The sequence below is a fragment of the Mangrovibacterium lignilyticum genome, assembly GCF_010882175.1.
In the GTDB taxonomy this organism is placed as follows: Bacteria; Bacteroidota; Bacteroidia; order Bacteroidales; family Prolixibacteraceae; genus Mangrovibacterium; species Mangrovibacterium lignilyticum.
Window position 1 is genome coordinate 115,343 of the sequence record NZ_WKLH01000001.1, and the last position, 230,686, is coordinate 346,028.

Annotated in this window: 146 protein-coding genes, 2 tRNA genes and 1 other RNA gene (1 of these 149 only partly in view); 66 read left to right on the plus strand and 83 right to left on the minus strand. The window is 43.4% G+C overall.

Going from position 1 to position 230,686, the window contains the following annotated elements; genetic code table 11:
* On the plus strand, positions 1 to 763 hold the 3' portion of the coding sequence (locus GJV22_RS00475) for an aminotransferase class I/II-fold pyridoxal phosphate-dependent enzyme (protein ID WP_238480249.1). It extends 518 nt beyond the left edge of the window; 763 of the gene's 1,281 nt are visible here — the last part of the coding sequence; its start codon lies off the left edge, out of view; its stop codon occupies positions 761 to 763.
* Positions 764 to 869: 106 nt separating this feature from the next.
* Here GJV22_RS00475 and trxB read toward each other — a convergent pair whose 3' ends face one another.
* Entirely contained in the window at positions 870 to 1,868 is a 999-nt protein-coding gene (gene trxB, locus GJV22_RS00480) for a thioredoxin-disulfide reductase (RefSeq protein ID WP_163707181.1), read from the minus strand.
* Positions 1,869 to 2,049: 181 nt separating this feature from the next.
* Between trxB and GJV22_RS00485 the strand changes: the two genes are divergently transcribed.
* Positions 2,050 to 2,123, plus strand: a tRNA-Pro gene (locus GJV22_RS00485).
* A gap of 298 nt (positions 2,124 to 2,421) precedes the next feature.
* Positions 2,422 to 2,958 carry a hypothetical protein gene (locus tag GJV22_RS00490; protein ID WP_163707184.1) on the plus strand — a complete coding sequence of 179 codons (537 nt, stop codon included), beginning with the start codon at positions 2,422 to 2,424 and terminating at the stop codon, positions 2,956 to 2,958.
* 293 nt (positions 2,959 to 3,251) lie between these two features.
* On the opposite strand, the gene GJV22_RS00495 is transcribed toward GJV22_RS00490, so the two are convergent.
* The 10 genes from GJV22_RS00495 to GJV22_RS00530 all read right to left on the minus strand — a co-directional run bounded on the left by GJV22_RS00495 (position 3,252) and on the right by GJV22_RS00530 (position 21,739).
* Positions 3,252 to 5,726, minus strand: coding sequence for a glycoside hydrolase family 95 protein (locus GJV22_RS00495; RefSeq protein WP_238480250.1), 2,475 nt, complete (start codon positions 5,724 to 5,726; stop codon positions 3,252 to 3,254).
* 215 nt (positions 5,727 to 5,941) lie between these two features.
* The gene (locus GJV22_RS00500; RefSeq protein WP_163707186.1) at positions 5,942 to 7,360 is read right to left on the minus strand and encodes a DUF1593 domain-containing protein; all 1,419 of its coding nucleotides are present in this window, start codon (positions 7,358 to 7,360) and stop codon (positions 5,942 to 5,944) included.
* Positions 7,361 to 7,506: 146 nt separating this feature from the next.
* Positions 7,507 to 8,481 (minus strand): glycoside hydrolase family 43 protein, encoded by a 975-nt coding sequence (locus GJV22_RS00505; RefSeq protein ID WP_163707189.1) that lies wholly within the window; start codon positions 8,479 to 8,481, stop codon positions 7,507 to 7,509.
* 87 nt (positions 8,482 to 8,568) lie between these two features.
* Positions 8,569 to 8,700, minus strand: a complete 132-nt coding sequence (locus GJV22_RS22280; protein WP_262888199.1) for a hypothetical protein — start codon at positions 8,698 to 8,700, stop codon at positions 8,569 to 8,571.
* 214 nt (positions 8,701 to 8,914) lie between these two features.
* Positions 8,915 to 11,410: a sugar-binding domain-containing protein gene (locus tag GJV22_RS00510; RefSeq protein ID WP_163707192.1), complete on the minus strand. Its 2,496-nt coding sequence runs from the start codon at positions 11,408 to 11,410 to the stop codon at positions 8,915 to 8,917.
* Between the two features lie 60 nt (positions 11,411 to 11,470).
* The gene (locus GJV22_RS00515) at positions 11,471 to 12,466 is read right to left on the minus strand and encodes a glycoside hydrolase family 43 protein (RefSeq protein WP_163707194.1); all 996 of its coding nucleotides are present in this window, start codon (positions 12,464 to 12,466) and stop codon (positions 11,471 to 11,473) included.
* 355 nt (positions 12,467 to 12,821) lie between these two features.
* A complete protein-coding gene (locus GJV22_RS22285) occupies positions 12,822 to 12,953 on the minus strand; it encodes a hypothetical protein (RefSeq protein ID WP_262888200.1) in 132 nt (43 codons plus the stop codon).
* Between the two features lie 311 nt (positions 12,954 to 13,264).
* Positions 13,265 to 15,880: a LamG-like jellyroll fold domain-containing protein gene (locus GJV22_RS00520; RefSeq protein WP_163707199.1), complete on the minus strand. Its 2,616-nt coding sequence runs from the start codon at positions 15,878 to 15,880 to the stop codon at positions 13,265 to 13,267.
* A gap of 457 nt (positions 15,881 to 16,337) precedes the next feature.
* Positions 16,338 to 19,139 (minus strand): LamG-like jellyroll fold domain-containing protein, encoded by a 2,802-nt coding sequence (locus GJV22_RS00525; protein WP_163707202.1) that lies wholly within the window; start codon positions 19,137 to 19,139, stop codon positions 16,338 to 16,340.
* 170 nt (positions 19,140 to 19,309) lie between these two features.
* Positions 19,310 to 21,739: a sugar-binding domain-containing protein gene (locus GJV22_RS00530; protein WP_163707205.1), complete on the minus strand. Its 2,430-nt coding sequence runs from the start codon at positions 21,737 to 21,739 to the stop codon at positions 19,310 to 19,312.
* A gap of 197 nt (positions 21,740 to 21,936) precedes the next feature.
* Here GJV22_RS00530 and GJV22_RS00535 point away from each other — a divergent pair, with 197 nt between their 5' ends.
* The gene (locus GJV22_RS00535; protein WP_163707208.1) at positions 21,937 to 26,040 is read left to right on the plus strand and encodes a two-component regulator propeller domain-containing protein; all 4,104 of its coding nucleotides are present in this window, start codon (positions 21,937 to 21,939) and stop codon (positions 26,038 to 26,040) included.
* 394 nt (positions 26,041 to 26,434) lie between these two features.
* A complete protein-coding gene (locus GJV22_RS00540; protein ID WP_163707210.1) occupies positions 26,435 to 29,377 on the plus strand; it encodes a LamG-like jellyroll fold domain-containing protein in 2,943 nt (980 codons plus the stop codon).
* 296 nt (positions 29,378 to 29,673) lie between these two features.
* Here the strand turns inward: GJV22_RS00540 and GJV22_RS00545 are convergent, their stop codons facing one another.
* The 5 genes from GJV22_RS00545 to GJV22_RS00565 form a co-directional block, all read right to left on the minus strand.
* Positions 29,674 to 31,149: a glycoside hydrolase family 30 protein gene (locus GJV22_RS00545; protein ID WP_163707213.1), complete on the minus strand. Its 1,476-nt coding sequence runs from the start codon at positions 31,147 to 31,149 to the stop codon at positions 29,674 to 29,676.
* 333 nt (positions 31,150 to 31,482) lie between these two features.
* Positions 31,483 to 32,547, minus strand: coding sequence for a PKD domain-containing protein (locus tag GJV22_RS00550; RefSeq protein ID WP_163707216.1), 1,065 nt, complete (start codon positions 32,545 to 32,547; stop codon positions 31,483 to 31,485).
* Between the two features lie 188 nt (positions 32,548 to 32,735).
* Complete coding sequence (locus GJV22_RS00555) at positions 32,736 to 34,256, minus strand: PKD domain-containing protein (protein ID WP_163707219.1); 1,521 nt, start codon at positions 34,254 to 34,256, stop codon at positions 32,736 to 32,738.
* Between the two features lie 38 nt (positions 34,257 to 34,294).
* Complete coding sequence (locus GJV22_RS00560; protein WP_163707222.1) at positions 34,295 to 36,289, minus strand: RagB/SusD family nutrient uptake outer membrane protein; 1,995 nt, start codon at positions 36,287 to 36,289, stop codon at positions 34,295 to 34,297.
* Positions 36,290 to 36,301: 12 nt separating this feature from the next.
* Positions 36,302 to 39,547 carry a SusC/RagA family TonB-linked outer membrane protein gene (locus GJV22_RS00565; protein ID WP_205461702.1) on the minus strand — a complete coding sequence of 1,082 codons (3,246 nt, stop codon included), beginning with the start codon at positions 39,545 to 39,547 and terminating at the stop codon, positions 36,302 to 36,304.
* A 974-nt stretch (positions 39,548 to 40,521) separates the two neighbouring features.
* Between GJV22_RS00565 and GJV22_RS00570 the strand changes: the two genes are divergently transcribed.
* On the plus strand, positions 40,522 to 41,211 hold the full coding sequence (locus GJV22_RS00570; RefSeq protein WP_163707225.1) for a hypothetical protein: 690 nt from the start codon (positions 40,522 to 40,524) through the stop codon (positions 41,209 to 41,211).
* Between the two features lie 369 nt (positions 41,212 to 41,580).
* Here the strand turns inward: GJV22_RS00570 and GJV22_RS00575 are convergent, their stop codons facing one another.
* From GJV22_RS00575 to GJV22_RS00615, 9 genes are all read right to left on the minus strand, one after another.
* Positions 41,581 to 42,120 (minus strand): hypothetical protein, encoded by a 540-nt coding sequence (locus GJV22_RS00575; RefSeq protein ID WP_163707228.1) that lies wholly within the window; start codon positions 42,118 to 42,120, stop codon positions 41,581 to 41,583.
* A 53-nt stretch (positions 42,121 to 42,173) separates the two neighbouring features.
* Complete coding sequence (locus GJV22_RS00580; protein WP_163707230.1) at positions 42,174 to 45,779, minus strand: glycoside hydrolase family 2 TIM barrel-domain containing protein; 3,606 nt, start codon at positions 45,777 to 45,779, stop codon at positions 42,174 to 42,176.
* A 247-nt stretch (positions 45,780 to 46,026) separates the two neighbouring features.
* Positions 46,027 to 48,765: an RICIN domain-containing protein gene (locus GJV22_RS00585; protein ID WP_163707235.1), complete on the minus strand. Its 2,739-nt coding sequence runs from the start codon at positions 48,763 to 48,765 to the stop codon at positions 46,027 to 46,029.
* 397 nt (positions 48,766 to 49,162) lie between these two features.
* Positions 49,163 to 50,215 (minus strand): PKD domain-containing protein, encoded by a 1,053-nt coding sequence (locus GJV22_RS22290; RefSeq protein ID WP_163707237.1) that lies wholly within the window; start codon positions 50,213 to 50,215, stop codon positions 49,163 to 49,165.
* 359 nt (positions 50,216 to 50,574) lie between these two features.
* Positions 50,575 to 52,677: a beta-galactosidase gene (locus GJV22_RS00595; protein WP_163707240.1), complete on the minus strand. Its 2,103-nt coding sequence runs from the start codon at positions 52,675 to 52,677 to the stop codon at positions 50,575 to 50,577.
* Between the two features lie 146 nt (positions 52,678 to 52,823).
* On the minus strand, positions 52,824 to 54,611 hold the full coding sequence (locus GJV22_RS00600; protein WP_163707242.1) for a RagB/SusD family nutrient uptake outer membrane protein: 1,788 nt from the start codon (positions 54,609 to 54,611) through the stop codon (positions 52,824 to 52,826).
* Positions 54,612 to 54,622: 11 nt separating this feature from the next.
* Positions 54,623 to 57,940 carry a TonB-dependent receptor gene (locus tag GJV22_RS00605; protein WP_205461703.1) on the minus strand — a complete coding sequence of 1,106 codons (3,318 nt, stop codon included), beginning with the start codon at positions 57,938 to 57,940 and terminating at the stop codon, positions 54,623 to 54,625.
* A 146-nt stretch (positions 57,941 to 58,086) separates the two neighbouring features.
* On the minus strand, positions 58,087 to 59,127 hold the full coding sequence (locus GJV22_RS00610) for a FecR family protein (protein WP_163707249.1): 1,041 nt from the start codon (positions 59,125 to 59,127) through the stop codon (positions 58,087 to 58,089).
* An 82-nt stretch (positions 59,128 to 59,209) separates the two neighbouring features.
* Positions 59,210 to 59,806 carry an RNA polymerase sigma factor gene (locus GJV22_RS00615; RefSeq protein WP_163707253.1) on the minus strand — a complete coding sequence of 199 codons (597 nt, stop codon included), beginning with the start codon at positions 59,804 to 59,806 and terminating at the stop codon, positions 59,210 to 59,212.
* Positions 59,807 to 60,217: 411 nt separating this feature from the next.
* Here GJV22_RS00615 and GJV22_RS00620 point away from each other — a divergent pair, with 411 nt between their 5' ends.
* From GJV22_RS00620 to GJV22_RS00630, 3 genes are all read left to right on the plus strand, one after another.
* Positions 60,218 to 60,493: a hypothetical protein gene (locus GJV22_RS00620; RefSeq protein WP_163707257.1), complete on the plus strand. Its 276-nt coding sequence runs from the start codon at positions 60,218 to 60,220 to the stop codon at positions 60,491 to 60,493.
* A 149-nt stretch (positions 60,494 to 60,642) separates the two neighbouring features.
* Positions 60,643 to 60,972: a hypothetical protein gene (locus GJV22_RS00625; protein WP_163707260.1), complete on the plus strand. Its 330-nt coding sequence runs from the start codon at positions 60,643 to 60,645 to the stop codon at positions 60,970 to 60,972.
* A 36-nt stretch (positions 60,973 to 61,008) separates the two neighbouring features.
* On the plus strand, positions 61,009 to 61,386 hold the full coding sequence (locus GJV22_RS00630) for a hypothetical protein (RefSeq protein WP_163707262.1): 378 nt from the start codon (positions 61,009 to 61,011) through the stop codon (positions 61,384 to 61,386).
* Between the two features lie 132 nt (positions 61,387 to 61,518).
* Here GJV22_RS00630 and GJV22_RS00635 read toward each other — a convergent pair whose 3' ends face one another.
* The 8 genes from GJV22_RS00635 to GJV22_RS00670 all read right to left on the minus strand — a co-directional run bounded on the left by GJV22_RS00635 (position 61,519) and on the right by GJV22_RS00670 (position 76,848).
* On the minus strand, positions 61,519 to 63,831 hold the full coding sequence (locus GJV22_RS00635; RefSeq protein ID WP_163707265.1) for a glycoside hydrolase family 3 protein: 2,313 nt from the start codon (positions 63,829 to 63,831) through the stop codon (positions 61,519 to 61,521).
* 104 nt (positions 63,832 to 63,935) lie between these two features.
* Positions 63,936 to 66,380, minus strand: coding sequence for a glycoside hydrolase family 3 C-terminal domain-containing protein (locus GJV22_RS00640; RefSeq protein ID WP_238480251.1), 2,445 nt, complete (start codon positions 66,378 to 66,380; stop codon positions 63,936 to 63,938).
* 273 nt (positions 66,381 to 66,653) lie between these two features.
* Positions 66,654 to 67,850 carry an esterase gene (locus GJV22_RS00645; protein ID WP_205461704.1) on the minus strand — a complete coding sequence of 399 codons (1,197 nt, stop codon included), beginning with the start codon at positions 67,848 to 67,850 and terminating at the stop codon, positions 66,654 to 66,656.
* Positions 67,851 to 68,427: 577 nt separating this feature from the next.
* Positions 68,428 to 69,642, minus strand: a complete 1,215-nt coding sequence (gene uxuA / locus GJV22_RS00650) for a mannonate dehydratase (RefSeq protein ID WP_163707270.1) — start codon at positions 69,640 to 69,642, stop codon at positions 68,428 to 68,430.
* A 262-nt stretch (positions 69,643 to 69,904) separates the two neighbouring features.
* On the minus strand, positions 69,905 to 73,012 hold the full coding sequence (locus tag GJV22_RS00655; protein WP_163707273.1) for a glycoside hydrolase family 2 TIM barrel-domain containing protein: 3,108 nt from the start codon (positions 73,010 to 73,012) through the stop codon (positions 69,905 to 69,907).
* A 146-nt stretch (positions 73,013 to 73,158) separates the two neighbouring features.
* Positions 73,159 to 75,096, minus strand: a complete 1,938-nt coding sequence (locus tag GJV22_RS22095) for a glycoside hydrolase family 97 protein (protein WP_205461705.1) — start codon at positions 75,094 to 75,096, stop codon at positions 73,159 to 73,161.
* Positions 75,097 to 75,435: 339 nt separating this feature from the next.
* A tRNA-Pro gene (locus tag GJV22_RS00665) sits at positions 75,436 to 75,508 on the minus strand.
* A gap of 137 nt (positions 75,509 to 75,645) precedes the next feature.
* Positions 75,646 to 76,848 (minus strand): NAD(P)-dependent oxidoreductase, encoded by a 1,203-nt coding sequence (locus GJV22_RS00670; RefSeq protein WP_163707276.1) that lies wholly within the window; start codon positions 76,846 to 76,848, stop codon positions 75,646 to 75,648.
* A gap of 167 nt (positions 76,849 to 77,015) precedes the next feature.
* On the opposite strand from GJV22_RS00670, the gene ssrA reads away from it, so the two are divergent.
* Positions 77,016 to 77,413, plus strand: a transfer-messenger RNA (tmRNA) gene (gene ssrA, locus GJV22_RS00675).
* A 709-nt stretch (positions 77,414 to 78,122) separates the two neighbouring features.
* On the opposite strand, the gene bioD is transcribed toward ssrA, so the two are convergent.
* The 8 genes from bioD to GJV22_RS00710 form a co-directional block, all read right to left on the minus strand.
* Positions 78,123 to 78,803, minus strand: a complete 681-nt coding sequence (gene bioD, locus GJV22_RS00680; protein ID WP_163707277.1) for a dethiobiotin synthase — start codon at positions 78,801 to 78,803, stop codon at positions 78,123 to 78,125.
* Positions 78,796 to 79,563, minus strand: a complete 768-nt coding sequence (gene bioC / locus GJV22_RS00685) for a malonyl-ACP O-methyltransferase BioC (protein ID WP_163707279.1) — start codon at positions 79,561 to 79,563, stop codon at positions 78,796 to 78,798. The genes bioD and bioC overlap by 8 nt, the downstream gene beginning before the upstream one ends.
* Entirely contained in the window at positions 79,560 to 80,225 is a 666-nt protein-coding gene (locus GJV22_RS00690) for a pimeloyl-ACP methyl esterase BioG family protein (protein ID WP_163707281.1), read from the minus strand. The genes bioC and GJV22_RS00690 overlap by 4 nt, the downstream gene beginning before the upstream one ends.
* Positions 80,206 to 81,330 (minus strand): aminotransferase class I/II-fold pyridoxal phosphate-dependent enzyme, encoded by a 1,125-nt coding sequence (locus GJV22_RS00695; RefSeq protein WP_163707283.1) that lies wholly within the window; start codon positions 81,328 to 81,330, stop codon positions 80,206 to 80,208. Before GJV22_RS00695 ends, GJV22_RS00690 begins: the two co-directional genes overlap by 20 nt.
* A 2-nt stretch (positions 81,331 to 81,332) precedes the next feature.
* A complete protein-coding gene (bioA, locus tag GJV22_RS22100; protein WP_205461706.1) occupies positions 81,333 to 82,619 on the minus strand; it encodes an adenosylmethionine--8-amino-7-oxononanoate transaminase in 1,287 nt (428 codons plus the stop codon).
* A 7-nt stretch (positions 82,620 to 82,626) separates the two neighbouring features.
* Positions 82,627 to 83,595 (minus strand): biotin synthase BioB, encoded by a 969-nt coding sequence (bioB, locus tag GJV22_RS22105; RefSeq protein WP_205461707.1) that lies wholly within the window; start codon positions 83,593 to 83,595, stop codon positions 82,627 to 82,629.
* Between the two features lie 2 nt (positions 83,596 to 83,597).
* Positions 83,598 to 83,993, minus strand: a complete 396-nt coding sequence (locus GJV22_RS00705; protein WP_163707285.1) for a hypothetical protein — start codon at positions 83,991 to 83,993, stop codon at positions 83,598 to 83,600.
* Positions 83,994 to 84,151: 158 nt separating this feature from the next.
* Positions 84,152 to 84,307, minus strand: coding sequence for a helix-turn-helix domain-containing protein (locus GJV22_RS00710; protein ID WP_163707287.1), 156 nt, complete (start codon positions 84,305 to 84,307; stop codon positions 84,152 to 84,154).
* A gap of 341 nt (positions 84,308 to 84,648) precedes the next feature.
* On the opposite strand from GJV22_RS00710, the gene GJV22_RS00715 reads away from it, so the two are divergent.
* Positions 84,649 to 85,011, plus strand: coding sequence for a PEGA domain-containing protein (locus GJV22_RS00715; protein WP_163707290.1), 363 nt, complete (start codon positions 84,649 to 84,651; stop codon positions 85,009 to 85,011).
* A gap of 86 nt (positions 85,012 to 85,097) precedes the next feature.
* On the opposite strand, the gene GJV22_RS00720 is transcribed toward GJV22_RS00715, so the two are convergent.
* The gene (locus GJV22_RS00720; RefSeq protein ID WP_163707294.1) at positions 85,098 to 85,664 is read right to left on the minus strand and encodes a hypothetical protein; all 567 of its coding nucleotides are present in this window, start codon (positions 85,662 to 85,664) and stop codon (positions 85,098 to 85,100) included.
* Positions 85,665 to 86,550: 886 nt separating this feature from the next.
* Here GJV22_RS00720 and GJV22_RS00725 point away from each other — a divergent pair.
* Positions 86,551 to 88,734 (plus strand): biotin/lipoyl-containing protein, encoded by a 2,184-nt coding sequence (locus tag GJV22_RS00725; RefSeq protein ID WP_205461708.1) that lies wholly within the window; start codon positions 86,551 to 86,553, stop codon positions 88,732 to 88,734.
* Between the two features lie 117 nt (positions 88,735 to 88,851).
* Here the strand turns inward: GJV22_RS00725 and GJV22_RS00730 are convergent, their stop codons facing one another.
* The 8 genes from GJV22_RS00730 to GJV22_RS00765 all read right to left on the minus strand — a co-directional run bounded on the left by GJV22_RS00730 (position 88,852) and on the right by GJV22_RS00765 (position 105,143).
* Positions 88,852 to 89,493 (minus strand): copper homeostasis protein CutC, encoded by a 642-nt coding sequence (locus GJV22_RS00730; RefSeq protein ID WP_163707297.1) that lies wholly within the window; start codon positions 89,491 to 89,493, stop codon positions 88,852 to 88,854.
* Positions 89,494 to 89,695: 202 nt separating this feature from the next.
* Positions 89,696 to 91,327 carry a RagB/SusD family nutrient uptake outer membrane protein gene (locus GJV22_RS00735; protein ID WP_163707301.1) on the minus strand — a complete coding sequence of 544 codons (1,632 nt, stop codon included), beginning with the start codon at positions 91,325 to 91,327 and terminating at the stop codon, positions 89,696 to 89,698.
* Positions 91,328 to 91,376: 49 nt separating this feature from the next.
* The gene (locus tag GJV22_RS00740; RefSeq protein ID WP_163707304.1) at positions 91,377 to 94,484 is read right to left on the minus strand and encodes a SusC/RagA family TonB-linked outer membrane protein; all 3,108 of its coding nucleotides are present in this window, start codon (positions 94,482 to 94,484) and stop codon (positions 91,377 to 91,379) included.
* A 17-nt stretch (positions 94,485 to 94,501) separates the two neighbouring features.
* Entirely contained in the window at positions 94,502 to 96,220 is a 1,719-nt protein-coding gene (locus GJV22_RS00745; RefSeq protein ID WP_163707307.1) for a hypothetical protein, read from the minus strand.
* Between the two features lie 10 nt (positions 96,221 to 96,230).
* Positions 96,231 to 97,916, minus strand: a complete 1,686-nt coding sequence (locus tag GJV22_RS00750; RefSeq protein WP_163707309.1) for a fasciclin domain-containing protein — start codon at positions 97,914 to 97,916, stop codon at positions 96,231 to 96,233.
* A 15-nt stretch (positions 97,917 to 97,931) separates the two neighbouring features.
* Complete coding sequence (locus tag GJV22_RS00755) at positions 97,932 to 99,485, minus strand: RagB/SusD family nutrient uptake outer membrane protein (RefSeq protein ID WP_163707312.1); 1,554 nt, start codon at positions 99,483 to 99,485, stop codon at positions 97,932 to 97,934.
* A gap of 16 nt (positions 99,486 to 99,501) precedes the next feature.
* Positions 99,502 to 102,771: a SusC/RagA family TonB-linked outer membrane protein gene (locus GJV22_RS00760; protein WP_163707315.1), complete on the minus strand. Its 3,270-nt coding sequence runs from the start codon at positions 102,769 to 102,771 to the stop codon at positions 99,502 to 99,504.
* A 113-nt stretch (positions 102,772 to 102,884) separates the two neighbouring features.
* Positions 102,885 to 105,143 carry a fasciclin domain-containing protein gene (locus tag GJV22_RS00765; RefSeq protein WP_163707318.1) on the minus strand — a complete coding sequence of 753 codons (2,259 nt, stop codon included), beginning with the start codon at positions 105,141 to 105,143 and terminating at the stop codon, positions 102,885 to 102,887.
* Between the two features lie 983 nt (positions 105,144 to 106,126).
* Here GJV22_RS00765 and GJV22_RS00770 point away from each other — a divergent pair.
* Positions 106,127 to 106,786, plus strand: coding sequence for a YkgJ family cysteine cluster protein (locus GJV22_RS00770; RefSeq protein ID WP_163707321.1), 660 nt, complete (start codon positions 106,127 to 106,129; stop codon positions 106,784 to 106,786).
* Here GJV22_RS00770 and GJV22_RS00775 read toward each other — a convergent pair.
* Positions 106,783 to 107,202, minus strand: coding sequence for a hypothetical protein (locus GJV22_RS00775; RefSeq protein WP_163707324.1), 420 nt, complete (start codon positions 107,200 to 107,202; stop codon positions 106,783 to 106,785). The two genes, GJV22_RS00770 and GJV22_RS00775, sit on opposite strands and share 4 nt — an antisense overlap.
* Positions 107,203 to 107,348: 146 nt before the next feature.
* Here GJV22_RS00775 and GJV22_RS00780 point away from each other — a divergent pair, with 146 nt between their 5' ends.
* The 11 genes from GJV22_RS00780 to GJV22_RS00830 all read left to right on the plus strand — a co-directional run bounded on the left by GJV22_RS00780 (position 107,349) and on the right by GJV22_RS00830 (position 127,286).
* On the plus strand, positions 107,349 to 107,957 hold the full coding sequence (locus GJV22_RS00780; protein ID WP_163707328.1) for an RNA polymerase sigma factor: 609 nt from the start codon (positions 107,349 to 107,351) through the stop codon (positions 107,955 to 107,957).
* Between the two features lie 59 nt (positions 107,958 to 108,016).
* Positions 108,017 to 109,201 (plus strand): FecR family protein, encoded by a 1,185-nt coding sequence (locus GJV22_RS00785; protein ID WP_163707331.1) that lies wholly within the window; start codon positions 108,017 to 108,019, stop codon positions 109,199 to 109,201.
* 142 nt (positions 109,202 to 109,343) lie between these two features.
* A complete protein-coding gene (locus GJV22_RS00790) occupies positions 109,344 to 112,934 on the plus strand; it encodes a TonB-dependent receptor (protein WP_205461709.1) in 3,591 nt (1,196 codons plus the stop codon).
* A gap of 23 nt (positions 112,935 to 112,957) precedes the next feature.
* The gene (locus tag GJV22_RS00795) at positions 112,958 to 115,111 is read left to right on the plus strand and encodes a RagB/SusD family nutrient uptake outer membrane protein (RefSeq protein WP_163707334.1); all 2,154 of its coding nucleotides are present in this window, start codon (positions 112,958 to 112,960) and stop codon (positions 115,109 to 115,111) included.
* Positions 115,112 to 115,235: 124 nt separating this feature from the next.
* Positions 115,236 to 115,877 (plus strand): LamG domain-containing protein, encoded by a 642-nt coding sequence (locus GJV22_RS00800; protein WP_163707337.1) that lies wholly within the window; start codon positions 115,236 to 115,238, stop codon positions 115,875 to 115,877.
* 41 nt (positions 115,878 to 115,918) lie between these two features.
* Positions 115,919 to 117,499 carry a pectate lyase gene (locus GJV22_RS00805; protein WP_163707340.1) on the plus strand — a complete coding sequence of 527 codons (1,581 nt, stop codon included), beginning with the start codon at positions 115,919 to 115,921 and terminating at the stop codon, positions 117,497 to 117,499.
* 6 nt (positions 117,500 to 117,505) lie between these two features.
* Positions 117,506 to 120,058 carry a PemB family protein gene (locus GJV22_RS00810; protein WP_163707343.1) on the plus strand — a complete coding sequence of 851 codons (2,553 nt, stop codon included), beginning with the start codon at positions 117,506 to 117,508 and terminating at the stop codon, positions 120,056 to 120,058.
* Positions 120,045 to 121,601 carry a family 43 glycosylhydrolase gene (locus tag GJV22_RS00815; protein ID WP_205461710.1) on the plus strand — a complete coding sequence of 519 codons (1,557 nt, stop codon included), beginning with the start codon at positions 120,045 to 120,047 and terminating at the stop codon, positions 121,599 to 121,601. Before GJV22_RS00810 ends, GJV22_RS00815 begins: the two co-directional genes overlap by 14 nt.
* A gap of 379 nt (positions 121,602 to 121,980) precedes the next feature.
* A complete protein-coding gene (locus GJV22_RS00820) occupies positions 121,981 to 124,395 on the plus strand; it encodes a TonB-dependent receptor (protein WP_163707346.1) in 2,415 nt (804 codons plus the stop codon).
* A gap of 32 nt (positions 124,396 to 124,427) precedes the next feature.
* Positions 124,428 to 125,210, plus strand: a complete 783-nt coding sequence (locus GJV22_RS00825) for a PhzF family phenazine biosynthesis protein (protein ID WP_163707350.1) — start codon at positions 124,428 to 124,430, stop codon at positions 125,208 to 125,210.
* 54 nt (positions 125,211 to 125,264) lie between these two features.
* The gene (locus tag GJV22_RS00830) at positions 125,265 to 127,286 is read left to right on the plus strand and encodes a thioredoxin domain-containing protein (protein WP_163707353.1); all 2,022 of its coding nucleotides are present in this window, start codon (positions 125,265 to 125,267) and stop codon (positions 127,284 to 127,286) included.
* On the opposite strand, the gene GJV22_RS00835 is transcribed toward GJV22_RS00830, so the two are convergent.
* The 4 genes from GJV22_RS00835 to htpG all read right to left on the minus strand — a co-directional run bounded on the left by GJV22_RS00835 (position 127,283) and on the right by htpG (position 131,601).
* A complete protein-coding gene (locus GJV22_RS00835; protein ID WP_163707356.1) occupies positions 127,283 to 127,945 on the minus strand; it encodes an MOSC domain-containing protein in 663 nt (220 codons plus the stop codon). The genes GJV22_RS00830 and GJV22_RS00835 overlap by 4 nt on opposite strands.
* A gap of 11 nt (positions 127,946 to 127,956) precedes the next feature.
* Positions 127,957 to 128,157, minus strand: a complete 201-nt coding sequence (locus GJV22_RS00840; protein WP_163707359.1) for a YwbE family protein — start codon at positions 128,155 to 128,157, stop codon at positions 127,957 to 127,959.
* A gap of 81 nt (positions 128,158 to 128,238) precedes the next feature.
* Positions 128,239 to 129,135 (minus strand): hypothetical protein, encoded by an 897-nt coding sequence (locus tag GJV22_RS00845; RefSeq protein WP_163707362.1) that lies wholly within the window; start codon positions 129,133 to 129,135, stop codon positions 128,239 to 128,241.
* A gap of 408 nt (positions 129,136 to 129,543) precedes the next feature.
* The gene (htpG, locus tag GJV22_RS00850) at positions 129,544 to 131,601 is read right to left on the minus strand and encodes a molecular chaperone HtpG (RefSeq protein ID WP_163707365.1); all 2,058 of its coding nucleotides are present in this window, start codon (positions 131,599 to 131,601) and stop codon (positions 129,544 to 129,546) included.
* A 199-nt stretch (positions 131,602 to 131,800) separates the two neighbouring features.
* On the opposite strand from htpG, the gene GJV22_RS00855 reads away from it, so the two are divergent.
* On the plus strand, positions 131,801 to 133,276 hold the full coding sequence (locus tag GJV22_RS00855) for an aminotransferase class V-fold PLP-dependent enzyme (RefSeq protein ID WP_163707368.1): 1,476 nt from the start codon (positions 131,801 to 131,803) through the stop codon (positions 133,274 to 133,276).
* A gap of 181 nt (positions 133,277 to 133,457) precedes the next feature.
* Here GJV22_RS00855 and GJV22_RS00860 read toward each other — a convergent pair whose 3' ends face one another.
* The 10 genes from GJV22_RS00860 to GJV22_RS00905 all read right to left on the minus strand — a co-directional run bounded on the left by GJV22_RS00860 (position 133,458) and on the right by GJV22_RS00905 (position 150,847).
* Complete coding sequence (locus GJV22_RS00860; protein ID WP_163707371.1) at positions 133,458 to 135,557, minus strand: RagB/SusD family nutrient uptake outer membrane protein; 2,100 nt, start codon at positions 135,555 to 135,557, stop codon at positions 133,458 to 133,460.
* A gap of 36 nt (positions 135,558 to 135,593) precedes the next feature.
* Positions 135,594 to 138,911 (minus strand): TonB-dependent receptor, encoded by a 3,318-nt coding sequence (locus GJV22_RS00865; protein WP_163707374.1) that lies wholly within the window; start codon positions 138,909 to 138,911, stop codon positions 135,594 to 135,596.
* A gap of 307 nt (positions 138,912 to 139,218) precedes the next feature.
* The gene (locus GJV22_RS00870) at positions 139,219 to 140,259 is read right to left on the minus strand and encodes a FecR family protein (protein ID WP_163707377.1); all 1,041 of its coding nucleotides are present in this window, start codon (positions 140,257 to 140,259) and stop codon (positions 139,219 to 139,221) included.
* 241 nt (positions 140,260 to 140,500) lie between these two features.
* Positions 140,501 to 141,082, minus strand: coding sequence for an RNA polymerase sigma factor (locus tag GJV22_RS00875; RefSeq protein WP_163707380.1), 582 nt, complete (start codon positions 141,080 to 141,082; stop codon positions 140,501 to 140,503).
* A 244-nt stretch (positions 141,083 to 141,326) separates the two neighbouring features.
* The gene (locus GJV22_RS00880; RefSeq protein WP_163707383.1) at positions 141,327 to 143,195 is read right to left on the minus strand and encodes an alpha-amylase family protein; all 1,869 of its coding nucleotides are present in this window, start codon (positions 143,193 to 143,195) and stop codon (positions 141,327 to 141,329) included.
* Positions 143,196 to 143,280: 85 nt separating this feature from the next.
* Entirely contained in the window at positions 143,281 to 145,125 is a 1,845-nt protein-coding gene (locus GJV22_RS00885) for a glycoside hydrolase family 13 protein (RefSeq protein ID WP_163707385.1), read from the minus strand.
* 36 nt (positions 145,126 to 145,161) lie between these two features.
* Entirely contained in the window at positions 145,162 to 147,480 is a 2,319-nt protein-coding gene (locus tag GJV22_RS00890; RefSeq protein WP_163707389.1) for a family 65 glycosyl hydrolase domain-containing protein, read from the minus strand.
* Positions 147,481 to 147,504: 24 nt separating this feature from the next.
* Positions 147,505 to 148,158 carry a beta-phosphoglucomutase gene (pgmB, locus tag GJV22_RS00895; protein WP_163707391.1) on the minus strand — a complete coding sequence of 218 codons (654 nt, stop codon included), beginning with the start codon at positions 148,156 to 148,158 and terminating at the stop codon, positions 147,505 to 147,507.
* 2 nt (positions 148,159 to 148,160) lie between these two features.
* Entirely contained in the window at positions 148,161 to 149,519 is a 1,359-nt protein-coding gene (locus GJV22_RS00900; protein ID WP_163707394.1) for an MFS transporter, read from the minus strand.
* Positions 149,520 to 149,833: 314 nt separating this feature from the next.
* Positions 149,834 to 150,847, minus strand: coding sequence for a LacI family DNA-binding transcriptional regulator (locus GJV22_RS00905; RefSeq protein WP_163707397.1), 1,014 nt, complete (start codon positions 150,845 to 150,847; stop codon positions 149,834 to 149,836).
* 451 nt (positions 150,848 to 151,298) lie between these two features.
* Here GJV22_RS00905 and GJV22_RS00910 point away from each other — a divergent pair, with 451 nt between their 5' ends.
* From GJV22_RS00910 to GJV22_RS00930, 5 genes are all read left to right on the plus strand, one after another.
* Entirely contained in the window at positions 151,299 to 154,265 is a 2,967-nt protein-coding gene (locus GJV22_RS00910; protein WP_163707399.1) for a SusC/RagA family TonB-linked outer membrane protein, read from the plus strand.
* Positions 154,266 to 154,283: 18 nt separating this feature from the next.
* A complete protein-coding gene (locus tag GJV22_RS00915; protein ID WP_163707402.1) occupies positions 154,284 to 155,855 on the plus strand; it encodes a RagB/SusD family nutrient uptake outer membrane protein in 1,572 nt (523 codons plus the stop codon).
* A 17-nt stretch (positions 155,856 to 155,872) separates the two neighbouring features.
* Positions 155,873 to 156,976 (plus strand): SusE domain-containing protein, encoded by a 1,104-nt coding sequence (locus GJV22_RS00920; protein ID WP_163707405.1) that lies wholly within the window; start codon positions 155,873 to 155,875, stop codon positions 156,974 to 156,976.
* Positions 156,977 to 157,039: 63 nt separating this feature from the next.
* On the plus strand, positions 157,040 to 159,766 hold the full coding sequence (locus GJV22_RS00925; RefSeq protein ID WP_205461712.1) for an alpha-amylase family glycosyl hydrolase: 2,727 nt from the start codon (positions 157,040 to 157,042) through the stop codon (positions 159,764 to 159,766).
* 22 nt (positions 159,767 to 159,788) lie between these two features.
* Positions 159,789 to 161,924 carry a glycoside hydrolase family 97 protein gene (locus tag GJV22_RS00930; RefSeq protein WP_163707411.1) on the plus strand — a complete coding sequence of 712 codons (2,136 nt, stop codon included), beginning with the start codon at positions 159,789 to 159,791 and terminating at the stop codon, positions 161,922 to 161,924.
* A gap of 406 nt (positions 161,925 to 162,330) precedes the next feature.
* Here GJV22_RS00930 and GJV22_RS00935 read toward each other — a convergent pair whose 3' ends face one another.
* On the minus strand, positions 162,331 to 163,068 hold the full coding sequence (locus tag GJV22_RS00935) for a flavin reductase (protein WP_163707413.1): 738 nt from the start codon (positions 163,066 to 163,068) through the stop codon (positions 162,331 to 162,333).
* Between the two features lie 261 nt (positions 163,069 to 163,329).
* Between GJV22_RS00935 and GJV22_RS00940 the strand changes: the two genes are divergently transcribed.
* The 4 genes from GJV22_RS00940 (at position 163,330) to GJV22_RS00955 (ending at position 168,983) form a co-directional block, all read left to right on the plus strand.
* A complete protein-coding gene (locus GJV22_RS00940) occupies positions 163,330 to 165,012 on the plus strand; it encodes a dipeptidase (RefSeq protein ID WP_163707416.1) in 1,683 nt (560 codons plus the stop codon).
* A 160-nt stretch (positions 165,013 to 165,172) separates the two neighbouring features.
* A complete protein-coding gene (gene rplS / locus GJV22_RS00945) occupies positions 165,173 to 165,526 on the plus strand; it encodes a 50S ribosomal protein L19 (RefSeq protein ID WP_163707419.1) in 354 nt (117 codons plus the stop codon).
* Positions 165,527 to 165,675: 149 nt separating this feature from the next.
* Positions 165,676 to 166,599 (plus strand): YitT family protein, encoded by a 924-nt coding sequence (locus GJV22_RS00950; protein WP_163707422.1) that lies wholly within the window; start codon positions 165,676 to 165,678, stop codon positions 166,597 to 166,599.
* An 83-nt stretch (positions 166,600 to 166,682) separates the two neighbouring features.
* Positions 166,683 to 168,983, plus strand: a complete 2,301-nt coding sequence (locus tag GJV22_RS00955; RefSeq protein WP_163707425.1) for a patatin-like phospholipase family protein — start codon at positions 166,683 to 166,685, stop codon at positions 168,981 to 168,983.
* Positions 168,984 to 169,000: 17 nt separating this feature from the next.
* Here GJV22_RS00955 and GJV22_RS00960 read toward each other — a convergent pair whose 3' ends face one another.
* Positions 169,001 to 170,452, minus strand: a complete 1,452-nt coding sequence (locus GJV22_RS00960) for a glycoside hydrolase family 16 protein (RefSeq protein ID WP_163707427.1) — start codon at positions 170,450 to 170,452, stop codon at positions 169,001 to 169,003.
* A 126-nt stretch (positions 170,453 to 170,578) separates the two neighbouring features.
* Here GJV22_RS00960 and GJV22_RS00965 point away from each other — a divergent pair, with 126 nt between their 5' ends.
* From GJV22_RS00965 to GJV22_RS00985, 5 genes are all read left to right on the plus strand, one after another.
* Positions 170,579 to 171,685 (plus strand): gamma-glutamyl-gamma-aminobutyrate hydrolase family protein, encoded by a 1,107-nt coding sequence (locus GJV22_RS00965; RefSeq protein WP_163707429.1) that lies wholly within the window; start codon positions 170,579 to 170,581, stop codon positions 171,683 to 171,685.
* A gap of 140 nt (positions 171,686 to 171,825) precedes the next feature.
* Complete coding sequence (locus tag GJV22_RS00970) at positions 171,826 to 173,400, plus strand: peptide chain release factor 3 (protein ID WP_163707431.1); 1,575 nt, start codon at positions 171,826 to 171,828, stop codon at positions 173,398 to 173,400.
* Between the two features lie 142 nt (positions 173,401 to 173,542).
* On the plus strand, positions 173,543 to 174,112 hold the full coding sequence (locus GJV22_RS00975; protein ID WP_163707433.1) for a DUF2179 domain-containing protein: 570 nt from the start codon (positions 173,543 to 173,545) through the stop codon (positions 174,110 to 174,112).
* Between the two features lie 269 nt (positions 174,113 to 174,381).
* Positions 174,382 to 175,551 (plus strand): phosphoglycerate dehydrogenase, encoded by a 1,170-nt coding sequence (locus tag GJV22_RS00980; RefSeq protein WP_163707434.1) that lies wholly within the window; start codon positions 174,382 to 174,384, stop codon positions 175,549 to 175,551.
* 158 nt (positions 175,552 to 175,709) lie between these two features.
* Positions 175,710 to 177,737 (plus strand): transketolase family protein, encoded by a 2,028-nt coding sequence (locus GJV22_RS00985; RefSeq protein WP_238480252.1) that lies wholly within the window; start codon positions 175,710 to 175,712, stop codon positions 177,735 to 177,737.
* Positions 177,738 to 177,802: 65 nt separating this feature from the next.
* Here the strand turns inward: GJV22_RS00985 and GJV22_RS00990 are convergent, their stop codons facing one another.
* Positions 177,803 to 178,561 (minus strand): SGNH/GDSL hydrolase family protein, encoded by a 759-nt coding sequence (locus GJV22_RS00990; protein ID WP_163707436.1) that lies wholly within the window; start codon positions 178,559 to 178,561, stop codon positions 177,803 to 177,805.
* Positions 178,562 to 178,655: 94 nt separating this feature from the next.
* Positions 178,656 to 179,216, minus strand: a complete 561-nt coding sequence (locus GJV22_RS00995; RefSeq protein WP_163707439.1) for an AAA family ATPase — start codon at positions 179,214 to 179,216, stop codon at positions 178,656 to 178,658.
* A gap of 326 nt (positions 179,217 to 179,542) precedes the next feature.
* On the opposite strand from GJV22_RS00995, the gene GJV22_RS01000 reads away from it, so the two are divergent.
* Both GJV22_RS01000 and GJV22_RS01005 read left to right on the plus strand, forming a co-directional pair.
* Positions 179,543 to 181,060 carry a tagaturonate reductase gene (locus tag GJV22_RS01000; RefSeq protein ID WP_163707441.1) on the plus strand — a complete coding sequence of 506 codons (1,518 nt, stop codon included), beginning with the start codon at positions 179,543 to 179,545 and terminating at the stop codon, positions 181,058 to 181,060.
* 29 nt (positions 181,061 to 181,089) lie between these two features.
* Positions 181,090 to 182,577, plus strand: coding sequence for a UxaA family hydrolase (locus GJV22_RS01005; protein ID WP_163707443.1), 1,488 nt, complete (start codon positions 181,090 to 181,092; stop codon positions 182,575 to 182,577).
* A gap of 110 nt (positions 182,578 to 182,687) precedes the next feature.
* Here the strand turns inward: GJV22_RS01005 and GJV22_RS01010 are convergent, their stop codons facing one another.
* The gene (locus GJV22_RS01010) at positions 182,688 to 183,875 is read right to left on the minus strand and encodes an FprA family A-type flavoprotein (RefSeq protein WP_163707446.1); all 1,188 of its coding nucleotides are present in this window, start codon (positions 183,873 to 183,875) and stop codon (positions 182,688 to 182,690) included.
* Positions 183,876 to 184,036: 161 nt separating this feature from the next.
* Between GJV22_RS01010 and mltG the strand changes: the two genes are divergently transcribed.
* The 3 genes from mltG (at position 184,037) to GJV22_RS01025 (ending at position 186,347) form a co-directional block, all read left to right on the plus strand.
* On the plus strand, positions 184,037 to 185,098 hold the full coding sequence (gene mltG / locus GJV22_RS01015; RefSeq protein ID WP_238480253.1) for an endolytic transglycosylase MltG: 1,062 nt from the start codon (positions 184,037 to 184,039) through the stop codon (positions 185,096 to 185,098).
* 92 nt (positions 185,099 to 185,190) lie between these two features.
* Positions 185,191 to 185,715 (plus strand): hypothetical protein, encoded by a 525-nt coding sequence (locus GJV22_RS01020; RefSeq protein ID WP_163707449.1) that lies wholly within the window; start codon positions 185,191 to 185,193, stop codon positions 185,713 to 185,715.
* Positions 185,716 to 185,816: 101 nt separating this feature from the next.
* The gene (locus GJV22_RS01025) at positions 185,817 to 186,347 is read left to right on the plus strand and encodes a hypothetical protein (protein ID WP_163707452.1); all 531 of its coding nucleotides are present in this window, start codon (positions 185,817 to 185,819) and stop codon (positions 186,345 to 186,347) included.
* On the opposite strand, the gene murB is transcribed toward GJV22_RS01025, so the two are convergent.
* Entirely contained in the window at positions 186,344 to 187,366 is a 1,023-nt protein-coding gene (gene murB / locus GJV22_RS01030) for a UDP-N-acetylmuramate dehydrogenase (RefSeq protein ID WP_163707455.1), read from the minus strand. The genes GJV22_RS01025 and murB overlap by 4 nt on opposite strands.
* A 162-nt stretch (positions 187,367 to 187,528) precedes the next feature.
* Here murB and GJV22_RS01035 point away from each other — a divergent pair, with 162 nt between their 5' ends.
* Both GJV22_RS01035 and GJV22_RS01040 read left to right on the plus strand, forming a co-directional pair.
* The gene (locus GJV22_RS01035) at positions 187,529 to 188,638 is read left to right on the plus strand and encodes a glycosyltransferase (protein ID WP_163707459.1); all 1,110 of its coding nucleotides are present in this window, start codon (positions 187,529 to 187,531) and stop codon (positions 188,636 to 188,638) included.
* A 305-nt stretch (positions 188,639 to 188,943) separates the two neighbouring features.
* Positions 188,944 to 189,132 carry a hypothetical protein gene (locus tag GJV22_RS01040; protein WP_163707462.1) on the plus strand — a complete coding sequence of 63 codons (189 nt, stop codon included), beginning with the start codon at positions 188,944 to 188,946 and terminating at the stop codon, positions 189,130 to 189,132.
* A gap of 58 nt (positions 189,133 to 189,190) precedes the next feature.
* On the opposite strand, the gene GJV22_RS01045 is transcribed toward GJV22_RS01040, so the two are convergent.
* Positions 189,191 to 189,913 carry a cell division ATP-binding protein FtsE gene (locus tag GJV22_RS01045; RefSeq protein WP_163707465.1) on the minus strand — a complete coding sequence of 241 codons (723 nt, stop codon included), beginning with the start codon at positions 189,911 to 189,913 and terminating at the stop codon, positions 189,191 to 189,193.
* A 157-nt stretch (positions 189,914 to 190,070) separates the two neighbouring features.
* Here GJV22_RS01045 and GJV22_RS01050 point away from each other — a divergent pair, with 157 nt between their 5' ends.
* The 4 genes from GJV22_RS01050 to GJV22_RS01065 all read left to right on the plus strand — a co-directional run bounded on the left by GJV22_RS01050 (position 190,071) and on the right by GJV22_RS01065 (position 197,934).
* A complete protein-coding gene (locus tag GJV22_RS01050; protein WP_163707468.1) occupies positions 190,071 to 193,148 on the plus strand; it encodes a tetratricopeptide repeat protein in 3,078 nt (1,025 codons plus the stop codon).
* A 26-nt stretch (positions 193,149 to 193,174) separates the two neighbouring features.
* Positions 193,175 to 194,956 (plus strand): hypothetical protein, encoded by a 1,782-nt coding sequence (locus GJV22_RS01055; protein ID WP_163707471.1) that lies wholly within the window; start codon positions 193,175 to 193,177, stop codon positions 194,954 to 194,956.
* A 343-nt stretch (positions 194,957 to 195,299) separates the two neighbouring features.
* A complete protein-coding gene (gyrB, locus tag GJV22_RS01060) occupies positions 195,300 to 197,270 on the plus strand; it encodes a DNA topoisomerase (ATP-hydrolyzing) subunit B (RefSeq protein ID WP_163707474.1) in 1,971 nt (656 codons plus the stop codon).
* 70 nt (positions 197,271 to 197,340) lie between these two features.
* Positions 197,341 to 197,934 (plus strand): LOG family protein, encoded by a 594-nt coding sequence (locus GJV22_RS01065; protein ID WP_163707477.1) that lies wholly within the window; start codon positions 197,341 to 197,343, stop codon positions 197,932 to 197,934.
* Between the two features lie 17 nt (positions 197,935 to 197,951).
* On the opposite strand, the gene GJV22_RS01070 is transcribed toward GJV22_RS01065, so the two are convergent.
* The gene (locus tag GJV22_RS01070; RefSeq protein ID WP_163707480.1) at positions 197,952 to 198,986 is read right to left on the minus strand and encodes a putative glycoside hydrolase; all 1,035 of its coding nucleotides are present in this window, start codon (positions 198,984 to 198,986) and stop codon (positions 197,952 to 197,954) included.
* 167 nt (positions 198,987 to 199,153) lie between these two features.
* A complete protein-coding gene (locus GJV22_RS01075; RefSeq protein WP_163707482.1) occupies positions 199,154 to 200,431 on the minus strand; it encodes a M64 family metallopeptidase in 1,278 nt (425 codons plus the stop codon).
* A gap of 72 nt (positions 200,432 to 200,503) precedes the next feature.
* Here GJV22_RS01075 and GJV22_RS01080 point away from each other — a divergent pair, with 72 nt between their 5' ends.
* Together GJV22_RS01080 and GJV22_RS01085 are read left to right on the plus strand one after the other, a co-directional pair.
* Positions 200,504 to 201,775: a mechanosensitive ion channel family protein gene (locus GJV22_RS01080; RefSeq protein ID WP_238480254.1), complete on the plus strand. Its 1,272-nt coding sequence runs from the start codon at positions 200,504 to 200,506 to the stop codon at positions 201,773 to 201,775.
* A 231-nt stretch (positions 201,776 to 202,006) separates the two neighbouring features.
* Complete coding sequence (locus tag GJV22_RS01085) at positions 202,007 to 202,486, plus strand: Lrp/AsnC family transcriptional regulator (protein ID WP_163707484.1); 480 nt, start codon at positions 202,007 to 202,009, stop codon at positions 202,484 to 202,486.
* Positions 202,487 to 202,611: 125 nt separating this feature from the next.
* On the opposite strand, the gene GJV22_RS01090 is transcribed toward GJV22_RS01085, so the two are convergent.
* Positions 202,612 to 203,952, minus strand: a complete 1,341-nt coding sequence (locus GJV22_RS01090; RefSeq protein ID WP_163707488.1) for an ammonium transporter — start codon at positions 203,950 to 203,952, stop codon at positions 202,612 to 202,614.
* A gap of 341 nt (positions 203,953 to 204,293) precedes the next feature.
* On the opposite strand from GJV22_RS01090, the gene GJV22_RS01095 reads away from it, so the two are divergent.
* On the plus strand, positions 204,294 to 204,761 hold the full coding sequence (locus tag GJV22_RS01095) for an Lrp/AsnC family transcriptional regulator (RefSeq protein ID WP_163707491.1): 468 nt from the start codon (positions 204,294 to 204,296) through the stop codon (positions 204,759 to 204,761).
* Here the strand turns inward: GJV22_RS01095 and rlmB are convergent.
* Both rlmB and GJV22_RS01105 read right to left on the minus strand, forming a co-directional pair.
* Positions 204,751 to 205,512: a 23S rRNA (guanosine(2251)-2'-O)-methyltransferase RlmB gene (rlmB, locus tag GJV22_RS01100; protein ID WP_163707494.1), complete on the minus strand. Its 762-nt coding sequence runs from the start codon at positions 205,510 to 205,512 to the stop codon at positions 204,751 to 204,753. The two genes, GJV22_RS01095 and rlmB, sit on opposite strands and share 11 nt — an antisense overlap.
* Before the next feature lie 49 nt (positions 205,513 to 205,561).
* Positions 205,562 to 207,628, minus strand: a complete 2,067-nt coding sequence (locus GJV22_RS01105) for an ABC-F family ATP-binding cassette domain-containing protein (RefSeq protein ID WP_262888201.1) — start codon at positions 207,626 to 207,628, stop codon at positions 205,562 to 205,564.
* An 11-nt stretch (positions 207,629 to 207,639) separates the two neighbouring features.
* Here GJV22_RS01105 and GJV22_RS01110 point away from each other — a divergent pair, with 11 nt between their 5' ends.
* Positions 207,640 to 208,338, plus strand: coding sequence for a type 1 glutamine amidotransferase (locus GJV22_RS01110; protein ID WP_163707496.1), 699 nt, complete (start codon positions 207,640 to 207,642; stop codon positions 208,336 to 208,338).
* A gap of 298 nt (positions 208,339 to 208,636) precedes the next feature.
* Here the strand turns inward: GJV22_RS01110 and GJV22_RS01115 are convergent, their stop codons facing one another.
* Complete coding sequence (locus GJV22_RS01115) at positions 208,637 to 210,787, minus strand: DUF748 domain-containing protein (protein WP_163707498.1); 2,151 nt, start codon at positions 210,785 to 210,787, stop codon at positions 208,637 to 208,639.
* Positions 210,788 to 210,966: 179 nt separating this feature from the next.
* On the opposite strand from GJV22_RS01115, the gene rlmD reads away from it, so the two are divergent.
* The 5 genes from rlmD (at position 210,967) to GJV22_RS01140 (ending at position 218,379) form a co-directional block, all read left to right on the plus strand.
* Entirely contained in the window at positions 210,967 to 212,382 is a 1,416-nt protein-coding gene (gene rlmD / locus GJV22_RS01120) for a 23S rRNA (uracil(1939)-C(5))-methyltransferase RlmD (protein WP_163707501.1), read from the plus strand.
* Between the two features lie 54 nt (positions 212,383 to 212,436).
* Positions 212,437 to 213,204 (plus strand): peroxide stress protein YaaA, encoded by a 768-nt coding sequence (yaaA, locus tag GJV22_RS01125; RefSeq protein ID WP_163707502.1) that lies wholly within the window; start codon positions 212,437 to 212,439, stop codon positions 213,202 to 213,204.
* 113 nt (positions 213,205 to 213,317) lie between these two features.
* Positions 213,318 to 213,935, plus strand: a complete 618-nt coding sequence (gene folE / locus GJV22_RS01130; protein WP_163707504.1) for a GTP cyclohydrolase I FolE — start codon at positions 213,318 to 213,320, stop codon at positions 213,933 to 213,935.
* A 359-nt stretch (positions 213,936 to 214,294) separates the two neighbouring features.
* Positions 214,295 to 215,116: a hypothetical protein gene (locus GJV22_RS01135; RefSeq protein ID WP_163707506.1), complete on the plus strand. Its 822-nt coding sequence runs from the start codon at positions 214,295 to 214,297 to the stop codon at positions 215,114 to 215,116.
* An 83-nt stretch (positions 215,117 to 215,199) separates the two neighbouring features.
* Positions 215,200 to 218,379, plus strand: coding sequence for an ATP-binding cassette domain-containing protein (locus tag GJV22_RS01140; RefSeq protein ID WP_163707508.1), 3,180 nt, complete (start codon positions 215,200 to 215,202; stop codon positions 218,377 to 218,379).
* Positions 218,380 to 218,382: 3 nt separating this feature from the next.
* Here the strand turns inward: GJV22_RS01140 and GJV22_RS01145 are convergent, their stop codons facing one another.
* The 3 genes from GJV22_RS01145 to GJV22_RS01155 all read right to left on the minus strand — a co-directional run bounded on the left by GJV22_RS01145 (position 218,383) and on the right by GJV22_RS01155 (position 222,197).
* Positions 218,383 to 219,504: an MBL fold metallo-hydrolase gene (locus GJV22_RS01145; protein WP_163707510.1), complete on the minus strand. Its 1,122-nt coding sequence runs from the start codon at positions 219,502 to 219,504 to the stop codon at positions 218,383 to 218,385.
* A gap of 87 nt (positions 219,505 to 219,591) precedes the next feature.
* Positions 219,592 to 221,001 carry a PQQ-dependent sugar dehydrogenase gene (locus GJV22_RS01150; protein ID WP_163707512.1) on the minus strand — a complete coding sequence of 470 codons (1,410 nt, stop codon included), beginning with the start codon at positions 220,999 to 221,001 and terminating at the stop codon, positions 219,592 to 219,594.
* 65 nt (positions 221,002 to 221,066) lie between these two features.
* Positions 221,067 to 222,197 carry a lactonase family protein gene (locus tag GJV22_RS01155; protein WP_163707514.1) on the minus strand — a complete coding sequence of 377 codons (1,131 nt, stop codon included), beginning with the start codon at positions 222,195 to 222,197 and terminating at the stop codon, positions 221,067 to 221,069.
* A gap of 116 nt (positions 222,198 to 222,313) precedes the next feature.
* Between GJV22_RS01155 and GJV22_RS01160 the strand changes: the two genes are divergently transcribed.
* The 3 genes from GJV22_RS01160 to GJV22_RS01170 all read left to right on the plus strand — a co-directional run bounded on the left by GJV22_RS01160 (position 222,314) and on the right by GJV22_RS01170 (position 224,137).
* Complete coding sequence (locus GJV22_RS01160; RefSeq protein WP_163707516.1) at positions 222,314 to 223,144, plus strand: NHL repeat-containing protein; 831 nt, start codon at positions 222,314 to 222,316, stop codon at positions 223,142 to 223,144.
* A 28-nt stretch (positions 223,145 to 223,172) separates the two neighbouring features.
* On the plus strand, positions 223,173 to 223,409 hold the full coding sequence (locus GJV22_RS01165; RefSeq protein WP_163707517.1) for a CDGSH iron-sulfur domain-containing protein: 237 nt from the start codon (positions 223,173 to 223,175) through the stop codon (positions 223,407 to 223,409).
* A gap of 143 nt (positions 223,410 to 223,552) precedes the next feature.
* A complete protein-coding gene (locus tag GJV22_RS01170; RefSeq protein ID WP_163707519.1) occupies positions 223,553 to 224,137 on the plus strand; it encodes a hypothetical protein in 585 nt (194 codons plus the stop codon).
* 36 nt (positions 224,138 to 224,173) lie between these two features.
* Here GJV22_RS01170 and GJV22_RS01175 read toward each other — a convergent pair whose 3' ends face one another.
* A complete protein-coding gene (locus GJV22_RS01175) occupies positions 224,174 to 224,974 on the minus strand; it encodes a hypothetical protein (RefSeq protein ID WP_163707521.1) in 801 nt (266 codons plus the stop codon).
* Between the two features lie 346 nt (positions 224,975 to 225,320).
* On the opposite strand from GJV22_RS01175, the gene GJV22_RS01180 reads away from it, so the two are divergent.
* The 4 genes from GJV22_RS01180 to rpiA all read left to right on the plus strand — a co-directional run bounded on the left by GJV22_RS01180 (position 225,321) and on the right by rpiA (position 229,218).
* Positions 225,321 to 226,592 (plus strand): glutamyl-tRNA reductase, encoded by a 1,272-nt coding sequence (locus GJV22_RS01180; protein WP_163707523.1) that lies wholly within the window; start codon positions 225,321 to 225,323, stop codon positions 226,590 to 226,592.
* Positions 226,564 to 227,664 carry a ferrochelatase gene (gene hemH, locus GJV22_RS01185; protein WP_163707527.1) on the plus strand — a complete coding sequence of 367 codons (1,101 nt, stop codon included), beginning with the start codon at positions 226,564 to 226,566 and terminating at the stop codon, positions 227,662 to 227,664. Before GJV22_RS01180 ends, hemH begins: the two co-directional genes overlap by 29 nt.
* 191 nt (positions 227,665 to 227,855) lie before the next feature.
* On the plus strand, positions 227,856 to 228,524 hold the full coding sequence (locus GJV22_RS01190) for a 3-keto-disaccharide hydrolase (RefSeq protein WP_163707531.1): 669 nt from the start codon (positions 227,856 to 227,858) through the stop codon (positions 228,522 to 228,524).
* Positions 228,525 to 228,552: 28 nt separating this feature from the next.
* The gene (gene rpiA, locus GJV22_RS01195) at positions 228,553 to 229,218 is read left to right on the plus strand and encodes a ribose-5-phosphate isomerase RpiA (protein WP_163707534.1); all 666 of its coding nucleotides are present in this window, start codon (positions 228,553 to 228,555) and stop codon (positions 229,216 to 229,218) included.
* Between the two features lie 82 nt (positions 229,219 to 229,300).
* Here rpiA and GJV22_RS01200 read toward each other — a convergent pair whose 3' ends face one another.
* A complete protein-coding gene (locus tag GJV22_RS01200; RefSeq protein WP_205461713.1) occupies positions 229,301 to 230,434 on the minus strand; it encodes an aldose epimerase family protein in 1,134 nt (377 codons plus the stop codon).
* Positions 230,435 to 230,686 lie beyond the last annotated feature (252 nt).

A 230,686-nucleotide genomic window follows, 5' to 3' on the forward strand; every position in this document is an offset into this window, starting at 1 on the left:
GAAAAAGCAATTGGAACGTGCAACCAAATTAGCCGAAAAACAAGGCGGTGGTATTTTAGTTATTACTGAAGGTGTTTTTGGTATGTCTGGTGACTTGGGGAAACTCGACGAGATTGCTGCCCTGAAAAAAGATTTCAACTTCCGCTTACTGGTTGATGATGCTCACGGTTTTGGAACCATGGGTGCTACCGGTGCCGGTTCTCCTGAACATTTCGGTGTGATGGACCAGGTTGATATCCTGTTCTGTACTTTTGCCAAATCAATGGCATCAATCGGTGCATTTGTAGCTGCCGAGCGTGAAGTGGTCAACTACCTTCGCTACAACATGCGTTCACAAACATTTGCGAAATCGTTGCCAATGCCACTAGTTATCGGTGCAATGAAACGTTTGGAATTGTTGAAAAACAGTCCTGAATTACGCGAAAAACTTTGGACAATTGTAAACGCACTGCAAGGTGGATTGAAAGCTGCCGGTTTCGACCTTGGCCGTACCAATACACCTGTAACTCCGGTTTACATGAAGGGTGGCGTTGTTGAAGCAACCAATGTTGTTGTTGACCTGCGCGAGAAATATGAAATTTTCTGTTCGGTGGTTGTTTATCCGGTAATCCCGAAAGGTGAAATCATCTTGCGTTTAATCCCAACATCAGAACATTCATTGGAAGATGTTGAGTACACCATCAAAGCCTTCAAAGAAGTGCGTGATAAACTGGCTAACGGCGATTATGCCGGTGAAGAAATTCAAGCCATGGGCGTTCTTTAATTAGAAGATATTTTATCTCAAAATAAAAAAAATCCCTTCGTCAATCGACGAAGGGATTTTTTGTTGGCTGAAGTCTCAGCCTACCCGCTTGGATGTCCAGACGGGCTTATGAATTTTTCTCAGATAAATAACGTTCAGCATCCATGGCTGCCATACAACCAGAACCGGCCGCAGTAACCGCCTGCCGATAATGTGAGTCCTGTACATCACCGCAGGCAAATACACCAGCCACATTTGTTTTCGATGTTCCCGGAACCGTTTTGATATAGCCAACTTCATCGGTATCCAAATATTCAGCAACAAAATCTGAATTTGGTTTGTGTCCGATAGCCAGGAAGAAACCGTCAATTTTAAGAGTTACTTCTTCCTCATTAGCTTCACCTTTGTTTTTCCACAAAACAGCCCCTTCAACAACACCATCTCCCAGTAGTCCTTTGGTCTGATGTTTCCAAAGAATTTCAACATTCGGAGTCTTCATAACACGTTCAGCCATCACTTTCGAAGCACGCAACTCATCGCGACGGACAATCAAGTAAACTTTTTTCGCTAATCCTGCCAGGTACATAGCCTCTTCAGCAGCAGTATCGCCACCACCAACGACAGCAACGTCTTTTCCGCGATAGAAGAATCCATCGCAAGTAGCACAGGCAGAAACACCACCTCCGGCATATTTTTGTTCATCAGGTATACCCAGGTATTTGGCAGTAGCCCCGGTAGCTAAAATCACTGTTTCAGCCTCAAGCAGTTTTTTCCCATCAATCCAAACTTTATGAACATCACCTGAAAAATCAACTTTAGTGGCATAACCAAAGCGCACATCAGTTCCAAAACGAACCGCTTGCTTTTTCAAGTCCTCCATCATTTCAGGCCCTGTAATTCCTTCCGGATATCCGGGAAAGTTTTCCACCTCAGTAGTTGTGGTCAACTGACCTCCAGGCTGAAGTCCTTCGTACATTACCGGGCTAAGATTGGCACGGGCAGCATATATAGCGGCTGTATAACCTGCTGGGCCAGAACCAATAATTAAGCATTTTACTTTTTCGGCTTCACCTCCAGGGGTGTTATTTGATTTTTCGTTTTCGTTAAGATCTAATGACTTGAACATGATATATACCTTATTTAAGATTTTAGTCACAAAAATACATTTCAGTACGCTAATATCATCATTTATAACTTCAATAATATTTAATATCCGATAGATTCAGACTATACGAATAAGAACTAATCTATTTTAAAAAATTATTTTGAAGTCATGTTCGGAATGTTTATTTTCGCAGCACCAAAATCGGGATGTAGCGCAGCCTGGTAGCGCACTCGTCTGGGGGGCGAGGGGTCGCAAGTTCAAATCTTGTCATCCCGACAATTGAAATACAAGGAGTTAGATCACATCTAGCTCCTTTTTCATTTTCATCAGGTGCAACATAGGTGCAACAATCAATAGGGGCAGATATTAAAAATTCACTCTTCAGACCCTATACTTTTCAAATACTTCTCCGTTTTTAAGAGCCAATATTTAAAATTGTTGAGCATTTAGATTCCAAGAAAGGCAAACTAAACAAATTTACTCTTTCATTTTCATATATCTTCGGCAAAGGGTCTTCTGGGTATTCTCTCTATCTTCGAGATTGACTAATTTTATTGGAACTAAATATTCCATTGTGAAAAACGATCTGTTTTGGGAGATTCCTTCGTCTCTAGATATGAGCGAGATTTTGAGTAAACATCCGCCTGAGTTCAAGTATCATATTGACAAATTCTACTATATTCTTGACTATCTCTCAAGAGGCATGGATTTGGAGGATTTGGACAACAACGAGGGCTTCATTAACCTAAACGCTCAAAAGCTTCAGGAAGCGGTACACGACTATCGAAAATACCTAGATTACCTCCTCAAGAGGGGAATAATCAGCACAGATATGGAGTATGTTGTTGGGAAAAAATCGAAAGGTTACTTTTTACAAAGCTACGCCCGGATTCACAAGGTCGATATTCAAAAGATACCGATTACCTCTTGGCCAATGATCAAGCGAAAACGTAAAGTGGATATGCAACAAAATTCTGTACGGCGAATTAAGAGTTATGCCGCTATTCTTTGCTTATTGCTTAGTTGTTCAAAGTCCTTCATCAAATATATTCAAGCTATACTGAAAGATGAATTGGTGGACAAGAAGAAAAGCTACGATATTTTCAACTGAAATATTCTAAGGAGACAAATTTGCTCTCCACAGGAACCTTCTAATTTCAATTAATTCAATTGCGAGGAAGATATTAGCCATGTAATTAACGGCCCAAGCTTCTCTTTATTCCACCGTAATGATCACTCGCTGGCAGCGTGTTAATGTAGGTTCTCCGAAATCTGCAACTTCGCAAACCATTTTGAATAAGTTCTTATTTGATCCTATTTTGAATGCAGAGAAGAGTAATGATCCTCAGATCATTACTCTTCTTGCGAGCACTACTGCTAAGTTTTAAATAAAACGGCAAATTACTATTTCGCGGTAAAATGATAGGTCACTCCAGCTTCGGTAGCAAAATCAAACAGCTGTGTTGGTATCAATTGTACGGCTTTCAGCTCGGCTTTTTCGCTAACCAAAGGCTTTTTGATGGCTGCCGTTTTGAAAAGCGGGTTGCTGTTTGCTGTTCCTTCTTCAACTTTGGTCAGGTCAACATCGCCGGTTAACTCGCTAGCCAAACGTAAACGGCAATTTCCTCCAATTGAAGAATATATCGTCAAATCCTTCACCTGCCCTTTTTCCCAACTCAGATCGATTGTGAAACCTCCGCGGGCACGCAGGCCTTTAACCTGACCAGATTGCCATTTTAACGGTATTGCCGGTAATAGAAAGATGTCTCCATCGTGACTTTGCACGAGCATTTCGGAAATACCTGCCGTACAACCAAAGTTACCATCAATTTGGAAGGGCGGGTGTGCATCGAATAAGTTCGGGTAAGTACCACCTTTTTCACCTTGCTTTTCGAGTGGCGATGGCGTCAACTGATCTGCAATCAGCTTATAAGCGCGTTCACCATTCAGCAAACGTGCCCAGAAGTTCACTTTCCATCCCATTGACCATCCTGTTGATTTATCGCCACGATACTCGAGGGTATTTTGAGCCGCCTGAAATAACTCTGGTGATCCAAATGGTGATACCTGGTTACTCGGATACAAGCCATACAAATGAGAAACATGACGGTGCTTGTCATCCACCCGATCCCAATCTTCCAGCCATTCCTGTAATTGTGTATGCTGACCAATTTGCATCGGAGCTAAACGGGCCTTCATCGCCTGCACCGTATCGGCAAATGCCTGATCGGTATCTAATACAGAAGATGCCTCAACTAAATTTGAAAACACATCGAAAACCAACTGGTTATCCATTGTTGTTCCGGCTGTCATTGAGGTTCCTCCGGGATGACGATTCTCAGGTGACATTGATGGGCTTACAACCATCCAGTGGTGTTTTGGCTCTTCCTGTAACACATCGACATAGTAAACAGCGATTCCTTTCAATACCGGGTAAACAACAGCCAGAAATTTTTTATCGCCAGTAAACAGATAATGCTGCCAAATATGTTGACTCAACCAAGCACCTCCCATTGGCCACATGCCGTAAAAAGCACCGTCAATCATCCCGGTAATCCGCCAAATATCCGTATTATGATGCATCATCCAGCCACGAGCGCCGTACATTTCGCGAGCCGATTGCTGCCCTGTTTCAGAAAGATCCCTCACCATTGCAAACAAAGGTTCGTGCATCTCCGACAGGTTTGTCACTTCTGCCGGCCAGTAGTTCATCTCCGTATTAATATTCACCGTGTATTTGCTATCCCACGATGGATTCAGCTGATGATTCCATATACCTTGTAAGTTGGCAGGTTGTGTTCCCGGACGTGATGATGAAATGAGTAAATAACGACCAAATTGAAAATACAACGACACTAACTGCGGATCGTTTGCTGTAGCAAAATCGGCAATGCGCTGATCGGTTGTATTTTTCACAGAGTCGGTTACCCCCAAATCCAGCCCAACGCGGTTAAAATAAGTTTGATAGTCGGCGATATGATCAGCTTTTAGCACTTCGAAGCTTTTCGTTCCTGCTTTAGCCAAATAAGCTTTCGCAATCGTTTCTGCATCGACCCCCAAATCCTCGTAATTCCTGAAGTTGGTGCCAATGGAGATTAACACAGTCGCTGCATCTGCTCCTTCAACTTGCAGAATAGTATCATTTTTCACTAAGCTTCCACCTTCCAATACCGGGTAAAAGCGAGCATTATATTCAATCTTCCCTTCTTTATTGTCAACAGCTTCTCCTTTTCCGTCCATCACTAACTGGTCTCCGTCAACATAAACATGATTGACAGTGTGCGGACTTGAAGCTTTCATCTTAAAGGTGATTTTTCCCTTTTCGCTGGCCGTCAGTCGAACGGCAATCACCTGATCGACTGCAGTTGAAAGAAATTCCCTTTTGTAGTTCACACCATCAGCAGCATAGGTGACTGAGCTAACTGCATTCTTCAGATCCAAATCGCGATAATAATTTGCTACCGAACCCTGATCTGGAAACTCGAAATACAGGTCGCCCACTGTTTGGTAAGGCATCCCATAATTGTTATCGGCAGGAGCATGGCGAGGAACACGGCTCATCACCAGCTGTTCTGCTTCTTTGTATTTACCATCGAAAATGAGCTTACGAACCTCTGGCAAAATTTCCTTGAATCCTTTGGGCAAATTATTACCCGGCTCACCGGCCCAAACAGTTTCTTCGTTAACCTGGAGGTGCTCCTCTTGCGGGGAACCGAAAACCATAGCCCCTAAACGACCATTTCCAATGGGCAAAGCTTCTTCCCAATATTCAGCCGGTTTATCATACCATAGTTTTAACAGATTTTCATTTGAGGCAGGCGTTGTACTGCACGCAAACAACATAAAAGCGATGGGCAGTATCCATAAATTCTTCATCATAAGTAGTAGGTTGATTTGTTGAAATTCGATTGTCAAAAATAAACTTGCAGATCCTTTTTAATAGAGGTCATTTTGATTTATCAGGGGGGATATTCTCTCAAAAGACAAGTATTCCATACTTTAGCCATAGCCAAATATTTTGTGAACGAGAAAAAAACATCTCCTACAATTAAAAAAGCGGTACAGGTCGAATAGCTTTTGAAATTCGTATTTCACTATCTCACCGTAATGATCACCCGCTGGTAACGCGTTAACGAAGGTTCACCGGAATCGCTCACCTCACAAACCATATGAAATGTTTCCCCGTCTTTTGCGTCTTCCTGGATCCGAATGGTCGTTTTTGCCGTTTCCGACGTTGCAATCGTATCTCCATCATAAGTTCCGGCTTCAACATAGTGCCACCACTTAAATGAGAGTTGATCGCCATCCGGATCAGTCGTAGCCGAAGCATCCAGTTTAACCTTCGATCCTGGCTTGGCAATAATATTTAAAGGTGTGTTTTTCAAACGTACCACCGGATGATGATTTGCGGAAGCGTAATCTTTCACGCACCAAGCTGCACGCGCTGCAAAATCATTCTGAACAGCTGGCAACCAACGCCAGATCGGCTTGAAGTAGTGTGTCCGGATCGGACGCTTAACTGTCGTAGTATCATGTTCCATCTTTTTCGACCAGCTATTACTGAAGCCCCAACGGCCATCCGGGTGTTTATAGGTCGAATCCGGTAGCGGGTCCATCCATACATTGTTACGAACGTTAACATAGCGACCTCCCCACCCACCGTTGCCGGGCGATTCCATGCTCCGCAAACCGGTTGGAACATTATACAGAAATGACGGCGTATCACCTTCGGCATTGAACGCACCTTGGTTGTTTTCATACGCACTGCAAAGCGGGCCATGCCCCTGCAGAATATTTTTGGTCATCCAGTCGGCTTCAAAATAAGTCTTCACCTGCTCAGGCAACACTTTCGGCCAGATATAGGCCATGCAATCAAACTGGTCGGAAATAATGGTTGGAATATTGAACTGCTCCCAGTTAGGGCGGATGTACTCCTGGTAGCTTTCGTCCTGTTCCCAAATCAGGAAAAGGCGCATCTTACCGGCTACCTCGGCCATTCTTTCGGGTTCGTCTTCCTGGATTATTTTTAGCGCCCGGGCAATCGTGTTACAGCCTCCCCACGCCTGTATCCACACTGGCCCTGCATCGCTTTTATCCAGCAAAACGCGGGCAATCAACTCTGCACCTTCGGTACGAATCGAATCCACTCCTACTCCGTTAATGTTGCCAACTTTCCATTTACTCAACAAATATTCAGGAGCGGGATAAGCAGGATCGTGCAATAACAAATTCTGGTATACCTGCGCATAAAGTGCAATATAATCCTTTACCCAATCCACTGGATGAAAGGCATTCCAGCCCTCACCTCCAACCCAATGGAACTGGGAACTACTATTGATGATGCCCTCGACGTCGAACTCGTTTGATGTCAGCAGAAAACGAACCATAGACGCCCGATCGTCCGCTTCACCATCAGTCGTGACAATGACACGGGGTCTGGTACTTTGACTAAAAGTCTTTATGCTCCCAGCAAACAGCAGGACTAAAAGGAGCAAAATCATTTTTCTATTCATCCGCTATTGCTTTATTATTCATCCGTTTTTATTTGCACCCATTTCTAATATCTAAATATAACAAATAGAAAAACAGCGTTTCTGATTTCGGAAAAGCATCCGTCAGAAAACACTGTTTTCAGGTTGAAAAATGCTACGGCAATTTCTTACTGTGGGACCACTCCTTCGGTTGTCATTTGTACTCTTTTCAGGGTTCCATCAGGATTATAATATAATCGATCAATACACACCGAACGTAAATAACTTCCTCCCGCAGTCGGAATAGAACCATTGTGATAGACAAAGTACCAATTGCCTTTGTACTCCACAATCGACTGGTGATTGGTGTTACTGTTACCAGCCACCTCGTTCAATATTCCTTTGTACTCCCATGGTCCCTCAATGCTTTTACTCATCGCATAGCAAATCTTTTCGGGGAACCAGGCAGCATAAGAGAGATAATACCAGTCGCCATGTTTATGAATCCACGGAGCTTCTGTAAAATCTGGCAAATTGAAGGTCTTTATCTCACTATCCAGCTCAATCATATTATCCTTGAGTTTGGCGTAATAACAACAAGTATTCCCCCAAATCAGGTAGGCCTGTCCGTCATCATCAATCCACACGGTCGGATCAATATCGTCCCATGAAATACTGGTACAATCCTTCGTCATATCATTGGTAACCAAAGCAGAACTGCGGGCATCAACAAAAGGTCCTGTTGGGCTATCTGAGACTGCAACACCAATCGCTTTTCCACCGGTTTGATGTTCGGTGGAAACATACCAGTAGAACTTGCCATTCCGTTCGATCACCTGAGCGGCCCACGAACTGTGATCCTTTGCCCACTTGAAGTCACCTGTTTTCATGGGAACCGGGTATTCTTTCCAAGTCTTAAAATCCTGGGTTGAGAAAACCAACCAATTGGGCATATTATACCATTTACCATCACCGGTATCCTGGCCGGCATACACATAAAATACATCGTTGTGCACAAAAGCTGCCGGATCGGCTGTATACTTATGTGTAATTACCGGGTTTCCGGTCGCTTCGAACTGGTATACCGAGTCAAATTGCGCATGCGCAGAGCAAGACCACATCACAATTGCGATCAACATACAGAGTTGATATACTTTTCTCATTTCTTTTGTTTTTTTTAAAGAATTTAAAATCTCTCGGCATTGGGTTTTAACCAATAGGGAGAGATTTTCACTCTAATTTAACCGATGCTAGGCTAATTCATACTGTATTTCCCGATAACGACCTACATTGTCGTAAAAAACTAAATTTTCAAAAGCAAGCCGACTCATTTCAGACTTTTCACCTGTTTCCTGATCCATTACAATTACTCTTTCTTCCATCTTCTTATCCTTTCCTTATTTATCCGTTAAAATTTCATCCCAAAAGATTCTTGTTAGACCTTTGTCAATAAATATCATAGAGGAAGTATGTGTTTCCATTTTATTTAATCAGCCACATACACCTAATCTATTTCACCTTTTATCAGCGAATTACATTGACCAACCAAATAACAAGATCACTTTCAGAACCTTGCCATTTGCCTCTTATTTACTTTTATTTGACTTCAAATTTCGTTTCCACCGGTTCTAACCAGGCGGCTGAAAATTTCACGTTGACTTCACCCGATTTTTCTCCGGCACGAATATAGGCAATTAAGCGCCCGTGAAATACCCGTTGTTTGTTGTCGGTATAGTCACCCATATCTTCGTTATTACTGGCCTCTAAACCTAGCAATTTGGCATTACCCAGAATCTGGCAGGTAATATCTTCGTCCGACAACATCACCGGCACACCATTCTCGTCAACAACCTGGATCGCAATCTGCGCAACACCATTTTTAGCAACCGACGTTTCTTCCTCAATCAATTTGATGGCATACGGACGACCTGAAGATTCAATTGTATTGCTGCTCACTTGTTTGCCGTCGGCATCCATTCCAACAACTTCGAGCTTACCATCCCGGTAAGGAATGTCCCAGTAGATGATCCCTGTCTGGTCGTCGTAAGGCTTTTTCTCGCCTACCACTTTGCCATTCAGCAGCAATTCAGCCTGTGCTGCATTCGTATAGCAAACCACACGAATCAATTCCCCTTCCTGATAGTTCCAGACTGGCCAGGCATCCATCGAAGGTACTTTCTCTTCGTAATCTCCACTGGCATTTTCAGCATCCAGTTGCGACCAAACATCTTTCATCTGGCTTTTGCTACCGTGGCCGGGTGTTGAGTAGGTTCCCAGGTAAGCCATTGGCTTGTCCGACCACAGAGACTGACGGTAGTAACCTCGCGGTTTAATGAAGCCGCCAAAATCGAGTAGACCGGAATAAAAACCGCGCGAAGGCCAACTACCGGATTCCCCCAAGTAGTCAATACCTGTCCACAAAAACTGTCCGAAAACAAAATCACGCGATGTCACGGCTTTCCATGCGGCAAAGTCATGACGGTTCTCGCTGCCGAAAAGAACCCGGGTAGGATATTCGGCGTGGTCGTGATCGTACAAACTTTCGGTATAGTTATAACCGGTAACGTCCAATGCAAAAGGATAACCGGTTTGGTTTGACATGGCCACACCGGCTAAACCTGCTGTAGTTGGGCGCGATTGGTCGTATTGTTTCACCACCTTAACCAAGCGCTCTGCAATCTCACCAAGCTGTTTGGCATCGGGCGCTTCTTTTTTGTACCCACCGAAAATAGGTTGCGTAAAGCCGGTTTCTGCTCCGCCAGCCAATACCGGGTGTGAATACGGATCGTTCGGGTAATCTACTTCGTTACCAATACTCCAGGCAAAAATAGAAAGATGGTTGCGATCACGCTTCACCTGGTCTGCCAAGTCCCGTTCTCCCCATTCGTCAAAAAAGTCGAACGTTCCCTGGAAACCCGGTGTCCCAACATTCCAGCCTTGTAACCACTTGCGTTTTGGGTATTCCCACTCATCAAACGCTTCATCTAAAACAAGCAAACCAAGCTCGTCGCACAAATCATATAAATCCGAAGCTTGCGGATTATGACTCGTACGAATGGCGTTCACGCCAACTTCTTTCAATGTCAATAGTCTTCTCTTCCACACTTCGCGAGGTACGGCCGATCCCAACACGCCTCCATCGTGATGCAAACAAACACCTTTCACTTTTATCGACTCACCATTGAGTGCAAAACCTTTATTCGGATCGAATGTGAAATGGCGAAAACCAGTTGTTGTTGTCGCTTCGTCAATTAAATCGCCTCCACGGTAAACGGAAGTTTTCAGTGAATATAAATTCGGAGTCTCAAGCGACCAAAGTTCCGGATTAGTCACTTTAAGTGCGGTTTGTATTTTAGCCGCCTGGCTGGCGTCAACCGACAATTTATCGGATGATTTTGCAACCAGCTTGTTGGCGCGGTCAAACAATTCATTCGTCACGGTTAAAGCAGACGACTCTGATGAACCATTATCAACGTTCACTTCAACCTGGAGCTGGTACCCCTTCTTAAGTTGCTCCGGGTAAGCATAAACTCCCCATTGCGCGATATGAACTGGATTGGCATAAACGACCCAAACGTCCCGGTAAATGCCCGATCCGGTATACCAGCGTGAATCAGCCGATTGGCTGTGATCAACCCGAACTGCAATCAAATTCTCCTCACCAAACTTGATGAAGGGCGTTGCATCGTACATAAACGAGATATAACCGTTGGGACGCTTGCCCAACGAATGGCCATTCACAAACACTTCGCTACGATTGTAAACGCCTCCGAAATAGAGGTAAATTTTTTCTCCCTGCTTATCGGCAGGAACATCAAGCTGCTTGCGATACCAACCAATTCCTCCCGGCAAGTAGCCGGTGGCACTAGCCAATGTTGGACTCAGCTGTCCTTTCACACTCCAGTCGTGCGGCAGATCGACGGTCTTCCAACGGCTGTCATCCAAGCCGGTTTGTGCTCCGTCTTCGATATTCTTCAGCACAAATTTCCAGTTCTTGATAATCAGATTCTCCTGTCCAAATCCAGCTTGAGCAAATAACGAGTTCACACAAAACACGGAGAACAGAAGCAGTAGTAAAATCCTATATTTCATAGCTTTATAAACGTTATTTATTTCGATTCATTCAAATATTAAAACATATAATTCCCGCTATCATCTGAGATCATTAGGCGCTCCCCATTTATCCATAACGCGTTGAAGCTCCTCTTGTGTTATTTGAATAACAGATCCGTGACGCGGGTGAAAATTCATATCTACCGCATGATCCACAACCTTGAACTGGTCGAGATCAACACTCTCACAAAACTCGTAACTACCTTTCATGTAAACGTCATACATCATGATATAAGTGTCACTTTCAATCAACTTGAAAATTGACGAGCCCTCAACTGCTTCCGATGTCTGCTGTTTATAGCCAGGTTGCTCAATCCACCGGCCGGAGCCAAGCGAATCGGTTAATGCTTCACAAATGCCGTTTCCATGACCTTCAGTTTTGTAAAATAGATGAAAAATACCGTTCTTAAAAATGATGTCTCCATCAATGGTTGAAATGCCACTCCGGGGACGAAACAAAACCTCAGGCTCGCCTTCCAAATCGGTGAAATCGTCGTTTGCATAGGCGTAGTAGATAATATCCGGACCGGTACCATGCTGCATCGACCAGTAAACCATATATTTTCCGACAACCGGATCGTAAATGGTTTGAGGAGCCCAAACGCGTTTCAAATCTTCCTGCCCTTCATATTTTTCCTGGATATTGATCACTGAAGAAGTCCAGTTGACCAAGTCGTTAGATTTTAACAAAACCATCGCCCGGTTTGAATCCCAACCTTTATTGGAAGTCATATCGGTAAGTACCATGTAAAATGAATTGTCATCGGCTCCTCTTAGAATATGCGGATCGCGCACTCCTCCGGTTGAGCTTATTTCTTTGGAATCCAGTACAGGTTCATTCTCATTTAACGCCCAGTATTTAAAGCCGTCCATACTTACGGCAAAGCGAACTGCCTCTTCACTTTGCTCATTACCCGTGAAGTAAGCAAACAGGTACGCTCCTTTATTTGTTGATTTAGTTGCGCAAGAGAAAAGAGGTAGAACGACAGTTCCAATTAGCAAGTATTTTTTCAGGTTCGATCTAATTCGCATCATTTTTCAATTTATTGGTTGTTATTGTAATTGGCTATCTCCGACTTCGAACAAAGCAGATTATCTGCCTGTAATCCATTGGTCCATTGGTCACCAAAAATATTCCGAATACAAGAATTACCCGGTAACAGCTTCGTCAAATACAGGTAACAAAATCGTCAAACCTTCTCTGGATGCAACGAGAAACGCTCCATCGCTGAAAATTCCGTTCAGAAGTCCTTCCTCAGTCCCTTACACACACTCCGATAACAAGAAAGCTCACTTCCCGAATAGAGAAAGTAAGCTTTCGGTAAAATGCATTTTGAAACAAACTGCTTGTTATTTTACAGGCCCATCATTAATAAAAACGAATCTTCTTTTATTCGTTTTCAGATTCCAAATTACGAATGATCCAATCCAGAGCCATATCTTTACGATGCAAGCGAATGGTTTTGACCAGATCTAAAAATTGGCGCAGTTTTGCTTTTGCTTTTAGTAAATATCTTCTCATTAAAAAATGGTTTAAAATAACGATCGGGAAATTCATATAGTCTTCCTTCCTCTAATCAATAATTTATCAGCCTTTAGTTTTTAAAGCACGAACTGATTATGGCTCTTAATAAATGCTGCTTTTTTATTGCTCCTCTGCTTGTGTTTAATTAAGGCCCGCAAGATAAATTTGATACATCGAGCTCAGTATTTCCAGCTGATTTGATATCGTCAGGTCAGCATATAACTCAGCAGAAAGAGATTAAAAAGAGTGATCAACCCAAATCCAGACTAAGAATCTGGAATAACAACCCAACAAAAACTGACTATGAATTAATGCTTTACGATTATTTTCTTAGTGATTACGCCTTCACTAGTGCTCAACCTTAACAAATAAATTCCGGTAGCTAAACCGGATACGTCCAGGTCGGTATTACCGCTCGATTTGATGTCGATATTTGTCACCACTGCTCCGTTCATATTGAGCAGTTGCAGGTCGGAGTAGTCTCTCTTACTAAATTCTGAATAGGTGACATGCAGTATATTATCAACAGGATTAGGCCAAACTGATAAGTCGGTGTCATCCATAATCCGATCATACACATCGGTTGTCAAATCATCGTAAAGTCCTTGCACCTCGGTGGCTGACAATTGATAATTATAAATTCGGAAATCGTCAACTGCGCCTTCAAAAAATTTCTTTGTCGATTGATTAACGCCTATGTAGTTTATCATCGGGTTGAAATCAGAAGGGCGGATGGTTATATCTGTCGACTCAGCCACCTTTAAACTATTAAGATAGATCGCAGCACCATCGTTTCCGAGGGTTACCACCAGATGAACCCAGGCATTTGCGGACAGGGCAGATGCATTCAGTTTTTGTTCAACTCCATCATTCTTGATCGCCAACTGCATTTGGCCTGAAATTGACGGCGAGAAGTACATATAATCGTCGGCACCATCGCTGAAACTAAATAAATACTGGCCAATAGAAAAACCGGCCCATTTCACCCAGGCAACAACTGATATTTCCTGTTGATTAGCAACTTCTTCCGATAACTGGACAAAATCGTTCGAACCATTTAGCGACAGGGCGTCAGTCCCTTGTCGGCCTGGAACAAAAGTACCACCCTGAGCACCGGCATGGTTTAGGTTAGCTGTGTTATCCTTGGTATCTCCGTCGAATTTAAGGTATTCAACCAAATCATTTTCTCCCGTGGCACTTGCTGATACTTCTGCTGACTTGCCGGAACGGTTAAGTGAATGATCCACCGCTCTGACGGTATAAAAGTAAGGAACGCCTTCCTGCGTTGTATTGTCAACAAAAGCAGTGGTATTCACTGACCGGGCAATGGTATTGTAGGCACCACCTGCCGCCTCAGAACGTAAGATATCGTACCCTGCGACATCGGTTTCCGGACTGGCAGACCACTCCAGCTTTACCGAGCAAGCGTTTCCTGTAGCTGCTAAATTTTCAGGCACACTGGGTGCATCAAACTCAACCTCTGCATCAATGGGCAGCAAGCGCCACTGCTGACTGTTGTCCCCTGTTTTCTCCCATTGCACAATATTTCCAGACTCGTCCGCTTGTACACAGTAGGTACTTTCTCTGCTCCGGATATAGAACCAGCCATCCTCACTATATTCCAGATACCATTGTTGATTACCAGCCCCTCCATCATCCCACAGGCTGATTTTCCCACCGTTATCCAATGAGTAATTATACAAATCGAGTCTTCGGGTTGTGCTGGAACCGGGCCTGATGTGGTAATAACTGACATCATTCCCATATTTGGAAACTAAAGGGTTAATCGTCAACTGCTGAGTATTCAAATCGGAAGGATCTGCCAAATAAACATTCGCTTCATTGTAGTCGCCAGCCACTTCCATCACCTTCCCGCTCTGACGGTTAACCAATTTATATGTACCATTAATTGCCGGCTGGATATCTTCTCCCCAGCTAACATTGAACACTCGTTCTGCAAAATACTGGTCTGCTGTCATATAACCGCTTCCTCCCGGCAATTCCTTTACAAAATCATAGCGAGGCCCAACACCTTCAAAATAAACCGGTCTGTCCTTGGAGATAAAGCGATAAGTGGTCGTAGTCGCCTGGCGCTCTGATCCACCCAAAAAAGCTTGCACCTTACCATCCGTTTGCCTGTAAACTGCAGCCGCAGTCCATTTCGGGCGATGTTCGGCATAGCCCAGTCTTACACCATTACAGGCTTTCACGAATTCACCGCGGGCCAGGTTCGCATATCCCCAGTAGATACCCGCCTGCAATCCATATTCCGCTCCAACAATGGCTTCCATGATATCGTGTACTTCGTCATTCGTTGCATAATGACCGTTTGCCTTTACCGTTTGATAAAATGAAGCATAAGAATCAAAAGTACCAGCCAATTGATGGGTATTCCCCTCATTCACCCCTACCGGGAGACAATAGTTGTACCAATCGTAAGCAAAATCCGGATTTAAGGTGTTTCCACCACAAAAGCGAACGCCTTCAAAATAACCACTGTTCTGACAAGCTTCAAATAAATGATAATCATCGTCCATGGTTGCCGGGGCATAACCAGGGTCCGGTTCATTAAATCCGGTAATGGATACAACTGTATGACCGAAGCTTTCAACGTAGTCCTTGGCGAGTTTCATGAGCAGGGCATAGCGCGACCAATCCTGTCGATACCACAAATCATTATCATCTGCCCCTCCGGGGTTCAACATAATCTGCATCGGAGCACCATCCGAGCCCGTCTCTGCCTGATCGATGCGGTCCTTGATCCAGTCTTTTTGCCATTGATTAAGCTCATTCCCATTTAGCAGGGTATCTCCGGGGAACGCGGGTATCCTTGTTATTTGCACATTTTCTACGCCCAAATAGCGCTTGCCCATTTCCCAAATACCGTAGTTTGTCCAACCTCCGGCATCCATTCCCCAAATCATCGGTTTGTAATCGCCAGTCCCAAAATAATCAAAAGTAACTGTTCTGTCAGCAACAGGTTGAGCAACTATGTTGTCACTCGTACTTACAGGTTAGGCAAAAGCACCGGTTATAGTACCCAAAAATAGAAATAGATTAAGTAAACTTCTTTTCATCGTTCAGTTCGGTTTAGTTTAACTGATTAAGTTTGATAAATGGGCAATAAACAATCGCGAATTGTAATCCGATTTGTTACTCCCATTTATCTAAAATATTTCGAATGTTACAATTATCTGGTAACAGCTTCGTCAAATACAAGTAACAAACCAGTCAATTGCGCGAAATCCACTACTTTGAGTTCTCAGGTTATCGATTTAGACAAGAAAGAGACAAAACGCCAGAAGATAAAAAACGAGGGTGGCAGGTGATCTTATCGATTGACAGCTGACCAATACCACCCAAACAAAAACTGACTATGGATTAGTGCTTTATAATTACTTTTTTCGTGATCGATCCTTCGCTTGTCGTTAACTGCAGCATATAAACCCCCGAAGATAAATTTGAAACATCGAGGTCGGCATTACTGCTCGGTTTGATATTCATATTCGTTACCACACTACCGTTCATATTGAAAAGCTGGAGCGTAGCAGAATCGCGTTTACTGAATTCGGAATAGGTAACATGCAAGATACTATTGGCTGGATTCGGCCAAACCGACAAATCGCTTTCTTCCATGATTTGGTCAAACACGTCAGTGGTTAAATCACCGTAAAGTGCAGTCACCTCTGTTGCAGAAAATTGATAGTTATACACCCTGAAATCATCAATCACTCCGTCAAAAAACTTCTTTGTTGACTGATTAACACCGATATAATTAATCATCGGATTGATATCAGAAGGCCTGATAGTTATACCTGTCGACTCAGCAACCTTATCACCATTCAGATAAATCACAGCACCTTCGTCTCCGAGAGTTACCACCAAATGAACCCAGGTATTGGCAGATAACGCAGATGTATTCAGTTTCTGCTCAACGCCGTCCTTCTTGATGGCAAACTCCAATTGTCCGGAAAGGGACGGTGACAGATAGATATACTCACCGGCACCATTACTGAAACTAACTAAATGCTGACCAACTGAAAAACCGGCCCACTTCACCCAAGTAGCAATCGTAATTTCGGAATGACTGGCGATATCCTCAGGTAGCTGCACAAAATCACTGGAGCCATTTAACGATAACGCTCCGGAACCTTGTTTACCTTGAACAAATGTCCCTCCGTTCAATGCACCGTGATTCAGGTTAACCGTCTTATCCAGTGTGTTGTCATCATCAAATGTAAAATATTCGACCAAATCATTTTCCCCGGTAGCACTTGCAGAAACTTCTCCGGAGTAGGCTGAGTGATTCAAAGCTTGATCCACTGCTTTAATCTTATAGAAATAAGTGACACCTTCCAGCGTTGAATTGTCAACAAAAGCTGTCGCGGTTACATTTCTCGCAATTGTATTGTATTCTCCTCCGGCAGACTCAGCACGTAAAATGTCGTAACCGGCGACATCAGTTTCAGAACTGGCCGTCCACTCCAGTTTAACCGACGCTGCATATGGAGTAGCAACCAAACTTTCCGGAGCGCTCGGAGCGTCAAATTCAACTGCGGCATCAATGGGCAGGAAACGCCATTGTTGACTTTCGCTACCATTCTTTTTCCATTGCACGATATTGCCATCTACATCAACGTCAATACATTTTGTGCTCCATCGACTACCGATATAAAACCAGCCGTCTTCATTATAATCCAGGTACCATTGTTGATTGGCACCACCTGTGCTTTGATATTGGTTTAATTCACCGCCATCTTCTAAAGACCAATTCCAAACGTCGGGCGATTTACTTGTATTTACTGAGATGATCGAGTAATAGCTAAAGTCTCCCCCGATTCTGGAATTTACTGGAGTTACCTTCCATTGTTGGCTAGTGGAAGCTGAGGACGTAGCCAGTTGAATATTGGCCCCATTTGCACTACCAGCCACCTCGACCACCTGTCCGCTTTTCCGGTTGACTAACAGATACGTTCCATTGACCAATGGTTGCACGTCCTCCCCGGAGGTAATATTAATTACGCGTTCAGCATTGGTCTGACCTTGTCCATATCCCGTACCTCCGGGCATTGTTAATGCAAATACCCGCTGTGGTCCATAACCGTCGAAATACGCCACCCTGTCCTTTGAGACAAAACTAAAAGTCGTAGTCGCAGCCTGTCTTTCAGACGTACCGCCAAAAGCTTGCACCTTCCCTTCAGAAGTACGATAAACTGCCGCGGCAGTCCAGTTATTTCGATGCTCTGCATAACCAATCCGCTGTCCGTCAAAAGCCTTAACCATTTGGCCACTGGCATAGTCGATATCGGCCCACCAGATTCCGGTTTGCATGCCATATTCGTAACCGACGAGTGCTTCAACGATGTTATGTAATTCATCAAGCGTAGCATGGTTTCCATCTGCGGCAACCGTTTGAAGGAAGTTGGCATATCCATCGAAACTACCCGCTAACTGGTGGGTATTTCCTTCGTCTAATCGATCCTTTAAATAGTTGTACCACGGCAATGCCTCGTCACAATTCAATGTGTTGCCGCCGGAAATGCGTATATCGTTAAATCGTGTATTATTCCTCAATTCGCCGCATATATCATAAAAGGCAGCTTTACCATCGCCCCCCGCTGAATATTGATTCCACCCGTAATCAGGCTCATTAAACGGTGCTACTGAAACGACCGTGCGGCCTGCATCCTGAACATATTTTGTCGTTTGATCGATCAACTGTGCCCATCGGGCAGGATAATCCCGGTACCAGGCGTCAACACCATCGAAGCCAGACCCTGCCGGCGCATCATGATCACAATTTAACGCCACTGTTGTTCCCGTATTGGTATAATTATTAACGATGTCAATACGATATTGAAGTTCTTTTATTTGTTCTGTGGTAAGAGCGGTATCACCGATTAACGCCTCTAAAGGTGTAAACGACAACCTCGCCACATCTACCTGATCAATTCCCATAAACAGGACGGCACGACGAAAATTTGTTTCATCATCCCAAGCAAGATCAGGCCCAAATTCTACCGTTTTGGAAATGCCCGGGTCTGTCAGATCAAATGCCACATTTCGATCCGCAACCGGCTGCACAACGAGGTTGTCACTGGTGCTGGCAGTTTGCGCATTGATTCGGGGGATGCCAAATCCCAAAATCAACAATGTCACTGATAAAAGTATAGATCTTTTCATAGGTTATGGTTCAGCGTGTCTTCAACATTATAAGTAACTACAACTAGCAATACACATTCTTTAATTTATGAGCTAAGCTTATGAATGATTAAAGCACCGAAAGGGAGTATGAGAGCTCATCTCCCCTTCATAGCTTAGTCTTCATTCATTCCTCAGCAGCATATATTTTTCTATCGTCCGACAGCATTAATAATCAGTTCAGCATCCGGCAATTCGAGCGAGCTTACCTTTAATTTAAGTTCTCCCGGCTGTTGCGAGCTTTTAACAACAACCAATGCACGTCCCTTCCACGCCTTAGGTGTATGGCTGAAGTATGGAATAGTATCTTTTAGATTGGCATTACCGGCTGCGGCAATAACTCCTTCTCCTTCAATACTGATCGCTAAACTATTTTCCGCATTGGGAAGTATATTTCCTTCAGCATCGGTAACTTCAATGGTAACAAACGATAAGTCCTGGCCATCAGCCTGTATCGCAGTTCGGTCCGCAATTAATTTAATTTGAGCCGCTTTGCCTGCAGTTTTCAGGCTGGTTGATTCCACCTCTTTGTTGTCCTCAACGCCCACGGCTGTAATCTTTCCGGGAGTGTATGGCAGCGTAAAAGTGGCTTTAAATTCTTGTTCCAAGCCGGTCGCTTGTTCTGAGACAAGTTTGTCATTCAGGTACAATCGAACTTTAGAATATTTCGAATACACCTCAATTTCAATGTCTTTCCCTTTGTAGCCCGGCCAGTTCCAGCTTTCCCAGGTTGGCCAAACAGCCCACATGGTTGTTTTGATCTCTCCTTCGGCAGGGTTTGGTTCCCGAACAGCCATATAGAGTTTTTCGGAATCATTCCAAAGCAAATCTCTGTAATGGGAAATTGGTTTTCTCCATCCGGTCAAATCAATATCGCCGCAATAGGCACCGTGCCAGGGATAAAAATCTCTTTCCCAGTGCTGCCCTTCGGGATCTCCCGGGTAGTAATAACGACCAATACTTGACTCTCCAAGGTAGTCCATTGCCGTCCAAACAAAATCGCCGATGATGTAATCGTGGTTTTGGACCATATCCCAGTTATAAAATGCATCTTTCGGGTAAGATTCAGATTGAAAAACGATACGGGAGGGTACCCGCCTGTGATCAGCTTCGGCTTCATGCATCATGTAGTTGTACCCGCAAACATCATGTTCCGCCATCAATGGGTCAAATATCTCCCAACCTTCGTTCCACGAGGTCATGGCCGAGGTCACCGGGCGTGTAGGATCAAGCTTCCGAATATAGCTGTTTAGCATTCGTGCGGTCTCAACAGCTTCCGGTTTTGTTCGCTCGATGATTTCGTTACCGCTGCTCCACATTACGATAGACGGATGGTTCCGGTCGCGCAGCACCATTGATTCGAGATCACGCTGCCACCATTCTTCGAGAATACTGGCATAGTCATGAGGTGTTTTCGCTACTCTCCAACCATCAAACGATTCGTCGATCACTAAAAGCCCCAATCGGTCACAGGCATCCAGAAATGCTTCGGAGGGTGGGTTGTGCGAAGTTCTGACAGCATTAAACCCAGCAGCTTTCAACAGTTCCACTTTCCGCTCTTCGGCCCTGTCGTATGCCGCTGCCCCTAAAATTCCATTATCGTGGTGGAGGCAACCGCCATTTAGTTTGATCTGTTCTCCGTTTAATTCAAATCCATTTTCTACACTATATTGAATTGATCGAATACCAAATGAATTATTCACCACATCAATCGGTTCGTCACCCTGTTTGACAGTGGATTTGGCAGTATACAACAGCGGACTGCCCGGTGTCCACAAGGATGGATAGTTGACCGTAATATTTTGAGTTATTTCCTTTTGGCTATTGGCTTCTAATTCAACGCTGAGTTCGTCATTTCCAACAGCAGCCCCATTATCATTTACAAGCTCAGTAGCCAGTTGGATGATTTGTTGTTTTCCGGTTTCGTTTTTGACAAGCGTTTTTACCTGCACAGTTGCGCTTTCATCGCTAACTTCAGGTGTGGTAATTGCAACACCCCAATGATCGATATGAACAAGCGAATGTGCCATCAGCCATACGTGCCGATAGATCCCCGAACCACTGTACCAACGGCAATTCTTTTGTTGTGAATTATCGACCCGAACTGCAATCACATTTTCATGGCCAAATTTGATGTAGGGACTTAGATCATAATAAAATGATGTATATCCATAGGGATGCATGCCTACTGACTGTCCGTTGACAAATACTTCGGCACTCATATAGACACCTTCGAAGTAAATGGCTATTTTTTGGTCTTTCCAATCCTTTGGAACACTGAACGACTTTCGGTACCAGCCGATGCCTGCCGGGAAATAGCCACCATCGTTACCTGTCGGATTATGCAAGGATATTTGCCCCTCAATGCTCCAGTCGTGCGGCAGGTCGAGTTGCCTCCAGCTGCTATCGTTATAATTCTCATTTCCGGCATCCGGATAATCTCCTAATGCAAATTTCCAGTCAAAATCGAATTTCTCTTTTCTTGCGACCTGCTCTTCTTTTTGATCGTTACCGGAAAAACACCCGGTCGCCAGCAGCGAGAGAAGCAGAGCAAAAGTCGAAAGCTTGAAAAGTCGTTTCATAATGTTTTCAATTAGCTCAATTGGGTTACTATTCATTTTTTCTAGTCGGTTGAAAGACCGAACAAAATTTATCATTACAAACTTATTTTAAGCAGAGATAAGCACCAACTACAAATCAATCACAAGGGGTATACAAATTCGTCAAACCTGATATTTTAGCCAGATATTACTATTTTTGCGAAGAGAACCTATTTGCTATGAAATCTTTTTTGCTTTGTATTTTCCTATCGCTTAGCCTGAGTTTACAAGCCCAGTTTCGTCAAATCAAAAAAATTGGTATTGAGGATGGTTTGTCCAATAGCTTTATCACGGGAATTACCCAGGATAAGGAAGGATTTTTATGGTTTGCAACCGAATCAGGCCTAAACCGGTTTGATGGCGAAAGTTTCATGGTTTATAAAAAGGGGAACTCAGATTCATCAAATTCAGTCAGTGCTAACGAACAGAATGCCGTTTATGCCGATCAATATGAAAATAAAATTTGGTTGGCAACGCAACGGGAAGGTCTAAATTCGTTCGATTGTGAGACCGGTGAATTCAAACATTACAGAAACGATCCTTCAGATTCAACCAGCCTTCCGACCAACGATGTCACAAACATCACCAATTCCCGGGACGGTAACTTGTGGATCACTACCTACCGAAATGGCTTTGCTTATTTAGACAAGAAAACAGAGCAATTCACCCGCTATAATCAAAGCACGCTTCCCGGTTTAGCAAGCAATACCATTTGGACAATCGCCGAAGAGCTTAATGGAACAATTTGTATCGGGCACGAAAACAACGGATTTAGTATTTTCGATCGGACAACCCGTAAAATAAAAAATTTTCAAAACATACCGGGAGACCCAACCAGTTTACCCGGCAATAAAGTCAACGATATTTTTATCGACCGGGATTCTAATATCTGGTTAGGGACCGACGGAGGATTAGCTTTATTCAACAAAAAAACCGAAAAATTCACCGTCTTTAGACATAAAGCAGGAGACGATAATTCATTGCTTTCAAACTTCATATTCAGCATCACCCAGACCAAAGACGGCCAGCTTTGGTTTGGAACTGAAAACGGAGGCATAAGCATTTTAAACACAACTAAATTTGTTTCAATAACCTCGGAGGAAACACAATTCATCAACATCACTCCGGGCTACAATATCAATTCCCTGTCAAACAAAACAGTACGACGTATTTTTGAGGATCGCTTTGAGAATATCTGGATCGGCACTTACGGCGGAGGGATCAACGTGATTAGTCATCAAGCCCCCTTTTTTAGTAATTGGACTTATTCCCCAAACCCGGAAGTTACCAACAGATTGTCCAATGCCGTAGCGTGCGGTATTTGCAGCGATGAAAAGGGCCGCATTTGGGTGGGAACTGACGGTGGCGGAATTGATATATTCGAAAACGGTGAAAAGATCAGATCGATAAACAAATCTAATTCGGGACTCACAGACAATGCTGTTCTGGCAGCCTTCCGTGATTCAAGAAATAATCTCTGGTTCGGAACCTGGGCCGGAGGTGTATCCATCCGAAAAAGCAATTCGACAAAAGTAGAAGCCTTTCCGATTGAAAACATTGGCGATGTCAGATGTTTCTCGGAAGACTCTCAAGGGCGAATCTTGATTGGTGGTTCAAACCGTCTTTTCCGATACGATCCGAACACGAAAGAAATAGCAGCCTTTACTCAAGAAAACTCGGGATTAAATGATGATTTCGTCCGAAGTATTTGTAACACTGCAAACGGACAGGTATGGGTCGGTTATTTTGGTGCAGGTATCTCAGTTTATAACGAACGGTTAGAATTGATTCGCAATTTTAACACAAGCACCGGCTTGCCTTCCAACATGATCGATGCGCTCTACTGTGATCAGGCCGGAAATGTTTGGGCAGGCTCCGGAGAGGGACTAATACACTTCAATAATGAAGATCCTACAAATTTTACGGTTTACAGCGACAATAGTCAACTAGCGGACTCCCATATTCGGGCCATTACCGAAGACTTTTCGGGTAAGCTTTGGTGCAGCACAACAAGTGGCATTTTATGCTACGACCAACAAACAAAGCAATTTTACAATTACCTCCATAAGCATTACGATGAAATTCCGATAGGTGCTTTTATGGCTGGTTCTGTCCTAAACTTTAACAACGACTGGATCATGTTTGGATCCCAAAACGGCCTCTGCTTTTTCGATCCGAAGCGACTTCCTTCTCAGTTGACCTTGCCTTCGGTCGTTTTAACCGACTTTAAAGTATACAACAAAAGGCTGGAACTATCTGATCAGGAGAGTTCGATCCAGGTTACACCGAATATCGAATTATCACATGAGCAGAATACCTTTAAAATCTCATTCAATGTGCTCGACTATGTCCTCACCGATCTTGTAGAGTACAGCTATCAATTGGATGGACTCGAAGAACGTTGGTACAATGCAGATGATAGCCATTCTGTAACATTCAGAAATATTCCTTACGGAAGTTATCGGTTCAAAATAAAATCACGCATCAGAAACCAGGAAGGTTCCGATTTAATATCGTCCTGGAATATATACATCCATCCTCCTTTTTGGCTAAGTTGGTGGGCGAAAACAATATATGCACACATAATTATCATTATTATTTGGCTCATCCTGCGTTTTTATAAAAACCGACTCGAACTAGAAAATTCGCTGATTCTTGAAAAAAATAATCACCTTAAGGATCAGGAGCTCCATACCGAAAGACTGCGATTCTTCACCAACATCGCTCACGAATTAAGAACGCCGTTAACGCTGATTTTAGGTCCGTTGGAAGATCTGATTACCGACACAAATCTTGACAGCCGACAAACGGGAAAACTAACGGCAATCCAGAAAAGTACGAAACGCTTGTTGAACCTGATCAACCAATTGATGGAGTTTCGCAAAACTGAAACCCAGAACAAACAATTAACCGTTTCGCAAGGTATGCTCGATCAATTTGTACTCGAAATTGGACAGAAATACCAAGACTTTAACAACAATAAACAATTGACAATCGATGTCGATATTGCTAAGGGTGATTACAACATGTACTTCGACCCAGAAGTGGTTACCATCATTATGGACAATCTTATTTCGAACGCGAGGAAATTTACGGAATCTGGCTTGATCAATATCGCCCTGCGAAACTTTAAGGAAAATGGAAACGAGTTCACTGAAATCACGGTAGAAGATTCCGGCATTGGAATTCAACCAGAAGCCTTACCGAGAATTTTTGACCGCTACTACCAGGAAAAAAAGAGTGCCCAACGTTCCGGTACGGGCATTGGTCTGGCACTGGTAAAAAACCTGGTTGCCTTACACGAAGCAGAAATCAAAGTTGAAAGTGAACCTGGACGCGGTACGACTTTCCACCTGATTCTATCCAAAGAAAATGAATATCCGGATGCGCTTCATGAAATCATTGGCAAACGTCGCGAAATTGCAGAAGAACAACTGGTAATCGAAGGGATTGCTGCAGACGAAAAGCCGCCAGAAATGCCACAACAAGCAAACGAGCCAGCACAAAAATCGAATCAAATCATCCTGGTTGTTGAGGACAACAAAGATATCAACCGTTACATCGTCGAATCATTAACTGACTATTACAAAGTCATTACAGCCTTTAATGGTGTAAGCGGCTTGGAAAAAGCTCGAGAGCACACTCCCGATTTGATCGTTTCGGATGTGATGATGCCCGAGATGGATGGTTTCGAATTAATGGGCAAACTAAAAGCTGATATCCGAACTAGCCACATTCCGGTTATTCTGTTAACAGCTAAAGATTCGATTGATGATAAAACAACCGGGTACGAACTAGGCGCCGAATCATACATTACCAAACCATTTACGGCCAAATTGTTGCGAAGCCGGATCACAAACCTGCTGGAAATACGGAAAAAGATAGCCGAGCAGTTTAAGGAATCGGTTGATAAAAAATCCTTTATGGACGAGTCACTCAACAACGTAGACAGGGAATTTATAGAGACAATTGCTAAGTTAATTGAAGACAATCTGGATTCGGCCGATTTGGACGTAAACTTTTTGGCTGCACGAATGGCTATGAGCCATTCTTCGCTGTACCGTAAAGTAAAAGCACTTACCGAGCAAACGGTCAACGAGTACATCCGGACGATCCGAATACGAAAAGCGGAAGAATTATTATTAACCGGTCGATATTCAATCTCGGAAGTTTCGTACATGATTGGCATGAGTAGCAGTAACTATTTCAGAAAATGTTTTAAAGAAGAGTTTGGCGAGACGCCTAGTGAATACCTGAAGAAAATAGCCTCTGAAAATACATAATCGGGCCTGTGTTAATTAGGTTTAGAGGATGCTTACACTGGCAAATAAAATTGTCGAATTGCCGCTCATTATGCAAGCTTAAACCGAAATTCAAGAAGGGATCAGGTTCTCTTATTCCTATTTTTCAAACAAATTCATACTATCCGTTAGAAGCAACTGAGACTGCAAGTTCATTTAGCCCGCGGGGGGATTCTTTAATAACCTCTGACGATTCGTTGATGTAAGAATGACGAATTTGTGACATTGTGTTATTTATATCAAACTAACTTTATTGGATAAAAATAAGCCCAACGAAAGGCTTTTTGAATAATTGTAAAATAGACCTGAGACATCCGTTCAGGAGCTGCAATTGTCTAATTCAATTCCAAATAAACCTTGTACCACTCCTAGCCCCATGAAAAAAATTTACTTCTACCTGCTCATTGCACTTACCTTGCTTCCTACTCTTACAAGCTCGGCTCAATCTGATCCCGGAACTGCAAACCTGACTCATCAATGGACATTCGATAATGGATTTGCAACAGACCTAATCGGGAACAGAAATGGTACATTAATTGGAGGTGCTACAATCACCAACAAATCTTTAAATACATCAGAAGGAGGTTATTTATCTTTTCCCGCTGCAGACTTAGGCATTAATAATTATTCTTCATTGACGACCGAGCTTTGGTTTAAATCGGCTGCAGACATGAACCCGGGAAATACCATGCTAAGTTATTTCGGTGATGCTGATTTAGACGGATCACTTGGTGCGAATTACATCTATACAAGTCCTTCCAATGGGGGAAACTGCCGCGTAGCTATTTCAACCGGGAACACAACTGATCCCTGGACTACTGAAACGGTCGTAAATAGCACCGGAGGAGCCATCGACGACGGACAATTGCATCACTTGGTGAGTGTTACTAAAGCAACAACTGTTACACTGTACGTTGATGGTGTTAATGTTGGATCTACCCCGTTAGTTGAAGCAAATACGCTTTCCGGGATAAGTACGGCAAAAGCGTTTCTATGTAAAAGCGGATATACAAATGATCCGACATGGAAAGGAATCGTCCACAAATACAGCATTTATAACAAAGTGCTTTCTGCTGATGAGGTTCTTTTTTTATACCAGCAGGGAGCAGAATCATCAACTTCTATTGATGTTTCCAAATCGTCCTTGTCCTTCGATGAAATTAACACGACGGATGAATTTACCGTTACCGGTTCGAACCTTACTGATGATATAACGCTGGAAGCACCCGCCGGAATTACTCTTTCTGCTGCAACGCTTGCTGCCGACGTATCCAATGCAGCCATTACGGTTAGTTATAATGGATCCACCGAAATAAACGGAGAGATTATTCTGACTAGTGGAAGCACAATAATGAATATCCCCATAAAGGCTGCGCCGAACACAGCTTGTTTTTCGCCACTCTATTCCAATTTACAAAACTTGATTCCCGACCCTTTTATGAACTCGATCACTGATTTCTGGGGAAACGTAAAGCTGGCATCAGGGGCAGATGTTTACTGCGGGAGTCGTTGTGTTAAAATTACCGGTAAAGCTTCCTGTTGGCCGGATGGTGGGTCAGTTGGAACGAAGAATATCACATGGTTACCCAACACAAGCTATCGTTTCCATGCAAAGATCAAAACGATGGATGGTACATTTAACATGGGAGTGCAAAATGCCAATGTAGGTGGTATTAATGATGACTATAACATTACCGTGCCGAACACGTTGGGTAATTGGGAAGATTTTGATGCTACCTTTACAACGGGTCCTTCGCCTTCACCGGGAGTTGCCTTCTTTAATAATTGCGGGCTAGCATCGGGGCTTATTGGCTATATCGATAACTGGGAACTGTACGCTTTACCCGGCATTTCAACCTCTGTTTCTGAGATATCAGTCGATGAATTCATCAATTCAACATCCTTCAAAATTACGGGTGTGGGCTTAACAGAATCTATCCTGATTACAACTCCGCCGGGAATTACCGTTGATCAGGATGTCCAGCCTGCTGATGCATCTGAAATAACCGTAAATATTAGTTACGATGGGACTTCTGCGATTAACGGTGATATTGTCTTGACCAGCGGTTCGTTTACAAAAATAATTTCAGTTACTGCTTCTAAAAATGAAGACTGTTTTATCCCACTCTATCAGGACGCAGTTAACCTGATATCCGATCCATATTTAAGCGATTTGGCTAGTTTCAGCGGATCGGGAACAAGAAGTATTAATACAGATCCCCGATATGCTTATTGTGGCGTAAGTAGTGGCAAGGTTAGCGGATCAGGATCGATCGAAAAAGACCTGACCGGCGTAATGAAGCCCAATACGACCTACCGGATAAAAGCAATGGTCTATAAGAAAAATCCGGGCAACGTAACTTACACATTGGCTATCGACTCAACGTCAAATCCTACAGCTTATGACATGATTAAAACTGCAATGGACAGTGCTTGCTGGTATTTCAACCAATATACCCCTTTTGATGCCCATATAAATGTCTATTACAATGCAGGTATTTCCACCGCTCAGGCTGACTATTACGGCAGCATTGGTTTTGGCCCTAATCAGCGATACATGTGGGTAGGAACGGCTATTCACGAAATGGATCATTATTTCGGTTCGGGAACAAGCGATGAGTGGCATAATTTGATGGTTAACGGAGCCTGGACAGGAGCAGAGGCCAATAAATTGGCGCAGTCGCTTTCCGGAAGTAATATCTACGGAGATTCCCAACATTTCTGGCCCTATGGCATCAATCAAAAAGAAGAAATTACGAATTTGGGAGACCTGGCTACCCAGGAGAAAGGATTGATCGATGCTGTAAAAATCGCTAAAGCGATGCTTGTTGACGACTCTGATTTAGTACCAAACATGTACTCGGTAGGTATCGGTGTTTATGGATGGGATGTCGATTCATCAGCTATTTATCATGAAGCAACAAGCACTGAAGAATGGCAGGATATTGATTTTATATTTACAACCGGCGAAAACCTGGAAAATATGCAAGGCGTTTACTTTAATTCAGGAAGCGGCTATATCGATAACTGGGAGATGTATGAGGTATCCGTACCAACAGCAATCTCGCAGGAATCAATCGACGCCGCATCCAAAATTTACCTGGCCAACGATAAGATCATCTCGGAAATCTATTTGCAGAACAAATCAGACATTGACATTTCCGTCTATGATCTAAATGGCAAACTACTTATCAGGGAAAAGTCCAGTGGGGGTGCCGGAGAGAACAGGCAAGCCATAAAAGCCCCCTTAAAACGCGGATTATATATTGTCAAAATAGTGACGAGTTACCAAACCATTTCTGAAAAGATCGTAAAATGAAGTTTCAAAACGATTAATTCAGCAACCGGGTATTAGTTGTCATTTGGCATAAATCATCACTAATTCGCTCTAAAAGCAGACTATTTTACCCAATCGTACAGCTTGTACTATCCTATCGTTTCACGACTTTCAAACCGACACATAATACACGCAAAAAAATACCCCGAAAATGGAAATCCACTCCCGGGGTAAAAATCAAATCTAACTAAACTAATTTGTGTTATAGGTAATGTGCTATTTCTTCAAAGAAATAGTACTGGAGTTTTATTCGCAAACTGTCATCTTAGCTGCAGTCATTAATTCAATTGAAAGGTATTCAAGGAATGAGGCTTTAGCGTAACGTTCAGAAAACGTTCTCCCAATTTTACAGTCACTTCCTTACTATCGTTGTTAAAGTTGCCTGCAAACACCAGGTACTGTCCCTGTGGATTCTTTACAATCATCACGGGGAACTTATCTTCGTTTCCACCTTTAAAAGCCATGATTTTACTTCCCGGTGTCAGAAAGCGAGTGTAATGTTTCACAGCAAAATACTCAGGTGTATAAGTAGCTGTTTTTGCTTTGGAGTCCACGCGGATTAAGGCATTTTGCTTCCAGCCCCAACCACTGACACCGTCATCGTATAAAATCGCATTCCAGAATGTGTATTCTTCGCAACCATTCCCGAGGTAATGGTTGATGAGATTGAAGGTATGCTCAGCAGCTCCCCAATCAAATGAGCCCCAGCCACATTCGCTTTCAGTCTGGACATATTTGTAGTTCGGATACTTTTCGCGAAGACGGGGCAGAATCTGTCCTCCCTCCCATTGAAATCCCACGCCTTTAAAAGTTTCAGGCATACGCGGGTCAGAAAGAACTTCGTCGATCACCTCGTAATGGTTTGTATTGATTGTCCCAAAATACAGATCAACATCCGGGTGTTGTTCCTTTAAAGTCGGTGCCAAATATTCGGCATTAAAGCGAATAATTCCTTCCGGTGTCCAGGCACAACCGGGATACGGTGTGTAACTCCAGGGTTCGTTTTGGAACATCACCATCTTGATTGGAATGCCTTCTTCCTGGTAAGCCGAAATGAACTTAGAGAAATAATTTGCATACGTTTTCAGATACCGAGAATCCTGAATAAAATAGTCATTAACGGCTAATTTCCTCGGAAACAGGTTCTCGTAAGTCTTTTCGCTATTTTCAAAAAGCAGATAATCCAGTTTCGGATCCAGCTTATTGAACTCAGCGTTGCTTACCACCGAATAGTAGTGATTGATTTTCATCCAAGATGGTGGCGACCAGGGCGAAATCCAGAAAGTTAGATCCGGGTTCTTTTCCTGAGCTGCTTTAATGAAAGGAATCAAGGTTGTTTTATCGCGATCAATGTTAAAATACTTCAACTGAAAATCACCGTTTACTTCGTCACAACTATACCAATCGCGGGCATAATCATTGGCATTCATCGAAAAACGACCAATCGAAAAACGGAGATCGCCATCGGGTGAAAACAACTGCCCCAGGATGGTTTCCTGCTGTTTACGGGAAAGCATGTTCAAGGCGTCCCATCCCCGCTCGTTAAAACAGGTTCCCCAGGCCTTGAAGGTTAAAAGATCTTCGTCGCCGTTCACCTCCAAATCCGGAGTCGCTGAAGTGCTCTTCTGCAATTTGCCTTCCGATTGGTTCCACTCATCACGCTGTGTACTGCTTGTCCAAACAAAGGACTGGGCATTCGCCCAAAGTGTTAAACCAGTTAAAACAACAACAAGAAAGTACTTTGTTTTTTTCATATTCGTTTAAATAATTTTTTCGGCCATCAAACTTATGCTACCGAAACAATTAAATATCATAGGTTCTTGCACAACAAATGTAGCAAGCCAATCTATCTTTTCGGAGAACAAAGTCGTCAGCTACCTATCACAAATTCGTCAAATCGCACAATACCACTTGAATCACCCATCGGCGCAAATGAATAATACATTTGTGCCATTTTGGGAGCTAAACCAAGGTTAAAAAACCAGCTTCAAACAGTTCAAATTTTATTTTACGCTAACGACAGGTTAAAAAAAAAAGCGCAAACCTTGCAGCCTGCGCCTTAATTATATGATCGAGAAAAGGTGAATTTACTTCACAAATAATTTCACATTGTCAACGGCTAACCATCCCCAGTTAGTTACATTGCTTGACTCGTTGTGTAACTCAACTCCAAGTCTTGCTCCAACAGATTCAGCTGTTGCCGTAGTAGTCAACTCGATCGTGTTAGCCTGGCTCGCAACCACGTCGAAAGTTTGGGTTTCCAGCACTTGTCTAACCCCATCGCCTGTATTATAGTAAATGGTTACGATAAATTTTGGAGAGTCCCAAATATCGGCCATATCAGCTGTCAGTTTAATTTGTTCTCCTTCAACAATCACGTGATCAGTAAGATTCCATACTGGTCCATCAACATTGCGGATAACTCCAACATAAGAGCCACCTTCAGTAATGTCAGCTCTGTTCTCTACTCCCGAATCTTCTGAGGGAACATCGCTATTCCAGCCCGGTATATCATCCCAGTTTTTCAATCTTCCTGTTCCCGGAAGTTCGAAATCTCCATTTTCAACGGTTACAGGTACAAACACAGCTACCGCTGCTGCCACATTTTGAGAAACCGATGCTGGTGTAGATCCGTCAACGCCGGTTGTTGTCAGTGTCACGGTATATTCTCCAGCATCAGCATAGGTGTGAACTGGATTTTCATCTGTCGATGTTTCGCCATCCCCAAAGTCCCAAGCGAAAGAGACAGCCCTTTCAGAGGTGTTTGTGAATGTTATTGTGCGATTATCGACTTCAGAGGTAAAAGAGGCTGTTGGATTGATTTGGGCTACTGAAATTGTTTTCGTAACCATCGAAGAGTCAGCTCCAACTGCCCCTATCGCTTTCAAAGTAACACTATAATCACCTACTGCGGCGTAGGTGTGCGTTGGGTTAACAGCAGTAGAGCTTTCACCATCACCAAAATCCCAGGCTAACGAAACCGCATATTGGGTAGCACTGGTAAAAGTTACATCCAGGTCATTCATTTCTGCCGAGAAATCGGAGGTCGGATTCATGGCTGTTTCATCATCGTCATCATTACAAGCGACAAAAGAAGAGAGTAGCAGCACAAACGCTAACATTCTCCATTTATAGTTTTTGAAATTATTCATGTTAAAGTTTTTGAAAAGTTTAAACTAATCTGGCTAATCGTGTTATTAGGTAATCATCTCTTAAAAACTGCAGTTGAAAGCGGCGCTCCTCGGAGCACCTACTTTCTGCTACAACTAATGATGATCTAACTATTTGCATTTTAGGAACCAGCCGGACAAAAGATTCTCCGACTGATTCTAAAGTTTCATTAATCTATCTTAGCAAAAGACAATTTATTCAAGGTAAAGTCATAAGCTTGCTGCGCACCACTCTTAATCACAATATAGAATGTTGCCGGAGCGTCAAAGGTGTAGATTCCGTCTGCAGGGAATGCGCCAGCAGTGTTCATACCTCCATTATCAACACTTGAAAAATCATAGGTGCCTGTCGTCTTCGGGCTACCATTCCAGGTACTGTACTGAACCTGCAGACCTCCGTTTTGAGTCATTGATCCACCATTCGACGAGTAATCAACCCCTTGCTGTGGTGCATCTGTACTGAAGAAAAGCTCACACCAGGTATTGTCGTTAATCTCGTCAATCGTCAAATTTCCGCTAAGCTTATAGGTGCCTGCCTCTACAGTCACTTCCTGATAAATAGCCGTTCCTGGCCAATCATTTGCTCCACCGGAAAAACTGATTGTACTGGCTGTAATATCTACAGTGATTCCTTGCACGTTCACCACCTCAGCCCAGTTGGTCATATCAATCACTCCTGGATCAAACGGATTCATTTCGCCATAGAATTCCAACTCTGCGACGTTACAGTACCCACCAGGAGCTGAATAAAAGTAAACATACCTGTAACTGCCGGTAGCCGTTACTGCTGCTTCGGACAGCGCTCCAGCCGGTACTTCTTCACTTATGGTATAAAGTACTTCATAATTCGTCAGATAGTCCAGATCGTTTGATCCGCGAATTTCAGCGCCAACCACGCGATCTAAAAAGCCATCTCTCGGAGCATATTTAACCAATTTAATTTGTGCTTTATTACCTTCGCCGAAGTCATAACCAACGTATCCGCCATCTCCGTCCCGAGCATCTACAATCGTTGACAAATCTCCGTCAAATGCAGATTCGATGAGACCGTTTACGCCATCCCAGGACCCTTCGTGACCAATGATTGTCCCCTCTAATTTGTCGAGAACTTCACCAACTGCCACTGTTTTCGTGACCATCGCAGGAGTTGTCCCTTCAAAACCGGTTATGGCTAATGTAACTGTATAGCTACCCATGTCTGCATAACTGTGAGTGGGCGTTTTATCTGTTGACGTTTTTCCATCACCGAAATCCCACACCAATGATTTTGCATAGCTTGTGCTTGCCGTAAATTTAATTTGTTGCGGGTCATCAGTACTTGCCGAATAAGAAAAATCACCTGTCGGATCAAATACTTCAATTGTAATGGTTGTATCTACCACTGTTGGCGTAGAACCAACTTCACCAAAAGCAGTCAATGTTAAGGCATAAGCACCGACCTCGTCATAAATATGCGTAGGGTGTGCCAGCGTCGAAGTCCCGCCATCGCCAAAATCCCAGCGTAATGAATCGCGGTCAGTAATTGTGCTCACAAATGCTACTTCATAAGGATTTTCGCTGCTTACCTCATAGGTAAATGCAGCCTTAGGGTTAACCGGTGCAAAGGTCTCTTCATCCTTACACCCGAAAAAGAGGGAAAGTAACAGTGTTATTGCTAACAGTCCCGTATTATATCTTTTAAATTGCTTCATTTTATTTGATTTAGTTTATTCAACAACAAACTGCCTTTTTATAAATCCGTTGGAGCCGTATTGGCTTCAATAGACCATCCCGGGTTCTGATAAATCGGGGAGGTTGAAGTATCACCGCCCTCAGAAGTAATCAAAAAGTGCTGCGTAGCGATCGGACTCAGGTAGTGTGCCATGGTCCAACGATAACCGCCGTAAACCAATTCTTTACCGGTTTTCTCATAAGGTCTCAAATAATCACTAACCGAGGGGTCGGAAACATTCGAAGTCGCTGTACCATAAGTCAATTTCGACTCATCGTACCATTCGAGCATCGGTCCCCAAAGCTTGAAGCCTTCAATATGATAAGGTTCATCAATCATCTGATCCAAAGCTCTCCAGCGTTTCAAGTCCATCCAGCGAAGGCCTTCCGCCATTAATTCGCAACGACGCTCGCGGCGAATGTTGTACAAAGTCTCGTCGACCAGTTGACCTGCAGAATAAGCCCCCCAGTCTCCTTTAGCCTCTTCTTGCATATCGGTGTTTGCAATCGTATTTTGAAAATCTGCATCTACTCCTGCCCTAATTCTGACGGCTGTCCAGTAAGCAGTAGCCTTGCTATCCAGCGAACCGTTTTTCTCATAGCAGGCTTCCATGTAGTTCAAATAAGCTTCAGTTGCTCTGAAAACAATAGCTCCCGAGTAACCGCCACCGTTTGCACATAGAGCTGCATCGTAGTTCAACCCTTTGCGGATCACATAGCCTGTACTGTACCCCTGTTCCGGGTTGGTATTGGTGATCGCGGGTATTGGTTCAATTGGCGTAGCATGTGTTCCTTCGACCGACTCGTACAACACATTTACCTGATCGGGCTGTTTCAGGAACAACCATAGCCTGCCGTCGCGATCTGTTCTAACATCCTCAATATAGTCATCTCCCTGGTATCCGGAACCGGTAGCATAAATCGGTAAACCATTTGCCATTACGAAGCTTTCAATCATTCCGCGAGTCAAACCAACACCGTCATTTCCACGTTGCGCATATACAGGTACGTTGTGGGTAATTTCCAAACCTTTGTCATATTGTCTCCACAATAAAACTTCGTCGTATCCGGACATATCAACCGCACTAAACATATCGAAATAAGGGTTATTTGCATCTGAAACGGTTTGTTGTAACACACCATTGTTACTCACCAATGGGTAGCTATCAGCAACTGCCGCCGCAGCTTCCATTGATTCATCTAACAACCACTCAATCTCACCGTCAATACTTCCAGCCTGGTATTGGTATCCTTGGTTGTATTCTTTTGTAGCACCAGGCCAGTTTGTTCCATTCGGCACAAAAGCAGTACCCTTGAAATATTTCAACCAGGTAGCTTCGTAAAGCGTAACCCGAGATTTCAGCAATTGAGCACAGGCTTTATTTAGCCGGTTTTGTGCACCATCAGGAGAAGTACTCATCATCAAGGTAATTGCCGAATCCAGATCCGAAACGATAAAGCGAACCACTTCAGACCGGGGTGCCCGTTTACTGGCTTCTGTCAGTTCTACCTGATCATCCTTCAAAACTTTTTTCACGATTGGGCAATCGCCGATCGTTTGAACTTTTTGGAAATATTCCCAAGCTCTGAAGAAATACATCTCGCCGATGTAGTGATCAATTTTATCTGTGCTTCCTGTTATTTCACCAGCTTCCCAGCGTGGCAATACAGTCTGCAGAAAATAGTTACATTGATTGATGTTCCAGAAATTCCAGTCACCGCCGGATTGTCCAACTTTCCATTGGCCCGGTACATATTTGTTGTCATATCCCAGGCTTGCCTGGTTATCGGTATTGGCGTCGATACCAAATGTACCAAATGACCACTGTCCGTGTGTTGGCAAAGTTCCGTAGCGTTCAATCGAATAGGCTGCCAATTGGGACTCATCCTGGAGGTATTGTTCGGGAGTAATACTTGAAAGAGGTTCTCTGTCCAGGAAATTGTCTTCACAGGAAGTGAAAAACACCAGTCCTCCCAAGATTAATACTAGTAATAGATTATATTGTTTTTTCATCGCTATTCAGTTTTAAAAATTAACGCTTAAACCCAAAGAAAGAGTTCTGTTTAAAGGGTAGTTGGTTCCTGTCCATCTATCCGGATTGAAGATTGTCTCCGGGTCGAAGATTTTAGTCATCTTAGTACCCGTCCAAACATTTTCGCCGGATACATAAACCCGCAGTTTTTCGATTCCCATTCTACTTGTCACCGACTTAGGAATGGTATAACCAATCTGTAAGTTTTTCAAGCGGATGTATGAGGCATCCTGCAGGTAACCGGTTTGTGCCTGATGGTTTTTACCATTGAACAGAGGACGAGGATAGTAAGCGTCGATATTTTGTCCCAGCGGGTGGTTCGGATCCGCACGGTAATAATCTTCGTGCTGAGTTAAACCGGATGACCACCAAATGCCCCAGTCCCAGGCACCCCAGAAATAGTAGCTATTGATGTAGTAATCACTCTTCAAAACTCCCTGGAAGAAAGCACGGATATCGAAACCTTTCCAGTCGGCAGCTAAATCTACAGAGAATGGGAAACGAGCCGTACTATTTCCGATCACTCTCATGTCTCCATGATCGTTAACGGTGTTCGCTCCGTTGTCAATTTTTCCGTCACCGTTCAAATCACGGTACATAATATCTCCCTGCTCCCATTGGCTACCCAAAGCATCCTGACCACCGTTAGGCAACGATGCTAGGTGAGCTTCCATTTCACCGGCATATCTGGCAATATCAATAGTTTCATACCCCCAAATCTCACCGAGTTTGCGCCCTTGAACATAGGTATCCAATCTTCCTGTCGGATTCGGATATTTTGTGATTTCGGTTTGCGCATCAGAGAGCAATACATGAACACTATAGCCAAGCCCATTGCTTAACCGATCTTTCCAAGTTACATCGAATTCAAAACCATAGGTTTTCAAGTCAGTATTGTTAACTGCCGGTACGTTGTTACCCAAAATAACAGGCAACTCTGGTGCGGGCCCAACCATATCGTTCGTATAGCGGGTATAATAATCAAACGACACTGATAACTTGTTGCGGATAAAAGACATATCTAAACCGACATCCCAGCTCTTTACGCGTTCCCAAGTCAGTGATTGACTTACTAGTCCGGGAGCTGAAGCAGTATTCGGTTGCACGCCATTGACCAACCAACTGCCGCTTGAGGTACCAACAGGCATCGTTACATAGGTCGGGTACCAGTTCTGCGTATTTTGATTCCCCAATTCACCATAAGATCCACGCAATTTCATGGTTCCGATGATGGGTTCTATTGATTCCCAGAATGGCTCACGAGCAATATTCCAACCACCGGAAACAGAAGGGAACCAGTTCCAGCGCTTGTCTGAACGGAATCGCGATGTTCCGTCGTAACGCATATTCACTTCGAGCAAATAACGTTCTTTATAATTGTAATTCAAACGGCCAAAGAAACCTTGTGTTGACCAGTGGTTATAGTCTCCTGCAACCACAGGGGGAGTTACTTCGCCGCTTGCGTCGGTTCCGGAAGTTGTGTTGATAGTTGGAATCGATGGAACCATAATACCATCCCGCTCTGCTGACAAGAAACGTCTTTTTAACAGCTCTTGCTGAAAACCAAGAAGCGCTTTGAAATTATGCCCGTCACCAACTTCTTTGGTGTATTCGGTATATATATTGGTATTCAAATAGTTTTCGCGGAATCCTTCTTCATGAACCAACGAACCACTATCGTACAGAACCGGGTTACCATCCACATCATGGTTATAAGTTTGCTGCGAATCCCAGTGACGGAAATCGTTCTCAGTACGGTAATTGATCTCGCCGGTGATCAACCAGTCTTTAATTGGTTCCAACACCAACTGACCTTGCTGGTACAACCAGTCTTTTTGGCTGGTATCGCGTCCACGATCCGACAATGCCAATGCAGGCGACGGAGAAGAAAGCAAATATCCGTTCGGATCATAAACAGGCAGCATCGGCCACCCTTGGCGCGCCAAGTCCTGGAATAAGCTATTACCTAAAGAAGCTGGTCTTCCATAATCTTCGCGAACAAAGCGGTTGCTGATACTGGCAGTAGCCCAATCAGCCAATTGTGCTTTTAACTTAAGGGTCGTCGTATAACGCTTAAACTTATCGTTATTAAACTCCATTAGACCACTTTGATTCAAATAGTTACCTGAAGCATAGTACTGAATGGCTTTATTTCCGCCACTTATACTCATGTTATGTTCTTGCGAGAATGAATAATCCCGGTAAATCACATCGTACCAGTCATTATTTGCATGTCCCCATCCATAACCATCTCCCCAATATTGCGGGTTATCCGGATTTTGAAGGGTTTCATCCTTCGTCACCCCATTTTGGTAATCCAGAATACGCTGCATTCTGTCATCGTCAAAAAAGACTCCACCTCCACTATTAATATTCGCGTCGTTGAAGTAAGTCGCAAACGTATAGGAATCCATCATATCCGGAACGTTGATTGGAGAGCTCCAACGGAAGTTATTGTTGTAATTCACAACCATTTTGCCCTCAGCACCTTTTTTTGTCGTAACCAAAATTACCCCAAAAGGTGCACGAGAACCGTAAATCGAAGAAGCTGCAGCATCTTTCAATACCGAAATACTTTCGATATCCTGCGGGTTAAGGGCATTGATATCACCCTCCATACCGTCAATCAATACAAGTGGCGATCCAGTCGATCCCTGACCAATTGTTGCAGTACCACGAATATTGATATTCGGACGATCTTCAAGGCTACCACCAGTCTGGCTAATATTCAAACCCGAGACCAAACCCTGCAACATCTGAGAAGCATTTTGTACCGGACGTGCTTCCAGCTTTTCGCTGTCGACAACGCCGACGGCACCGGTCAAGTTAACTTTCTTCTGGGTACCGAAACCAACGACAACAACTTCGTCGACTCCAATTGTGCTCTCCTTCATCGTTACATCGATACTCGATTGCTCGCCTACCAACACTTCTTGTTGTTCCATACCAACAAAGGAGAATTGCAAAGTTCCGCCGCTGGGAACATTGGTAATTGTGTAGTTACCATCCGTGTCGGTGATTGTTCCTTGGGTTGTGCCTTTAACAATGACCGTAACACCAGGCATTGCTTCACCAGAAGAGTCTTTAACAGTACCTTTGATCGTTTTTTGCTGATCAGATTGCGTATTATCGGAGCTTTCAGTTGCCGACACAATCTGAATATGTTTTTGCTCCGGGGTAGAGTTTGTAGCCCAAGATTGAAAGCCACAAACGAATAACAGAAACGTACTAAGTTTCAAAATTCTAAGAAATTTTAGGAATCGGGATCTGTCAATCCCTTCCATTCGATCTTTTTTCATAAATCTAAGCGATTAAGTGGTTAAATTTTCTTGTTTTGATTGTTTTTCAAATGAGAAGTTGTTAGAGGACTTCTCACCTTTAATAGTTCAGATCACTCCTTTTACCTTTTATCCATCTCGACTATTTTTATTTAAGTTTTTAAGAAATTTCATCACAACAAATCTATCTTCACTACTGAAAATATTTGATCACAAATTCGTCAGTTAGTGGTCACAAATTCGTCAAATGCCCGATTAACGGGGGTTTGATCAGACAGGTGAAACCGCGACGTCGCGTAACACGTGGACTTGGGAGTATTGATATTGAAAGAAAGATTCTGGAGTAGAAACCACTTTTGATGGAATTTTACGCTCATGTGCTTGGATTACTATTCCCATATTGAGGAAAGAAAAGAAAATTAAGCCTTCGCTGCCCTCCGTTTTATTTGGTCTGAAGAAAACAGGCAACGCTTTTGTTTTTCCATACAATTCAAAGATTCATCAGTTTCGAATAGAGCACGCAAGCTCGGAATTATACCCAAATTTCTTTTTTTTAATCATAATAGTAAAAAGGTTAGAGCGTAAGGCATCACCATTCTTACCGTTTTACTTACGCTAATGTGCAGCATGAAATTGAGAAGCTATCCGACATGTTCGCCGAACAAAGGCTCGCCTTAAAAGCTTCCTGTGGCTTATGGTTCAGCAATCCACAAGCGACGTCAAGGGTTCGCATCCGGTCGAACCGTTTTATCGATAATCGTTCTAAACTAGACTTTCTTTAAATAGCCTGCAGGAGAATACTATTATGTTCCGTAACTTATTGCTCAGTTTTGCAAAAGTAGCCCGTCGGCTGGTCATCAACCACCCGATTTGAAGCCCGAAGCGGAAGAGGAGGCCGACGGAGCTTTTGCAAGATATCACAAATTCGATTTGCAATGAGTTTTGTAGACGATTTTCTCCTCTGGAAAGAGCGCATCGAGAGCGTTCCCGGGGATCAGTTAAAGCTGCCCAACCAACCGGTTGATGATTTTGCAGCAAGTGTAGAAACCCTGGCCATTAATGCCAATGAAGATCGCGACACCCTGTCGGCCGCCGGTCTGGATGTGACAATCATTGACGATCTGGTGCCTTTATCGGGTGCTTTGCGTCACTGCCAGGCCATCTGGATGAGTGAATACCGGGCCCGCCAGGATGCTCAAAAAGAATGGCAGGCTCAGTCGCCCGCGGCCTATGCGATGCGCGACGAGCTGTTACACCATTTTGCGTTCGCTTACCGGAAAGATGACAACATGCACAAAAAAGTGATGCGTATTCGCGAGGGAGAAACCAATGCTGATATGGTTCAGGACCTGATTGAACTGGCCGTATTGGGCGAAAAGTACCCAGAACCGCTGGTCGCGATTAATTTTGATCTGACTAGTCTGGAGCAAGCCCGGACCACTTCTTTCACCATGTCCGAATTACTGGCTGCGGCCAATGGTGCCGCTGGCGAAAGTAGCGCCAACAAACTGTTGCGTGACCAGGCATTCACCCTGTTGTCCGAGAAGGAAAGCACTGTCCGTGAATTTGGCAGGTATGTTTTCTGGAAAAATGAAGACAAACTAGCCGATTATTACAGAGCTTAAAAAATCTGAAACCCTTGATTCTATTAGCCCCGAGGCAGGTTACCCCCTCCATCGGGGCTTTTTGTGTTCCATTGGTCCGGGGAGGTGTCCATCGCCCGGATTTTTGAATCCACAGGAAAGGGAAAGCCTTCCATTGGCCAGATTTTTGAATCCATCGGCTAGGGAAAGCCTCCCATTGGCCAGATTTCGCATTTCATTGGCTGAGGGAAGCGTCCCATTGGCTAGATTTCGCGTTTCACCGGCATAGTGAAACGTCCCCGAAGCAATTTGAGCTGTCCTCAGAGAAATGCTTATTAAACGGTGTCAGATGTTTGACTCTCCCAAAGCGAATTGCAAAAGAAAATATAAGGGAATGAATCCTTCGGTCAGCTATGACTCAGACAATCTGATTTCAAAAACGCACCTTGTACTCCCCCGAATTACCGATTCAACGCATTTCGCTTCGACCGTTTGCCCCAAAATCGTTTCATAGGTTTGCGTCTGCCAGCCAACCGAACATTGACAAATGGATTCCGACACATTTTTACTGTCGAACATGGGGCAAAAACATTCCCGTTCCGCTGTTTCAACCCGAATGACTCCTCGCTCTTTATCAAAAGTGGCCGTCTCTCCCAAACTGTTTTTTAAATGTTCAAAGAATCCTTGAAGATTGTCTTTGTATTGTTCGACCTGGCTCCTTTTTGAACATTCCCGTCCGAGATCTTCCAGAATTTCGTTCTTCGTTTCCTCATCCAACGTTTCATCAAGAATGTCGATCAGCTTTGAAAACCGATGCTGCACAAATCCCTCTTTCCAGGATGTGGTATTACTTTCTTTTGTCAACAGTTCATTTCCGTGAAAAAGTGAGGGAAGAACACAGGAGCACATGCCAAGGCCACATGCTTTTTGAAAAAAACTTTTTCGATCCATTTTAGTCATTTAGGTTTTCAATTCAGTTGTAGGTCTTTTTGAAAATTATTAGTTCAATGATGTATGAAAACTTTTTCCGTTTGAGTATTTTCGACATTACTCAATTTTAAAATATATGTTCCCGAGGGTAGATTACGAACATTCAACTCCACCGGGGAAGTAGTACTAACGACCTCCGACATCATTAATCGGCCATCCAAATTGCAAATACTAAGTAAGCCAGAATTACCTTCGGAAACTCCGGAATAAACGACATGAAGTATATCTCGAACCGGATTTGGATAAATACTCAGTTCGGTTTGTTTTGGGGCGGCAATTGGATCAGCCAGCGCGGTTGGGAAACTGTTGGCCCGGGCTGCGATTGTTTGATCGTCCATAATACCTTTGTAAATATTAAACTCGTCAATCGCACCGATCCAGCTTGCATCGCTGGCATAGCCGCTTTTGCACAAGTAGGCCAAGGAATTGTCTAAAAACTGGAGGGAATTATTGCTCGCCAGATCCACGCTTCCGACAAGCACACCGTTGATGTACCAAGTGATACGCTCGCTATTTATTGTACTTACAAGGTGGTAAGGTTGGCCATTATCCAGAGGATTGCTATTGACTCTAGTTTCGGCGCTCCAAGGAGTGGTTAAATTGCCACAGGATATAGCAGCACTGCTGGACCCGCCATTTATCAGGGTCGTATAAAAATAATTTGTACCATACGCTCCCGTTGTTCCGCCGAAAAAACTCAGCATCGTATAATCCGGATTGTTGGAACCGGCCGTCACATAAGCTTCAAGGGTTATTGATGCATACGTGTTGATTGCTATTTTTTCGCCCGGCAATTCAATGTAATCTCCTTGTGCCGACGCGATGTAGTCCCCACCAACCACAGAGCCGCCTACGATCGTACCGTCAGCTGAGCCAACCGTATCTCTGGCTGTTCCGTCGCTAAACGGATAAGAGTGCATCAATGTAAAACCGTCAACATCAACAATAAAATGGACGATATAGTCCGACGTGCTCAGTCCGTCTTGCGAGGTCACGGTCAACGTGACACTCTTCGTTTCCAGTACGTTTACGGAACCATTTCCTGCCACAGTTGCCCCTGAATAAGTGGGAACACCTGTCACTTCAACCGAAGTGGTTCCTGCAGGCAGGTAAACCGAATACTCTTTTTTATTTGGATCAAAAACCGGCTTAACTTCAGACAGCGACAGATTAATCGCCTTCAGAGTAGCATCGGCTGCTGCGCCTGAGCCTACCCGAAGCGTGATAGCTCCTCCGTTTTTGTCACTCTTAATCACAACCAAAGCCCGACCTTTCCAGGCTTTTCTGCTTGTAGCCACATAGGGATCTGTATCCTTCAGATTGGCATTATCAACGCCAACAATTTCTCCTCCCCCTTCAACTTTAAATACCAGCTTATCTTCAGCATTGGGCTGTACGTTTCCTTCGTCATCGGTGAGCTCAACGGTTACATACACCAAATCCTGACCATCAGCCTGGATGCTCGAACGGTCGGCTGTTAGTTTAACTTTCGAGGCTGGACCTGCTGTTTTCAGTGTTGTTGTTTCAACCTCTGCGCCTCCGTCAATGCCAACAGCTTTCAGTGTTCCGGGCTGGTATGGAACCGTGAATGTCGCTTTAAAAGCCTCATTTTGCGTTGTATTTTTCTCACCCAACAGGACATCATTCAGATACAAGCGTACCTTGGGGTATTTGGAGTAGATCTCAACATCAATATTTTGCCCCTCAAACCCATCCCAGGTCCAGCTCTCCCAGGTTGGCCAAACCGCCCACGAGGTCAGATTAATCTCGCCGTCGCCCGGATTTGGCTCCCGAACAGCCATATAAAGTTTTCGTGTGTCGTTGTATAACATTTCTCGGTAATACGAGATTGGTTTTCGGTGGCCGATTAAGTCAATATCGCCGCAATAGGCACCATGCCACGGGTAGAAATTTGCTTCCCAATGTTCGCCCGGGAGCTCACCCGGATAATAGTAGCGTCCAATGCCGGACTCGCCCAAATAATCCATGGCAGTCCATACAAAATCGCCCAGAATGTAACTGTGCTGTTGAACCAAATTCCAATTCGAAAAGGCATCTCTTGGATAGGATTCTGACTGAAAGATGATCCGGGAAGGCACTCGCGCATGGTCGTTTTCCGCTTCGTGTAGTTGATAATTGTAACCACAAACATCATGCTCTGCCATCAGCGGGTCGAATATTTGCCATCCTTCTCCCCACGTGGTCATTGCCGAAGTCACCGGGCGGGTTGTATCAATCTCTTTAACGGCATCAGCCAACATTTTCGCAGTTGTCACAGCCTCAGCCGAGGTCCGTTCAATGATTTCATTCCCGATGCTCCACATGATAATGGAAGGATGGTTTTGGTCCCGACGTACCATATCCTGCACATCTTGAACAGCCCACTCGTCAAAATAAAGGGCATAATCGTAAGGAGTTTTACTAACACGCCAGCCATCAAATGCTTCATCAACAACCAGTAGTCCCAGGCGATCGCAGGCATCCAGAAATGCCTCGGATGGAGGATTATGCGATGTGCGAACGGCGTTAAAGCCAGCCGACTTGAGCAATTCAACTCTTCGCTCCTCTGCCCTGTTATAGGCCGCCGCTCCCAAACATCCGTTGTCGTGATGCATACAGCCGCCGCTGATTAACAACGATTTCCCATTGAGCTGAAAACCATTCTCCGCGCTAAATTCAATCGTACGTACGCCGAAGGGATGGTTCGACTCATCAATGACATCGTTGTTCCTGATCACTTTGATTGTCGCATTATAACGTGTAGGAGATTCGGGAGACCACAATGAAGGATTAGAAACAACAATCTCTTGATCAACGATTTGCTCCGAATTCGGAGCCAGTTGCACGTCAATATCATTGCTGCTATCACTCGTAATCTGCGTCGATAGGGTAACATTTTGAACCACATCTGTTGTGTTTTTCACCAAGGTCTTCACCCGAACGATCGCTTGACTTGAGCTCACTGAAGGTGTTGTAATACCAACTCCCCAATGTGGAACATGAACAGAAGCGGTTCCCAAAAGCCAAACATTTCGGTAAATACCGGAACCACTGTACCACCTGCTGTTTTTTTGTTGCGAATTATCGACACGAACAGAAATCGAATTTTCACCATTCACGTCCAGATAAGGAGTCAAGTCATAACTGAACGAAGAGTAGCCATAAGGACGTTTGCCCAGGTAAATACCATTGATATACACTTCAGCATTCATGTAAACACCTTCGAAATAAATCGAGACCTGTTTTTCCTGCCATCCGTCGGGAACTTGGAAATGCTTTTGATACCAACCAATTCCGGCTGGAAAATAACCGCCATCGTTGCCCATCGGGTTTGCCGGGTCCAATTCTCCTTCGATACTCCAGTCGTGCGGCAAATCAAGATCCCGCCAACCAGCATCATCAATGGGAGTTGAGTCTGTAATTTGAAAATCACCCAATTGAAACCGCCAATCGAAATTGAAGAGTTTCTTGCGATCAGTATCACCATTTTCGGGAACTACCGTATTGACCGTTATTTCTGTTTCCGGAAAATCGATGACCTCCCCGGTTTGTGTGCTTTGCGCAATCGAAAAGTCCACAAAAAACACCATAAAAGATATCAATATTGTTATTTTCCTCATTTTTTAAAAGTTCAATGGTCTTTGTTCTCTTGCACCTCTATTTTAGTGGTTACTGTCTGTTTCCGGGCTATTATTGGCTGTTCAGCCTGCAAATCGTTGTACCGCAATTCTCAACGCTAAGCTGATTTGTGACAAATTCAGATCATTCGTTTTACCATCCGCAATCGGAAAAATAATCCTGCGAAGATTAACTCCGCAGGATTAGGTTAGCGTGTTGTAAGACGGTTAACTTATCACGAACCAGGTTTTAGTTTTTAATTATTTTTTCAACGCGAACTAAGCTTGCGCCATGTTTTATTTTCAACATATAAACCCCCGACAAATACGAACTTAAATCTACTTGAGTAAGCGGATCAGAAAGTAGCCTATTTAGAAGTATTCTACCTGATAAATCCACCAGACTGATATTAAAACCACCGGAATCACCTTCGATTTTAATCGTCAAGTAATCAGCTACAGGATTCGGAAAAATACTGACTTCACCGGTCACTTTTGTATTGCCAATTGTAGCACTTTTCAAAGCCGGGTTGGTGCAAGTCGTTTGATTTTGTGCAGGATCATAAGGAAGGCTGCTATAGACCACGTCATCCACACAGAAATCCACAGTAGGTTTCTTGACGTAGGCTGATGTTTGGAAATATACGGTTCCGTCGGTTCCGGTTACACCTGCTACACTCTCACTGAAAGAACCGCTGAATGTACCAGACACTGTTGCTCCGGCAATCGGGTTAAGTTGATCATCAACAATAGTAACCACAGCTGTGCCGTAATTACTCCCTTTGGGACCAGTTGCTGTTCCGGTAACGATCGATTCAACGGATATGGTCGTTGGATCTTGAGCTGCGATAACGGTAACATTGTATGTTACACTGCTCTCTGCGCCACAATCATTGGTATAAGTGGCAGTTGGTGAACAAGAAGTGGTTGACGTTACAGTTTGCTCACGTAAAGTACCTGAAGTACCGCATCCGTTCCAGATCCAGGAACCACCATCTACAGGTTGCGGACCAAATGTAATGACATCCCCGGCATTGACCGTGAAATCAGTTCCGATTGTCCATGTACCATAGTTTATCTGGTAATATGGGGTAATTGTAGAAGGATCACAAACACCGGTAGCACCGGTTTCTAATGGCCCAACTACGCTGGTTTGGCCTGAACTGTTCAAAGAGGCATCAACCGCCTTTATTTTGTAATAGTACTGAACACCTGCTTGTACATCTAAATCTTCATATGAAGTTGTTGTAACATTTCTTGCAATCGTATTGTATTCGCCTCCCGCAGCTTCAGCACGGAAAATAGTGTAGCCCGCCACATCTGATGCTGAACTTGCAGTCCAGTTTAAACTGATTGAAGATGAATTTCCTGTACCGACAAGATTGGCTGGAGTATCAGGCGCGTCAAATTCGATCGGTGCACCTACCGGTATTAAGCGCCATTGTTGGCTGTTAATAGCGTCTTTTGCATTCTGGATAAGATTGCCGTTTGAATCTACATCTAAACATTTAGAACTCTCTCTACTACGAATGTAAAAATATCCATCAGCGTTATAATCTAAATACCATTGATTGTTACCACCATTCCCCATAGTCCATAAATCAATATTGGCACCATCATCTAAGCTATATCCATATAAATCCAATGAATAACGCGAACTAACCACCGGGCTAATTCTGAAATAACTAAAATCACCGCCAATTCTTGAATCAACTGGAGTTACAGTCCATTGCTGAGTCGTTGTACCGGAATAACTACCAGCAATCACGTTTTCGCCATCCTTTCGACCAGTACCGTCCACCTGCATTGCTAAGCCGTTGCTGCGGTTAATCAGAATATAGTTTCCATCAATTACAGGTTGTACATCTTCACCCCAAGTAATATTAATAACCCGCTCAGCATTGGTCTGGCCATTCATATAACTTCCGACGGCACCACCAGGTATTTCCATGGTGTATTCGTAAGAAGGGCCATGTCCATCGAAAAATACCGCTTTATTTTCTGAAACAAATTTATAGCTAGTGGTCACAGCTTGTCTTTCTGAACTTCCAATAAAAGCCTGTGTTTTACCCTCTGGAGAACGGTACACGGCTGCTGCAGTCCAGTTATCGCGATGTTCAGAATACGCCAGACGTTCACCATCCATCGCTCTTACAAGCTCTCCACTGGCATAGTCAATATCTGCCCACCAAATACCGGTTTGCATACCATATTCAGCACCAACCATAGCTTCCACAATATTATGTAGTTCGTCTCCTGTTGCATGATGCCCATTAGCCCTAACACTTTGGTAAAAACTGGCAAAATCGGCGAAAGTACCACCTAGTTGATGCGTGTTTCCTTCATTGACACCCGCTGGCGTTAAAAAATCGTACCATCCCTGTGCCTCACTACAGCTCAACGTGTTACCACCTGAAAGTCTGACTCCACTAAAATAGGGATTGGCCGCTAACCTTTCAGTGACATAATACATATCCATATAATTGGTGTACTGGTTCCATCCATAATCCGGTTCGTTAAATGCTCCCACTGTAACCACATTATGTCCGTCAGCTTCAAATGCCTGAGCAGTAACCTGAATAAGCTGTTCCCAACGTTCAGGGTGATCATGATACCATGTATCTACCGATGGGTGGTCGCAATTCAGTGTTAATTTAATATCTGGTCCAACATAAGTATCGATCAACCAAATACGATAATTAAGGTCATTAATTTGTTCTGTTGTCAGATCCGTTCCATTAACCAGTGGATAAGTTGGTTGGAAAGAAGCCCTTACAATATCAATTTTATCAAGCCCCATAAATAATACGTTTCTACGAAATGCCTGTTCATTGGCCCAGGCAAGATCGGCTCCAAATTCTACTGGCTTAGATATTCCTGTGCCTTCTACATTGAAGGTCACCGTTCGGTCTGCAGTTGTTTGTGCATGGGCATTGGATATACCGGACCCAAGCAAAAGGATAAATCCTAAGAAAATAGATTTTCTCATAGTTTAGTCTTGATTGATTAGTTAGTTATTTACTTGTTAGGTAGTTTGATCTGTGTATTTCCAGAAGACCAAGGTATTTACATTACCGATACTATTCCGGCACAAGTTCGTCAAACACCGGTTACAAAATCGTCAAACAGGCTTTTCACATCCCGACATAGACAACTAAATATCAATAACTTAAACATTGATCGAAAGTTTTGTCACTAATTTTCTCAACTACTGCCTGTTCCATTTCAGAATCAGTCGTTGGTTGCGAACATGATTTGATAAAGTGAACGACAAAAAAATGGATCACACAGGTGATTTTCTTGCAGCAAATTTCCCGTTATAAAACAAAAAAAATACACAGGCCAATTCAGCCTGCATATTTTTATATTGGGAAGAAAAATAAATTCTATTTCACGAACAATTGAACATCATCAAATCCTGTCCAACCATCAGTTCCGTCACCGGAAATATTCGAGATTTCAATTCCAAGTTTCGTACCAACAGAAGCCTCTGTCGCTGTGGCAATCAATTCTACAGCCAAAGTTTCTCCGGCTACGATATCAAATGTTTGAGTTTCCAAAACGTTTCGGACTCCATCACCATTGTTATAATACAGCGTTACAACAAGTTGAGGTCCATTCCAGATATCCCATGCACTCAAGTTAATTTTGAATTCCTCGCCTGTAGCAATTACGCGGTCAGTCAGATTATATACGGAAGGATCAGTGTTCTTAATAAAAGCTGTCCAGCTTTCACCACCACCTTCTACTCCTGAATCAGAAGCTTGTGTGTCGCTATTCCAACCCGGTACATCTGTCCAGTTTTGATGTTTAGCATCTCCTGGTAGTTGGAAATCTGCGTTCTCAACAACTATGGGCTCAAAAACTTTTACGACTTCCTGTAAAGATGCTGTTTTTGTAACGACTGCTGCCGTACTTCCTTCTGCACCTGTTGCAGTTAAGGTCACCGTATAGTCGCCATATGCTGCATAAGTATGAATTGGATTTTCTTCTGTTGAAGTTTCACCATCACCGAAATCCCAAACCAGAGACACTGCTGCCGTAAGCGTACTGGTAAACGATACGTCCATGCCAGTCACCTCATAGGTAAATTTTGCTGTTGGGTTTTGCACTACAGTAACGGTTTTAGTCACCACTGCAGGGGTAGATCCGTCTTCACCAAATATAGTCAGCGTTACTGTGTATGTTCCACCAGCGGTGTAAGTATGTTCCGAGCTCATAGCAATTGACGCCCCACCATCTCCAAAGTCCCAGGCCAAGGTTATGCCGTCTGTTGCCGTAGCCTCAAAGGACACACTCATCGGATTCTCCGAACTTACCACATAGGTAAAATCTCCCGTCGGATCAATCGGGTCATCATCGCTACAAGCAACAACGAATAAAGATAGCAGCAGCATATATGCTGCAAGTCTCAAATTATAGCTTCTAAATTTTTTCATCTTATTTAATTTTAAGGTTAAAACTTAAGGTCTATTGATTATAAATTTTGATTCTATCCAACATTGGCCGTTGCTCCTCAACTTTCGATAAAAAGCAGACAATAGTGGAGCTCCGAGGAGCAACCACTTATTGCTCAAACCAATGATCTACTAATAATATTTTGATAGTTAACGAAGACGGATTTCAATCCTATAAATCGTCGCATAATTGAGTAACAATCTATTCTATAGCCGTTTGACTCACCGCATGCAGAATATTCCATCTGCAAATCAGAACGTAGCTCTCCCGGAGATACTTGATTTCCGTTATTCAGGAAAACGTATGCTCCAACTTGTTAAGTCATTCTATTTACTGTTTGCTATTTTCGATCTTCAACAATTACTACCCCCCATGGATCCAATTGTAAAGTTTGTTCTTTACTCACATTTTCACCTGAGAGTAATTCTTTACCACCCGAATAGGGATACACCAACTCTTTAGATTCTGATGAATAATTGTAAAAATAGTGAATGGTATTACCTTCATCGTTCGTTCCCGATTTGGTAATTAGCGGCCATTGTATATCCTGATCCGGTGTTTTTAGCTTAAGCCCTTCGATCTCCTTCATGATGATCTTCTTTTGAATAGCATCTGAAACCATACAACCTTCATATAACAAACTACCTTTTCCGTAATTATTGACGGTTATGGCCGGATATTTCCCGAAATATTGATGGTCGTAATATGCCAACGGCTTGGCGGTTTCCAAAATCAAGTACTCAGCCCAAGTATTCACGTTGTTATCCTCGTCCCCAACCATGAACGGATCATCTTTGAGAGCCAACGTATTGAAGTTGGTAAACTCCTGGTAGTAAAAACCACAGGCTTCGCGCAACGGTCCCGGAGCTATCATAGGACGCACCATAGAGTTTTCGTCGCTGAAACCACTCTTGAACTGCATGATTACATGACCACCATTTTTAACATAGTCGTCGATTTTTTTCAGCAATTCGTCGCTGGCAACATATAACGCAGGAATGATAACCAAATCATATTTCTCAAAGCCAGGATCTGCAGCCAAAATAAAATCGACGCCGATATTATTTTCATACAACACTTTGTGAAACTGATTGACCAAAGTACTTCTGTAAAAGTTATTATGGTCCGGCCCCCAAGGACTTCCTCCTTGATTGAACGGCATAAAATTCAATGCCGAATTTGAATCGTGACTAAAAAGAATAGCGACCTTATTTTCCTTTTTCAGGTTAACCAGCTTTTTACCGATCTGCTGCAACTCGTGAGCAGTTTTCGACATTTCACCATAAGCGCGGTTAGGCTGCAAATCGTGTGAAAGAATACCTTTCCAGTAAATTTCCTGGCCATAGTGAATAGAGTGCCAGTGCCAGTATTCAACCATGTTGGCACCCGAGCCCAAATGAGCATAAACATTTTGACGCAACTGCCCCAGATATGGTGGTTGTTGAATGCGGGAATTCCATCCGATTGTTTGGGCATTGGTTTCTGTAATCAGGTAGTTTTGGTGTTTGATTGACCGAAAATAGTCGCCACCGAAAGCGATCTCCTGACCTGTCAGCTTGTCCTGTTGCTCATGGTAAATATTCACACCCATCACATCCATCAACTCAGAACTGGCGACCTGGTCAACTTCCTCAACTGCCGTCATAAAACATTGGGTGATGAATTGGTCGTCACGCTTGTATTCGCGAACAATTGACGATTGCCATTTCAGGAAATCGGCCACCGCAATGCGCTTGAAGCGATCCCATTCCAACTTGTAGCCGGTATTGGTTATGCCATCTCTGGGAGCCAATTCTTCCCATCCATCAATGGTCATTCCCCAATAGTTTAAACCCCAGACTTTGTTGAGATTTTCCGTTGTTTTGAATTTCCGTTTCAGGTAATTCACAAAATCTACCTGGAAATCATAATTATTTACATTCCGATCTGTTGTTTCATTATCAACCTGAAAACCGATAATTCCCGGGTGCTGCGCGTAATGCTCCATCAGCTTTCGAATGATACGCTCGCAATAAAATAAGTACGTTGGATTGGTGAGATCCATGTTTTGCCGGCTTCCATAGTATGCCTTTCCGCCTCTTTCGTATTCCAGCAAAAGCTCGGGATGTTTGTGCCACAGCCATGCCGGTATTGAGTATGTTGGCGTGCCAAAGATGACTTTTATTCCCGCTTCGTGCATCTTATCAACGATGCGATCCATCCAGCTAAACTCAAACTCGCCATCGCGAGGTTCAAACAAACTCCAGGTCGATTCACCTAAACGGACAACCGAAATACCAGCCTCTTTCATCATTTTTACGTCCTCATCCAGTCGATCCGCAGGCATATACTCCTGGTAATAAGCAACACCGTATAAAACATTATCGAATTTTGCCGGCTGCGCTTTAAGTATGCTTGTTGATAAAATCACTGTCATAAAAAAAAGGACTGTCTTTAGTTTCATAAAATTCAGTTTAATGAGTTTTCTGTATTCTCAGACATATCATTTGTCACATTCGCAAGATAGAAGCAAGCTCCCCAATATTCCCTTGTCGAGGTACCAAATCAGGGGAAGCTTGTTCTTCTTTCTAACTATTAACCACTTTCTCTCTAGTATCCAGGGTTCTGGATCAGTTGGTCATTTCTATTGAGCTCATCGTATAAAATTGGAAGGAAATAGGATTTATTGTCATTCCACCCACGTTCTTGAACATCATCCAATACAGCATATGTTGGTGTGTCACTACCATAGTTGTAGGTTATTTTAACTCCCTGTGCAGAAGTGATTACCTCAGGAGCAATCATCCATCTTCTGATGTCAAAATAACGGTGCTGTTCGTAACACAATTCGATACGTCGTTCATTTCTGTAGCGATCCATCAAATCATCACCTGCTTCACTAGCGGGTACATCAGGCATACCAGCACGTTCACGAATCATATTGATGTATGTTTTGGCTTCATCATCCTGCCCCAATTCAAGACATGCTTCAGCATAGTTTAAAATTACTTCAGCATATCTCATCTGACGCCAAGGATACTTTTGCATATTAGTTGGCGTGTGATCAATAGCTGGATCAATGAATTTCCGCAAATAGTAACCAGTAAATGTTCCATTCCAGTCTTGTACCGGTCCTTGGCGAGTGTCTAAACCGGGAACAGTTGACCCATCTGCCTGGATGTATGAACCTGTTTGAACTTTCCCTTCCGGATCATTCGAGCTGGTAGATTCCGGGCGTTGTTTCCAATACGCACCATCGTACAATACATTGGCATAAAATCTGGGGTCACGGTTTTCGTAAGGTGTCGCCGCTTCTGTCGAGTTATTCCAGTCAAATCTGGTACCATCGGCCATTTCGTAGTCATCAACAAGTTGCCCGATCGGGGTATTCCCGCCCCAGTTTTCCCAACCATTTGGTCCGTTGAACAAACCAACGTTTGGATTATCCCATGCACCGGCATTGTTGGCGTGATCGAAGAAACTTAGGAAGATATCTTCTTCGTTTCCATTATTCAGGAAGATATTGATATAGTTCTGAGTCGCCTGTTCTGCTGATCCTGGATTCGTTCCACCATACAGACTATACACTCCTAAGTCGATTACAGCCTTGGCCGCATCTTTGGCAGCTTGCCAACGAGCAGCGCGGTCGCCGCCAACATAGCTAATCAGTTCAGGGTTTGAATAACCACTAGTCCATGAAGCACCTGTATTAAACAAATCACTTGCAGCGTAAAGCAACACTTTTGATTTTAAAGTTAAAGCAGCTCCCTTTGTAGCTCTGGCTTTGTCACCTGAAGCCGGCAACAATTCAGCCGCAGCATCACAATCGGCAACAATGAAATTGATGGTTTCCTCAAAAGTATTTCTAGGAACTAAAAATTCATCTGTTGGAGAATAGGCTTCACTAATTACAGGAACACCGCCATAAAAGCTCATTAACCAGGTGTAAAAATACCCACGAAGAAAATATACTTCGCCCTTTAATTTGTCGATATCATCGCCTTCCAAACCTGATGCTTCAATATTTTTGAAAAATAAGTTACATGCGCGGATGTTTTTGTAAAGCGCTTCCCAAGTAAGGTTATAGAAATCGCCCGTCCAATGCCCTGGTCCCAAAACAGCCAAGTAACTGGAATTGATCTCGCTCTTAAGAACAGGTTGGGTCTCCCACCACCACACATCCATTGATTCATCACACAAGGAAGACATCATTTCGGTTTGAAACGCATGATGCTGGCCCATGTAAATGTTATCCACAAACGCTGTAATTAATGCCGGGTCCTCCCATACGGCTGCATCAGAGAATCGATCTAATGGAGCCACATCTAGAAAATCGTCGTTACACCCTGTAACTAACAGGATAAACAGTAGTATGTATATATTTTTTAAACGAGTCATGATACTAATTTTTAAAAGGTTACACTCAATCCAAAATTGACCGCTTTGTTTAATGGATAACTATATCCTGCATATCCGGTTTGAACACTTTCTGGATCGAAATCCACCATGTCCGGACTATAAGTCAATAAGTTGAAGCCACTAACATATACCCGACACCTATCAACACTAAGTTTGTTTGAAATAATTTTAGGCAAAGTATACCCCAACTCAATATTTTTTAAGCGTACATAATCCGTTTTATGCAACCAATAGGTATTTGGCTGATTAACCCAATATTCACCGGTTCTGTTGTAGGTGCGTGGATTTTCTGTGCTTGGATTCAATTCAGTCCATCTATCATCGTAGAAACTTTTCAGGTAATTTCCAAAATCGCCGGATTCAGTACCTTGATAAAAAACACCGCCTACTGCTCCTTGGAACAAAACATTCAAGTCGAAGCCTTTATAGCCGAAATTTAGATTTAAACCTCCTGTAAACAAAGGGGTACGGCTTTTATCATGTCTAACCTTGTCCGTACCGTCGATCATACCATCTTGGTTATAATCTTCGAAAATAATATCGCCTGGTCTGGCGCCAGCTAAGTGAGGATAGGCAGCGATTTCGTCCTCAGTCTGAAAGATCCCAATGGCATTATAGTAAAGAGACGCGCCCAGCGGGTGGCCGGTAGATTGCTGATAAACAGGTGCTCCTGGTGCTTCATCCCAGAAAAGAATTTTATTTTTTGCATACACACCATTGACCCCAATACTATAAGTGAAGTCTGAGGAATGGTTGCTGTATTGCAGGTTGAAATCAAATCCTTGGTTTTGAAATTCACCGATATTCTCATCAGGAAGTGCTAAACCGGTAGTTTTAGGCACTGAAGCATTTCGACGTGCCAAAATATTCGTTCTCTTGTTGATAAAATAATCAGCAGTTAAAGCCAACTTTCCATTGAAAAATTGCAAATCAAAACCTAAATCCTTTTGAGTTGCTGACTCCCAGGTTACACCGATGTTTGGAACGACTCCTTCGTAAAGTACTTTATTCGATTGCGTTCCGCCATTATTAACATACGATAATCCGCCAAAAGAATAAGATGAAAGAAACTGATATGGATTAATCAGGTCGTTACCAGTCTGGCCCCAAGAAGCTCTTAATTTTGCAAAATTAATTACAGGAATATTTTCTTTCCAGAAATTTTCTTCCGAAAGAATATATCCAAGAGAAACTCCAGGGAAGAATCCATAGCGACTTGATTCTTCAAAGATGTATGACGCTTGGTATCTCCAGACAAATTCAGCTAAATACTTATCCTTAAATGTGTAATTAACCCGACCAAAATAGTTTAATCGTGCCTCTTCATAGGCTGAGCCACCGTTATTGATATCTTCCAAACCACCGGCGAAAAGTTGGTCTACAGCTGTCGAAATATAGTATCTTCTATAAGCCCAGAAATCATCTCCTTTACCGACAATTTTCTCCGCACCAGCCATCAACTTAATATTATGCACATTGGCAATCGTTGTTTCGTAATTTGCCCGGGCACTAGTCAAAATATTCTGATTGTCTTTTGCTGATTGGGTAAGCCGGGGATCATCAATCCCTTGCTCCGATCCGATCAAAGCTGGTTCACCATTCTCATCATAACTTACCTGATCCCATGAATAAACGGTCCATGGCGTCGCCCAGTTCTTCACAAAGTTGATCGACTTGTCGAGCGAAGCATTTAAGTTTACAGACAGGCCTTCAACCCAAGGAACATCTACATTAAGCTGGAAATCAGAATTTAAAACATACCATTTATCTTTCGAGTAACCAGTTTCGTTCGTAACCAGAACTACCGGGTTATCGCCACCTTCCATACCTGGTCCGGGAAGACCATTAGGCCAGTAAGCAGGAATTATTGGTTTTGACCGCATCAATTTGTTGAAAATTTCCGGCGCTCCACGTTGCGGGTAGTTACGGTCTTCCAACCGTCCGGATGTATTCATCACGAAATTGATGTACTTATTCAATTTAATATCCAGATTTGATCTGACATCATATTGCTTATATGATGTTGCACTGTTCCGATAAAATGCATCTTGTGATTTGCCGGAAAGACTGACAAAATAATTAACATTTTCAGTACCTCCTTTAATCGATACATTACCATAAGTTTGTTCTGACCAAGGTTTTAGCGTTTCATCAATATAGTCGCTATTCGGATATTTCCATGGATCTGATCCGTCGCTGAATTTTTGAATCTCACCTTGTGAATACCGAGGATCTCTACCAGCGTATAAATCAATCTCATTCAGCAAGGTAGCATATTCAGACGCGTCAGTCATTTCAGGCATAAGCGTCGGGCGGGTAAGCCCGTAATTGTAAGTGAAATCCACTGTAGGTTTTCCAACTTTTCCCCTTTTTGTTGTAATTAAAATTACCCCGTTAGCCGCTTGAGCTCCATAGATGGCTGCCGAAGCATCCTTCAATACTGACATTGTCTCAATCGTACTTGGATCAATACGTTCCAGAGAACGTCCCGGGACGCCATCAACAACGACCAAAGGTGCTGAATTACCAAATGTATTAACACCACGAATTAAGATTGAAACACCATCATACCCAGGTTCTCCACCATTGGAGATCGCGACTACTCCCGGCAAGCGTCCTGAAATTGACTGGCTCACATTCGTAGCAGGAATGTTTTTCAGGTCATCTCCGTCAACATTAATAACAGAACCGGTAAGCGTGGCCTTTTTCTGAACACCATAACCAACGGCAACGACTTCGTCAAGCCCGATCGACTCCTCGGCCATTACAACGTCAATAATGGTCTGTCCTTCAACACCTATTTCCTGTAACTTCATCCCCACAAAAGAGAATATCAAAGTGGCATCTCCAGGAACATCGGTAATTGTATAGTTACCGTTTCCATCTGTAATGGTTCCATTGGTTGTTCCTTTAACAACGACTGTTACTCCGGGCAGACCTTCGCCGGATGTATCCGTTACTTGTCCTTTAATCGTTTTTGTTTCGCCTACTTGTGCGTTGTTCGAACCTTCTGTTGTTAAAACAATTTGCCGGTCAGAGATAACAAATTTCACATTCGTACCTTGAAACAAATCTTCCAATACAGATTTTACTTCTTCCTGATTGGCTGAAACAGATACAACTCTGTCGATGTCAATTAAGTCTTTATTAAAAAGGAAGTAGTAATTCGTCGAATTTTCAATTTCATTCAAGACACTGATAACCTTGACATTATTGAGTTGAAATGTCAACTGGGTTTGCTGCGAATAGGACTTAGACGCAAAACCTTGCAGCGCGAAAACCAGAATAAGAAACATACTGAGTTTCATAATCTTCAATACTTTTAACAAGCCTCGGGCGTTACCCCTAGCCATTCGATTTTTTTTCATAAATTTGAACGATTAAGTAGTTAAATTTTTGCTGTTTTGACTGCTTTACGAATGGGAAGGTGTTGGTAGCACCTCCCATTTTTTAGTTAGAAATCACTCATTCTTCTTTCATCAATCTCTAATACTATTTTACGGTTTGAAAATGTTCCGTCGGCCAGCTTCTTCCGGTCAACTTCTTTATATTTTATTGGTGCGGTTAAGGCGATCAAACGCAGAACATCATCTAACGATTCGTTTTCGAATGTTCCGTAGTACTTATAATCCTTTAGCTTTTGATCTTTGATTTCAATTTCAACGTGGTACCAGCGACTCAGCCGGACTGCCAGGTCTTCAAATCGCTCATTTTGAATGACTAATTTGCCGTCGATCCAGGAAACAAGCGCGGCTGCATTGACACGTTCGGTGAAATATTTGCGTTCAGTCTTTTCTAAAACAAACTGTTGATCCGGTAAAAGGCTTGCCACAGCTTGATTATTGTCATCTAAAACACGGACACTACCTGTCTTCAGAACCACTTTTTCCCGATCCTGATCCGGGTAAGCCAACACACTAAAACTGGTACCTAATACCTGAACTGTAATTGCGCCGGTTACGACATCGAAGGGATGTTTTTTGTCTTTAACAACCTCGAAGTAGGCCTCTCCTTGTAAGTGAACGATCCGGTTCGAATTAAAATTCACCGCGTACTTTAATGTCGACTCACTGTTTAATACGCCGGTCGATCCATCCGGCAGGTGAAATTGAGTTCTCACTCCGGGAGGACAAATGATCTCGGCCCACGCAGCTTCCTGTTCTGTTGAATTTGTAGCATAGAAATAAATCAGGAATCCGATTGCCAAAGGAATAAACAAAATAGCTGCTGCGCGTTGAAGTAACGCAAAAAAATGAACGGTCTTACCGGTACCCGATTGCCTGAATTCAAGTTTTGAGCTTACGCTGTTCCATATTGTTTGCTTGTGGAATCCTTCAACGGGTTCATCTGTGATAGCATCCCACTGCTGTTCTAATTCAAAAAGAAAATCTTCATCTGCCTGTTCTTTATCAAATTCATTTTGAATCGAGAAATATTCTTCCCGGGAGTACTTTCCCCGAAAAAAATTCTTGAGTGCTTTTTTTAGATTTTCCATATTCTTAGGACTATTAATTAAATGCCTACATTAAGTAATATGGGTGGGAAAGAAAAACTACGTAGTGAAAATTAGATTTTTTTCACTTTTTTTTCTGATCGAGAAATAAATGATAGAATAATAATCCGGCAATGTGGTCTTCAGTCAGTTCTTTCTTAAGTTGTTTCAACGCTTCCGAGAGGTGTTTCTCCACCGTCCGTGAAGATATATCCAGCAAAACTGCAATTTCTTTCGAAGGGATCCCCTTCTTTTTACTCAGCAGAATAATTTCTTTTTGCCTGGGCGGTAACTGATCGATATATTTTTCAACCAAGTCGAGTAGTGATTTGTAGTCGATGCTCTCTTCTGTTCTGTTGTCAAATTCAATAGCATAATCGAGAATCTCATGCTTGTAATAATTTTCACGACTCTGCTTGACGAAGAACTCCCGAATACGATTGAATGTAATTTTAAAAAGATAAGACTTAAAAGACAACTCGGTGTTTATCGCCTCACGAACATTCCAAACTTTAATAAATACATCCTGTACAACCTCTTCGGCTTCTTCGTTCGATTTTAAATAACCCTTTGCGAAAACGAAAATACGTTTTGCATACTGGTCAAACAAAGACTGAAAAGCTTTCTTATCACCCTGTTTTAAACCGTCAACTAACTCTTTTTCACTTCTTGATTTGACCACATCAACTCATTGAATAACAACTCTTCATTTAATTTCTTTTTACAGAATAATCGAATAGATTCATCTTAAGAATTAAATACGATTAACAAAGATTGAAAAAAAAAGGATTATACCAAACAATAAAATATTAGAATTAATCAGTTTATCCGGCAAGAGCTGCAGACTTCCGGGATAGTTGACCAATTAAAAACTAGCGACTAGGCTTCCATCGGGTTCTTCTAAGCGGAAGGCTTTTCTCAGAACCCAAGCTTTACTTCAAACTGCCTTCTTTTTGCTTGACGTAACTCCATTAAATATGATTTAAGGTTTATAAAATAAGCTGGGAGTCTGGAATGATTCCCCCCTTTAGTATCTGCATAACTTATGCAAACTGGTGGTCGTATTTATTTATAAAAGCAACCATTAATAGAAATGAAGAATTTACTATTTATTGTTGTTTGCCTTTCAATAATTCTCTTACCTAGCAAATTGCTATTTGCGCAAAAGATTATTGCAATTGATGAAGAACTGAATGCCAATAGTACTCGAATAGAAGTAACCGTTAAAGGCCTGATTCCAAAATACAAATTCGGAGAGTTTGAGATGATTTCAAGGAAAACAGGGTGGATGACTACCACCAACAAATTCCAGTTTTATTTTGATTTCACCGATGAAGGGAAATTAAACAGAAATTTTCTTTCGTCATAGTTAATCAAGGGATAGATACATTGGAGGTAAATGCCGGGATATTGACCAATTACAAACACCTTGAAATAAAATCATCCAGAATACAACTAAAAGATACTAAATATTTTACATGCTCAATAGCACGAAGTACTGATACTATCTGTTGGATAATGTCTTTAACCTATCAATCCGGACTATATGTTGAAGATAATTTTCAAGTTGAAGGAGTAATAACGGATGGATTGAGACAAATCGTTATCAAGCCAATACATAAATGGTCCAATGGGAAGTCAACTCCTATGAATTATATTATTGGCTATGAATTTTATATGGATGATAAATGTCAAGCTGCATTACAGCCGCCTAAAAGTGGTTCATACAAAAATACATTTGTGTGGTTAAGAGATAACTTATCGGAAGAGCTGAAACCGATATTGGCTGCAGCTGATATTGCGTTATTAGAGTTGCTACAAAAACGTGATTCTATGGACATCGACTAAAGTTAGTTAGCTAAGTAACACCGAAAATTAACAGCCATGAAAAAAATAGTTGTTGTTGGAATATTGATTGTATTTGCAACTATTAACTGTTTTACACAAGGCGCCGTACCTCATTCTAAAAGGCATAAGCCTCAGGAAGAACTTAATAATACAACTGTTTTTGCACGTGTGTATAATATGCAGGGAAAAAAGATTGCTATGGGGAAAATACTGTTCATCTCAGCAGAGTCTCTTCAGCTATATAGAGAAGAGAAGACTACAATCATTCCTATTATCGATATTGGCATAATAAGAACAAAGCATTCCGGAGGCAACAATGTTCTTTGGTGTGCAGCAATTGGTGCAGTTGGAGGAGCCATTTTTGCGGGGCTAGAGAATAGCGGAAAGACTATTGGGGCTGATGGAGCAGGTTAGGCGGGTGCAATACTTGGTAGTGCACCGGGAATCCTTATGGGTGAACTCACAACCCTTTTTAAGAATCCCAAATCTTTCCAGGCGAAGCACCAACAAGGCGCTCCGCTGAAAAGAAAATCGTTAAAAAGTGAATTATTTATAAGTACCCACCCGCGAATCATCAATGAGACCCTGCCAGTTTAAACCAAAAGCGAAGTCGTACTGATTTCCATCCGAGTCGGTATAGGGAGTCATGTCGCGAGGAACATCTTCAAATTGTTCCTCCACGGTTTTCATATTGGCAGGCATTTGGAACGGAAGTAAAGCAGAGGGCTCAACTGCTCCCGAAATAATCTCCAGCAGCGCTTGATCCTGTACGCCCATATGGACTAAAATAGCCGAGGTGGACGGTTCAATTTCCGAGAAAACCATTGGTTTGCTAACGTGTGCCACAACAATCACCGGCTTGTCCCCCATCTCCTTTTTCGTATTCAAGACCATTTCCATATCGCCGCTATTGTTCGTTTTTACCGTTTTGCCTTTATAGCTTCGATTGGTGAAATCTTCAAACGGACTGCCACCTGCCAGACTTTCGTCGCGAGCAGCAACCGCTTTGTAGGGACTGTATTGCAAGCTGATTGGCACATAGCCTGTGCCTCCTTTTTCCAGATCTTTTCCATCGTAGCCAACGCCGCCATCGGGATTTTTCACACCCACCAAGGCAAAGTCGGCCTCAGCAGGAGATGCCACGACTTCAAAGTAATGTTTGACGACTTCAAGGTTAAACGGAATCTCTTGCTTCTCGGGAACTTCGAAACCAAACCAGTTTTTGGTGGCTGGTACAACCCGCTCCGGAATATAGACCTTCAGCTGTTTCTTCAACGGCAATGTCTGTTCATGATTTTTCAACAGGACGATCGTGCGCAGCTGAGCTTCGTAGCCGGATTTCATGTAATCAGGATTACCAACAACCTGCTTTGTTTTGGCCACATCGAGGTATGGATTTTCGAACAAGCCAACCCTGAAGATATTTCGAAGTAAGCGAACCGCAGAACGCTCGAAACGCTCCCGCATAGCTGTTTCGCCATATTTGGCAACACCCATTTGGTATGCTTCGATAACCGGCCCCATATCGTTATTGCCACCAAACTGATCGACACCGGCTTCCAAGGCCTTGAAATGACGTTCAGACTCCGTTAATCCTTCTACTCCCCAGCATTTTCCCTCGAAGCGTTCGACGCTGGTGGTATTTTTCGTAATCATCCAATCGGTGCAAACCACGCCATCGTAACCATACTTTTCACGTAGTAAGTCCGTGATCAGATACCTATTGTAACTGTTGCCGACTTCTTCGCCATTCACGGTATCGCGCTGCCACGAAATGGTGTAATAAGGCATTACTGCTGCTGCTTTCGAGGTTTTTCCCTTTAGTTTGAAAGCACCTTCAGTAAAAGGCTTCAGATGATCAGCCAAATTATTACCGGGATAAACTGCATAAGCGCCATAGCCAAAATGGGCATCGCGACCACCTTCTTCTGGTCCGCCACCCGGCCAGTGTTTCACCATAGCATTCACACTGCCATACCCCCAGCCGTCGGCAACTTCTTTATCACCGGTTGATGTCTGCATGCCATCAACATAAGCACGAGCCATATCGGTTGCCAGATCCGGATCTTCCCCCATAGTGCCGTCGAAACGGCTCCAGCGTGGTTCGGTTGCCAAATCAATTTGTGGTGACAGTGCCGTAGCAATTCCCAGCGCCCTGTATTCCGAGGCGGCGATCTCACCAAACTGACGCATCAATTCGGGATCGAAGGAAGCTGCCAGTCCCAACGTACTTGGCCACATCGAGATTTTACCTCCTGCTCCGGCATTGTACTCGGCATATGAATCGCTGCCATGGCGCGGATCGGAACTGGTGTTTACCGGAACTCCCAGGATAAAACCTTCAACATAAGCCTGCGCGTTGTTATTCCACTGTGCAGCAACTGCCGGGCTTTCGACCGAAGTAATCAGCACATGTCTTAGGTTATCATCTTTCAGGAATTTTAACTGTGTATCGGACAAATCGCTGAGTTCTGCACCGCTCTCATCAAACGCTTTTCCGTTGTAGGTACCACCGTAAAAGCCGGTTCCTCGTGCAGGAATTGCCTGGTGAGCACTGTAAAGCATCAGTCCGGCAATTTGCTCGACGGTCATCTGAGAAGCCAAATCCTGAGCTCTTTGATCAACCGGCAATCGCCAGTCCTCATAAGCATCGAGCTTCCCGTTACGATTCAAATCTTTAAAGGCATAACCTTTTTCTGTTATCAAGTTGACACCGCTAGTGGGCGAATATCCCAAGCTGGGACCACCGGATTGCGACACCAAATTATAGCTATCTTTTTCCTCAGTCGTAATATCGGGGCTACAACTTCCAGTAAAAAGGAAGGCAGCTAATAGTAGGATATAATCGTACTTCTGCATGGTTTAGGTTAGGTGGGTTAGGTGGAAAGGCAAAATACGCGGTCGGTAATGATCCCCGCCCCTTTGAAGAAGCGGAGATCAAGAATTATCTACAAACGAAAAACCTATTTTTGACTTAATTTTTCAATCGTTATTTCGGGGGCAAGCACATTGCTTACGCTACCCGCATCAATATCGCTGGCCACGCTGAAGTCGGCCGACTGATTGATTTTAACTGAAGAAGCTCCAACTTTTACTGTATAGTTTCCGGCTTCAACAAGCCAACTTGAAGAAGCTTCGTCGAACGAGGCCAAATCAGTTGATTTGATTGTGAAACTCAATGTTACTGTTTCGTCCGGATTCAGGAGCTTGGTTTTTCCGAAAGCCACCAATTCTTCTTCCGGCTTTTCAAGCTTAACCTGCGGAGCAGACGCATAAACCTGAACAACTTCACGACCGCCAACTGAACCCGTGTTTTTCACATCCACAGATACCGTTAGTTCACCATCAAAATTAGTAGCACTCAATTGCAGATTACTGTACTCGAAATTGGTGTACGATAATCCGTAACCAAACTCATAGGCAACAGGAACATCGAACGTATTGTAGTAACGATATCCAACGTAAATGTCTTCGTCGTAAACCACTTCCCAGGGGGTACGTTTCATGAAGGAGAAACCGGATAAGTCGGCAGCATTATCAACGTCATCAGACTTGATTTCGTGACCAGGGAATGTTTTTGAAGTCGGCGCGTCATCATAGGAAACCGGGAATGAAACAGCCAGTTTTCCAGATGGATTTACCTTACCCGAAAGCACATCAACCACCGAGTTTCCGGCTTCCTGACCAGGTTGCCATGCCAACAAAACAGCATCGGGAGTCTTTGCCCAACTTGCCGTTTCTATAGCACCACCAACGTTCAACACAACAATGGCTTTTTTACCTTTCGCATGGAAAGCATCAGTAACGTCCTTGATCATGGCTTTTTCTGTGTCGGTCAAATAGAAGTCACCAGCTTCGGCTTTACGGTCGCCGCCTTCTCCCGAATTTCTACCAATAGTGATTAAGGCCATATCATTTTCAGCAGCCATTTTCGTTGCTATCGCTTTTGATAAAGGCATTTCGGTTACCGGGATTTTGCCATGCATCAATGCAGCCAGCCAGTTGTCGGTTTTAACTCCCTTCGCACGTTCTGCTTCGATATATTTTTGATAGATTTCAGTCAACTCGGCATCAGTTGCATATCCGCCATTTTCCAAACCTTCCATCAGCGAAATAGTGTAAGCTTCATTCACATCGCCACTACCGGTACCACCAGCTATAAAATCGTACGACGTGTTACCAAAGGCAGCTACTTTTTTCACATCAGCAGCGATTGGTAATGCCTGATCGCGATTTTCGAGCAGCACCATACCATCGGTAGCGGCCTGACGAGTCACTTCAGCATGTGCTTTCAAATCCGGATTGCAAGAGTAAGCATATCCTTTATATTTTGGCGTTTTCAGCATAATTCCGAAAATGCGGCTCAGGTTTTTATCCAGAATCGCCTCATCAATAGACTCTTGATTGACAGCGCTACTCAACTCCTGAACTTGTTTCGGCTGTCCCGGTTGAATCATATCGTTACCAGCTTTCATTTGAGCAATAACATCGCTACCACCACCCCAGTCGGTCATTACGTAGCCTTCAAATCCCCAGTCGTTACGTAACACATCTGTTAATAAACCATGGCTTTCTGAGGTATAAACACCATTCAGTTTGTTGTATGAAGACATCACCGTCCAGGGCTGTGCCTCTTTCACAGCAATTTCAAAACCTTTCAAATAAATTTCGCGCAGAGCTCGCTGGCTAACAACGGTATTTACCGACATCCGGTTGGTTTCCTGGTTATTGGCTGCGAAGTGTTTAATTGACGTTCCTACGCCGTTGGATTGAATTCCTTTCACCATCGCGGCAGCCATTTTTCCCGTTACCAGCGGATCTTCGGAATAGTACTCGAAGTTACGGCCACACAACGGGTCGCGTTGGATGTTCATACCGGGCGCCAACAAAACATCAGAACCATATTCCAATACTTCATTGCCCATGGCTTCACCTACTTTATAAACCAAATCGGTATCCCAGCTAGAAGCTAAAACAGTAGCAATCGGGAACGCTGTACAATAGTAGGTTTTCTCTTCCCCTTCCCGCGTGGGTTGAATACGCAATCCGGCCGGACCATCGGTTAAAACCTGGCAAGTCACTCCAAGTTCAGGAAACTCGGACGAATTACCGGCAGCACCGGGTAAATAAGTTCGAATATGATCGACCATCGCTTTGTAATTGGGACCTAACTCATTATCGTCACCGCCTCCAAACTTCTTCTTAATTGAATCCGGCAGATCCATAAACATCCCGGTGCCGATAAGCACCTCTGCTTTTTGATCCAGTGTCATTTTTGAGATTGTATTCTTGATCACTTCTTCATCGCCGGGCTGCTTGGGCTGCGAGCTGCAGCCAAATACGCCAAGTGTTAGGCTGAATAAACAAACCTTTGAAATTAAGCTTGTCTTTTTTAATCGGTTTTTCATAAGTTCTTTGAATATTAGGTTATATGTCCAATAGACGCAATGATAATTTATTATGACGATATTACCAACATGTTTTACAAATGCTTTTTGATGACTGCTCTGATATGAAAGTTATTCGTCGATAATTCTTCGCACGTTGCCGCAAGGGGACAATCGTCATTAAGCTTAGATCGATTCCCTTGCGGCAAGCCTCGGAGCGATTGTTAGTAGCTTGAAGGAAAAGGCCCGATTGAAGCTATCAAGGAGCTAACTACCCCGCTGCTGCGTCTCTCCCTATTTAAAAAGTAGAGGAGCGAATTCAGACAGGTAAACCCGCCAGTTTGTCCAGGTATGTCCCCCTTCAGTTTCGACATAGGCATAGTTCATTCCAATTTCATCCAGCTTCTGTCGGTAATCTGTCACATTTTTATACAAAAAATCAGCTTTCCCAATACCTATCCAGTATAATTTCAATCCGTTATCCATTTGTTGCTTCAGCGTATTATCGATATCACTGTACACTTTACCGGTTGAATCTTCGCGTGGCATAATAGCTGCTGAGAACAAGCCAACATAGTCGAAAGTATTGGGGTAATAGCGTGAAATATGAAGTGAATGAAAACCACCCATGGATAAACCGGCAATCGCACGATCAGCCTTATCCGCTTTCACCCGATAGTTCGATTCCACAAATTTCATTACATCGGGAAAAGCTTCTTCAAACTTACCGTCCATGGTGTGATCTAATTGCATGCTTGGCTTGTAAAAGCCTTTTGCTGACTCACCCGGCGCAGCTTTTTGTGCTGCATTACCGTTGGTCATAACAACGATCATTGGCGTGGCTTTACCTTCCGCAATCAGGTTATCCAGGATTTGAGCCGTACGACCATAGTTGATCCAAGCTTCTTCGTCACCTCCCATTCCGTGCAACAAGTACAAAACCGGATATTTATCTTTACTGCTTTCGTAACCAGGAGGCGTATAAATTGTCATTCGCCGGGTCATTCCAACTCCGGGAGAATCATACCAACGACGGGCAACCGTACCGTGTGGCTCATCTTTTACCGAATACAAATCACCTTTTTCACCTCCAACAATAAAAATGCTGAAGACCGAAGATACATCGCGAATCATATAAACATTGTTTGGATCGGTCGATTTGAAGCCATCAACAATAATATTGTAGGTATACAAATCAGATGCGAGTGGTTCTGATGTGTAGGTCCAGATTCCGTCCGCACCTTTGACGAGGTTGGCTTTACCGGGAACTTCAAACTCGCCCCATTGTGTTTTTATCATTTCCTTCGGTGTGAAATCTCCTACGATTTGCACCGTGTCGGCATCAGCCGCATCTACACGAAAGGTGACGGTATTGTCGGGGTTTATTTCCGGAGAGATAATCTGTTGTCCTCCCCATAAAGCTTGCTGTGCTTCAGCTGAAAAACTTAGCAGAACGGCTGCAATGAAGGCAGCGAATAAATTCTTTTTCATCATGTTCTTTTTTTGGTTGATTATTTATTGTCAGGTTTATACTATAAGACTCTTAAAATTTCATTGTGTTTAATGCACACATGCTAAATTTCTGAAAAAAATTTAATTCAACTAACTTATTCTTACAATTTCTACAATCAGATTAAACTTCGAAAACTGTTTATCAAAAGCTCGATGGAGAGCAACCTTTCATCAGTATTTTTTTCTGTTACCTGCCTACCAGCATTTCGAGTTCAGGGAGCGGTAACAATTCATGGTTATCTGTTTAAAGTTTATAAGTTGAGCTGGTATGTAAAAAACTCAAGCCAAAGATCCTTTCTTTTATAGCCAACTAAAGTTGGTGATAGTTTAATCACTCAATTGCCGGACAGCGGATAACCAAGGTAAGCTAGAGAAAAATAATCGCTCATCAAGTTGGCTTAGTTGCGGCTAGCCAACTCCCAGATCAAATTTGAGCTTTCTAAGCGCAAAAAGAAAAGCTCTGAAATCAGACTTAAGTCAATTTCAGAGCTTCCTTCTATATAATACTTTCGTGACTCACACCAGACTAAAAATCCGGCTGGTCATTCAGTTGATCTTATTTAAAAACAACGCCACTTTTTTCTATGCCCAGTTCTAAACCTCTTAGTTCAGCCTGACCTCTCAATAATCCAATGGCAGAATACCCGGGGTTCGTTTTCTTCTTCAGGTCATCCAGAATCATATGTCCGTGGTCGGCACGCATCGGGATCACATCGTCGCGACGGTTCATGGAATGACGTTTCCTTTGTTCTTTCAGAACAGCCACGATAACGCTGTACATGTCAACATCGCCGCGCAAGTGACTGGCTTCATGGAAACTACCATCTAGGCCGCGTTGTGTACTGCGCAAATGTAAAAAGTTAATCTTACTTCCCAAACGTTCAACAATACCTGGCAAATCGTTGTCGGCACGTACACCCAATGAACCAGTGCAGATACACAGGCCATTGTATATTGAATCGACAACATTGACGATATACTGCAGATCATTCTCGGTGCTTACAACACGCGGTAATCCAAACAATGGAATTGGTGGATCGTCGGGATGGATTGCTAAACGCACGCCCGATTCAATGGCAATCGGAACAATCTGTTCAAGGAAATACTTCAGATTTTCGCGATATTGTGCCGAATCGATCTCCTTATACTCTGCCAAACGAGCACGAAAATCTTCGATTGAATATCCTTCCTGCCCTCCCGGAAGACCGGCAATAATATTCTTCTGAAGCATGTACTGTTTCTCCGAGCTCATGGATTCGAACTTCTGTTTGGCAAGTTCTAGTTGTTCTTTCGAGTAACAGGCTTCAGCCCCTTCTCTTCGCAAAATGAACATGTCGAAAGCGATGAAATCGCTCATATTAAATTCAAGAGCCCTGGCTCCATCGCTCAATTCCATTTCCAGGTTTGTGCGGGTCCAGTCAACAACAGGCATCCAGTTATAAGTCAAAACCGGAATTCCTACTTTCCCAACGTTTCGAATTGATTCTTTATATTTCTCAATCCATACATCGCGATTAGCCTTTCCTTGTTTAATGTCTTCGTGGACCGGAATACTTTCAATAACACTCCAGTTCAATCCACGTGGTTTTGCCGGACTCACAGAGCTGTCAAACTCAATGATTTTTTTGCGTTCTTGGATTGCTTCGATCGTCCACACCTCGCCGATCGGAACTTCGTGTAAAGCTGTTACAATTCCGGTAGCACCGGCTTGTCTAATATCTGTCAGCGTAACCGGATCTGTTGGCCCGTACCACCGCCATGTTTGTTCCATTCCCATATTCTGGCTTTTTATATTAATTTGTTTGTTAGTTGATTTTTTATCTGGTCACATCAAGTCGAGACCTGAATTGGCTGCAAAGATCGCCATTGCTTTCCACATTATTCCGTTAACGACAACGGATAAGAATCGCTTTAATGATAGCTTAATAATATCAGGAAATAGCAATGGTTGGCAAGTGTCAATATCAAAAAAAAGGCAGGACGAAATCACCAACCGGTTCATTCCATCCTGCCTCTTTCCAAATAGCTGCAGATTAGTAAACCTTGAAAATATGCTTCACAGGTTGAATTACAAAGTTAAACTCGTAATCCTGATAAGGAAGTTTGTATTCCTCACGTGGAACTGCTCCCCAACTGTTTACACAGCCCAGCCCCATTTGCGTTTTGTCAATACAAATAGTAACAAAATCACTTTGTACCACTTCAGCAAAGTGACGTTGATCTTTTTGAATACCGTCATCCAGGGATTCAACGGTGTAATTCAAAGCTGAAATCGAGTAAACATTATCCGATTTGAAACAAACACCTGAACCGGTTTCATCTAGTTGCGCCCACCATCGAATGTCGGATTTAGTTCCGGTTTCCTGCGGACGAATGTAAGCGTAAGCTTGTTCTTCGACGCTTTGATCATACAGACCGATAAAGTCTGCATCTTTACGATCGATGTAGTTCTCGCCCGGCCCGCGACCATAGTATTTAATGTGCGAATAGTTTTCAGGCATTTCCAGTTTCATCCCGAAACGGAACATTTCGGAGACCTTTCCTTTTTCGCCGGCAACCAGTTGCTGGCTTACTTTTATGGCTCCTTCATTATTAATCTGGTAGGTCAAATGTAGCTGACCTCCAACGTCAGTCATGTCGTATTCTGCTTTCACTTCGGCTAATCCTTCCGGAGTCATTGCTGCACTAAGCGATTTCAACTCCAATTTCGGATTCTTCCAAACTGCATATTTTAACTGCAATTCAGCTCCGTAATCATTGTCGGTTGGTGCTCGCCAAAAGTTTGGTTCTAATTGGGTGCCATCTTCAAATACGAATTTGCCATCAACCAAATAGCGACACAGATAACCGGATTTGCGGCTGAAATCGATTTGGAAGTTTTCGCCTTTCACCAACAGGTAGTTTATATCTTCGTCAACAATCGTTGGCTCAACGACCTTCTGATTGACCGCCACTTTATTGGCTAAAACGACATCGCTAAACTGCCATTCGTTGACGGCCAACTGCTGACGAGCCAATGCGTAACCGGCCGAAACAAGCTGTTCCTCCGATTTTAGTTTATAGGCAACATTTACAAATACTTCGTTAGCCTCAAGGTCTGCTGGTATTTTAACGCCCAAGTCAACTTTAACTTTTTGTTGTGGACCAACATGCAGATCGCTAACTGTTCCGGTTTTCAATACCTTTCCGTCAGCTACCAGTTCCCATTCAAGGTAGAAGTTTGACAGATCTCGGAAAAAATATTCGTTATAGACCTCAACCTGTCCGTTTTTCAAATCAACCGGCGTGGTCCAGATCGACTGGTAGTAATAGCCAACTTCTTTGTAATGCGGATTTGGCTTCCGATCAGGGCTGATCAGACCATTATCCAAAAAGTTATTATCGGTCGCATCATAGGGGTTGAAATCGCCACCATAAGCATAAATCAATTGACCGTCTTTGTTTTGCCAATGGATGGACTGGTCGACAAAATCCCAGATAAACCCACCCTGATAGAGCGGATATTTACGAATTAAATCCCAGTACTCTTTGAAACCACCTTCAGAGTTGCCCATGGCGTGGGCGTATTCACATTGAATGAGGGGTTTCTTCTTATCAGACTGGCCATATTTCTCGCTGTTCTTGTAATCGTAATACATCGGGCAAAAAATATCGGTGAATTCATTTTCACCTGCCCGCTCGTACTGGACCGGGCGCGATTTATCGTAAGCCTTCGTCCATTTGTAACAAGCTTCGAAATTAGAGCCGAAGCCCGCCTCATTCCCCATCGACCAAATAATGACTGATGGATGGTTGTAATTTCGGAGTACATTCCGCTGATCGCGCTCCAAGTGAGCTTTTGCAAACAACGGGTTCTTAGCCAGCGTTTCATCGCCATAGCCCATCCCGTGCGACTCGACATTGGCTTCGGCAACGACATAAATCCCGTACTTATCGCACAGCTCATACCACAAGTTGTTATCGGGATAGTGGCACGTACGCACCGCATTCACGTTGAACTTCTTCATCATCAGGATATCCTGCTCCATGCGCTCGGGTGAAACCACATAACCTCCATCCGGATCCAGTTCGTGACGGTTCACCCCTTTAATCAGAATAGGCTGACCATTCACACAAAGCTGGCTGTTTTTCATCTCAACCTTACGGAAACCGACTTTTACGGTAATCACTTCCTGCACCGCCCCTGATTTTTTCAAGGTGGCAGTCAGGCTGTAAAGTGTTGGTGTTTCAGCCGTCCATTTTTCAGGCTTAGCCACTTCAATTTCTGTGACCAATTCGTCGGAGCCACTCAGCTGTTTTTCGCCTACAACTTTTCCTGTTGCATCGGTTAGCTTCAATTCAACATCGGCTTTCGCTGATAAATCGACTTTTACCTGCAGTGTACCATCGGTATAATCGTTTACTAAGTCCGGGGTAACTTTCAAGTCGCTGATGTAGGTTTTATTGCGGGCATAAAGATAGCAGTCTCTGCCAACACCTGAGAAACGCCAGAAATCCTGGTCTTCCAGGTAGCTGCCATCACACCAGCGAAATGTCTGAAATGCCACAAGGTTTTTCCCCGGCTTTAGATATTTTGTCAGGTCGAATTCAGCCTCCAGTTTGCTGTCTTCGCTGTAACCAACAAACTTGCCGTTGACATACAGGTTGATATTAGAAGTCACCGAGCCAAAGTGAACAAAAATTTCTTTACCGCTCCAATCAGCCGGCAACTCAATTTCTCTACGATAAGTACCTACATGATTGTTTTCTTCAGGCACAATGGGCGGGGTATTTTTATACTGGTGGCGCCAGGCGTATCCGATATTGACATAAAGCGGATCTCCATAACCGTTCAATTCCCAAAGTCCGGGAACCTGCATGTCGTTCCAGCCTTTATCGTTCATGTCAACTTTGTAGAAATCGGTTGGCCGTTGCCAGGCATGCTGCACCCAGTTGAATTTCCACACGCCATTCAGGCTCATAAAATTACTCGAACTTTCTTTTAAGCCGGTTTCTGCTTTCGCTTCTGACTCGTAGGCAAAGAACGCACTGTGCATCGGCACGCGGTTTACTTCATTCACCTTCGGATCCTGCCAGTAGTTTTGTGCCTGAGCTCCAAAACCCGCCAACATCATCGCGACAGCTAATATCTTTTTTTTCATATCAAATTATGTATTTTATAAATGGATTGTTCTTTCAATTAAAAATGACCCTTTATTAATTAAACGCAAATCTGCCCATAATCCCCTAAATGAATTCATAAAAATTTACACTGTGGTTAAGCAGAGCATGCAAGCTGTTGCGTAAATTATTCGACGGGCACAAGGTAGGCTGCAAAACCTCCTCCGGCGACCATCTTCATCGTCAGCTTGTCGCCATGTGAGACTGTCGTTTCTGACCGTTGCAGTTTTTCTGCATCAACAGAGGAATCTTCAACATCTTCAAAAGCAACCATTCGGTATTTGCCCGATCCCAGAAAATCAAGCTTAATCTCCAGTTCCCGTTCATCACTATTCGTCATTGATCCAATGAACCACTGATCGCCCGAACGACGCGCCATGGTAATATACTCACCAATCTGTCCGTTCAGCACTTTGGTATCGTCCCACACCGATTTTACCTTTTTCAGGAACTCTGCGCCTTCCTGTCCTTTGTAATTATCCGGGTGATCGCAGGCAACCATAAACGGACTGTCGTAAACCACAAACTCCGCCAACTGAAAACAGCGGGTTCCCAATACATTGGCAGGACTGGTGCACTTGAAATCCTCCGGTGTACGGTTCAAAAAACCGCCCGGAGTGAAATCCATCGGTCCGGCCAACATCCGCGTGAAAGGTAAGGTCAGGCAATGCTCGGGAGTTACCCTGTTCGACCATTTGTTATACTCATTTCCCATTACTCCCTCGCGGGTTAGTAAATTTGGATAAGTTCTCCTGAAACCGTCCGGTTTGTATGCCCCGTGAAAGTCAACCATCAGGTGATATTTAGCTGCAGTTTTCACAATTTTATGATACCAGTTCACCATTTCCTGGTCCTCGCGGTCCATAAAGTCGATTTTAATTCCAACCAGTCCCCATTCTTCATACAAAGCAAATGCCTTCTCAATATCGCTGCGATCAACATCGGTCCAGTAAAGCCAAACCCAACATTTTACTCCTCTGCTCTTGGCATAGTCGAGTACCTCAGGCATATTCACATCCGGATTGACGGTTGTAATATCAGCATCCGGTTGATTGAACCGACCATACCATTGCCAGTCAATCAACTGATAGGGCCATCCCATTTCGCTAGCCAAATCGATGTATTGTTTTATGGTTTTGGTATCCATTTGCACCTCTGCACTCCACCAATGATCCCAGGCTGACAGCCCCGGCTTGATCCATGACGGATCTTCAATGGCGCATGGATCATTCAAATTGCAAACCAACTCAGATTCGACCAAATTTCCCGGGGTATCCCCCAGCATGATCACGCGCCAAGGGGTTTTGTGCGGAATTGTGATAATATCCTTTTCACCATCTGTACCTTGCCCCGGCCTTGGAGAGAGTTGTACCTTTAAACTATTTGTTTTATTGGGCAAGGTCGGTTTCAGAAACATGCCTCCAAAATCAACAATAGCAGCTTCAGTAATGGCAGCATAACACGTATCGTTCACCTTCAATGTAACCGGAAGCCCAAGCAACATTAGATTCGTTATATCCGATATATTTCGTTTCAAAAATTCGGTTTCCTGAGACGACTCAAAAGTCTTGTAGTCGGCTGCCCAACAAGTGAAATCTTCCGAAAAATCGAACGTCGTGCCTTCGTCTGTAATGGTATACTTCTCCAACTGACCCGGCCCGGTAAACTCATTTCGGAAAGCAACTCCATCATTATAGGCTCTGACGGTTAAATTTAGGGTACGTCGCGGAAACCGTTTTTCTTCCAGCGACAGGATCAATTCGTTATAATGATTAATGACCTCCGATTCGCGTTTCAGCACTGGCTTCCAGCTTTCGTTTATTTCGTTTTGGGTTGAAGCTTTCACCTGCAAATCGTTTCCCAAAGGAGGTTGACTGGCAAAGCGATAACTTACTGCCGACCCGGAAACAACAGCCACTCCATCCCGAAAAACGGAATAACTTACATTATCACCGATATCAATTTTTATCTCGGATTTCCCGTTTGGAGATTTTAAAACATACTGTGCCAGTCCCGAATAAGCAGTAAACAAGCCTAGTAGAACGATTAATACGATTCTTTTCATCAATTTGAAATTATTGGGGTTTTATTTTGAAAGGTTTATGTCGTTTTGAATTCCTACTTCCTGGAATAATTCGCCTCAAGATAACAATAATCAGAATAATTGATTGAATCAATTGCAGCTGTATTGATCGATTTAATCGTAAAACTGACCTTCAAATTAAACAGACAAATACGGAGATCGACTATAACGACCTAGCTCATAAAATGAAACACACCGGAAATCGTTTTTAAACGATTTAAGACAAGGAAAGCTTGAAAGACCATTAACAACCAGGCTGAAATTCACCAAATAAAAAAGCCCGTAAGTTCAAAATACTTACGAGCTTTTTTCTCTTTGAGGTCGGGATGATCTGACTCGAACAGACGACCCCCACGTCCCGAACGTGGTACGCTACCAACTGCGCTACATCCCGATTAAACAACGGCATGCAAAAATAATATTTTCATTTTAAAAGAATAAAACCGATGCCGAATATTTTATTCTAAAATTGATTTATTTTGAACTTACTCCCCTTATTTATTCTCTCACAATACTTAAGCGCTACTTTGATCAGTCTTTATTTAAGAACGAATCCAAATAACTAAATACAGGTGTTAGCTGCCCTTGCTTTAAAATGGTGGCCCGCTCGGCAATTCCTTCAGTGTCTTCACCAAAAATGGACGGAAAAACAAACGTGTACAGATCCCGTGCAAAGGTTCTTGATGCATCCAGCGGCAAGGCTGTGGGTAAATTATCGACAGCCATCACGGTAACATTCTTCGAATGACTGAATGCCGGCTCCTCCGCTAACTCATAGGGATTAACATCATAAAAAGGCTCTTCAATGGAGCTGGTTCGCATTGTCGTCGGAATCGGACCTTCCAGGTCGCAACTAACGTCGGCAATAAGCGAAATGGCAAACTTTCGATCTGCCAACTGCTCCTTAGTGAAGAAAACAGGTGAGTTACTGTCCCAAAAATGGCAGGCAATAAACACATCCGCATTTTCCAGGTAGGGTTGAAATTTGGAGACATAATCCGAAGGATCTTTGTAAAACTCCTGTTGACTAAAAGTCCCGTCTTTGGGGGCCACATAATCTTCCGGATCCAAACGACTGTAAACGGCGTGCTTATATTCGCGATTAATAAAATCCAGCGGACTGACCTCGGGAATTCCTATTTCGCGGATAATTTCCAATGCTCCGGCAGCGACTCTTCCACCGCCGGTTAAAACAATTTTCAGGGGTGGCACTTTAAATTGCCTCAAGTGGTGATGTAACTCTTTTAAGTCGCGGCATTCTTCCGGACCCGGAATATCAACCTTCAGGAATCGTTTCGCAATGCCTTTAAAGGCATAATAGCTTCCGACAACTCCAGCCCAAAAGCCAAAAGCGACCAACCGATTTTTTTTCGAATCAGTAAAATATTCATAATCCAGCAGGGTAATTTTCTTAAGGGCCATTTCAGCAAAAAAACCTTGATTATAGCCTTGTTTTTTGGCCACATGGGCAAACATGATGTAGGTTTTACCTTCAATCATCGTTTCTGGAGCTACTTCTTTCACGCCAATCAAGAGGTCGCAATGCGACACATCTTCGACAACAGGGATTCCTATTTCCCGATACTCATCATCGGTGTGAACCCTCACCTGGCTCGTCTGAACAAACAACTCTACATTTGGATAATTTTCCCGAATCATGACAGCTGTTTCAGGCGTAATAGCCACTCGTCTGTCTTTCCATCTTCGGGTTTCCCGGAGTATTCCAACTTTCATATTCTCGTCTTAGGGGTACTTGTCCGAAGATACAGAAAAAACCAACTGTAATCAAAAAGATCCAATCTGCTGAATCATAAATCTGCCTTAACCAGTAAAATAATGTAAAGACCTCCAATCCTTCTTGGATTACCGAAAAATAATGTAATTTTGTGCTCCATTCTACCGGGGATGACTGGTTTTGACAGCGGGTAGAAGAGGTATGTAAGCATGCTGAGCTTTGTCTGTTGGCTCAATAATCTCAATAGGCAAACTTTTAATTGGCGAAAACAACTACGCTCTTGCTGCGTAATTCTACTAAGTAGATTACACTTAATCCCGACACTAGGTGCCGGGACAAGACATCGCCCGGGTGCTAATTTCCTGAAGCGGCCCGATCCGGCGGTGCAAGTAAATCGGGAATAGTGAAAGCTTTGCTTCGGAGCTTTTGCAAAAATTAAGAAGCTAAGGTAGTAGTCGGTGGCCTTGATCCTGCTGCTACACGAAAATTAAGTCGGGGATAAGCATGTAGAAAGCATATTGCTTCCTCGTTTGGACCCGGGTTCGATTCCCGGCATCTCCACAAATAAAAACCACTTCAATATGGAAGCGAGCACTTTAAAAATGCTCGCTTTTATTTTTTAGTCAACATCTAGTCTACATTGCCGAAAACCTTTCAAATCTACAGCATTACTATTTGCCGTCAGTTGCATCAGAAAACAGCGGAATTTGTTATCTATATATTACAATTACCGATATCATAAATCATTATCGACTCTGACACCGGAATCAGTGTATCGAAACTAAGGTGCACAGACTTTAAAAGAGCGAAAGCAAATAAAAATTAGTACTCTAAATCAGAGAAGACGACTAAACAAAAAAGTCACTTAAAATCAATTTGATTATTAAAAAGTACTCATTAAATCGTAATGGAAATATGTCCCGATTGGTTTGACGTTAAGCAGCTGTCTCAGTTGATCTTAGCGTCTGATTCGTGGATCCCCTTGTCCGGGCCAATTACCCACCAGAAATACCAGTCCCATAAGCCGATTGCTATAAAGTAGCCTTTATAAGGTATGGGGTGCCATGGCGGTCATAATCTCGACAAAAGAACCCCACATTGATATACAAAAAACAAGTAATTTCATTTTTACAAGTTATCACTCATGGGGGAGATATGCACTTTAGATTAAATTCAACAGTAATAAGGAGGATGTATGAAACTAAAATAATCCTTAGCCTTCTATCCAATGAAATTTAGCAACTCCAAGGTTGAAGACTTACACAGACTCATTTCAAGTAAGAATACATGCACACCCAAGAGTAGGGTAACTTTTTCCTTTCACCTCCGGACATTCCATTAAATGTGTCTTCGGAGAGAAATGATACAAATATCGTTTCAGTACATCTACACTTTCACGGGCGATTAGGCTGTCTTCGTTTGGCAGATGGTTATAAATTAAAGCTTTAATCTCAATTTTCCGACTCAGGCAGGCTTCTATACTCAGCAACGTATGGTTGATACTGCCCAGTCTTGATGAACTCACAAGTATTAGAGGAAAGCCTTTAGCTTGCAAATAGTCGATTGTCAGTAAGTCATCTTTAATTGGAACCATTAATCCTCCGGCTCCCTCTAAAAGCACCGTATCGTATGTTCTCTCCAGGTGTTTCGTTGCTTGGCTGATGAACTCGGGACTAATCGTTGTATTTTCCATTCGGGCGGAGAGATGGGGCGAAGCCGGGAACCTAAAAACATAGGGGCAGGTTACTTTTTTCAAATCAACCTCCTGCAGGTCAATTCCCATAATTTCCCGATGCCGGAGCAGATCGTTAGCAATTTCGCCACTTCCGGTTTGGACCAGCTTTTGTGTAATTACTTTTATGCCATTTTGGTAGAGTTCGCGGGCAAGCAACCCGGTTATCATCGTTTTGCCGCAGTCGGTGTCGATGCCGCTAATAAAATAGGTTTTACTCATGTTTGTTTTTTGCTAATAAGATGATTGGATGATAGGTTAACACAAAATCATTCGGGGTGCTAACCGGGTAATTCATTTCAAACGCCTCCAGTTTCCGACGATTCCAGCACGATGTTTTTGCAATGGCGTTCACACCTGTATTTTTAATATGCCGAAGTACATCGGTGGGGTGATTAAAATGAAGTTGTACTTGTTCATCGTGCAGGTAGAGAATATCAAAGTGATCACTCATCATTTCCCGGATTTCATTTGCCGTATAATAAAGCAGGCCCTGGTTGCTGGCTGTTTTGATTTCCTGAAAATTTTGTGGGCCGAATGTGCTGAAGGCAAATAATCCACCCGGCTTCACCGCATGGTGAACTTTCAGTATAAAGGCCTTTAGATTGTGGAACCACTGAACTGTTGACGACGATAGAACGGCATCTAAATGTCTCGGAAATTCAATTATTTCCGCATCTCCTTCGAGAAAAGTCCAATCCTTAAACTGGTGTTGCCTGAAGATTTCTTCAATGCCGTTTTCTTTTGCGCCAACCAGGTCATTGACATAGTATTTACGGGGCGTTGCTATTTTTAGGATTTCGTTTGTTAGCAGGCCGGACCCGCATCCAACCTCAAGCAGTGAGCTGAAAGTGGTTAGTCCGTTTGTCGCCAGACAATCGGTCAGCTTACCGCAGATTTCGCGTTGCACAGAAGCATGCTGATTGTAGCTGTGCCTACTTTTCCCAAATCGTTTTCTTACGGTTTCTTTGTCGATGATCATTGCTTTGCGATTTTTAGGAGTTCGTGCCAGCTTTTTACTTCCGAAAAAGGAAAGTGGGTCCAATCGGTTTCAATTACCCGGGCTTTGTCCGACCAAAAATTGAGTTGATGGGCAGTCGGAATAATTTGGTCGTTTATCGCTACGAAAGCAGCATCCCAGCTTAGGTTTTGGTTCGCTGTCGTTTGCTCCAAATCATAAAAAAACTGTAATTCCAGTTTTTGGTTAGCTGTACTTCGTTGTGATTGTTGCTTCGTTGCTTTGTCGAGCCTATTTTTCCCGCCAAACATTCTCAGGTTGAACTTGAAACGGGTGCGTTCATTCCAGCCATCCAATGTTTGTTTGAACGTTGTATGTGGAATGGCCATCTCATCGTGCCGAACCCATGGAGTTCCGTTAATGGCCAGGCATTGTGTAAGCTGCAATTTTGATTTTGGCAGGATTTCGTTAGCCGCGCAAACGCCCAGCGACCAGGCAACAACAATGATCGTCTGGTATTGAAATTCATCGGTCGGAAGAGGTTCTATTTGACTAAAATCATTCAAGTGACAGACGTCAAACCCGCGGTGGTCAAATTCATCCAGAACATGTTCATCCATTCCCCAACCGTTAAAAAAGAGGATACAAGCTGGCTCTCCTTTTCTTTTAATCCATTTTTGCGTCATGAGCGGTCAATTGATTGATTAATTTGTTGAGTTCACCGATTTGCAGCCCGGCATAGAGCGAAATGCGCAAGCGTGCAGTGCCTTCCGGTACGGTCGGATGGCGAATCGGCAATATGTAAAAGCCTTCCTCCCGTAGTCTCTCCGCAACACGGACTGCTTCGTTATTTCCGCCAATAATTACCGGAATAATATGACTTTGATAAGGGATGTTTAAGCACTCTGAAAAGTCGATACAGAGCTGTTCCAGTTGCTTGCGCCGTTCCGTCATTTTTAGCATCTTTTCAAAAATGAAAACTGTCCAGGCGAGGTTGATCGATGGAAGTGCTGTGGTAAAAATGAAGCTGCGCGATGTGTTAATCAAATAGTTTTTGAAGACCGTGTCGCAAACAACAAAAGCCCCAACCGATGCCAGCGCTTTCCCAAAAGTTCCGACAATGAAATCAATGTCCTGCATCAAATCATCGTGTTCGCTCAGTCCTAAACCTTGAGTGCCTGACACGCCCAGTGCATGGGCTTCGTCGACATAAAGGAAAGCCTTGTATTGTTTTTTCAGACGAACTAAAGTCGGCAAATTGGCCAAGTCGCCATCCATGCTGAAAATACTCTCTGTAACAATGAATACCTGTTCATAATCGTCTCTGTATTTTTGCAGGAGCGATTCCAGGTGATCGTAGTGCTGGTGCCTGTAACGACGAATCTCCGCTTTGCTTAACTGAAGCCCGTCGATGATGCTGGCATGAACAAGTTTGTCAGCAATAATCAAATCGCGACTTCCGGCCAAAGCAGGCAGGATTCCAATATTGGCGTGGTAGCCACTGTTGAACACCAGGCAGCTTTCCCGTTGATAGGCTTGTGCAATCAGCTTTTCCAGCCGGTCGTATTCGGAACAATTGCCGGTAAGCAACCTCGACGAAGCTGCGGTGAAGTTGAGTTCCGCGAGATTTTGGCTTTCAAGGAATTCAGTTTTTAATCGTAGGTCGGCAGCTATTCCTAAATAATCGTTCGACGACAGGTTAACCTGACCTTGGGGAACTGCCTGGGGAATTTTTCGCAGGTTTGACTGTTTTTCGAGTGCTGTTAAGCGATCAATATAGTTTTGCTTCATGCTTATTCGGTTGAAATAATTTGGGAGACAGCAGTTGTCAGTTGGGATAATTCATCGGGTGAGATGATAAATGGCGGCATCAGGTAAACCAGGCGGCCAAATGGACGCACCCAAACGCCATGTTCAACAAACCTGCGTTGGATGACCGGCAAATCGACTGCCTGCTTTAGTTCGACGACTCCAATGGCGCCCAGTACTCGAACATCGGCCACATGGGGCAAGGTTTGCAGCTGTTTCAGCTCAGCACGCAGCTGTACTTCTATGCCGTGAACACGTTCTTCCCAATTCGAGTTCAGCAACAAACTGATGCTTGCGTTAGCCACAGCACAAGCCAGCGGGTTGCCCATGAATGTTGGTCCATGCATGAATACACCCGGATTGCCATTTGAGATTGTTTCGGCAATCTGTTTCGTGCAGAGCGTTGCTGCAAAACTTAGATAGCCGCCGGTAATTGCTTTGCCAAGGCACATAACATCGGGCGAGACTGCTGCCCATTGGCAAGCGAATAACTTCCCTGTTCTTCCGAAGCCTGTGGCAATTTCGTCGGCAATAAGCAGAATGTTGTTTTCATCGCAAATCCGCCGAACTTCCGCTAAGAACCGAGGGTGGTAAAACCACATCCCTCCGGCTCCCTGTACGATGGGTTCCACTACAATTGCTGCAATTTCCGACCCCTTCGTTTCAATTAAATCCAGCAATGGCTCCAGGTCCACCGGATCCCACTCGCCGTGAAAAGGAGAGGAGGGCGAAGGGATAAAATCCTGTTGCGGCAACTGGCTTCCGAAGATGGTATGCATGCCGGTTACAGGATCGCAAACCGACATGGCATGCCAGGTGTCGCCATGATAGCCTTTACTAAGACTGACGAAGTGATTTTTTTCCGGCTTTCCTGCCGATTGCCAGTATTGCATGGCCATTTTCAGGGCAGCCTCCACGGCTACCGATCCGGAATCGGAATAAAAAACCTGCTGAAGCGGCTCCGGAGTCAAATCAATTAACTTCTCGGCTAATTCAACGGCGGGGCGGTGGGTAATTCCGCCAAACATGACATGAGCCATGTCGTCGAGCTGTTCGCGAATGGCATCATTCAGCACAGGATGGTTATAACCATGAATGGCAGCCCACCAACTCGACATCCCGTCAACCAGCCGGCGCCCATCTTCCAGTTCCAGGTAGACACCTTCAGCCCGGCAGACCGGGTAACTGGGGATGGGCTTTGTAGCTGATGTGTAGGGATGCCAAATGTGCTTTTTGTCAAAATCAATTAGGTTAGTTGCTGTTTTTAACATGGCTTTTTTAGTTGTCTATGGTAAATCCCGCTTCTTGAAAGTCCCGAAGATCATCCTCGATTTTCGATCCCGTTGTTGTCAGGTAGTCGCCGGTTAGGGCTGCACTCACTCCGGCACGCAATGCCTTGTGCTGATACGACTTAATCTGGATACGTCCACCGGCAAAACGAATATTGGCTTTCGGATTCATAAAACGGAAGACGGCAAAGGTCGCCAGAATGTCTTCTTCCGGAAGCATTTCAGATCCCTCGAGTGGCGTTCCTTCCACGGGAGTCAGAATATTGATCGGAATGGAGTGAACGCCCAGCTTTGCCAGCGTCGCGGCGAGTTCAACGCGATGTTCTGCCGTTTCGCCCATTCCAATAATACCTCCGGAGCAAACTTTAATGCCCAGCTTCTGAGCCGTTTTGATGGTAATGATTTTTTCCTCTATCGAATGTGTCGAAACCACTTCGGGGAAATAGGACGGCGCTGTTTCGAGGTTGCAATGGTAATGCTCAATGCCCACTTCTTCCTGCAGGCGACGCAGTTGTCCTTCGTCAATTAATCCCATGGACGCGCAGAGGCTCAGGTTTGTTTTCTCTTTAATTTCCTTGTAAATCGGAATGAGCTGATCGAGTGTTTTGTTGTAAACGCGGCGACCGCTGGTTACCAGCGAGTGACGTTTTACGCCCTTCGACGCACTGACCAGAGCCTGGTCGACCGCTTCTTTCCGGTCAACAACTTCGTACTCTTCCACCTGCGTGGCATAGTGACGCGATTGGCTGCACCATTTACAATCCTGTGGACAACGACCTGACTTGGCATTGGTAATCGAACACAAATCGATCGTATTTCCGCAAAAGTGTTCACGGATTTCGTCGGCAGCACGGTAAAGCGCTTCTTTGTCTTTGGCGTGGTAAAGCTCCACGCCTTCTTCGTAACTCAGCTGGTAACCTGCTAATACTTTTTCTTTTAGTTCTTCAATTTGAATCATGATTAAGGGGAATAAAAAAGTCCGTTCCCTGCATGCAGCAGAAAACGGACTTCGATTAAAAAATAAGATATCCAATAAGCAGCCGGTAGCAGCTGCTCTTTATTCAAATGTTTTGCGACGGCGATTTGGGGAAGCTGGACTCCTGCCAGCAAAGCCAGCTGCTCCAATGACAAGGGGTCCCGGAAAGCTTCATCATCTTCTTCCGAACCACTTCCGGACAACCAGCTCATGAATGCTTCAGGCTGGTTCATGTTTTTTGCAAAGAAGTTCTGGGAAACAGTCGCTGAAAGCTTTCCGATTCGAACCAGTTTCCCTAACGAGGCAAATACAGCATAGCCTTTCCCTTTCCATTGGTGGAAGGTGAAAACAGTACGTGCGCTATGTTTTCCCGGGTTCATTGAGCGATCAAAGATAATGGATTCGATTTGAAGAAAACATCAACACTGAAGAAGTTCTCGGGATTTAATGTAAACTTTTGGTTTAGTTTCTTGCATATCTGGTGTTGTTGCTTGAATTGAAACAAAATAAAAAATAGTCCTTTCCTTGTTTAAGGATATCAGATTAACTTCTTTCTCCCATAGTAGCTTTCTGTGAATTCAGAAGGAGTGCATCCTTGACTCTTCTTAAATATTCTGTTGAAGTTTGAAATATTGTGAAATCCACATTCAAAGCATATTTCCGTAATACTTTTTTGAGTTTCGACCCTGTACATCTTCAGCTAAATTGTCCGAAGTTTAGCCGAAGATGTACTGTGGAACACTATAGAAATAGCTTCGGCGACTACCAGGCATTTCTGTCTGCAACCATACCATCCTTTTGCAATAAAATAACAATCCTACGCGCCATCATACTATAGGACACCCTTCTACAAATTATTCAGAACGCATATAAATATCATACGATCATTACCTTTTTTGATTGTTTTCGTAAACACTTCTGCCGTGTATGTTCTAAAAGCCGTAACATCAACAGAGGCCATCGAAGCCATGTTAAATGGCCAAAAGGGACAGCACGCCAAAAAACCTTTATCACAAACCATTAAACTTCATCACTATGAAAACAAAAAGAAGTACCCAAACAATTGCGGTGTTCCTGGCCGGCCTGATGCTATTTGCCTCATGCAAGAGTACAACCATGATTATCTCGGATCCTCCGGGAGCGAAACTTTATCTCAACGGCGAATCTGCTGGAGTAACGCCCTATCAATATCGCGACACGAAAATTGTTGGCAGCACAACCGATGTAAAACTCGTTAAAGAAGGCTATGCCGACTTTTACACGGCATTTTCGCGAAATGAAAAGGCCGATGCCGGAGCAATAATTGGCGGGCTCTTCTTGCTGTTCCCGTTTTTATGGACCATGAAATACAAACCAACACACACCTATGAGTTGATTCCGGTTAACGAGGAAGATTAAGCATTCAAATAGGAGAACTCGTCGCCCTCCTTCGCTAACGCGCAGGAGGGCTTTGTTTTTATACACAATGATCTGCCCGACCGCATTTATTTGGCTTGATTTTTTAAATCTTTCCCGGTTAGCAATTCAATATGCTGAAACCAGGCAAAAACCTCATCAGAAAACCGGGCTTCCTGCTGACTTCCTTTAACGGTGTACTCAACGCGCCAAAGCGTATACTGCCCGACGATAAGTTGCGAAGGACTGAGGATTACTGCCATGGCAGTTTGCGGTTCGAAATAACCACATGCCTCACTCGAACATTGGTAAAGCAGGCGATTCCTTTCATTTTCAACTAGCCGGAATGTCGACTTTCCCGGACAATGTTCTTCCCTGATCCCGACTAATTCGTCGTACAGCTTCTTTGATTTTTGTCCTTGCGCATCGAGGCGTTGAATGGTAATCATCTCTTGCCAGTTGTCCAGGTTCTGTTTCTCCGGGATAAAAACCATATCGGGAAGTATACTATCCACAAAACACCAGTTCAATCCCAGTCCTGTGAAAGACAACCGGCTTTGGTCTCCCCGATCTTCGCCCAACATTTCCTTTTGCGCTAAATCGATTACCACACCTTCTTTATAGTCGACAAAAAGGATCTGTTGCGTTTCCTCCATCGGCACAATATTAAGTCCCCTGGACACAATTTTAAAATTGCGAAATTTTAAAGAGTTAAATTTCCCCTGCCCTGTAACTTCCGGCATAAAACCCAAGCTAATAAGCAAACAAATAATAAGCGCTTTCATAGTCAGAAATACGCTCCAGTCGGCAGACAGTTTCACTGCTGGACGAGCTTGTTGCTGAAATCAACGAATGCCGGACTGCTCTCCGTTTTGTTCGCTGCCTGCTGCTAGTACTGCCCTGCTCAAAATCTTGTCCCTGTTGACATGGAATGTCGCCCTGTCTATTTTTTTGTTGCAAGTTCAATAGATCAAAAAATTTCTTAGTGATCAAGGAAAGACTCATTTGAGGTGTCAACCTATTGCATGCCCCCCCTGCTTAACATTGTAAAAACAACCAGGCGACTCGTTTCCCGAAAACCGAACCTGACAATCGACCATTTTTAAGTTTTACGATCGATATTCCCTTCGCACATCCAGCAATTAAAAATTGAACTTTAGTTCTCATAAGTACAAATGACAATTCCACGCTTCGCTGAATCAAAAAGAAGATTATTTTGTCTTTTTATCTTTTAAAACGCAATAATTAATCCAAATAAAACAAAAATGACATAAATACAATCAAATTGATACTACTCGGGTAAACTAAGAGACAAACAAGCAATTCTCTGCTGCAAAACATATCAATTTGTTCATTTCAAGAACATTTATCAATTTCAAACAAGATATTCCTCAATATTTCCTCAGTGTAAATTTTAAAACTTTCAATTAAAAAAGTCCATAAAAGTCATAAATAGATTCTGCTGATTGCCGTAATTTAGCCGCATCAAAGACCGCAAGGTTACAATTATAACTTCATTATTAACTTTTTTGAAAATTTACTATGTCAAAAAAACTTTTAATAAGAGATTTGACTCTGAGAGATGGCCAACAATCACTGTTTGCTACACGTCTGCGCCAGGAGCAGATTGACAGAGTTCTCCCATTTTACAAGTCAGCTAACTTTTACGCCATGGAGGTTTGGGGTGGAGCGGTTCCGGATTCGGTTATGCGCTACCTGAACGAGAATCCATGGACAAGGTTACAAACCATTAAAAAAGCCGTTGGTGATGTCAGCAAACTGACTGCTCTTTCGCGCGGACGTAACCTGTTTGGTTATACGCCCTACACCGACGAGATCATCGACGGATTTAGCCGCCATGCAATTGAATCCGGTTTAGGCATCATGCGTATTTTCGATGCTCTGAACGACATCAACAACGTAAAATCGACTATTAAGTACGTTAAACAACACGGCGGCATCGCCGACTGCGCCGTTTGTTACACCATTGATCCGGAACCGGAGATAAAAGAAAAGCCAGTTGCTGTTGAAGAGAAAAAAGGCTTCCTGGGAAAATTATTCGGAAAGAAAGACCAGGCTCCTGCCCCTGCGGCTGAACCGGCTTTCAAACCTGTTTTTACCGACGAATACTTTCTGAACAAAGCGAAGGATTTGGAAAAATTGGGTGCTGATATGATCACAATCAAAGACATGAGTGGTTTGATTCCGCCCATGCGTGTTGCCAAATTGATCTCTGAGTTCAAACAAAATCTGCAAATCCCGGTTGATTTCCATACACACTGTACGCCAGGGTACGGACTAGCTGCTGTTTTAGCTGCCATCGTCAATGGTGTTGACATCGTTGATACCAATATCTGGACCTTTGCCGGCGGACCTGCAGCACCAGCGATTGAATTAATCTACGTGTTCTGTCAAAAATTAGGTGTTGAGTTGGATATCAATATGGAAGCCGTTGCTGAAATCAATAAAGAATTGGTCAACATTCGTAAAGAATTGGCTGATATTGATGCTGGCAAACAATTCCCAAATCCTTTCAACCCGCTTACAGATACATTACCTGCTGAAATCGATGCGCTGTTCAACAAAGCCATTGACGCATGTAAAAAAGGAAATGAAGATGCCTTGATAACAGCTTGTCAGGCAATTGAGGCTTACTTCAACTTCCCAAAACCAAACAAACTGGTTCAAACAGCTCAGGTACCGGGTGGTATGTACACAAACATGGTAGCCCAGCTGAAAGCGTTGAAATCGGAAGATATTTTGGAAGATGCCATGAAGCTGATTCCTCAGGTTCGTATTGATGCCGGTTTACCACCGTTGGTAACACCAACCAGCCAAATCGTAGGTGCACAAGCAGTGAACTGCGCGATGGATGTTAAGAACGGGAAACCAATGTACACCAACGTATCCAACCAGTTTAAAAGCTTGGTTAAAGGTGAATATGGTATTACTCCAATTCCGGTAAACCCTGATTTCCGCGAAAAAATCTGTGGTCACCGCGATGAGCGCCCATTCGATACGTCGACCTACAAAATGCAGCCAAACCCAACTTTAGATGAATTTGGCGGTATAAAATTGGCCGAAAATGAAGAAGAGGTGCTACTGCTCGAATTATTCCCAATGGTAGCCAAAGGTTATTTGATGGGTGTGAAAAAGGCAGCTTGGGAAGCAAAAAAAGCCAGTGAGCCACAAGTTGAGACTGTTACAAAAACAGCAAAAGCTGAAGCCAAAACGATCAGCGGAGAGACCATTGTTACTCCCCTGCCCGGCCGTTTATTGAATTACCTGGTTGCTCCGGGCGATTTCGTTAAAATTGGTCAGCCGGTGGCGATTGTTGAAGCCATGAAAATGGAAAACACCATTACTTCAACACACGAAGGTTATGTGAATAACCTGGTAGTTGGTGTTGGTGAGAACATGGCTGCCGAAGCAGTAATCATGGATATTGTTTCAGAACCAATTGCAAAAGCAGTTCAGGAAAAACCAAAAGCTGCTGCGAAAGTAACCGGACCAACAACAGGTGTCACTGTTCCAATGCCGGGAAAAATTCTGGACATTCAGGTAACTCCCGGTGATTCTGTAAAAGCAGGTCAGGTTGTGATCGTTTTGGAAGCCATGAAGATGGAAAACAGCATTACTGCTGAAGTTGGCGGTACTGTTAACGAAATCTTCGTTGAAGTAGGCGAAACGGTAGCTGCCGATACGAAAGTCTTCGACTTGGTATAAGCTTATTCAGACTGATAATTCCCGTAGAAGGGACACGATACAAAAAAAGGATTCAGACCACGGTTTGAATCCTTTTTTTATGCTGTTAGTTGATCCTCGATCAGCTGCCAAAAGAGCTTAATGCAACTCTCCGACGATTTTCTTGCCGTGATATTCGGTTGAACCAATCAGCTTTTGAAGATCTTCAATATTCTCGTTCGTTACTTTGCCGGCTACAACCACTTTCAGCTTTTCGCCACCCAGCTCAGTCATCTTTCGCAACAAAGCAGCACCGTCTTTTGCTGTTGGTTCACCTCCCGAGGTCAGCACTGCATCCACCTCGGGAACTTCGTTGTACAGGCGCTGAAAATCAGACCAGGTATCATTCACACTATCGATCGCTTTATGAACCGTAACATTCATTGGTTTTGCCAGCTGCGCGAGGTGCTTTATTTTTGCAATGTCCAACTCATTTTCATCAGTTGTTATTCCAAAAACGACACCCAAAACACCGGTGGTCTTGCAGTAGGCAATTTCCTCTTCCATCTGCTTCAATTCGGCATCGGAATAATTAAAATCTCCCCCTCGCGGCCTGATCATTACTTTAATCGGAATATTGACCGTTTCCAGAACAGATTTGAGCAGTTCTTTTGATGGAGTCAAACCGTCGCTCGCCAAATCAGCACATAGCTCCAACCGATTTGCGCCACATTTTTCAGCCAAAACCGATTCACTCAAACTTTCGACACACGCTTCCCGCACTAAAATTCCTGACTTCATATGCAATTTGTTGATTTAGGATTTAAAGCCGCAAAAGTAATCAAGCTTCTTTCGGAACAGATCTTTCCATTCAAAAATTTCCTTTTTTATAACAATGAACAGTCAGCGGCTATAAACGAAAATCCCCCGTGAACCACATTGGAACACGGGGGAATCTACTATCAATTAGTCACAAATCAACTTGCAACAGAATTCTTCTACTTTATAAATCCCACTTGATGAAGAAATCACCATTCATGATTTTTGAACGAATTTCATCCTGCATCGCAACGGGGTATTTAGGAACAACACGATCGGCAATGATCGACATATCATTGTAGCGTGTAGCCATCCGGTACATCATTCCCATTACACGTCCTTCAGCTGGGTATTCCAACAGCATTGCATCGAGCAGAGCCAAATCGTATTCCTTGATACGCTCTTCCTCTGTCAAATTATAATCTTCAGCAGTTGGATCCGACAAAACGAAAAAATCTCCGTTTACACAACCTTCAATACCAATGTTGTTGTAAGAGCGATGTAGTAAAAAGTCTCGGTACCTGCCATCCCACTGATCGGGATCGTTATTTCTATCGAACTCCCCCTGATCCGGAAAGCGTCCGGCAACACCTTCATTGAGCAATGTTCCTGCAGGTTCGTATTTTCCCAAGTGATTTTCAGCTTCAGCCAGCCAAAAATGGTAATCGTGGCCGCGGTACAACGGAATACTGGCATCACTCTGGTAAGGCTGTCTCCAACGATAGTTCGCATGGTATTTACCAACGACTGTATCACCGTCTTGTGAAAGGAAGTTACAATAGCGACCGCGTCTGTCCGAGTCACTGTACTTACTCATTGCATAAGTTGTCGGACGAATCAGGTATTGAGCCGGAGCCCGATGACCAAAATAAGTAATCAGGTCGTTGGTCTGGTTATTCGTGTAATCGTAAATAATCGACGAAACAGAAGAGCGACTATAATACGTACCCTCAGCGAAAATACGGTAATAGTTATTGGTCCAGCCGGCATTCAAACTATACCGGTATGGATCCTCATAGAAAGTCTCAACCAAACGACTCAAGATTTGCTCTTTGATCCAGGCCCAACCTTCATTTTTATTTACCAACAATTCGCAACGTAAGCACAACCAGTCCGGCGTAATGTAGTTCCAGTGTTGATATTGCCCGTCAGTTGGATTTTCCGGATCAAGCCAGTCTCCCCAATTCATTTCAAGCGTACCATCGATTCCGTTTACACCGTTATCGATTAAATCCAAACATTTATCAACGATCTCGTCAACGCTGTTCAAACGTACGAAAGTAGTTCCATCGGTTACGTCTTTTAACTCGGTTACCGGATCATCAAAATAGATGGCCTCACCATAGAGTTGCGCTAACTTAAAGTAAGTCCATGCTTTAATCCGAATTGCACCGCTAATTAATGCTTTATAATTCGTTTCAGTGCTACTATCCATGGCATCACCGATTTTTTCCCGGTAAGCAAACATCTTTTCCATGTAATCATTACAAGCAATGATGATCGCATAAATATCAACAGGGTCTGCAAATTCATTGGTCGATGAATTGTTGTAGTAATACATCTGCCATAGATCTTCCGGAGCATCAGACGTTGGCTCCAAAAAATCGGCACGAATATCAGACATGAAGATCATTTGATCCCCGGCCGCCTGCATTTTGGAAATAATTCCCAAATAGCCGGAGTACATTTCACTGGTTGCACCAATGTAGTCATCTGAGTTGATGATATCAGACGGGTCGGAATTAAAATAACTATCACAGCCCGCGAATGAAATTGCCATCAAGACGACAAATATATTTTTGAATATCTTTTTCATAGATTAAATTTTTAATTCAATTCTTTTGCAATTAATTCAAATTCCCGGGTTAGAACTTCAGGTTAAAACCAAATTTCACACTACGAGGGATTACAACTTTTGAGTAGTCAACACCTTGCAAAGCATCTTCGTACGAATAAGAAAATTCCGGATCAAGTCCTAAATAATCTGTCCAGGTGAACAGGTTTTCACCTGTTACGTAAACAGTTCCGGAACGGAAGAATTTCAAAAAGGTATTGTCAAAATCGTAAGCAAAAGTCACATACTTCAACTTCAGGTATGAAGCATCCTCAATCCAACGAGAAGAAAAGGCATTGTTATTCATCGGGTCGCCGTAAACTGCTTTTGGAATATCTGTTACCTGACCATCCAATTGCCAGCGATTAACCGCTGCTCGCGATTGATTATTGAAATTATCCAGCGCTTCAATCGTACGACGGTTAGCGTTGTATGCTTCATTTCCGGATGAATAAGTGAATTCAGCAGACACTGAGAAGTTTTTGTAACGGATGTACGTATTGAAACCACCAAAGAAGTCAGGAGTTGCAGATCCTAAAACTTGCTTGTCTCCATCGCCAATAAGTCCATCGCCATTTACATCCTGGTAACGGACATCACCTGCTTCGTAGTTGATACCTCTCCAATCTGTCAAGTCAGCTGCAGCAGCTTCAGCTTGTGATGCAAAAACACCTTCAGCTTTGTAACCATAGAAACTATATGGATTTGCACCAACTTCCGTAATAATCTCAGCTCCGTCAGGCAACTCCATGATTGACTGATCAACGTTTCCTAACGATTTAACTTCGTTGGTCAACGTACTGATGTTTCCACCAATGATCCACTCAAAGTCTTTCGTTCTCAATAAGGCAGCCGATAATTCAATTTCGATACCTGAGTTTGAAATTTCTGCTGAATTATCATAGTAGGTTGATGTTCCCAAAACAGAAGATACCGGCTGGGCAAATAATACATCAGTTGATTTAGCATTGAAATAATTCACGCCCAAATCGATTCTGTTTCTCAACAAAGCCATGTCAACCCCCAAATCCAATTGTTTGGTCGTTTCCCATTTCAAATTGGTATTTGGAATACTTGAACGTACAATACCTGATAATACAAGGAATGGTGTACTTTGATAGTAGTTTTTACCGTAGTTCGATGAGAAGCGACTGTTACCGGTTAAACCATACTCAGCGCGAATATTCAGTTTATTCAGGAAAGATGAGTTTTCCAAACTTTCCATGTTTTTAGCCATGAAGGTCAAAGCTCCGGAAGGGAATACACCTAATCTGGAAGCATCAACACCTGAGGCTGAAGTTCCGTCCAGAGCAACATTGACAGAAGCACGTAGCAGATTATTCATGGTATAGTCACCGTGTGCATAGACATTCATCCAGTTCCATTCGTTGATGTAACCATAGAATTTGGTTGTCCCGCTTTCTACAAAAGCCAACGTTTGATAAAAGTCGTTGGCCGTATTGTAACCTGATCCGGCATCATATTCTTTTTTACTGGTCAACATTTGTAAGCCACCGTAAACATTCAGTAAATTACCGGAATCTAAAAGCTTCTTGTAATTTGCGTTTACATTGTAATACAAATTTTTAACCTCGCCGGCACCTGAACGAACCGTGTTTTCGGCCAGACCATTATTCATTGCAACGATAGTTGCGCTGCTACGTCCCGGAATAAAGATCTTTTCCTGATCGTAGTTGTAGTACAACCCAAAAGTTCCCGAAAGCAACAAGTCAGTTGCTAACTTATAGTTGGCTCCAAAACGAAGATTCACATTATGCTGACGATCTTCGGCTGTCAAAGTTTTATTAATGGCAACCGGATTACTAACACCGTAGCGATAAGTATCATACTCGGCCAAAACATTTCCGTTAGCATCCTTTTTATAGGGACTAAGCATCGGAATTTTGCTATAAGCAACTAATACCGGGTTCGTTTCAGGAAGTAAACCTTGCTCCTGTAAATCTGCCTGCAGATAAGCTAACCCAATGCTTGCCACCAACTCTAACTTACGGTTGATGTTGATACTGGTATTAATTTGTGTATTGTAGCGACTGCGTTTGGTCCCATCAACAACACCACCTTCGTTCATGTAACCTAAAGAGATATCGTATTTCGCAACAGCATCACCACCTTCAACCCGCAATATACTGTTAGAAACAACTGATGGCGCATAGATTTCATCCTGCCAGTCAGTGTTGTTATTATACAGGTAGTTGTAATAGTAATCAGGATCATCGATCAGGAAAGGAAAATTCTCAACCAGATCAGCCATGTTGTCGTAATAGGTTAAACCGATATCAGTCAGATATGATTTATATTCTTCGCCCCCCATAACAGGAAGTCTTTTGTCATTCCAGTTTACTCCGAACTGAGAAGACAGGGAAATTTGCGTTTCCAGCTTATCAGATTGAGAAGCTCCATTGGTCTCGATCAGAATCACGCCGTTGGCTCCCATTGAACCGTAAATAGAAGCTTCAGCACCTTTCAGCACAGTGATATTCTGAATATCAGCAACATTCAGTCCGGCAAAGATTCCGCGTGAATATCCGCCAATAATTGGAGATTCTTCCGTATCTGGTAAATACGGCACACCATTGACTAAAATCAGCGGAGTATTATTACTTACCAAAGAGCGAACTCCTCGAAGGTTCAAATACGAACCTTCACCAGGCATGCCACTCTTATTGGTCACACGCAAACCTGCAACTTCGCCTTGCATGGCATTTTCGATGGTATGCACCTGATCCATATCCTTGGCTCCAATATTCTTTGCCACAGAGGTCTGTGCTGCCATCGAGAGATTCCGAAATGGAAAAACTAAATCTTGATTGTACTTGGGCTTAGCCAAGTCAATCAAAATAACATTTACATCTTCGCGCCCCGATAATGGTTGCGAAACGGAGTAAAAGCCTTCAGCCGAAATTGTAATTGTTCCTTCGGGATCGCTTACTTCGACTTCAAATTCCCCATTTTCGTCTGTCTGCACAACCCCATCAGTCCCGGTGATTGTAACAACAGCAGAAGGAACAGCTTGCTTATCGGGAGCCGTAACTTTACCTTTTACTGTAATATTCTGTGCCGACAATCCAAATACTAATAAAACGAACAGTATTGTCAGTGCTATTTTACTATGTCTCATATTCAATACTTTATCCATTAATAATTATTCTCAGTGGGTCGCAATGTCCAGCAGTAGAGTTGGTATCTGCCTTTGGTATTTCCGCTGGCAGCAATTGCTGCAATATCATCACTCGACACTTTAATTTTGATGGGCTGCAATTCGGTCCCCGTAATAGTTACAATTCCAATCTCGGCACCATCACAGTCGTAATAAGATGATCTGTTTGAAACTGCGGCCCAATCTGCCGGAACATAACCTTCCGCATAACCTAAGCCGGTACGGTCATAGTGAATATTGGGATTAATATTATCGTTCACGAGCTCATCGTTAAAGTAAATCTGGAATGTATGAGGAAATTTGTTCGACTTAAATCCCATTCTTAAGTGGTATTCACCAGGAGGAACCATGACTACCGCAACAGTACCATCTTCCTTCAATGAAATACCAGTTAACTCAACAGAACAGACGCTTTCGCTAGCCTTCGCTTCATCGGTAGGCCAAGCCCGTACAGTTTTGTAGGGTACAAATGGCCAAGGTCCTAAAGGTCCAAAACCTCCGTCGTCTGTAATGGAAATATCACCTAATCCAACCCATTTATAGTATTCGGCCTTTTCGGTCTCGTTACAATACTCCCAAATGTAAAAGCGGTTTTTAATCCGGTGAATCACCACATTATTCGGAATTTTTAAAGCCGTTGTATAATAGGCTACACCATTACTTAAAGTAAGTGGGTTAGCTGTATTTACTTTCTGTACAGAAGGTCTCCATTGAACTCCCGGTGTTGAAGCCGATTCGCCTTCAATATATCCGGAAACAGAGTAAATATCAGTGACCCCGTCCAGGCTATCCGCACTTACGACATAATCGTAAAATGCCGATTTAATGATATACTGCTCGAACTTCAGGGAGTCGTTTGCATTCGGTTCGCGGTTCAATGCATCGCGAACGTCCTGGTAGGCTTTGCTCAAAGCTCCCTCAACCAAGGTGTTGTTAGGAATTAACATGGTTGAAGCGTAAAACTCAGACCGCATCGTCCAAGTCTCAGATCCACCTGAACTGTAGCGGTCCATCAACAAGTTTTTGGTTACAAAAACAGAGTCGTAAACCGTATTACCAGTGTTGTCAACACCAACGGGAACACTGTTATCGCGATCAAAAACACGTTCTTCGTAGTTAAATACCAATTCCTTAAACGCGGAGTAATCGGGCCCTAAGCTGTTTAAAACTTCATAAAGTGATTTCGGTGCAAAAATTGCATCGCTCATCAAATACACGTACCCGTTGTTTACTTGAATGATCTTCGCAATACGAGAATCTGCAACGAAATAGTCGGTCGTACTGGTTGTTTTTTCAACCGAAACTTCCAGGTATTTACCGTTCCACATTTGAATGGACAAGCCATCAACCAATTTGGTCGGCGTAAATGCCAAATCACTGACACACGTTTCGGCAAAGAAATCCGGTTCATCAATTTGAGCCCCGCTCATCACACTGTTTGAATAAACAAAAACGGTGAATTGTTGATCTTTTCCTTCTAAACGTGTGAAGATTTCCTGATTGGTGAACAGGTCTGCTATTTCACTTAAATCAGCGGTGGACTGAATGTATTCTTCTGCAGACATATCAACAACTTCAACTAAGTCGCTGTTAACCTCTTTATCGCTGGGCAAATAGTGCTGATCCCATTTCTCAGAACAAGAGAAGGATAACAGCATAATTACTGCAGCTATTGTAAATAAATAACTTCTTTTCATAACCTATACATTATTCGTTAATAGGAGTAAATTTGATGTAATCCAATTGCAAACGATACTTGTCGTGACTGGTTGCTCTTGAATCCAGCAAGACGATTTTAAATTGATGAGAATCTGTAACATCAAAATCAACCTCATCAAATAAAACCATGTCATAGATTCCAACAGATGCGTTTGCTCCGTCGTACACGTAAACTTCATTGTCCGTTTCGTCCATGGAAACTTTACACAGACTACCGCCGGAAACAAATGGTGCCAAAGAACCAGCGCTGGCGTAGAACAATTCAACCTTATAGCGCCCTTTCAACACAACCGGTGTTTGCATACTCACATTACCCAAATACCCCAAGTTGACAATTAACATGTCGTGGTTTAAAGCTCCGTAGGAATTTGTTGCACCACCATCGCTTGTTTTGGTAACGAGGTAACCTAAATGAGGGTAGCTGGCCGCTGTACTGTATTCTTTCCAGGTGTAACTGGTCACAGCTTCTTCCGTGAATGAAATCCAATACTCAGAACCTTGAGCCGTCTGAAAGATATCACCCAATCCGTTGTCGGCGCCATAAGCATTTACAAACGAGGCAACATCATCGTAATCACACGGATCCCAAATAATGGTCATCGGACTTGGCGAGAAAACCGGCATATAATTGTCGACTTCGTGCAATACCCCATTCTTAGCCTGGTTGTCTGTTTTTCCGTCAACAAGGCCAATGCCTGTTGAAGTAGCATCGTCATAATTCACGTAGTACATACCATCAAAGTCATGAGTCGACAGAACTTGTTTGTCAGCGAGTGTACTCCAGATCGCAGTAGAATCCCCATCAGAAAATGTATACAGGTCTTCGATATATTTCGTGGATGAAACAATGTGGTAAGCGACATATTGATAAAGGGCATTTTCCGGATTTTCATAATCGCTGGAGGCTCCAACCATGCCGGCTAAATCTGCCATTGTTGAAATTCCGTCGTTTCCGAAAGTTGCATCTGAAACCGGGAAAAAAGTGTAGTTTTTCTTTACAACTGTCGATCCGCCGTATTCATTCTGAACCGTGTCGTAAACAGTGCTTAACGTTTCGTCCCAGCCGGTAGCTTCAACGGCTTGCTTAATGATTGAATAATCGGCATTTTCAACCAAACGATCGTAAACGGTTTCAACCAACGGTGTTAAAACATCATCTAAAGTATATACATAGCCGTTGGTTACTTCGTTGGCAAACTCATTAACAAGCGCTTCGTCGTTAACGTAAACCGAGTTAATACCACCTTCCGAAGTATCACTGTCGTCGAATGAAACAGAAAGATAATCACCCGAAATTGTTGCTTGTGTTAGCTTTCCTCCAAGTAAAAACTCTTTTTGCGAAACTTCTCCTTCAATAACATGATACTTAACCAGTGCTTTCGCATAGGATTTGGTCATGTCCGTCACCGCAGACAGTCCTCTTTTTTCGAGAAAAGCAGCTACAGCATCGTTATCCGGAACAAACAGCGTAAAGGTTTTGCTGGCTTGGTTTATTGCGTTGTACATGTCGGCATACTGCAGAATCTCAATCCATGATGAAAATTCATCCTGACGAGTTTCCAGGTAAGTAGCAGCCGGATATAAATTGTACACCACAAAATTGTCATTTTCATATGGGTCGTTACACGAGAACAACAGTAAAAACACCATACTTAATAGCAAATATTTTTTCATAATCTTGGCTTCCTTTTAGTTTAATACATCATAATAAGGATTCTGCACAAGTTTTCTGTTGTTTTCCAGTTCACTTGTTTCAATCGGCAGGTAGATCGCATCGTCGTTATTCAATACAGAGCGAATCCAAGCTGGATTAGCCGTGTTGTTATAGTCGACAACCATATCAATCAGGAATCGGTTACGGTAAGTATACCCATCGCGCTTGCCTAAACGAACCAGGTCATACCAACGTTTTCCTTCGCCGGCTAATTCCATATTGCGTTCGTGCAATACTAATTCCAACATATCTCCTTCACTCAATTCTTCCAATACAGGTTCGAGGATTGGAAGATTAGAGCGGGTTCTAATTTCGTTAATCAGGTCGATGGCTACACTCCAACTCTCCGTATCAGAGCTCATCGATATCAACGCTTCAGCTTTCATCAACATGATGTCTGCAACCCGGTATATAATGTAATTGGGGTCTTGCTCGTTCACACTATTACGAACCTGATCCTGCAAACCAATACCACTGTATTTCCAGATATAGCCAGTCGTTGCATCCGGGTAATTATCAGCTGATGATACATCAGCAACATAACCACCATAGAGCGTACGAACGGCATCGTTAGCTCCGGTTAAGTTGGTTTCGTCAATCCAGTCCGTTAACATTTGCCCTGTATAATAGTAAAGAGGGCTACCATTTCCGAACATCGTTGCCAAACTGTTGGTCTGGTCATAAGTTCCCTGGTCCCAGTTGATCTCGAAGATTGAGCCGTTACTGTTTCCGGGGTAAAATAGTTCATACCATTTGGTAGGGTCTGTTACCAGTACCGGACGGAAAGAAGATGTAGCATCTAATATTTCGTTACAGTGTAGAATCGCTGCATCATATTCTTCGTTCCAAAGACAAACATCAGCCATCAATGCATGCAATGCCCACTTAGTGGCCCGTCCTTTAGTGGCCCATTCGTCTTCGTATTTTTCTTTCGCAGCACCGGTCCCCAAAGCAACAGTTATATCTGCTTTAATCTGAGCAATAATTTCCGCTTCCGATGATTTTTCCCTTTCGTAACTGATCCTGTCGGTTTCGTAGGGTTCGGTAATCAGCGGAGCATCGCGCCAGTTGCGAATGATGTAGAAATAACTCAAAGCTCTCAGGTAGTAGGCTTCTGTCAGGTAAGAGTTCATAACCGCCTCGTCGAAGGTTTCATCGCGTTGCAAAACAGCTTCGGCATTGGCAATAACTGAATTCGCCATATTGATTACCTTATACAAAGGAGCCCAGGTACACATGTAGTAGTCGTCAGGAGTCACCTGAAAAGACTGTAAATCACCGCCGGTTACATTACCTCCAACTGGCGTGTAGATAGCTCCGGCTCTTAGTTCACCCCAGCGGACCAGGTAAGGCACCGCGTCGCGTAAGTAAACATATCCCGAAGCCAACACGGATTCTACTTCTTCTTTTGAGGTCCAGTATTCGTCGCTTACCTGTTCGTTTTCAGGCAGGACAGTCAGCCAATCACTACACGATGTAAGCTGAAAGGCCAGGATTGCTAATAAAACTATGTATTTAAACTTTTTCATAAATTCGAATCCTCCATTAGAAGTTAATATTCACACCAAGAGCAAAACGTCTTGAGATAGGTGTATTGGACTCATCTTTTACCAAAGCATTGGTTGCACTCGGCATTTTCACCTCCGGATCTTGTCCGGCATATTTTGTCCAGGTAAATAAGTCGTATCCTGTCACGAAAACGTTCAGGTTCGACATGCCCAACTTATGAACGAAATCCCGAGGCATGTTGTAACTTAATGATAGAGTTTTCAGACGGATGTAAGAGGCATCTTCCACAAAGCGGTCTGAACCAAGGAAGTTATATCCGTAGTTGTACAACGCTCTTGGAATATCGGTGTTATCACCTTCGCTTCTCCATCTTTTCAAAGTAGCCGTACTCTGGTTATCGCGAGAGTACATTGACTCACTGTTCATTCTTCCCTGGTTAATTACCTTTTGTCCGGCACGACCGTGGAAGAAAGTCGTTAAAGTCCACGCTTTATATTTCACCTGGAAACCACCACCACCGGTGAATACCGGCATACTGTTACCCAGGTATACAATATCGTATTGGTTAATTACACCGTCATTGTTCGTGTCTGTGTATTTGGCATCACCAGGATACACTTCCAGCTGTCCGTTTTGAGTGACAATTGGACTACCCTCAATATCATTCATGATATTTCCGCCAGCATCGCGTGCATAGGTCTCTTCAACATTCTGGTAGACTCCTTCGTATTTGTAGCCATAGAATGAACCAACCGGCACACCGGTTTCCAAACGTTGCGCGTAGTTTCCGTTTCCGAAGGTGTATGCTTCCTGTGTCAGGTTATCCGGAAGAGTTACAATTTTATTGACGTTACGGTTGATGTTGGCATTAACCGAAACGCGCCAGTCTGTATTTTTGAAGATCTCGTAGTTAACACGTAATTCAATACCGGTATTGGTAATCTCACCCGAGTTGTACCATTTAATGGTCGTGAAACCAGTAGATGCCGGAATTTTCACATCCTTTTGTAACAGATCATCTGTTTTCTTCTTGTACCAGTCGAAGGTAAAGGTGAATTTATTGTCCATGAAAATGAAGTCTGCACCGAAGTCAAGTTCGCGCGACGTTTCCCATTTCAGATTATCCAGCTGGATTTTGATTGGCGCAATCGCCGTCATATCCATGTAATTTTCGCCTAATGCCTGGAATGATCCAATGTAAGGAGATGCTCCGCTCGGTGAGCGACCTGAAGCCCCGTAACTCAAACGAACTTTGGCTTGATCAACCCATCCCAAACTTTTAATAAACTCCTCTTCCTGGGCTTGCCACGCTAAACCCACTGCAGGGAACATACCAAACCGTTCTGATTTACCCAAGCTTGAGTTTCCTTCGTAGTTCACAGTAGCGTTAAGCATATAACGCTCCATAAAAGTATAGTGAGCATTTAAGATTGCTGATATTGAGCGGGTCTCAGACGAACCAGAACCTGCACCAACCACTGCACCTCCTGTGGTCGGATCGGCCAACCCTGCTGAGGCGGCCCCAGAAATAGCGCTATAATAGCTGGATCCCTGGTTTTGCTCGGTTCTCAATAAGCCCATGGCAACCAGGTTATGTTTCGATTCCCAGTCTTTGCGGAATAACAATTTGTTTTCGGTAATCAGGTTAAACCCATCCGAAACAGCATCGGTACTACGATTCGCATAAGTACTTACACCCGTTACACCGGTGGCAACTTGAGGCAAGAACTTTTCATTGCGGTTAGTGCTTAACTTCATACTGGTATAACCGGTATAAGTCAGTTCAGGAGTCATATAATAATTCAAACGGAAAGTGATCCGGTTTTCGCGAATTGACGAAGTGTTGAACCCTTCATTAACCAGAGCAACCGGGTTATAATTTTTCTGTCCGGTAAACGCTCCCTGGAATTCATCCGAATTCTGGCGAGAAAAGTATTCATTGGTCCGTTCACCCGTTGCCTCATCAATCCAGTATGGACTTTTATTGGGCATTTTTGCCATCGCTTCACCACGTGCATTACGCCAACTGCTGGCTCCACTGTCGTAGTTGGCGTTTTTTTCTGTTTGCGTAAAACTGTAATCTACATCAACACGTAATTTCTGTGAAAAGTTATAGTTGATACTCAACAGCGAAGTAAAACGATCCAGTGACGTTCCGATTGTTGTTCCCTGGTCATTCAGATAACCTACTGAAAAACGGTAAATCGCTTTATCACCACCACCCGACATTGAGAAGTTGTTATCTGTTATAATAGAAGTTCGGCGAACCTCGTCCAGCCAATTTGTATTTTGGTTGTACTCATCGAAATAACGCCAGTTCGGGCTGTAGTTGATTTCAGGTGTATCGAACAGCAATGACAACAAGTCCTGAGAATTTGACAATCCCCGTGCGTTCGCTGTGTTCCAGATGGCATCCTGCATTAAAGCAACATACTGGTTACCGTCCAGCATTGGAATTGGATCCGGCTCGAAACGGGTTGTAACCTTAGATGAAAAGTTAAATCTTGTTTTTCCGCGAGCACCTTTTTTGGTGGTAATCATCAAAACACCGTTACCACCTTTAGTACCCCAAATGGCTGTCGCCGCAGCATCTTTCAACACTTCAATCGATTCGATATCAGTTGGAGCAATATTCACCAATTGACCAAAGTCCTCAGCATTTGCCGTCGCGAAGCTAAAGTCATCATCAACAGTTGTTGAATAAGGAATACCGTCAATTACGATCAATGGATCAGCTGAGGCATTCAGCGTACTCGTACCACGAATACGGATTGAACTTTTGGCACCGGGGTCACCACCCGAGATAATGTCCACTCCACCTAATTGTCCCTGCAGAGCTTCTTCCAGTGTGTTCACCGGCGAAACGGCCATAATCTCATCCATTTCGACGCGCTGTGTTGCAGCTGTTTGTTGCTTTTGAGTAATACCGGTTACACGGTCGACATGGCGTCCCTGAACGACAACTTCGGTAACCTGTCTGTCTTCCGACTCCAACACAACATCGATGGTTGGCTGACCGGTATATTCAATTTTTTTACTCTTTAAACCAATGAAGGAGAAAATAATACTCAAATTATCTTCATTGGTCGGAACGCGAAAGTTGTACTCTCCGCTGGGTCCAGTTGCGACACCGGTCAGGAAGCGGTTTTGGTCGTTGGCCACCACCACGTTTGCCCCGGGTATGGGTTGCTTTTCTCCATTAACCATTTCAAAAACCCGACCGGACAGAACTTTGGAAGTCTGCGCCTGAAGTATTCCCGAAAACAGGAGTAAAAAGACGATGATTAAATATTTTGTTTTATTCATAGTGAATCGGTTTCATGAGAAATACTAATTTTTCTAACAGCAGATAATTTGCCTGTCAACTGAGTGATCTGGGTATTATTATTTGACCAAGTCATAATCCAATCGTTTTGTGATTAAAGTACTCCGTCAATGTAATGAACGCCACCGTCTCCGTATGAAAATGGGAAGTAGTCGAAGTCCGGAATGACATCAACAACCGGAGTCTCACCTTTTTCGAAAAGGTCCATTCCGAGTTGAACACTCAATGATGATCCGTCATCGATGATATTCAAAGGTGCATTGAAAATAGAAGTACCATCACTGGTCAACAACGAAGTACCATATTCACCATTGACTCCAGAACCGACATAAGGGTATGTAGTCATCCCGTTGTCCTCCGTTGGAACAAAATAACAAGCCAGGTATGATTTTAATAAACCTTGATTTGAAACTGTTCCATCCGTCTCAACACCAGGAATCTTCCCGGCGGCGATTGCTGTCACAATTGCATCGTTAGTCGGAACAAAAGCCACACAACGTACACCATTCAGGAAATTAATTGTACCATCGGCTGAATTTACAGCACCGGCATCGCGCAACAACTTAGAAAACTGATAGTAGTCGTAAGTCGCATCCTGGGTAATTGCCAAACGATACTGCATTGAGCTGGTTGACAACAGCGGTCTGAAAATCTCAGGACTCGCATAAGTATATGCTTTTCCGTTCGTCCAATCAGAACCATTGTAGTTTGTCTTCGTCAAACCATAAAAATCTACTGAGGCTGATGGGTTCTCAAAATATTCGTTATACAGCACGCTTGTTGTTATTTCTCCATCTTTCACATACCAATAAGTGTAAGGAATGTTCGTCCGAAGAACCTGGGTTCCACTGGTTGAGATAGCCTGATTACCGGTTACTGTATGCAAGTTTACGGTTTGAATCATGGCTGAAGTACTCATTGCAGCATAGTCACCATCATCAGACGACCACAACTCTTCTCCCTCCAGGCCCATTCCGCCATTCAGCATTTGTGTTGTATCCGGAATCAACATGGTGAAGTTAGCTTCGTTACTTGAAAGGCTAACCAAAAGATCTGTTGGATCAAGCATATATAAATACCAGGAAAGATTTTTGTAACGGAAAGCTGGTCCGGTTACAGAACTGTACATGCCCGGTGGCACCAATTCTTCTAAACCGTAGAAAACACCGTTTTGACAAACAACCCTGTTTTCTGCAGGAACTGCATTTACATCAAAATTGATGACTGCGTCGAAACTGTTAATCACTTCTCCGTTTGTAATTTCCTCGGGGAAGACAATGGCATCAGCGTAATAACTATTCTGGATTAAATACCGAATAGCAATGCTATTCACGTCGCTCAATGAGCTATATCCTCCAGGTATCCAGTAGTCAGTCATAAACGCATCGAAGGCTGCATTTGAAGGAGCAAAAGTACTGTAAGCCAAGCCGGAATTCGCCTGAATAGCCCGATAATTCGAAACTGGCCATTCCGCAGCAATATTGGCTAACGGATATTCGTGCAAGTGGCGATATAAATCGGTTCCGTTTCCGAAGTCAGTTGTCAGCTGATCGTCGAGCTCGTAATACTCATACGAGTCGTATAATTCCAAATAAGTCGAATACTCAGGTCTGTTTTCCAATTCTGTGTGAATGGTATTCAATGGTTCAACAACCTGATTAACGAGATATAAGTATCCATTACTTGCAATGATTTCATATTCAGATACCGAAGCGTTTGAAACGTTAAATCCCTGACTGCCTGTCCAAGTTGAATTCGAATAGAAATACTCATAGTTATAAGTTGCATCTATATTCTTTGTATCGAACATTCTGTAGGAAAATACCGGCAACATGGCCTCGTTGTGATAGACTAAAACATCAACACCATCGGTGTCCTGTTCCATCGTTGGTGCCTCGTAACTGCGCGTACGATGTTTATAATATAAACCGGCAGCAAAATCTGTCTCTTCTTCCGTTGCTCCGTCACCATCTGCTGGTCTGAAGTTCACAAGCTTGTCTTGTGAGTAAGAATAATACATCAAGTGAAATCCGATTAGTTTTTGAAGTTCACCTTCCGTAAAATCTGCAATGGATGTTTTACCTTCCTGCGACAGGTAGGCAGCAAAAGCTTCATCGTCCGGAGCCATAACGGTCACCAAACTCTTGCCTTCCAAAATTGGTCTAAATCCGGCTAAATCGGCACCTTCCAGAAAAATGGAATAATTTCCCCGACCTTCAAGCACCTCCCAGGCACTACCTTTTAACCAGTCCGGAGCAGCATAATGCTTATCCATTTCGTTTTCACAGGAAAACAAAACGAGTACAAGCATTAAAACGCTCAGAATTTTTGTCAAACTTTTTGTTTTTTTCATAAGCATTTAAATAGTTAGATCAGCATAGCTATAAAATTTGTTTTGGGTTCTGATTCGTTTAAAAACCTAATAATCTAAGCATTAGATTAAAACTACATGCTTACAAAATCCGACAGTTGGGCAATAGCAGATAAGGATCTTTAATTCAGCTTATGCGATTAATCAAACAACTACCTTTGAAGAGCTAGTTTTCAAAAACCGTCAGAAGATTCTGAATACAGATCGATACTTACAAATTACATGTTTGATCTATTTCTGAACCAAACAAAGCACAACAACCGGAAATTGAATGCACAATTCCGCTAAGCTTTAAATTTTGATTCTCGAAATAAAAATTGGATTTGATTTTCTATCAAATTTTCGGGACGACACTCCCGGTGAAGTTGATTTGCCGATGTCTTCATACATCAACAGAACGGTTCCGTCATGCGGAACTCTGTTCATAAACGAGTTTTTCATTGTAGTAGTAGTGTAGTAGTTAAAAAAAATAAATATATCTAAAGTTCTATCTTACTTTTCGCAAGGAAAATATTCACTTCGTATATCAGTAATTTGAGTCAGGGAATTAATAATCAATTAGACTATGTCAGTTTACCTGTTTCAAAATGTCAAATTTGCAATCAAAAACGAAAGCTTCTTTGACACTAGTTTAGTTCAATGCGAATATCAACATTCAAAATCATAAAAACAAATTAATTTTAACTGAATGTTAGAAATCGTCAAATATCCCTTTTCAACAAAACTAGCTAAGCAGCTCATAAACAACACACAAACACGCACGAACACAACAAGAGCAAAAGCGTACTAAATACTTTTATCTGGGTTCACATGGCAAACTTGTATTTACAAGTAACTATTAGCTGCACTTTTGACCGATCAATTTTTGTGTAAACACCTAATATAAGCACCGCGTCTACCATTTCTAATCATTAATGCGAAAGTCTGAATGAATATTGTAATTTAGCAACATAAAATTTGCGATTATGAGTCTGGAGAATCTCACGGAACACGAGAAATTATTTTTTGACGACGGTTTCCAGTTAGGAAAACAAGCGGCAGAGAACAAAACGAATGAAAAAGCATTTTTAGATTGCGTTAATGAAGCCTACAAAGCCATCGATGGATTAATTGACTCCATTTTGGCAATGGCTAAAAAAGAAAACGTAACGGTAGACTGTAAGAACGGATGCGCATATTGTTGCCATCAAGCTGTCTATGCCAATTCCTTTGAACTCCATTACCTGGGAAATTTCATTTCTCAAAATTTCACTCCTGATCAACAGGAAGAAGTAAAAAAGAAGGCGAAAGAAAAAAAAGCGACGACTGAAAAACTTTCGCATGAAGAAGTATTGAAATACAAAAGTCCTTGCCCACTGTTAAAAAACGGTTCATGCACGGTCTATGCAGCGCGCCCGATGGCTTGCCGTATTTATTTATCAATGAAACTAAATACCTGCATCGAATTTTATAAGAATCCAGATAATTCGGACAATTACCCGCTGCTACTTGAATTTCCGCTGACAGCAGGAAGAATGATGAACGAAGGCTTTTCTGCTGCCCTAAAAGAATCTGGTATTGAGATCGCTGAATTCAGGTTAGAAGATGGTCTTTCAACGGTGTTAACCAATGGTGCGAAACTTTAATACTTTATCTTAACCTCGAGGTTTACTATTTTATCTCTCCTGACCATTGAATAATCAGAACTTTGACGGTCAACATATTGCAACAACCACAGCGCTTTTTGGTAATACAATTCTTTACGAAGCAAAGTTTGATGTTCTAAAGCATGGTCTCCTAACAGATGAAAAACTTCGGACAATTGTTCATAATGTTGCTCTGCCAGCAAATTTTCTTCCATTAAACTGATAAATGGAGCGTTCTCCATAAACAGAAGATCTTCCAGCTCCCAGCCAAACTGTACTGTCAAAGCATCCTTGGCTTCACTAAGCATCTGGTCTTCTTCGTTTTCTAGTTCATGCAATCTCAAACGTCCGAGCAACTTCGCGATAAAAAGTCCAATCTCGTTAATTTGATCCATTAAATAATCCCTTCTTTCCATACAATCGAATTTGCCTTTTTAAAGTTAGATAACTTTTTGAATTACTCCCACCAATCTTATCACAAAGCAGCTTTCAATTTAACAAATAATTCCTTGTGAAACCCGAGGAATGTTATATTTGCAACAATGTAAACCTGAAAGAGCACATGCCAGATAAAAATACTCGTGCAGATGATTACACTTGGCAAGCCTTTCTGAATGGGAACGAAAGTGCTTTTACGCAACTGTACAACCAATATGCTAAGAATCTTTTCTCTTACGGAAAGAAATTCAATATTGATGACCAGTTGGTAGACGACGCTGTGCAGGAAGTATTCGTTGACCTGTTTTTGAAGCGCAAAAAGCTTGCCGGCGGCATTAAAGATCTGAAAGCTTATTTATTTGTATCCCTAAAGAATAACCTGCTCAAAAAAATCGAGAAAAAGAAAAGGCTTCCAACGCTTGGGTTAGACAATTTCAGCAACCTGAATTTCAATATTGAATACGATCCGCAGGAGAATATCATCAGTTCTGAAGATCAAAAAGAGACGAATGAAAGATTATCTGAAGCAATTGGGCAATTATCAAAAAAACAAAAAGAGATTATTTACCTCAAATTTGAAGAGGAATTAGACTACCCTGAGTTAGCTCAAGTACTCCAAATTGGAGTTGAATCGGCTCGAAAGCAGATCTACAGAGCCATGAAATCGCTTCGAAAATCACTTGACTACAAGGATCTTAACACACTAATTGCTTTTTTTATTAAAAAAAGTTAAAAAATTCCGTCCATGTTTCTGCTGTTTGGAGACCATATACCTGGTAACGAACACAAACTATGGATAAATTTCTAACCTATCTCGAAAACACTGATTTTGTGCGCTGGGTGTATGCGCCTTCCAAACGCAATACTCGTTACTGGGAAGAATTTCAAAAGAACAATCCTGAAGAGATCGAACTTATTCGTGAAGCCAGGATCATTCTACTTCAGTTAAAATCAAAGCAAGAATTTTCTGTCAGCCGAATTGAATCAGCGCTTCCAGAGATCTTGAAAAAAATCAACAAAAAGAAACAAATCCAAAAAGCAAAACATTTCGCTTTAACAGGTTTCAGGTATGCGGCCATCGCGATCCTGTTTTTTGGCATTGGTTTGTTTTTCATGCAGGGCAAATACCGTTCTGCTCTTGACGATATGAGCCGTCAATTTGCGAATATTTCATACTACAATGGAGAAGTGTGCCGGCTCGTGTTGGCCGATGGTAAAAACATTATTATCAACGAGAAACTTTCGCAGGTTCATTATAGCCCAAAAGGGACAATCATTATTGATCAAAAAGATACTATTCCGCAAAACATCGACAGTGACAATCTGATGAACCAACTAATTGTGCCTTACGGTAAGAACTCATCGATCACTTTAGCCGATGGAACTGTTGCCTTTTTAAACGCGGGGTCACGCTTAATCTTTCCGCCGGTTTTTGAGGGAAAAACACGAGAAGTCTTTTTGGCTGGAGAAGGCTATTTTGATGTTGCTCATAACCCGGAGGTACCATTCATCGTAAAAACCACCGATTTAAACGTAACAGCTGTTGGTACAAGCTTTAATGTTGCGGCTTATCCTACTGAAAGCAAAATTGAAGTTGTCTTAGCAGAGGGAAGAGTCAACATTAACAAAAACGAGTTTACGATTTTTCAATCAATTACCGACATGGCCCCCAATGATATGATCTGTTTCAATAAAACAACAAATGAAATGGATTTGAAAAAGGTTATCACCGAAAACTATACATCATGGCATTTGGGATATATCAATTTCGAAAGCGTTGAACTACACAAAATTATTACCAAACTCGAACGCTACTACGATGTCAACATATTTATCGAAAATTCTGAGATCGCACAAAAAAAGATAACCGGAAAACTGAAACTCAAGGATGACATTGACGAAATGCTCCGTGTTTTATCTGTCACATCAACACTCAAAATCAAGAAAATTAATCAGCACGAATATCTCTTAAATTAAAAAGCCGGTCGGTGCGGCAACACCTCCCAGCTTTAAAAAGTCAAATTACTTTTTACTAATAACTAAACGTAACAAACTTATGAAAAAATCACGAATGGGTGATCCTTTTGCGAGAAAGGGTTCCAGGTTAATTCTACGAAAAATGAAACTTACTTTTCTCTTTTCATTCCTGGTATTTCTAACCAGTTGGGGAAATTCCTACTCCCAGAATTCAATGCTAAATCTGAAACTTAAGGATGCTCCCGTTCAGGAAGTCATTCAACAAATCGAAGATCAAACTGATTTCTTCTTTTTGTATCAGGATGCGGTCCTGGCCGGACAACGAGTAACAATTGATGCACAGGATGCTACATTGGAAAACATACTTGAGCAGGTTGCTCGTCAAGCCGGTATCACTTACGAAGTTTCTGATCGCCAAATTATTCTCAAAGGAAAAACAGGTAATCAAGTGTATTCCGAAACACAACAATCGAAAACAATTACCGGCGTGATTACAGCCGGAGACGGCGAACCCATTCCCGGTGCAACCGTTGTTGTTAAAGGGACTAGCAATGGTACGATAACCGATTTTGACGGGAAGTACACCATCAGCGATGTTCCGGCTGATGCCATCCTTCAAATTTCATTTGTTGGTATGAAAATGCTGGAAATATCGGTTGCCGGAAAAACACAAATCAACGTGGTATTGGAAGAAGAAACAATCGGCTTGGAAGAAGTTGTTGCCATTGGTTACGGCGTTGTTAAAAAGAAAGACTTAACCGGTGCTGTTTCCTCTGTTAAAAGTGAAGAATTAAAACAAAACCCGGTTGCTAACGTTGCCCAGGCCCTCCAGGGTAAGCTATCGGGTGTTTCGGTTATATCTCAGGACGGTCGTCCGGGAGCAGAGGTAAACATTCGGATTCGTGGTGGAGGTTCCATCACCCAGTCAAACGATCCATTGGTTGTCGTTGACGGCGTTCCCGGCGTTTCATTAAGTAGTATCCCTGCCGATCAAATTGAATCAATCGACGTATTGAAGGATGCCTCTTCTACCGCTATTTACGGAGCCAGAGGTGCAAACGGCGTAATTTTGGTAACCACAAAAGGGTTGAATACAAAAAAAGGAACGACCCAGGTTTCTTACAGCAGCTACGCCCAGTATAAAGAAGTAGCCAAAACTAATGATGTTTTAAATGCCCAGGAATATCTCTTGCATCAATGGAGTTATATGACTGCTTTCGGTGGTGCTGCTGTCGATGCGATGCCAAGTTACTATGGATTGGGATCCGAATATGGTAACCATTATGCCGACTATGCCAATGTTCCTGTTCATGACTACACCCAGGACCTGTTAAGAAACGTGTGGAGCCAGGAACATAACATCAGTGTTTCAAGTGCCACAGATAAAACGACCATTTCTTTTAACTTAAACATGATCGACGATCAGGGGATCAAGATTAAATCAGGCTACAAACGTTACAATGCACGCCTGAAAATGGAACACCAGCTGTATGACGATGTAAAACTTGGATTCATCGTTAACTATCAGCAAAATCGCACAGAAGGACGAGAAAGTACCACAAACGGTGTAGGTTCACTCTTGTCCAGCGCCTATTTGTTTAGCCCGATTGATGCTGAATACATTAAAGGACATGGCGATCTGACACAAGCGGCCGGGTTTGGTAATGGCGACGTCAATTTAGATCCAACATACGATCCATATAAACGAACAATGGATATCGAAGACATCACTGATAAAAATGGATTCTATGGTGTTGGCTATATTAACTGGGATATTATTGACGGGGTGACCTTTAGGTCTGAATTTGAAGCAGGAAGAGGCAACTCTGAACAGCATTATTATGACGCCGGCGTTGCTTTTGCTGATGAAAATAACAGGATCCGGGATAGAGGAGCTACCTTAACATTGAAAAGAAGCCATTCTTACCGTTCTGCGACAACCTTAAACTGGCAAGTTAAAAACCTTGGCGAAGACCATAATATGTCGGTATTAGGTGGTTTTGAAGCGATAAAATCACAAGATACAGAATCAGAAATGAGTAGTTGGGGTATGCCGGCAAACTTTGATTTCGAAACAGCGATAGCCAAAATCCAATTTGCCCAATATGCCAATTACGATGAAGCAAGTGGACTTTATGCGATTGACAAAAATCAATTTTACTACTACAATAATATAGATGCCGCATCTACCACGACTTCCTTTTTCGGCCGATTCAATTATGGGTACAAAGACCGTTATCTTTTCACAGCTACGATGCGTGCTGACGGATCATCTAATTTCGCACCCAATAAGCGTTGGGGGTATTTCCCGGCAGGTGCATTTGCATGGAGAATGTCTGACGAACCCTTTATGGCGAACACGCAAAACTGGCTCGACAACTTGAAGCTGCGTTTATCAATCGGTACTGCCGGTTCTGATAACATTCCGTATGATGCATGGAACGCCCTTTATGAGGTAAACTTTGCGGATAACGGGTCTATAACCTACGATCCTAAAGGTGTATTGCCAAATCCTGATCTGAAATGGGAGACCACCATCTCAAGAAACCTTGGTATTGACTACGGTGTATTTAATGGCCGCATTTATGGTGCCGTTGAAGTGTACTGGAATACGACAAAAGACCTGTTAGGTCAGGTACCGGTTAATCCAACAACAGGGTTCACCAGCCAATACCAAAATGTTGGTCAAACATCGAACAAAGGGATCGAGATTTCATTGGGAGCGGATATTATCCGTCGAGATGATTTCACATTAAGCTTTAACGCGACTTACAATTACAATAAGAACAATATCGACAAGTTGGCTGAAGGTATTATCACCGATTACGGGACAGACTGGAACTCGACATCAACGTATCCACGAAAAGAATTCTTATTTAAAGAAGGTACTCCTGTCGGTACTGTAATTGGTTATCAATATGACGGTTTCTATACACCGGATGACTTCGATTACAACGCTGGTACCGGACAATATACGTTGAAATCCGGCGTACCTTACTATGAAGGATTTAGTCAAATTGGTAACTATCCAAATCCATTCGACGTTGTTAATGGCGCCGGTGAAGCTATTGATGATCAAATTTTCCCAGGTGCTTTGAAAATAAAAGATGCCGACGGAAATGGTACAATCACACCGGATGATGCCGTTGAACTGGGAGAGATTATCCCTCGCCACACCGGTGGTTTTGGATTGAGTGCTTTTTACAAAGGCATCGATTTCAGTGCTAATTTCACCTATGCAATGGGAGGCCATGTGTATAATATTGCAAGCTTACTGAACACGACCGGTCGCAAAGACTATTCATTCGGAGCCAACCGCCTTGGATTCATTAGAGACGCTTACAAAGTATACGATGTAAACGCATCAGGCGACTTGGTTGCTGTAACCGACCCGGATGCATTAAATACGCTTAACGCAAATGCCAAATACCACTTACCATACCACGAATTTGGATTGACACTTGACAAGTGGTTTGAAAGTTCAGACTACCTGCGTTTGAATTCATTGACTGTTGGTTATACTTTACCAAAGCAGATTACTCAAAAAGCTAAAATTCAGAGACTGCGTTTTTATGTAACTGGAGGAAACTTATTCACCATTACTGGTTATTCGGGACTTGACCCCGAAGTGAACGCGAACGAATCAAAAGGATCATATCCAACTCCCGGACTTGACTTTGGTTCTTATCCGAGAGCAAGAACTTACACTTTTGGAGTAAATGTTGATTTTTAATTGAATTAGAAAAACACCTAGACATGAAAAAGATTTTATATTTATTTATATTGATAGGGACATCGCTCGCATATACCTCATGCAGCAATTACCTGGAACAATCTTCCCTATCCGACACGACCATTGATTTTGTGCTTTCCGATCCGGGTGGCGCTCAAGCTTATCTGGACGGGGCTTACGAAGTATTTAGAGATAACCGCTTCCATTCCAACGGATTATTTTATGAATTGACCGTCTGTGGTTCTGATGCGGGAAGACACCCTGAAGCCTATTCATCTCAGGTTCGTCATATCCCCGAAAATTTATACTATGGCGGGACAGCCGGGTTCAATATCGATTATGCACAAACCCCTTGGGAAAAAGCCTATGACATTATTGCCCGTTGTAACATCCTTATTTCCAACTACGAGACAACCGAATTATATGACAAATGGATCAATCCTGGCAATTATCCCGATGATGTTGATGCAGAAGTGCCAAATGCGTTGTCGAATATTTACGGGCAAGCTGTTACAATGAGAGCAACGATGTACTACGAACTTTGTCGTTATTTCGGCGATGTACCTCACCAAATCTCCAATCTGAAAATCGATTCAACCTTAACATCACGAGATGAAATATATGAATACCAAATCGCAAAATTGGATTCAATATTACCATTGATGTACCGCGCAGGCGAAAACGGATTTTCTCCAAAAACAAAAATGACACGGACATATGCTGAAGGACTTGCAGCTCGTTTATGCTTGTTTGCCGGTGGTTATGCAACTCGTCGTACTGACTTAGGTTCAGACTTCTACAAAGACATGGACGGCAACACTTTGTCATTCGAACAAATTGGCAGCGAATACAGCGGTGGTGTTTATACGCGTCGTTCTGATTACCTGGATTTCTACCAAAAAGCGAAAACGTATCTGACAAACCTTATTGCAGATCCGGGAACAGCCCAGTTGATTGAAACCGATCCGCGAAGTGTTGGCGCTAATGGCGAACAATTTGGCAATCCGTTCCAATATGTATTCCAACAAATGGAGAACCTGACCGTATCGGACGAATCAATTTATGAGATTGCAGAAACACAAGGAGGTAATAACTCTGAGCGTCCTTATGCCTTCGGTCGCCCGTCAGGCGGTGGTGGTTCAAATGCCTACCCTTGTAAAAGTTATGGACAGGCCCGTATGCATCCGACCTACTATTACGGCGATTTCGATCCTTATGACATGAGAAGAGACGCAACCGTGGCTGTTACTGCAAGTACCGGTGGGGGTCGAGAAATATTGCTTAGTTTCCAGCCAGGAAGTAAAACCGCCGGCGGTTTGGCATTGAATAAGTGGGATGAAAACCGCATGAGCCCTCCATACTATCAAAAACAACGGAAGTCAGGTATCAACAACCCCTACATGCGTATGGCTGATATTTATTTGATGCTTGCTGAAGTTGACGCTGTTTTGGGTGACGAAGGTAACGCTAAAACACTGTTGAAACAAATTCGTAGTCGTGCCTTCCCGGCAGATATGCAAACAGCGAAAGTCGACAACTACATCAGTAGCCTTTCCGGGGACGATTTGCTGGATGCAATTCTTACAGAGAGAAAACTTGAATTTGGAGGAGAAGGCTTGCGTAAATGGGATATGATCAGAAACGGGAAATTCCCGGAAATGATTGAAACACTAAAAGCAAATTTGGCTGATATGATCAGCGGTCTGGAGACCAATGGATACTATGAATTCGAGAACGGGAACATTATTTCTGACTATGTCTGGGCGAAACAAGTTGATGCCAAATCTACCTATGGCCACCGTTTAACAACTCAGGCACCTGATATGGATGATCCTGTATTGTTCCCCGGATGGAGAGGTCAGTACAATGACTGGGAAAACGTTGGCGGTCCTGGCGTAGGTGCCAGCTACGGTGACGATTATGGCACGAACACTGCCATTGAAGGTTTATTCACCCACATCGAACCAGGTAGTACTGAAGCGACTGCTCTTGAAGCTGATGGCTATGAAATGAAAGATTGGGGAAAAACATTAGTTGATTACAAGGAAGAGTATTCCGACTATGTTTTTCGGGGCTATCAAGCCGGTAGTGCTCCAATCTATTTGGTACCAATCAATGCGACTTCAATTACGACTTCAAACGGATTAATCACGAACGGTTACGGATTTGATCAGTAATAGTCTTATTTATGTTCTTCATTAGAACCTATTTTAGAGATAATCCGTCAAGCAATTGGCGGATTATCTCTGTTTTTAACCTTTCAGTTCCAAACATCTCTTGTATTTTTAATGAAAAAAAGAAATGAAATCATTTACGACTCTACTCTGCATTCTACTACTAACAGGATCTGTAAAAAGCCAGTCCGTTAGTTTGCTTCCGGCCAAAATTCTACAAAGCAATTCCTACTCTGAAATAAGCGGTTCTCCCAAGTTGGTCGATTCCCCATACGGTGAAGCCGTTTGGTTCAATGGTGACAACGATGGCATCTGGCTGGATGAACTTCCACTGAAGGGATTGACGGAATTCACAGTTGAAATGATTTTCTGCCCCGACTCCACGCAAGCGCCTTTCGAACAACGGATGCTACACATTGGTGAAGACCGTGGCGACCGCATGCTACTGGAACTTCGGGCTGTTGACGGAAACTGGTATTTTGATGGCTACGCCGCATCCGGCACCAACAAAAAAGCACTGATCGAAGAAAAGCTAACGCACCCGCTCGGAGACTGGTATCATGTCGCCTTTGTGGTGTCGCCCGAAAAGCTTACAACTTTTGTCAACGGTAAGCAGGAACTTTCCGAGGACTTTTCTTTTCTGCCCATCCAAACAGGTGCAACTTCCATTGGATCGCGCATCGACAAACGGTCGTGGTTTAAAGGAGTCATTTACAAAATCAGAATTTCACCTATCCAACTTAAACCAAATGAATTTATGACATTCTAACCACGAAAGCCTGCGGGCTGAGAACCGAAATAACAAAACCGATGAAACAAACCAAACTATTACTGCTATTTGCAGCCTCTCTGCTATTTATACAAGTCGACGCGCAAAAACAACCATCCAAAGGTGAAATAACTTCAACCATGTTGAAAGCCACCAAATACATGGTTGAAGAAGTGAGCACCAACGGTGGCTATCTCTGGAACTACCTGCCCGACTTTTCGCGCCGTTGGGGAGAGATGGAAGCCTACCCCACCATGATTTGGCTGCAACATCCCGGCACCATTAGCATGGGCCATCTTTTTTTACAAGCCTACGAAGCAACAGGCGAGGACTATTACTACCAGGCAGCCGAAAAAGCGGCATCTGCCGTGATCTGGGGGCAAAGTCACGAAGGTGGCTGGAACTATCTGGTCGACTTTGCCGGCGACCGGTCACTGAAACACTGGTATGCAACCATCGGCAAAAACGGCTGGCGGCTCGAGGAATTTCAACATTACTACGGCAACAGCACCTTCGACGATGATGTGACCTCCGATGCAGCGCGTTTCCTGCTACGCATCTACCTGGAAAAACTCGATCCAAAATTCAAGCCTGCACTCGATAAGGCCATCGACTTCATCCTAAAAAGTCAATATGCCGAAGGTGGATGGCCGCAACGTTATCCGTTGATGTACGATTTTAACAAACAAAACCATCCCGACTACACCTCATTTTACACCTTCAATGACGACGTGACCTGGGAAAATGTGCACTTCCTGATTCAATGCTACGAAACCTTGGGCGAACAGCGTTTTCTGGATCCGATCCGACGAGGAATGGATTTTTACCTCTTCTCGCAGGATGGTTGCGGAGCTTGGGGACAACAACTCACTCTCGACATGAAAACAGCCGGAGCACGCACCTACGAACCTGCTGCCTTTCTGCCAAGCGCAACTTGCGAAAATGCGCTGTTGTTGATCCATTTTTACAAGTTAACCGGCGACTCGCGATACCTGGCGCGCGTACCTGCAGCCATCAGATGGCTGGAATCGGTGAAACTGCCTGCCGAAAAAGTTGACGGGCACCGAACATACCCGATGTTTGTCGATCCGGCGACGCAGAAGCCAATCTACGTTCATCGCAAAGGTTCAAATGTGAAATACGGCTACTACTACCTCGACGAAGATGATTCCAATTTGCTCGGCCATTATGGTGGAAAATCCGGCGTGCCTCTGCAGGAGTTGAAAGACGAATATGCCCGGGTGAGCGCTATCCCAGCTAAAGAAGCGACAGCAAATTCTCCTTTGCTTCCGGGGCAATTCGGACACGAAGGTACACCACAGTCCTACTACGATTTAAACCGGGTTAATTTTGATTATACGCCATCGGAAGATCGCGTTTTGGAGATCATCAATTCACTGGATGACCAAAACCGATGGCTCATCAAACATGCCATGACCAGCCATCCCTACATTGGCGACGGAACAAAGCAAGAACCGACCACCGAATTTTCCACCACCTTTGTGGGCGACGAAACCGACACATCGCCTTACCACGATACCACCGATCAGGAATACATTTCAACGGGTGCCTATATCCGAAACATGTACATCCTGATGAATTACCTGACAAACATAAAATAGCACCCCATGAAACACCGGATAGAAACCAGATCAAAAACAATGCTCTTTCTATGGGCAGTCATTGGTTTTACAGCCACACTGCAGGCTCAAACAGTCATTTCGTTGAATAAGGATATAAGCTTCACGGGAGACGACATTCGTTATAAAGGCGAAAAAATTGAATTAGGTCCGAAAGCTTTTTACCTGGATGGATCGTTGAGCGACGACGAAGCCAGTCAATTTCCCTATGTCTTCAACACCTTGCAGGACGCCGTTGCACAGTTGAACGACGGGACTGAGGCCGATCCCATGGTGATCTATATTGCTCCCTGGGTGTATTGGGTTGACGATCCGAATGATCCGGCAGTACGCGTTCCCAAAAAAGGTAGCAGCACACCTTTCGGGATGGAGCTTTCCTGTGAATGGCTGAAATTCCGGGGTTTGTCCGAGAATCCCTACAACGTAATTCTTGCTGCCAATCGCGGGCAAACCATGGGCGCGAAAGGGAACTTTACCCTATTCAACATTAAAGGCGACGGGCTGACTGCCGAGAACATCACTTTTGGCAACTATTGCAACATCGACCTGGAATACCCACTCAACCCGAAGTTAAATCTTGAAAAACGAGGGTCTGCAATTGTACAGGCACAGCTTATTTTCTCGAACGGAGACAAAGTTTTGGCGCGAAACTGCAACTTCATCAGCCGGCTAAACACCGGTCCCTTTTGGGGGAGCAAGCGCACGCTGTTTGATCGCTGTCACTTCGAATCGACCGACGATGCACTGAATGGCTCTGCCGTGTACCTCAACTGCACCCTCGATTTCTACAGCAGCAAGCCATTCGGTCACACGGTAGGCACCGGAGCTGTTTTCCTGAACAGCGACATGCATGTGCTAACCCGCGGGCCGCAATACCTGGTGAAAGGAACCGGCCCGGTTGCCCTGATTGACACACGCTTTGAAGGCGACCTGGTCGACTATCTCGGTTGGCGCGACCTGCCGGCTACCGAGGCGCGTTATTACCAATATCACGTCAGCCTGAACGGCGATTCGGTATTTATGGACAAAGACAACAGTTACGCAACCGTCGATATGGCGGGCAAAGAAGTACTGAATGCCTACCGCTTCAAGCTGAATAACGAAACCGTTTACAATACCTATAACCTGCTGCGCGGCAACGACGATTGGGACCCGATGGCCGTAAAAGAACTGGTGAAAAGGGCTGAAGCCGAAACCGGGAAAGACTACAGCATGTTACCAACCATGCTGCATGTACAGCCAACGCGTCAAAAGCTGGAAACCGGAAAAGACAGTCTGCTGCTGACCGCTACGGCTTACCGCTTTGGCAACTACGAATTAAAAGGTGAAACCGTCAACTGGTCGCTGGCACCGGAGTACGAAGGTCTGGTGAAACTGGACGTTCAAAACGACGGCACTTGTCTTGTTGTACCGACCAACGAAAAAGACGAGACAGTCGAAGTGATCATCAATGCCGCAACGGAATCCGGGCTGGAATCGGCAGCTGTCGTGTCCGTTGCTCCCTCGTTCCTGCCAGCTCCGGCATTCCTTCAACCCCCAACGATCAGCAATGACGGGCAGGGAACACTGACCGTAAACTATAAGCTGGATATGCCCTACGAAGACGAATCGCTGATTAGTTGGTACCGTTGCAGCGATGCACAAGGGGCCGACCCGGTTCAGATTGCTGTTTCCCGGTTCAACAAACCGCTGAAAAGCTATGGGCTTTCGGCCGGCGACATCGGCTGGTACATCAAGGCCAGCGTTTCGCCCAAACACCTGCGCTGCCATCCGGGCGAAGCGGTGACAACCGTTTACGCCAAAGCAATCACCGCTGACGATGTAACACAGAACTCAAACATCTTGGTTCCGAACCTCGAGAATATGGCAACAGCTTACCAGCCAAAGGTACTGCCGGGCTCTTGGGCACTCGACAGCTATGCCCCGGCCGACACCCGCGAATGGCCATGGGAAGCCGACAACAGCCGCGATCCGTGGTATTACGGGCCGGGCATTAACGGTGCCGCGCAGGATTCGGGTTTGGTGCAAAACACCAAAGGTGCCCGCCTGCGCTACCAGCCGGTTGGCGATGTTTTTGGCGACATGAAAATCAGCTTTACAGCCGTGCCTTCCAAAACAGCGGGGCAAGGTTTCAGCTCGGCCCGTGCTCAATATATGGACATCGGTATTAAAATGGATGTGGAGCAGATGAAGGGCTACGCCTTGCGCCTGATCCGCACAACCAAATACGGCGATGCCATCGACTTCATCCTGATGAAATACGAGAACGGCACAGCCACAGCAATCAGCGAACCTGTTTCGGCATCCTGCTACCGCCCCAGCTGCCGGATAACGCTTGAGCTGAAAGGCACTAAACTAATCGCCCATGCCGAAAACCTGTTCGACTACTTTTCAGAACAAGACGAGTCGGACGTGAAACGCGTGGTGGATCTGGAAACCGACATTCAACCCAATACCTTCGGCGGTGTCAGCGTTCAACACACCGGCTCGGTGGGCAGCGGCGCTAGCTTGATTAGAGATTTGAAAATTGAATGGCGATAGTGATCAGTATTCAGTCGCAGTATTCAGTAACCGGAAAACAATAACAAATATGAAAACACTCAAAATCCTTTTCGTCCTGCTGCTTTTTGCTGTTGGTGCTTCGGCCCAACAACCGGCTTCAACGTACACCAACCCGGTGCTGGGCGGCGACTATCCCGACCCCTCGGTGGTGCGGGTTGGAAGTGACTATTACCTCACCCACTCCTCGTTCGACTACTACCCGGGCTTGTTGGTCTGGCACTCGAAAGACCTCATTCATTGGGAACGCATTTCGCACGCCTTGAACGACTATGTTGGCTCGGTTTGGGCGCCCGATTTGGTGTATGTGAACGGCAAATTCTACCTCTACTTCCCGGCAGGAGGCACCAACTGGGTGGTTGTTGCCGATTCGCCCGAAGGCCCGTGGAGTAAGCCCATCGACTTAAAGCTAAGCGGCTTTATTGACCCCGGACATGTGCTGGACGAGGCGGGAAACCGTTATCTCTATCTCTCGAAAGGCTACGTGGTGAAGCTGACTGCCGACGGGCTGGCTACCGACGGCGAACCGGTGTTCAACTACGAGGGATGGCAATTCCCGAAGGAATGGAGCACCGAATGTTTCTGCCTCGAGTCGCCCAAGTCGACCGTGAAGGGTGGCTGGTACTACCTCACTTCGGCCGAAGGTGGAACAGCCGGCCCGGCAACGGCGCACATGGTGGTTTCGGCCCGTGCCAAATCGCCTTACGGGCCTTTCGAAAATTCGCCCTACAACCCGGTGGTGCATACCAACGACCGCAGCGAACGCTGGTGGAACCAGGGACACGGAACGCTGGTGGATGATACCGAAGGCAACTGGTGGATGATGTATCACGGCTACGAGAAGTACTTCTGGACACTCGGCCGCCAGATGTTGATGCTGCCCGTTGAGTGGACCGAAGATGGCTGGTTCCGCGTGCCCGAAGGGGTCGACGCTGCCGCTACAATCAAGGCACCTCCCGGAGAAGGGAAAGTGATTGACAACTGCCTTTGCGACGATTTTGCCGCGGACAAGCTGAGCCTGATCTGGCAGTTCTTCAAACCATATAAGCCCGAACGGGCCAAGGTTGAAAAGGGTGAATTGGTCTTCAAAGCCGACGGAAAATCCTTCGACGACAGCTCGCCGCTGCTGGTCAATGCCTGCGACCGGAAATACGAGATCCAGGTGGAATTTACCTTGAACGGCGGAGCAACCGGCGGCCTGTGCCTCTACTACAACGAAGCGGGCAACATGCACATCGCGGTAAACGAGAAAAACTTCAGCGTTTACAACCGGGGCAAACGTAAAATAAGCGTGCCCAACGAACTGGGCAATCATGGCTACCTCCGCATTCTGAACGACGAAAACGAGGTGAGCTTCTACTTCAGTGCCGATGGCGAAAACTGGGAGCGCGTGGAACGCAGCATCGAGGCCAGCGGTTTTAACCACAATGTCTTTGGCGAGTTCCTCAGCCTTCGCGCCGGCTTGATTGCCTTTGGCAAAGGCGAAGTAACCTACGACAACTTCGTTTACCGGAAGCTCGATTAATTTCACCATGCAGCTAAAAATTAGACCTGACAAGCAAACTCCGCACCCTGCGGAGTTTTTTTGTGCCCTGCTGCCTGCAAAAGCCGCCCTGCCGGATTACCAGCCGTCCTGCTGACTTCCGGGTCGCCCTGCCGGAAAAAAAGGCTTCCTGCCGGCTTTTTTGTCGCCCTGCTGCTTCGGCAGGGACCGAAATTTTTCAGCAGGGAAGCCTGCCCAGCAGCAGGACGTGAAAAATTGCAGCAGGGTGAAGATTACGGCGGCAGGACCGGCTTCGTCTGCTACAGCGAGCGCCCAATCTCGTTCCGGCTAAAAAAGATTGCTGTCCACACACAATTTCGCCGGTTCGCGACAGTTTCATAGAAAAACCTATTTTAGCTGAATGAAACCAGTTGCACTCCTGCTTACCCTCTTTTGTCTTTTCGCTGCCGACGGGCTCCGGTCTCAATCGTTGAATGCGCTTCTGAGCGGATCGGTTTCCACCGCTGAAGGGGCAGGGTTGTCTTCCGTTAATGTTAATTTGAAGGGATTTCCGATTGGCACAACGACTGATAAAAACGGGAAATACACGCTGCAAATTCCCGCCAACCGGCCGTTAACGGTTGTCTTTTCGATGGTTGGGTACCAAAGTCAGGAAAAACAACTGGAAACCAAGGCCGGAGAACGAATTAAACTCGACATCCAACTGGCCGAAAGCAACGAGAATATTGAAGAAGTTACGATCCGGCAACAACGGACACAGCAAAATATGTCGCGCATCGATCCGCAGTTTAGCCAGACGATTCCCGACGCATCATCCGGGGCTGTCGAGGCGCTCATTAAGACCCTTCCGGGCGTATCGACCAACAACGAACTCAGCTCGCAGTATTCCGTTCGCGGCGGCAACTACGACGAAAACCTGGTGTATGTGAACGATATTGAAGTGTACCGCCCGTTCCTGGTTCGTTCGGGCCAACAGGAAGGGCTCAGTTTCATCAACTCCGACATGGTATCGTCCATCGAATTCTCGAGTGGCGGATTTGATGCCAAATACGGCGACAAAATGGCCTCAGTACTCGACATCCGTTACCGGCAACCGAAAGAATTTGCCGCCTCGGCTTCGGTCAGTCTGCTTGGCGGCTCTGTTCATGTTGAAGATGCCACCAAAAACCAACGGCTGAGTTTTATTGGCGGCGCCCGCTACAAAACCAACCGGTACCTCTTAAATAGTTTGGACGAAAACGGCGACTACAACCCAAGTTTCACCGATCTGCAGGCTTATATCACCTACCAGCTTTCTGAATCGTTTGATGTGTCATTCCTTGGAAACATGGCCAAAAACGACTACCTGTTTATTCCGCAAACCCGCACCACCACCTTTGGCACCTGGACCCAGCCGCTGGAAACCAAAGTCTATTTCGAAGGCCAGGAGAAGGATCATTTCAACACCCAAACCGGTGCGTTGGCATTCAACTTTCACCCCAATTCGCAGCTCAATCTAAAGCTCATTGCGTCGGCCTTTCAAACTAAAGAAGAAGTGAACTACGATATTTTAGGGGAATATTACCTGAACGAGCTGGAGCAGGATTGGTCAACTTCCGGAACCGGCGACAGCATTCTCAACCTTGGCGTTGGCAGTTTCCTCAACCATGCCCGCAACAAGCTCGATGCAACCGTTTACAGCCTGACCCACAAGGGCGCTTACGACTCGGAAGACCACCTGCTGAACTGGGGCTTTAAATTTCAACGCGAAGACATAACCGACAAGGTGAACGAGTGGGTAATGCGCGACTCAACCGGTTACTCGCTCCCCTACTCCGATTCGGAGGTTTTGCTGTACAGCAGCTCATTCACCAACAACCAGTTTTCGACCTGGCAAGCATCGGCCCATCTTCAGGACACCTGGGCCATCGATACTGAATCCGGCAACTTGTACCTCACCTCGGGTATTCGTGCCAACTACCGGGAATATTCCAACGAATTTTTAGTGAGTCCGCGGGTTTCAGTGAGCTATTTCCCCGATTGGGAGAAACAGTTTGTTTTCCACTTGTCAGGAGGGCGCTACGTTCAGCCGCCCTTTTTCAAAGAATTGAAAGACCGGGATGGAACTATTCATCCCGAAACAAAAGCGCAGAAATCGTGGCAGGTGGTAGCCGGAAGCGAATACCTGTTCCAGGCCTGGGACCGCCCGTTTCGGTTTAAGTCGGAACTGTACTACAAGTATTTTTCGCAGCTAACGCCCTACCAGATCAATAATGTACAAATTCAATACCTGGCCGACCAGCAAGCCCGGGGTTATGCTACCGGCCTGGATTTAAGTATTCATGGCGAGTTCGTCAGTGGTGTGCAATCGTGGGCGAGCGTGTCATTGCTGCAAACCGAAGAAAATATCGTGGGAGACGGGCATGGCTGGATTCCCCGGCCAACCGACCAATTCCTGACCTTCAGCATGTTTTTCCAGGACTATTTCCCCGGTAATCCAACCTACAAAGTTCACCTGGCCGTTTTCTATGGCTCCCGCCTGCCGACTGGTCCTCCAAATGGTGAGCGCTACATGGATACCTTTCGCATGCCTCCCTACCGCCGGGTTGATTTAGGAATCTCGAAGACCATTATCAGCGCTGATTCCTTTCGAACAAAAAGCGCCTGGATGACAAAAATCAAAGAGCTGTCAGTGAGTCTGGAAGTACTCAATTTGCTGGGAATCAAAAACACGGTTTCGTACTTTTGGGTAAGCAGTAATTACGGCGACATGTTTGGTGTACCCAATTACCTCACAGAACGTAAACTTAATTTGCGACTCTCGATGAAATTTTAGGATGAATCGCTAATTTTGAAAAAAACCGTGCTATGAAACTTCCGCTTTTTCAGGTTGATGCGTTTGCCGAAAACCTTTTTAAAGGAAACCCGGCCGCTGTTGTTCCTTTAGATCAATGGCTCGACAAGGACCTGATGCAACAAATAGCCATGGAAAACAACCTGTCGGAAACAGCCTTTTTTATAACAACCAAAGACGGGTTTGAAATTCGCTGGTTTACCCCAAAAGCTGAAGTTAAGCTCTGCGGACATGCCACACTAGCAACAGCTCATGTTATTTTTGAAGAAGTCAATTACCCACATGCTGAAATCACTTTTGGAAGCCATAGCGGTCCGTTAATAGTCAGTAAAAAGGAGCAGTTGCTGCAACTGGATTTTCCTGCAGACCGGGTCAAACCTGTTGACGCGCCCAACCTGATTATTAAAGCGCTAGGTAAACTTCCGGTAGCTTGTTACAAAGGCAAAACGGATTACATGCTCGTTTACGAGAGTGAAATTGATGTCCGAGACATGAACCCAAATTTTAGCGCTTTGGCAAAAACGGATGCACGAGGGATCATTGTAACCGCTCCCGGAACGAAAGCCAATTTTGTCAGTCGCTTTTTTGCGCCCCGGATTGGGGTTGATGAAGACCCTGTAACCGGTTCGGCTCATACAACACTAACCCCTTATTGGGCTAACAGATTAGGAAAACAAGAACTGACGGCCCATCAACTTTCCAAACGAGGCGGAGAACTCATTGTATCGATGAAGGAAAACCGGGTGCTGATCGCAGGTAAAACAAAAACCTACATGCGCGGAGAAATCTTCATCTAAAACATTTGTTTGGTGTGACTGTTTCTGATTGATGAAAACACGAAACAGAAACAAATGAACACAGCTCCCCATACCAACGAACTCATTCACGAAACATCTCCTTACCTTTTGCAACATGCCCATAATCCGGTCAACTGGATGCCTTGGGGCGAGGCTGCTTTGCAGAAAGCCAAGAATGAAAACAAGCTGCTGCTGATTAGCATTGGCTACGCAGCTTGCCACTGGTGCCATGTCATGGAGCACGAGTCGTTTGAAGATGAAACGGTAGCCGAGGTCATGAACCGCCACTATGTGTGCATAAAAGTTGATCGCGAGGAACGACCGGATGTCGATCAGATATACATGACCGCTGTTCAGCTGATGACCCAGCGCGGTGGCTGGCCGCTGAATGCCGTTGCGTTGCCTGACGGCCGACCAATTTGGGGAGGTACCTATTTCATGAAAGATGTTTGGGTAAATACCTTACAGCAAATTGCAGCCTACCATGAACAACAGCCCGATAAGACAACTGAATATGCCGAAAAACTGACAGAGGGAATCACACAAAGTTCGCTGATGCCGGTTAGTAATGACATTCACCACATTGGAGTAGAAGAACTCTCAAAAGCGATCAAATCGTGGCAAAACAGTTTCGACTTCCAGGAAGGTGGCAGTTGTGGCGCGCCCAAATTCATGATGCCGGTTAACCTGCAATTCTTACTTCGCTGGGCGCACCAGCAAAATGATGGTTCGGTTGAAAGCTATGTGATGACCACACTTGAGAAAATAGCCTTTGGAGGAATTTACGACCAACTTGGCGGTGGCTTTGCACGCTATTCAACGGACTCTTTCTGGAAGGTTCCGCACTTCGAAAAAATGCTCTACGACAACGGTCAACTGCTGAGTTTATATGCGCAGGCGTACCGCAAATTCAACCATGAATTGTATCGTCAGGTAGTCCGGGAAACAGTAGATTGGCTGCAGAAAGAAATGCTTTCTCCTGAAAATGGGTTCTATTCCTCCTTGGACGCGGATAGCGAAGGCGTGGAAGGGAAATTCTACGTTTGGCAAAAAGAGGAGTTGAAACAATTACTAGGAGAAGACTACGAGCTTTTTGCTCCATATTACAACATCAATGAAACCGGTTATTGGGAAGACGGCAACTACATTTTACTTCGCACTCAAAGTGACCTGGCCTTTGCCAACTCTGAATCGGTCGATCCCGAAACACTTCAGTTAAAAATTACCAAATGGAAAGGCAAGCTAAAACAAGCCCGCGAGCTGCGGGTAAGACCGGGGCTGGATGATAAAATCCTGACCTCCTGGAATGCCTTAGTCCTATCCGGATTGGCTGAAAGCTACAAAGCTTTCGGTGATGAGGAATACTTGAAATTAGCAGAAAAGAACGCTGAATTTCTGCTAACAAAACTTCAACCCGAGCCCGGGATTTTATTGCATTCGTACAAAAACGGAATCGCCAAGATTGACGGCTTTCTGGAAGACTATGCACTGCTAATTCAGGCATTGATCGATTTGTTTGAAGTGACCGGGAAAGCAGATTATCTGAAACAAGCCGACCGCTTTTGCGAAACCTGTTTCAAGGAGTTTTATGATGCCGGACGGACCATTTTCTATTTCAGCGCTGACGGGCAAAAAGACCTCATCAGTCGAAGTATTGAAGTGCAGGACAATGTGATTCCCGCATCGAATTCGGTCATGGCGAACAACCTGAACCGACTCGGACATTTGCTGGGCAACCGCGCCTTCCAAAATACGGCAAAAGCCATGCTACTCGTTGTTAGCGATAATATACTGAATTACCCATCGGGGCATGCGAATTGGATGAACCTGGCATTGAGCCTGGCCAAACACCAATACGAGATTGCCATTGCCGGTGAAAATGCGTTGAAACTGACGCTCGAACTCCAGCAGAACTACCTGCCTGATTGCTTGTTTTGCCCCGGAACGAACGAGCAACTGCCACTTTTGCAAAACAGGTTGCAAGCCGGCAAAACTAAAATTTATGTGTGCGAAAATTCCAGCTGTAAATTGCCGGTCGATACAGTTGAAGAAACCTTGAAGCTAATTCAGTCCTAATCATTCGACTCATTCTGCAAAGCAAAGGTCAGTCGCTTTGTCAAATCTTTGCGGCACGACGCAGCCATCTCCGGAATCGCGACTGCTTGGCGCAACTTCGGCACATTTGTTCGTTCGTGAGTAAACAGTGCGAATACTTCCGCTAAAGTCATGTTTTCGGGTGCTGCTTTTGCCAAGGTCATTTCATCGCCGGTTTTCACAGCTCCTTCCTCCAAAACACGCACGTAAACACCGGGGAAAGGTGAGTCCCAAAAATCTCTGACAATTTGCTGATTGCCGGCCCGAATCCCCAGCTTGTAGCAGGGTTGACGGGGTTGAGTAACCTGAACGACAGCTTCGCCCAGCTGGTAAACATCGCCAATTCGGATTGATGATTCATCAATTCCTTCAACAGTCAGGTTTTCACCAAAGAACCCCAAATCCCAGTCAGCATCGGGATAATGCTCCTTCCACCAACCGTAATGGTCGGCCGAATACAGATAGCAAGCTTTCTCCAACCCACCATGATACCTGCGGTCCATTACATCATCTTTAACCACATCTTCTTTCCCCAAAAAGATGGGTTCGTCAACCGGATATTTGTAAATTCCCGTGAGTTCCTTTTTCCCGTGCCATTCAATCTCAACGGCTTGCCCGATATTGGTTGAAATAATTTTCATATACGCTCTGTTTAATCGTCCTCCAAGATGTTTTTGACACGGCCAACTTCACCGGTCTCAAGCCTGACTTTGATACCATGCGGATGATTCGGTGATTTTGTCAGAATCTGTGCGACGTAGCCTTCCGTCAACTCGCCACTTCGCTGATCTTGCTTTTGCACAATCTCCACATGTCCTTCTATTTTTATATTCGATCTTTTTCGTCCGTCCATTTTCGTCAATTTTTGTTCGAAAATACAAACAAAAAAGCCAACGGTAAACCGCTGGCCTTATCAAATTTTGTATCCTTGTGATTACTTCACAAATTTCCTAAAATAATCAGCCTTTGACTTGTTGTCGAAGCGTGAATAAATGTTTGTCAGATAACCTGCGTACGATGGCTTCTGCTCAATTTCCCAAAGTGCGTTGAAGTAATCGGCCGACTGTTGAAAATTCGCATTGATCACTTTCAATTCCTGGTTTAAATGTAAGTACTGCAAATGGGTATGTTTTTTCTCGTAGGCTTTCATTTCAGCCTGATAGCTATTTTCTGCTTTCAGGTATAACGTTTCTCCCAACCATTCCAGCGCTTTCACATTCGTCGGGTCTGCTTTCACTAAATCTTTGGCAATTGCTTCAGTGGCTGCTGTATCATCACCCTTCGATACGATTTTGAAATAGTCTTCCAAAAATGACTTATCGTGACGTTGCTCTTCTGTCAGATTTGGCCAAATCGTTTTCGCTTTTTGAACGTCTTTCATCATGGCATAAATCTCAAACAAGCGGCCGTTTACTTTTTCAATTCCCGCCTCCGTCGGATATTTATCCTTGAAAATCTCCAATGTGGTCAATTCTTTCGGAGTTTCATTTCTACCTCGGTATATTTCCGCCAATTCCAACTCCATTTCCGGATCGGAATAGCCACCGTAACTGGCCAATCCAAACCAACTCTCAGCCAAACCTTTCTGATCTGCCTTTACTGCAACCTTGGCGGCTTGTGCATAATTTTCAGCAGCAATATCAGTTCCTTTTGCCGTTTGTTCATCAAAATATTTATTCCACGATTCGGTTGCTCCGGCGTAATTACCCTCCGTTTCCATTTGTTTGGCTACCTGTTGGTGCATAACCATCACTTTACCGGTACTGCATGAGGATAAAATAACCACTAATAATACGGCCAGCATTCCGATACTTTGTCTAACTAATCTCATCTGAATATTTTAAATTTTCAATACAATTTTCCGGAACGACTTCCTGTCATCCGGATACAAGGTCCAATTTTGTTTTACAGTACAAAATCCCGATTCAATTTGATGGAAAAAATGTAATTGCGTTAACCCAGTTCAACAAATGTAGTACAAATGCCATTCCATCCCAAAATTCAAAACAAAGCTAAATTGCCCGAAAAATGTAATCGCCCGTTAATTCAATCACTTCCAAGTAAGAACCGCTCCAATTACTCCAGATTTAGCCTGACGAAATCGTTAAAAAGCATACTCCGTAATTCTCAGATTGAGATGCCAGTAATCAAAATTAGACAAACGTGCATTTGGGCTAACAAAAAAGCCACCGGGCCGAAACCCGATGGCTGAAATTTATCTCACATGTAAAATTGAAGCCTAGTTGATGAGTTCAACACTGCGACGGACAAATTTGTCCAGATCCGCTCCTTTCAGCAAGCCATTGGCCAACAGAGCCAAGTCAACCATCTGTTTTGCCAGCTTGTTATCCTTTCCGAAAGCTTCCAGCTTACCACGTTTTTCACCTTCCAAATTGGAAATGTTCTTTTGAAGTTCTTCCAGCTTTTCGTTATCAGCAGCAGCTACTTCTTCCTCTTTCTTGCCTTCTTTGGCTTTTTCCAGACTTTCCTGCTCAGCTTTCAACATTGCAAGTGCCGCATTTACCGTTTCCAGATCAGCACTCAAGGCTGCTTCTTTTTCGGCCAATACTTTTTTCACCAACGGATGATCGGTATTGACAACCAAATTCAAGCTTTCAGGCAGATCGCCATAGAAATTCATACCACCGCCGCCTTGTAATTTGCTCATATCTTTCATACGGCGCATAAACTCGTTGCGTGTAATTACCATCGGCTGGCCGTTCTCTCCCATCGACTTAAAGTCAACGACGTAGTTAACGCCATTGTCGGCCGGACAAACTGACTGGAATACCGGGCTCAATTCTTCGCGCTCTGCAACGGTCAAATGTTCTGATTCGTCTTCTTTGCGGATAAGGTTGTTCACAACATCCGAATCGATGCGAACGAAGCGTTTATTGTTGTATTGTTGCTCGAATTTGTTGATCAGGTGAGTCGACAATACATCATCCATCACCAAAACATCGTAGCCCTTGTTTTTAGCTTCCTGAATGAAGGTGAATTGTTCTTCCTCATTGCTGGTGTACAAATAAATAAGGTTATTGTCTTTATCGGTCTGACTGTCAGCAATCAACTTTTCATATTCTTCCAAGGTAAAATATTTACCGTCGGTCGTTTTGAACAGGAAGAAGCTCTTTGCTTTTTCTTCAAACTTCTCTTCAGACAGCATGCCATATTCGATGAAGATTTTCAGGTCATCCCATTTCTTCTCAAATTCTTCGCGGTTTTCCTTAAACAATTGACTCAAACGGTCAGCCACTTTTTTTGTGATGTGGCTGCTGATTTTCTTCACGTTCGAGTCGCTTTGCAGGTATGAACGGGAAACGTTCAGCGGAATGTCAGGTGAGTCAATCACCCCATGCAACAATGTCAGGAAGTCGGGAACAATGCCTTCAACCGAGTCGGTAACAAATACCTGGTTACAGTACAATTGAATTTTATTCTTTTGAACCTCAATGGTGTTTTTCAATTTCGGGAAATACAAGATCCCTGTCAGTTCAAACGGATAATCCACGTTCAGGTGAATATTGAATAAAGGATCTTCACCCATCGGATATAGCTGACGATAGAACGAACTATAATCTTCATCCTTCAGGTCAACCGGCTTTTTAGTCCATGCCGGAGCTACATCATTCAGCTGGTTGTCTTCTTCCGTTTCAACCTCTTTCCCCTCTTTCCATTCTGTTTTCTTTCCGAAAACAACCGGAATTGGCAGGAACTTGCAATATTTATTCAGGATTTCGCCCAGACGTGCTTTATCCAGAAATTCTTCCGACTCTTCATTCACATGCATGATGATGTCGGTTCCATTCCCGGCACGTTCTGCTTCTTCCAAGGTGTATTCAGGGCTTCCGTCGCAAGTCCAGCGAACAGCTGTTGAACCTTCTTTATAAGACTTGGTCACTACCTCAACCTCGTGCGAAACCATGAACGAGGAATAAAAACCTAAACCGAAATGTCCGATAATCGCATTCGCGTCGTCTTTGTATTTATCGAGGAATTCGTTCGCACCGGAGAAAGCAATCTGGTTGATATATTTTTCGACTTCTTCGGCTGTCATCCCGATACCGTTATCCGAAACGGTAATTGTTTTCGCTTCTGCATCGAATGATACACTAACTTTCGCATTTTCGACTGAAACTGCCGTTTCGCCGCGAGCAGCTAACGTTTTCAGCTTTTGAGTTGCATCCACTGCGTTCGAAACAATCTCGCGCAAGAAAATATCGTGATCAGAATACAGGAATTTTTTAATAATCGGGAATAAGTTGTCGCTTGATACGCCAATTTTACCTTTTTGCATCGTCGTAGTATTTTAAAATATTAAACTTCAAATTTCACAGCAAGTTGTTTTTCAAAGCCCGTGCCATGTGGAAAAAGTGACGATTTGTCACCTCGTATCTGGACAGCGTCCGTCAGTCACGGTAAAACCTGATATTATTCTGTTTTTATGTCAGGAATAACTGTTTATTTTGATTACAAACCTGTACATTGGAACTAAAATGAGCAATCTGGAACACTATTTTGGCGCTTACCGTGACGGAATAATCGGCATCAATCAGACTTTTGAGAGTCCGTATGGACAACAAAAAATCGTTTATGCTGACTGGATTGCCAGTGGCCGGCTCTACCGTCCAATTGAAGAAAAAATGCAACATGCATTTGGACCATTTGTGGCCAACACGCACACTGAAACCAGTGAAACAGGGGCGTTAATGACCAGGGCTTATCTTCTTTCGCACAAACTCATCAAGCAACATGTGAACGCCGGTCCAAACGATGTCATCATTACAGCCGGAACAGGAATGACAGGAGTGATTAATAAATTCCAGCGTATTCTGGGCTTGAAAAACAAAGTCAAAAGTGTTCCTGTAGATCACGACGAAACAGAAAAACCGGTGGTGTTTATTTCGCACATGGAACATCACAGTAATCACACCAGTTGGTACGAAACAACGGCCGATGTTGTCATTATTGAACCCGACAGTGAACTATTGATTGATCCTGAAAACCTGCGAAAAAAACTGGAAGAATACAAAGACCGTAGTTTTAAGATTGGGTCTTTTACGGCCTGTTCCAATGTGACCGGTATTAGGACGCCGTATGACGAGTTGGCCAAAATCATGCACGAATACGGCGGAGTTGTCTTTATCGATTTTGCAGCCTCCGCTCCATATGATGCTATTGATATGCACCCGGAAGACCCGATGAAGAAACTGGATGCCATCTTATTTTCGCCGCATAAATTTCTGGGAGGTCCCGGATCTTCCGGCGTTTTGATTTTCGACAAATCGATGTACCACAATGAAGTTCCGGACCAGCCTGGAGGAGGAACTGTTGACTGGACAAACCCCTGGGGCAAATATAAATATGTGGATGACATCGAAGCCCGGGAAGATGGCGGCACACCTGGTTTTTTACAATCGATCAGAACTGCTTTGTGTTGCCAACTGAAAGATCAGATGGGCGTCAAAAACATTAGGAAACGCGAGGAAGAATTGCTAAAAACGGCTTTTAATGGCTTGAACAAAATTCCTGAAGTGAAGATTTTGGCAGACAAACATCGCGACCGATTGGGAGTTATTTCTTTTTACGTGCCCGGCATCCATTACAACCTATTAGTCCGCTTACTAAATGACCTATACGGCATTCAAGTCCGCGGCGGGTGTGCCTGCGCGGGGACCTACGGACACTTTTTACTCGAAGTTAGCTACGAGCGCTCCAGTGAAATCACCGAAATGATCAATCACGGCGACATGTCGGATAAACCGGGTTGGGTGCGCTGGTCCTTACATCCGACAACAACGAACATGGAAGTCGAATTATTTATTTCAGGCTTGCAAGACATCATCAAGAGCCTCAGCAAATACCAACAGGATTACGAACCGGTTCCGCGGACAAATACTTACCGCCATAAAAAAGAGAAAAACTATCAGGAAATCGCAAACAGTTGGTTCAAACTCGGACCAGTCAAGTAGATCGAATTAAGATTTTTGGCAACAAAAAAGGGATGAAACTGCTACATTTCATCCCATATTCTGAACTAACTAAACTACTACTATCCTGGCATTGCCAGACAGTCTTTTTATCCTAATTACGGATAACAAGTCAATTGAAGCGATCCTCAAAAGCTTTAAGATTTGAGGATCACAACATCCACTAGTATCCCGGATTTTGCCATGCAGCCTTGTCAGCATCTGACAAGTTGGAACCGTCTTCATTCAATAAGCCGTCAATAAAGGCTTGTGGAATTGGACGAAGTTCATGCTTGTTGGCTTTAATATTTGGAGCGGCTTCAGCATTGAAAGCTTTTGCCCGTTTAATCAAAGTTTCTGTTCTTGACAATGTTTCCCAACGTTGCCATTCACCCAAAAGTTCGCGTGAACGTTCATCCAGAATGAAGTTCAAAGCACGTTCATAATCACTGGATACTCCGATCTTAGCCAAAATAGCTTCATCTTCATCAGGCAGATCAGCAGGGAATGACTTCAAGGTCAAATCTGAAGCATCTGTTGTAACCTCAACAGTCGGGTTTGACAGATAGTAAGTATTCATATTCAGGTTTGAATTGATATACTTTTCAGCTGATGAACCGGTATTCAAAGAGTTGTTCTCGAAAGCTTGCGATCCATCACTGTAGAATGAACGGTTTTCGCCGCTCTTCCACTGAGCGCGGCCACGAACAACATTGATATCGCTCATTGCACTGCTATAATTAGCTAAACGAACGTAACACTCAGCCCGAACAAGGAAGGTCTCTGCCAAGCGAGCCATCGTTACATCGCGGTGAGCGTCTCCTTTTTCTGCCGTACGTGAACCGTCGTCTGTTTTGTTGATACCTGCAAAGAAGTTACAGATCGGCTGACTTGTAAAATTCGAGGCAACGTATTCTCCATTTTGATATAAAACAAGTGAATTAGGAACCCATTGACCTGTTTTTGATGTCAGAGAACCCGCAGATTCTGTTTGGCGAGAACCAACTGCCCACTCCGCCAAACGGCCTGCATCATCAGTCCAATCCGGGCTTTGCTTTGAAGCTCCAAATGTGTAACCGTCGTAAGTTTGATCATCTTTTGTATTCAAGATCATAACAATACCAGGATCACCAGCTTCAAGACCTGCTTCGCTATCCGCAATATTATTAATTCCATATACTGTTTTAAAGGTTTTCCACATACGGGCATCATTCACATGGTCGAAGACCTCATATGAATACTCTGTGGGACGACAACGTTGGAAGTCCATACCACCGATCCAAACACCACGTTTCACCCAACTTCCAGAGAAGTTTGAAAACTGAGGCGTGAAATAATTATATGTGCGGTTTCCGTAGCGACCTTTTGTAGAACTATCTGCATTATGAGGAGCAGCCATCAGAATTTCGTCCAACTGTTCGTTAGCACAGTCTACGCCTGTCCAGTTTGCATAAAGATCTCCGTAGTTAGCAGATAATTGACCCCCTCGAGCACCAATTGCGTATGTACAGGCGTCAATTGCTTCTTTCAGATCCGCTTCTTTGGTTGAACTGTTCCAGTCGTCGCAACGCTCAGAAGCACGGAACAATAACGCTTTAGCCAGGAAGTGTGCTGCTGTAGCTTTTGTCCAGGTAACACCTCTACCATAGGTATAAACTTCACCTTCGAAATAGTTGTAAGCATTCCGCAAATCTGAGATTACCTGAGCCCAGGACTCTTCCTCCGTTGAACGCGTAAAGTTACGAACGACCCCTGAAGCAGGCTCAGTTTGCAGAACAACACCTCCATATTGTGCTGTTAAACGATAATAGTTATAACCACGCAAGAAATAAGCATGAGCTAAGCACCGATTGCGTACTCCTTCGTCATCAATTTTTTCTGCGTTCGCAATGATTGTGTTACATGAAGCTATACCGTAATACATTTCATCCCAAAGAGCTGAGGGCGAAGTTGCATTACCGTTTGCTGCTCCTGTAGATGTAGATGCACCAATCGGTCCCAAACGGCTATCGTAAGTGTTCCACATTTCGTTGGTTAAGTCATTCGCATTCGTAAACTCATCGGTTCCGTATAGCGTAATACCATAAGCCCATTCATAGCCGAAATGCCAGCGAATGTTTCCATAAAGTGAAACGGTCAATGCCTCAAGCCCTTCGGCTGTTTCAAAATACTCCGTAGAATACTTTGTTGTCAATTCTTCGTCAAGAAAATCTTTTGAACATGAGCCGAGTGATAAAGCCATGATTACCAAAAGGCCAATTCCTATATTTTTTATCTTATTCATTTGTTCTTCCTTTAATTGTTATAAGTTCCAATTCAATTACAGTCCGACTTCAACTCCGAAAACAAAGCTACGATTGTAGTATGAATGGCTTACGTCAAAATCGTACCAATCAACTGACTGGTAAATGCTACCCGGGTTAACTGCTTGTCCGTAAATCTTCAAGTTACCAACACCAATTTTCGAACAAATACTTTTAGGGAAGTTATACCCTAACGATATGTTACGAATTTTAACAAATGCTGCATTTTTGTATCCAAGCAAACTTGAAAAATCATCTCCTGAACCAGATGTCGCTTGCCCCAAAATTGGTTTTTGGAATTCAGCACCTGTATTATCCGGAGTCCAGTAATCTACCTCATTTTGGTTAGCATGAGCTGTTAAAGCTTGTCCGCCCAACGACTTCATATAGCCCATACGAGAGTAGATCGTAATTCCTAAATCAAACCCTTTAAAACTAAAGTTGTTGTTCCATCCCATTGTCCAACGAGGGGTTGTATTACCTAAGATAACGAGATCTTCGTCGGTCATGTCATGGTCACCATTTTGATCTTTTGGCCGTACATTACCTGGCGTGAAATCATATCCATTATCATTCCACAAAGCCATTTCAGCTAAATCTGCCTCCGTGTTCTGCCATATTCCTTCATTATCGTATCCATAGTAAACTCCGATTGATTCACCAATGAACCAAGCGTTGTCCTTCATGTCATTCTTTCCGTAGGCCAGCTCGTCAATTTCATCTTTTTGCCACGCAATGTTGAAGTTTGAATCCCAGGTAAATCCACTTCTTGTTTCAACAGGAATAAAGTTTAACGTTAATTCAACCCCACGGTTGTTTGTTTTACCAACGTTGGCATAAGTTGAAGAGTAACCTGTCAATGTTGGGATTGTCATCGACATCAACAAATCACTTGTGAAAGAACGGTAAGCATCGATACTACCACTAATGCGCCCCTTGATAACACTAAAATCCAAACCTAAGTTATACTGCGTTGTTTTCTCCCAACCAAGATCGGAGTTTGCCATCGCTGTTCCGGACTTTGTATAATAAGGCTCGTTAGTCGTATAACCGAGTACGTTATCCATACCGTTGAAAGGAAGGTAAATAGCGGTGATATCACCTTTGGTTGCATAAGCGTCAACAGCTGAGTTACCGGTTGTTCCAAAGCCTAAACGAAGCTTTAAGTTATCCAACCATGAAACGTCTTTCAGGAAATTTTCCTGCGTCACACGCCACGCCAAAGCAGCCGATGGGAAGAAGTCCCATTTGTGTCCCTCAGCAAGCTGCGAAGCACCGTCCCAACGTCCGGAAACAGTCAACAAGTAACGTTCGTTGAAACCATAGTTTGCGCGAATCATATAGGAAGTAAGCTGCCGCTCAGTCAATCCGGAGCTAATCGCTGCTGAATAATCAGAATTGGCAACATCAACTGAACCAAAAGCATTCCACAAATATGAAGGTTTTGCAATGTTGCTAGCGCTCATTGATGAATTCTCAACATTCCATGATGAAGCAGTCTGCAACAAGGTAGCTCCAACCTTATGAACATCTGCAAAAGTGCGATCAAAATTCACCATGTTATCCAATGTCCACGAGAAGTCACGACGGTTTTGCAAACGTGCATAACTTTTCCCTGCACTACCATCAGAGTTTAACTTACGAACAGAAGTTCCGTCTACATAAGCACCTTCACGCCAATGGCGGAAGTCCGGACCAAAGTTAATTTTATAAGTTACCCCGTCCAGTGGTTTCCACATTTTACCGAAGTCAAACGTTGCTGAGAAGTTACCCAAAGCACGCAAAGTTTGAGAACGCTGTGTACTTTTATTCCACTCGCCGATGATGTTATACATTCCGTTCTCACCCCCTGGGTTAATTACCAGGTTACCGTCTTCATCATAAGGAACAGCGAAATTATAGATTGATTTTGCAGCACCGTAGATCGCATCCGGTACGGAAGAGCTTGTTCCACCTAAAGTTGACATACCATAATCCTGATCGCTCCAGGACACGTTCATTGATGCGTTCATTTCGAACCATTCAATTGGTTTTATGTTCGTACTCAATTTAGCTGTGTAACGCTCGTACCACTGCCCTTTTTGAGTACCTTCATTTTTCAAATACCCAAACGATCCGTAAGCACGCATCTTTTCAGAACCACCGCTCGCGCTAACTGTATGTTCCTGCGTAATACCAGTTTGAGTCACATAATCAGTCCAATCGGTATTGGCAACTTGTGACGGATCCCAGCTACCGCTGGCCCAACCTTTTTCTACGTTATACCAGGAAGTATTATCATCCAAACCGTTTTCGAAAAGATCGTAGTCATTTTCATAGGTTGGCGAATCCGGACTAGCGTATTTCGTTGGATCTAAGTTATAAGCAGCCGTACGACGGAAGTTAATGAAATCTGAAGCACTCATTGACGGATCGCGGTCTACGATATTTGACAATGTCACTGTTCCGGAGTAGTTCAGACTGAACTGACCAGATTTACCTTGTTTTGTCGTTACAATGATAACACCGTTCGCGCCACGTGAACCGTAAATGGCAGTTGCCGAAGCGTCTTTTAATATATCAATTGATTCAATGTCGCGTGGGTTCAACGTTTCAATCGCTGAAGCCGACATCAAAGGCACACCATCTACAACATATAACGGTGAGTTACTGGCTGTAATTGAACGGTTACCGCGAATACGAATAGAACCGATCGTACCCGGACGTTCACTTGAGGTAATGTCAACACCGGCTGCTTTACCTTGTAATGCTTCAATTGCGTTGTTAACCGGACGTGCTGTCAACTCGTCGGCTGACACACTAACCATAGCACCGGTTACATCGCTCTTCTTTTGAACACCGTAACCAATGGCAACAACTTCTTCAATACCTACGGTCTCTTCTTCCAATGTCACATTAATTACAGCCTTAACTGCAGGCACCTCAATGAGTCTCATTCCCACAAACGAGAATATAAGAATATCACTGCTTTTTGCTGAAATAGAATATTTACCATCCATATCAGTGATCGTTCCCGACGTTGTGCCTTTAACGACAACTGTTACACCTGGCAAAGTTCCTCCCGTTTCATCAGTAACGACACCGGTTATTTTACCCTGCTGAGTAGCCGATAAAGTAGCTCCCTCCTCCGGTGTAATAATTATCTGACGGTCAATGACTGTATACTTGATCGCCTGGCCTTTAAAAATATCATTTAATACTTCTTCAATAGTTTCATTTTCAGCATTAACATCGACCACTTTGTCTACATTAATCAGGTCATTATTGTACAGAAAAAGAAAGTTTGAAGTGTTTTCAATCTCCTTTAAGGCATCTTGAATTGTTGTTCTCTTCAAATTAAGAGAGATTTTATTGCTCTGCGAATAGCTCCCGTTAGCCAACGTGCTAAAAACGGAAAAACAGACCATAAAAACGGTTAGTTTCATCATAATTAAAACTCTTAGACTGAGCTTCCTGAAATCAAAGCTCATCGTTAATTGATTTTTTTTCATAGATTTGAAAAGTATTCGTTAATACAAATTAATATTGCCTGAATTAGCCGTTCAGGTGAAAAAAATGAGCAGGGAAGTGCGCCAACACTTTCCTGTTTCTTTTTTAGGAGAATTCATTTCATAGGCCAAATGCGTTGTCTGTTTTTCATGGTTATCGGTAAAGAATTATTTTTTGTTTCCCGCCATCCGGCCCGCCAAGACCTGATGGATCGACAAAACGGTAATTGAATGAAGTAGAAATACTGAGGTATTTTAAGATCTGATCTAATGATTCATTATCGAATGTTGCTGTGAAGTGGTAATCCCTCAAGCTTTTGTCAGCGATTTCAATGTCAACATTGTACCAGTTTTCCAATCTGTTGACCATAACTGACATCGGGTCATCGAAGAAAACAACCTTACCCTCTTTCCACGCCGTATAGCGATCGATATGTTTTTCCTTCGATAAATAAATTTTGTCTTCTTCGCTGGAATAATCTGCAATTTCAGAAGGATGTAGCTGCAACAATTCTTTTGCGCGATCCTCTTTTTCATTTAAAACACTTACTTTCCCCTCAACCAAGGCAACTTTAACATGGCTATCGCCTTTGTAAGCATTTACATTGAAAGAAGTACCCAGAACCTTAATTCCCAAATCGTGTGCATGCACGATAAAAGGTTGGCTGGCATTCTTCGAAACTTCGAAATAACCCTCACCTTCCAGTTCTACATCGCGATTTTTTGAGCCATTAAAACTGTTTGGAAATTTAAGTGTACTTCCGGAGTTCAACCAAACTCGTGTTCCGTCTTCCAACGAGAGCTTGGTCTGTGTGCCGTAGGCAGCCTTTACTTCCTGGTATACAAGTTTATGAGGAGTGTCTTCTTTGCGATCTAAAAAATAATTGATCGTAACGGAGAATAAAATGGAAAGTAATAAAACAGCGGCCGCTTGCAGTATAAAACGCAGATAATGTTTTTTTGATCGGCCAAATTGCGGGATTTTCTTTTTTGTGTTGATCAATGCACTTTCAACATCAAGCAGTCCCGAATATTTTAGCTCACGGGAGTCTTCCCACATTTGACGGTAGCGTTGCCAGTCAAGCAAATTATCTTCCGATTCAGAAATCCAATCTGCGATCAGTTTTTTTTCATCCTCTGTAGCGTTGCCGACGAACGACTTCAACAGTAATGCTTCAATTTGATTAGTCTCCACTTGGCGTTAGTTTCCAGTAAGACGAAAAACCAAATACCCCACCCTACATCAAATTTTATTTTTTTTTAATTTTTCTTATTGAAATCCGGAAGCTCTTCTGTTTGTCGATCTTGTATGTATCCGGAAGCCCTTAAAAAGCATTACTTATCGCATCCACATGATGGGACATGTAGCCGCCAAAAAAAACTGCCCCGGCATCTTTTTTTCATCATTTCGTGAAATATGAAATTCGGTTTGGAACTTAATGTGTAATCCGGAAAAGCACAACCAGAAGCGGTAGGTATTCTTTCAACTCAACCCGAAGAATTTTTAAGGAGCGGCTTAGAAGCGCTTCGACAGCTTTGACCGATATTTCCATTTTTGCCGCAATTTCAGAATATGTCAATCCCTCAAAACGACTATACTCAAATGCCAGACGACAACGATCCGGTAATAGCGCAAGTGCCTGCACCAACTTCTCTTCAAATTCATGAGAAAGAATCATCGCATCTGCATCATCCGAAAGACCTGCATCTTCGGCTACAGACTCCGTTACTAACTCCTTTTTATTTTTTCGGGAATGATCGACACAACGATTCCGAACCATGAACGACAAGTAAGCGGTTAAGTGCGAAATCTCCGTCGCATTCTTACGATTCTCCCAAAATTTAATGAAACATTCCTGTACCAAGCCTTGGGCCAAATCTAAATCGTGAAGATAGAGATTTGCCTGAGCACATAAAGCCTTGTAATACTTCCGGAAAAGATAATCGAAGGCTTTTTCCTGCCCGCTTTGGATTGCTTGCAGAAGAAACTGATCAGACTGGGAATGTGATTGATCCATAATTAGCTTCCAAATATAAAGCTAAAAACCCTAAAAAGTAATTCACCTAATTGGCTTAAATAACTAAAAAGGCCACAATGTCTTGCGGCCTTTTATAAATCTGATCTATAAACTAACTAAATCCCAATCTAAAATTGGTATAATTTCATCTCCCTTTCTATATTTTTTATTCTACCCTATTTGATCATTTTTGTTAGGCTTTTCAGCCACTAACTTTCATGTTCTCCGGCATATTAAATTTCAATTAATCCAATTGAAAGATAAATGATTGCAGGGGGTCCAATTCCAGTGAAATTTCCGCCGAACTATCCGCTACAATCAACTCGTATCCCCTACCCCGGCTAAGACGATCAGTCAATTGATACACACCCGGTGTCAGTTTCCATCCGGCAACCGTTTCAGGATCAAGCTTCAATTTTAGCTGATAAGTTTGGTTCGTGTTGAAATTGTTAATGATTATTAACCGATCATCATCTTTCCATCGAACAAACGAAAACAGCTTATCGTCATATCGCTCTGCGTATTTCCGGTTGTATGAATGAATCTCGTGATAATTACCAGTCAGTGCCGACGAGGACGCAGAAAAGCGGAGCAATGTTGTATAATACTGATGCAATTCCTTTTCTTGCGGAGTTAATTGTCCTCCGTCAAAAACTCCACCATTCATCCACCGTTGGTGAGCCGGAACGCCCCAATAGTCAAAAATAGTCGTACGGGTCGCCGTTCCAAATCCGGCATTCCCATCGCCAGGCTCGCCAACATCCTGTCCAAAATAAAGCATGGTTGGCGACGTACTGATACAGGTTGAAAGTACCATTGCCGGCATTCCCTTTCGGGCATTTCCGGCAAAATCAGCACTGGCGATTCGTTGTTCATCGTGATTTTCGAGAAAATGCAACATGTGGTGTTCAATATCTGCCAATCCGTCCTGGATAGCCGGCAGATGATCGGTACTGCCATGCCCCTGCATGATGTGTTTCAAGGTATCATACAACTCGACTTTATCATACAGGTAGTCCATTTTCCCGAGTTGAATATAACTGCGGTATTGTTGCGGGTTGTATACTTCAGCCAACAAAAAAGCATCCGGATTCTTCATTTTGATGGAAGAATTCAGGTAACTCCAGAACTCAACCGGAACCATTTCGGCCATGTCGTAACGAAAACCATCGACTCCTTTTCCAATCCAGAACAACGCGATATCCCGGAACTTCGTCCACGAATCAGGTACGCCCTTATCTTTCCAGAAGTTGAAATGTGCTTTGTAGTCTTTCGTTTCAAATCTTTCCGGCAAACTATCAAAGTCGTGCGTCCCGTCCGGACGAATCCCGTAGTTCACTTTCACAGTTTCATACCAATCGTAAAAATCGGGTTGAGCTTTCCGGGATCCGTTACCTGTCCACTTTGCCGGATTCTCAGCAAACTTTCCGTCTGCCAGCGGATGCGACTCTCCGCCCAATGGCTGATAACCATCCTGCGGAACCGGGACTTCAAAAGCCTCTCCGGGAATATAATAGAAATTGTTATCCCGATTATATTCGACGGAAGTATCATCGTTATCACCAAAATCGGCAACGCTGTCTGGTTTTGATATAGAATGATAATTTCGCGCAACATGGTTTGGTACAATATCGATAATCACCTTCATTCCATGCCGGTGTGTGCGCTCGACCAATGACTGAAACTCTTCCATCCGCTTTGTCGGATCAACAGCCAAATCAGGATCGACATTGTAATAATCTTTCACGGCGTAAGGTGATCCCGCGCGACCTTTGACGACATCAGGATCATCGTTGCTGATTCCGTACGCAGTGTAATCTGTCATGACCGCATGGTGCGGAACGCCGGTGTACCAAATATGCGTGACTCCCATCGCCCTGATCGAATCCAGTGCCCGATCCGTGAAATCGTTAAACTTTCCGACTCCGTTTTCATCAATGGTTCCCCAGAGTTTGTTGGTCGTATTGGTATTGCCGAACAGTCGGGTAAAAACCTGGTAAACCACCTCTTTCCCCTTTGGATCATCTGCAAATTCGACTTTGGTCTCCGCTTGCTTAGGCCGACATGCAGCAAATGCCCATAATGCCAGCAGTATCAAAAATAACTTCCTCATTCGAAATGAATTTAACCACATCGCCGACCATCGCAAAGTCGAAAATGTGGTTTTTAACTATTTAAAAGTTGTATTGAAATCAGAACTACTTCAACTCGATAATCATTGCCGATTCGGCTGGGATATGAATCGTTGAAAGATCACTAATTTCAGTATTGGAAATAATATCTTTTCCACGTAAGAATCCTCCCATCACCTCCTGAAACCGATCAGTCACAAGTTCTTTCGCATCGTTATTTTTATTCAGAATGACCATGACCGTTTCTGATTCATTTTGACGGAAGTACACATAGATTTCGTCTTGCGGTACAAAGTGAATGAGTTTTCCATGGTGAATAACTGCTTTGTCCTTTCTCCAGATCTGAATGGTACGAATGTAGTTTTTCATATCTTTTTGAGCGGCGGTCAATCCTTCACCGGTAAAAGCATTCACGGCATCGCCGGGCCATCCTCCGGGATAGTCACTTCGAATCACACCATGATCTTCAGTTCCTTTGTTGCTCATCAGCACCTCGGTACCATAATAAATCTGGGGGATACCACGGGTTGTCAGAAAGTAGGCAACTCCAAGCTTCAACTTATTCACATCTTCGCCAACTTGGGTATAAAAACGCGACATGTCGTGATTATCGGGAAAAACAACCAAATTCCCGGCATCAGGATATTGGAAATCATTCGACAAAGCACTGTATAACTCAACCATTCCGTGATCAAAATCCGGCTTGTCAGTCATTGCTTTACTCGCAGCACTCTGCAACGGGAAATCCATCAAACTGGGCAAATAGCATTCATAGCCATCACTGTTTACTTTGCCTTTCTGCCAATATGAAACAATGGCCGGGTTCCCGCTCCACTCTTCGCCTACAATATTAAAATTCGGATATTCGTCCAATACTCGCTTCGTCCATTCAGCCATCATGTTTTTATCCGGGTAAGGCCATGTATCCTGCCGAATGCCATCCAAACCAATAGACTCGATCCACCAAATAGAATTTTGAATCAGGTACTCAGCCATGAACGGATTCCGTTGATTCAAATCAGGCATGGTTTCCACAAACCATCCATCCGACATCGCTGTTTTATCTGCCTCCGAGGCATGCGGATCCTGGTTGATCGTTCTGCGGTGAGTCGTGACTTTCCAATTCGGATAATTGTTGATCCAATCGTGCATCGGCATATCATCCATCCACCAGTGTTCCGAGCCACAATGGTTGAATATCATATCCATGATCAGCTTCATGCCTCTTTTCTTCAGGTCTTTGGAGAGTTCCAGGTATTCTTCATTGCTCCCGTAACGCGGATCAACTTTGTAAAAATCGGTTGTTGAATAGCCGTGATAGGAAGTGCGGGTCATGTTATTCTCCAAAACGGGATTCAACCAAACGGCTGTAAAACCCAAATCCTGCATATAATCCAGATGATTGATAATTCCGCGTAAATCACCACCATGGCGGCCATCCTTGTCTGACCGGTTGGGCAGTTCCTTCATGCCCTGAACTGCATCGTTTGATACATCACCATTTGCAAAGCGATCCGGCGTAATCAGGTAAATAACATCTGAGCTGTTGAATCCAATCCGTTCGGCGGAATGCGGTTCACGAGCCTTCAGTTCGTAGCTGTATTCGGCAACTGTTTTCTTTCCGGAATTGAATGAAATAACAAAAATTCCCGGCTTCGCATCTTTTGAAATTAGAAGGTCTACAAACAAATAGTTGGGATTTTCAACCCGCGTGCTGCTTTCCAAGGTGACTCCCGGGTAGTTGATCACCGGAAAACTTGCAGCAATGTTTTCGCCATGAATCATCAGTTGAAGGTTCGGGTTTTTCATACCCACCCACCAAAACATCGGCTCAACGCGATCAATTCCAGCGGCCACCAGTAAATTCATCTGTCCAACGAGCAGAACAAACAGTATAAAATATCGTTTCATTGATTTTCGGTTTTTTCTTTCGATTTAGGTACTTCATTATACAATTGGGTTCCTGGCCAGCACCAGGTTTCCGTTTCCTTTCAACTGATATTGGTCACCCCAAATAACCACCTCAACTGCAACAGCGCTGTGATTGGTAATTTTCAGTTCACTTCCCATGCAAATCTCCAAATGAGCTCCTCTGAAATTAATCCGGAAGGCAAAAGCTTCCCACGATTTTGGCAAGAAAGGTGTCAGGTGCAGGCGACCATCCTTCACATCCATGCCTCCAAAAGTCTCTACAAAAGCCAACCACGTCCCCCCCATACTGGTGATGTGCAAACCGTCTTTTGTATCGTTGTTGTAGTCGTCCAAATCGAGCCGCGCTGTGCGCAAATACATCTCGTAAGCCTTTCCCTCTCGCCCGATTCGGGCAGCCAGGATCGCATGGATACAGGATGAAAGAGACGACTCATGCACTGTTATCGGCTCGTAAAAGTCGAAATGACGACGCAGGCTTTCTGTGTCAAACTCGTGCTTGAACCAGTAAAAACTTTGCAGTGTATCTGCTTGCTTGATGTAACAAGAGCGCAATATTCGATCCCACGACCAATTTTCGTGTATTGGCCGTTCGTCGGGATCAAGCGACGATGCCGGTGCAATTTCTTTATCCAAAAATCCATCCTGTTGCAAAAAGATGTCTTGCTTGGCGCTGTATGGGAAATACATCTTTTCAATGATCTCCTTCCACAAAGCAGTTTCTCCCTGTTCGTTAAACGACCATTTTCGTGTCAGCTCACTGAACAGATACGGATGTTCTTTTTTCAGGTAATCAATAACCTCCAACGTATATTTTAAGGTCCACACAGCCATACGGTTGGTGTGGAAATTATTGTTCACATTGTTCTCATACTCATTGGGGCCGGTAACGCCTAACATCACATAAGCATTTTTGTCTTCCGACCAATTGATCCGTTGGCTCCAGAAACGCGAGATTCCCAGTAGCACTTCGAACCCAAACGGTGCGAGATAATTTTTATCACCGGTATAGTTGATGTAATTGTAGATAGCGTAAGCAATAGCTCCGTTGCGGTGAATTTCTTCAAAGGTAATTTCCCATTCGTTGTGGCATTCTTCGCCGTTTATTGTCACCATAGGGTACAAAGCTGCACCGTCCTGAAAACCCAGTTTTGCCGCATTTTCGATGGCACGTTGCAAATGTTTATGACGATACAACAACAGGTTTTTAGCGATAAGCTGTGGAGCTGTAGCCATAAAGAACGGCAAACAATAGGCTTCGGTATCCCAATAGGTAACACCACCATATTTTTCACCCGTGAAACCTTTGGGACCAATATTCAGACGTTCATCATCGCCGGAATAGGTTTGCATGAGTTGGAAAATGTTGAAACGAATTCCCTGCTGTGCTGCCACATCGCCTTTAATCATGATATCGGCAGTTTCCCAACGTTCCTCCCATTTCTTCGCATGTGCGGCAAAAAGCTTTTCAAAACCGGAGGAAACAGCGACTGTTAGTTTACCAATCACATGGTTCATTAGTTTTTCTTTGGGCAAATACATGGATGAATTCACGGCCATGTACTTTTCGATACAGATTTCATCTCCGGCCGACACCTCCAGCTCAAATGTGTTTGCCGCAAATTTTTCGTGGGTAACAGGTTCCAAGCTATCTCCGGCTTCTCTTCCATTCAATTTTATGGACGTATCAATCCCGTGACAAACAAAAAAGGCCGTTTTCTTGGTTTCCATGCACAGGAAAGCCTGGTTCGTTAACACCTCTTTCTCTGTCTCCATCCAAAACTTCTCATCGTAGTTGGAGTCCTCGTTCATCACATCCCCATCAACGAATGAACTCAATGATAGCTTTCCTGTAAAATTTAAACTCTTTAACTTGTATCGAATAGCGCCAACTTCTTTATCTGCGATGCTCAGGAAACGCTCCGAAAGCACCTCTACCTTTTTGCCCGATGGCAGAGTCGCGCTGAAACTGCGGGTAAGCATGGCAGAGCGCATATCGAGAACCCGCTCGAAATTTTCAATCTCAGCAGTTGCCAAATCCAACTCTTCTCCATCAAGTTTGATGTGCAACCCAATCCAGTTCGTTGCATTCAGTATTTTGGCAAAATATTCCGGGTAACCGTTTTTCCACCAACCAACACGGGTTTTGTCGGGATAATAAATGCCGGCCATGTAATTGCCTTTCAGCGAGTCGCCCGAGTATTTTTCTTCAAAATTGGCGCGTTGTCCGGTATGTCCGTTTCCGATGCTGAACAAGCTCTCCGAGATCCGGTTATTTTCCGGAACAAATCCTCTCTCAATAACCTGCCATTCCGAATGTATGATATAATTTTTCATAGTTTTTTAGTTACAAATCCTCATTCAAATCTTTTGCAATAAATCTTCGGGGTGAAAATCGTCAAAGCCGGATATCACCAGGTTTGCCCGATGAAGTGTTTCCGGACTTCCAACGCCAACACAGCGCATACCCGCGTTGAGTGCGGCTTCCAACCCGGCAATGGCATCTTCAAAAACGACACACTCCTCCGGTTTCGCCGACAAAGCCTCAGCACCTTTCAGGAAAACTTCCGGATCGGGTTTTGCTTTGCTTACTTTAGTTCCGTCAATGATCGCGTCAAATAAATTTTCAATCTGCAGTCGTTGCAAAATCAATTGTGCATTTTTACTGGCCGATCCCAGTGCCACACCAATTTTTTGATTTCGAAGATCCATCAGAAATTCTTTCACTCCGGGAAGTATTTCATCTTCTTTCATTTTCAGAATATATTCCAGGTAGACCCGGTTCTTTTTAGCTGCCAGTTCATCTTTCGCTTCCTGCGGCAAATCCATTTTCCCCAGGTTTAAAATGATATCGAGTGAATCCATTCGACTCACACCTTTCAGCAATTCATTATGTGTTTCGGTAAATTCGATTCCTAATTCATCAGCCAGTTCTTTCCATGCCAAAAAATGATATTTGGCTGTATCCACCAGCACCCCATCCAAATCGAAGAGACAGGCTGTTATCTTTTTCATGGTCATTTTTTTTGTGGTGTTTTGATGAAGGCTACGGCCAGTGCTCCCAAAAACATGGAAACGCCGCAAATCATCAGCATGTAGATTGCCTCGTTTTGAAAAACGCTTCGCAAAATTGCTCCTCCCAGAAAACCGGAAATAATTTGCGGACCGGCAATGGTGAAATTGAAGATTCCCATATATACCCCCATTTTATCAGCCGGGAGCGATTCGGACAAAATGGAATATGGCATGGCCAGAATAGCAGCCCAGGATATTCCCACACCAACCATCGACAAAATCAACATGTTGGGTGAATTGAAGAAATACATGGAAACGTAACCTAATCCTCCCAGTAATAAAGCCAAACCATAGGTGGTTTTTCGCCCGAAAGTGTTGGCGATTTTAGTCATAACCAGCGAGAATAGTGCAGCAAACAAACTGTAAGCACCGAATAACACGCCTACCCAGTTCCCAGCTTCCTGGTACAATTCCGACGAAGCATCACCAATGGCCGTTCCGAATGCGTGTTGCGCTACCGCCGGAGTTGTATAAACCCACATGATGTAGAGCGCGAACCACGAAAAAAACTGTACTAAAGCCAATTGAATCATCACTTTCGGCATTTGCGTAAACAAGTGCCAGAAATTGGTCAACTTTTCGCCCAGCGACTTTTTCTGCCGGCCTTCTTCCATCCACTTTTCATAGTCGATTCCATTTTGATCGCAGTAGACTTTCGGTGGATACTCTTTTGTTTTGAAAACCGTCCAAATGACCGACAACAGCAAAATAGCGCCACCAATGTAGAACGACCAGATCACCGAAGCAGGTACTTCTCCTTCGGCAGCTGTATTGCTCACTTTCAAAATGTTGGTCAAAAAATAGGGCAAAACCGAACCGACCACTGCACCGGTATTAATTAAAAAGCTTTGCACGGAATAGCCTAATGTTCGCTGACTGTCGGGAACCATGTCAGCCACCAACGCCCGAAAAGGTTGCATGGTAATATTGAAAGAACCATCCATGAGGGCAAACATCAGAGCTCCGAAAATCAAAGCTGGAATAAATGAAACCAAAGCTGCCGAATTCGGCATCAGCCACATGGCTACAGCGGCAATAAATGCTCCACCCAAAATGTATGAGCCTCGCCGACCAAATCGATTCCACGTCCGGTCGCTTGCAGCGCCAACAATTGGTTGAACAATGAGCCCCATGACGGGAGCTGCTAACCAGAAAAAGGAAAGCGAATGCAAATCGGCACCAAGGTTCGACAAGATTCGGCTGACATTGGCACTCTGGAGGGCAAATCCAATTTGGATCCCCAGGAAGCCAAAGCTGACATTCCAAATCTGCCAAAAACGAAGAGCAGGTTTAATCTTCATACTAGTTCATTAAGTTAAGGTCGCTGACCTTTGTTTGATTTTTCAAATTGAAAAAAGAAATTAACCATCAACAGGATTAGTCAAAAAACTAAGCTCATTGCACGGTATCGGCACCTGGTGAATACCAGATGAAAATGAAATAAAATTCGGAGTAATTTATCGGATGATCTGACGCAAATATAAACTGCAAAATTGGAATAATGCAAATCGGATACTATGCTGTAAATCAATCAAAAGTCCAAAAAAAGGCAAAAACAAGGCTGAAAGCCCCATTTCAAACGTTTGCGTAGAAAAATGAAAAAAAGTGATTTTTTTTAAATGGACGACTCACGGACAACCAGTTGTCCCTCCAAAACCCGGGTAACAGGGGTATATTTTTCGTCCGGAGAGAGTATCCGGTTCAACAAGATTTCGGTTGCAATACTACCCATTTCGTAGCCATGTTGATCGACTGATGAAAGCGTTGGATTGGTGATCCCAGAAAGCCGACCATCGCTGAACCCAATAATTGCGATTTGCTTTGGAATCTCAATGCCTAATTTCTGGAGCGCTTGCATTGCTCCTACGGCCGTGAGGTCGTTAGTCGTAAAGATACCGTCAGGCAGATTATTCAAATCTGCCAGGCGCCGTACAGCGACCACTGCTTTTTCATAATTATCAGCTTGAATAATTAATGATGGATCAACAGCCAAACCAGCCTCTGACAATGCACGCAGATAACCGTTCTTCCGGTTTCGTCCAATCATAAGATGCTCCGGGCCCGAAAAATGGGCAATCCGTTTGCGTCCATTTTCAATCAGGTGTTTAGTCGCCTTGTAAGCTGCTTCTTCATCATCAATTACAACATGATCTGCCTGCATTCCCGGCACAATGCGATCAAAAAATACCAGAGGCATTCCGCCTTCTTTTAACAACTTAAGGTGATCGAAATTTGTCGACTCTTTCGCAATTGACACCAAAACACCGTCGACCCGGTGCGACAACAACATTTTGGCATTGGCTACTTCCCGATCGTACCGCTCATTCGACTGGCAAATCATTACCGTAAAACCAGCGTTGTAGGCAACATCCTCAATACCGCTAATAACTGATGAAAAAAAGTGATGGACAATTTCAGGTATGATAACTCCGATCGTGTTGCTTCGACTTTGCTTCAGGCTTAAAGCAATGGCATTGGGCTGGTATTTCAACCGTACCGCTAACTCATTTACGGCCTTCTTCGTCTCCGTACTAATATCCGGATGATCCTTTAAGGCACGAGAAACCGTTGAAGGAGAAATACCTAAAATACGGGCAATATCTTTTATGGTAATAGGGTTGTTTTTCATCGATTAGCTGGATGTTTGCGCAAGATAGAAATAAAAACAAGAATTAAACTCCTGCCAAACCACCGTTGGAATATGTTATGTAATAACAATTGCGCCGTACAATTTTAATATCAGCCGATTACAATTCCTCCAACAACTAGAAATCTTTTTAAGACCTACAGGTCTTCTTCATCCGAATTGAATCCAATTTTATTTTGAACGAAAGACAAAAACAAAGCTATTCTCCAGCCTCCAAACACACCCACCAGTAACGACCTGTTTTCTAACATATTCGGTGCAAACGACACCGCAAACGTTTGCGGAACAAAACCTGTTTTTGACTAGGATTCATTCAAAAACTAATACATATACTTGTCCCATCGGATAAATTAAATGGAATAAAATCGGACGACACTATTTGTAAAAAATTAAACGATGACCTAATTGAATTAAAGAACTAATAAGAAAAAACATGAAGATTATTCGTAAAAATTTGAATGTCCTGCTAATGGCTTTGGGGCTCTTATTGAGCAATGTTGCCTGGTCCCAGGTTGTTAGTATTTCCGGAACGGTTACCGACAGTACAACTGGCGAACCACTTCCCGGAGTTACAGTACTGGTAAAAGGAACGACCATCGGCACAATTACCAACTTTGATGGTGAGTACGTCCTTGATGCTGAAAAAGGCGTAACCGTTCAATTCTCCTACATTGGATATACAACTACTGAATTAATTATTGGAGACCAAACAACAGTTAACGTTCAATTAGCTGTTGACACTGAACAACTGGAAGAGGTTGTTGTCATCGGTTACGGTCAGGTGAAAAAGAATGACGCAACCGGATCAGTTGTTGCCGTTAAATCTGATGATTTTAATCAGGGTGCAACCAGCTCGCCGCAAGAATTGATTGTTGGTAAAATTGCCGGTGTGAACATTACCAGCGAAGGTGGAGCACCGGGATCCGGGTCCCAAATTCGCATTCGCGGTGGCTCATCCATGTCTGCCAGCAACGACCCGTTGATTATTGTTGATGGGATGCCTTTGGATAACCGAACAATCAGTGGTATGAGCAACATCCTGAACTCCATTAACCCTGCCGACATTGAAACGTTCACTGTTTTGAAAGATGCGTCAGCAACGGCAATCTACGGATCCCGTGCATCAAATGGGGTTATTCTTATAACAACTAAAAAAGGGACAAAAGGTCAGGATCTCCGTCTCAGCTTCGACTCAAAGTTTTCAGTCGGCCAAGTTAAGGAAACGATTAGTGTGCTTAACGCAGACGAATTCCGCCAATTGGTGAATGAAAGAGCGGTAGATCATTCTTCCGTAAATCCAGCACTGATGGGAGCGGCCAACACGAACTGGCAAGATGAAATCTTCCAAACAGCAATTGGACAGGATTACAACCTTGGACTTTCAGGTTCGGCAGCTACCATCCCCTTCAGGGCATCGGTGGGCTATACCAACCAGGATGGTATTTTAAAAACATCGAACCTGGAACGCTACACCGGATCATTAAATGTAACTCCTGATTTTCTGGAAAACCATTTGAAATTGAGTCTGGGTGTAAAAGCCATGAAAATCAACAATCGCTTTGCTGACAAAGGTGCAATCGGTAGCGCTTTGCGCTTCGACCCAACACATCCGGTTAAAGACGATGATCCGAAATACGACCGTTACGGAGGCTATTACACTTGGCTGATGGCCGACGGAACCCGCAACGTAAACGGTACCCGGAACCCGGTAGCTCAACTAATGCAACGCGCCGACGAGTCGGATGTGTCACGTGTTATTGCTGACTTCCAGGCCAACTACAAAGTCCATTTCCTCCCGGAATTGAACGTGACTGTAAAAGGTGGCATTGACTACTCGAACAGCGACGGTACCATCGTTACCGACACACTGGCTGCCTGGACACAAGCATCATCGGTTGGCGTAAACCGCGTTTACACACAGGAAAAAAACAACAAACTGTTCAACTTCATTTTGAACTATCAGAAAGATCTTGAAGGTATTGACAGTCGTATTGATGCAATGGCCGGTTACGAATGGCAACACTTCCACATTTCAAGCAGCGCAATGGAATGGGATCGCAACGACGACGAAATTGAAGATTCAAAAGATGCCACTGAAAACTACCTGGTATCCTTCTTCGGACGTTTGAATTACACCTTTAAAGATCGTTACCTCTTGACTGCTACGATTCGTCAGGATGGATCATCTCGCTTCCACAAAGATAACCGCTGGGGTACGTTCCCTTCCTTCGCTTTCGCCTGGAGAATGAATGAAGAAGCATTCATGAAAAACTTCAAAGAGCTGAGTAACCTGAAACTGCGCTTGGGATACGGGGTAACCGGTCAACAGGAATTGAACTCGGGTGACTATCCTTACCTGGGAACTTACCGCTTGAGCGACAACCGCACCCAATATCAATTCGGTGACCAGTACTACACGCTGATAAGACCAAACGGGTATGACGAAAGTCTGGAGTGGGAAGAAACAACAACCTACAACGTTGGTTTGGATTTCGGATTTTTCGATAACCGGTTAAACGGATCGGTTGAAGTTTATAAACGCAAAACCGAGAAGCTGCTGAATACGATCCCTGTACCTGCCGGAACGAACTTCACCGACCGCTTATTGACGAATGTTGGTGACCTCGAAAATAATGGTCTTGAATTTTCATTAAACGGCATTATTATCAGCAAAGAGGATATGAACTGGGAGCTCGGGTTCAACCTGGCATACAATAAAAATGAGGTTACCCGCCTGACAAACTACGACGACCCGAATTACAAGGGAGTTGAAGTCGGAGGAATCAGCGGTGTTGGCGTTGGAAACTATATTCAAATTAACGCTGTCGGACAGTCGTTAAACACCTTCTATGTGTACCAGCAGGTTTATGATACCGATGGCAAGCCAATTGAAGGTTTATATGTTGACCGCAACAACGACGGCCAGATTACATTGGATGACAAGTATTATTTCAAAGATCCTGCTCCAACGGTATCTATGGGCTTCTCTTCAAAATTCAATTACAAAAACTGGGATTTCGGATTTAGCGGAAGAATCTCACTGGGCAACTATGTTTATAACAACGTCATTGTTGGCGCCCGCTACCAGGAACTTACCGTAAATGAGTACCTGACCAATATGCCATCAGAAATCAAATTTTCGCAATTCGAAACAGCTCAGCAATACTCCGACTACTTCGTTAAAGATGCATCATTCCTGCGCCTGGATAATATCTCGTTGGGGTACACCTTCAAGAAAATCATAAAAGACAAAGTCAACCTGAGACTATATTCAACAGTGCAGAATGTGTTTGTAATTACAGACTACGACGGACTGGATCCGGAAATACCGAGCGGAATTGATAATGATGTTTATCCTCGTCCGAGAACTTTCACCTTCGGTCTGAGTGCTAATTTTTAATCTAAACCAGCTTTTACAATGAAATCATTATATATAAAAAGACTGAGAGACATCTTGCTGTTGGGCCTGTTATTTACGCAAGCAGCATGTGTCAACGATTTGAATACCTTGCCGATTGACGAGGACATTCAAACAGAAGAAAAGGTTTTGACCGATGACCAATCTTACAAAGAGCTTTTAGCAAAATGCTACGCCGGCTTCATCTTGGGCGGACAAACAGCCGTTGACGGCGAGCCCGATATCAGCAGTATTAACGGTAGTTTTTCATCCTACCTGCGTTTACTGTGGAACCACCAGGAATTGCCGACCGACGAAGCTATTTGTGCCTGGAACGACGGTAACTTGCGTGACCTGCACGATATGGACTGGAACTCATCCAACGAGTTCGTAACAGCCATGTATTACCGGATCACACTGGAAATCGCATACTGCAACAACTTCATTAAACTAACCACCGACCAAAGCGAGTATGCTGAATACAGAAATGAAGCGCGTATGCTTCGTGCGATCAGTTACTGGCACATGTTGGATATGTTTGGCACCGGTCCGTTTGTTACCGAAGAAGACCGCTTAGGTACATTCTTCTTTCCGGAGCAAGCCAACTCGGAACAGCTATACAACTATATCGAATCAGAACTTTTGGACCTGGAAACGCTTTTGCCGGATCCAAGAACCAACGAGTATGGCCGTGTTGACAAAGCTGCAGCCTGGATGTTGTTATCAAAATTATATCTCAACGCAGAAGTCTACATTAACTCCGACAAATACACCGAGTGTGTTACCTATACCAAGAAAATCATAGGAGCCGGATATTCACTGGAACCAACTTACGCCAATCTGTTCTTGGCTGACAACAACCTGCGCACCAATGAAATTATCTTCCCGATCATATCCGACGGTGAAAATGTTCAAACCTGGGGTGGAATGACATTCATTATCCACTCATCAGTTGGTGGAGATATGCCTGCCAGCGAATCAGGAATTGACGGTGGTTGGGGTGGTAACCGGACAACAAAAGCCCTGGTTGAGAAATTCGATGACCCTAGCGGGGACACCGATGCCAGAGCATTGTTCTACTCAGAAGGTCAGAACTACGAAATTGAGGACATCTTCCAGTTCCGCGATGGATATGCGGTTCGTAAATACCGGAACATTACCTCAACCGGTGTAGCCGGTCAGAACCAATCATTTCCGGACACAGACTTCCCGATGTTCCGTTACGCCGACGCCTTGTTGATGTACGCTGAAGCAGTATTGCGCGGTGGCTCAGGTGGCGACGCCTCAACAGCGCTTGCCTATATTAACGACATCAGAGAACGGGCTTACGGAGACAATTCCGGCGACATTAGCTCAAACGAACTGACCCTGGACTTCATCTTAGACGAAAGAGCAAGAGAGCTGTTCTGGGAATGTCACCGTCGTACCGATTTAATCCGTTTTGGCAAATTAACAGGCAGTAGCTACCTGTGGCCCTGGAAAGGAGCCGAACAAGATGGCGCGTCCACAGACGACCGTTTCAATGTGTTCCCAATTCCTGCATCGGACATCAATGCAAACCCGAATTTAAGTCAAGTTAAAACCGGTTATTAATCTTAAACTTAAACGACATGAGAAAACTCATTCATCTATTTATAATTACACTGGCAGTCGGATTACTCAGCTCTTGTGAAGACGATGATTTGACAACTTTGGACCTGAACGTTTCCAAGGCTCCCGCACTAGCCGAGTTACCCGACATTAACCTGTCAATGGACAATCAAGACCAGGCGCTTGCTTTTAGCTGGTCTGCCGCAGATTACGATCTTGATCTGGCAATTACCTACAAATTGCAGATCGCCAAATCAGGAACCGATTTCGCAGAACTTTACACCCTCTACAGCGGGAGTGCTCTCAGCACATCGGTAACAGTAAAAGATCTGAACACTGCTATTTTAGATAAACTTGGATTAGAAGCCGAGGTTGAAACTTCGATTGAATTCCGTGTGATATCCGTTGTCAACTCCGAAGTCAACGATTTGACAACGGGAAACAAAGACGCAAGTATGCAAGTTAGCTTAACTCCCTATATCACTTCATTTCCTCCGATTTACATGATTGGATCCGCAACAGGTGGTTGGGACACAGCCTTAGCCGTTGAAGTTCCAAGTTCCGCTCCAAGCGTTTATTCATCCGTGTGGAAGTTCATCCAAAATGAAGCATTCCGTTTCTTTGCCCAACCAGACTGGAATCCGACAAGTTACAACTATCCATACTTTGCTAGCGGATCTGTTAACAGCCTGCTGGAAGATGCAGCTGATGGTGACAACAACTTCAAGTTTGTTGGTGAAACCGGCTACTACCGCGTAACGGTGAATATGAAAACACTGACTATTGAAATGGAGCCCGTTGCGGAACCTGTTATGTATATGACAGGAGCCGGAATCGGCGGATGGGATACACCCGGAACAGGAGCATCGATCAAAATGACTTTCGTGAAGGAAAATGTGTGGAAAACAACAGCCACATTTGTTTCCGGAGAAGCCTGGCGTTTCTTTGCTCAAGCTGATTGGGGTCCGACAAGCTACAACTTCCCCTATTTTGTTGATGGAACAGTAGCTGACATGTTTGAGGATGCCGCTGATGGCGATCATAACTTCAAAAACAAATCAGCCGGCACTTATGTCATCACACTCGATTTAAATGAAACATCGGTAACCGTAGTGGCACCGTAATTATTCAACTATCATAAAATAGGGCTGCCTGGTTGGCAGCCCTATTTTTCGATTAAGCTCCAAATGATGAAGTGTTTTTTACCCCTATTCTTTTTACTAATTTTTCAACTCAGCCAGGCGCAGACTAAAACAAATCCTGCATTCCCGACAGCTACCGGCGAGGTGACCGTCAACTTCAACAGTGCCGAAAGCTCATTGGGATATTTCACTGGCGACTTGTACGCTCACACCGGAGTTAAAATTGAAGGAAATGACTCCTGGCAGCATGTTATTGGTACTTGGGGCGACAATTCAACCCAACCCAAACTGACCAACCTCGGCAATGGAAAATATGCGTTGACAATTACAAGCGATATAAATACTTATTATTCGGTTCCCACAACCGAAACCGTGACCCAATTGGCCTTTGTTTTCCGATCGGCTGACGGAAGCGCTCAAACGACCGATATCTTTATCAATGTTTACCAATCTTCAATGGCCGTCTCCTTAACCTCGCCATCTGGCCAGCAATTCTTTCACGAAAATGAAACCCTGACCATCTCCGCAATTGCCTCCGACGACGCGGATCTGACCTTAAAACGAGATGAAAAACTGCTTAGCTCAAACTCAGGAAGCAGCATCTCAAGCACAACGACATTAACCGATACCGGCTGGCAATGGCTGATCGCTTCAGCAACGCTGAATGAACAGACGGTTTACGACTCACTCCATATATTTGTCAGTCCGGAAACGCCCACTGCGGCAAAACCGGCCACCTACAAACAAGGCATTAATTACATCAGCGACACAGAAGTTGGACTGGTGTTACTGGCTCCCAACAAATCGGATGTTTACTTGTTGAGTGATCTCAATAATTGGGAAGCTGATCCCGCTTACCAACTAAAAAAAGACGGCGATTATTTCTGGATTACCCTTTCGAATTTAACTCCTCAACAAGAATATATTTTTCAATACTGGATCGATGGATCCATCAAAATCGGTGACCCTTACTGCGATAAAATCAGCGATCCGTATGATGACAGTTATATCACGAATGCGGTCTACCCCAACCTGATTAGTTACCCAGCCGGCAAAACTGAAGGGCGGGCTTCAGTGTTACAAACCGGACAAACCAACTACGAATGGCAAACCGGCAGCATTTCGATTCCGGCTAAAGAGGATCTACAGATTTATGAACTATTAATTCGCGATTTTACGGTAGACGGCACCTACCAGGCAGTTATCGACAAGCTGGACTATTTGGAACGATTGGGTGTGAATACCATTGAGCTGATGCCCTTCAGCGAGTTCGAAGGTAACAGCAGCTGGGGCTACAACCCGAACTACTATTTTGCGCCCGACAAAGCTTACGGCACCAAAAATGACTTGAAAGAATTAATCGACTCCATCCACAATCGCGGAATGATCGTCATTCAGGATATGGTGCTCAATCATGCCTACAACAGCTCACCAATGGTGAAAATGTATTGGGATGCGACCAACAACCGTCCGGCAGCGGACAATCCATGGTTCAACGTATCATCGCCCAATACCGCATTCGCCTGGGGCTCCGACTTCAATCACGAAAGCGCCTACACCCAAGCTTTTGTCGACAGCGTTACCAGCTATTGGATCGATGAATACCAGGTGGATGGCTTTCGCTTCGACTTTACCAAAGGATTTACCAACACCGCGGGAGATGGCTCGGCATACGATGCTTCCCGCATTGCAATACTGGAACGAATGGCCAATCACATTTGGTCGGTGAAACCGGATGCTTTCATTATTCTCGAACATTTTGCAGCCAACAGCGAGGAGCAGGAACTGACCAGTTACAATCAGGGAATGCTCATTTGGGGTAATGCCAACTACAATTTCAACGAAGCGACGATGGGCTGGATTGATAATTCAGATTTCTCGTGGGCATCATACCAGGCACGGGAATTTAGTCAACCCGGGTTGGTCGCTTACATGGAAAGCCATGATGAGGAGCGTTTGATGTACAAAAATCTGCAATACGGAAACTCATCGGGCGATTACGATATTACAACAGTAGCAACCGCTTTGGCCAGAAACGAGCTGGGAGCGACCTTCTTTTTCTGCCTGACCGGTCCAAAAATGATTTGGCAATTTGGGGAACTGGGCTACGATTATTCTATCGATTACAACGAACGTGTCGGTGAAAAACCGGTGAAATGGGACTACCTCGATGATCCAAACCGACTGGAATTGTTCGATGTCTATTCGGCCATGCTTCGTTTGCGTATGCAATTTCCGGTGTTTACTTCAGGTAATGAAACCCGCAATTTGAGCGGAACTGTAAAATCCATTCAGTTGGTGAAAGACACCCATCACATTACCCTGATTGGCAACTTTGGCGTAACGGCGCAAACCATACAGGCACCATTTGCCGAAACCGGAACCTGGTACGAATTCTTTACCGGACAATCGTACGAAGTCACATCAGGCACGCAGGCTATCAGCCTGGCTCCGGGCGAATACCGCTTGTATTCTGACCAACAATTACCGGCATTTAAAGAATTGGCAACCGCAGTGGAAGATCCGCTGAAACAAGCCGAAGTGTCATTCAACCTATTTCCCAATCCGGCATCGAGGCAGGTTCGGATTGCCTGTCCGGAAAAAATTACGGCCTTGCAAATTTTCAGTCTCGACGGAAAAATGATGATGCAACTGCACCCCAATCAGCCAACCGTTGATGTTGCACTGGATCATCTTCAAACCGGAATGTACCTGATTCATTTTAGTACAAACAGCAAAACATTCGAGACCAAATTCATTAAATCAAATTAATACACAACATATCAATCATCTCATGAAAAATTTAATACTCATAATTTCACTTTTATTTCTGACGGGATTTGTTCGGGCAGAGGAGCTGTTATCACCTAACGGCAATCAGAAACTGGAGTTCGAAATTATAGACGGACAAGCGGTTTACCGGCTCTCTTATAAAGGAGAAGCGATAATAAAGGATAGTAAATTGGGGTTCGACCTCAAAAACGAAGCCGATCTGCTGGATGGCTTCACCATCGACAAGGTTGAACGAAGCAGTTTCGATGAAACATGGAAACCTGTTTGGGGAGAAGAAAGCAGCATTCGCAACCACTACAATGAAATGGCCGTCACTTTGGACCAAACGGCAACTGATCGGAAAATGGTTGTCCGTTTCCGCTTGTTTGACGATGGCCTGGGTTTTCGTTACGAATTCCCCGATCAGCCGAACTTAATCTATTTCGTTATCAAGGAAGAAAAAACACAGTTTGCAATGCCGGGCGACATCACCGCGTGGTGGATTCCGGGAGACTATGACACGCAGGAATACAGCTTTCACAAATCGAAGCTTTCCGAAATTCGGGGATTGATGGATGAGTCCATTACCCCAAATGCCTCGCAAACACCTGCCGGACCAACCAGTGTGCAAACCGCCCTGATGCTAAAAACCAACGATGGCATTTACATCAACCTGCACGAGGCAGCGCTGATCGATTATGCCTGCATGCACCTCGACCTCGACGATGAAAACATGGTTTTCACTTCGCAGCTGACTCCCGATGCCATGGGCGACAAAGGTTATATGCAAGCGCCGTGCACCAGCCCGTGGCGAACTGTGATTGTGTCCGATAAAGCCGGTGACATCCTATTGTCGCACATCACCCTAAACCTGAATGAGCCGTGTAAAATTGAAGATACTTCGTGGATAAAACCGGTGAAATATGTCGGCGTTTGGTGGGAAATGATCACCGGGAAAAGCTCCTGGGCATACGCCGATCTGCCAAGTGTTCAACTTGGCGTGACTGAGTTCGAAAAATTAACACCCAACGGACGACACGCAGCCAATACTGCCCATGTGAAAGAATACATCGACTTTGCTGCGAAATATGGATTCGACGGCGTACTGGTTGAAGGATGGAACGAAGGTTGGGAGGACTGGTTTGGCAAATCGAAAGACTATGTGTTCGATTTCGTCAGCCCCTACCCTGATTTTGATGTGGCTGAAATTCGCGACTATGCAGCCTCGAAAGGTGTGCAAATGATCATGCATCACGAGACTTCGGGGTCTGTTCGAAACTACGAACGTCATTTGGACCAGGCTTACCAGTTCATGGTCGATAACGGTTATCACGCTGTGAAAAGCGGTTATGTTGGCGACATTATTCCGCGTGGCGAAACGCACTACAGCCAGTATATCGTGAATCATTATCAATATGCCATCGAGAAGGCAGCCGATTACAAAATCATGGTGAATGCGCACGAAGCTGTTCGTCCAACCGGGATCTGCCGCACGTATCCCAACCTGATTGGCAACGAATCGGCCCGCGGAACCGAGTACGAAGCTTTTGGCGGAAACACCCCCGACCATACAACCATCCTGCCTTTCACCCGCCTCATTGGCGGACCAATGGATTATACGCCCGGTATTTTTGAACAGGACGTGAGCAAATACAATCCCGACAACCACTCGTGGGTAAACACGACCATTGCCCGACAACTGGCGTTGTATGTGACCATGTACAGTCCGCTGCAAATGGCTGCCGATTTACCGGAAACCTACGAAAAGTATCTCGATGCATTTCAGTTTATTGTTGATGTCCCGGTTGATTGGGACGACTCGAAGGTACTGGAAGCTGAGCCCGGTGATTACATTACTTATGCCCGGAAAGAAAAAGGAACCGACAACTGGTTCGTTGGCCGAACAAACGATGAGGAAGCCAGAACATCGAACATCAGCCTTGATTTTCTGCCCGAAGGACAAAAGTACCTGGCAACGGTGTACCACGATAAAAAGGATGCCCACTACAAAACCAATCCGAAAGCTTACGCGATTGACAAGTACGTTGTAACGAACAAAAGCAAATTCGAACTGTTTTGTGCTCCCGGTGGTGGTTATGCCATCAGCTTCATTCAAGCAGATGATCCGAAAGCGCTAAAAGGCATTCAAAAACACTGAATAAAAAGACGAAAGACGCTCTAAGAGGGAAACAGAGCTCCGGTTCCTGTGGGGAGGAACCACAGATCACAAAAGAGGCTGACCTACGGGTTGGCCTCTTCGTTTTTGACTTGGGTAGAAGCCCGAAAAAGGAAGCTGGCATCCTTCAAACCCGGGGAATAGCCATTCTAACCCGGGTTGGCAAGGCAAAAAAGCAGGTTCGAGTCTTCCTCCCCCATTTTAAGAAGGCAAAAAAGTGGGTTCGAGCCTCCAAAAAGCAGGTTGGCAACGTGCTCCCCCTGGGAATCATCTCAAAAAAGCGGGTTCGGAACCTTCGACCCAAGGTTGCCAAGGCAAAAAAACGGGTTAGCATCCTTCTACCCAAGGTTCGGACAACTCTCCCCGAGGGTTAAACGACCGTGAAGCTTTAAATTTTCTTGAAGTAATCTTTCGATGCGTTACAGATCGGGCATTTATAATCCTCCGGCAGATCTTCGAACGGTGTTCCCGGCTCTATGCCCATCGAGGGATCTCCTTTTTCGGGATCGTACACATAGCCGCAAATTAAACACACATGGGGTTCCGGCCCTTCCGCAGTTTCCGCGGCTGCTTTTTCTTCCTCAACAGGCGCATCTTCCTGTTTCTCTTCGTCCAACTTCTCTTTCTCCAGGTAGGTTGGCGAGTTTTTGGGTGAAAACATTTTGTATTTCTCCCTGTACCAGGCATAGGTCAGCGCATCTTCTTCCGACAACAAATCACTATCCAGCACTTCGCCGATAATCAGCCAGTGACTACCCAAATCGATCTGCTCACGAACTGCGCAATCAAACCAGGCAACAGCCTCGTCCAAAACAATCGGCACACCAGTCGCAGCGGTTGTGATCTTTTTCTGATCGAACTTGTCAATCTCATCTCCAGACATAAATCCAAACTCGCCGATTATCTTCGTATTGACCTCCTTTTTCAGAACCGACACCGAAAATTTACCGGCCTGCCTAATCACTGCAGTACTCAGGTTGTCTTTGTGGCACGAGATCGCCAGCAAAGGAGGTTTCGAAGTCACCTGGAAGACCGTATTCGCGATGTAGCCGGCCTTTTTGCCGTCATGCTCCGAAGCAACAATATATAGACCGTAAGAGAGTTTATGGAAAGCTCGCAGTTTCATAATCAGTAATTTTTTGTTGTTGCTTTAAAGGTCGCAAAATCGATGGCATTATCCAACAACGGATCTTCATTTCAACTTAAATTAATCCCGTCAATTTTAACAACTCATTTGATATTAATCGTTTTAAGTTCACTTTGCTTTCTTTATATTTGCCAATCACTGAAAAAACAACAGCGAATCCCAAAACAAATCAGGCTATCCGATAGTCGCCCACCCAATTAGATAACAAAGCGGTCGCAGACCCAAAAAACTGTTTTTAGAATGATAAAAAAAATTAGTCTTGTTTCCTTTGCCTTAGCGTTTTTGTCCGTGCAGGTCTTTGCATGCACCAACTTCCTGATCACCAAAGGAGCATCGGCCGATGGTTCAACCATGATTACCTATGCCGCCGATTCGCACGAATTATATGGCGAATTGTATTACCAACCTGCCGCCGACCATCCCGACGGAGCCATGCGCGACATCCATGAATGGGACACCGGCAAGTTTCTGGGACGTATTCCGGAAATTGCCCATACCTACAGTGTTGTTGGTAATATGAACGAACATCAGTTGGCAATTGGTGAAACAACTTTTGGCGGTCGCGAGGAACTGGCTTCACAGGAAGGTGCGATTATGGATTACGGAAGCCTGATTTACGTCACATTGCAACGGGCAAAAACAGCCCGCGAAGCCATTGAGGTGATGACTGATTTAGTTGATGAATACGGCTACTACAGCAGTGGCGAGTCCTTTTCTGTTTCCGATGCGAATGAAGCCTGGATTTTAGAGCTGATTGGCAAAGGTGAAGGCGAACGTGGCGCTGTTTGGGTGGCCATGCGCATCCCTGACGGTTATATTTCAGGACATGCCAACCAGGCACGTATTACAACGTTCCCGCTGAACGACTCAGACAACTGCCTGTATTCGAAAGATGTTATTTCGTTTGCGCGGGAAAAAGGATGGTTTGATGGTAAAAACAAAGACTTCAGCTTTTCTGATGTTTATGCACCGGTCGACTTTGGCGGAGCAAGATTTTGCGATGCACGCATCTGGGCCGGGTTCAACAAGGTTGCTTCTGGAATGGATCAATATACGGAATACGTAAAAGGAGATGTGGAACACGGAGGTGAAAATAATTTTCCAACCAACCGCATGCCACTTTGGGTGAAGCCCGACAATAAACTGACCGTGAAAGATGTCATGAACATGATGCGTGACCACTTTGAGGGTACAGAACTGGACATGACGCAAGATCTGGGAGCAGGCCCTTACAAATTGCCTTACCGCTGGAGAGGGCTAACCTGGAAAGTTGATTCGGTTGAATACTGCAACGAACGCGCTATTTCCACCCAGCAAACCGGCTTTTCATTTGTCGCCCAATCGCGCTCCTGGTTACCCGATCCGATTGGCGGAATCTTTTGGTTTGGCGTTGATGATACTTACAGCACTTGCTATGCCCCCATGTATTGCGGAATTACAGAAACCCCGGAATGTTTCCGTGTTGGCAACGGCGATATGCTAACCTACTCTCCCACTTCTGCATTCTGGACGTTCAACAAAGTAACCAACTTTACCTACCTGCGTTACGATCTCATGATTAAGCACGTTCAGGCAACACAAGCTTCTATTGAAAGTAAATTTATTGAATATACACCGGCGATTGATCAAGCAGCCCAGATGCTGTACGAAAAATCAGGGGCTGAAAAAGCACGCGAATTCCTGACGACTTATTCTGATAATGAAGCCAACAACATGACCGCTCAGTGGGAAAAGCTCTTTGAATATTTACTGGTGAAATATATCGATGGCAACGTAAAAAAAGATAACGACGGTAAATTTGTACGGAACGAATATGGTTTGCCGGCAGCGCCAGACCAGCCCGGTTATCCGGAATGGTGGTACGATGCCATTGTGAAAAGTACCGGCGATCATTTCAAAGTTAATGGCGAGGCTGGTCATTAAGCCTCCAAATAAGTTGATTACAGCCCAAATGACATCAAAATTATTCTTCATAATTAGCGGGAAAGTTTTGATCGGATTTATTTTTTACTAATTTTGCGCCAAATTCAAGCAATCTCTTATACTTAACGCAGTGTAATATTGCCACTTAAAATAGAAAAAAATGGACTTAATTAAAGTAGCAGAAAACGCATTCGCCAGCGAAAAATTGGCAACATTGCCAAAATTCGGCGCGGGTGACACGATTACTGTTCACTACAAAATTGTAGAAGGTAGCAAGGAACGTATCCAGGACTTTCGTGGCGTAGTGATTCAGGTAAAAGGAACTGGGGTTACAAAAACATTTACCGTTCGCAAAATGTCCGGTAACGTAGGTGTTGAACGTATCTTCCCATTGTCTTCACCATTTATTGATGGTATTGACATCAACAAAAAAGGTAGTGTACGTCGTAAGCGTATTTTCTATCTGCGTAGCCTTACTGGTAAAAAAGCCAGAATCAAAGAAAAAAGAAGTTAATTTCAACTTTGAGTATATCAAAAAGGTCTCCAATCGGAGGCCTTTTTTTATAGCTATATTTCCGGAATCTCAAAAGCAGAACGGAATCGTGATAAAAATCAAATATTTTTGAGCTAACATAGTCTATTTTCGTTCAAAATTTTAACCATATGCCTTTCCTCCAAAAAGAAAAAATTTTCAGTTTCAACTGGTTTAAAGATTACAGCTTTATAACCATTGGTTCTTTTATCCTGGCCGTGGGATTTGTGTACTTCATTTCACCCCACAAAATCGTTCCCGGTGGTCTTTTCGGTGTTGCCATTGTTGTGCACTACATCACCAAAGGCATGTTTGAACTTTGGCCCGATGGTTTTCCGATTGGTTTATTCAGCCTCCTGGTCAACATTCCGCTAACACTTGCCGGAATAAAAATCTTAGGTCCCCGCTTTGGTGTAAAAACCGTGGTGGGCTTTGTATTGAGTTCGGTTTTCATCGACCTGATTACTTATCTTCGGGTTAACAGTGAAGCACCGTTGGTTAACGACGTTTTACTTTCCTGTATTTTCGGAGGTGTTTTAATTGGCATTGGCACGGGTTTAATCTTCAAATCCCGGGCAACTTCAGGAGGTTCCGACATTATCGCCATGATCATTGCCAGGTACACCGGCATGCAATTGGGCCAATTAATGATCTACGTCGATTCTGTAATTGTACTTTTGGGCCTGGCGGCCTTTCAGGATTGGCAAATTCCATTGTACTCATGGCTTGTTATCTATATCAGTGGAAAGGCGATCGATGTGACATTGGAAGGTGTTAGTTACAACAAGGCGTTGTTTATCATCTCAGCCAGACACGAAGAAATAAAGCAAAAAATTCTTGTTGACCTTGAACGAGGCGGAACATACTTCCAGGGCAGAGGGATGTTCACCAACGAGGAAAAGCAAATCATTTATACGGTAGTCAGCCGACGGGAGGTCGCTATTCTTGAGAAGTTTATCAGTGATGTTGACCCCGACGCCTTTATAACAATCATGGATACCCGTGAAATTTTGGGAGAAGGCTTTCAATCTATTAAACTAAAAGTTGAATCTTAGCAGCAGGATTTTGTAAAATTAGCATTTGCGTTGATTCAAATTTTATAAATTTGAATCAACGCAAATGCCCAATCCTGAAAACAATGAAATACCTTGTCTCATCGCTATTTCTCATTCTGATTAGCTTTTCATTATCAGCACAAAAAGTCGCTGTCGTTTTGAGTGGCGGTGGTGCTAAGGGGCTTGCACATATCGGTGTCATCCGGGCATTGGAAGAAAATAACATTCCTATTGACTATATCGCGGGAACCTCGATGGGAGCAATTGTTGCGGGATTGTATGCTGCAGGCTACTCGCCAGACGAGATGGAGGAGTTGTTTAAATCAAACCAATTCAAATTCTGGTCAACAGGAAAAATTGAAGAAGAGCATCGGTTTTTCTACACCAAACTCGATGAAACGCCATCGTGGATGAGCCTCGACCTTGAAAAGCGGAATGACAAATTAAAGATTTCACTGCCGACAAACATCATCCCTGAAGCACAAATGGACTTTGCATTTATGGAATTGTTTGCGACTACAAACGCGGCATGCAATTATGATTTCAACAAACTATTTGTTCCCTTCTTTTGTGTTGCAACCGATGTTTATAACAGCAAAGAGGTCCAGTTAAGTGCGGGCGATATGGGGGAAGCTGTCCGGGCATCAATGACCATTCCCTTCTACTTTAAACCAATCGAGATCGACAGCACACTGGTTTTCGACGGAGGGCTGATCAATAACTTCCCGGCCAAGAATGCCCTCGAAACGTTCAATCCGGATATTGTCATCGGCCACAAAGTCGCCAATAATGCTTCGAAACCAGACGAAGACGACATCATGGCCCAGGTCGAAAACCTGATGATGAGAAAAACGGACTATGAAATACCGGATGATAAAGGCATTTTGATTGAATCGACTTTCGACGAAATTGGTCTACTCGACTTCGACAAAATAGACATCATTGCAGAAGCCGGATATGAACACACCAATTTTCTGATCGACAGCATAAAGGCAAGAATACCCCGACGGGTTCCGATCGAAGAAGTTACCAAACGACGGGAAGAGTTTAACAAACGAAAACCGGAACTGAAATTTAAGAATATTCAGGTTGAAGGTGTCCGCAATCCACTGCACCGAAAGTTTTTGATTCAAAGCATCAAACACCGGTCAGAAACAATTGATCTGGAAGAATTTCGGACTCAATACTTTAAACTGCTTGCTGCCCCGCAGATAAAAGCTATCCGTCCGATTTCAATTTACAATCCCGAAACAGGATATTTCGATCTGTACCTGAAGGTAAAACCGGGCAAACCAATGGAAGTCCAGTTTGGGGGGAATGTTGCATCAAAACCAATTAACCAAGGCTTCTTAAGTCTTGATTACAGATTTCTAAAAAACAGTGCTTTTACAGTTAGCACCAACATCTATTTTGGTCGTTTTTACAGCTCATTTAAAGTTGGCGGAAGAATTGATTTTCCGAGCCAGCGTCCATTCTACTTTTCCAGCTATCTAACCTTTAACAGGTGGGATTACTATTCCAATGAAAGCGACTTCCTGTTCGAGGATGTTTTGCCACCAATTGTTATTTCCGATGAAAACAGTTTTCGCTTTGAAGTAGGAACTCCCGTTGGAACCAAGGGAAAATTAATGCTCCGAAGCAGTTTTAGCGACTCTTCTGAGAAATATTACCTGGCAGGTATTGTCTTGAGAGATTATGAACAGGACCAAACCAACTTTAATACTTTTTCATCGCAATTGGTTTTTGAAGAAAATTCGTTCAACTTCGCACAATATGCAGACGAAGGCATCGCTTCTGAGGTTGGAATAACATACGTAGACGGTGAAGAAGATTTTACGCCGGGGACCATTTTATCGGAAGATTACGACATTCCGTCTGAGAAGCATACACACTCGTTTTGGAAAGTGCATGGCCTTTACGACAAATATTTCGATCTGGGGCGATCACTGACACTGGGTGTTTATGGTGAAGGAGCTTTTACGAACAAAAAATTGTTTTCAAACTACTATTCGACCATGTTAACTGCCCCCACCTTCAGCCCTACTCCTTTCAGTAAAACACTTATTATGGAGGATTTCAGAGCTAATAAATTTGTAGGTGGAGGATTGAAAACGATATTCAAACTAGGCGATCAACTTCACCTAAGGCTAGAGGGATATGGCTTTCTGCCGATTCGGAAAATTGTACAAGCGGAGGGAAATATTACCGCAGAGTATGAAAATTTCACTTTTTCAAATACCAAATTGATGGGTTTGGGAGGAGTTGTCTACCACACTGGCCTGGGCCCGGTAAGTTTTACAGCAAACTACCTGCAAAACGAAAACACCAGGTGGTACCTGGTGTTTAGCTTTGGATATGTTTTATTTAATAAACGCGGTTATTAACCGCTCTATTCTCAAGTTTATTTTTTTCTATACAAACGGACCCAGTCTACTTCGAAATAGTGAGGTAACTCCCGTGGCGGCTCCACAACAATTGAACTCATATTAATCCGAAGCGGCGCATCAGGTACCGACTGTTGAACGCTGTAAATTTCGTGGTTGTTAATTTTCCAGCAAATGCGACCTTGTCCCCATTCGATTCTGAAAATGTAAAAATGTCCGGCTGCTAAGCCTTTCAATGATTCACTCTGAGAACCTTTGTCTTCACTGACACCAAACTGGCAAACAGTTCCGGATTCCAACAAATTCAAACGAAAGCTATTCTTATCGTCCGACAAATAGAACAAGTCGACCAACTGCTTATTGGGCTGGTATTTGATTTTGGCTTCTAAGACACCGCTTTTCACTTTGTAGCTTTGTGCACTATTCAACAAACCTGCCGAATAATCGAAACTTACCGGATTGAAACCAATCGGGAAATTCCAAACCAAAGAATCCGTCTTCTCCTGCTTCACGGCCAACTTCAGGAAGCTATTGGTCTGTAATATGTTTTCCCCGTTGGTGTATGCCTGCAAATCACCGGCTTTGGAGAAGTTTTTACCAACCGTATTTTCCGCCATCGGACTAATTGATTTCCATTTACTCCCATCCAACTGGCCTTCTTCAAAATGATCTTCCAACAACAATTCATGATTCTGGAAAAACTGAAACTCATTCGATTTTTTGTATTTCTCAAAAACCTGGAAACGAGGTTCATTTTTCAACTCCATATAAGTCTTTTCCTTTTGAAATGCCGCCGTTTTTTCCCAGCGATTGTCATCCTCAAGAAAAGCCTTACGCATTTCGAATGCTTCCGACTCAACCTCAGCTTTTAACTCTTCATAGCGAACCCGTTTAGGAGAGTTTACCATCTCCTTGTAATTTTTATACATTTTACTGCCCGGAAATTCTTTCCAAAAAAGAACATCTTCTGATTTTGACAACTTCTGGAAAGTCTCATACTTCTGATAAGTCGCCGTCTCTTCAAATACCTCGGATCCGCCCTTGCCCTGTTTGGCTTTAAAGTTTGCCTTTTCCTCTTCGTATTTCGCACTTTGAATGAAATCCCTCAGAGCTACAAACTCTCGAATATTTTCACTTTGATCCAACAATTGATATTTTTGGAAATCGGCTGAGCTCTGAGTCACATAAAAATCCTTCAGCTGCGAATCTTTTTCCAATTTCTGGTATTCACTGATCAGCTTAGACTCCGGACTTCCGGCAAACTTAAGCGCTTTTGTTTCGGAACGCTCTTTTTTGAAAGCTTCAGAATTTACATAGTGATCCAATTCCAGGTACAACTTCAGATCTTCCGACTCCTGAATCGATTCATACACCTGAAAATCAGCCCACAAACTATCTCGTTTGCTTTCTACCTTTGGCGTATTTTTAAGCCCTTTGAAAGTGCTGAGAAAAAAGAGTTTAAATGACATCTTATGTGATTTTAGATACGTTTTAGTTCTGTTAAAAATATATAATAAAAATATACTTAGCGACTTTTTTCAGTTCTCCCCGAAAAAGATTATTTTCATCTCGAAATTTAAAAATGCAAGCTCAATATGAAAGTCAAAAGAATCTATCTGCAATTCTTATTGATCTTTAGTCTTTTCATCTCAACCCCGGTTTTTGCCCAGAACTTTTTCAATACAGACTATGACCCGGCAAAAACTTACATTCTATTAACACACCCCACTGTTGAGAACATCGAAAAAATCCGTTACTTGATCGATCAACGTCTATTATTTGTAGGTGAAACGGAATTTATTGGAATTTATTTTTACGCTGAACGATACGATTACTCACAAACAATCAGATATATCAGGGACAACAACCTTGATAAATTTCATTTACAACGACTTACGGGCACTTTGACGATCGATAATATTTTTGAGCCAAACGATTTCACAAATAATTTCGATATCATGTTTAGCCAGTCAAAAGGTATACTGCTGTTTGGAGGAACAGATATCCAGCCTGAAATTTATGGTGAAACTAAAACACTTTCTGAAGTGACCGATCCGGAAAGACACCTGATGGAACTGTCCTTTGTGTTTCATTTGTTAGGAAGCAACAAGAACCCCAACTTCACACCTTTTCTGGAGCGTAATCCCAAATATTTCGTGATTGGGTTTGACCTTGGTATGCAAACTATGAACGTAGCAACCGGGGGAACAATGATACAGGATATTCCGACAGAACTATACAATGCAAAAACACCACAAGAAATAGTTCAGCTGAACCGCGACGATATTCACCGAAATTACTGGCAGGAAATTTTTGACAATCCGCAGTTGATGCCATACAATTTTCATCCATTGCGACTGGAAATTGGGAGCTTTTTCCAAACGGAGGTCCATTGGAACAAAAACAATATCTCCCCCAAAGTGCTGAGTAACCATCATCAGTCAGTTGAGAATTTGAATGATTGTTGGGAAATAACGGCCCGTTCGATGGATGGAAAAGTAATTGAGGGAATCCGTCATAAGAAATATCCCAATGTTTTCGGCGTGCAATTCCTGCCGGATGAGCCGGGTTTGTTTGAAGAGAAGGGGCAATTCAAATTTGCGCCTCGCGATGTCGCCGAAAGCTATTATCAAATCATTGGCAAAGACGGCTATAAGTTTCATAAACTCTTTTGGAAACGGATTTCGAAAGCAGCCAATTAATGACCGCTTGATTCTGCAACAAATTCTTTAAAAAATTCTATTTTTGCAGCTCCAAATTTTGGGCTTAAAATAACTCTGCTTCAATTTTACATCGAAACAAGGTTTTCAGAGCGGAGAAAAGCAAAAATAAATTACCATTTATGGGTTTTAAAGAAGAGATTAAACGTCGCAGAACTTTTGGTATTGTCAGCCACCCGGATGCGGGGAAAACAACCTTAACCGAAAAATTATTGCTTTTTGGTGGTGCAATTCGCGTTGCAGGTGCCGTGAAAAGCAACAAGATAAAAAAAGGTGCAGCTTCCGATTTTATGGAAATCGAACGCCAGCGTGGAATTTCTGTTGCCACTTCGGTTATGGGTTTTGAGTACCGGAACTATAAAGTAAATATTCTCGACACTCCGGGTCACCAGGACTTTCAGGAAGATACCTTCCGCACGCTGACAGCTGTTGACAGTGTGATCATTGTAATTGATGCAGCCAAAGGGGTTGAGCCTCAAACTGAAAAATTGATGAACGTTTGCCGCATGCGCAAAACCCCGGTAATTGTGTTCATCAACAAACTCGACCGTCCTGCCCGCGACACCTTCACGCTGCTGGATGAAATTGAAGAACAGCTTAAAATTAGTACTCGTCCGTTAAGTTGGCCAATCAATAGTGGTCCCGATTTCAAAGGAGTATATAATATATATAAGCGCAGCTTAAATTTGTTTGATGCCAATGTTCAGGAAATCGAGCCCGGCTTCCTTTTCGAAGACATTAACGACCCAAAACTGGAAGATCATATCGGAGGCGATGCCAATGAACTGCGGGAAGAATTAGAACTTGTTGAAGGCGTTTATCCTGAATTTGACAACGAAGCTTACCTGGCCGGAGATTTAGCTCCCGTGTTCTTTGGTAGCGCTCTTTACAATTTCGGTGTCCAGGAATTGCTCGACGCTTTTGTTGAAATAGCACCGAGCCCGCGACCAAGCTTTACGGAAGAACGGGAAATCAAACCGGATGAAGAGGCGCTTTCCGGATTTGTCTTTAAAATCCATGCCAACATCGACCCGAACCATCGAAGCCGGATTGCCTTCCTGAAAATTTGTTCCGGAAAATTCGAGCGGAACGCTGTATACAAACACATCCGCTCAGGGAAAAACATTCGTATTTCAAGTCCAACAGCCTTTATGGCGTCTCAAAAGGAAGTTATTGATGAAGCGTTTCCCGGCGATATTATTGGACTTCCCGACACCGGTAACTTTATCATTGGCGATACCTTGACTGCAGGCGAAGAAATTCACTTCAAAGGGCTCCCCAGCTTTAGTCCGGAATTGTTCCGCTATATTGAAAATGCCGACCCTATGAAGTCGAAACAGTTGGCGAAAGGAATTGACCAATTGATGGAAGAAGGTGTTGCCCAGTTATTCACCAATCAGTTCAATGGGCGAAAAATTATTGGCACCGTGGGTCAACTGCAGTTTGAAGTAATTCAATACCGTCTGGAACACGAATATAACGCCAAGTGTCGTTTCGAGAATTTATCGATGCACAAAGCCTGTTGGATTGAATGTGCAGATCCAAAAATGTTACAGGAATTCAAAAAACGCAAGCACCAGAAAATGGCAACTGACAAACGTGGACGCGACGTTTTTATGGCCGATTCAGCCTTCATTTTACAAATGGCGCAGGATGAATTTAAAGATATCAAATTCCATTTCACCAGCGAATTTTAGACAGTAAAAAAGACGCCCACAAAGAACTACAATACAACAAGATAACACAACAAAGCAGGGATTATTACTAAAAATAGTTCCTGCTTTGTTATTTAACGGAAAGTTTTTTGATCTATATTCGCACAAATTCAGCTTGTGTAGAATGACTGACTTTTATCATACCGATCTATTCTCCTACGTGGTGTTGCCACTTATGATTGTCCTGGCCCGTATCAGCGATGTTACTGTTGGCACACTCCGAATTGTCATGGTCTCAAAAGGGCAAAAGCACATTGCTCCCCTACTCGGATTTTTCGAGGTTATCATCTGGCTGGTGACGATGAGCAAGATCATTCAGAACATCGACAACTGGGTAGCCTACGTTGCCTATGGTGCCGGTTTTGCTGCCGGAAACTACATCGGTCTCATCATCGAAGAAAAGCTGGCAGTGGGCATTGTACACCTTCAAATTATAACCCGCACCAACGCCGACAATCTGATTGCCAAGCTTAAAGCGAAAGGTTATGGTATAACTTACCACGATGCATATGGCGCCAACGAGAAAGTAGCTGTAATCTACTCGATCATCAAGCGGGTCGACATCAATGAAGTCATCGAAACGATCCGTACATACAATCCGAATGCGTTTTATTCCATCGAAGAAGTTAAGTTCGTCAGTCGAGGTGTCGATTCGACAGCAAGATCAATAGAAAGCTGGAGAAAAAGCAAATAAACATCGACCATGCTATCTCCCAGACACTATTCTGGACTTTTACATTACACCTTGACTATAAACCCTGTTTTCGGGTTGAAAAATACTGAACTTATGATTTCGTAGCAGGATTATAAATTCAAAAATAAAAACATCAAAAAATTGTTAGGTTCATTTCAAAATAGTCAAAAAATGCCTGCTACATGATCATTTCTAAAATAATATTGTGATCTTTGTCATGCTTTTTTGCTTCACATTATTAATAGGCACTTTACAAAAATTATAGACACATGTTTAAGATTCAAACCTTAAATAAAATTGACCCTGTTGGGTTAAAAAATTTTCCACTGGACCAGTATGAAATCGCCAGTGAGTTCCCTAATCCTGACGGAATTATTGTACGCTCGCAGGCTATGCACGACATGGAACTGCCAAAGTCGCTGAAAGCTATTGCCCGTGCAGGAGCCGGAGTAAATAACATTCCACTTGACAAATGTACAGACAACGGTATTGTTGTTTTCAACACACCGGGAGCCAACGCACATGCAGTGAAAGAATTGGTAATTGCAGGTATGCTTTTATCGTCTCGCCGTATTGCTCCAGCTATCGAATGGGCCAAAACATTAATCGGTAAGGGCGACGAAGTTCCTGCTTTGATTGAACAAGGCAAAAAGAACTTCGGTGGAAACGAAATTCGTGGCAAAACGCTTGCGGTTATCGGTTTGGGAGCAATCGGTGTATTGATTGCCAACGCCGCACAATCGCTTGGAATGGAAGTTTTAGGATACGACCCTTATCTGTCAGTAAAACAAGCGCTTCGCTTGAGCCGTAATGTAAAACGCGCTGAAGGTATCGAAGTATTATTGTCCAACGCGGATTTCGTAACCATCAATATTCCACAAACTCCGGAAACGAAAGGTTATATCAACAAGGATAAAATCAAGATGATGAAAGACGGTGTTCGCATCCTGAATTTTGCCCGCGGTGGTTTGGTTAACAATGCTGATATGGCTGAAGCATTAGAGTCTGGAAAAGTTGGTTGCTATGTAAGCGACTTCCCGGACGAGGCTACATTGAAAATGAAAAATGTAATTGCCATTCCTCACCTGGGAGCTTCAACCGAAGAATCAGAAACAAACTGTGCAGTAATGGCAGTGGATCAGATGCGCGACTACCTGGAGAACGGTAATATTGTAAATTCGGTGAATTTCCCTGAAGCTACAATGGATCGTAACGGAGGACCTCGTTTGGTGATCGCCAATAAAAACGTTCCAAACATGGTTAGCCAGATTTCAAGTTTATTGGCATCTGAAGGGCTAAACATTGCCAACATGTTGAACAAAAACAGAGCAGACATTGCTTACAACATTATTGATATTGACGGTCCTGTTCCTTCTGCCGACCTGGCAGAAAAACTGACCAGCATTGAAGGTGTAGTTATGGTGCGAATCCTTCCTTAATGTTGACTCAAATAATATAAATAGAATACCGGTATCTTAAGCTATATTGCTCAAAGTGCCGGTATTTTTTTTTTCAATTCCTTTATCCGGGAATTATTTTAATTTTGCATTCAACGTCTTTGAAAAAAGTCAAATTCTGGCAATAAATTAATAAAATCATGAGTAACAAGTTGATTGAAAAAGCAGCAGATAACGTACGTATTTTGTCTGCAGCTATGGTTGAGAAAGCGAAATCCGGCCATCCGGGTGGTGCCATGGGCGGTGCTGATTTTGCGAGTGTATTATTTTCTGAATTTTTGAATTACGACCCAAGCGATATGGCTTGGATTAACCGTGATCGTTTCTTCCTTGATCCGGGTCACATGTCGCCAATGTTATATTCAGTTCTGGCTTTGGCTGGTAAATATAACATGGATGACCTGAAAAATTTCAGACAATGGGGAAGCGTAACTCCGGGACACCCTGAAGTTGATGTTGAACGCGGTGTTGAAAACACATCAGGCCCACTGGGACAAGGACACACAATGGCTGTTGGTGCCGCCATTGCAGAACGATTCCTGGTTGAACGCTTTGGTGACTGGATGGCTCATACAACATATGCCTTCATTTCAGATGGTGGTGTTCAAGAAGAAATCTCACAAGGTGCCGGCCGTATTGCAGGTTACCTGGGATTGAGCAACCTGATCATGTTCTATGATTCAAACGACATTCAACTTTCGACTGAAACTGACGCGGTAACTGCAGAAGATACTGCTAAAAAATATGAAGCCTGGGGATGGAAAGTTCTGACCATCGAAGGAAACGATATTGAAGCCATTCGCGGTGCCTTGCATGTAGCACATGCTGAAGCTGATAAGCCAACCCTGATTATTGGTAAAACCATCATGGGTAAAGGTGCGCTTACAGCCGACGGTGAAAACTACGAACGTAAATGCGCGACCCACGGTATGCCTCTGGGTGAAGCAGGTGCTTCATTCGAGAAATCAATTGCTAATTTGGGCGGTGATCCTGAAAATCCATTCGTGATTTTTGATGACGTTCAAGCTCTCTTTGATGCTCGTAAAGAAGAATTAATTAAAGCTGCTGCTGAGAAAAAAGCAGCACAGGCTGAATGGACGAAAGCGAATCCTGAGTTGGCTGCTAAATTGGAGAAATTTTTCTCGACTGAGACTCCTGAATTTGATTTCTCTAAAATTACCCAAAAAGCAGGATCGGCAACTCGTGCTGCCGGATCAACTGTATTGGCTGCATTTGCCGGTGAAATTGAAAACATGATCGTTTCATCTGCTGACTTGTCAAACTCTGACAAAACAGACGGTTTCCTGAAAAAAACAACTGCATTCAAAAAAGGTGACTTCAGCGGTTCATTCTTCCAGGCTGGTGTTTGCGAGTTGACGATGGCTACTATCATGAACGGTATGGCATTACACGGTGGTGTTATCCCTGTTTGCGGTACTTTCTTCGTATTCTCCGACTACATGAAACCAGCTGTTCGTTTAGCTGCCTTGATGCAATTGCCCGTTAAATATGTTTGGACACACGATGCTTTCCGTGTTGGAGAAGATGGACCTACTCACCAACCGGTTGAGCAGGAAGCTCAAATCCGCTTAATGGAAAAACTGAAAAATCACCACGGAAAAAACTCCATGTTGGTTTTACGTCCTGCAGATAGCGAAGAAGCAACTGTCGCCTGGAAAATGGCATTGGAAAATACATCAACTCCAACAGGTCTAATTCTATCTCGTCAGAATATTGTTAATCTTCCGTCTAAAGAAGATCGCTATACAGAAGCATTGCAAGCTGAAAAAGGAGCTTACATCGTAACTGACTGCGAAGGAACTCCTGATATTATCTTATTAGCCAGTGGTTCTGAAGTTAGCACATTGGTTGCCGGCGCTGAGCTGTTGGAAAAAGACGGTGTGAAATGTCGCATTGTTTCTGTTCCTTCTGAAGGTTTGTTCCGTGCCCAAAGCGCAGACTACCAAGCAGCAGTTCTTCCTCTAGGTGTGAAAAAATTCGGTATGACTGCCGGTCTTCCTGTGAATCTGGAAGGTTTGGTTGGCGCCGATGGTAAAGTTTTCGGTTTGGATTCATTCGGTTTTTCTGCGCCATACACTGTATTGGACGAAAAATTGGGATTCACCGGACAAAACGTTTACAACCAAGTCAAAGAAATATTGGCATAATCACCAATATTCCAGAAATAGCAAAGGCCGGTTTTACCGGCCTTTTTTTGTTGTTCATATTGAGATTATCCCATTACAACCTTCAACCAAGCTTGCGCCATTAATTGAGCACCAGCCATTGAAGGATGAACACCATCCGGACACCAGTAGGATGCAGGAGCATGTTTCAACGCTTCCTTAAACAACTTATGGTAGGGAACCCACCGAGTGCCATAATCATCTGAAATTCGCTTGGCGGCTTCTCTGTAAGGTGTAAACTCTTCTTGCCAACCATCGCCAATAGCCGAACCTCCATCAACCGAAAAAGGCTCGCAAATCACCACCGCTACTTCAGGTAGTGTTTCTTTGGTACGATCCAGTAATGCCCTAAAGTCCCTTTCATAGACTTCAACCGTGCCGTCATATTGCCCGTTGCGCTTGTGCCAATAATCATTCACTCCGATTAAAATACTCAACACCGAAGGTCTCAGATCCAGACAATCTTCCTGCCAACGATCTTCCAATTGATAAACCTTGTTCCCACTGATTCCTCGATTATAGATCTGCAATTGTTTTTCCGGGAATTGCTCTAAAATCGGCGAGGCAGTCATTAAAGCATAGCCATTGCCGAAAGAATGTGCATCATTGGGTAATTGCCGTTTCCGATCCCTCCCGGCATCCGTTATTGAGTCCCCCTGAAAAAGAATAACATTACCATCTGAAAAAGACTGAATATCATTCTTTGGTGAAGCTTCAACACTTTCAGAAAGAATCATCGGAATAGCGGCCATTCCGGCCGTCTGCATAGCCGAACGTTTTAAAAAGTTTCTTCTGTTGAATTTCATTCAATGTGGTTTTAAGTAAAAAAAGCCCCAATTATACGGAACGGCTTCGTGACTAAGCGTAATTTACACTCATTAAAGATAACGATAATACATATTACGGACGTTTCGATTTCCGCAAAATAAATTCAATTCGTTTCGCAATTGAAGTCAGCGGTAAATCGATCAACTGATAGCCCAGATCGCTGTATACCCGGCAGATGATCTGATGCAATTGGCAGGCTTCTTCAAAACTCTCTTTTCGAACGGAATCGTGCCTGTAGATCTCCCGCCATGGAGGACAAATAAATACATCTGGATAATATTGGTATGCTGACGCCTTCGAACGCAAAAGAAAAGACGGGTCGAAACCCCGGAATTGCGCAAACGCCATTTGATCCGGTATCCCACGATCAGCAAATGCCATTTCATCAACGCCAACCGACTCCCAAAATTTAATTCTTTGCATCAAAACTTCTTGCTGAAATGCTTTGCTATTTTTCCAAGGTAAGATATCTCCGTTAAAACGGCACTGTTCAGCAATAATTTCACGGGCTGCCTCTCCCCCAACCCGGAAATTTCGTTTCGACAATGATTCGATGAGACTGGATTTCCCAAAGCCCGGGCCACCTGTTATAATAACAATGTTTTTTCGTTTCAACATTTCTGTTTTAGTCATGTAAAATTAATCTAAAGTCGATAAAAATTTCCGGTAATTTATAATGATTCTACATCCGATTATCGAATAAAAAAGACACTAATTTATCCGATTTTCTAATAGATTTAATTTGAGCTAGTTACTAAGGTTAAACCCAACCTCTGAGGACTTAAAAAATCATCGACTTAACCATTGACTTTCAATTATTTAAAAAATTTAACAACTAAATATTTGACTGGAAATAAATATTTTTTCTACATTCGCAGACAATATCGTGTACGAACACGATTTTTTTAAAACAAATTCCGTGTACGAAAACGGAAAATATAAAATAATAAACCAAGATCATGGAACTGAATAGAACAAACGTCGAAAATGCAGCTAAATATCCAAGCCGCATCTTACAATTTGGAGAAGGAAATTTTTTACGCGCTTTTGTTGATTGGATGATTCAAAAAATGAATAACGAAATCGACTTCAATGCAGGTGTTGATGTAGTACAGCCTTTGCCTAACGGTATGGTTGATCTGCTGAACAAACAAGATGGATTGTACCACGTGTACCTGAAAGGGATTAAAAACGGAGAACCGATTAAAGAATTCGAATTCATTCAATGTATCAATAAAGGGATTAACCCATACATCGAATTTGAAGCATACAAAGCTGCGATCCTGAATCCGGAACTGCGTTTTGTGGTTTCAAACACAACTGAAGCTGGTATCAGCTGGGACGAGAATGACAAGTTGGACATGCAACCTCAAAACTCATTCCCCGGTAAAGTAACCGCTTTGTTATACGAACGCTTTAAAGCATTCAACGGCGCTGCCGATAAAGGGTTAATTTTCTTCACTTGTGAGTTGATCGACCGCAATGGTGACATGTTGAAGAAATACGTATTGAAGCATGCCAACAACTGGGATTTAGGTGCTGAATTCCTGCAATGGGTTGAGACTGCATGTGCGTTCTGTAACACATTAGTTGACCGCATTGTACCTGGATTTCCGAAAGATGATATCAAAGAGATTCAAACTGAACTAGGATTAGAAGATAACCTGGTTGTTGTCGGTGAATACTTCCACTTGTGGGTTATTGAAGGTCCGGAATGGGTAGCTAAAGAATTCCCTGCAGACAAAGCGGGCTTAGAAGTGAAATTCGTTAAAGACATGACTCGTTTCCGCGAGCAAAAAGTTGCTGTACTAAATGGTTGTCACACTGGTAGCTACGCTGTTTCTTACCTGTATGGTATCGAAACTGTGCGTGAAGCTTATGAAAGCCTTGAAGTTGGTAACTTCATGAAAGAAATGGTTTACGAAGAAGTACTGCCTGTTTTAGATGGCACTGAAAAAGAATTGAAATCATTTGCCGGAAAAATTTTGGAACGTTTCTCAAACCCATTCATCCGTCACTTGTGGCAAAGTATCGCCCTGAACGCTATGTCAAAATGGGAAACACGTAACTTACCTTCATTGATTGGCTTCTCTGAAAAACACGGTATGTTACCACAAAAGCTGGTTTTCTCACTGGCGGCCATGATTTCATATTTCAAAGGTGAAACTGAAGGAAATACTTACCAGGTACAAGATGACCAATGGATTTTGGATTTCTACAAAGAAGCTTGGGCTGAGTGTGATGGTCGTCCTATTTCAATTTACAACTTAGTTGAAAAAGTATTGAAACTGGAGAAAGTTTGGAAACGTGACCTGAACGAAGTTCCAAACCTGACATTGACTGTTAGTCACTATTTATTCCTGATTCAACAAGTGGGTATGAAAAAAGCGGTTAAAACTGTTTTGGACGAAAACAACCCATTGATGAAAATCACCATCAAGGAAAAAAATAAGCAAGAAGAAACTGCAAATAATTAATAATCTGATTTAAATAAATTACCGGTAAAATGGCAAATTACATCAAAATAAACCCGCTTGACAATGTCATTATCGCGCTGACGGATTTTACGAAAGGCGAAGTAATTGACCTGGAAGGCACCCAACTTGAAATTCAAAACGATGTGCCTCGCGGGCACAAAATTGCTGTAACGGCAATTGCCGAAGGAAGCGACATTATTAAATACGGCGCTCCAATCGGACATGCAACTACAGCTATTTTACCGGGAGAAAATGTGCACGTTCAAAACACAAAAACCAATCTTTCGGGAACCATGTGTTACGAGTTCAGTCAAAAATTGAATGAACTTCCATTTCAAAACCAATCGTTGACCTATAAAGGTTTCAAACGAAGCAACGGTAATGTTGGTATCCGTAACGAAATGTGGATTGTTCCGACTGTTGGTTGTGTGAACGGACAGGCAGAACAAATTATACAATTATTTAAAGCACAAAATAACCCGACGGAAATTGACAGCATCCAGGTGTTTAAACACAGCTACGGATGTTCTCAATTGGGTGACGACCACACCAATACCCAAAAAGCGTTAGCGCAACTAATCAATCACCCAAATGCCGGTGGTGTATTAGTTTTGGGACTTGGATGTGAGAATAACCAAATCGACCATCTGAAAAAATTCATTGGCGATTACGATCCAAACCGGGTAAAGTTTTTAGTTGCTCAGGATGTGGAAGATGAGGTAGAAGAAGGCCTGAAATTATTTCAGGATATTTATGAGCAAATGCGCCATGATAAGCGTGAGGATGTTCCATTCTCGACGTTAAAAGTGGGGTTAAAATGTGGTGGTTCCGACGGATTGTCCGGAATCACCGCCAACCCGCTGGTTGGTGCTTTCTCTGACTTCCTTGTTGCTCAAGGCGGCAGTACCATCCTGACTGAAGTTCCTGAAATGTTTGGTGCCGAGCACCTGTTAATGGAGCGTTCAGAAAGCGAAGAAGTATTCAACAAAACCGTCGAAATGATCAACGGATTTAAAGAATACTATTTGAAACACGACCTTCCGGTTTATGAAAACCCGTCACCAGGCAACAAAAAAGGAGGGATCACTACCTTGGAAGATAAATCATTGGGATGTACTCAAAAAGGTGGTGTTGCAACGGTAACTGACGTGTTGGCTTATGCCGAACCAATCAAAAAGAACGGGCTCAACTTACTTTGTGCGCCGGGTAACGACTTGGTGGCTGCCTCTGCTTTAGGTTTCAGCGGATGTCAAATTGTATTGTTTACCACCGGTCGCGGTACTCCGTTTGGCAGTTTTATCCCAACAATGAAAATTTCTACTAATACGCCACTTTCTCAAAAGAAGGCCAATTGGATCGACTTCAACGCAGGCAGAATCGTTGAAGATCAAACAATTGAGGAAAATCTAGCAGACTTCATTAACGAGATAAAAACAGTTGCTGAAGGAAAAAAATTGAAACATGAATTGAGTGGTTTTAAAGAAATTGCTATCTTTAAAACCGGAATAACCTTATAATTAAGATATACCCCTCGGGTAGGGGTTGTTTAGTAGTAATTGAGTAGTAGTAGTAAAAAAGCCATCAATGGAGATTGATGGCTTTTGTTATTTATATGGTTTTAAACTTGTTATGCAAGAATCTTATCTGCCATAGCGTTTGCTAAATCAATGCACTTTTGATATTTTTCCTCTTTCAACGCGCCTTTTTCTTCAACCGGATCACTCACTAAATCCCAACCACAGCTGTCGGCAAACTTCATCAGGTTTTTCACGCCGCCGCCATTCCAGGCAAAACTTCCAAAAACGCCCAGCAAATGTTCACGAACGCCCATGTGTTCGACTGTTGTGATCAGGTTTTCAACATTAGGGAACATGGCATTATTGTATGCACAACTACCAACAATAAATCCTTTGTAACGGAAAATATCGTTGATGATGTATGATTTGTGTGTTTTGGAAGCATCGTAAACACGAATGTCTTTAATTCCGCGAACGCTTAACTGGCGAGCAATCACTTCAGCCATTTTTTGCGTATTTCCATACATCGATCCGTAAACCACAACAACGCCCGGATCTGTAGTGTACGTACTCCATTTATTATAGCGGCTCAACACCCAATCCAAATTCGTTCTCCAAATGGGACCGTGAGTTGCACCAATCATTTTAATATCAAGCGGAGCTAATTTCTTAATTGCACGTTGCGTATGTGGGCAGTACTTTCCAACAATGTTGGTGAAATAACGCATGATATCATTCTCGTAATGTTCCAAATTGATTTCATCATCAAAAACACCACCATCCAACGTACCAAAACTACCAAACGCGTCACCCGAGAATAGAATTTTATTTGTCTCTTCGTAGCTAACCATTGTTTCGGGCCAGTGAACCATCGGAATGGTCTGGAACTGCAATTTCGTTTTTCCAAGTTCCAAGGTTGAATCATCATGAATCTCCAGGGTATTTACCGGCTTCATATAGAACGATTCAACAAAACCAAAAGTCTTTTTATTACCAACCAAGGTGATGTTCGGGTATTTCATAACGATTGCGCGCAACGCACCCGAATGGTCTGGCTCCATGTGATTAATGACCAGGTAATCCACCGGTTTTCCCTGAAGAATTGCATCGATATCTTCTAAGTAATCATCGATAAATGCTCTTTCAACGGTATCAATCAGAGCAACCTTCTCGTCATCAATAAGATAAGAATTATAAGATACCCCGTTTGGGATAGGCCAGATATTTTCGAATAAGTTAGTTCTGCGGTCGTTGTACCCCAGATAATAAATGTTGTCAGCTAATTTAACCTGATGCATATTTAAAGTTTTTTTGAGTTGATTTTTATTGCGTCTACGAAAATAGATAATTTGAATTAATTCAAGTATTTCGCTCTGTCAGAATACACTAAAATTAAGGATAAACTTACACGAATGGAGTTTTAAAGAAAACACTATTTTTGCAAAACAAATTTGAAAAAATGGAACTGAACACGCGCAACTCAATTATGCTATTTCCGAAACTGAACAAACTCATTATTGTAATTTTCGCCATCGCTTTTATTTTGGTGGGGCTATACGGTTATCGGCTCTTTAACTATGTATTTGAAGAGAATGTCAAAAAGCCAGGTAGCATTACAATTCCATACGAGGCTTCATTTGAACAGGTTCTCGACTCCATTCGAAAATTAGACATTCTGGAAAATGAAAAAGCATTTAAATGGGTAGCCAGGAAGAAAGATTATCCCTCATTTATCAAACCCGGGAAATACGTTTTCGACACCGGAATGAATTCAAATGAGTTGGTCAATATGCTGAAAGCGGGTAACCAAAAACCGATTACCATCACCTTCAACAACCTCCGGTTTATGGAAGATTTAGCCGGAAAGGTTTCCAAGTATATTGAACCGGATTCGGCAGAGTTAATTGCTTACCTCGATTCACAAGCAATAATGAATCAATACAATTTTGACAAACCTTCTTTTCATGCCATGTTCATTCCGAACAGCTATGAAATGTATTGGACAACCACACCCGAGCAATTCGTATCGCGGATGCAAGCAGAATATGATCGATTCTGGAACACCAAACGACTAGCCAAAGCTGATTCATTAAATCTAACTCCGGTGCAGGTTATTACCCTGGCCTCCATCGTTCAGGAGGAAACCATCAAGCCTGATGAAAAACCTATTGTAGCTGGATTGTACTTAAATCGAATTCGGAAAGGGATGTTACTGCAGGCCGATCCGACCGTCAAATTTGCACTGGGTGATTTCGGAATACAACGTGTTCTAACCAAACACCTCCAAATTGATTCGCCTTATAATACCTATAAATATGCCGGGTTACCTCCAGGGCCAATTAACTTTCCGGAAATGTCAAGTATCGATGCGGTCCTAAACGCTGACAACAATAAGTATCTGTATATGTGTGCTAAAGAAGATTTCTCGGGGTACCACAATTTTGCCCGAACTTTAAGGCAGCACAACGCCAATGCAGAGCGCTACCGACAAGCACTAAACGAAAGTAAAATCTACAAGTAGGGAAGCATAACAACATTTAACACTCCTTGATCTTATTTAGTTAACCTTAATTTACCTTAACAGGTTATTGGGCTAGTTTTGCTGAAAAAGTAATGCGCCCCATAGCCGTCATATTGTTCTGCTTTTCTGCTTTTCATGTTTTTGCTCAGGAAGAAAATATACCCAAAACCGTGGTGTTTGACGGATACTTACTCCTTGAAGACAGTATTCCAATTGAGGGAGCCTACCTGATTAACTACCGGGATATGAAAATTGTCGCAACAAATAGTAATGGTTATTTTAAAATGAATGCACAACCAGGTGATTCGCTAATGATTAACCATCTGACCTTATCTCCTCAGGTTGTACACGTTCCCGATTTCCCAATTAAAAATCAGAAAATAAGGGTCGAATACCGCACCTATATGATTAAACCCGTTGTCAGCAATTCGTATCAATACCAGATGAAGAATTTCGAAAAAAACATGCAGAAGATGTATGCTGAATTACGAAATTTAGGCTATCACCCCAGCCGGGCTAAAACGATTCGCCTAAATCCTTACAACCCGGATGAACTCGATCCCGGCCTGACAATTGGACTAAGTGATTTATTCAGATTATTTAAGCGAAAAAGATAAAAAAGAGGGTATCTGATTAATTTCTTATTACAATAAAAAACTTTTGATTTCAACACACGTTAATGTACATTGTAGGGCTGTTAGAAATTAAAAAGCGTCCCATGAGAAAGATTATATATCTTTTTATATTACTATTCGTTTCCTGCTCTGTTTCTTTTGCGCAGACCGAGATGCCTAAGACATTTATCTACGATGGCTATGTATTATCCCAAGATTCGGTGCCGTTGGAGGGAGCATTCTTAATCAATTACAGAACTTCAAAAATTATTGCGACAGACCATTCCGGATACTTTAAAACAACCGTAGAAGCCGGCGACTCGCTGATGGTAAATCACGTCTCCATGACACCCCAAGTTGTACAAGTTGTCCCAACTTATATACATAAAGCTCATATTTACGTTTCCTACCGGACTTACATGATTAATCCGATTACGAGCTACGACGAAGAGAAACAACGATCCAATCTTGACCAAAGTATGAACCAGTTAAATCAAGATATTAAAGAGCAAATTCTGATTGACCCAACAAAGCGTACCGGAAATGACAACACTTATGATGAAAATGTTCAAAATCCGGGAGCAACCATTATTCGGGTTACACCGAGGGTTAGTAAAAAAGACAAGAAAGACTAAGCCCCAAGAATATTAACCTCCGGTTCCAGTTGCACTCCAAAGCGATTGAAAACATCCTGCTGAATCCGGACAGCCAATTCAAAAATATCCTTTCCGGAAGCTTTACCGTAATTGACCAAAACGAGTGCTTGTTTCTCATGAACTCCCGCATCGCCTTCGCGAAAACCTTTCCAGCCACACTGTTCAATTAGCCAACCGGCAGCCAACTTACTTTCTCCATCTCCCGCCGGATAAATCGGCATGGCAGGGAACCCATCCTTCAATTTTGTAGCCACGTCATTAACAACAACCGGGTTCTTAAAAAAACTCCCGGCATTACCCAACTTTTCAGGATCCGGTAATTTCGATTCACGAATAGCGATAACTGCATCGCGAACAAAATGAATATTTTCTCCTCCCCTCCTTTCGACTTCAGCTTTTAAATCACCGTATCCCAGTTTATATTCTACAAACTTATCCAGGCGAAAAACAACCGAAGTAACGACAAATCGATTTTTCAGCTCATGCTTAAAAATACTGTCCCTGTAACCAAACCGACATTCGGATGCAGGTATCTCATACTCCTCGAAAGTCTTCATATCAAAACCTTTCACCGTCTCCACATAATCGCAAACCTCGACACCATAGGCCCCGATATTTTGCACCGGAGCGGCTCCCACGTTACCCGGAATTAAGGACAGATTTTCAATGCCACCGAGCCACTGACCCACACAGTACTCCACAAAGCGATCCCAGTTCTCACCAGCGCCAACTTCGATCCAAACATGATTGCGATCCTCCTTCACTTGCTGGACACCCGGGACATTGGCATGCAACACCAAACCGTCAAAATCTGACACAAAAAGCATATTGCTCCCCCCGCCCAACAACAACACCGGCAACTTCTCCCAGTCAGGAAAATTCGCCAGAAAATATGGAAGATCTTCCATCTCTGTAAACTCGAAAAAATAGCGGGCTTTGGCTTCAATGCCTAATGTATTAAAAGCTTTTAGTGAAAAATTCTCTTCGAAACGAATCATGAATTTGATTTTTTGCCAAAGATAATAGATGAACTTTCATTTTCGTTTAAAGAAATGAGCCTAATTGAAATTTACCTGATTTTAGCGCAAAAACCAATGGCTGAACATAAATTTAGTATGACTTTTTTGTAATATTGAAGTCAGGTTGAAAAGTAAAAATGCATGTCTGCAAAAATTGATATTGTTGTCATTAACGATTTAGTCACCGATAACAGGGTACACAAAGTCGCCCAAAGCTTATTGGAAATGGGGTTTCAACCCAGACTTACCGGTCGTATTCGAAAGCAAAGCCTTGACTTGGAAAAACGCGACTATCCAACTCACCGGATGCGCTTACTTTTCGACCACGGGCCACTGTTTTATTTCGAATTTAATTTTCGGATCTTTTTCAGACTCTTTTTTTCCCGGGCAAAAATCATTCTATCCAACGACTTGGATACCCTCGCCGCCAGCTATCTGGCCAGTAAACTACGCGGCAAGAAACTCGTTTACGACAGTCACGAATATTTCACCCAAGTTCCGGAGTTAATCGACCGTCCGTTTAAACAAAACCTATGGTTGAAACTGGAGAAACTCATCCTTCCCCGTCTAAAAAACGCATTTACTGTTTCTCAATCAATAGCCGATGAGTATGAAAAACTCTATGGAACACAATTCAAAGTGATCCGCAATCTGCCCATTCGAAATAGCAGTTTGAAATACCAGGCAGATCTCAGCGTTGTTCCCCACGATGAAAAAATAGTGATTTACCAGGGAGCTTTAAATATGGGACGTGGCTTGGAATCGGCCATCCAGGCAATGCGTTTTTTGCAAGGCGCGCAACTGTGGATGGTAGGATCAGGCGATCTGGAAGAATACCTGCAAATTCTGAGTCGCCAGCTTGGACTACAATTTAAAGTCAAATTCTTCGGTCAGGTTCCCTTTAAGGAACTATCAAAACTAACTGCTCAAGCTGACTTAGGACTTTCTATCGAAGAAGATCTCGGATTGAATTATCGCTTCGCACTTCCAAACAAGTTGTTCGATTACATCCAACACAAGATTCCCGTATTGGTTAGTTCTCTACCGGAAATGTCGCGCATAGTAAACGACTACAAAATCGGGGAAGTACTCGAATCACGCCAACCGGAAAGAATGGCCGAACAGATGGAGAAAATGCTGACCGATAACGATCTTAGAGATAAATACAAGGAAAATTTGAAGTTGGCTTCGAAAGAGCTCTGCTGGGAGCAAGAACTTCCAATTCTGGAAAGTATATTCAAAAATCTGTGAGATTCCGTTTTAGTCGGATCGTTTCTTTCCAGACAAAAAGAAAATACCATAGCATAACTTTTTTTTCCTTTTCAAAAATTCGTTTTTTAGCACATAAACTTACAAAAAGCTGTTCATTTTTGCCCGGCAGCACACTTCAGCCAATATCCATTTGTCAAACAATTGGAAAGATCTTCAATCATTTCGATAATTTTTCTGTTTTTTTTCTTCGAAATGCGAACTGAATTATTCTTTTAACTAATTTGGCAACTGTATTACGTGTTATATTTACCCTGAATTATTTACAAGTTAAACCCTTATTTATTATGAAGAAGATTATCTTTTTACTTGGCATCATGGCCATTATGGCTTCTTGTGGTTCAAAAACGACAAAACCTGCTGAAGAAGCAACAGAACCAATGGTTGAAGAAACTGTGGAAGCAGTAGTTGACTCTGTTGAAATGGCTGTAGACTCGATTGAAGTTGCTATGCCTGACACTGTTATTGCAGAGTAGTTGGAAGCTGTAAAAGCGAGTGATGATGTTTTGAAGGAACTGAAGTTTCTTTAAAACATCATTTTTTTTTGTCCACCAATTCTGAAAAATCGAGCTCAAGTTGTTCGCGATCCGGGTTACTGAGCTTCAAGTCAGCACAAAGCAACGTTTTCGCTTTGTACTTTTCAATTAGCTGGTAATCATGGGTGGCCATCAAAATTGTCTTTCCTCGCCGGTTTAGATCACGAAAAATTTTCATTAAGTCTGCAGAGGTCTCCGGATCAAGATTTCCGGTTGGCTCATCTGCCAAAATGATATCCGGTTCATTTAAAATAGCCCGGGCAATAACAATGCGCTGTTGCTCGCCACCTGACAATTCATGAGGCATTCGATTCAGGCTATGCATCATCCCTACCCGTTCCATCACTTCCCTGATTCGATCGTTGATTGCCTTCTCATTTTTCCAACCGGTAGCTTTCAATACAAATACAAGGTTGTCGCGAACAGTTCGGTCCGTCAATAACCGGAAATCCTGAAATACAACCCCAATTTTCCGACGCAGAAACGGAACTTCTTTGTTTTTCAACCTACGCAAGTTATAACCTGCAACATAGGCCTCTCCGTTAAAAATATCCAGTTCGGCACTGATTACCTTAATCAGACTTGACTTTCCACTTCCAACTTTACCTATCAGGTAAACCCATTCGCCCGGACGAACATCCAAATGGACATCAGCCAAAACCAGATTATCTTGTTGGAAAATATCAACTCCTTTTAAGCTTATGATTGAATTATTTTGCATTCTTCAGTTTTTTGCCGGTCTCTACAAAACTAAGTTTTTTTGATTAACGGCGTAATAAAGCGCTGCAATAAACAGTTAATTGTTGAGAACTCAGGCAGGATATTTGTAGGCTGCCTAACATTAATGCTAATTTTACAGTTCCTTTAAAAACATGCTAATGAAAACAAGATCCGTGTTGTTCGCGCTTACAATATGCCTCTTCTCTTCGCTCACCTTCGCTCAGGAAACAATTCATAACCAATCGCCTTCTTCTGACATTCAGAATGCCAAAGACCTGTTTGCCAAAAATCAGTTTATTTCGGCCGGCGAATGTTTTGCCCAGATTGAGAGAAACAGCGAAGCAGGCTCTGAAATAAACACTGAAGCCATATACTACCAAGCTCTTTGCGGCTTGCGAACTGATTCCAAAAACAGCGAACCCCGGATGGAAAAGTTTCTACGCGACTATCCTCAAAGTCCGTATACCGATGCTGCCAATTTTGAATTGGCCAATGCTTGGTTTAAAGACCGCAAATATTCGAAGGTTGTAAAACTATACCGGGACCTTCCAAGATACAGCTTTTCCCGCCACGACCAAAGTCGGATTAGCTATCAAAATGGTTATTCACTTTTTCAAATTAAACGTTTCGACGAAGCCGAAAAAGAATTCAACAAGGTCAGAAAGGGAAATTCTGAATATGCTCCTCAATCAACTTACTATTGGGGGCACATCAATTACATGAACGATAATTTTGACAATGCCCTTGCTGCTTTTGATCAATTGAAGAACAACCCCGCCTTTGCTCCGGTTATCCCCTTTTACATGAGTCAGATTTATTACAAGCAGGGAAGATATGCCGAGGTCATTGAGTTCGCTGAGCCTTTGATCCAAAAAGCCGACAAACAGCAACTCCCTGAATTGTCAAAAATCATTGGTAGTTCTTATTTCCATTTGCAACAATTCGACCAGGCGATTCCCCATTTAGAGCGTTACTTTGACGCGTCGAAAAGCCGCCAGCGCGACGAAAATTACTTATTTGCTTATTGCTATTACCGCACCGGACAATACGATAAAGCCATCACGCCATTCGAGTATGCTTCCGCCGGCAAAGATGAAATGGCTCAAAACGCCTACTATCACCTGGCAGATTGCTACATTCACACAGACGATAAAAACAAAGCAAGGATCGCTTTTGAAGCAGCTTCGGAGATGGATTTTGACGAAACGATCAAAGAAGATGCCTTGTTCAATTATGCGAAGATTACTTACGAATTATCGTACTCCCCTTTCAACGAAACCATCAACGCTTTCGATAAATACATTAGTCTTTATCCGAACTCGGAACGGAATGATGCCGCTTACAACTACCTGGTTCAGGTGTATATGAGCACCAGTAATTTCAAAGATGCTGTAGCTTCCATCGAAAAAATAAAGGTAAAAAACCAAGCAATCCGCCAGGCTTATCAGCGTGTAAGTTACTATCGTGGACTCGAGTTTCTTAATAATCTCGCCTATCCCGAAGCGATTGAAAGGTTCAACACATCGCTGGAAAACGGAGAATTCAATCCGGAACTGCGAGCTAAAGCGACTTTCTGGAAAGCCGAAGCCAACTACCAATTGGGCAACTATCAAACTGCCATTAACGGCTTTGAGCGCTTCGGTCAAATGCCTTCAGCAAAAACAACTCCCGAATACCAAAACTATAACTACAACCTCGGCTACGCCTATTTCAAGCTAAAAGACTACGAACAGGCGACTCTGGCTTTCAATAAATTCGTTCAAAACAGCCCCGAGAAAAATGAGAAACTCGCTGATGCGTTCAATCGCTTGGGGGATTGCAATTACATCAGCCGAGACTTCACATCTTCGGCAAACAATTACGCCAACGCTTTGAGCATAAATAGCTACGATGCTGACTATGCCCTTTTCCAAAAAGCAATGAGCGAAGGAGTGCAACGCCATCCAGAGCAGAAAATCAATAGCTTACGAATTTTACTTCAGGATTATCCGACATCGGCTTACGTTGATGACGCCCTTTATGAACTTGGGAGGACTTACGAACGCCAAAGTCAATTGGAAACTGCCATTTCCTATTACAAGAATTTGTTGGATGAATTCCCGCAAAGCAGCTATCGTTCGAGAGCTTTGCTGCAATTGGGATTAATCAGCTACAACCAATCAGACTACAACAAGTCGATGAATTATTACAAGCAGATTACAGAGAAATACCCGGATAGCGAAGAAGCTCAAGCTGCCATGTTGGGGATCAAAAACAACTATATCGAGTTGAATAATGTTGATGCCTACTTTAACTATGCCAAACGCCAAGGCTCCAACGTTCAGGTTACTGCCAGCGAACAGGATTCTGTAACTTATCTCGCAGCAGAAAAATCGGTTATGAGCAAAGACCCGAAAGCAGGTCAACAGCTGGAGCACTACCTACAAGCATACCCGAACGGAAGTTTTAGTCTGAATGCCCGCTTTTACCTGGCGGAAAGTAAATACAATAACGGTCAATACTCGGCAGCTCTAAAAGATTACGAACTAGTACTGGATCGAACTGACAATATTTTCACCGAAGCAGCCCTATCGCGTGCCGCCGAATTGCAATATAATGCAGCAAATTACGCACAGGCGTTAATGCATTACCAACGACTGGAGGTGAATTCCGGCAATAAATGGAACCTTTTGAAAGCAAGAGCCGGAATTATGCGCTGCCAATACGAATTGGGTAACTTCTCTGCAACTATCGAAGCGGCACAAAACGTTCTGTCCTCTGAAAACCTATCGGAAATGCAGAAAAGGGAAGCCAATTTCAAATTGGCTAAATCGTACCTTCAAACCGACAAATCCCAAGAAGCCTTACCGCTGTTTACGGAACTGGGGGAAGACACCCAAACACCTGAAGGAGCTGAAGCAAAATATCAAACGGCTGAAATTCTTTTCAACCAAAATAAAACCATGCGGGCCGAAAATGAAATCATGGACTTCATTTCGAAAAATACGCCTCATCAGTTTTGGTTAGCCAAAAGCTTCGTTTTACTTGCCGATATTTATCTGCGCAAAGGCGATCTGTTTCAGGCCAAACACACCCTGATGAGCATGATTGAAAATTATCCGGAAGAAAACGACGGAATTATTGATACAGCCAAAGCCAAACTCCAACACCTGGAAGAACTCGAAAAACAAGAACAATCCCAAAAACCGGAACCAATGCAAATTGATCCGCAAAACAATCAGGACACAAAAGAGTAGTGAAAAAGAAACAATTTAGGGACGTAATGAAAACACAATATCTCAAACATTTCGCATTAACCGGCTTATTGGGACTCAATTTGCTGGTGGCTTCGGCACAACAAGACAGCACGCAACTTCGGAAAGAGGTTGAAGTTGTGAAAGCTTACACACCGACAATTTCGGATGCCTATAAAATAAACGACAAGCCACAAATTGCCGCTCCTCCGGCCAAGAAACCGGTGTTTGACTACCAAATCAAAACGCAGCCCATGATCACCAGCTTTAATGTTGAACCGGTACAGGCTGCAAAAATGACGACAGAACCCGGTGAGCCATTGAACCGTGGATTGTTGAAACTCGGCGCAGGCAACTATATGAGTCAGTACGGCGAATTCTTTTACAATACTAGAGCCGGTCGAAACAGCAGCATTGGCTTACACCTGAAAAGCCATCTTTCGAACGGAAAAATTAAACTGGAGAATGATGATAAAGTAAAGGCTCCTGACAACAATAATGTCGCTGAATTTTTCACCAAACACGACTTGCGATCCGGAATTCTTCAAACAAAGCTTTTCTACGAACGTAAATCATTCCGTTATTATGGATACACCGGCGAACAGTTGCCAGACGATCAAAAGGAGATCTACATTCCGATGTGGAACGAGAAACAAGCATTCCCCAAAGCCGGGGTGTCAATCGACTACGAGAAAAAGTATGATAAACGAGCAGCGATGAATTTTAAGACCGGACTGAAATACCAGTATTTTGGCAGTCAAACCGGGCAACGCGAACACTTGGTTAATTGGGATGGTTATTTCACAGCTCCAATTGAATTAATGGAAGGCGTTTTAGATGCCGGAATAACTTACAGCTCAACTGACAGTGTGTACTTCAGTAACACGGAAAAAACAGACAAGCGAAACCAAACGGTTTTGAAATTCAACCCGGCAGCTGTTTTCGACACCGAGGTTTTAAAATTCAAACTGGGTATTAATAGCTATACCGTTTTTGATAAAGAGGCGGACATTGACTACATGCTTGCCCCAAATACCAGAATTGAATACATGCCGATAAAAAATGTGCTGACCCTATACGCCGGTACGGATGGCTACCTGCAGCAAAATAACTATTCAGTCATTGCGGAAGAAAATCCTTTCGTTTCCCCGGATCAGAACATCAAAAATACAAAATACCGCTACATTCTCACCGGAGGAATCAAAGGTAAGTTTATCCCCAATTTAAGTTATGGCCTACAGGTAGACTATGCCAATAGTAAAGATCAACATTTCTACTACCTCCAAAACAAGGAAATTACCCAAGGAGGAACGACCAGTCTATATCAGAACAACACCTTCGATGTGCTATATGACAAAGTAAAGCAGTTCTCCCTCGGTGGTGAGTTGCATTACACGCTGAATAATGAAATGGATATTCGTTTTCAGGCCAAATATCATTCCTACAAGTTAGACTCTTTGCAGGAAGCCTGGCTAAAGCCCTCTTTCGAATCGTCTGCTTCGTTCTATTATGATCCTGAAGGCCCCCTAAGATTTACCGCTGACGCTTATTTTATTGGAAAACGAAACTCGTTAATTCAAACATCGCACGAGGATCTCGACAACCTTGCAACAAGCACAATTACGACGAGCAATGAAGTAACCGAGCTGCATTCTGTTATTGACCTCAATTTCGGAGTTGAGTACCAATTTACAAATCAATTGAGCTTTTGGGGACGGGCAAACAACATCACGTTTCAAAAATATGAGCTTTTCCCCGGCTACATGAATCAAGGCCTCAACCTCCTTATTGGAGCAAGTTTTTCGTTCTAAATCCGGCTATTTTGATGTTGTATAAAACACGCCAACACTGAACATTCAACGAATTGAATTAAACAGCTGATTTTCTGAAATTTAATTTTTAATTTCTTGTTGAAAACTTTCGCCTTTTCGAGACAAGAACCGGTCTTATGCAGCAGTATTTTTGCTATATTTGCATGTTACTGCGGGAGATGAAACAAACGATTTGAAATTACAGAAACAATTCACCGAAATCAGGTACTTTCCCGGTAAACATTCGGTCAGCATTCCATTGAAAGCTGATGAAGTCAAAATCCAATAGGTTAGCGCCTTGATGGAATATTTAAACTTTTAGGAAGAACCAAACATTTAATAAATGAGCGAATTAGAAAATAAGCCAGCAAACGGAAACGGTAATGGCAATTATTCAGCTGACAGTATTCAGGTACTGGAAGGTTTGGAAGCAGTGCGCAAACGCCCTGCGATGTATATTGGCGATGTGAATGAAAAAGGTCTACACCATTTGGTTTACGAGGTTGTGGACAACTCGATTGATGAAGCACTAGCCGGTTACTGTAGCAACATTGATGTTTTTATTAACGAAGATAACTCAATCACGGTAAAAGATGATGGCCGTGGTATTCCGACTGAAATTCACACCAAAGAAAACAGATCGGCACTTGAGGTTGTAATGACAGTCCTTCACGCGGGTGGTAAGTTCGACAAAGACAGTTACAAAGTATCCGGTGGTTTGCACGGGGTTGGTGTTTCTTGTGTGAACGCTCTTTCGACCAGCTTAAAGGCAACCGTACATCGTGAAGGTAAAATATGGGAACAGGAATTCAGCATTGGTAAGCCTCTGGCTCCGGCCAAAGTAATTGGTGAAACCGATAAAACCGGAACGATCGTTACCTTCAAACCCGATGACAGCATCTTCCTGACAACAGTCTATAAATATGAAATCCTTTCGGCTCGTTTGCGCGAATTGGCATTCCTGAACGCTGGCGTCAGATTGAACCTGACAGACCTGCGTGAACAAAATGAAAATGGTGAATTCAAATTCGAAAGCTTCTTCTCAATCGCAGGATTGAAAGAGTTCGTTGAATATTTGGATGCTTCGCGTGAAAAACTAATCGAAGAAACAATTCATATTTCCTCAGAAAAAGGTGATGTGCCTGTTGAAATCGCCTTGCATTACAACACTTCGTTTACCGAAAATATTCATTCATACGTTAACAACATTAACACCATAGAAGGTGGTACTCATCTTACCGGCTTCCGTCGTGGATTGACACGTACGCTGAAGGGCTATGCCGAAACATCCGGCATGCTTAGCAAGTTGAAGTTCGATATCAGTGGTGACGACTTCCGTGAAGGCTTGACCGCTGTTGTTTCTGTAAAAGTACAGGAACCTCAGTTCGAAGGACAGACGAAAACAAAATTGGGTAACTCAGAAATCAGCCTTCCCGTTGACCAAGCTGTCAGTGAAATGTTGGCCAACTATCTGGAAGAAAATCCAAAATCAGCCAAAGCGATTGTTAATAAAGTGATTTTGGCTGCAACTGCCCGTCACGCTGCCCGTAAAGCACGCGAATTGGTTCAACGTAAAAACGTCATGTCTGGTGGTGGGTTGCCCGGAAAACTGGCAGACTGCTCCGATAAGGATCCTTCACAATGCGAAGTTTACCTGGTCGAGGGAGACTCGGCAGGTGGTACAGCAAAACAAGGCCGTAACCGCCGCTTTCAGGCCATCCTTCCACTTCGTGGTAAAATCCTGAACGTGGAAAAGGCCATGCAACACAAAGTTTTTGAAAGTGAAGAAATTCGCAATATATACACAGCATTGGGTGTAACCATCGGTACTGAAGAAGATTCAAAAGCTGTTAACCTCCAGAAACTGCGTTATCACAAGATCATTATCATGACCGATGCCGACGTGGACGGAAGCCACATTGCCACATTGATTATGACCTTCTTCTTCCGCTATATGCAAGACCTGATTAAAAACGGATATCTTTATATCGCCACTCCTCCTTTGTATTTGATTAAGAAGGGTAAAAAAGAGGAATACGCCTGGAACGAACAACAACGTCTTCGACTGATTGAACTTTGGGCCGATGGTAAAGAATCAAGCGTGCACACCCAACGATACAAAGGTCTTGGTGAGATGAACGCCGAACAGCTATGGGAAACCACCATGGATCCGGAACGCCGGACATTGCGCCAGGTAACCATTGAAAATGCCGCTGAAGCTGATCATATTTTCAGCATGCTGATGGGTGACGAAGTTCCGCCACGACGCCAGTTCATCGAAGATCATGCGGTTTATGCCAATATCGATGTTTAATACAAATAACAAAATAAAAAATGTCACCTCAAAAGGGTGGCATTTTTCATTCGATCAAAATTAAGCGGTTATGAAAATCTGTGTTTTTGCATCATCCAGTAATGCACTCGCTCAAGTGTACGTTGACGAAGCCATCAAACTGGCTCGCCTGATTGGCGAACAGGGTCAAACCCTGGTAAACGGCGCCGCCAATGTTGGTTTAATGCACGAAATGTTGGATAAAGCCAACGAAAAAGGAGCACATACCATTGGCATTATTCCTGAAAAGCTACAGGGACATAAATTGGTCTCGGAGCACGCCAAGGAGCTTTACATCACCAAAGACATGATGGAGCGAAAAGCTTTGATGCGCGAACTATCAGATGCCTTTGTTGCGCTCCCCGGTGGTTTTGGCACACTGGAGGAAATACTGGAAGTCATTACGTTGAAGCAATTGGACTATCACAACAAAGCCGTTGTATTTTTAAATACCAACGGGTTTTACGATGACCTTTTCCGGCAGTTCGAACGATCATTCGACGAGAATTTCGCCAAACCCGCATACCGCGATTTATATTTTGTAGCGGCCAACGGTGACGACGCTATGGAATACCTGAAAAACTACGCGCCACCCACCCCGGTAAATAAGTGGTACAAAGTACCGACTAACGGACTGCCAGAATGAACCTTACTCCATGCTTTTTAGAACAACTCCAAGGCAAAAGCCAGCTTTCTGTGATTCCCGGCAGGATTCCAACTAATGAAGCCTGGCATGTTCTGCTTTCGCACTGCTTTGATTTGTTGCGCTATTTGTTCGGGAGAATAGGAAAAACCCTGAATCATTGGAATTATTTGGCAATCAGTAGTGATCTTGGCAACAGCTTCGCGGTAACCCATACTGATTATTTCAAACGGATGTTCTTCCGGCCTGGCAAAACCCATAGTGCCACCGTAAAAATGAGAAGGATAAAGCATAGGATAGATCCTATCCGCATAGTGTTGAAGCGTTTCGATACGTTGCCCCACATTCGATTTATAATGAGACCAAGCCGAGTAACCAAAGACCTGCAGCCCAAGCTGCACATTTGCCCCCTTCAGTATTCTCTGTACCAACTGTGCAACGCGGTCAATCCGATCGCACCTGTCATCTTCCTTTCCAAAACCAGGTAGGTCCGGATACCGGATGTAATCCAGAACAATTTCATCAAAACCGAATTTAGCCTCTTGGGAAAGCAGCTCGAGATCATAATCGACAACATCGTCGTCTCCCATATCCACCCAATACTGGTTATGCCCAATAGCCAAACCAAACTCGGGAACGCCTTTATAAAGGGCTTTATCAACAAACATGGTATGACGGGCAATAATCCGTATATAGCGCTTATGGGATTCACTAACTAAATAGTCCAAATCCAGGCTTCGCTTATGCCCATCGATCGTACTGACCTGGGCCCCTATTCTAAGTGCCAATTCAGATTCAGGTTGATAAAAAAGCTCACCGAGTGCATTTTTCACATCAATCATCAATGTATTCAGCTTATTAGCGACCAGGAAATCGACAACCTTCTGGATTCGTGTGCGGGTTACTCCCTTCCAACCAGGTAAATAAATACCTCTTACCTGGATATCAGTCAGCAATCCTAAATCCTTTGCCCAAGTTGGTATCGGCATCAGAATGCTCCCTCCCACTGAATATCCCAATAATCTTAATGTTTCCCTGCGCGAAATACGACTCATCTTATTAAAAGATTGACCTAATTAAAATTACTATTTTTTTCGTTCATTGCAGCCATATTTCCAGAAAGAGAAGTAGCGCCATTTGAGGAGTAATGCGCTTTACGCGAGCTAAAATCTAAATCCCGCTCAGCTCGGAAATTTGAAACCTGGAATTGGTAAACCTCTCACTATTCGCAATACGAACGAATTGTTTCCTCAATAGCTTTCGAGCATACCGGGCAAAAACCTACTGCTTCATTCGTTTTCATGCGGCAGTCCACCACCGGGCTGTAGATCCCTTTCGCTGTATATCCCCCTCCTTCAAACAATCCAACTTTCTGATCATACTTTGCAGTACGAGGCGTTGGCTGAGGAGTACCTTCGTCGATCATGTCCTTCCACTTGGCATCAAAGTCAACCAACGTTGTAATATTGGGCTCCCAAGGTTCAACCTTTAAATTGTAAAACTCTTCATACGAGACCTGCGAAGAATAATACTCATCGGCTAGTCCGGCAAAACCATGCCCAAACTCGTGCACAAAAACCTGCGGAGAACGTTCATTATCAACCGTCGTTAAATTCAGGTAATTATAGAAACCACCACCACCGTACTTCTCCGAATTAACCAGTACATAGACCTGATCGTATGTAGCTCCTGCTGCTGCATCATGAATCGATTTTAAATCTCTTGTTGTCAGATAACGCTCCGAATCGAAGGTGTAAAAATTAGAGTTGAATACCGTATTTTTATAAATTCCATCCCCCGGAATATCGGTTCCTGACTCAGCAGAGGGAACTAAAACTGCGTAAAAGTTGAAGTCACCTTTATGCTGATCATATGGAGGCATGCTGAACAGGTAATCAGTCAATCGCTTAATGTCTTTTTGAAATTTATCCATCTCGCTTTTGGTATATCCTTCCGGCACAAAAACCAGGTCGACCTTATTTTCGGGCTTGCCGTTTTCCAAAATAGTTTCGACCGGATAATCGGGTGCCTCTTCCTCAACTATGAAATAGTCGTCCGGATCAATTTCGGTTTGAAGTAATTCTTCATACCCGCCTTCCCAGGTCCGTCGTTCAACAACCAGCTTTACCTTCTTTTTGGGGTAAGGCATCAACATTACCTGGTAATAACTTCGTTTAATTTTTTTTGCCTCCGGAGTCGTTTGCCATTCCTGAAATAACGAACTAAACCCCCTGGAGAAAATCACGTCCCCTCCTTTTTCGTCGATGAGCTGGCAACGGAAGTTTCCGTAATTCTTTTCATCAACCAAATTTGTTCTGGATCCGGCCCAGGGACCTTGTTTTTTCATCTGCTCAAAAAATAATTCGGTATTGTCTGCATCGCCGGCTAAAGTGAAATCAACCCGCAATGTTCTGGGTTCAAAGTATTTTTGGAATGAAACCTGCGCCTTTGTCATTACCGGAAAAGCAAGAACAAGCAATATCAAGGAGAATCGTATCATAATCTCGTGTTTTTATTAATTTTGAGCTTTTAAAATACCTACAAATAATTGATTTAAGCAAAGGCAAAAATCATGAAACAGTTTCAGAATTGGATTTTTTCAATTTTCTCGGAGATGGGGACTCCCCAACAATCGGCCACTATTTTATCGGTGTCCATTGCAGTACTTCTGTTATTAGTCGTTGCAATCCTTGCGCAACTGCTAACCAGAACAATTCTGCTTTCGCTAATTCACCGCTTTGTCCAAAAAACAAAAACAGAATGGGATGATTTTCTAATTAAGCGAAAGTTCTTTAGTGCTTTGGCACATATTCCTTCTGCATTAATTGTCTATGCCGCTCACGATTTCTCAGATATCGAAATCGTCACCGACATATTGAGCATCATATCCGAGGTCTACTTTGTAATCATCTTCGCGATGTCGTTTCTTCGGGCATCAAACGCAGCCAACGATATTTATCAGACAACACCTTACGCCGCAACCCGATCCATTAAAGGCTATATACAGTTGTTGCAGATTGTGATCATCTTCTTAGCAGTCATTTTCGGTATTTCTATTCTGATCAACGAGTCACCCCTCGGTATTTTTGCGGGTTTAGGAGCCATGGCGGCCGTGTTGCTGTTAATTTTTAAAGATTCAATTTTGGGATTTGTTGCCAGTATCCAGCTTTCCGCCAATAAAATGTTGAAACCCGGCGACTGGATTGAGATGCGCAGTCACAACGCTGATGGAACAGTGATCGACATTACTCTGAATACAGTAAAAGTGCAAAACTGGGATAAAACCATCACGACCATTCCGACTTACGCCCTGGTATCCGAATCCTTCAACAATTGGGCAGGGATGGAAGAATCAGGTGGTCGGCGTATTAAGCGCTCCATCAACCTTGACATGAAAAGTGTTCGATTTTGCGATGCAGCAATGCTTGAAAGACTCAGCCATTTTTACCTTTTAAAAGATTACATAAAAACCAAACAGGAAGACATCCAGGCTTTCAATAAAAAATTAAAAATTGAAGAAGGTGACACTTACAATGGCAGACGACAAACCAACCTCGGAATTTTTCGTCATTATATGGAAGCGTATCTCAAGCAGAATCCCAATATTCATCAAGATATGACCTTTCTTGTTCGCCATTTGCAACCGACAGAATTGGGACTTCCGATTGAAATTTATGTCTTTAGCAAAGACCAGATTTGGGCCAATTATGAAGGTATTCAGGCAGACATATTTGACCACGTTTTAGCGATCCTGCCTGAGTTTGGATTACAGGTTTTCCAGAACCCGAGCGGTCATGATGTGAATGAGTTGGGGAAGAATCTGGCATTCATTCAGCATAAATAACCTGACGACACCTTCTATTTTGATCTGAACAGAGAAATTATCATTTACATTTCAATAAAATTATTCTACATTTGCGCCCGCTAAAATGAGAATTTAGTTTTTCATTTCTTAATTTATTCAACACATTAGATTACAATTAAAGGAATAATTGATAAAATTATTTAGCATTTATCGTATTTTTATACTTACAAATTTCAATTTCTTATAAAAGAAACTTATTAAAATTTCACGATGAATCAAGATTATATTGAACCCCTACCACAGATTGATGAACTGGATGAAAAAATCCTGCGACTTATTACCAAGAACGCTCGTATTCCATTTTTAGAGGTTGCCCGGGAATGTGGAGTTTCCGGTGCTGCAATTCACCAACGCGTTCAACGCTTGTTAAACCTGGGGGTTGTTTCAGGAAGCGAATTCATTGTAAACCCGTCCAAATTGGGATACAATACATGCGCCTATATGGGCGTGTATCTTGAAAAAGCAAAATACCACACGGAGGTAGCAAAAGCACTTCGAAACATCCCAGAAGTCGTTGAATGTCACTACACAACAGGTCAGTATGCGATTTTCGTCAAAATTCAGACTAAAACAAACAAACATCTGAAGAAATTAATCGACGAAGCATTTCAGGAAATTGAAGGCATTGCCCGCACTGAAACTTTCATTTCGTTGGAAATGGATTTCAAACGTCAAGTCGCTATTAAGTAGTATCAAGTTTTACTCCATATAAAAAACGCTCAGGTTTCTGAGCGTTTTTTTTGTACCCCAAAGTTTAGAGCAAAAAAAACTCCCCGGAGACAAGGGGAGTTTCGAGCATATAAAAGAGCGACCCGTTAAAGCTTACTGTCGCTTTTATATTCAAAATCATACGATTCATTGTGCTGACTAATATCCAAGCCTACCTTTTCGGCTTGCGGAGAAACGCGCAATGAAACAATCATATCCGTAATTTTATACATTAGCATTGAACCACCAAAAGTAAACACACCTACGATAACCAAAGCCAGTAAATGGAAAAGGAAAGTAGTTGGATCACCATGGATTAAACCGACGTCTTGTGCGAAAACAGATGTCAATAGCATACCTACAATACCACCCATACCATGAGCCGGGAAAACGTCAAGCGTATCATCCAGGCGTGTTTTCGAACGAAGCTCAATCGCAATGTTACTGACAATAGCAGCAGCTACACCAATAAACAAACTTGAACCTACATTCACAAAACCAGCAGCAGGGGTAATGGCGACCAAACCAACAACCAAACCAATTGCGGCTCCCATTCCAGTTGGCTTTTTACCTTTAGCCATATCGTAAAAGAGATAAGCCAACATGGCTGCGGCCGAAGCAGTATTTGTATTCATCAGTGCCAACGCAGCTGTTGAATTAGCTCCCAATGCTGATCCGGCATTAAAACCAAACCAACCGAACCATAGCATCCCTGCACCCAATAAGACAAAAGGAATATTAGCGGGCTTCATCTCAGTTCCGAAATCTTTTCTTTTTCCCAAAAAGATCGCACCCGCAAGTGCAGCGAAACCGGCAGACATATGTACTACTGTACCCCCTGCAAAGTCAAGCACACCCCAATTTCTCAGGAAGCCATTCGGATGCCATGTCCAATGACAAAGCGGAGCATATATAAATACGGTAAATAAAACCATGAATAACATGTAGGCACGGAAACGTACCCGCCCGGCGAAAGAACCTGTGATTAGGGCAGGAGTAATAATCGCGAACTTCAACTGAAACATGGCAAACAAGGCCAATGGAATCGTTGGACTAAGGTTTGGATCGGTTGCCCCACAAACGTTGTGAAACAGAAAAAACGTGGCTGGATTTCCGAAAAGACCATACCCTTCCGGACCAATACTATCACCAAAAGCCAAGCTGAAACCGACTAAAACCCAAACAACACTAATAACGCCCATTGCAATATAACTTTGCAACATCGTCGATAAAATGTTTTTGGGATTAACCATTCCCCCGTAAAAGAAAGCAAGTCCGGGAGTCATCAATAATACCAAGGCAGTAGCCGTCAACATCCAGGCAACATCACCAGGTACAATGTTTGGATCATCAAGACCTCCAAACCCACTGGGCACAAATACACCGGCTATACTGACGACAATCAATAGCAATAGAATGAAAAGCCAACTTAGATTAGCATTTTTCATAATGTCAAATAGTTAAGAATCCTACAATTTTTAGAAAGAAGCTCAAATTGAATATCTTCAGCCAATATCAATTTGACACTTTTACGAATGCAAAAATAGCATTTCAAAACTAAAATCAAAACTTGAACTACTATCTGAAAGGATTATTTCTGATTTTTGTCACATTCTTAACAATGTTTCAAAAGCCGCGCCTCATAAACACCTATATATGAATGATATGAAAAAAATTACCTCATTTTTAAACTTTCAATCAAAATGAAAGTTTATCAACAGAAATAATTTCCATTTGCTAAATAATTCTTATTTTTAACCCATCACATGAACCTCGATTTTTTTACATTATGACATTAAGAAACAATCTGGATCAAATAGACTTACACATTCTTGACATTATAACCAAGAATGCCCGTATTCCTTTTAAAGATGTAGCAGCAGAAGTTGGCGTATCTAGAGCCGCCGTTCACCAACGTGTCAACCGCATGATTGAGATGAGCGTCATTACCGGCTCCGGTTATCATATCGACCCCAAAAAAGTGGATTATAAAACATGCACTTACGTCGGTGTTTTCCTCGAAAAAGGTGGATATTATGAAGATGTAGCGTCAATGCTTCAAGCAATTCCCGAAATTGTTGAATGCCATTACACGACAGGTCAATATGCCATTTTCGTTAAGGTATACGCACGCGACAATGAGCACTTAAAAGAAATCCTGAGCGATAAAGTTCAAAAAATATCAGGTGTATCCAGCACCGAAACTTTTATTTCGCTCGAAGAAACTTTCAAACGTCAGGTGCCGATCACTTATTAAGATCGGCCCGCTGCCGGACAACTTCATAAACCAGAAGACCGGCAGCAACTGATACGTTTAGCGATTGAATCTTACCCAAAATCGGAATTTGTACCCGATCATCTGCCAAATCCAAAATCTGCCAGTCAATGCCGAACTCCTCCGAGCCCATAACAATGGCAACTGGTCCGGAATAATCTGTTTTAACATAATTCTCGGAAGACTTTTCAGTAGCTGCAATAATCTTCAATCCCGATTGTTGCAGAAATAAAATTGACTTTTTCAAATCCTTGGTGCGACAAACCGGTACAAGGTGTAAAGCCCCTGCCGAGGTTTTTACGGCATCTGCATTAATTCGGGCCGCTCCTCTATCAGGCACCAAAACGGCATCAACACCGGCACATTCAGCCGTACGAACAATCGCTCCGAAGTTGCGCACATCAGTCACCTGATCCAACACCAGAATGGTTGGAATTTTACCTTCTTCGAAAAGCGTCGGCAAATAATTCTCAATATCATAAAAGGTTACCGGCGACACAAAAGCGATGACACCCTGGTGATTTTTCCGGGTAATACGGTTCAATTTTTCAATCGGAACGTATTGAAAAGGAATGTCATGCTGACGGATCAGATCGAAAGCTTCTTTGAACAAGTCGCTTCTCTCCCCCTTCTGCAACAACACTTTGTCAATTTCTTTACCTGAATTGATGGCTTCGATGACGGCACGAATGCCGAAAATCATATCGTCTGATTTTTGTTTTGCGTCTTTCATTTAATTTTGTTCTGTTTTGATTTGCCGGTGTATTTTATTTCTGCCCGAACTACCAGTTCTTTTGTTTTACCAATTGTTCATGTTCCTCGGTGTACTCAGCCCATTGCTCCATCACCTTTTCCAAATCCCTTTTCAATTGCTCATAGCTTTCGAAAATCGAGGAATCATTCAGGTTCTCCGGATCAGCCATTTTTGCATCCATTGCTGCAATGTCATCCTCCAGCCGGGCAATCCGGGTTTCCGCTTGTTCGATAGACTTCTCGAGGCGGGTGATGGACTTATTAATTTCTTTCCGCTCCTCGTAACTCAACTTGTTTTCCTCTGCGGCAGGCTTTTTTTCCGCTTTAGCGACCGATTGGTTGTTCACCGTTTTCTGCTCCAGCTCTTTCAGCGATTCCAGCTTTTTCTTTTGCAGAAAATCGTAAATGCCCCCCAGGTGCTGTTTCACCTTCTTGTGGCGGAACTCATAAACACAATTGACCAACCCATCCAAAAATTCCCGGTCGTGCGAAACAACCAAAACGGTTCCGTCATATTCGGCCAGTGCTTGCTTCAGCATTTCTTTCGAACGCATATCCAGGTGGTTGGTCGGTTCGTCCATCACCAAAAAGTTGACAGGTTCCAGCATCAGGCGGATCATGGCCAAACGGGTTCGCTCGCCCCCGGATAGCACCTTCACTTTCTTATCCACATCTTCGCCTGAAAACATGAACGCACCGAGAATATCGCGAATCTTTGTGCGAACATCCCCCACTGCGATTTGATCGATTGTTTCCAGCACCGACAGATTTTCATCCATCAACTGCGCCTGATTTTGCGCAAAATAACCCACCTTCACGTTGTGCCCTATTTTGAGATCGCCGGTATGATCCAGTTCATTCAGAATAACCCGCGCCAAGGTGGTTTTACCTTCACCGTTTTTACCCACAAAGGCCACTTTATCACCCCGCTCAATGACCAGGTCAATATCGTTCAGCACTTCAAAATCGCCGTAACTTTTCGACAAACCCTTACATTCGGCGACGATTGTACCGGAACGAATGGCTGGTGGGAATTTGATATTTAAGCGTGAATTATCATCTTCTTCAACTTCGATGCGATCCAGACGATCCAACATTTTTGAACGTGACTGAACCTGCACAGCCTTGGTCGCTTTATACCGAAAACGCTCGATAAACTGCTCGGTCTCCTCAATCAGTTTTTGCTGATTGCGATAAGCCGCCAGCTGCGTTTCCTTATTTTCCTTGCGCAATTCCAGATAGCGCGAGTAGTTGGCTTTATAGTCGTAAGCGCGTCCCATCGAAATCTCGATGGTGCGGTTGGTCACATTGTCCAAAAAGGCTTTATCATGCGATACCAGTACCACCGCGCCACTGTAGTTGCTCAGAAAATCTTCGAGCCACTGAATGGATTCAATGTCGAGGTGATTGGTTGGCTCATCGAGCAAAAATACATCCGGTTTCCGCAACAGAATCTTGGCCAGCTCAATCCGCATGCGCCAGCCCCCGCTAAATTCCGATGTTTGCCGGGTGAAGTCCTTCCGCTCAAATCCGAGGCCTTTCAGGGTCTGTTCAATTTCGGCCTCCATATTTGTCCCGCCAAACATGAGGTAGCGATCGTTCAGGTCGGTTACATCGTGAATCAACTTCATGTAACTATCCGACTCGTAATCTTCGCGGGTAGCAATTTCATTATTCAGTCGCTCTATTTCGTGTTTCATCGACAGAATCTCGTCGAAAGCAGTACGGGTTTCTTCAAAAACCGACTTGGTATTCGAAACAACCATGTGCTGTGGCAGGTAACCAATACGAACGTCCTTGGGTTGGGCAACAGTACCTTCGGAAGGCAATTGTTTCCCGGCCAGAATCTTTAATAGCGTTGATTTTCCGGCGCCGTTTTTTCCCGTCAGACCAATACGGTCCTTGGGAGTAATCAGAAAAGATACTCCCTTGAATAAATCGTAACCACCAAAACTCACAACTAACTGATCAACCGAAATCATAAGCAAACTAAAAATTTGAAGTGCAAAGATAACAGAAACATCCAAAGATTGCGACAAGATGCCGTGATCTGCCAAAGCATGAAAGCCATCAAATTCGTATCTTCGGCTTTTCAAATTACAACAGCATGAAACCACTCCGCATTCACGTATTCCAGCATGTGTTGTTTGAAGGCCCCGGCTGTCTGACCAACTGGTTCGAACAAAACAACTGCACCGTTGCGTACACCCGTTTCTATGAACCTGAGTTTGAAATCCCGGCGCTCGACAGCTTTGACCGCCTGGTAGTAATGGGCGGCCCGATGAGTGTTAACGATGACGAACAATACCCGTGGTTGAACGCCGAAAAGGCCACAATTAACGAAGCAGTTGAACGGGGCAAATCGGTGGTTGGCATTTGCCTGGGATCGCAACTCATTGCCAGCGCTTTGGGACAGCGTATTTATCCGAACACGTTTGCAGAGATTGGCTGGTTCCCCATTGTTAAAACGGCCGGAGCGAAGGACGAACAGCTGCTGCGCGATTTTCAGCATGAAACCATCGTCTTTCACTGGCATGGCGACACCTTCGACATTCCGCCACAGGCAAGCCACCTGTTTTATTCGGAAGCCTGCCCCAACCAATCGTTTGTAATTGGCAACAAGGTTCTGGCTTTACAGTTTCACCTGGAAGTTACCGAAGAAAGTTTGGAAGGCATGCTGGAACATGTTGGCGGCGAGTTGAAAGATGATCGTTTCGTTCAGGATAAAACGATCATTCGCGCCAATTACCCGCGAATGGGAGCCAACAACCAACTGCTTTTCCGGCTGATGGACCTGCTCGATTAGCTCGTGAACAGCTCCAAAGTGTCGTCGAAATTTTCGAAAGCGCCAAAAGAGCCCGTTTCGAGCTGTCGAAATTTTCGAAAGCACCAAATGAGTCCGTTTCACCCTTTCGAAATTTTCGACAGCATGAAAAGAGTCCGTTTGGACCCGTCGAAATTTTCGACAGCATGAAATGAGTCCGTTTGGGCCTGTCGAAATTTTCGACGGCATGAAAAGACCCCAAACGGGCCTGTCGAAAATTTCGGCGACAAAAATCGCATGGAAAGGTGCGTTCCCGTGCAGCAAGCCGGGACAACAGGACTTATTTCAACGACACTTCAACTTTAAATTCGGGACGACGGATCTCTGCCGGCAGGTTTTCCAAATCGGCTGTGCTAACATGCACGTTTTCCGCCGGAATGCCTTGCTCGGTGAAATAGTTCTTTATCATTGTATTCCTGGTGTTCAGCAAGTCGCCAAAAGCCACATCAACATCGGTCACCGGAATATATTTCGAACATGCCATTTCAACGCCCAGCGTATCAGCTCCCGGCAGTTGATTGGTTAAAAAGCGCATGAACTTCTGATCGTCATCTGCCGGCCATTCGGCTTCGCTGCCTTCGGCCATGAATTTTGTTTTTGCCAGTTTCACCGCCAATTTTTCCTTTTCAAGCTGCTCATTTGTCCGCTGAATAAAGCTGACCAGCAACTCCGGTTTCCGATGCATAATTTTGCTCAACGATTGCAACGTCTCAATTTGTTTTTCCTCGAGCGAATCCTGAACATACGCCAATTGCAGGTACTCCAGCTTCTCCGGATCGGTTCCCACCAAACCCGACATCGCCTTAAACGGCGACAAGGCCGCTTTGGACAGCACATTCAGGAAGGCTCCCCATATAATTTTCCCCAGCTTAAATTTCGGATCATCTGTCGATCCGGTAACCGGCATATTGATGTCAATGTTATCGTTGGCATCCTTCATCACGTAAAGCCCCAGGCGAATCGGCACCTTCATATAAGGCTTATCGCTGGTTTTCTTTCCGAACTCGAGTTCACCAACGTGTATGTCATTCTCGTTATTCAACTTGCCACCGCCCATTTTCACCATGATGTCGTAGTTGAACCAACCCTGCGTAAATGGTGAAGCAATGTAATATTCCGAATAGGGCGAAAAACTCACCAGGTCGAGATTGGTCAGTTTCGCTTCCAGCAGAAAGTCGTACATGTCCGTCAGGTTCAATTTCGTCGTTCCTTTTATGTAGCCCGACTTGTTAATGTTCGACGAGAACGCAATCGGAATATTGGTTGAATTATCGGACAGGTTTTGCAGGTTCACGTCCAGATCCGTCAGATCGACCTGGCATTTTCGGTTCAGTGTATTATCGACAAAGCGAAGTTTTCCTTTGTTCACAATCAGCGTATCGATGGCGTACGATGTCGTCACCTCGTCGCCTTTTTCAACCGTAACCTGAACGGACTGCGTGGTATCGGAAGCCAGGTAAGGCGCAAACAGGCGCTCCATATTGGTCGTTTCTTTGCTTCGCGTAATCAATAGTTCGGGCTCGTCGATCTCGAATGACGAGAAATCGAAGCTGAACGTCTTCAGATTGATGTTTTTTATGCGAGTGCGCGCTTCAGGAATGGCAAGAACCGTCTCCCCCTGCGCATCGATCACCGAAATGTCGTTCAATTGCCCTGAACCGGTCACCTCAATATTCATCAGGTCGTCCATGCTTCCGTTAATCTTTATATCCGATGTCAACAGGGCATTTATCGACTGCACATCCACAAAATCCCGCATGTAATTGCCCAACGGGTTAATTTGAATGTCTTTGGTATTGATATCAATTTCGTAAGTCGCCGCCTCGTTGTCAACCAGCGCCTTCACCTGTACCAATCCCTGGTCGCCAAGGCTGAACTCCGCGCCAACGTTCGATTGCTTGTTGTCCCAGGCGATTAAGGGCAGGTCAAAATTGAGGTTTGTAACGGCAATGCGGTTCTCCACCGGCTGGTCGTACAAACGAATCTCGCCGTTCGTTAAACTAATATTGTATAAGCTGAACCGGACCAGTTCGTCGCTCGTGCTTTCTGCGGCAACGGTAGTATCGGCTTCCGGTATCAAATCTGTAAAATTATAGCCCTCGTGGTACTGCTCAACACTAATGAGCGGATCGACAACCGATATTTTTGAAAAAGAATACTCTTTCCGAAATAATTTCCAGGGACTAAAATCGACTTCCAGCTCCCGCACAGAAAGAAAACTGTCGACCGCGTTCTTTTCGTAGACCACCAAATCACTGACTGTTACAGCAACATTCAGGTAGTCGAAATGCAAATCGCTGATGCTAACCTTTCGGCCAACCAGCTCTTCGCCGTTTTTATTCACGTAGTTTTTGACTATTGATGAGAGAAAAATGAGAACAATGCCAATTACCAGGACCAGTATTCCCGGAATGAGATAGCGTTTTTTCATAACTTCCACTTAATATGAATAACAAAAATATGAATTATGAAAGAAAAGTAGAATTGAACCAGCATTACTTTTCGATAGCATGCCATTAATATTCGAATTCATCTTTATCCTTGAGCCAAACATCGCTGATTTGTTTTTGGTTTCGCCTATTTCGCTATTTTTGCACAAATTTATTTTCAATGGGAAGAAGCAGAAAAAACAAGCCACTTTTTGAAGAAGTTGAGATAACTGATATTGGCGCCGAAGGCAAAGCGATTGCCCGTGTAAACGACATGGTGGTATTCACCACCCACGTTATTCCGGGAGATGTTGTCGACTTGCAGGTTACCAAGAAACGCAAAAGCTATATGGAAGCCCGCGTGACCAGGATCCACAAAAAATCGCCGGACCGGCAGGAAGCCTTTTGCAGCCACTTTGGAACATGCGGCGGTTGTAAATGGCAATTTCTTCCTTACGAAAAACAACTCTTTTACAAGCAAAAACAAGTTGCCGACCAGCTACGTCGCCTTGGACGCATCGAACTTCCGGAGATTTCTCCGATTTTGGGATCGGCCAAAGATACCTTTTACCGCAATAAGCTCGAATTTAGCTTTTCGAACAAACGCTGGCTGACATTTGAAGAAATGGACCAGGAAATGGACCAAAGCAAAATGAATGCGTTGGGATTTCACATTCCCGGCCTGTTCGATAAGATTATCAACATCGATAAATGCTGGTTGCAACCCGACCCGTCCAATCCCCTTCGTAATTTCATTCGCGACTACGCGTTGAAAAATGAACTGACGTTCTTTGATATCCGTCAGCAGGAAGGTTTTTTACGCAACATGATTGTTCGCACCTCATCGACCGGCGAAAATATGCTTATTGTCTCGTTTTATCACGAAGACGAAGAAGCAAGAATCGGTTTGCTGAATGCCGTTGCCAATCAGTTTCCGGAACTTACATCGATTATGTATGTCATCAACTCGAAGGCAAACGATACGATTTCGGACCAGGAGATTATCAGTTATAAAGGACCTGATCATATTTTCGAGGAAATGGAAGGCCTTCGCTTCAAGATCGGCCCGAAAAGCTTTTACCAAACCAACTCGGAACAAGCTTACGAACTGTATAAAGTTACCCGCGATTTTGCTGAATTAAAAGGTGACGAGATTGTCTACGATTTATATACCGGCACAGGGACCATCGCGAACTTTGTGGCCAAAAAGGCGCAAAAGGTTGTCGGCATTGAGTATGTTCCGGAAGCCATTGAGGATGCCAAAATAAACTCGGCCATCAATGAGATCGACAATACCCTGTTTTTTGCCGGCGATATGAAGAACGTCTTAAACGAAGCCTTCATCCGCGAGCACGGGAAGCCCGAGGTAATTATTACCGATCCGCCGCGCGCCGGAATGCACGAGGATGTGGTGAAAACCATCCTGTCCGCTTCGCCCGAAAAAATTGTTTATGTAAGCTGCAACCCGGCCACGCAAGCCCGCGACCTGGCCCTGCTGGACGAAGCCTACCAGGTAAGCAAAATACAGCCGGTGGATATGTTCCCTCATACTCACCATGTTGAAAACGTTGTTCAGTTAATTCGCAGAAACCGATAAACCTTTAATTTTCACATTTGTTTCCACAATTAAATTAAACAGGAAGGCTTTATAATGATCGCTATTATTTCACCAGCAAAATCACTTGATTTCGAAACAAAACCGGTTACTCAAAAACATTCGGAGCTTGATTTTCTTGCCGAGTCAACGAAGCTCAACTCGGTGATGAAAAAGCTGAAAACAAATGATTTGGTTAAGATGATGGGGATTTCCGCCAAATTGGCCAGCCTGAATGTCGATCGAAACCTGTCGTGGGCGCCGCCATTTACTCCCGAAAATGCCAAGCAGGCTATTTTGGCTTTCAACGGTGATGTGTATTCGGGGCTACAAGCAGATACTTTCTCGGAAGAGCAATTTGATTTTGTGCAGGATCATCTGCGAATTCTCTCCGGTCTTTACGGCGTGCTGAAACCCCTCGACTTAATTCAGCCTTACCGTTTAGAAATGGGAATCAAACTGCCCGTCGAAAAGAGTAAGGATTTGTACCAATTCTGGCAACACAAAATCACTGAAAAGATCAATGCGCTAATGGCCGAGAACGATGGTGTCTTGATTAATTTAGCGTCAGTCGAATACTTTAAATCAATCGACCAATCGAAATTTAAAGGGAAAATCATTACGCCGGAGTTTAAAGACAACAAAGACGGAAAATATAAGATCATTTCGTTCTACGCCAAAAGAGCACGCGGGTTAATGTGCCGGTTTATGGTTGAAAACAAGATTACAAACCCGGAAGAGCTTAAAGCTTTTGATATGGAAGGCTACCATTTGAACAACGAATTAACCAATGGTAACAAGTGGGTTTTCACCCGCGATAAATAATTGCAAAAAATTCCGGAGCCGCAAGGGTTGCATCGGGCAATTTGCCATCTATCTGATAATGTTCTTATCTTTGTGGACCTAAACCGGGTTTCCCGGAACTTACAAATACAAACATGGAAGATTCATATAACGGAGATTTTAGCGGTTACCAACGCATTGATCGCTTTGATGAGAAACTGACCGATCAAATTAGCGAACATTATTCCGGCATCATTCACCTATTGGGTGAAGATACCAGCCGAGAAGGTTTGCAAAAAACGCCGGTACGTGTAGCCAAAGCCATGCAATTTTTGCTTCAGGGCTACGACCAGGACCCGGAAGCGATGATCCGCAAAGCGATGTTCCGCGAAGATTACAGCCAGATGGTGATCGTAAAAGATATCGAGATCTATTCCATGTGCGAACACCACATGCTCCCGTTTATTGGCAAAGCACATGTAGGCTACATTCCCGATGGGTACATTACCGGTCTGAGCAAAATCGCTCGTGTGGTTGATGCTTTCGCCCGTCGCCTGCAGGTACAGGAGCGTTTGACCAGTCAAATTAAAGACTGCATTCAACAAACCCTAAACCCGCTGGGCGTTGCCGTCGTTATTGAAGCTCAACACTTGTGTATGCAAATGCGTGGGGTTCAAAAACAGCATTCGGTGACGACCACTTCCGATTTCACCGGCGCCTTTCAACGCGTTGCCACGCGCGAAGAATTCATCCGGCTGATTAGTTCAAAATAAGAAGCATTCGTTCTGCAATAGCCGGTATTACTGCGTTAATCGTGATTTTTTGTCCCTATCAGCCTTCGGATCATTCATTCCCGCATTGCCCGAATAACCACTCCGGCAAATGATTCTGCATCAGGCTAAATAACGAGCTAAAAATCGACCAATTTGAAAGTTAATCGGGATCACCCACTGACTGTTCATTAACTTTCTGAAAAAATCAGTTTCATTTTTCTACAGGCCAATATTTTTATATTATTTTTAGCACAAAATCACGAGCTACATCAGGCAATTCAGCATGTATTGCCCGATTACATTGCAAATGATTGAGAGCTAATTCACCAAAAACGAATATTAAACTATCACCAATGAATATGAAAAGAACATACCAACTAGTTTCTCTGGCTCTTCTCGCTGGATTTCTGTCTCCTGTATTTCAATCCTGCACTGGCAAATCACCCAAAAAAGACACTGCCGAAGTAGCCGAAGAAGCCATCAAAAAGGAAATCGAAGAATATACTTACCCACTTCCTTCAACTTTTGAAGTGACCAACATGCTGAACTCAATTGAAGCCAGCTTTATCGTAGGTATTTCCAACGATCCGGAAAAAGCGGAAAGCTATTTTGAAGAAAAAGCCAAAGCCCTGAACCTCGGTATTTATACTGCTGACCTGGCTTATGCGACCACCTACAATCAAAAATCAGAAGTTCAAGCCTACTTTACCTCATGCGAAAATCTAATTAGAGAATTGGACTTTACTTCTGCTTTTGACGAAAATTTGCCTGATGAGATTGATGCAAATTTGGACAATAAAGAAAAACTGGTTGAGATCGTAACCGGAATGTTCCAAAATGCTTATTCATACCTCAACAAACAAGGCCGTACCGAATTGTCTTACCTGGTATTGACCGGATCAGTTGTTGAAGGTCTTTATCTGACCACACATATTTCTGAAAATACCTTCCAGAATCCTAAAATTATTGAAGCGATCATTTTCCAAAAAGAGGCCTTAGTGGATATGGAAAAAATGATGGAACCCTTAAAGGATTCTGAAATGTTGAAGGATGTTTACAAGGATATCCAAAGCATTAATGCAATCTATGCATTGGAAGAAGGTTCAACTGCAATGACCGAGACACAAGTATTGAAACTGACAGAGACTGTAAGTAATATCAGAGCAGCATACGTGCAGTAATTCAGTTTTATTCGATAACAATAGGGTTTTTGTAACCGCTGCTGACCGGCTACAAAGACCCTATTTTGTTAAAATTGCCGTGTATGTACGAAGGTATTATTGAAACGCTAATCAAATTGTTTGCGATTATAACCGACTATCGCAATCGGTTATCATCGGAAAACATGGCCTTGGTTGAGTCCTACTTAAAGGAAAATTTCAACCGGGAACTCGTCGACAAGTATCTTACGATGTACCGCGATTTCGTCGCTTACTACCACATCGATCACCGGGAATTTTTTTACGAAGATGAAGGTGAAGGCGAACGATTCGTCAACAAAAAGTACCTCAAGCAAATCTGTAGCGACATTAGTTTCAATTATGACCTGAACATCCGGTTCATGATTGTCAACCAGCTCTTCAATTTCATCAACAAAGCGAAGGGGCTCAATATCGAAGACCTGAAAATGGTGCACGTTGTCGCCCTCGGACTAAATATTGACCCCAAGGAATACGACAATTTTTACCGGTTTGCACTCTTTTCAATTACCAAGGTCAAAGAAAAGGATTGGCTGTTTGTCGTTAATGGGAATTCGGAGTACGAGGACCAGGATGTAAAACATCTGTACCGCGAAAATCAAAAAGTTGATATTGAATTCATTCGTATTCCGAGCATAAACACCCTCTTTTTCAAATACAACGGTCCCCGAAATTTATACCTGAACGGACATCGCTTAGCCCAGCAACGGATGTACATTTTCCCACCTGGTGGAATACTGAAAACATCGCGTATTATTCCGATTTATTACAGCAGTGTGATGACCCGGTTTATCCAGAATGTTGGTAAGCCGTTAATCGTTTTTAATGCCGAAAACATTGAATACAGGTTTAATAAACGGGTGTATGGTTTGCACGAACTCAGTTTCCAGGAACGGTCGGGCGATCTGGTTGGAATACTTGGCGGTAGTGGCGTTGGAAAAACAACCCTACTAAATGTTCTGAACGGGAAACTGAAACCAAGCGGCGGAAAAATAACCATCAACGGGTACGACATCCAGGATCCTGAAAATGAAGAAAAACTGATGGGTGTCATCGGTTATGTTCCTCAGGATGACCTTTTGCTAGAAGAGCTTACAGTGTATCTAAACCTGCGCTTTAACGCCCGCTTCTGCTTCGGCGACATGGACGATGAAAAGATTGAAGCCATCATTGAACAAACGCTGATTGATTTTGATTTGGTTGAAGCCCGGGACCTGGTTGTTGGCAGTCCCTTGAAAAAAATCCTTAGCGGTGGGCAGCGTAAACGCCTCAACATTGCCTTGGAATTGATGCGTGAACCGTCTATTTTATTTGTTGATGAACCGACATCAGGATTGAGCTCTGCCGATTCGGAAAAGGTCATGTACCTGCTCAAAAGGCAGTGTTTGAAAGGCAAACTGGTCTTTGCAAACATCCACCAACCAGCCAGCGATATTTACAAGCTATTCGATCGGATTATTGTCATGGACAAAGGTGGCCGTGTTGTTTTCTTCGGTAACCCGATGGAGTCGATCACTTATTTCAAACACCAGGCGAACTACATCAATCCGGACGAAAGCGAATGTATGAGCTGTGGTAATGTGAAGACCGAGCAACCGCTGCGCATTATCGAAGCCCGCATGGTTGACCCGTTCGGGAAAAGCATTCGTCGCCGGAAAATGTCGCCGGAAGAATGGTATCAAAACTTTCGGGAAAAAGTAGAGCCGCGCGTTATTGATTTCATGAAATCCAACCCGGTTAAAAAGCAAAAATTTCCGGATGGGCTTTTCAAAAAGCCCAAGTGGTGGACCCAGTTTAAGCTGTTTGTTCTGCGCGATTTTGCTTCGAAACGATCAAACCGGCAATATCTGGCGATTGCTTTGCTCGAAGCGCCTATTTTAGCTGTTATTCTGGGTTTCTTCACTAAATACACCTATCAGGGAGAATACCTTTTCAGCGAGAACGACAACATACCGGCTTACCTATTTATGAGCGTGGTTGTCGCTTTATTTATTGGACTTAGTATTAGTGCAGAAGAGATTTTTAAGGATCGGAAAATCAGGAAGCGGGAAGAATTTCTGAACCTGAGTAAAGGAGCCTATTTTGCCTCTAAAATCATCATGCTCTTTCTGCTTTCCGCCGTCCAGGTTTTAACCTTTGTACTGATTGGAAATTACCTGCTTGAGATCACTGATCTGACATTGGGAAGCTGGGCCATTCTCTTTTCTACCGCCTGTTTTGCCAATCTACTGGGTTTGAATTTATCGGCAGGCCTGGACTCTGCAGTTGCCATTTATGTTATGATCCCGTTGCTATTGGTGCCGCAACTTCTTTTAAGTGGTGTTATTGTCGACTTCAATAAAATGCACTATTCAATCAGCAGCTTCGACCACACGCCGCTAATCGGCGATGCGATGGTTTCGAGATGGTCGTACGAAGCACTGGCTGTTAATCAATACACCAACAATTCGTATCGAAAATATCTGTTTCAGGAAGAACTGGAAAAAAACCAATGGGGTTTCGATGCTTATTATTTCATTCCTGAAGTTCAGAAACTCATTAAGGCTCATGAAAACCTGGTCGAAAATAACGAAACAAAAAAAGCTTCCCAACTCAATGCCTTGCTCTACAATTCGCTGGATGAAATTAACCAGGTGGTGTCTCCTTCAGACACAATAATAGAAGCAACAAGCGCGTTAAATACAAACGAAGTCGGAGCACTTCCCTATCCTGCGCTCAACCGCTACCTGAAACAGGCGCAGAAAGCCTATCAACAATTCTACACGAAAAGCAACGATCAATTAAATGCCAAATACGAATGGTTGCTGAAAAAAATGGGTAACGATCAGGAAAAGTTGCAGGAGTTAAAAAACAATCACACCAATAAAAAACTGGAACTTCTGCTCCGCGACAAATATTCGCAAAACAAACTCTATATTTCAAACAACCTGATTCACCAGGGAGATGAACCAATCTACCGACTTCCTTTCGAAAACAACGGAAGAGCCCATTTTTATGCAGCTTATAAATATGCAGGACCGTTCAAAATACCAACTGAGATCTTCAATTTGATGGTCATCTGGCTTCTCACAGGTTTCTTAGTCGTCGCCCTCTATTTTGATGTTTTAAGACGAGTCCTCACTGCAATTCAAAAATGGAGACTAACACGACAAGCCGAATTACGCGACCGGATTTTCTACAACCCGATGGCTTTCATGAAGGCAGACAGAAGAAAGAAGTATCGGAAACAACCAACACAAAAATAAGATTTAAATCTCGCGCCACCACCGGTTTGCCGGAAGCGGCTCACTGACTTGAAAGCGTTCACCGATTCGCGGAGTTGCTATCCGAACGGAATCATTACCAGCTGCTTTCAACAAGCGTTCAACCGGTTCTTTCCAGGGATGAATGCTCAACTTATATTTCCCCCAGTGAATGGGCAATAAAGCTTTTGCTTTTAGTTCGTTGGCTGCCAGGTATGTTTCTTCGGGAGCCATATGAATCAACGGCCAGTAACGGCTGTATTGGCCACATTCCAACATCACCAGGTCGAATGGACCGAATTTTTCGCCAATGGTTTTGAAGCCCGGGTAATAACCCGAGTCCGCTCCGAAAAACAATTTCTCATCGCCGCCATCAATTATCCACGAAGCCCATAAGGTCGAAAAACGGTTCGTTAATCCTCGACCTGAAAAATGTCTGGCAGAAGCCGCGGTCAGATGAACCGAGCCTGCAAACGTATAGGACTCCCACCAATCCAGTTCGGTAATGCGGTCAGCTTGAACTCCCCAATATTCCAAATGAGCGCCGACTCCCAAAGCGGTTACAAAAGGAACTTTCGAATCCTTCAGTTGCTTGATCACTTCGTAATCCAAGTGGTCGTAGTGGTCATGTGAAATAAGGACTAAATCAATGGGCGGTAAATCTTTCAAACTGTAAGTCGGACTGTAATCAAAAGCTTTGGTTCCCAAAAAAGAAAAGGGAGAAACTCGCTTGCCAAAGACCGGATCAACCAGAATACGCTGATGATTAATTTCGATGATTAAAGTGGAATGCCCGAGCCAGGTGATGCGAGCACGACCAGGCTTTTCTTTGAAATTTTCAGCGTCGAGCGGAACCACCGGTATCGGACGGTCAGGAACCCGATCTCCCTTCACAAAGAAAAATTCGCGCATAACTTTGAAAAAAGGCATATCATCGGTTTGCATCTCCGTTTCAACCGGGTTTTGAAATTTACCGTCTCTGAAATTCGAAGACTGCTGAGCCCTTATCAACCGTTCACCTTTTAGCTTTCCACCAAACGCAGGATTCAACTTGATCGCTACAAAGATGGCTACCAAAAGAACCAGCGCTATCACAGCAATCCACAGAAGAACTTTCCAAACTATCATTTAATGTTTTCTTTTTTAGATAAAAAATGTCAGGTCTGCCTCTGAGCAGCCGACCTAACATTCTTGTTTCATTCGTTTATTCTGGATTTAATTTACCGGAACCAACTTCAGTATTTTGCCGGGGTTTTCAATAGCTACATAAATGAATCCATCCGGACTCATTTCAACATTTCGCACCCGCCCGATACCTTCCAGTAATTTCTCGTGATGCGTCACTTCGTACCCCTCCAAAACAACTCGCTCCAGGTAGTGAAAACGCAGTGACCCAATCAGAATGTTATTCTTCCAGTTCGGATAGCGATCTCCTTTTACAAAGGTCATTCCGCAAGGAGCGATGGAAGGCACCCAATAGGTCAGCGGCTGCTCCATCCCTTCTTTTTCTGTAATGTTGGTAAATTTAGTGCCATTATAATTTATCCCGTACGAAATAACCGGCCAGCCGTAATTCAATCCCGGCTTAATCAGGTTTAGCTCATCACCTCCCATCGGGCCGTGTTCGGTTTCAAAAATCTCGCCGGTTTCCGGATTCATACAGGTGCCTTGCGGATTGCGATGCCCGTATGAATAGATTGACAGGATCGCTCCGGGAGTATCGATAAACGGATTGTCCGGAGGTATCGAGCCATCATCCATAATACGATGAATTTTCCCTGCATGATTAGTCAGATTCTGCGGGTTCTCATCCCGATTACCGCGCTCTCCAACACCGAAAAACAGATAACCATCCCGATCGAATTCCAACTTACTACCCCAGTGTTGACCCCGATTTGAATCCGGTGTCCCGTTAAAAATCTCCTCCTGATCAACCAGCTTGTTCCCATCCAAACGGGCCCGCATAACATTGGTACAGCCTTCGTCTTTATTATCATCAGCATAGCCGGAATAGGTAAAATACAACCAGCCATTATTTTCGTAATCCGGGTGAAGTTCCAAGTCCAACAGCCCTCCTTGTCCTTTCACCATTATTTCAGGTAGCCCTGTTATTTCCTGAAGCTCATTATTCGTGAACCTGTATAATTTGGCCGATCGTTCGGAGATTAGAAGATCCCCATTGGGTAAAAACTCAAGTCCCCATGGAACATCCAACCCGGTTACAACAGTATCGACAATAAATGCCTGCACTTCCGATTCCATTTTGTCATTTCCCGAAAGTGCCGGTTTTAAGTCGTCTTTGTTCTCCGGCAATCCTTTTTGCACGTAACTAGCCAACGCTTTTATCTCGTCAGTTGAAAAGGCAACTCCAAAAGCGGGCATTCCCATTTCCTCACGACCATTCGTAATGCTGTTGACCACACTCTCCAGGTTGTCGCCATACATCCATTCTTTCTTTTCGAACTTCTCCAGATTTTGTCCATGACAACCAGCGCAAAACTGTTGGTAATTTTTAACGGCCAATTCGTGTTCTTTCTCACTCAATTGCCCCGTCCCGTTAGAACATCCTCCAAGAAAGACAACAGCAAGCCAAATAAGGTGTAGACCCAAGGTATATTTCTTCATAATGTTGCAGTTTAAAATGGGAAACAAGCTATATGCAAAAAAGTTAAGCGTTCTGTAACAAAATTTTATTGAACCAGAAACTTCAAACAAACAGGGCTGGGAATATCAAAGCTTTTCCCGGTGAAAGTTATTAGTCCTGTTGCTTCATTTCTGCTGAAAATGGTCACATTATCACTGTGCTGGTTCGCAACTAACAGAAACTTCCCATCGGGTGAAAGCGCAAAATTCCGGGGCCACTGCCCTTGTACCGATTCATTTTGAATCAACTTGACCGTTCCGTCTTCCACATTGCGTTCAAAAACGGCAATGCTGTTTAGTCCGCGGTTTGAGCAATAGACAAAGCGTTCGTCAGGACTTAAATGAACATCGGCTCCGGCCTTCGTACCGGTAAAATCGGCAGGCAAGCTCGATTCACTCTGAATCAATTGATATCCGTCTCCCACTTTTTTCAAGACACTGACGCTCGATGCCATTTCTGTCATGACATAAATATACTCGCTATCAGCCGTGTAAGCAAAATGACGGGGACCTGCTCCCGGGGCCATTTCTACAAAGGGCTGTTCTGCGGGAACGTATTTCGCAGAATCCGAATTATATACGCAAAACAACAGTTTATCAATTCCCAAATCAGCGGTGATCAAGCTGGAACCATCAGCACTAAATTGTGAAGAATGGGCATGAGGCCCTTGTTGGCGAACCGTATCAGGCCCAGTGCCTTCGTGTTGAATCAATTGTGGATGATCCTCCAACGACCCGTCATTATTAACTTCGTAAATACTGATACTCCCGCTCGTGTAATTCGAAGCAACCACAGCTTTTCCATCGGGTGAAACAGCAACATGACAAGGATGATTACCTAAAGTTGCCACTTGGTTCAACTTGGTCAGGCTGCCATCTTTCTCAATCCGATAAGCCGTCACAGAGCCACTGTCCAGGTGATTATAATTGTCGACCTCACTCACAGCATAAAGGTATTTTTGATCCGGCGAAATCGTTATAAAAGAAGGATTCTCCAAATTGGGAGTTACGTTTTCTTCGATTAAATCACCAGTAACCGTATCGAACTGATAACGGTAAATTCCCTCGCTGTTTTCAACAGAATATGTTCCTACGTATAGAGCAACTTTTTTAGAACCTGATTGGCATGCGCTTAAAAGTGTCACGAGGAACACGGCGGCCAGTGCATAAATTTTCATTTGTGTGATATTTGAAATATTAATTATAACATTAAAAGCTGAGTGAGTAGAATATGATCTGCTTGAACAGACCAAAGTCTTTCTTGTTTAAAGAAGTAAACTTAACAAGAAACAATATGAAGCCCAAGTATCTTTTAATCATCCTGCTATTTATTAGTTGTGTCGGTCAGGTTCATAGTCAAAAGTTAGTTGAAGTGTGGCGAACAGGCCCGCAAATGAAAACTCCTGAGTCTGTACTATACCAACCGGAAAATAATATTCTGTATGTCGCCAACATCAACGGTAATCCTACCGAAAAAGATGGGAACGGCTTTATTTCGCTATTGAATACCGACGGCAGCATTAAGCAAATGAAATGGGTTACCGGCTTAAATGCCCCAAAAGGAATGGCGATTTTCGATGGTAAATTATATGTTTCCGATATAGACGAACTCGTTGAAATTGACATTGCCAAGGCTGAAATTAGCCATCGCTATCCGGCACCAAATGCCGTTTTTCTGAATGATGTTGCCGCTTGCATGAACGGCATGATCTTCGTTTCGGACAACCATACGGGAAGAATCCACGTGTTGAAGGACGGGAAATTCTCGGTTTGGCTGGAAGGAGATGATTTTTTGCAAACCAATGGGTTGTATACCGAAAACGGGAAACTGTACGCAGGTTCCGAAGTCATTAAGGAAATTGATATTAAAACCAAGAATGTTAAATTCATTCAGGAAGGTTGCCAGGGAATTGACGGACTGGCGAAAGATGAACACGACAATTTTGTGTTCTCAAACTGGGTCGGCAGAATCTTCTACCTAGAAGACGGAACTTTAACCAAAATGTGGGATTCAACGGCTGAAAACCTCAATACGGCAGACTTATTTTATGCCAAAGAACTCAAGTTATTGTTGGTTCCTACCTTTTTCGACAACCAGGTTGTTGCCTACAAGATAGAACACTAAATATTAGAAACACGGAAAACGAATAACTATGAAAAAAGGAAAAATTGCAGAGAAAAGCCCGGTCATGCTGGAGATGGAACCCGGCACTTATTGGTGGTGCAGGTGTGGGTTGAGTAAGAATCAGCCGTTTTGCGATGGTTCGCACAAGGTGACCGAGTTTACACCAATGGAAGTCAAAATAGACACCAAACAAACCGTTTTTTGGTGCCGATGCAAACAAACGGACAATCCACCTTTTTGCGACGGGACACATAAAACGCTGTAAAGAAATTAGAACCAGGGAGGACGGAGATCAACGGATTTCATCCTCCCTCCTTTTTTTGACATTATTTAAAGTTCGCAAAGTCTTTTTAAGAAAGCCTGCCACTAAGAATTCGTAACTTGCGACACATTTTTACACGTTATTTCATGAGAAAATCCTTCACTGCATTTTTAATCGTCACGATATTTCCGATAATGCTTTGGGCTCAAACGGAAACAGAAAAGTCTTCTTTTCACAGCCCCGATTTCAATTGGGATATTGACATTCCGCCGGGTTACGAAGAAATTGAACCTGCTGTATGGGATTTGCAAAAAGGTATTCCAGACAGTATCGCTGCTGACTCGCCGGGAATAGAAACGCCCCCAAGAACGATATTGGCGTTTAAAATCAACGATTACAATTACTTTGAATCGAACTGGCAGCCTTATGACGTGAATAAACAGGGTGATTACAAATCTCACTGTCAATCCGTTGACAATCAGTTGTACCAAACATTTGCAGAACAAATACCGGACGCTAAAATTGATACCGCCTCCAGCGTTCAACAAATCGGGAAACTTGATTTTCAAAAATTTGTTTTAAAAATGACGCTACCGAACGGCGTTACTTTAAGTTCCCACATGTTCAGCCGCCTCTTTGATGACAAAGAGTTTTCGGCAAACCTTTTTTATGTAAATGATGAGCAAGGAAGTTTACTCATGGAAGCCTGGCTGTATTCGCGTTTTGAGTAAAAAAAAAAGCTGCCAAATCAGGCAGCTCTCAATCTTTTATTGTTTTTGTAGTGTTATCACCGTTCGATCATCTCCCCGAGAGATGGAGATCTTAAGTTCCGAGCTCGTTTCGTTCGCAACACCCGTCCAAACATCACCGTTTGGCTGCATAAATTTCACCGTATAAATCCCTTGTAAATCTGAAGACACTAAAGTCGCAATGTCCTGCATTTTTTCATACCCCAGCGAGTTTCCGTTTAAGATAATCAGCTTGCGGTCGCCACTTGCCGTACTCACATAATCCACCAGGTATTTTTCGTTGAAATAAATATTTTGAGGTGTATAATCAGAAACTTGTTCTGTGGCTTCCACCACTGGAAGCTCCGGAGTTACAGTTGCGGGTACAACAGCTGCCGCTACTGGTACAGTAGTCGCCACCTGACTTTGAGCATACTTTATCGCGGGCAGTTCGTTAAAATCTTTCAAGGCATCTTCAATCGCTTCAGCATATCCCTCGCGAAACTCTTTGGACATTCCAACTCCTGCGTTCTCCCAAACCACACGATTCATACAATCACGCAACTTGATCGAAATTTTATTGCGTAAAAGCGAACTTTCTTTCTCAATTACTGCAGTCAGGGCTTCACAATAATCGGCAGGCCGTTCTGCACTTTCAAATACACATTCAATCGATTTTTTGCTCAATGCTTTCTGCAATGAAGAACTAACCCCACTCGGATCGATACCGTTTCCAATCTCGGGTACAACGATTGGGATTATTACATATTTATAGGTTGACTGAGCCGAAACTACCACCACTGAAATGATCAACGCAGCCAGCAATAAGATCTTTTTCATGTTACTACGAATTGTTTAATTTTTGATTAATACGATTTAGCAGGCGAATTTCAAAATCAAAATTCAGGGAATTCGCCTCCTATTTGTCTTGCCAAACTACTAATTTTTTGGGAGGAAAACGAGTATTACCTCTGCATTTATTTCAGCTATTGAGAGCAAGTACCAATCGGATATATAAATCAATTTCCTATCTCTATGAACCACATGTGTATTGCACCTAAAGGATGCTGTAACCTCTGCAACTTACGGCATCGAACTGCTAAAAGCATTAGGTAATTAAAAATAAATCCCTTAAATTTCATCAGAAGTCACAACGGTTTTCCCGAGCCTTCTGTAAAAAAAGACCATGGAAAAATCACTCAAATATATCAGCACTTCTCACCATACTGCATCCCTCGCCGACCGCGAGTGCTTTCATTTGACTAAAATCCAGCAGTTTCAGTGGTATGGTTTATTGAGGAAACGCTTTCGGGACATTAGTGGGTCAATGGTTTTATCGACCTGCAACCGGACTGAGATTTACGTTGAATCGGTAGAAACAACTGCTGCAGAGATCCGGGATTTTTTCATCAGCAATACTTTAAAAGAAACTTCCTCCAAAGCTACCGGCTTGTTTCAATATAGTAACTCAACGAACGAAACACTTTGCCACTTGTTGCATGTCGCCAACGGACTAAATTCTGCAATCGTCGGTGATGGTCAGATTCTGGGGCAAATTAAAGAAGCCTGGTTTAACAGCATCGAATTAAACATGCGAGGTTCGCTATTGGAGCGTGCCATGCAATCGCTGTTTAAGACTCACAAGCGAGTGGTGAATGAAACCAAATTTCACCAAGGGACACAGTCCACTGCTTATAAAGCCCTCAAATTAATAGCGGAAGAATTTGGGAAAAGCAATCTTCATTCCAAAAAACTATTGATCATTGGAGCCGGAGATATAGGCGGCCAGATACTCAGATTTCTACCCAAATTTGCTTTTCAGCAGGTTTTCATTGCAAACAGAACACACGAAAAAGCCGTATTATTAGCAGCCCAAAACAATATCGAAACGTTCGATTGGCAAGAGGTTGAAAACAATAACGTTGACGAATTTGATGCGCTAATCACTGCTGTAAGCAATCGCCCCAAGCTGATTAAACGAATGAGTAAATCACAAAGGAGAAAAATCATGGTCGACTTGGCGATGCCGGCAAATATTGATAGGGCCATTGCAAATGGTGATCACAATAAACTGTTTAGTTTAGACCTGATTAGTGGTTCAGTTGGACAAAATAAATTGGCCCGTCAGCAAGTTGAAGAGCTGATCGCCAATGAACTGAATGAATTCTCGCTGTGGTACCAAAAGCGACAAGTGCGCACTTTTTTAAGAGCGCATAAGCAAACCACAGCTCAATTATTGAATGAATATTTAAACAACAACAAATTGAAGCAACAATTTAGCGAAATTGAATTGGAGCGATTGATAAACCGAATTAGTGGTAAACTTGTTAAAGAAACGGCAAAGGAAAAGTTTTCGGCTCTAACCGAAAACCTGACTGTTCAAAATTTAAAATGGATGATGCAGGTATTTGCGACTCAAAAAATGCAATATGAAAAAGACAGGGGTATTAGTTGTTAACTTGGGAACGCCTAACAGTTACAATAAAAAAGATGTGGGCATATACTTGCGCGAATTTTTAATGGATGGGCGGGTAATCGACATTGACACATGGAAAAGATGGTTATTGGTGAATTGCATCATTGTGCCGTTCCGTGCCCCTAAAGTTGCTCACGAGTATAAAAAGCTTTGGCTCGACAAAGGTTCTCCGCTAATGGTTTACGGACAGGAACTAGTCGGAAAACTCAATAAAAAGTTTGACAACTCAGTCGTTGTGGAACTGGCAATGCGTTATCAAAATCCATCCATCCAATCCGGACTGGAAAAGCTAAGGCAAGCTAATGTCGAGGAAATAATCATTTTCCCGCTTTTCCCACAATATGCTTCAGCCACAACAGGTTCAGTTGCCGAAAAGGTGATGGAGATTGTTTCTAAATGGAACGTTATTCCGAACATCCAGTTTATCAACAGCTATCACGACGACAAACAATACATCGGCAATTTTGCCGACAAATTAAAAACAGATATCAAAAAATACAGTCCTGATCATATTCTGTTTAGTTACCACGGGATCCCCGAGCGACACCTTGACAACATGAACGAAAACGGCGTGGTTCATTGTGAGCATTGCCAGGGCGATACCTGTAAACAAGGAAATAAAAAGCGCTATTGTTACCGTTCGGCTTGTTTCGAAACATCGCGGCTGATTGCTGAGCAACTGAAACTTCCGAAAGAGAAGTACACCACGTCATTTCAAAGCCGCTTAGGGAAGGATCCCTGGATAAAACCATATACTGACGCGACAATCGAGAAGATGGCCCAAACCGGAACCAAAAATTTACTCGTTTTATCACCGTCATTTGTGGCCGACTGCTTGGAAACAACCCTCGAAATTGGCGAGCAATACAAGGATCTGTTTAAAGAAAAAGGTGGATCCGATTTTCACTTTACTGAAAGCCTGAATGCCGATGATGCCTGGGTACAAACAATCTATAACCTGCTCTGCCGGGAGATTAATAAAGGCGCGGCAAAAATCAGCAAGGGAATCGTTCACAACATTGCTGACTTCGATCCAATTACCAGTAGCAATTAAGGAAACAGCTCTAACATCAAAAGCATTCTCAATATAAATGGACAATCAGTCTTTGCAATATACAAAGACTGATTTTTTTTTCGCACAAAGACGATAGTTCAAGTGTAATTTTTGGTCTTTCTTTGCAATATTTTGCTGTACTACTGGATGTTTTGGCTATTTTTGGCTCCGAAAATAAAATTGCCTGACTCATGCAAAAATTAGCTTCGCTCGCCGTCCTTCCTTTTTTCCTGTCCGGAATAAATAGCTATGCTCAAAAACCATCACAACTTTACAACGGGAAAAACTTAAACGGTTGGTACGCCTTTGACTCCGCAAGCGGGAAGCACAAAAAAGCCAATGAGTTATTTCAAGCATCTGACAACATGATTCGCATGTTTGGCCCCGAAGCCGGCTACCTGATGAGTAAAAAATCTTACAATGAATTTGAACTCACCGCTGAATTTCGATGGAATACAGTCGAAAATTTCACCCGGAAAAACAATAAGAAAAACAGCGGGTTGATGTATCTGGTGCCGGAAAGTGCAAAAGATACCCTATGGCCTCAAGGCATTCAATTTCAAATTAAAGAAGGATCCACCGGCGATTTTATTTTATTACAAAATGTAACGTTGGAACAAAAAGGCACAAGAAACGACCCCGGACGAAGTGTTGTTTTGGGCAAAGATAAGGATGCAGAAATGCCAACCGGAGAATGGAATAAAATCCGAATTCGGGTTGAAAGCGGGAAAGTCAGCCAATATTTAAATGGCGAATTGGTTAATGAAGGAATCAAACCCTCTGTAAATAATGGCAGAATATTGCTGCAATACGAAGGCTTTCCGATTGATTTTCGAAATATTGAGATCACTAAATTGTAAACCTAAATATAAACACAGCGAATAAACGATGAATGCAAAGCAACTGGTTGGCGAAAAGGCAACTGAATACATTCAGGATGGAATGATTGTGGGCCTGGGAACAGGCTCAACAGCTTACTGGGCCATTCAAAAGATTGGTCAACTCGTAAAAGAAGGTCTGAAAATAAAAGGTGTTCCAACATCAAAAGCAACTGAACAACTGGCGAATGAATTAAATATTCCATTGCTGGATGTTTCTGAAGTTCGATCGATTGATGTGACAATCGACGGAGCCGATGAATTTGATCCGAATAAACAATTGATAAAAGGCGGAGGTGGCGCTTTGCTTCGTGAAAAAATCGTAGCCCGTATCAGCAAAGTGTTCATTTGTATTGCCGATGCCAACAAGAGTTCCGAATTCCTGGGGAGTTACCCGCTACCCGTTGAAGTAACACCTTTTGCCTACCAGATCACAGCATATCAATTAGAACAATTGGGTTGTAAACCAACGCTACGGATGAAAGATGATAAACCCTATATCACCGACAACCAAAACTACATTATTGACTGTAAATTCGAACGGATCGACAATCCGTCTGAGCTGACTGTTCTTTTAAACCAGATTCCCGGAGTTGTTGAAAATGGTTTGTTTGCCAACATCGCGACCAAAATTATTTGCAATACCGAAGATGGTGGTATCGAAGTAATTGAATAGACTTCACATCTGCAACATACAAAGAAAGGCTGCCTAAACATTTAGGCAGCCTTTCTTATTTGTTCCGGAAATAGAACTGATCCTATTTGGCTGAGAACTTGTAAATCGTAGTTGAATGTAAAGTATCACCCGGCATTAAAACAGTATTCGGGAAATTAGCATGATTTGGTGAATCCGGATAATGTTGTGTCTCCAAACAAAGCCCGGTTCTGTGATCGAATGTTTTACCATATTTTCCGGTTAAAGTACCATCCTGGAAGTTACCTGAGTAAAACTGGATCGCTGGTTCGGTTGTGAAAATTTCCATATAACGACCAGACTCCGGCTCATACAAACTCCCGGCTAAAGTCATTTCACCAGCATTCTGATCTTTGTTCAAAATGTAGTTATGGTCATAACCCAAACCGATTTTGATGGGTTCGTAATCAGAGTTGATCCGTTCGCCGATTGGTGTTGGAGTTGTAAAATCCAGGTCAGTTCCTTTAATCGATGCAATCTCTCCAGTAGGAATTAACTCTTCATCAATTACAGTTGTTGAGTCTGCATCCAAATACATCACGTGACTTAAAATATCACCATTACCCTCGCCCTTCAGGTTGAAGTAAGCGTGATTAGTCAGGTTGAACGGACATGGTTTATCAGTGGTGGCTTCGTAGTCAATCTTCAACTCATTGTCATCGGTCAATGTGTAAGTAACTGTCACATCTTTGTTGCCGGGGAAACCAAATTGTCCATCCGGGCTATGAATCTTCATCGCCACCGCTTGACCTTCGTCAGTTACTTTTTCTTCTGCAGCAAAAATACTGTGCTTAAAGCCAATAAGTCCGTTGTGCAGGCAGTTTCCATGGTCATTGGCCGGCAACTGGTAAGTTGTTGTGTCAATCGTGAATGTTGCATTGCCAATCCGGTTCGCGTAAGGCCCAATAATGGCCCCGTATTCGTTATCGACATCCAGGTATTCCTGAATCGACTTCCAACCTAAGTTAACATCGGCCATTTTTCCGTTGCGATCAGGTGCAAAAATCGAAACAATTTTGCCGCCATAATTTGTGATAGCGACTTTCATGCCGTTGGCATTTTCCAAAATGTAAAGGTTGATTTGTTTGCCGTCCACCGAAGTTTCAAAATCGGCTTTAGTGAAAGGCATTAACTCTTTTTGGGCAGGCTGTTGACAGGCAAAAGCCAATACCAAAAAAATCAGTGATAGTTTTTTCATAAGTAAATAATTATCGTGTGTGTTTTATTTCCAGTCAGAACAAAGGTTAAAAATACTTTTAATATTTTCAACACCTTTCCCCTTTAATCACCACCCTGAATTCTTGTTTAAAAACATGATTATTAAAAACGGCACTCTCTAATCTTCTAAATATAATCTTAGAAGCAGTGACAGAGCCCACTGAGTAACTGCACTGGTGTTAATATTCTTAAAATCAAGCTAATTTTATAAGAAAATAGAAACAATGCAAAC

What these genes read in the sequence shown, in the direction of transcription:
- GJV22_RS00710 (WP_163707287.1), bottom strand. Translation starts at nt 84,307, where the DNA reads ATGTACAGGGTCGAAACTCAAAAAAGTATTACGGAAATATGCTTTGAA.
- GJV22_RS01180 (WP_163707523.1), top strand. Translation starts at nt 225,321, where the DNA reads ATGGAAAAATCACTCAAATATATCAGCACTTCTCACCATACTGCATCC.
- GJV22_RS01160 (WP_163707516.1), top strand. Translation starts at nt 222,314, where the DNA reads ATGAAGCCCAAGTATCTTTTAATCATCCTGCTATTTATTAGTTGTGTC.
- GJV22_RS00880 (WP_163707383.1), bottom strand. Translation starts at nt 143,195, where the DNA reads ATGAGGAAGTTATTTTTGATACTGCTGGCATTATGGGCATTTGCTGCA.
- GJV22_RS00620 (WP_163707257.1), top strand. Translation starts at nt 60,218, where the DNA reads ATGAAGAATTTACTATTTATTGTTGTTTGCCTTTCAATAATTCTCTTA.
- GJV22_RS00550 (WP_163707216.1), bottom strand. Translation starts at nt 32,547, where the DNA reads ATGAATAATTTCAAAAACTATAAATGGAGAATGTTAGCGTTTGTGCTG.
- GJV22_RS00635 (WP_163707265.1), bottom strand. Translation starts at nt 63,831, where the DNA reads ATGCAGAAGTACGATTATATCCTACTATTAGCTGCCTTCCTTTTTACT.
- GJV22_RS00890 (WP_163707389.1), bottom strand. Translation starts at nt 147,480, where the DNA reads ATGAAAAATTATATCATACATTCGGAATGGCAGGTTATTGAGAGAGGA.
- GJV22_RS00915 (WP_163707402.1), top strand. Translation starts at nt 154,284, where the DNA reads ATGAAATCATTATATATAAAAAGACTGAGAGACATCTTGCTGTTGGGC.
- GJV22_RS00740 (WP_163707304.1), bottom strand. Translation starts at nt 94,484, where the DNA reads ATGAGACATAGTAAAATAGCACTGACAATACTGTTCGTTTTATTAGTA.
- GJV22_RS00920 (WP_163707405.1), top strand. Translation starts at nt 155,873, where the DNA reads ATGAGAAAACTCATTCATCTATTTATAATTACACTGGCAGTCGGATTA.
- GJV22_RS01025 (WP_163707452.1), top strand. Translation starts at nt 185,817, where the DNA reads ATGAGAAAGATTATATATCTTTTTATATTACTATTCGTTTCCTGCTCT.
- GJV22_RS00965 (WP_163707429.1), top strand. Translation starts at nt 170,579, where the DNA reads ATGAAAGTCAAAAGAATCTATCTGCAATTCTTATTGATCTTTAGTCTT.
- GJV22_RS01020 (WP_163707449.1), top strand. Translation starts at nt 185,191, where the DNA reads ATGCGCCCCATAGCCGTCATATTGTTCTGCTTTTCTGCTTTTCATGTT.
- GJV22_RS22290 (WP_163707237.1), bottom strand. Translation starts at nt 50,215, where the DNA reads ATGAAAAAATTTAGAAGCTATAATTTGAGACTTGCAGCATATATGCTG.
- GJV22_RS00925 (WP_205461712.1), top strand. Translation starts at nt 157,040, where the DNA reads ATGATGAAGTGTTTTTTACCCCTATTCTTTTTACTAATTTTTCAACTC.
- hemH (WP_163707527.1), top strand. Translation starts at nt 226,564, where the DNA reads ATGAAAAAGACAGGGGTATTAGTTGTTAACTTGGGAACGCCTAACAGT.
- GJV22_RS00905 (WP_163707397.1), bottom strand. Translation starts at nt 150,847, where the DNA reads ATGAAAAACAACCCTATTACCATAAAAGATATTGCCCGTATTTTAGGT.
- GJV22_RS00585 (WP_163707235.1), bottom strand. Translation starts at nt 48,765, where the DNA reads ATGAGAAAATCTATTTTCTTAGGATTTATCCTTTTGCTTGGGTCCGGT.
- GJV22_RS00695 (WP_163707283.1), bottom strand. Translation starts at nt 81,330, where the DNA reads ATGAAGCAAAACTATATTGATCGCTTAACAGCACTCGAAAAACAGTCA.
- GJV22_RS01070 (WP_163707480.1), bottom strand. Translation starts at nt 198,986, where the DNA reads ATGAGTCGTATTTCGCGCAGGGAAACATTAAGATTATTGGGATATTCA.
- GJV22_RS01190 (WP_163707531.1), top strand. Translation starts at nt 227,856, where the DNA reads ATGCAAAAATTAGCTTCGCTCGCCGTCCTTCCTTTTTTCCTGTCCGGA.
- GJV22_RS00980 (WP_163707434.1), top strand. Translation starts at nt 174,382, where the DNA reads ATGTTTAAGATTCAAACCTTAAATAAAATTGACCCTGTTGGGTTAAAA.
- GJV22_RS01040 (WP_163707462.1), top strand. Translation starts at nt 188,944, where the DNA reads ATGAAGAAGATTATCTTTTTACTTGGCATCATGGCCATTATGGCTTCT.
- GJV22_RS00750 (WP_163707309.1), bottom strand. Translation starts at nt 97,916, where the DNA reads ATGAAAAAATATTTGCTATTAAGTATGGTGTTTTTACTGTTGTTCTCG.
- GJV22_RS01140 (WP_163707508.1), top strand. Translation starts at nt 215,200, where the DNA reads ATGTACGAAGGTATTATTGAAACGCTAATCAAATTGTTTGCGATTATA.
- GJV22_RS01075 (WP_163707482.1), bottom strand. Translation starts at nt 200,431, where the DNA reads ATGATACGATTCTCCTTGATATTGCTTGTTCTTGCTTTTCCGGTAATG.
- GJV22_RS00755 (WP_163707312.1), bottom strand. Translation starts at nt 99,485, where the DNA reads ATGAAAAAGTTTAAATACATAGTTTTATTAGCAATCCTGGCCTTTCAG.
- GJV22_RS00515 (WP_163707194.1), bottom strand. Translation starts at nt 12,466, where the DNA reads ATGATGCGAATTAGATCGAACCTGAAAAAATACTTGCTAATTGGAACT.
- GJV22_RS01045 (WP_163707465.1), bottom strand. Translation starts at nt 189,913, where the DNA reads ATGCAAAATAATTCAATCATAAGCTTAAAAGGAGTTGATATTTTCCAA.
- GJV22_RS00610 (WP_163707249.1), bottom strand. Translation starts at nt 59,127, where the DNA reads ATGGAAAATCTAAAAAAAGCACTCAAGAATTTTTTTCGGGGAAAGTAC.
- GJV22_RS00855 (WP_163707368.1), top strand. Translation starts at nt 131,801, where the DNA reads ATGAGCAATCTGGAACACTATTTTGGCGCTTACCGTGACGGAATAATC.
- GJV22_RS00655 (WP_163707273.1), bottom strand. Translation starts at nt 73,012, where the DNA reads ATGAAAAAAAAGATATTAGCTGTCGCGATGATGTTGGCGGGTTTTGGA.
- GJV22_RS00830 (WP_163707353.1), top strand. Translation starts at nt 125,265, where the DNA reads ATGAACACAGCTCCCCATACCAACGAACTCATTCACGAAACATCTCCT.
- GJV22_RS01000 (WP_163707441.1), top strand. Translation starts at nt 179,543, where the DNA reads ATGGAACTGAATAGAACAAACGTCGAAAATGCAGCTAAATATCCAAGC.
- GJV22_RS00810 (WP_163707343.1), top strand. Translation starts at nt 117,506, where the DNA reads ATGAAACACCGGATAGAAACCAGATCAAAAACAATGCTCTTTCTATGG.
- bioA (WP_205461706.1), bottom strand. Translation starts at nt 82,619, where the DNA reads ATGTTAAAAACAGCAACTAACCTAATTGATTTTGACAAAAAGCACATT.
- GJV22_RS00745 (WP_163707307.1), bottom strand. Translation starts at nt 96,220, where the DNA reads ATGAAAAGAAGTTATTTATTTACAATAGCTGCAGTAATTATGCTGTTA.
- GJV22_RS01035 (WP_163707459.1), top strand. Translation starts at nt 187,529, where the DNA reads ATGTCTGCAAAAATTGATATTGTTGTCATTAACGATTTAGTCACCGAT.
- GJV22_RS00495 (WP_238480250.1), bottom strand. Translation starts at nt 5,726, where the DNA reads ATGATGAAGAATTTATGGATACTGCCCATCGCTTTTATGTTGTTTGCG.
- GJV22_RS00735 (WP_163707301.1), bottom strand. Translation starts at nt 91,327, where the DNA reads ATGAAAAAGATATTCAAAAATATATTTGTCGTCTTGATGGCAATTTCA.
- GJV22_RS00995 (WP_163707439.1), bottom strand. Translation starts at nt 179,216, where the DNA reads ATGACTAAAACAGAAATGTTGAAACGAAAAAACATTGTTATTATAACA.
- murB (WP_163707455.1), bottom strand. Translation starts at nt 187,366, where the DNA reads ATGATTCGTTTCGAAGAGAATTTTTCACTAAAAGCTTTTAATACATTA.
- bioD (WP_163707277.1), bottom strand. Translation starts at nt 78,803, where the DNA reads ATGAGTAAAACCTATTTTATTAGCGGCATCGACACCGACTGCGGCAAA.
- GJV22_RS00500 (WP_163707186.1), bottom strand. Translation starts at nt 7,360, where the DNA reads ATGAATAGAAAAATGATTTTGCTCCTTTTAGTCCTGCTGTTTGCTGGG.
- GJV22_RS00940 (WP_163707416.1), top strand. Translation starts at nt 163,330, where the DNA reads ATGATAAAAAAAATTAGTCTTGTTTCCTTTGCCTTAGCGTTTTTGTCC.
- GJV22_RS01145 (WP_163707510.1), bottom strand. Translation starts at nt 219,504, where the DNA reads ATGATAGTTTGGAAAGTTCTTCTGTGGATTGCTGTGATAGCGCTGGTT.
- GJV22_RS00730 (WP_163707297.1), bottom strand. Translation starts at nt 89,493, where the DNA reads ATGAAGTCAGGAATTTTAGTGCGGGAAGCGTGTGTCGAAAGTTTGAGT.
- GJV22_RS00760 (WP_163707315.1), bottom strand. Translation starts at nt 102,771, where the DNA reads ATGAATAAAACAAAATATTTAATCATCGTCTTTTTACTCCTGTTTTCG.
- GJV22_RS22285 (WP_262888200.1), bottom strand. Translation starts at nt 12,953, where the DNA reads ATGAGAAGATATTTACTAAAAGCAAAAGCAAAACTGCGCCAATTTTTA.
- GJV22_RS00715 (WP_163707290.1), top strand. Translation starts at nt 84,649, where the DNA reads ATGAAAACAAAAAGAAGTACCCAAACAATTGCGGTGTTCCTGGCCGGC.
- GJV22_RS01115 (WP_163707498.1), bottom strand. Translation starts at nt 210,787, where the DNA reads ATGAAAAAACGCTATCTCATTCCGGGAATACTGGTCCTGGTAATTGGC.
- bioC (WP_163707279.1), bottom strand. Translation starts at nt 79,563, where the DNA reads ATGATCATCGACAAAGAAACCGTAAGAAAACGATTTGGGAAAAGTAGG.
- GJV22_RS00630 (WP_163707262.1), top strand. Translation starts at nt 61,009, where the DNA reads ATGAAAAAAATAGTTGTTGTTGGAATATTGATTGTATTTGCAACTATT.
- GJV22_RS22280 (WP_262888199.1), bottom strand. Translation starts at nt 8,700, where the DNA reads ATGGAAGAAAGAGTAATTGTAATGGATCAGGAAACAGGTGAAAAGTCT.
- folE (WP_163707504.1), top strand. Translation starts at nt 213,318, where the DNA reads ATGGAAGATTCATATAACGGAGATTTTAGCGGTTACCAACGCATTGAT.
- GJV22_RS00770 (WP_163707321.1), top strand. Translation starts at nt 106,127, where the DNA reads ATGAGTCTGGAGAATCTCACGGAACACGAGAAATTATTTTTTGACGAC.
- yaaA (WP_163707502.1), top strand. Translation starts at nt 212,437, where the DNA reads ATGATCGCTATTATTTCACCAGCAAAATCACTTGATTTCGAAACAAAA.
- GJV22_RS00595 (WP_163707240.1), bottom strand. Translation starts at nt 52,677, where the DNA reads ATGAAACTAAAGACAGTCCTTTTTTTTATGACAGTGATTTTATCAACA.
- GJV22_RS01055 (WP_163707471.1), top strand. Translation starts at nt 193,175, where the DNA reads ATGAAAACACAATATCTCAAACATTTCGCATTAACCGGCTTATTGGGA.
- GJV22_RS00535 (WP_163707208.1), top strand. Translation starts at nt 21,937, where the DNA reads ATGAAATCTTTTTTGCTTTGTATTTTCCTATCGCTTAGCCTGAGTTTA.
- rlmD (WP_163707501.1), top strand. Translation starts at nt 210,967, where the DNA reads ATGGGAAGAAGCAGAAAAAACAAGCCACTTTTTGAAGAAGTTGAGATA.
- GJV22_RS00645 (WP_205461704.1), bottom strand. Translation starts at nt 67,850, where the DNA reads ATGAAAAAGAATTTATTCGCTGCCTTCATTGCAGCCGTTCTGCTAAGT.
- GJV22_RS00765 (WP_163707318.1), bottom strand. Translation starts at nt 105,143, where the DNA reads ATGAAAAAAACAAAAAGTTTGACAAAAATTCTGAGCGTTTTAATGCTT.
- GJV22_RS00540 (WP_163707210.1), top strand. Translation starts at nt 26,435, where the DNA reads ATGAAAAAAATTTACTTCTACCTGCTCATTGCACTTACCTTGCTTCCT.
- GJV22_RS00845 (WP_163707362.1), bottom strand. Translation starts at nt 129,135, where the DNA reads ATGAGATTAGTTAGACAAAGTATCGGAATGCTGGCCGTATTATTAGTG.
- GJV22_RS00690 (WP_163707281.1), bottom strand. Translation starts at nt 80,225, where the DNA reads ATGACGCAAAAATGGATTAAAAGAAAAGGAGAGCCAGCTTGTATCCTC.
- GJV22_RS01005 (WP_163707443.1), top strand. Translation starts at nt 181,090, where the DNA reads ATGGCAAATTACATCAAAATAAACCCGCTTGACAATGTCATTATCGCG.
- htpG (WP_163707365.1), bottom strand. Translation starts at nt 131,601, where the DNA reads ATGCAAAAAGGTAAAATTGGCGTATCAAGCGACAACTTATTCCCGATT.
- GJV22_RS00505 (WP_163707189.1), bottom strand. Translation starts at nt 8,481, where the DNA reads ATGAGAAAAGTATATCAACTCTGTATGTTGATCGCAATTGTGATGTGG.
- GJV22_RS00725 (WP_205461708.1), top strand. Translation starts at nt 86,551, where the DNA reads ATGTCAAAAAAACTTTTAATAAGAGATTTGACTCTGAGAGATGGCCAA.
- GJV22_RS01050 (WP_163707468.1), top strand. Translation starts at nt 190,071, where the DNA reads ATGAAAACAAGATCCGTGTTGTTCGCGCTTACAATATGCCTCTTCTCT.
- GJV22_RS00785 (WP_163707331.1), top strand. Translation starts at nt 108,017, where the DNA reads ATGGATAAATTTCTAACCTATCTCGAAAACACTGATTTTGTGCGCTGG.
- GJV22_RS00510 (WP_163707192.1), bottom strand. Translation starts at nt 11,410, where the DNA reads ATGAAATATAGGATTTTACTACTGCTTCTGTTCTCCGTGTTTTGTGTG.
- GJV22_RS01175 (WP_163707521.1), bottom strand. Translation starts at nt 224,974, where the DNA reads ATGAAAAAGATCTTATTGCTGGCTGCGTTGATCATTTCAGTGGTGGTA.
- GJV22_RS01090 (WP_163707488.1), bottom strand. Translation starts at nt 203,952, where the DNA reads ATGAAAAATGCTAATCTAAGTTGGCTTTTCATTCTATTGCTATTGATT.
- GJV22_RS00985 (WP_238480252.1), top strand. Translation starts at nt 175,710, where the DNA reads ATGAGTAACAAGTTGATTGAAAAAGCAGCAGATAACGTACGTATTTTG.
- bioB (WP_205461707.1), bottom strand. Translation starts at nt 83,595, where the DNA reads ATGATTCAAATTGAAGAACTAAAAGAAAAAGTATTAGCAGGTTACCAG.
- GJV22_RS00860 (WP_163707371.1), bottom strand. Translation starts at nt 135,557, where the DNA reads ATGAATAAGATAAAAAATATAGGAATTGGCCTTTTGGTAATCATGGCT.
- rpiA (WP_163707534.1), top strand. Translation starts at nt 228,553, where the DNA reads ATGAATGCAAAGCAACTGGTTGGCGAAAAGGCAACTGAATACATTCAG.
- GJV22_RS01110 (WP_163707496.1), top strand. Translation starts at nt 207,640, where the DNA reads ATGAAACCACTCCGCATTCACGTATTCCAGCATGTGTTGTTTGAAGGC.
- pgmB (WP_163707391.1), bottom strand. Translation starts at nt 148,158, where the DNA reads ATGAAAAAGATAACAGCCTGTCTCTTCGATTTGGATGGGGTGCTGGTG.
- GJV22_RS00950 (WP_163707422.1), top strand. Translation starts at nt 165,676, where the DNA reads ATGCCTTTCCTCCAAAAAGAAAAAATTTTCAGTTTCAACTGGTTTAAA.
- GJV22_RS00580 (WP_163707230.1), bottom strand. Translation starts at nt 45,779, where the DNA reads ATGAGGAAAATAACAATATTGATATCTTTTATGGTGTTTTTTGTGGAC.
- GJV22_RS00790 (WP_205461709.1), top strand. Translation starts at nt 109,344, where the DNA reads ATGAAACTTACTTTTCTCTTTTCATTCCTGGTATTTCTAACCAGTTGG.
- GJV22_RS00625 (WP_163707260.1), top strand. Translation starts at nt 60,643, where the DNA reads ATGTCTTTAACCTATCAATCCGGACTATATGTTGAAGATAATTTTCAA.
- GJV22_RS01165 (WP_163707517.1), top strand. Translation starts at nt 223,173, where the DNA reads ATGAAAAAAGGAAAAATTGCAGAGAAAAGCCCGGTCATGCTGGAGATG.
- GJV22_RS00795 (WP_163707334.1), top strand. Translation starts at nt 112,958, where the DNA reads ATGAAAAAGATTTTATATTTATTTATATTGATAGGGACATCGCTCGCA.
- GJV22_RS00720 (WP_163707294.1), bottom strand. Translation starts at nt 85,664, where the DNA reads ATGGAGGAAACGCAACAGATCCTTTTTGTCGACTATAAAGAAGGTGTG.
- rlmB (WP_163707494.1), bottom strand. Translation starts at nt 205,512, where the DNA reads ATGAAAGACGCAAAACAAAAATCAGACGATATGATTTTCGGCATTCGT.
- GJV22_RS01010 (WP_163707446.1), bottom strand. Translation starts at nt 183,875, where the DNA reads ATGCATCAGGTTAAATTAGCTGACAACATTTATTATCTGGGGTACAAC.
- GJV22_RS00780 (WP_163707328.1), top strand. Translation starts at nt 107,349, where the DNA reads ATGCCAGATAAAAATACTCGTGCAGATGATTACACTTGGCAAGCCTTT.
- GJV22_RS00910 (WP_163707399.1), top strand. Translation starts at nt 151,299, where the DNA reads ATGAAGATTATTCGTAAAAATTTGAATGTCCTGCTAATGGCTTTGGGG.
- GJV22_RS00990 (WP_163707436.1), bottom strand. Translation starts at nt 178,561, where the DNA reads ATGAAATTCAACAGAAGAAACTTTTTAAAACGTTCGGCTATGCAGACG.
- GJV22_RS00570 (WP_163707225.1), top strand. Translation starts at nt 40,522, where the DNA reads ATGAGTTTTGTAGACGATTTTCTCCTCTGGAAAGAGCGCATCGAGAGC.
- gyrB (WP_163707474.1), top strand. Translation starts at nt 195,300, where the DNA reads ATGAGCGAATTAGAAAATAAGCCAGCAAACGGAAACGGTAATGGCAAT.
- GJV22_RS00900 (WP_163707394.1), bottom strand. Translation starts at nt 149,519, where the DNA reads ATGAAGATTAAACCTGCTCTTCGTTTTTGGCAGATTTGGAATGTCAGC.
- GJV22_RS01200 (WP_205461713.1), bottom strand. Translation starts at nt 230,434, where the DNA reads ATGAAAAAACTATCACTGATTTTTTTGGTATTGGCTTTTGCCTGTCAA.
- GJV22_RS00670 (WP_163707276.1), bottom strand. Translation starts at nt 76,848, where the DNA reads ATGAAAGTTGGAATACTCCGGGAAACCCGAAGATGGAAAGACAGACGA.
- GJV22_RS00875 (WP_163707380.1), bottom strand. Translation starts at nt 141,082, where the DNA reads ATGGATCAATCACATTCCCAGTCTGATCAGTTTCTTCTGCAAGCAATC.
- GJV22_RS00525 (WP_163707202.1), bottom strand. Translation starts at nt 19,139, where the DNA reads ATGAAAAGATCTATACTTTTATCAGTGACATTGTTGATTTTGGGATTT.
- GJV22_RS00545 (WP_163707213.1), bottom strand. Translation starts at nt 31,149, where the DNA reads ATGAAAAAAACAAAGTACTTTCTTGTTGTTGTTTTAACTGGTTTAACA.
- GJV22_RS00805 (WP_163707340.1), top strand. Translation starts at nt 115,919, where the DNA reads ATGAAACAAACCAAACTATTACTGCTATTTGCAGCCTCTCTGCTATTT.
- GJV22_RS00975 (WP_163707433.1), top strand. Translation starts at nt 173,543, where the DNA reads ATGACTGACTTTTATCATACCGATCTATTCTCCTACGTGGTGTTGCCA.
- trxB (WP_163707181.1), bottom strand. Translation starts at nt 1,868, where the DNA reads ATGTTCAAGTCATTAGATCTTAACGAAAACGAAAAATCAAATAACACC.
- GJV22_RS00935 (WP_163707413.1), bottom strand. Translation starts at nt 163,068, where the DNA reads ATGAAACTGCGAGCTTTCCATAAACTCTCTTACGGTCTATATATTGTT.
- mltG (WP_238480253.1), top strand. Translation starts at nt 184,037, where the DNA reads ATGGAACTGAACACGCGCAACTCAATTATGCTATTTCCGAAACTGAAC.
- GJV22_RS01170 (WP_163707519.1), top strand. Translation starts at nt 223,553, where the DNA reads ATGAGAAAATCCTTCACTGCATTTTTAATCGTCACGATATTTCCGATA.
- rplS (WP_163707419.1), top strand. Translation starts at nt 165,173, where the DNA reads ATGGACTTAATTAAAGTAGCAGAAAACGCATTCGCCAGCGAAAAATTG.
- GJV22_RS00960 (WP_163707427.1), bottom strand. Translation starts at nt 170,452, where the DNA reads ATGTCATTTAAACTCTTTTTTCTCAGCACTTTCAAAGGGCTTAAAAAT.
- GJV22_RS01065 (WP_163707477.1), top strand. Translation starts at nt 197,341, where the DNA reads ATGAAAATCTGTGTTTTTGCATCATCCAGTAATGCACTCGCTCAAGTG.
- GJV22_RS00885 (WP_163707385.1), bottom strand. Translation starts at nt 145,125, where the DNA reads ATGAAACGATATTTTATACTGTTTGTTCTGCTCGTTGGACAGATGAAT.
- GJV22_RS00575 (WP_163707228.1), bottom strand. Translation starts at nt 42,120, where the DNA reads ATGGATCGAAAAAGTTTTTTTCAAAAAGCATGTGGCCTTGGCATGTGC.
- GJV22_RS00930 (WP_163707411.1), top strand. Translation starts at nt 159,789, where the DNA reads ATGAAAAATTTAATACTCATAATTTCACTTTTATTTCTGACGGGATTT.
- GJV22_RS00530 (WP_163707205.1), bottom strand. Translation starts at nt 21,739, where the DNA reads ATGAAACGACTTTTCAAGCTTTCGACTTTTGCTCTGCTTCTCTCGCTG.
- GJV22_RS00840 (WP_163707359.1), bottom strand. Translation starts at nt 128,157, where the DNA reads ATGGACGGACGAAAAAGATCGAATATAAAAATAGAAGGACATGTGGAG.
- GJV22_RS00520 (WP_163707199.1), bottom strand. Translation starts at nt 15,880, where the DNA reads ATGATTTGGGGAATGGATGCCGGAGGTTGGACAAACTACGGTATTTGG.
- GJV22_RS00825 (WP_163707350.1), top strand. Translation starts at nt 124,428, where the DNA reads ATGAAACTTCCGCTTTTTCAGGTTGATGCGTTTGCCGAAAACCTTTTT.
- uxuA (WP_163707270.1), bottom strand. Translation starts at nt 69,642, where the DNA reads ATGGAACAAACATGGCGGTGGTACGGGCCAACAGATCCGGTTACGCTG.
- GJV22_RS01135 (WP_163707506.1), top strand. Translation starts at nt 214,295, where the DNA reads ATGAAAAGAACATACCAACTAGTTTCTCTGGCTCTTCTCGCTGGATTT.
- GJV22_RS00705 (WP_163707285.1), bottom strand. Translation starts at nt 83,993, where the DNA reads ATGAACCCGGGAAAACATAGCGCACGTACTGTTTTCACCTTCCACCAA.
- GJV22_RS01080 (WP_238480254.1), top strand. Translation starts at nt 200,504, where the DNA reads ATGAAACAGTTTCAGAATTGGATTTTTTCAATTTTCTCGGAGATGGGG.
- GJV22_RS01085 (WP_163707484.1), top strand. Translation starts at nt 202,007, where the DNA reads ATGAATCAAGATTATATTGAACCCCTACCACAGATTGATGAACTGGAT.
- GJV22_RS01095 (WP_163707491.1), top strand. Translation starts at nt 204,294, where the DNA reads ATGACATTAAGAAACAATCTGGATCAAATAGACTTACACATTCTTGAC.
- GJV22_RS01155 (WP_163707514.1), bottom strand. Translation starts at nt 222,197, where the DNA reads ATGAAAATTTATGCACTGGCCGCCGTGTTCCTCGTGACACTTTTAAGC.
- GJV22_RS00640 (WP_238480251.1), bottom strand. Translation starts at nt 66,380, where the DNA reads ATGAAAAACCGATTAAAAAAGACAAGCTTAATTTCAAAGGTTTGTTTA.
- GJV22_RS00800 (WP_163707337.1), top strand. Translation starts at nt 115,236, where the DNA reads ATGAAATCATTTACGACTCTACTCTGCATTCTACTACTAACAGGATCT.
- GJV22_RS00560 (WP_163707222.1), bottom strand. Translation starts at nt 36,289, where the DNA reads ATGAAAAAACAATATAATCTATTACTAGTATTAATCTTGGGAGGACTG.
- GJV22_RS00835 (WP_163707356.1), bottom strand. Translation starts at nt 127,945, where the DNA reads ATGAAAATTATTTCAACCAATATCGGGCAAGCCGTTGAGATTGAATGG.
- GJV22_RS00600 (WP_163707242.1), bottom strand. Translation starts at nt 54,611, where the DNA reads ATGACTCGTTTAAAAAATATATACATACTACTGTTTATCCTGTTAGTT.
- GJV22_RS00970 (WP_163707431.1), top strand. Translation starts at nt 171,826, where the DNA reads ATGGGTTTTAAAGAAGAGATTAAACGTCGCAGAACTTTTGGTATTGTC.
- GJV22_RS00955 (WP_163707425.1), top strand. Translation starts at nt 166,683, where the DNA reads ATGAAATACCTTGTCTCATCGCTATTTCTCATTCTGATTAGCTTTTCA.
- GJV22_RS00775 (WP_163707324.1), bottom strand. Translation starts at nt 107,202, where the DNA reads ATGGAAAGAAGGGATTATTTAATGGATCAAATTAACGAGATTGGACTT.
- GJV22_RS01150 (WP_163707512.1), bottom strand. Translation starts at nt 221,001, where the DNA reads ATGAAGAAATATACCTTGGGTCTACACCTTATTTGGCTTGCTGTTGTC.
- GJV22_RS22095 (WP_205461705.1), bottom strand. Translation starts at nt 75,096, where the DNA reads ATGAAAAGAATCGTATTAATCGTTCTACTAGGCTTGTTTACTGCTTAT.
- GJV22_RS00555 (WP_163707219.1), bottom strand. Translation starts at nt 34,256, where the DNA reads ATGAAGCAATTTAAAAGATATAATACGGGACTGTTAGCAATAACACTG.
- GJV22_RS00820 (WP_163707346.1), top strand. Translation starts at nt 121,981, where the DNA reads ATGAAACCAGTTGCACTCCTGCTTACCCTCTTTTGTCTTTTCGCTGCC.
- GJV22_RS00605 (WP_205461703.1), bottom strand. Translation starts at nt 57,940, where the DNA reads ATGAAACTCAGTATGTTTCTTATTCTGGTTTTCGCGCTGCAAGGTTTT.